Origin of the sequence: Microbacterium sp. R1 (assembly GCF_015159725.1) — a bacterium.
GTDB lineage: Bacteria > Actinomycetota > Actinomycetes > Actinomycetales > Microbacteriaceae > Microbacterium > Microbacterium oxydans.
Window position 1 is genome coordinate 54459 of sequence record NZ_JADDUD010000003.1, and the last position, 223623, is coordinate 278081.

226 protein-coding genes, 3 tRNA genes and 1 pseudogene (1 of these 230 cut by a window edge) are annotated in these 223623 nt (G+C 68.5%); 141 read left to right on the top strand and 89 right to left on the bottom strand.

What is annotated here, in order from left to right; all coding sequences use genetic code 11:
- The 3 genes from ILP86_RS14020 to ILP86_RS14030 all read right to left on the bottom strand — a co-directional run.
- On the bottom strand, nt 1–39 hold the start of the coding sequence (locus tag ILP86_RS14020; RefSeq protein WP_193762255.1) for a VOC family protein. The gene continues 375 nt to the left of window position 1, outside the view; the window shows 39 of its 414 coding nt (coding positions 1–39); its start codon is at nt 37–39; the stop codon falls past the left edge of the window.
- Between the two features lie 85 nt (nt 40–124).
- A complete protein-coding gene (locus tag ILP86_RS14025) occupies nt 125–391 on the bottom strand; it encodes a thioredoxin family protein (RefSeq protein WP_061015541.1) in 267 nt (88 codons plus the stop codon).
- 85 nt (nt 392–476) lie between these two features.
- On the bottom strand, nt 477–1217 hold the full coding sequence (locus ILP86_RS14030) for an SDR family oxidoreductase (protein WP_193762256.1): 741 nt from the start codon (nt 1215–1217) through the stop codon (nt 477–479).
- A gap of 112 nt (nt 1218–1329) precedes the next feature.
- Between ILP86_RS14030 and ILP86_RS14035 the strand changes: the two genes are divergently transcribed.
- Both ILP86_RS14035 and ILP86_RS14040 read left to right on the top strand, forming a co-directional pair.
- The gene (locus ILP86_RS14035; protein WP_193762257.1) at nt 1330–2676 is read left to right on the top strand and encodes a M20/M25/M40 family metallo-hydrolase; all 1347 of its coding nucleotides are present in this window, start codon (nt 1330–1332) and stop codon (nt 2674–2676) included.
- Between the two features lie 55 nt (nt 2677–2731).
- A complete protein-coding gene (locus ILP86_RS14040; RefSeq protein WP_193762258.1) occupies nt 2732–4192 on the top strand; it encodes an MFS transporter in 1461 nt (486 codons plus the stop codon).
- A 3-nt stretch (nt 4193–4195) separates the two neighbouring features.
- On the opposite strand, the gene ILP86_RS14045 is transcribed toward ILP86_RS14040, so the two are convergent.
- The 5 genes from ILP86_RS14045 to ILP86_RS14065 form a co-directional block, all read right to left on the bottom strand.
- Entirely contained in the window at nt 4196–5020 is an 825-nt protein-coding gene (locus ILP86_RS14045) for an acyl-CoA thioester hydrolase/BAAT C-terminal domain-containing protein (RefSeq protein WP_193762259.1), read from the bottom strand.
- Nucleotides 5021–5022: 2 nt separating this feature from the next.
- Nucleotides 5023–5301 carry a hypothetical protein gene (locus ILP86_RS14050; RefSeq protein WP_227751274.1) on the bottom strand — a complete coding sequence of 93 codons (279 nt, stop codon included), beginning with the start codon at nt 5299–5301 and terminating at the stop codon, nt 5023–5025.
- A gap of 150 nt (nt 5302–5451) precedes the next feature.
- The gene (locus ILP86_RS14055; protein ID WP_193762261.1) at nt 5452–6621 is read right to left on the bottom strand and encodes an RtcB family protein; all 1170 of its coding nucleotides are present in this window, start codon (nt 6619–6621) and stop codon (nt 5452–5454) included.
- Nucleotides 6622–6896: 275 nt separating this feature from the next.
- The gene (locus ILP86_RS14060; protein ID WP_061015535.1) at nt 6897–7301 is read right to left on the bottom strand and encodes a VOC family protein; all 405 of its coding nucleotides are present in this window, start codon (nt 7299–7301) and stop codon (nt 6897–6899) included.
- A 33-nt stretch (nt 7302–7334) separates the two neighbouring features.
- Nucleotides 7335–8102, bottom strand: coding sequence for a siderophore-interacting protein (locus ILP86_RS14065; RefSeq protein WP_141370430.1), 768 nt, complete (start codon nt 8100–8102; stop codon nt 7335–7337).
- Between the two features lie 99 nt (nt 8103–8201).
- On the opposite strand from ILP86_RS14065, the gene ILP86_RS14070 reads away from it, so the two are divergent.
- Genes ILP86_RS14070 through ILP86_RS14085 form a run of 4 tightly spaced genes read left to right on the top strand, consistent with a single transcriptional unit; the run spans nt 8202 to nt 12033 of the window.
- The gene (locus ILP86_RS14070; RefSeq protein WP_193762262.1) at nt 8202–9197 is read left to right on the top strand and encodes a siderophore ABC transporter substrate-binding protein; all 996 of its coding nucleotides are present in this window, start codon (nt 8202–8204) and stop codon (nt 9195–9197) included.
- Between the two features lie 49 nt (nt 9198–9246).
- The gene (locus ILP86_RS14075; RefSeq protein ID WP_046747284.1) at nt 9247–10233 is read left to right on the top strand and encodes an ABC transporter permease; all 987 of its coding nucleotides are present in this window, start codon (nt 9247–9249) and stop codon (nt 10231–10233) included.
- Nucleotides 10234–10252: 19 nt separating this feature from the next.
- On the top strand, nt 10253–11281 hold the full coding sequence (locus tag ILP86_RS14080; protein WP_046747428.1) for an iron chelate uptake ABC transporter family permease subunit: 1029 nt from the start codon (nt 10253–10255) through the stop codon (nt 11279–11281).
- Nucleotides 11278–12033 carry an ABC transporter ATP-binding protein gene (locus ILP86_RS14085; RefSeq protein ID WP_193762263.1) on the top strand — a complete coding sequence of 252 codons (756 nt, stop codon included), beginning with the start codon at nt 11278–11280 and terminating at the stop codon, nt 12031–12033. The genes ILP86_RS14080 and ILP86_RS14085 overlap by 4 nt, the downstream gene beginning before the upstream one ends.
- Nucleotides 12034–12084: 51 nt before the next feature.
- On the opposite strand, the gene ILP86_RS14090 is transcribed toward ILP86_RS14085, so the two are convergent.
- Genes ILP86_RS14090 through ILP86_RS14100 form a run of 3 tightly spaced genes read right to left on the bottom strand, consistent with a single transcriptional unit; the run spans nt 12085 to nt 14016 of the window.
- Nucleotides 12085–12282, bottom strand: a complete 198-nt coding sequence (locus ILP86_RS14090; RefSeq protein ID WP_193762264.1) for a hypothetical protein — start codon at nt 12280–12282, stop codon at nt 12085–12087.
- Between the two features lie 22 nt (nt 12283–12304).
- Nucleotides 12305–13264: a DNA-3-methyladenine glycosylase gene (locus tag ILP86_RS14095; protein WP_193762265.1), complete on the bottom strand. Its 960-nt coding sequence runs from the start codon at nt 13262–13264 to the stop codon at nt 12305–12307.
- A gap of 44 nt (nt 13265–13308) precedes the next feature.
- Entirely contained in the window at nt 13309–14016 is a 708-nt protein-coding gene (locus ILP86_RS14100) for a winged helix-turn-helix domain-containing protein (protein WP_058630499.1), read from the bottom strand.
- Nucleotides 14017–14349: 333 nt separating this feature from the next.
- Here ILP86_RS14100 and ILP86_RS14105 point away from each other — a divergent pair, with 333 nt between their 5' ends.
- The 4 genes from ILP86_RS14105 to ILP86_RS14120 all read left to right on the top strand — a co-directional run bounded on the left by ILP86_RS14105 (nt 14350) and on the right by ILP86_RS14120 (nt 19604).
- A complete protein-coding gene (locus ILP86_RS14105) occupies nt 14350–14658 on the top strand; it encodes a GNAT family N-acetyltransferase (RefSeq protein ID WP_058630449.1) in 309 nt (102 codons plus the stop codon).
- Between the two features lie 52 nt (nt 14659–14710).
- On the top strand, nt 14711–15193 hold the full coding sequence (locus ILP86_RS14110; RefSeq protein ID WP_046747288.1) for a DIP1984 family protein: 483 nt from the start codon (nt 14711–14713) through the stop codon (nt 15191–15193).
- A 256-nt stretch (nt 15194–15449) separates the two neighbouring features.
- Nucleotides 15450–16619: an exonuclease SbcCD subunit D gene (locus ILP86_RS14115; protein WP_193762266.1), complete on the top strand. Its 1170-nt coding sequence runs from the start codon at nt 15450–15452 to the stop codon at nt 16617–16619.
- Entirely contained in the window at nt 16620–19604 is a 2985-nt protein-coding gene (locus ILP86_RS14120) for an AAA family ATPase (RefSeq protein WP_193762267.1), read from the top strand.
- Between the two features lie 40 nt (nt 19605–19644).
- Here ILP86_RS14120 and ILP86_RS14125 read toward each other — a convergent pair whose 3' ends face one another.
- Entirely contained in the window at nt 19645–20202 is a 558-nt protein-coding gene (locus ILP86_RS14125; RefSeq protein WP_141370424.1) for a nucleoside phosphorylase, read from the bottom strand.
- A gap of 107 nt (nt 20203–20309) precedes the next feature.
- Here ILP86_RS14125 and nadE point away from each other — a divergent pair, with 107 nt between their 5' ends.
- From nadE to ILP86_RS14140, 3 genes are all read left to right on the top strand, one after another.
- Entirely contained in the window at nt 20310–21128 is an 819-nt protein-coding gene (gene nadE / locus ILP86_RS14130; RefSeq protein WP_061015528.1) for an ammonia-dependent NAD(+) synthetase, read from the top strand.
- An 83-nt stretch (nt 21129–21211) separates the two neighbouring features.
- Nucleotides 21212–24682 (top strand): bifunctional RecB family nuclease/DEAD/DEAH box helicase, encoded by a 3471-nt coding sequence (locus ILP86_RS14135; protein ID WP_193762268.1) that lies wholly within the window; start codon nt 21212–21214, stop codon nt 24680–24682.
- Entirely contained in the window at nt 24679–25452 is a 774-nt protein-coding gene (locus tag ILP86_RS14140) for a hypothetical protein (protein ID WP_193762269.1), read from the top strand. Before ILP86_RS14135 ends, ILP86_RS14140 begins: the two co-directional genes overlap by 4 nt.
- Before the next feature lie 39 nt (nt 25453–25491).
- Here the strand turns inward: ILP86_RS14140 and upp are convergent, their stop codons facing one another.
- Nucleotides 25492–26124 (bottom strand): uracil phosphoribosyltransferase, encoded by a 633-nt coding sequence (gene upp / locus ILP86_RS14145; protein ID WP_021198071.1) that lies wholly within the window; start codon nt 26122–26124, stop codon nt 25492–25494.
- 80 nt (nt 26125–26204) lie between these two features.
- Between upp and tadA the strand changes: the two genes are divergently transcribed.
- Nucleotides 26205–26660 carry a tRNA adenosine(34) deaminase TadA gene (gene tadA / locus ILP86_RS14150; protein WP_058630456.1) on the top strand — a complete coding sequence of 152 codons (456 nt, stop codon included), beginning with the start codon at nt 26205–26207 and terminating at the stop codon, nt 26658–26660.
- Between the two features lie 13 nt (nt 26661–26673).
- Here the strand turns inward: tadA and ILP86_RS14155 are convergent, their stop codons facing one another.
- The gene (locus ILP86_RS14155) at nt 26674–27645 is read right to left on the bottom strand and encodes a cation diffusion facilitator family transporter (RefSeq protein ID WP_193762270.1); all 972 of its coding nucleotides are present in this window, start codon (nt 27643–27645) and stop codon (nt 26674–26676) included.
- A 59-nt stretch (nt 27646–27704) separates the two neighbouring features.
- Between ILP86_RS14155 and proC the strand changes: the two genes are divergently transcribed.
- A complete protein-coding gene (gene proC / locus ILP86_RS14160; RefSeq protein ID WP_141370417.1) occupies nt 27705–28544 on the top strand; it encodes a pyrroline-5-carboxylate reductase in 840 nt (279 codons plus the stop codon).
- A gap of 3 nt (nt 28545–28547) precedes the next feature.
- On the top strand, nt 28548–28835 hold the full coding sequence (locus tag ILP86_RS14165; RefSeq protein ID WP_193762271.1) for a DUF1905 domain-containing protein: 288 nt from the start codon (nt 28548–28550) through the stop codon (nt 28833–28835).
- A 69-nt stretch (nt 28836–28904) separates the two neighbouring features.
- Here ILP86_RS14165 and ILP86_RS14170 read toward each other — a convergent pair whose 3' ends face one another.
- The 4 genes from ILP86_RS14170 to ILP86_RS14185 all read right to left on the bottom strand — a co-directional run bounded on the left by ILP86_RS14170 (nt 28905) and on the right by ILP86_RS14185 (nt 33427).
- On the bottom strand, nt 28905–30497 hold the full coding sequence (locus ILP86_RS14170; RefSeq protein WP_193762272.1) for a hypothetical protein: 1593 nt from the start codon (nt 30495–30497) through the stop codon (nt 28905–28907).
- Nucleotides 30479–31255, bottom strand: coding sequence for an ABC transporter ATP-binding protein (locus tag ILP86_RS14175; protein WP_046747300.1), 777 nt, complete (start codon nt 31253–31255; stop codon nt 30479–30481). The genes ILP86_RS14170 and ILP86_RS14175 overlap by 19 nt, the downstream gene beginning before the upstream one ends.
- A 77-nt stretch (nt 31256–31332) precedes the next feature.
- On the bottom strand, nt 31333–32004 hold the full coding sequence (locus ILP86_RS14180; RefSeq protein ID WP_021198064.1) for a TrkA family potassium uptake protein: 672 nt from the start codon (nt 32002–32004) through the stop codon (nt 31333–31335).
- Entirely contained in the window at nt 31997–33427 is a 1431-nt protein-coding gene (locus ILP86_RS14185; protein WP_046747301.1) for a TrkH family potassium uptake protein, read from the bottom strand. The genes ILP86_RS14180 and ILP86_RS14185 overlap by 8 nt, the downstream gene beginning before the upstream one ends.
- Before the next feature lie 107 nt (nt 33428–33534).
- Here ILP86_RS14185 and ILP86_RS14190 point away from each other — a divergent pair, with 107 nt between their 5' ends.
- The 9 genes from ILP86_RS14190 to ILP86_RS14230 all read left to right on the top strand — a co-directional run bounded on the left by ILP86_RS14190 (nt 33535) and on the right by ILP86_RS14230 (nt 38230).
- Nucleotides 33535–33951 carry a helix-turn-helix transcriptional regulator gene (locus tag ILP86_RS14190; protein WP_061015566.1) on the top strand — a complete coding sequence of 139 codons (417 nt, stop codon included), beginning with the start codon at nt 33535–33537 and terminating at the stop codon, nt 33949–33951.
- A 281-nt stretch (nt 33952–34232) separates the two neighbouring features.
- On the top strand, nt 34233–34424 hold the full coding sequence (locus tag ILP86_RS14195) for a helix-turn-helix domain-containing protein (protein ID WP_017204627.1): 192 nt from the start codon (nt 34233–34235) through the stop codon (nt 34422–34424).
- A gap of 156 nt (nt 34425–34580) precedes the next feature.
- Nucleotides 34581–34679: a 30S ribosomal protein bS22 gene (locus ILP86_RS14200; protein ID WP_003792170.1), complete on the top strand. Its 99-nt coding sequence runs from the start codon at nt 34581–34583 to the stop codon at nt 34677–34679.
- 78 nt (nt 34680–34757) lie between these two features.
- Nucleotides 34758–35060 carry a rhodanese-like domain-containing protein gene (locus ILP86_RS14205; RefSeq protein WP_058630462.1) on the top strand — a complete coding sequence of 101 codons (303 nt, stop codon included), beginning with the start codon at nt 34758–34760 and terminating at the stop codon, nt 35058–35060.
- On the top strand, nt 35057–35356 hold the full coding sequence (locus tag ILP86_RS14210; protein WP_046747303.1) for a glutaredoxin family protein: 300 nt from the start codon (nt 35057–35059) through the stop codon (nt 35354–35356). Before ILP86_RS14205 ends, ILP86_RS14210 begins: the two co-directional genes overlap by 4 nt.
- Nucleotides 35353–35655 (top strand): Dabb family protein, encoded by a 303-nt coding sequence (locus ILP86_RS14215; protein ID WP_193762273.1) that lies wholly within the window; start codon nt 35353–35355, stop codon nt 35653–35655. Before ILP86_RS14210 ends, ILP86_RS14215 begins: the two co-directional genes overlap by 4 nt.
- 172 nt (nt 35656–35827) lie before the next feature.
- Nucleotides 35828–36646: a basic amino acid ABC transporter substrate-binding protein gene (locus tag ILP86_RS14220; protein ID WP_046747305.1), complete on the top strand. Its 819-nt coding sequence runs from the start codon at nt 35828–35830 to the stop codon at nt 36644–36646.
- Nucleotides 36647–36680: 34 nt separating this feature from the next.
- Complete coding sequence (locus tag ILP86_RS14225) at nt 36681–37478, top strand: amino acid ABC transporter permease (protein WP_193762274.1); 798 nt, start codon at nt 36681–36683, stop codon at nt 37476–37478.
- Nucleotides 37475–38230: an amino acid ABC transporter ATP-binding protein gene (locus tag ILP86_RS14230; protein WP_046747307.1), complete on the top strand. Its 756-nt coding sequence runs from the start codon at nt 37475–37477 to the stop codon at nt 38228–38230. Before ILP86_RS14225 ends, ILP86_RS14230 begins: the two co-directional genes overlap by 4 nt.
- A 98-nt stretch (nt 38231–38328) precedes the next feature.
- Here the strand turns inward: ILP86_RS14230 and ILP86_RS14235 are convergent, their stop codons facing one another.
- The 6 genes from ILP86_RS14235 to ILP86_RS14260 form a co-directional block, all read right to left on the bottom strand.
- Nucleotides 38329–38508 carry a YegP family protein gene (locus ILP86_RS14235; protein ID WP_021198051.1) on the bottom strand — a complete coding sequence of 60 codons (180 nt, stop codon included), beginning with the start codon at nt 38506–38508 and terminating at the stop codon, nt 38329–38331.
- Between the two features lie 88 nt (nt 38509–38596).
- Complete coding sequence (locus tag ILP86_RS14240) at nt 38597–39688, bottom strand: ABC transporter ATP-binding protein (RefSeq protein ID WP_193762275.1); 1092 nt, start codon at nt 39686–39688, stop codon at nt 38597–38599.
- Complete coding sequence (locus ILP86_RS14245; RefSeq protein ID WP_193762276.1) at nt 39685–40479, bottom strand: ABC transporter permease; 795 nt, start codon at nt 40477–40479, stop codon at nt 39685–39687. Before ILP86_RS14245 ends, ILP86_RS14240 begins: the two co-directional genes overlap by 4 nt.
- A complete protein-coding gene (locus ILP86_RS14250) occupies nt 40476–41414 on the bottom strand; it encodes an ABC transporter permease (protein ID WP_308431945.1) in 939 nt (312 codons plus the stop codon). The genes ILP86_RS14245 and ILP86_RS14250 overlap by 4 nt, the downstream gene beginning before the upstream one ends.
- Complete coding sequence (locus ILP86_RS14255; RefSeq protein WP_061017263.1) at nt 41411–42550, bottom strand: ABC transporter substrate-binding protein; 1140 nt, start codon at nt 42548–42550, stop codon at nt 41411–41413. The genes ILP86_RS14250 and ILP86_RS14255 overlap by 4 nt, the downstream gene beginning before the upstream one ends.
- Before the next feature lie 136 nt (nt 42551–42686).
- Nucleotides 42687–43202, bottom strand: a complete 516-nt coding sequence (locus ILP86_RS14260) for a GNAT family N-acetyltransferase (RefSeq protein WP_193762278.1) — start codon at nt 43200–43202, stop codon at nt 42687–42689.
- 118 nt (nt 43203–43320) lie between these two features.
- Here ILP86_RS14260 and ILP86_RS14265 point away from each other — a divergent pair, with 118 nt between their 5' ends.
- Complete coding sequence (locus tag ILP86_RS14265; RefSeq protein ID WP_058630502.1) at nt 43321–44106, top strand: TSUP family transporter; 786 nt, start codon at nt 43321–43323, stop codon at nt 44104–44106.
- Nucleotides 44107–44208: 102 nt separating this feature from the next.
- Here ILP86_RS14265 and aspS read toward each other — a convergent pair whose 3' ends face one another.
- Nucleotides 44209–45987, bottom strand: a complete 1779-nt coding sequence (gene aspS / locus ILP86_RS14270) for an aspartate--tRNA ligase (protein ID WP_193762279.1) — start codon at nt 45985–45987, stop codon at nt 44209–44211.
- Nucleotides 45988–46130: 143 nt separating this feature from the next.
- Between aspS and ILP86_RS14275 the strand changes: the two genes are divergently transcribed.
- Complete coding sequence (locus tag ILP86_RS14275; RefSeq protein WP_046747313.1) at nt 46131–46505, top strand: DUF5684 domain-containing protein; 375 nt, start codon at nt 46131–46133, stop codon at nt 46503–46505.
- Nucleotide 46506: 1 nt separating this feature from the next.
- Nucleotides 46507–47136, top strand: a complete 630-nt coding sequence (locus ILP86_RS14280) for a histidine phosphatase family protein (protein WP_046747314.1) — start codon at nt 46507–46509, stop codon at nt 47134–47136.
- 73 nt (nt 47137–47209) lie between these two features.
- Here the strand turns inward: ILP86_RS14280 and ILP86_RS14285 are convergent, their stop codons facing one another.
- Nucleotides 47210–48115, bottom strand: a complete 906-nt coding sequence (locus tag ILP86_RS14285; protein WP_193762280.1) for an NAD(P)/FAD-dependent oxidoreductase — start codon at nt 48113–48115, stop codon at nt 47210–47212.
- Nucleotides 48116–48170: 55 nt separating this feature from the next.
- On the opposite strand from ILP86_RS14285, the gene ILP86_RS14290 reads away from it, so the two are divergent.
- From ILP86_RS14290 to ccsB, 5 genes are all read left to right on the top strand, one after another.
- Nucleotides 48171–48575 (top strand): MerR family transcriptional regulator, encoded by a 405-nt coding sequence (locus ILP86_RS14290; protein WP_058630469.1) that lies wholly within the window; start codon nt 48171–48173, stop codon nt 48573–48575.
- Nucleotides 48576–48638: 63 nt separating this feature from the next.
- Nucleotides 48639–49289 carry a TlpA disulfide reductase family protein gene (locus ILP86_RS14295; RefSeq protein WP_193762281.1) on the top strand — a complete coding sequence of 217 codons (651 nt, stop codon included), beginning with the start codon at nt 48639–48641 and terminating at the stop codon, nt 49287–49289.
- A gap of 16 nt (nt 49290–49305) precedes the next feature.
- On the top strand, nt 49306–50091 hold the full coding sequence (locus ILP86_RS14300; protein WP_061017254.1) for a cytochrome c biogenesis CcdA family protein: 786 nt from the start codon (nt 49306–49308) through the stop codon (nt 50089–50091).
- An 82-nt stretch (nt 50092–50173) separates the two neighbouring features.
- The gene (locus ILP86_RS14305; RefSeq protein WP_058630471.1) at nt 50174–52003 is read left to right on the top strand and encodes a cytochrome c biogenesis protein ResB; all 1830 of its coding nucleotides are present in this window, start codon (nt 50174–50176) and stop codon (nt 52001–52003) included.
- Nucleotides 52004–52007: 4 nt separating this feature from the next.
- Nucleotides 52008–52982 (top strand): c-type cytochrome biogenesis protein CcsB, encoded by a 975-nt coding sequence (gene ccsB / locus ILP86_RS14310; protein ID WP_058630472.1) that lies wholly within the window; start codon nt 52008–52010, stop codon nt 52980–52982.
- Nucleotides 52983–53130: 148 nt separating this feature from the next.
- Here the strand turns inward: ccsB and ILP86_RS14315 are convergent, their stop codons facing one another.
- The 3 genes from ILP86_RS14315 to ILP86_RS14325 all read right to left on the bottom strand — a co-directional run bounded on the left by ILP86_RS14315 (nt 53131) and on the right by ILP86_RS14325 (nt 58686).
- Nucleotides 53131–53721 carry a 2'-5' RNA ligase family protein gene (locus tag ILP86_RS14315; RefSeq protein ID WP_227751275.1) on the bottom strand — a complete coding sequence of 197 codons (591 nt, stop codon included), beginning with the start codon at nt 53719–53721 and terminating at the stop codon, nt 53131–53133.
- A gap of 190 nt (nt 53722–53911) precedes the next feature.
- Nucleotides 53912–55885, bottom strand: coding sequence for a YhgE/Pip domain-containing protein (locus ILP86_RS14320; RefSeq protein ID WP_193762282.1), 1974 nt, complete (start codon nt 55883–55885; stop codon nt 53912–53914).
- A complete protein-coding gene (locus tag ILP86_RS14325; RefSeq protein WP_193762283.1) occupies nt 55882–58686 on the bottom strand; it encodes an MMPL family transporter in 2805 nt (934 codons plus the stop codon). Before ILP86_RS14325 ends, ILP86_RS14320 begins: the two co-directional genes overlap by 4 nt.
- 131 nt (nt 58687–58817) lie before the next feature.
- On the opposite strand from ILP86_RS14325, the gene ILP86_RS14330 reads away from it, so the two are divergent.
- Nucleotides 58818–59441 (top strand): TetR/AcrR family transcriptional regulator, encoded by a 624-nt coding sequence (locus ILP86_RS14330; protein WP_046747323.1) that lies wholly within the window; start codon nt 58818–58820, stop codon nt 59439–59441.
- A 22-nt stretch (nt 59442–59463) separates the two neighbouring features.
- Here the strand turns inward: ILP86_RS14330 and ILP86_RS14335 are convergent, their stop codons facing one another.
- Complete coding sequence (locus ILP86_RS14335; protein ID WP_193762284.1) at nt 59464–60447, bottom strand: o-succinylbenzoate synthase; 984 nt, start codon at nt 60445–60447, stop codon at nt 59464–59466.
- 107 nt (nt 60448–60554) lie between these two features.
- On the opposite strand from ILP86_RS14335, the gene ILP86_RS14340 reads away from it, so the two are divergent.
- The 11 genes from ILP86_RS14340 (at nt 60555) to ILP86_RS14390 (ending at nt 70280) form a co-directional block, all read left to right on the top strand.
- On the top strand, nt 60555–60887 hold the full coding sequence (locus ILP86_RS14340) for a PadR family transcriptional regulator (RefSeq protein ID WP_046747325.1): 333 nt from the start codon (nt 60555–60557) through the stop codon (nt 60885–60887).
- A 1-nt stretch (nt 60888) separates the two neighbouring features.
- Nucleotides 60889–61890 (top strand): permease prefix domain 1-containing protein, encoded by a 1002-nt coding sequence (locus ILP86_RS14345; protein WP_193762285.1) that lies wholly within the window; start codon nt 60889–60891, stop codon nt 61888–61890.
- A 10-nt stretch (nt 61891–61900) separates the two neighbouring features.
- On the top strand, nt 61901–62821 hold the full coding sequence (locus ILP86_RS14350) for a 1,4-dihydroxy-2-naphthoyl-CoA synthase (RefSeq protein ID WP_193762286.1): 921 nt from the start codon (nt 61901–61903) through the stop codon (nt 62819–62821).
- Nucleotides 62822–62852: 31 nt separating this feature from the next.
- The gene (locus ILP86_RS14355) at nt 62853–64007 is read left to right on the top strand and encodes an AMP-binding protein (RefSeq protein WP_193762287.1); all 1155 of its coding nucleotides are present in this window, start codon (nt 62853–62855) and stop codon (nt 64005–64007) included.
- 44 nt (nt 64008–64051) lie between these two features.
- Nucleotides 64052–64843: a class I SAM-dependent methyltransferase gene (locus ILP86_RS14360; protein WP_046747327.1), complete on the top strand. Its 792-nt coding sequence runs from the start codon at nt 64052–64054 to the stop codon at nt 64841–64843.
- A 61-nt stretch (nt 64844–64904) separates the two neighbouring features.
- Nucleotides 64905–66083 (top strand): sensor histidine kinase, encoded by a 1179-nt coding sequence (locus ILP86_RS14365; protein ID WP_113680059.1) that lies wholly within the window; start codon nt 64905–64907, stop codon nt 66081–66083.
- Nucleotides 66080–66715, top strand: a complete 636-nt coding sequence (locus ILP86_RS14370) for a response regulator transcription factor (RefSeq protein ID WP_061017172.1) — start codon at nt 66080–66082, stop codon at nt 66713–66715. Before ILP86_RS14365 ends, ILP86_RS14370 begins: the two co-directional genes overlap by 4 nt.
- Before the next feature lie 144 nt (nt 66716–66859).
- Nucleotides 66860–67621 carry an ABC transporter ATP-binding protein gene (locus ILP86_RS14375; protein WP_046747330.1) on the top strand — a complete coding sequence of 254 codons (762 nt, stop codon included), beginning with the start codon at nt 66860–66862 and terminating at the stop codon, nt 67619–67621.
- Nucleotides 67618–69078, top strand: coding sequence for an ABC transporter permease (locus tag ILP86_RS14380; protein ID WP_193762288.1), 1461 nt, complete (start codon nt 67618–67620; stop codon nt 69076–69078). The genes ILP86_RS14375 and ILP86_RS14380 overlap by 4 nt, the downstream gene beginning before the upstream one ends.
- An 18-nt stretch (nt 69079–69096) precedes the next feature.
- A complete protein-coding gene (locus ILP86_RS14385; RefSeq protein WP_193762289.1) occupies nt 69097–69756 on the top strand; it encodes a 2-phosphosulfolactate phosphatase in 660 nt (219 codons plus the stop codon).
- Between the two features lie 101 nt (nt 69757–69857).
- Entirely contained in the window at nt 69858–70280 is a 423-nt protein-coding gene (locus ILP86_RS14390) for a DUF3054 domain-containing protein (protein WP_046747333.1), read from the top strand.
- A 7-nt stretch (nt 70281–70287) separates the two neighbouring features.
- Here the strand turns inward: ILP86_RS14390 and ILP86_RS14395 are convergent, their stop codons facing one another.
- The 4 genes from ILP86_RS14395 to ILP86_RS14410 all read right to left on the bottom strand — a co-directional run bounded on the left by ILP86_RS14395 (nt 70288) and on the right by ILP86_RS14410 (nt 73676).
- The gene (locus tag ILP86_RS14395; RefSeq protein ID WP_061017169.1) at nt 70288–70776 is read right to left on the bottom strand and encodes a SprT-like domain-containing protein; all 489 of its coding nucleotides are present in this window, start codon (nt 70774–70776) and stop codon (nt 70288–70290) included.
- Nucleotides 70777–70822: 46 nt separating this feature from the next.
- On the bottom strand, nt 70823–71350 hold the full coding sequence (locus ILP86_RS14400) for a hypothetical protein (protein ID WP_193762290.1): 528 nt from the start codon (nt 71348–71350) through the stop codon (nt 70823–70825).
- Nucleotides 71351–71506: 156 nt separating this feature from the next.
- Nucleotides 71507–72367: a spermidine synthase gene (locus ILP86_RS14405; protein ID WP_113680585.1), complete on the bottom strand. Its 861-nt coding sequence runs from the start codon at nt 72365–72367 to the stop codon at nt 71507–71509.
- A 37-nt stretch (nt 72368–72404) separates the two neighbouring features.
- Nucleotides 72405–73676 (bottom strand): LCP family protein, encoded by a 1272-nt coding sequence (locus ILP86_RS14410; protein ID WP_113680586.1) that lies wholly within the window; start codon nt 73674–73676, stop codon nt 72405–72407.
- 149 nt (nt 73677–73825) lie between these two features.
- Between ILP86_RS14410 and ILP86_RS14415 the strand changes: the two genes are divergently transcribed.
- From ILP86_RS14415 to ILP86_RS14435, 5 genes are read left to right on the top strand one after another with little or no spacing between them, the layout of a single operon-like run.
- Complete coding sequence (locus ILP86_RS14415) at nt 73826–75115, top strand: sugar ABC transporter substrate-binding protein (RefSeq protein ID WP_193762291.1); 1290 nt, start codon at nt 73826–73828, stop codon at nt 75113–75115.
- 15 nt (nt 75116–75130) lie between these two features.
- Entirely contained in the window at nt 75131–76105 is a 975-nt protein-coding gene (locus ILP86_RS14420) for a carbohydrate ABC transporter permease (RefSeq protein WP_058630487.1), read from the top strand.
- Nucleotides 76102–76935 (top strand): carbohydrate ABC transporter permease, encoded by an 834-nt coding sequence (locus ILP86_RS14425; RefSeq protein ID WP_017828171.1) that lies wholly within the window; start codon nt 76102–76104, stop codon nt 76933–76935. The genes ILP86_RS14420 and ILP86_RS14425 overlap by 4 nt, the downstream gene beginning before the upstream one ends.
- The gene (locus tag ILP86_RS14430) at nt 76932–78464 is read left to right on the top strand and encodes a glycoside hydrolase family 3 protein (protein WP_179516202.1); all 1533 of its coding nucleotides are present in this window, start codon (nt 76932–76934) and stop codon (nt 78462–78464) included. Before ILP86_RS14425 ends, ILP86_RS14430 begins: the two co-directional genes overlap by 4 nt.
- A 13-nt stretch (nt 78465–78477) precedes the next feature.
- Nucleotides 78478–79344, top strand: coding sequence for a MurR/RpiR family transcriptional regulator (locus ILP86_RS14435; protein ID WP_046747341.1), 867 nt, complete (start codon nt 78478–78480; stop codon nt 79342–79344).
- Between the two features lie 64 nt (nt 79345–79408).
- Here ILP86_RS14435 and ILP86_RS14440 read toward each other — a convergent pair whose 3' ends face one another.
- A complete protein-coding gene (locus ILP86_RS14440; protein WP_193762292.1) occupies nt 79409–80329 on the bottom strand; it encodes a sugar kinase in 921 nt (306 codons plus the stop codon).
- Between the two features lie 163 nt (nt 80330–80492).
- Here ILP86_RS14440 and ILP86_RS14445 point away from each other — a divergent pair, with 163 nt between their 5' ends.
- From ILP86_RS14445 to rpoC, 6 genes are all read left to right on the top strand, one after another.
- On the top strand, nt 80493–82166 hold the full coding sequence (locus tag ILP86_RS14445) for an ABC transporter substrate-binding protein (RefSeq protein WP_193762293.1): 1674 nt from the start codon (nt 80493–80495) through the stop codon (nt 82164–82166).
- A gap of 86 nt (nt 82167–82252) precedes the next feature.
- Nucleotides 82253–83257, top strand: coding sequence for an ABC transporter permease (locus tag ILP86_RS14450; RefSeq protein ID WP_193762294.1), 1005 nt, complete (start codon nt 82253–82255; stop codon nt 83255–83257).
- A gap of 34 nt (nt 83258–83291) precedes the next feature.
- Nucleotides 83292–84257 carry an ABC transporter permease gene (locus tag ILP86_RS14455; protein WP_021199008.1) on the top strand — a complete coding sequence of 322 codons (966 nt, stop codon included), beginning with the start codon at nt 83292–83294 and terminating at the stop codon, nt 84255–84257.
- The gene (locus tag ILP86_RS14460; protein WP_227751276.1) at nt 84254–85969 is read left to right on the top strand and encodes an ABC transporter ATP-binding protein; all 1716 of its coding nucleotides are present in this window, start codon (nt 84254–84256) and stop codon (nt 85967–85969) included. Before ILP86_RS14455 ends, ILP86_RS14460 begins: the two co-directional genes overlap by 4 nt.
- A gap of 299 nt (nt 85970–86268) precedes the next feature.
- A complete protein-coding gene (locus tag ILP86_RS14465; RefSeq protein ID WP_061017158.1) occupies nt 86269–89772 on the top strand; it encodes a DNA-directed RNA polymerase subunit beta in 3504 nt (1167 codons plus the stop codon).
- Nucleotides 89773–89852: 80 nt separating this feature from the next.
- Nucleotides 89853–93728 carry a DNA-directed RNA polymerase subunit beta' gene (rpoC, locus tag ILP86_RS14470; RefSeq protein ID WP_061017157.1) on the top strand — a complete coding sequence of 1292 codons (3876 nt, stop codon included), beginning with the start codon at nt 89853–89855 and terminating at the stop codon, nt 93726–93728.
- Between the two features lie 135 nt (nt 93729–93863).
- Here rpoC and ILP86_RS14475 read toward each other — a convergent pair whose 3' ends face one another.
- Nucleotides 93864–94532 carry a hypothetical protein gene (locus ILP86_RS14475; protein ID WP_308431948.1) on the bottom strand — a complete coding sequence of 223 codons (669 nt, stop codon included), beginning with the start codon at nt 94530–94532 and terminating at the stop codon, nt 93864–93866.
- A gap of 17 nt (nt 94533–94549) precedes the next feature.
- Between ILP86_RS14475 and ILP86_RS14480 the strand changes: the two genes are divergently transcribed.
- The 17 genes from ILP86_RS14480 to ILP86_RS14560 all read left to right on the top strand — a co-directional run bounded on the left by ILP86_RS14480 (nt 94550) and on the right by ILP86_RS14560 (nt 110763).
- Nucleotides 94550–95479 (top strand): PfkB family carbohydrate kinase, encoded by a 930-nt coding sequence (locus ILP86_RS14480; protein ID WP_193762295.1) that lies wholly within the window; start codon nt 94550–94552, stop codon nt 95477–95479.
- A gap of 86 nt (nt 95480–95565) precedes the next feature.
- Nucleotides 95566–95650 (top strand) — tRNA-Tyr (locus tag ILP86_RS14485).
- A 389-nt stretch (nt 95651–96039) separates the two neighbouring features.
- Complete coding sequence (locus ILP86_RS14490; protein ID WP_193762296.1) at nt 96040–96981, top strand: aldo/keto reductase; 942 nt, start codon at nt 96040–96042, stop codon at nt 96979–96981.
- A complete protein-coding gene (locus tag ILP86_RS14495) occupies nt 96978–98315 on the top strand; it encodes a M20 family metallopeptidase (RefSeq protein ID WP_113680592.1) in 1338 nt (445 codons plus the stop codon). The genes ILP86_RS14490 and ILP86_RS14495 overlap by 4 nt, the downstream gene beginning before the upstream one ends.
- Nucleotides 98312–99301 (top strand): ABC transporter permease, encoded by a 990-nt coding sequence (locus ILP86_RS14500; protein ID WP_193762297.1) that lies wholly within the window; start codon nt 98312–98314, stop codon nt 99299–99301. The genes ILP86_RS14495 and ILP86_RS14500 overlap by 4 nt, the downstream gene beginning before the upstream one ends.
- Complete coding sequence (locus tag ILP86_RS14505) at nt 99298–100167, top strand: ABC transporter permease (RefSeq protein WP_193762298.1); 870 nt, start codon at nt 99298–99300, stop codon at nt 100165–100167. The genes ILP86_RS14500 and ILP86_RS14505 overlap by 4 nt, the downstream gene beginning before the upstream one ends.
- Nucleotides 100164–101834: an ABC transporter ATP-binding protein gene (locus ILP86_RS14510; protein WP_193762299.1), complete on the top strand. Its 1671-nt coding sequence runs from the start codon at nt 100164–100166 to the stop codon at nt 101832–101834. Before ILP86_RS14505 ends, ILP86_RS14510 begins: the two co-directional genes overlap by 4 nt.
- A gap of 50 nt (nt 101835–101884) precedes the next feature.
- Nucleotides 101885–103546 (top strand): ABC transporter substrate-binding protein, encoded by a 1662-nt coding sequence (locus tag ILP86_RS14515; RefSeq protein ID WP_193762300.1) that lies wholly within the window; start codon nt 101885–101887, stop codon nt 103544–103546.
- Nucleotides 103547–103581: 35 nt separating this feature from the next.
- Nucleotides 103582–104652 (top strand): LLM class flavin-dependent oxidoreductase, encoded by a 1071-nt coding sequence (locus tag ILP86_RS14520; protein ID WP_193762301.1) that lies wholly within the window; start codon nt 103582–103584, stop codon nt 104650–104652.
- Nucleotides 104649–105791, top strand: a complete 1143-nt coding sequence (locus ILP86_RS14525) for an LLM class flavin-dependent oxidoreductase (protein WP_193762302.1) — start codon at nt 104649–104651, stop codon at nt 105789–105791. Before ILP86_RS14520 ends, ILP86_RS14525 begins: the two co-directional genes overlap by 4 nt.
- Nucleotides 105792–105874: 83 nt before the next feature.
- A complete protein-coding gene (locus tag ILP86_RS14530; RefSeq protein ID WP_058633240.1) occupies nt 105875–106366 on the top strand; it encodes an FBP domain-containing protein in 492 nt (163 codons plus the stop codon).
- 46 nt (nt 106367–106412) lie between these two features.
- On the top strand, nt 106413–107213 hold the full coding sequence (locus ILP86_RS14535; RefSeq protein WP_061017769.1) for an enoyl-CoA hydratase/isomerase family protein: 801 nt from the start codon (nt 106413–106415) through the stop codon (nt 107211–107213).
- Nucleotides 107214–107328: 115 nt separating this feature from the next.
- Nucleotides 107329–108363, top strand: a complete 1035-nt coding sequence (locus ILP86_RS14540; protein WP_179516197.1) for a hypothetical protein — start codon at nt 107329–107331, stop codon at nt 108361–108363.
- Nucleotides 108360–109154, top strand: coding sequence for an inositol monophosphatase family protein (locus ILP86_RS14545; protein WP_058633247.1), 795 nt, complete (start codon nt 108360–108362; stop codon nt 109152–109154). Before ILP86_RS14540 ends, ILP86_RS14545 begins: the two co-directional genes overlap by 4 nt.
- Nucleotides 109155–109275: 121 nt before the next feature.
- Complete coding sequence (locus tag ILP86_RS14550; RefSeq protein WP_113681517.1) at nt 109276–110514, top strand: M23 family metallopeptidase; 1239 nt, start codon at nt 109276–109278, stop codon at nt 110512–110514.
- A 68-nt stretch (nt 110515–110582) separates the two neighbouring features.
- A tRNA-Thr gene (locus ILP86_RS14555) sits at nt 110583–110654 on the top strand.
- A 35-nt stretch (nt 110655–110689) separates the two neighbouring features.
- Nucleotides 110690–110763: transfer RNA gene (locus ILP86_RS14560), tRNA-Met, on the top strand.
- Between the two features lie 61 nt (nt 110764–110824).
- Here ILP86_RS14560 and ILP86_RS14565 read toward each other — a convergent pair.
- Nucleotides 110825–111541 (bottom strand): META domain-containing protein, encoded by a 717-nt coding sequence (locus ILP86_RS14565; protein ID WP_193762303.1) that lies wholly within the window; start codon nt 111539–111541, stop codon nt 110825–110827.
- Between the two features lie 151 nt (nt 111542–111692).
- Nucleotides 111693–111956 (bottom strand): hypothetical protein, encoded by a 264-nt coding sequence (locus ILP86_RS19640; RefSeq protein WP_227751277.1) that lies wholly within the window; start codon nt 111954–111956, stop codon nt 111693–111695.
- A 4-nt stretch (nt 111957–111960) separates the two neighbouring features.
- Here ILP86_RS19640 and ILP86_RS20020 point away from each other — a divergent pair.
- Nucleotides 111961–112092, top strand: a pseudogene (locus tag ILP86_RS20020) (zinc-binding alcohol dehydrogenase family protein); the annotation flags it as partial.
- Here the strand turns inward: ILP86_RS20020 and ILP86_RS19805 are convergent.
- The 5 genes from ILP86_RS19805 to ILP86_RS14590 form a co-directional block, all read right to left on the bottom strand.
- Nucleotides 112071–112235, bottom strand: a complete 165-nt coding sequence (locus ILP86_RS19805; RefSeq protein WP_230977948.1) for a hypothetical protein — start codon at nt 112233–112235, stop codon at nt 112071–112073. The pseudogene ILP86_RS20020 and the gene ILP86_RS19805 sit on opposite strands and share 22 nt — an antisense overlap.
- A gap of 160 nt (nt 112236–112395) precedes the next feature.
- Complete coding sequence (locus ILP86_RS14575) at nt 112396–113250, bottom strand: CPBP family intramembrane glutamic endopeptidase (protein WP_193762304.1); 855 nt, start codon at nt 113248–113250, stop codon at nt 112396–112398.
- Between the two features lie 76 nt (nt 113251–113326).
- Entirely contained in the window at nt 113327–113635 is a 309-nt protein-coding gene (locus tag ILP86_RS14580; protein ID WP_113680868.1) for a hypothetical protein, read from the bottom strand.
- Nucleotides 113636–113759: 124 nt separating this feature from the next.
- Entirely contained in the window at nt 113760–115430 is a 1671-nt protein-coding gene (locus tag ILP86_RS14585) for an MDR family MFS transporter (protein WP_193762305.1), read from the bottom strand.
- Nucleotides 115431–116042, bottom strand: a complete 612-nt coding sequence (locus tag ILP86_RS14590) for a TetR/AcrR family transcriptional regulator (protein ID WP_193762306.1) — start codon at nt 116040–116042, stop codon at nt 115431–115433. It lies immediately after the preceding gene.
- 175 nt (nt 116043–116217) lie between these two features.
- On the opposite strand from ILP86_RS14590, the gene ILP86_RS14595 reads away from it, so the two are divergent.
- From ILP86_RS14595 to ILP86_RS14615, 5 genes are all read left to right on the top strand, one after another.
- On the top strand, nt 116218–116661 hold the full coding sequence (locus ILP86_RS14595; protein WP_193762307.1) for an Asp23/Gls24 family envelope stress response protein: 444 nt from the start codon (nt 116218–116220) through the stop codon (nt 116659–116661).
- Nucleotides 116662–116719: 58 nt separating this feature from the next.
- On the top strand, nt 116720–116893 hold the full coding sequence (locus ILP86_RS14600) for a CsbD family protein (protein ID WP_045263668.1): 174 nt from the start codon (nt 116720–116722) through the stop codon (nt 116891–116893).
- A gap of 123 nt (nt 116894–117016) precedes the next feature.
- Nucleotides 117017–117583: an RNA polymerase sigma factor gene (locus ILP86_RS14605; RefSeq protein ID WP_193762308.1), complete on the top strand. Its 567-nt coding sequence runs from the start codon at nt 117017–117019 to the stop codon at nt 117581–117583.
- The gene (locus ILP86_RS14610) at nt 117580–118185 is read left to right on the top strand and encodes an Asp23/Gls24 family envelope stress response protein (RefSeq protein WP_046747443.1); all 606 of its coding nucleotides are present in this window, start codon (nt 117580–117582) and stop codon (nt 118183–118185) included. Before ILP86_RS14605 ends, ILP86_RS14610 begins: the two co-directional genes overlap by 4 nt.
- Nucleotides 118182–118580, top strand: a complete 399-nt coding sequence (locus tag ILP86_RS14615) for a hypothetical protein (protein WP_308431950.1) — start codon at nt 118182–118184, stop codon at nt 118578–118580. The genes ILP86_RS14610 and ILP86_RS14615 overlap by 4 nt, the downstream gene beginning before the upstream one ends.
- A gap of 62 nt (nt 118581–118642) precedes the next feature.
- Here ILP86_RS14615 and ILP86_RS14620 read toward each other — a convergent pair whose 3' ends face one another.
- The gene (locus ILP86_RS14620; protein ID WP_193762309.1) at nt 118643–119491 is read right to left on the bottom strand and encodes an SDR family oxidoreductase; all 849 of its coding nucleotides are present in this window, start codon (nt 119489–119491) and stop codon (nt 118643–118645) included.
- A 93-nt stretch (nt 119492–119584) separates the two neighbouring features.
- On the opposite strand from ILP86_RS14620, the gene ILP86_RS14625 reads away from it, so the two are divergent.
- The 8 genes from ILP86_RS14625 to glmM all read left to right on the top strand — a co-directional run bounded on the left by ILP86_RS14625 (nt 119585) and on the right by glmM (nt 126261).
- Nucleotides 119585–119950, top strand: coding sequence for a helix-turn-helix domain-containing protein (locus ILP86_RS14625; protein ID WP_058633151.1), 366 nt, complete (start codon nt 119585–119587; stop codon nt 119948–119950).
- A gap of 99 nt (nt 119951–120049) precedes the next feature.
- A complete protein-coding gene (locus ILP86_RS14630) occupies nt 120050–121591 on the top strand; it encodes an APC family permease (protein WP_046747360.1) in 1542 nt (513 codons plus the stop codon).
- A 2-nt stretch (nt 121592–121593) separates the two neighbouring features.
- On the top strand, nt 121594–122061 hold the full coding sequence (gene rraA / locus ILP86_RS14635) for a ribonuclease E activity regulator RraA (RefSeq protein ID WP_193762310.1): 468 nt from the start codon (nt 121594–121596) through the stop codon (nt 122059–122061).
- 44 nt (nt 122062–122105) lie between these two features.
- Nucleotides 122106–122948 carry a tRNA pseudouridine(38-40) synthase TruA gene (gene truA / locus ILP86_RS14640; protein ID WP_193762311.1) on the top strand — a complete coding sequence of 281 codons (843 nt, stop codon included), beginning with the start codon at nt 122106–122108 and terminating at the stop codon, nt 122946–122948.
- 130 nt (nt 122949–123078) lie between these two features.
- The gene (locus ILP86_RS14645; RefSeq protein WP_193762312.1) at nt 123079–123747 is read left to right on the top strand and encodes an endonuclease/exonuclease/phosphatase family protein; all 669 of its coding nucleotides are present in this window, start codon (nt 123079–123081) and stop codon (nt 123745–123747) included.
- A 182-nt stretch (nt 123748–123929) separates the two neighbouring features.
- The gene (gene rplM, locus ILP86_RS14650) at nt 123930–124376 is read left to right on the top strand and encodes a 50S ribosomal protein L13 (protein ID WP_046747364.1); all 447 of its coding nucleotides are present in this window, start codon (nt 123930–123932) and stop codon (nt 124374–124376) included.
- A gap of 26 nt (nt 124377–124402) precedes the next feature.
- Nucleotides 124403–124888, top strand: a complete 486-nt coding sequence (gene rpsI / locus ILP86_RS14655; RefSeq protein ID WP_045263679.1) for a 30S ribosomal protein S9 — start codon at nt 124403–124405, stop codon at nt 124886–124888.
- Between the two features lie 14 nt (nt 124889–124902).
- Nucleotides 124903–126261, top strand: coding sequence for a phosphoglucosamine mutase (gene glmM, locus ILP86_RS14660; protein WP_058632689.1), 1359 nt, complete (start codon nt 124903–124905; stop codon nt 126259–126261).
- 31 nt (nt 126262–126292) lie between these two features.
- Here glmM and ILP86_RS19925 read toward each other — a convergent pair whose 3' ends face one another.
- Both ILP86_RS19925 and ILP86_RS14670 read right to left on the bottom strand, forming a co-directional pair.
- Nucleotides 126293–127162, bottom strand: coding sequence for a helix-turn-helix domain-containing protein (locus ILP86_RS19925; RefSeq protein ID WP_153002363.1), 870 nt, complete (start codon nt 127160–127162; stop codon nt 126293–126295).
- A 195-nt stretch (nt 127163–127357) separates the two neighbouring features.
- A complete protein-coding gene (locus tag ILP86_RS14670; RefSeq protein ID WP_193762313.1) occupies nt 127358–128302 on the bottom strand; it encodes a Ppx/GppA phosphatase family protein in 945 nt (314 codons plus the stop codon).
- Between the two features lie 50 nt (nt 128303–128352).
- On the opposite strand from ILP86_RS14670, the gene coaA reads away from it, so the two are divergent.
- From coaA to ILP86_RS14710, 8 genes are all read left to right on the top strand, one after another.
- On the top strand, nt 128353–129306 hold the full coding sequence (gene coaA, locus ILP86_RS14675) for a type I pantothenate kinase (RefSeq protein ID WP_193762314.1): 954 nt from the start codon (nt 128353–128355) through the stop codon (nt 129304–129306).
- Between the two features lie 62 nt (nt 129307–129368).
- On the top strand, nt 129369–131216 hold the full coding sequence (gene glmS, locus ILP86_RS14680) for a glutamine--fructose-6-phosphate transaminase (isomerizing) (protein WP_058632692.1): 1848 nt from the start codon (nt 129369–129371) through the stop codon (nt 131214–131216).
- Between the two features lie 95 nt (nt 131217–131311).
- On the top strand, nt 131312–131671 hold the full coding sequence (locus tag ILP86_RS14685) for a holo-ACP synthase (protein ID WP_017828216.1): 360 nt from the start codon (nt 131312–131314) through the stop codon (nt 131669–131671).
- Nucleotides 131668–132774 (top strand): alanine racemase, encoded by a 1107-nt coding sequence (alr, locus tag ILP86_RS14690; RefSeq protein ID WP_193762315.1) that lies wholly within the window; start codon nt 131668–131670, stop codon nt 132772–132774. Before ILP86_RS14685 ends, alr begins: the two co-directional genes overlap by 4 nt.
- Nucleotides 132771–133253, top strand: a complete 483-nt coding sequence (gene tsaE / locus ILP86_RS14695) for a tRNA (adenosine(37)-N6)-threonylcarbamoyltransferase complex ATPase subunit type 1 TsaE (RefSeq protein ID WP_061018509.1) — start codon at nt 132771–132773, stop codon at nt 133251–133253. The genes alr and tsaE overlap by 4 nt, the downstream gene beginning before the upstream one ends.
- Complete coding sequence (locus ILP86_RS14700) at nt 133250–134053, top strand: response regulator transcription factor (protein WP_061018510.1); 804 nt, start codon at nt 133250–133252, stop codon at nt 134051–134053. Before tsaE ends, ILP86_RS14700 begins: the two co-directional genes overlap by 4 nt.
- A gap of 208 nt (nt 134054–134261) precedes the next feature.
- Nucleotides 134262–135860 (top strand): cell wall metabolism sensor histidine kinase WalK, encoded by a 1599-nt coding sequence (locus tag ILP86_RS14705; protein ID WP_113681839.1) that lies wholly within the window; start codon nt 134262–134264, stop codon nt 135858–135860.
- A complete protein-coding gene (locus tag ILP86_RS14710; protein WP_058632697.1) occupies nt 135857–137011 on the top strand; it encodes a hypothetical protein in 1155 nt (384 codons plus the stop codon). Before ILP86_RS14705 ends, ILP86_RS14710 begins: the two co-directional genes overlap by 4 nt.
- Here ILP86_RS14710 and csrA read toward each other — a convergent pair whose 3' ends face one another.
- The 15 genes from csrA to ILP86_RS14785 form a co-directional block, all read right to left on the bottom strand.
- Nucleotides 137012–137263 (bottom strand): carbon storage regulator CsrA, encoded by a 252-nt coding sequence (gene csrA / locus ILP86_RS14715; RefSeq protein ID WP_046747374.1) that lies wholly within the window; start codon nt 137261–137263, stop codon nt 137012–137014.
- 4 nt (nt 137264–137267) lie between these two features.
- Entirely contained in the window at nt 137268–139328 is a 2061-nt protein-coding gene (locus tag ILP86_RS14720) for a flagellar biosynthesis protein FlhA (protein ID WP_058632698.1), read from the bottom strand.
- Entirely contained in the window at nt 139325–140416 is a 1092-nt protein-coding gene (locus ILP86_RS14725; RefSeq protein ID WP_193762316.1) for a flagellar biosynthesis protein FlhB, read from the bottom strand. The genes ILP86_RS14720 and ILP86_RS14725 overlap by 4 nt, the downstream gene beginning before the upstream one ends.
- Nucleotides 140413–141174 (bottom strand): flagellar biosynthetic protein FliR, encoded by a 762-nt coding sequence (locus tag ILP86_RS14730; protein ID WP_193762317.1) that lies wholly within the window; start codon nt 141172–141174, stop codon nt 140413–140415. Before ILP86_RS14730 ends, ILP86_RS14725 begins: the two co-directional genes overlap by 4 nt.
- Nucleotides 141175–141178: 4 nt before the next feature.
- On the bottom strand, nt 141179–141451 hold the full coding sequence (gene fliQ, locus ILP86_RS14735; RefSeq protein WP_017828226.1) for a flagellar biosynthesis protein FliQ: 273 nt from the start codon (nt 141449–141451) through the stop codon (nt 141179–141181).
- Nucleotides 141448–142263 carry a flagellar type III secretion system pore protein FliP gene (fliP, locus tag ILP86_RS14740; protein ID WP_193762318.1) on the bottom strand — a complete coding sequence of 272 codons (816 nt, stop codon included), beginning with the start codon at nt 142261–142263 and terminating at the stop codon, nt 141448–141450. The genes fliQ and fliP overlap by 4 nt, the downstream gene beginning before the upstream one ends.
- Complete coding sequence (locus ILP86_RS14745) at nt 142260–142724, bottom strand: flagellar biosynthetic protein FliO (RefSeq protein WP_308431951.1); 465 nt, start codon at nt 142722–142724, stop codon at nt 142260–142262. The genes fliP and ILP86_RS14745 overlap by 4 nt, the downstream gene beginning before the upstream one ends.
- Nucleotides 142725–142756: 32 nt before the next feature.
- Nucleotides 142757–143416 (bottom strand): flagellar motor switch protein FliN, encoded by a 660-nt coding sequence (gene fliN / locus ILP86_RS14750; protein WP_046747378.1) that lies wholly within the window; start codon nt 143414–143416, stop codon nt 142757–142759.
- The gene (locus tag ILP86_RS14755; RefSeq protein ID WP_193762319.1) at nt 143413–144345 is read right to left on the bottom strand and encodes a flagellar motor switch protein FliM; all 933 of its coding nucleotides are present in this window, start codon (nt 144343–144345) and stop codon (nt 143413–143415) included. The genes fliN and ILP86_RS14755 overlap by 4 nt, the downstream gene beginning before the upstream one ends.
- 49 nt (nt 144346–144394) lie before the next feature.
- Nucleotides 144395–145204 carry a flagellar motor protein MotB gene (locus ILP86_RS14760; RefSeq protein WP_193762320.1) on the bottom strand — a complete coding sequence of 270 codons (810 nt, stop codon included), beginning with the start codon at nt 145202–145204 and terminating at the stop codon, nt 144395–144397.
- The gene (locus ILP86_RS14765) at nt 145201–146010 is read right to left on the bottom strand and encodes a motility protein A (RefSeq protein WP_058632702.1); all 810 of its coding nucleotides are present in this window, start codon (nt 146008–146010) and stop codon (nt 145201–145203) included. The genes ILP86_RS14760 and ILP86_RS14765 overlap by 4 nt, the downstream gene beginning before the upstream one ends.
- Entirely contained in the window at nt 146010–146258 is a 249-nt protein-coding gene (locus tag ILP86_RS14770) for a flagellar FlbD family protein (RefSeq protein WP_058632703.1), read from the bottom strand. The genes ILP86_RS14765 and ILP86_RS14770 overlap by 1 nt, the downstream gene beginning before the upstream one ends.
- Nucleotides 146259–146404: 146 nt before the next feature.
- Nucleotides 146405–148105, bottom strand: a complete 1701-nt coding sequence (locus tag ILP86_RS14775; protein WP_061018521.1) for a long-chain-fatty-acid--CoA ligase — start codon at nt 148103–148105, stop codon at nt 146405–146407.
- Nucleotides 148106–148148: 43 nt separating this feature from the next.
- Nucleotides 148149–148547, bottom strand: a complete 399-nt coding sequence (locus ILP86_RS14780) for a hypothetical protein (RefSeq protein ID WP_061018523.1) — start codon at nt 148545–148547, stop codon at nt 148149–148151.
- 255 nt (nt 148548–148802) lie between these two features.
- Nucleotides 148803–149084, bottom strand: coding sequence for a helix-turn-helix transcriptional regulator (locus tag ILP86_RS14785; RefSeq protein ID WP_227751279.1), 282 nt, complete (start codon nt 149082–149084; stop codon nt 148803–148805).
- Between the two features lie 143 nt (nt 149085–149227).
- On the opposite strand from ILP86_RS14785, the gene ILP86_RS14790 reads away from it, so the two are divergent.
- From ILP86_RS14790 to ILP86_RS14805, 4 genes are all read left to right on the top strand, one after another.
- Nucleotides 149228–150529: an FAD-dependent oxidoreductase gene (locus tag ILP86_RS14790; protein WP_193762322.1), complete on the top strand. Its 1302-nt coding sequence runs from the start codon at nt 149228–149230 to the stop codon at nt 150527–150529.
- Between the two features lie 143 nt (nt 150530–150672).
- Entirely contained in the window at nt 150673–151818 is a 1146-nt protein-coding gene (arsB, locus tag ILP86_RS14795) for an ACR3 family arsenite efflux transporter (RefSeq protein WP_227751280.1), read from the top strand.
- Nucleotides 151815–152804: a metalloregulator ArsR/SmtB family transcription factor gene (locus tag ILP86_RS14800; RefSeq protein WP_193762324.1), complete on the top strand. Its 990-nt coding sequence runs from the start codon at nt 151815–151817 to the stop codon at nt 152802–152804. Before arsB ends, ILP86_RS14800 begins: the two co-directional genes overlap by 4 nt.
- A gap of 24 nt (nt 152805–152828) precedes the next feature.
- Nucleotides 152829–153236, top strand: coding sequence for an arsenate reductase ArsC (locus ILP86_RS14805; RefSeq protein ID WP_061017798.1), 408 nt, complete (start codon nt 152829–152831; stop codon nt 153234–153236).
- 58 nt (nt 153237–153294) lie between these two features.
- Here ILP86_RS14805 and ILP86_RS14810 read toward each other — a convergent pair whose 3' ends face one another.
- The 16 genes from ILP86_RS14810 to ILP86_RS14885 all read right to left on the bottom strand — a co-directional run bounded on the left by ILP86_RS14810 (nt 153295) and on the right by ILP86_RS14885 (nt 166342).
- Nucleotides 153295–154455 carry a flagellar hook protein FlgE gene (locus tag ILP86_RS14810; protein WP_046747389.1) on the bottom strand — a complete coding sequence of 387 codons (1161 nt, stop codon included), beginning with the start codon at nt 154453–154455 and terminating at the stop codon, nt 153295–153297.
- A gap of 25 nt (nt 154456–154480) precedes the next feature.
- Entirely contained in the window at nt 154481–154918 is a 438-nt protein-coding gene (locus ILP86_RS14815) for a flagellar hook assembly protein FlgD (RefSeq protein WP_046747390.1), read from the bottom strand.
- Between the two features lie 20 nt (nt 154919–154938).
- Nucleotides 154939–156378, bottom strand: a complete 1440-nt coding sequence (locus ILP86_RS14820) for a flagellar hook-length control protein FliK (protein ID WP_193762325.1) — start codon at nt 156376–156378, stop codon at nt 154939–154941.
- Entirely contained in the window at nt 156375–156806 is a 432-nt protein-coding gene (locus ILP86_RS14825) for a hypothetical protein (protein WP_061015735.1), read from the bottom strand. The genes ILP86_RS14820 and ILP86_RS14825 overlap by 4 nt, the downstream gene beginning before the upstream one ends.
- On the bottom strand, nt 156803–158098 hold the full coding sequence (locus ILP86_RS14830; RefSeq protein ID WP_179516164.1) for a FliI/YscN family ATPase: 1296 nt from the start codon (nt 158096–158098) through the stop codon (nt 156803–156805). Before ILP86_RS14830 ends, ILP86_RS14825 begins: the two co-directional genes overlap by 4 nt.
- On the bottom strand, nt 158095–158700 hold the full coding sequence (locus ILP86_RS14835; protein ID WP_193762326.1) for a FliH/SctL family protein: 606 nt from the start codon (nt 158698–158700) through the stop codon (nt 158095–158097). Before ILP86_RS14835 ends, ILP86_RS14830 begins: the two co-directional genes overlap by 4 nt.
- Nucleotides 158690–159694: a flagellar motor switch protein FliG gene (gene fliG / locus ILP86_RS14840; RefSeq protein ID WP_046747395.1), complete on the bottom strand. Its 1005-nt coding sequence runs from the start codon at nt 159692–159694 to the stop codon at nt 158690–158692. The genes ILP86_RS14835 and fliG overlap by 11 nt, the downstream gene beginning before the upstream one ends.
- A complete protein-coding gene (gene fliF, locus ILP86_RS14845) occupies nt 159691–161313 on the bottom strand; it encodes a flagellar basal-body MS-ring/collar protein FliF (protein ID WP_058632716.1) in 1623 nt (540 codons plus the stop codon). The genes fliG and fliF overlap by 4 nt, the downstream gene beginning before the upstream one ends.
- Entirely contained in the window at nt 161313–161618 is a 306-nt protein-coding gene (fliE, locus tag ILP86_RS14850; protein WP_046747397.1) for a flagellar hook-basal body complex protein FliE, read from the bottom strand. The genes fliF and fliE overlap by 1 nt, the downstream gene beginning before the upstream one ends.
- Entirely contained in the window at nt 161618–162010 is a 393-nt protein-coding gene (locus ILP86_RS14855; protein ID WP_021198933.1) for a flagellar basal body rod protein FlgC, read from the bottom strand. Before ILP86_RS14855 ends, fliE begins: the two co-directional genes overlap by 1 nt.
- Nucleotides 162007–162348: a flagellar basal body protein gene (locus ILP86_RS14860; protein ID WP_046747398.1), complete on the bottom strand. Its 342-nt coding sequence runs from the start codon at nt 162346–162348 to the stop codon at nt 162007–162009. The genes ILP86_RS14855 and ILP86_RS14860 overlap by 4 nt, the downstream gene beginning before the upstream one ends.
- A gap of 113 nt (nt 162349–162461) precedes the next feature.
- Nucleotides 162462–162758 (bottom strand): hypothetical protein, encoded by a 297-nt coding sequence (locus ILP86_RS14865; protein ID WP_061015743.1) that lies wholly within the window; start codon nt 162756–162758, stop codon nt 162462–162464.
- Complete coding sequence (gene fliS / locus ILP86_RS14870; protein ID WP_046747400.1) at nt 162755–163141, bottom strand: flagellar export chaperone FliS; 387 nt, start codon at nt 163139–163141, stop codon at nt 162755–162757. Before fliS ends, ILP86_RS14865 begins: the two co-directional genes overlap by 4 nt.
- Before the next feature lie 2 nt (nt 163142–163143).
- Complete coding sequence (gene fliD, locus ILP86_RS14875) at nt 163144–164532, bottom strand: flagellar filament capping protein FliD (RefSeq protein ID WP_193762327.1); 1389 nt, start codon at nt 164530–164532, stop codon at nt 163144–163146.
- Nucleotides 164533–164601: 69 nt separating this feature from the next.
- Nucleotides 164602–165432 carry a flagellin gene (locus tag ILP86_RS14880; protein WP_045263723.1) on the bottom strand — a complete coding sequence of 277 codons (831 nt, stop codon included), beginning with the start codon at nt 165430–165432 and terminating at the stop codon, nt 164602–164604.
- A gap of 109 nt (nt 165433–165541) precedes the next feature.
- A complete protein-coding gene (locus ILP86_RS14885; RefSeq protein ID WP_193762328.1) occupies nt 165542–166342 on the bottom strand; it encodes a sigma-70 family RNA polymerase sigma factor in 801 nt (266 codons plus the stop codon).
- Between the two features lie 196 nt (nt 166343–166538).
- Between ILP86_RS14885 and flgN the strand changes: the two genes are divergently transcribed.
- From flgN to ILP86_RS14935, 10 genes are read left to right on the top strand one after another with little or no spacing between them, the layout of a single operon-like run.
- Nucleotides 166539–167021 (top strand): flagellar export chaperone FlgN, encoded by a 483-nt coding sequence (gene flgN, locus ILP86_RS14890; RefSeq protein WP_045263725.1) that lies wholly within the window; start codon nt 166539–166541, stop codon nt 167019–167021.
- 13 nt (nt 167022–167034) lie between these two features.
- Complete coding sequence (gene flgK / locus ILP86_RS14895; RefSeq protein WP_193762329.1) at nt 167035–168444, top strand: flagellar hook-associated protein FlgK; 1410 nt, start codon at nt 167035–167037, stop codon at nt 168442–168444.
- A 13-nt stretch (nt 168445–168457) separates the two neighbouring features.
- Nucleotides 168458–169339, top strand: a complete 882-nt coding sequence (gene flgL, locus ILP86_RS14900; protein ID WP_058632719.1) for a flagellar hook-associated protein FlgL — start codon at nt 168458–168460, stop codon at nt 169337–169339.
- Nucleotides 169336–169707: a flagellar assembly protein FliW gene (locus ILP86_RS14905; protein WP_046747407.1), complete on the top strand. Its 372-nt coding sequence runs from the start codon at nt 169336–169338 to the stop codon at nt 169705–169707. Before flgL ends, ILP86_RS14905 begins: the two co-directional genes overlap by 4 nt.
- 60 nt (nt 169708–169767) lie before the next feature.
- Complete coding sequence (gene tsaB, locus ILP86_RS14910) at nt 169768–170406, top strand: tRNA (adenosine(37)-N6)-threonylcarbamoyltransferase complex dimerization subunit type 1 TsaB (protein WP_046747408.1); 639 nt, start codon at nt 169768–169770, stop codon at nt 170404–170406.
- Entirely contained in the window at nt 170403–170891 is a 489-nt protein-coding gene (gene rimI / locus ILP86_RS14915; protein WP_058632722.1) for a ribosomal protein S18-alanine N-acetyltransferase, read from the top strand. Before tsaB ends, rimI begins: the two co-directional genes overlap by 4 nt.
- On the top strand, nt 170888–171955 hold the full coding sequence (gene tsaD / locus ILP86_RS14920; RefSeq protein ID WP_046747410.1) for a tRNA (adenosine(37)-N6)-threonylcarbamoyltransferase complex transferase subunit TsaD: 1068 nt from the start codon (nt 170888–170890) through the stop codon (nt 171953–171955). The genes rimI and tsaD overlap by 4 nt, the downstream gene beginning before the upstream one ends.
- Nucleotides 171952–172443, top strand: a complete 492-nt coding sequence (locus tag ILP86_RS14925; protein WP_058632723.1) for a hypothetical protein — start codon at nt 171952–171954, stop codon at nt 172441–172443. The genes tsaD and ILP86_RS14925 overlap by 4 nt, the downstream gene beginning before the upstream one ends.
- 4 nt (nt 172444–172447) lie before the next feature.
- Nucleotides 172448–173551: a hypothetical protein gene (locus ILP86_RS14930; RefSeq protein WP_193762330.1), complete on the top strand. Its 1104-nt coding sequence runs from the start codon at nt 172448–172450 to the stop codon at nt 173549–173551.
- Nucleotides 173535–174707 carry a hypothetical protein gene (locus ILP86_RS14935; RefSeq protein ID WP_193762331.1) on the top strand — a complete coding sequence of 391 codons (1173 nt, stop codon included), beginning with the start codon at nt 173535–173537 and terminating at the stop codon, nt 174705–174707. The genes ILP86_RS14930 and ILP86_RS14935 overlap by 17 nt, the downstream gene beginning before the upstream one ends.
- A 7-nt stretch (nt 174708–174714) precedes the next feature.
- Here ILP86_RS14935 and ILP86_RS14940 read toward each other — a convergent pair whose 3' ends face one another.
- Nucleotides 174715–175914: a class I SAM-dependent methyltransferase gene (locus ILP86_RS14940; RefSeq protein ID WP_218867818.1), complete on the bottom strand. Its 1200-nt coding sequence runs from the start codon at nt 175912–175914 to the stop codon at nt 174715–174717.
- 164 nt (nt 175915–176078) lie between these two features.
- Between ILP86_RS14940 and groES the strand changes: the two genes are divergently transcribed.
- From groES to ILP86_RS14955, 3 genes are all read left to right on the top strand, one after another.
- Nucleotides 176079–176375, top strand: coding sequence for a co-chaperone GroES (gene groES / locus ILP86_RS14945; RefSeq protein ID WP_017203655.1), 297 nt, complete (start codon nt 176079–176081; stop codon nt 176373–176375).
- Between the two features lie 182 nt (nt 176376–176557).
- Nucleotides 176558–177487: an EamA family transporter RarD gene (gene rarD, locus ILP86_RS14950; RefSeq protein WP_058631858.1), complete on the top strand. Its 930-nt coding sequence runs from the start codon at nt 176558–176560 to the stop codon at nt 177485–177487.
- 144 nt (nt 177488–177631) lie between these two features.
- Entirely contained in the window at nt 177632–178888 is a 1257-nt protein-coding gene (locus ILP86_RS14955; RefSeq protein WP_193762332.1) for an ABC transporter substrate-binding protein, read from the top strand.
- A gap of 92 nt (nt 178889–178980) precedes the next feature.
- On the opposite strand, the gene ILP86_RS14960 is transcribed toward ILP86_RS14955, so the two are convergent.
- The 4 genes from ILP86_RS14960 to ILP86_RS14975 are packed head-to-tail and all read right to left on the bottom strand — an operon-like array spanning nt 178981 to nt 183149.
- Nucleotides 178981–179754, bottom strand: a complete 774-nt coding sequence (locus ILP86_RS14960; RefSeq protein WP_046747417.1) for an ABC transporter ATP-binding protein — start codon at nt 179752–179754, stop codon at nt 178981–178983.
- Nucleotides 179751–180776, bottom strand: coding sequence for an ABC transporter ATP-binding protein (locus ILP86_RS14965; protein ID WP_374706397.1), 1026 nt, complete (start codon nt 180774–180776; stop codon nt 179751–179753). Before ILP86_RS14965 ends, ILP86_RS14960 begins: the two co-directional genes overlap by 4 nt.
- 40 nt (nt 180777–180816) lie before the next feature.
- Complete coding sequence (locus ILP86_RS14970) at nt 180817–181794, bottom strand: branched-chain amino acid ABC transporter permease (protein ID WP_058631857.1); 978 nt, start codon at nt 181792–181794, stop codon at nt 180817–180819.
- Between the two features lie 5 nt (nt 181795–181799).
- Complete coding sequence (locus ILP86_RS14975) at nt 181800–183149, bottom strand: branched-chain amino acid ABC transporter permease (RefSeq protein WP_371861869.1); 1350 nt, start codon at nt 183147–183149, stop codon at nt 181800–181802.
- 252 nt (nt 183150–183401) lie between these two features.
- Between ILP86_RS14975 and guaB the strand changes: the two genes are divergently transcribed.
- The gene (guaB, locus tag ILP86_RS14980; RefSeq protein ID WP_193762333.1) at nt 183402–184904 is read left to right on the top strand and encodes an IMP dehydrogenase; all 1503 of its coding nucleotides are present in this window, start codon (nt 183402–183404) and stop codon (nt 184902–184904) included.
- A gap of 65 nt (nt 184905–184969) precedes the next feature.
- Here guaB and ILP86_RS14985 read toward each other — a convergent pair whose 3' ends face one another.
- Nucleotides 184970–185422, bottom strand: a complete 453-nt coding sequence (locus ILP86_RS14985) for a hypothetical protein (protein WP_193762334.1) — start codon at nt 185420–185422, stop codon at nt 184970–184972.
- Nucleotides 185423–185587: 165 nt separating this feature from the next.
- Between ILP86_RS14985 and ILP86_RS14990 the strand changes: the two genes are divergently transcribed.
- The 12 genes from ILP86_RS14990 to ILP86_RS15045 all read left to right on the top strand — a co-directional run bounded on the left by ILP86_RS14990 (nt 185588) and on the right by ILP86_RS15045 (nt 195691).
- A complete protein-coding gene (locus tag ILP86_RS14990) occupies nt 185588–185902 on the top strand; it encodes a DUF2277 domain-containing protein (RefSeq protein ID WP_061018604.1) in 315 nt (104 codons plus the stop codon).
- 143 nt (nt 185903–186045) lie between these two features.
- Nucleotides 186046–187089 carry a response regulator gene (locus ILP86_RS14995; protein ID WP_193762335.1) on the top strand — a complete coding sequence of 348 codons (1044 nt, stop codon included), beginning with the start codon at nt 186046–186048 and terminating at the stop codon, nt 187087–187089.
- Nucleotides 187089–188078, top strand: a complete 990-nt coding sequence (locus ILP86_RS15000) for an ATP-grasp domain-containing protein (RefSeq protein ID WP_061018599.1) — start codon at nt 187089–187091, stop codon at nt 188076–188078. Before ILP86_RS14995 ends, ILP86_RS15000 begins: the two co-directional genes overlap by 1 nt.
- Complete coding sequence (locus ILP86_RS15005; RefSeq protein WP_113681650.1) at nt 188075–188788, top strand: PHP domain-containing protein; 714 nt, start codon at nt 188075–188077, stop codon at nt 188786–188788. Before ILP86_RS15000 ends, ILP86_RS15005 begins: the two co-directional genes overlap by 4 nt.
- Nucleotides 188788–190275, top strand: coding sequence for a glycosyltransferase (locus ILP86_RS15010; RefSeq protein ID WP_061018595.1), 1488 nt, complete (start codon nt 188788–188790; stop codon nt 190273–190275). Before ILP86_RS15005 ends, ILP86_RS15010 begins: the two co-directional genes overlap by 1 nt.
- Nucleotides 190272–190415: a hypothetical protein gene (locus tag ILP86_RS15015; RefSeq protein WP_170224283.1), complete on the top strand. Its 144-nt coding sequence runs from the start codon at nt 190272–190274 to the stop codon at nt 190413–190415. Before ILP86_RS15010 ends, ILP86_RS15015 begins: the two co-directional genes overlap by 4 nt.
- On the top strand, nt 190412–190759 hold the full coding sequence (locus ILP86_RS15020; protein ID WP_046748786.1) for a response regulator transcription factor: 348 nt from the start codon (nt 190412–190414) through the stop codon (nt 190757–190759). Before ILP86_RS15015 ends, ILP86_RS15020 begins: the two co-directional genes overlap by 4 nt.
- Complete coding sequence (locus tag ILP86_RS15025) at nt 190756–192561, top strand: cell wall metabolism sensor histidine kinase WalK (protein ID WP_046748787.1); 1806 nt, start codon at nt 190756–190758, stop codon at nt 192559–192561. The genes ILP86_RS15020 and ILP86_RS15025 overlap by 4 nt, the downstream gene beginning before the upstream one ends.
- 36 nt (nt 192562–192597) lie before the next feature.
- Nucleotides 192598–192846 carry an AbrB/MazE/SpoVT family DNA-binding domain-containing protein gene (locus ILP86_RS15030; RefSeq protein ID WP_058633239.1) on the top strand — a complete coding sequence of 83 codons (249 nt, stop codon included), beginning with the start codon at nt 192598–192600 and terminating at the stop codon, nt 192844–192846.
- Nucleotides 192843–193208 (top strand): type II toxin-antitoxin system VapC family toxin, encoded by a 366-nt coding sequence (locus tag ILP86_RS15035; protein WP_113681647.1) that lies wholly within the window; start codon nt 192843–192845, stop codon nt 193206–193208. The genes ILP86_RS15030 and ILP86_RS15035 overlap by 4 nt, the downstream gene beginning before the upstream one ends.
- Before the next feature lie 102 nt (nt 193209–193310).
- Nucleotides 193311–193862 carry an OsmC family protein gene (locus ILP86_RS15040; protein ID WP_061018590.1) on the top strand — a complete coding sequence of 184 codons (552 nt, stop codon included), beginning with the start codon at nt 193311–193313 and terminating at the stop codon, nt 193860–193862.
- A 140-nt stretch (nt 193863–194002) separates the two neighbouring features.
- Nucleotides 194003–195691, top strand: coding sequence for an ABC-F family ATP-binding cassette domain-containing protein (locus ILP86_RS15045; RefSeq protein WP_082738594.1), 1689 nt, complete (start codon nt 194003–194005; stop codon nt 195689–195691).
- Between the two features lie 55 nt (nt 195692–195746).
- Here the strand turns inward: ILP86_RS15045 and ILP86_RS15050 are convergent, their stop codons facing one another.
- Nucleotides 195747–196832, bottom strand: a complete 1086-nt coding sequence (locus ILP86_RS15050) for an FAD-dependent oxidoreductase (RefSeq protein ID WP_193762336.1) — start codon at nt 196830–196832, stop codon at nt 195747–195749.
- A gap of 73 nt (nt 196833–196905) precedes the next feature.
- Between ILP86_RS15050 and ILP86_RS15055 the strand changes: the two genes are divergently transcribed.
- The 5 genes from ILP86_RS15055 to ILP86_RS15075 all read left to right on the top strand — a co-directional run bounded on the left by ILP86_RS15055 (nt 196906) and on the right by ILP86_RS15075 (nt 205425).
- A complete protein-coding gene (locus tag ILP86_RS15055) occupies nt 196906–198021 on the top strand; it encodes a GuaB3 family IMP dehydrogenase-related protein (RefSeq protein WP_046748792.1) in 1116 nt (371 codons plus the stop codon).
- 59 nt (nt 198022–198080) lie between these two features.
- On the top strand, nt 198081–198842 hold the full coding sequence (locus ILP86_RS15060; protein ID WP_193762363.1) for an SURF1 family protein: 762 nt from the start codon (nt 198081–198083) through the stop codon (nt 198840–198842).
- A 236-nt stretch (nt 198843–199078) separates the two neighbouring features.
- The gene (locus ILP86_RS15065) at nt 199079–203698 is read left to right on the top strand and encodes an ExeM/NucH family extracellular endonuclease (protein ID WP_193762337.1); all 4620 of its coding nucleotides are present in this window, start codon (nt 199079–199081) and stop codon (nt 203696–203698) included.
- 174 nt (nt 203699–203872) lie between these two features.
- The gene (locus tag ILP86_RS20025) at nt 203873–204154 is read left to right on the top strand and encodes a helix-turn-helix domain-containing protein (protein WP_058632649.1); all 282 of its coding nucleotides are present in this window, start codon (nt 203873–203875) and stop codon (nt 204152–204154) included.
- Entirely contained in the window at nt 204151–205425 is a 1275-nt protein-coding gene (locus ILP86_RS15075) for a HipA domain-containing protein (protein ID WP_193762338.1), read from the top strand. Before ILP86_RS20025 ends, ILP86_RS15075 begins: the two co-directional genes overlap by 4 nt.
- Nucleotides 205426–205434: 9 nt before the next feature.
- On the opposite strand, the gene ILP86_RS15080 is transcribed toward ILP86_RS15075, so the two are convergent.
- The gene (locus ILP86_RS15080) at nt 205435–206058 is read right to left on the bottom strand and encodes a glyoxalase (protein ID WP_193762339.1); all 624 of its coding nucleotides are present in this window, start codon (nt 206056–206058) and stop codon (nt 205435–205437) included.
- A gap of 118 nt (nt 206059–206176) precedes the next feature.
- Between ILP86_RS15080 and ILP86_RS15085 the strand changes: the two genes are divergently transcribed.
- From ILP86_RS15085 to ILP86_RS15105, 5 genes are all read left to right on the top strand, one after another.
- Nucleotides 206177–206689: a DUF3817 domain-containing protein gene (locus ILP86_RS15085; protein ID WP_021198891.1), complete on the top strand. Its 513-nt coding sequence runs from the start codon at nt 206177–206179 to the stop codon at nt 206687–206689.
- Complete coding sequence (gene guaA, locus ILP86_RS15090) at nt 206686–208272, top strand: glutamine-hydrolyzing GMP synthase (RefSeq protein ID WP_058632651.1); 1587 nt, start codon at nt 206686–206688, stop codon at nt 208270–208272. Before ILP86_RS15085 ends, guaA begins: the two co-directional genes overlap by 4 nt.
- 8 nt (nt 208273–208280) lie before the next feature.
- The gene (locus ILP86_RS15095) at nt 208281–209669 is read left to right on the top strand and encodes a glycosyltransferase (protein ID WP_193762340.1); all 1389 of its coding nucleotides are present in this window, start codon (nt 208281–208283) and stop codon (nt 209667–209669) included.
- 139 nt (nt 209670–209808) lie between these two features.
- The gene (locus tag ILP86_RS15100) at nt 209809–210234 is read left to right on the top strand and encodes a YciI family protein (protein ID WP_058632653.1); all 426 of its coding nucleotides are present in this window, start codon (nt 209809–209811) and stop codon (nt 210232–210234) included.
- 13 nt (nt 210235–210247) lie between these two features.
- Complete coding sequence (locus ILP86_RS15105; RefSeq protein ID WP_193762341.1) at nt 210248–211543, top strand: RNA polymerase sigma factor; 1296 nt, start codon at nt 210248–210250, stop codon at nt 211541–211543.
- 61 nt (nt 211544–211604) lie between these two features.
- On the opposite strand, the gene ILP86_RS15110 is transcribed toward ILP86_RS15105, so the two are convergent.
- Both ILP86_RS15110 and ILP86_RS15115 read right to left on the bottom strand, forming a co-directional pair.
- Complete coding sequence (locus ILP86_RS15110; RefSeq protein WP_045263759.1) at nt 211605–211877, bottom strand: GlsB/YeaQ/YmgE family stress response membrane protein; 273 nt, start codon at nt 211875–211877, stop codon at nt 211605–211607.
- Between the two features lie 168 nt (nt 211878–212045).
- Nucleotides 212046–212966: a Bax inhibitor-1/YccA family protein gene (locus ILP86_RS15115; protein WP_193762342.1), complete on the bottom strand. Its 921-nt coding sequence runs from the start codon at nt 212964–212966 to the stop codon at nt 212046–212048.
- A gap of 90 nt (nt 212967–213056) precedes the next feature.
- Between ILP86_RS15115 and ILP86_RS15120 the strand changes: the two genes are divergently transcribed.
- Entirely contained in the window at nt 213057–214043 is a 987-nt protein-coding gene (locus tag ILP86_RS15120) for a glycerophosphodiester phosphodiesterase family protein (RefSeq protein ID WP_061018613.1), read from the top strand.
- Nucleotides 214044–214059: 16 nt separating this feature from the next.
- Here ILP86_RS15120 and ILP86_RS15125 read toward each other — a convergent pair whose 3' ends face one another.
- Both ILP86_RS15125 and ILP86_RS15130 read right to left on the bottom strand, forming a co-directional pair.
- Entirely contained in the window at nt 214060–214521 is a 462-nt protein-coding gene (locus tag ILP86_RS15125; protein ID WP_061018575.1) for a hemerythrin domain-containing protein, read from the bottom strand.
- Between the two features lie 40 nt (nt 214522–214561).
- On the bottom strand, nt 214562–214960 hold the full coding sequence (locus ILP86_RS15130; RefSeq protein ID WP_046748802.1) for a YccF domain-containing protein: 399 nt from the start codon (nt 214958–214960) through the stop codon (nt 214562–214564).
- Nucleotides 214961–215049: 89 nt separating this feature from the next.
- Between ILP86_RS15130 and ILP86_RS15135 the strand changes: the two genes are divergently transcribed.
- From ILP86_RS15135 to ILP86_RS15155, 5 genes are all read left to right on the top strand, one after another.
- A complete protein-coding gene (locus tag ILP86_RS15135; protein ID WP_046748803.1) occupies nt 215050–216009 on the top strand; it encodes an ABC transporter ATP-binding protein in 960 nt (319 codons plus the stop codon).
- On the top strand, nt 216006–217025 hold the full coding sequence (locus ILP86_RS15140) for an ABC transporter permease (protein WP_046748804.1): 1020 nt from the start codon (nt 216006–216008) through the stop codon (nt 217023–217025). The genes ILP86_RS15135 and ILP86_RS15140 overlap by 4 nt, the downstream gene beginning before the upstream one ends.
- A gap of 154 nt (nt 217026–217179) precedes the next feature.
- A complete protein-coding gene (locus ILP86_RS15145) occupies nt 217180–220302 on the top strand; it encodes a lamin tail domain-containing protein (protein WP_193762343.1) in 3123 nt (1040 codons plus the stop codon).
- A gap of 128 nt (nt 220303–220430) precedes the next feature.
- Nucleotides 220431–221042, top strand: a complete 612-nt coding sequence (locus ILP86_RS15150; RefSeq protein WP_046748806.1) for a LysE family translocator — start codon at nt 220431–220433, stop codon at nt 221040–221042.
- Between the two features lie 89 nt (nt 221043–221131).
- Nucleotides 221132–223603: an ATP-dependent helicase gene (locus ILP86_RS15155; protein ID WP_058632660.1), complete on the top strand. Its 2472-nt coding sequence runs from the start codon at nt 221132–221134 to the stop codon at nt 223601–223603.
- The last annotated feature ends 20 nt before the right edge of the window (nt 223604–223623 follow it).

Below are 223623 nucleotides of genomic sequence, written 5' to 3' on the forward strand. Positions count from 1 at the left end.
CTCGGTGCGGAAGGACAGGTACGGGTTGAGAGCGGGCATGAGAACTCCAGGAGGCTGACACGGACGACACGGCCGGTGCCGCTGAGGCTCAGTCTGCGCCGCGGTCGTCGTGCCCGCAAGAGGTTCAGGCCGGGAGCGCTCTGACCGCGGCGGTGAGTACCTGCGGCACGGTCGGGACGCCGGCGGCGCGGAACACTTCGAGGCCACTGGCGTCGCGGATGATCACCGTCGGTGTGACCTCGATGTCGAGTCTCTCGGCGGTATCCGGGTCTCGCGCGACGTCGATCTCCGTGATGGTCGCGTCGGGAAGGAAGCGTGCCGCCTCGGCCAGCACGGTCCTGGTCCGTGCACACGCGCCGCAGAACGACGACGACACCAGGGTCAGTTCCATCCGCACCTCCTCGGACGCTCTCGCGTCATCACCACAGGTGCAACCTCCGCCCGGTTCGTCGTGTTCCCCGACCGGCTCCAGGACGCTATTGCGCGGCGAGCCACTCGGCGAAGCCCTGGTGCCCGAGGTCGGCGTCGGGGCCGGGGAGCGCATGGCCCGCCCTCATCCCCGCCATCTGCGGCCCCGGCACGTTCACGGTGGGCACCCAGCCGGGGTATCCGCGACGTCGAGCGAAAGCGCGGACCATGTCGGACAGCTGCTCCTCGCGGGGTCCGGCGAAGTCGCGTACCCGGCCCTGCGGTTCCGCCCCTGCCAGTGCCGCGAGACGTGCGCCCACCTCACGGGCTGCCACAGGCTGGGTGCGGGCGTTCGGGGCGAGGTGGAGCGGTCCGAGCTTCGCCCGCTCGAACATCTGCCCGGCGAACTCGTGGAACTGCGTCGCTCGCAGGATCGTCGACGGCACGCGGGATCCCTCGACGATCTTCTCCTGGGCGATCTTGCCGGCGTAGTAGTCGTACGGGATGCGGTCGATCCCGACGATCGACAGCAGCACGAGATGTCCGACACCCGCGTCGGCAGCCGCAGCGGACAGGTTCCCGGCCGCCGCGGTGAAGAACTCGATCGCCGTGCTCGCCTTGAGGGTCTCGACGCTCACGACATCGATCACCGCATCCGCGCCGGCGAGTGCCTCACCCACGCCCTGCCCGGTCACGAGGTCCACTCCTCGGGATCGGCTGAGGACGACGGCGTCGTGGCCGGCCGATTGCAGCGCCTCGACCGTGTGTCGACCGACGGTCCCGGTTCCTCCTGCGACGGCGATCCTCATGTGCGTTCTCCTTCGTCTCGGTCCATCCTCGTCTTTTTCGCTGAGTCGGACGAGCGCGAACGCAGTCGGAAGGCTTGCGATGAGCGGATCCGCCGCTGGGTACGATGGCGCTGTGACCACATCGACCGTGCGCCCCGGCATCGCCGAGAGGCTTTCGCAGATGATCCGGATCCCGACGGTGTCGGCCGAACTCGATGAACGCGGCTCGGCTCCGTTCGAGGAGTTCGTCGCGCTGATCGCCGAGCTCTACCCGTTGACGCACGAGAGGCTGCGTCTGGAACGGCACACCGAATTCGGCCTGCTGTTCCACTGGAAGGGGAGCGGGAGTGCTGCGGCGGACGAGGGGCCGGTCGTGCTGATGGCGCACTACGACGTCGTCCCCGTCGACGAGAGCGACGCCTGGACGCACCCGCCCTTCGCGGGCGTGATCGCCGGCGGATCGGTCTACGGTCGAGGTGCTCTCGACGACAAGGGGCCGCTGATCGTGATCCTGGAGGCGGTCGAGAATCTGCTCGCCGACGAGTTCGTCCCGCCCCGCGACGTGTACCTCTCCTTCGGCGGCAATGAGGAGACGTACGGACGCGCCGCCGAGGAGATCGCGCGGGTGCTGCGCGACCGGGGAATCGTCCCCTGGCTCGTCGTCGACGAGGGCGGTGCCGTCGTCGATGCGCCCTTGCCGTTCGTTCCCGGACGGGCCGCGATGATCGGTGTCGGCGAGAAGGGTGTGATGACCCTGCGGCTCTCTGCACGGGGCGAAGGCGGCCACGCCTCGGCCCCGCCGGCCCTCACGGCGGTCCGCCGCATCGCCAGGGCTGTCGACCGACTCGGCCCGACGACCTTCCGCCCCCGTGCCTCGAAGGCGATCCTCCGGATGCTGTCGCAGTTGGCCGCGCAGACGCCGGGCACGGCTCGCCACCTGCTGCGGTTCCTCGGCTCTGCGCCGCTGCTGACCGCGCAGATCTTCGCCGCGCTGGGTGGTGAACCGGCCGCTCTCGTGCGCACGACCGTCGCGCCGACGATGCAGTCCGGAGGAACCGCGGCGAACGTGCTGCCGTCGCAGGCTTCGGCCACCGTCAACCTGCGCATCGCGCTCGGGGAGACCCCGCAGCAGACGGTGTTCCGGGTGCACCGGCGGGTCCGCGATCCGCTCGTCGCGGTCGAGGTCGTCGAAGCGAGCGAACCGTCGCCGGAATCATCGACCGATAACGCTCAATTCGCTCTGCTGGCCGACGCGCTCGAGGTCGCGTTCCCCGGCGTGCCTGCCGTCCCGTATGTGATGATGGCGGCCACCGACTCGCGACACTTCCATCGCTTCTCACCCGCGGTCTATCGGTTCGCGCCGCTGGACATGTCGAATGCGCAGCGCGCGTCGATCCACGGCGTCGACGAGAGCGTGGAGATCGCCGCGCTGGAACGGGGAGAGCGGTTCCACAGGGCGCTGCTCGAACGGCTAGGGTGATCTCACCCTCCCCTCGGAGCCTGCCGGGGGACCCGAAGCAGAAGCAGGAGACGCGATGACGCGCACCCGCACCCTGGGCACCCTCGCCGTCGTGGTCGGCTTCCTTGCCTTCGTGGAGTTCACGAGCGGTGTGCTGCAGGGGTACTACACCCCGATGCTCACGGACATCGCCCGCCATCTGGGCATCCACGACGCCGACGTGAACTGGCTCGAGGGCACGCAGCTGATGCTGTCGGCACTCGTCGTCCCGGCCTTCGCCAAGCTGGGCGACATGGTCGGGCACAAGCGCATGCTGCTCATCTCCACCGCGGTCACGGCGGCCGCGGCGCTGGTGCTGCCCTTCACCGATTCGTTCCCGGTGTTCCTCGCCGCGTGGGCGCTGATGGGCTTCTACGTCGTCTGGCTTCCACTCGAGATCGCCCTGATCTGGTCGCGTTCGCGCCGCATGGAGGGTCGGTCGTCGATCACCGCCAAGGCTGCGGGGCTGCTCGTCGCCGCTCTCGAGGGCGGCGCGATCATCGGCGCCCTGGTCGGCGGTGCGCTCATCGACGTGCTTCCCCTCACCGTCGTGCTGCTGGTCCCGGCCGTGCTCATCGTGGTGTGCTTCTTCGTGATCCTCTTCGGGGTCAAGGAATCGCCGGAGCCCACCGGCGGTGTCTTCGACACGGTCGGCCTCGTGCTCATCTCTCTCGCCCTCGTCTGCTTCACCGGCGGGCTCAGCCTGCTCCGCCTGGAGGGCGGTCTGACCAACCCGTGGTCCTGGGCGGTGGTGATCCTCGGCGTGCTGCTCGTGGTCCCGTTCGTGCTCTGGGAGCTGCGCAGCGCAGACCCGCTGATCGACGTGCGCATGTTCCGCTCGCCCGCGCTCGGACCGGTGTTCCTCACGGCCGGGCTCTTCGGCGTCAGCGTGCTCGGCGCGCAGGCCCCGCTGTCGACGTTCGCGCGCACCGACCCATCGGTGTACGGCTACGGTCTGGGCACGACCGGCTTCGCCACCTCGTTGATCATCGGCGTCTACCTCATCGCCATGATCACGGGGGCGCTGCTGTTCCCGACGATGGCGCGGCGTGCCACACCGCGGGTGACGCTGATGGGAGCGTCGATGCTGGTCGGCATCGGCTTCCTCCTCTTCCTGCCGTTCCACGGCTCCTATGCGCAGGTCATCACGAACATGGTGGTCGTGGGGCTCGGGTCCGGCGCACTGGTCGCGGCGCTCCCCGCGGCGGCGGCCTCCGCGGCTCCGGCCACGCAGACCGGCGTCGCGACGGGCCTGACGAATTCGGTGAAGACCGTGGGCGGAGCGATCGCGTCGTGTGTCTTCGGCATCGCGCTCCTGCACGGCGTCGCGAGCACCGCCGGCGCGACGGATGCCACCGCCGGTTCGCTCGCCGGGTACTTCACGGTGTGGATCGTCTGCGGGGTGACGGCGCTCGTCGCCGCCGTGATCCTCGTGTTCGTCCCGAAGACCGCATTCACCGATCGTGCCCCGGAGGTCGAGGTCGCGCCGGCGCTCTGAGCGTCAGGCCCGCAGGTGGAGCGCGTTCACGATCCGCGGCCATGCGAGTGCGCCGAGCTCCGCGTCGGCGGCGGGAGAGCCTCCCCGCGCCATCGTCACTCCTGCGGTCACGGCCGATTCGCCGGGGAGCAGCAGTCGGTGCCCCGCGTCCGGGTGAGTGATCACCGTCGTGTCCAGACCCTTCGCCGTGCGGCGTTCGACGAGCTCGCGGGCGAATCGGATGCTGGGCCAGACCCGGTCGTCGCCGCCGGCGACGAGCACGACGACACCGTCGATGTCCTCCGCCCGGATCGCGGCGGATGCGGCGGCCGAAGGGTCACGATCGACGCTCGACTCGTACAGAGCACGATACTCGGGCGGGTCGGTCGACGGCGTCCACGACGGAGCGAACGGGACGAACGGCATCGGGGTACCCCGACGGGTCCAGTGCGACGACCAGGTCCCCTCTGAGTTGCCAGCCCAGACGACAGAGGACGGGGCGACGGCGACCGTCGCATCGATCGGGTGCAGGGACGCGGTCACCAGCGCCGCCTCCGCTCCGAACGATGTTCCGAAGATCGCCAAGCGATCGGCGTCACGACGCAGCAACTCCACCTCTTCGACAAAGGTCTCGATCGGCACTTCGTGCGGGGCAGGGCGCTGGCTGATGCCGCCGAACCAGCGGATGGCCCTCACACGGGCGCCGTGCCGTGCCAGCATCTCCGCCCGCTCGACCTCCACACGCCCGCTGGATCCGGCGAGGAGCAGGATAGCCGTGCCGCACGGGTTCTCCGGGAAGGCATCGTGGCGGTCGGCCGGGTGCACCCCGATGCTGTGTCGAGGCGTCATCGTCACTCGCGGTCGAGGCCGAACGTGCGTTTGACGAGCGCCTGCACGTCGCGGTCGAGACCGTCGATGCGGGTGTTCACGGAATCGAAGCGGGTGTTCACGGAATCGAAGCGGGCATTCATCTCGGTGCGCAGCCCATCGATCTGGCCGTTCATCTCCGTACGCAGGCCCCCGATCTCGCTGCGGAGGATGCGGACGAACAATGTCGAGACGGCGGTGAGCGTGCTGAACATCAGCACGGTGAACGACCCGATCATCGTCCAGATCTGCGCGTCGTTCATGACTCCCACTCCCTCATCGTCGCATCGATCCGGCAAGCCTGCCAGAGCGCAGGAGCCGAAGATATCGGTTGCCCACGATCCGTGGATGACACGCTCTCCGTCGCGTCGGTGCAGGAAGGACTGGGCGGGGGAGGCCCCGCCCAGTCCCGGTCAATCGCCCTTCACGTTGACGACCTGCCGCAGCGTGTGCCGGATCGACACGAGGCTCGCGGCATCCGCCATCACCCGGTCGATCGGCTTGTACGCCTGGGGGATCTCGTCGATGAACGCGTCGGTGTCACGGAACTCGATGCCGGCCATCGCCACACGTAGCTGCTCGTGAGTGAAAGTCCGTCGCGCCGCGGACCGCGAGTACTCCCGGCCGGCGCCGTGCGGCGAGGAGCTCAGCGACTGCGGGTCACCGCGCCCTTCCACCACGTACGAGGCGGTGCCCATCGATCCGGGGATCAGACCCGGACGACCGGCGTCCGCCTGGATGGCGCCCTTCCGGGACACCCACACCTGCTTTCCGTAGTGCTTCTCCGACTCTGTGAAGTTGTGGTGGCAGTTGATCCGCTCCTGCTCCTCGACCGGAGTGCCGAGGAACTCCGACACCTGGCGGATGACCCGATCCATCATCTCCTCCCGGTTCAGCAGGGCGAAGTGCTGTGCCCACCGCAGTTCCCGGATGTATCGGGTGAACTCCGGTGTGCCTTCGACGAGATAGGCCAGGTCCGGGTCGGGGAGGTCGATCCACCACTGCTTCGCGAGCCGCTGCGCGACACCGATGTGGTGGCCGGCGATCTTGTTGCCGACGCCTCGCGACCCCGAGTGCAGGAACAGCCACACCCGGTCGAGCTCATCCACCGACACCTCGATGAAGTGGTTCCCGGATCCCAATGTACCCAGCTGCAGGCGCCAGTTCCCGGCGTACTGTGCGGGGTCGAAACCGCTCTTCTGTGCCAGCTGCTCGAGCTCGGCGATGCGCGGCTCGGCTGTGGCCACGACCTTGCGGTTGTACCGGCCGGCCGACAGCGGGATGGCACGCTCGATCTGCTCCCGGAGCTCGGCGAGTTCGCGGCCGTCGAGGTCGCTCCTCGTGAACTGCGTGCGGACGGCGATCATGCCGCAGCCGATGTCGACGCCGACGGCGGCGGGGATGATCGCGCCGAGCGTCGGGATGACCGAGCCGACCGTCGCCCCCTTGCCGAGGTGCGCATCCGGCATCAGCGCCAGGTGCGGGTGGATGAACGGCATGCGGGCCGTGGTGTGCGCCTGAGCGAGTGTCTTCTCGTCGATCAGTGACGCCCACGACAGCAGCCGTGCGGAGAGCCTCTCCATGATTCCTTTCCTTGTGGTGGTGTTCAGCCACAGGTCAGGGGAGTCTCCAACGGAAGAACGCCCCGGACCTGACGGTACGGGGCGTTGCGAGAGCGGATGCTGTCACACGACGCGTGCCGGAGGGTACGACTCGTAGCGGTCATTGCGCTTGTGCTGAAGCTGCAAGACCGCGGCGATGGGGAGGTTCCGCTGCGCGGTCATCCGTCGACTCCTCGGCTGGTGTGCTGCACCGATCGGCACAGCTTTGCCACCCTAGGGCGCGACACGCCCGGGAGTCAACTCGCCTCGCGAGGAGGGTTGTACATGAACTCGATCCGGATGCCGTCGGGGTCTTCGACGAAGGAGGCGAAGTAGCGCTCCGAGTAGCGGGGGTACTCCTTGGGCTCGCGCACGGCCGTCCAGCCGGAATCCACCGCGATCGCGTGCAGGCGTTCGACGTCGTCGCGCGAGGGCACCGCGAACGCGATGTGCTGCCAGCCCACGCGGCCGTGCCGGTGCGGAGTGGTGTCGTCATCCCAGGTGTAGAGGATGATCTCGGTCTCGTCGCCGTTGTTCCACGAGATCGAATGATCGTTCGCTCCGCCGCTGACATACCCGAGGGCGGAGAGCACGGGATGGAACTGCGCCCTGCCGCGTTCGAGGTCGGTCACGGTGATGCCGAGGTGATCCAGAAGTGCCATGTGCCGAGTCTCCCAGCAACGGCCGACGTCGCACTAGTGCGGCGCGTGGTACTCCGCCTCGCCGCGCTTCCAGTACCCCTTCACGACTGCTTTCGCACTGTCGACGCCCCACCGTTCGAGCAGTGCCCTGCCCGGCTTGACGATCGACTGCTCGGCGGCGACGAAGACGAACGGGTCGAGGCCGACCGTGTCATCGGCCGTCAGCCCCTCGAGGAAGGCGATGAGGGCGGAGCCGGAGGGCTTCTCTCCCCGGTGCAGCCACTCGACCTCGACCGGGGCCTCGACCTCGACCTCTCGGCCGGGGTTCACCGTCTCGATCACGATGCGTGCAGGAGTGCCGTCGGGGATGAGCGCGGCGAACCGTCGGATCGCGGGGATCGCCGTCTCGTCGCCGACCAGCAGCCACGATCCGGGCTCGCCGACCAGCACGGCCGCCCCGCGGGGGCCGCCGACGCCGATCGTGGATCCGAGGGGCGCGTTCGCCGCCCAGGGGGCGGCGACTCCCTGGTCGCCGTGCACCGCGAACTCGACGTCGAGCCAGTCGTCGCCCCAGGCGAGCGGCGTGTACTCGCGGCTGGGGGAGGCGCGCAGCTCCTCGACGGAATCCGTCGGGCCCGCGGGGAAGAACAGGCGCATGTGGTCGTCGGAACCGGGCGAATCGAAGCCGGCGAGATCCGAGCCGGTCAGTCGCACCCGCACGAAGTCCGGCGCCAGCCATTCACGCGCGCTCAGTGTGACGTTGCGGAAGCGCAGCTCGAGGCCGCGACGCTCGATCGAGAAACCGGATTTCGTATCGCTCATAAAGTAAGGCTAACCTAAATGAGACGGCGCGGGTGATCCCCGTGCGTCGCCCCGGCGCCCATCGTGTGCGCACCGATCCCGCAGAACAGGAGTCTCTCCATGTCCGTGCCCAGAACCCTCACCGCTACGAGTGCCGCTCTCGTCGGCCTCCTCGCCCTCGCCGGGTGCACCTCCGGAGGCTCGGAGGAAACGGAGAAGACCGAACCGGCAGCAGCCACCGTCACGATCGAGGACAACGCGGGCACGAAGGAGATCGCCACCCCACCCGCATCGGTGGTCGCCCTCGACAACCGCACCTTCCAGACGCTCTCCGACTGGGGCGTCGAGCTCTCCGCCGGGGCCGTGGCACTCATGCCGGAGACCGTGTCGTATGTGAAGGACGACGGGATCGTCGACATCGGCCTGCACAGCGAGCCGAACCTCGAAGCCGTCGTCGCCGTCGAGCCCGACCTGATCATCAGCGGCCAGCGTTTCACGCAGCACAACGCGGCGATCGCGGACCTCGTCCCCGACGCCACCATCGTCGACCTCGAGCCGCGTGACGGCGAGCCCTTCGACGAGGAGCTCAAGCGCCAGGTCACGGTGCTCGGCGAGATCTTCGGCAAGCAGGACGAGGCGAAGAAGCTCGTGGACGACTTCGATGCCGCCGTCGAGCGCGCGAAGGCCGCATACGACGACGCCGACACCGTGATGGCCGTCAACACGTCGGGAGGCCAGATCGGCTACCTCGCGCCGACCGTCGGCCGATCGCTGGGACCGATCTACGACATCCTCGGACTCACGCCCGCTCTCGAGGTGGACGATGCGAGTGACGACCACCAGGGCGACGAGATCTCCGTCGAAGCCATCGCCTCCTCGAACCCGGACTGGATCCTCGTGCTCGACCGCGATGCGGTGTTCGCCGCTGAGACCCCCGACTACGTGCAGGCGGCCGAGATCCTCGAGAGCTCCGAAGCCCTCGCCTCGGTCACCGCCGTGAAGGAGAAGCAGCTCGTCTACATGCCGACAGACACCTACCTGAACGAGGGCATCCAGACCTACACCACGTTCTTGAACGACCTCGCCGACGCCCTCGAGAAGAGCGCGAAGAACTGAGCTGACGGCGGCGGCATCCGGGTGATCCGGATGCCGCCGCCGCACCACCATGGTCTCCACAGACATCGCTTCGCCGCCCCGCAACGCCGGGCGGCTCTTCGACGTGAAGCTGCTCATCGGCGTGCTCGTCGTCGCCGCCCTGCTCGTGATCTCGCTCTTCACGGGTGTGTACGACATCGCCGGCGCGGACGACGGCGCGCAGATGTTCCAGATCACACGTATCCCGCGCACGGTCGCCCTCGTCCTGGCCGGCGCCTCGATGGCCATGGCGGGACTGGTGATGCAGCTGCTCACCCAGAACCGCTTCGTCGAGCCGACCACGACGGGTACCACGGAGTGGGCAGGGCTCGGCCTCCTCGCCGTCATGATCCTCGTGCCGCAGCCGTCCCTCCCGCTGCGGATGGCCGGTGCGGTACTGGCAGCCTTCGTGGGCACCATGGTGTTCTTCGCGTTCCTGCGGCGGGTGGCGCTCAGATCATCCCTGATCGTCCCGATCGTCGGCATCATGCTCGGTGCCGTGGTGGGTGCTCTCTCGACCTACCTCGCTCTGGCCACGAACTCGCTGCAGATCATCGGCGTCTGGTTCGCCGGCAGCTTCACCTCGGTGATGCGCGGCCAGTACGAGATGCTCTGGATCGTGGCCATCATCGGCGTGATCGTCTTCATCGTCGCCGATCGACTCACCATCGCCGGACTCGGCGAAGAGATCGCGACCAACGTCGGGGTGAACTACAACCGGATCATCCTGCTCGGCACCGTCCTGATCGCTGTCACCACCGGCGTGGTCACCGTCGTCGTGGGAAATCTCCCCTTCCTCGGATTGATCGTGCCGAACATCGTCTCGATGGTGCGCGGCGACGATCTGCGCAGCAACCTGCCCTGGGTGTGTCTGCTGGGGATCGGGATCGTCACGGTCTGCGACATCATCGGGCGCACGATCATCATGCCCTTCGAGGTCCCGGTCTCGCTGATCCTCGGGGTCGTCGGCGCCGTGGTCTTCGTGCTCCTCCTGCTCAGGCAGCGTCGACGTGGCTAGCGGCGTGATGCGCGCCGCGATGAGCGACGCGGCGACTGCCGGAGGGCTCCGTTCGGCGGGCTCCTTCACGACCCCGCAGGCGCGGCGTCGGTACTTCCTCGTGCTCGGCATCCTCATCGTCCTCGCCGCAGGTTCCGGTTTCGGTCTGCTCGCGTGGGCGAATCCCATGCCCGTCGGCTCCGCGGGCTTCTGGCGCATCGCTCAGCACCGAGCGACCGACGTGACCGTGATGGCGCTCGTCGCCGTCGCTCAGGCCGTCGCCACGGTGAGCTTCCAGACCGTGACGAACAACCGCATCATCACGCCGTCGATCATGGGCTTCGAGTCGCTGTACCGGGTGGTGCAGACCTCGACCGTGTATCTGTTCGGCGTGGCGGGCATCGTTGCCATCCAGGGCGTGGGGCAGTTCGCGATCCAGGTGGCGATCATGGTCGGCCTCGCGGTGGCGCTCTACGGCTGGCTGCTCTCGGGTCGTTACGGCAACCTGCAGATCATGCTCCTCGTCGGCATCGTGATCGGAGGCGGTCTCGGCGCGATCGCCACCTTCATGCAGCGTCTGCTCACCCCCAGCGAGTTCGACGTGCTCGCCGCGCGTCTGTTCGGCAACGTGTCCAACGCCGATCCCTCGTACCTGCCGCTGGCGATCCCGCTGGTGGTCGCGGCCTCGGGGCTGCTGTGGCTGCGCTCGCGCCGGCTCAACCTGATGGCACTCGGTCCGGATGCCGCGCGCTCACTCGGCGTCGATCATCGGCGCGAGCTGTTCATCGTGCTGTTCCTCGTCGCCGTGCTCATGGCGACCTCGACCGCGTTGGTGGGGCCGATGACCTTCCTCGGCTTCCTGGTCGCGACGCTCGCGTACCAGTTCGCCGATACCCATGATCACCGGTTGATCTTCCCGGTCGCCGTCCTCACGGCCTTCACCATCCTGGCCGGGGCGTATTTCGTGATGAAGAACATCTTCTACGCGCAGGGCATGGTGTCGATCCTGATCGAGCTCGTGGGCGGCATCGTGTTCCTCATCGTCATCCTCAGAAAGGGCAGGCTGTGATCGCACTCGACGGCGTCCGCCGGGACTACAGCAGCGAGGTCGCGATCGGCCCCGTCGACCTCGAGATCCCCGCCGGCGGCATCACCGCTCTCATCGGTCCGAACGGTGCAGGCAAGTCGACTCTGCTCACGATGATCGGGCGTCTCAGCGGGATGGACGCCGGAGCCATCGAGATCGCCGGACTCGATGTGGCCTCCACGAAGTCGAAGGACCTGGCGAAGGTCGTGTCGATCCTGCGCCAGGAGAACCACTTCGTCACGCGCCTCACCGTGCGTCAACTGGTCGGCTTCGGGCGCTTCCCGCATTCGAAGGGTCGGCTGAACCGCGCGGATGAGGAGATCATCAGTCGAGCCATCGACTTCCTCGACCTCGGCGCGCTGGAGGGCAGGTATCTCGACGAGCTCTCCGGTGGGCAGCGCCAGCGCGCCTACGTCGCGATGGTCCTCGCGCAGGACACCGAGTTCGTGCTGCTGGACGAGCCGCTCAACAACCTCGACATGCGGCATGCGGTGCAGATGATGAAGCACCTGCGACGCGCGTCGGAGGAGCTCGGACGCACGATCGTCATCGTGCTGCACGACATCAACTTCGCGAGCCACTACGCCGACCACATCTGCGCCATGAAGGATGGAGCCGTCGTGGAGTTCGGGGCGCCGGCCGCGATCATGACGGACGACGTCCTCACACGGGTCTTCGACACTCCCGTGCGCGTTCTCGACGGTCCGTCAGGGCCGCTCGCCGTCTACTACTGAACTGTGCCGCTACTGAACTGTGCCGCGTTCCCACGGGCGAGGGGATTGAGGTCAGAGCTCGATGCCGTGGTCCTCGTCGTTGACGCCGGCGTTGTTGCCGCGCCGCGATTCGTACCCGAGGAACCAGCCCAGCCACACGATCGCGGCGAGCAGCACACCGAGCCAGACGTTCTGGAAGATCAGCCCGATCACGACACCGACGAACAGAAGGCCGACGGTGACGAGGATGCGCAGCATGGAACGGGACATGGCACCAGCATAGGTGCCGGTGTCAGCGGCGGCGATGGTCCTCCGGTGCGAGGCGAGGACCCCGTCGCGGTTCCTGCACACCGCTGGCGTGGATGAGGCGCACGACGCGTTGCCGCTGCCCGGACCAGGGGGAGAGGAGTTCGATCATCCCGTCGTCATCGGTGCGAGTGCCGGTCAGGGCGTAGCCGACCTGGTGGGCGAGGTGGTAGTCGCCGACGCTCACCGCGTCGGGGTCGCCGAGCGAGCGGATGCGGGTCTCCGCCGATGTCCACACCCCCACGCCGGGAAGGCTCGTGAGCACCCGATCGCGATCAGCCCCTGTGGAGGCCGTGCGTACGGCGCGGGCGATGCGGTCTCCGCGTTCAGCCGCACGCACGATGGTGCGAGACTGCGGTGGCTCGACTCCGGCTCTGTGCCAGGCCCAGGAAGGGATCCGGTGCCACTGCTCAGGTGCTGGCGCGGTGAACATCGGGCGCGGCGTCGGTCCCGGCGCGCGCGTTCCGAAGCGGCTGACCAGCCAGCGCCACGCGCCGAAGGCCTGCATGCCGGTCACCTTCTGCTCGATGATCGCGCACGCGAGCGCGTCGAACACCTCGTCGGTGCGGGTCAGGCGCAGTCCCGGATGCCGCCGCGCGGAATCGGCGATGAGGGGGTGATGCGACGCGTCGAAGTCCCCGGCGTCGTCGTGCGCCCCGCACAGGGCGGGGACGAGCTCGAGGGCCGGACCCGATCCGGGGCCCCACGCCGTCGCGCGCACCTCGCCGCCGATCATTCGCAGCGCCAGGGTGGCCGGTCCGAGCGGCGTGCGCATCGCCCGCCAGATGACCGGCCCGTCGATGACCATCGTCGGGTCGTTGCCACCGCGTCGGAGCATACCCACGGTGCTGCGCAGATCGAGCTCGTGCGGCGGTCGGTAGACCGTCTCTCGAGGGGCCTCCGAGCTAGCGGCTCCTGCCGCAGCGGGGTCGGCCGTCAGAGTCATGCGCCCACCCTACGCTCCGGTTCTGACACCGGAGCCCTGGGTGCTCAGAACCGGTCGGGCGAGGGCGTGCCGTGACCGTAGCGGATCACGACGTCGGCGTGCCGATCGAAGCGGTAGCCGATTCCGCGCACGGTGCGCACGATGTCCTCGTAGCGACCCAGCTTCGCCCGGAGGCGGCGCACGTGCACGTCGATCGTGCGCTCGCCCGGCGTCTCGTCGTCCTGTGCCTGCCAGAGCGCTGACACCAGTTCGCTGCGCTCGATCGTGCGTCCCTCGCGCAGCACCAGGTACTGCAGCAGCTCGAACTCCTTGTAAGTGAAAGCAGCGGACTCGCCGTCGATCAGCACACGCTTGCGGGAGATGTCGACCGTGACGCCGCTCTCCTCGTCGGTGGTCTCCTCCTCGGCGGCGGCCTTGGTGCGGGCGATCGCGCCCGGCTCCTGCAGTGCGAGGCGCACGACGTCGAGGTCGCGCCCTCCCGAACCGTGGGGCGCGAGGGCGACGGTGGCGTGGGTCTCGGCTCCCGGCGCGAGCTCGGCGAGCGTGCGACGCAGGGCATCGACGAGCAGGGGGAGGCTGACTCCGGCCTCTGCGGCCTTGATCTCGTCCAGGCCCACGTAGAGGGCGAAGCCACGGGGCGAGCGCACGGCGGGGAGGTCGGCTCCGGCAGGAGAGAGCGGCGCGGCGGTCTCGGGCTGCGTGCGGACGGCGGCGGTGGTGGCGGGACGCTCGAGAAGTGCGGTGTTCGACATGATGATGAAGTCCTCAGGACGTGAGCCCGGACCGAAAGGGGCTCTGATGCGTTGCATGAATGACCGGCGGAGCCGGGAATCGAGCAAAGGGTGGATGCTCGGTGACACTGACCTCGCAGATGGCGAGGGGTTCAGGTCAGGCGGGGTGGCTGTTCGTTCAGCGACACATTCGGCAACACATGCCAACGCGACCGGGCATCATCATCCCGGCAGTCCTGTTCGCCTCCTGGGCGGACGAGGGGCTTGCGTTGGTAGTCATGGGGGGATTATGTCCGATCGTGACGTCTCATGTCAAAACGCCCGGGCGTCCCTGACGGGCGTAACGTGGTTGCAATGACGATCTCGCACACCGTCGGCGGCTTCATCCTGACCGACGAGAAGGACGCCTCGCGTTACACGCTCATGCGTGACGGCAAGCTCGTGAGCGTGCTCGACTACCGTGACGACGGCCACACGATCGCCCTCACCCGAGCCTTCACGATCCCGACTTTCCGCGGGAACGGCTATGCGGGGAAGGTCGTCGAGGGTGCGGTGGCCGACATCGAGGAGCGCGGCGATCGCAAGGTCGATGCCGTGTGCTGGTACGTGGCCGACTGGTTCGCCGCCCACCCGGAGCGCGCCGGCCTGCTGCGTACTCGCTGACTCTCCGACCGTATGACGAACTGTTACGCCGCGCCCCTGCGAGGATGACGTCATGAAACTCGCCGAGGCCCTCACCGCACGCGCCGACCTGCAGCGCCGGATCGAGCAGCTGCGGGCGCGCATCGTCGCGAACGCCCGCTACCAGGAGGGCGAGGAACCGGCGGAGGATGCCGCCGCCCTGATCGTCGAGGTCGACGCGGCGTTGACGCAACTGCGCGACCTCATCCGCCGCATCAACGCCACCAACGCGCGACTGCATCTGGGTGCGGACGGCACCATGACCGACGCGCTGGCCTCCCGCGACGTGCTCCGTCTTCGGCACTCCGTGCTGACGGATGCGGCAGCCGCCGCTTCGGGGGCCAACGACCAGTTCCTCCGCCAGATGCGTTCGGAGCTGCGTCAGGTCTCCGCACTCCCCGTCTCACAGCTGCGCTCGCGCGCCGACGCCGTCGCGCAGGAGTTGCGTGAGCTCGACAACAGGATCCAGCAGGCGAACTGGTCGAACGATCTCGAGGAGGAGAGCGGGAGTCGGTAGTCACGACGAAGCGGGCACAACCCTCAGCCGGCGGGGCAAGCCGGCACCTGTCGGGCGGAGGGCAGCCCTGATCTCGCATCGCGCAGCCCTGCACTCCGCACAGGTGAAGGTGCACCACGCATCTCGCATCACCGCGTGCCGATCGTCGTGGCGAGGGTGGGTCAGGGGACCTTCCGCTCCCTCCTCCGCGCCGGGTGCGGGCCCGCGCACGGCACGCCTCGGACGGAATGTCGGAGGGGGTTCGTACCGTGTGAGTATGCGGATCCTGCACACCTCGGACTGGCACATCGGCCGGACGTTCCATGGCAATTCGACCATGGACGCTCTCGCCGAGGTGCTCGAGGCGCTCACCGCGCAGGTTCGCGACAATGCGGTCGACGTGGTCGTCGTCGCGGGAGACGTCTTCGATTCCGCCACCCCGTCCGGCGCGGCATACACGCTGCTGGGCGATGCGCTGGTGGCGCTGCACGAGACGGGCGCCCGCGTCATCGTCACGAGCGGCAACCACGACTCCGCCGCACGACTCGGGTTCCAGGCGCGCCTTCTCCGCGAGGGCATCCACGTGCTCACAGACCCCCTCGCGGTGGGTGTGCCGGTGACCATCGCCGATGACCACGGACCGGTGCATTTCTACGGCATCCCCTACCTCGAGCCGGCCATCGTGCGTCAGCACTGGCCCGAGGGCGATGCATCCGGGCGTCAGCTGCGCACGCAGGCGCAGACCATGGCGCATGCGATGGACCTGGTCCGCGCCGGCATGGACCAGCACGGAGGCCGAGCGGTGGCGATCGCGCACTGCTTCGCCGCGGGTGTCGACGCGACCGCCGGGCTCGAGCGCGAGGTGCGACAGGGCGGTCTCGACGTCGTGCCGCTGAGCGTGTTCGACGGACCCGACTACGTGGCGCTCGGCCATATCCACGGACGCCAGCAGCTCAGCGACCGCGTGCGCTACGCGGGCGCGCCTCTGCACTACAGCTTCGGAGAGCAGCACAAGCCCCGTGGTTGCTGGCTCGTCGACATCGACGCCGAAGGACTCGCCGGCGTTGAGTGGATGGAACTGCCGGTGCCTCGGCGGCTCGTCACCCTCACCGGCCCGCTCGACGAGATCCTGTCCACCGAGTTGGTCGCGCAGCACGCGGATGACTGGGTCTGCGCCGTCTACACCGATGCGGTGCCGCAGCGCGAGCCCATGCGGCGTCTTCGCGAGAGCTTCCCGTACTGCGCCATGGTGCAGCACCAGCCGGAGGTGACCGCCGAGGTCGACGAGCGCTCCTATGTGCAGCGGCTGCGCACCGCTGTCACCGATGCCGACCGCATCGATGCCTTCCTCGAGCACGTGCGGGCCGGGCACGGACCCACAGAGGCCGAGAGCGAGCTGATCCGCGCGGTGCTCGACGATCGGGTGCGTGCCGAGGCGCTCGTCTAGATGCGTCTTCATCGTCTGGTGGTCGAAGGCTTCGGCCCGTTCCGGTCGCGACAGACCGTTGACTTCGACGCCTTCGCCGACGACGGCATCTTCCTGATCGCCGGACGGACCGGGGCGGGCAAGTCGAGCATCCTCGATGCGGTGTGCTTCGGCCTGTACGGCGGGGTGCCTCGATACGAGGGCGGCGAGAAACGCCTGCGAAGCGATCACTGCGAGCCTGACGATCCCTCAGAGGTGGTCGTCGAGTTCAGCACGCAGGCCGGTCGATACCGCGTCACGCGCTCGCCCGAGTACCTGCGCCCGGCCAAGCGCGGTGGTGGCATGACCAAGCAGGCGGCCACCGTGTCGCTCGACGAGTGGACGGACAGTGGATGGATCGGCCGTGCCGCGCGGGCGGTCGACGTCGCCTGCGAGCTCGATGAGATCCTTCAGCTCAGTCGGGAGCAGTTCCTGCAGGTGATCCTGCTCGCACAGAACCGGTTCTCGGAGTTTCTGCTCGCGGGCAGCCGCGATCGCCAGGCACTGCTGCGGCGGCTGTTCGGAACGCAACGATTCGAAGACGTGCAGGCGCGGTTCGACGATCGTCGCCGTGCGGCCGAACAAGTGCTCGGCAGTCGTCTCGCCGCCGTCGAGGCGCGTATCGACGAGGCCGAGAACCTCGTGGTCGCCGGCGGGCTGTCGGGAGACGGCGATGACACCGTGGCGGAGACGTCGCAGGCTCCCGCGTCGATCGACGAGCGGCTGGAGGCCCTCCGGCGGGCGAAGGCTCGCGCCGACTACCGTGCGGAGCGTCGTGCCTCCGATCGCGCCGATGCCGAGCAGCAGTCGACCGCTGCCGACGCCGAACTCGCCATCGCCCGAGAGGAACGACGCGCGCAGCAGGAACGCGATCGAGCCAGATCCGCCCTCGAACGCCTCGATGCCGAGGCGCCGTCGATCGAGCACGCCCGTGCCGAGCTCGCCGCGTCGCGCGCCGCCGAGTCGCTTCGTCCGATGATCGCCGCCGCTGCGCGAGCGGCTGGAGCGCTCGAGGCTGCCGGCCTGGAGGAGCAGAACGCCCGCGTGACCGGGCAGGCGATGGGGCTTCCCGACGACGACGACCTCGAGGCGTGGGCGCAGGAGCGCACCAGGGAGATCGGCGCCTGGCAGCGGGCGCGGGAACTCGAAGAGAGCGCACCGGCTCTGGACGCCGAGGTGCGCGCCGCCGAGGAGGCGGTCGCGGTCGCCACCGCACGCATCCAGGCCGCCGATGCGAAGCGGGCCGCGCTCCCGGAAGAGGTCACCGCACTCAACGCATCGCGCGACGCGGCGCGGAGCCTGGCAGATCGGGTGGAGGACAGACGGGCGGCACAGGAGACCGCAGACGCACGTCGCGTGGCGGCGCGGGAGGCGGAGAGGCTGCGGACAGCGGAGCTCTCGGTAGACGTCGAGCTCACGCAGGCGACGGCGTTGCATGCGGCGGCTCAGTCCACGCTGGCCGAGCTGCGCCGGCGCCGCACGGACGGCATGGCGGGAGAACTCGCGTCGACGCTCCGACACGAACAGCCCTGTCCGGTCTGCGGCTCGCTCGAGCACCCTGCGCCGGCCACGCACGCCGATCCCGTCTCGCCGGAGGACATCGCCGTCGCGGAAGAAGCGCGCGACTCCGCGGCCCGGCGGGAAGGCGAGCTGGCATCCAGATCCTCTGCGCTCCGCGCCGAACTCGCGGCCGCCACCGCTCGCGCCGACGGGCGCGACGTCGAACGTGCCGAGACCGAGTACGAGGAGGCCGCTGCGGCTCTCGCGGACAGCCGCGCGGCTGTCGAGACGCTGACCGCGCTCGACACGCAGCTCGCGGACCTCGTGACGCGGCTCGAGCATCTCGACACCGAACGAGAAGACGACGCGAGGGCTTTGGCGGAGGCACGCGAACAGCATGCCGTCCTGCGTCAACGTCGCACGGAGGCACAGGAGCTGATCGCCGCGGCGCGGGCTGCATTCCCCACGGTCGCCGAACGGCTGGCGGACAACGAGGCCAAGGTCGCGGCTGCGCGTGCGCTGAGCCAGGCGATCTCCGAGCGCGTGCGCAGGGCCGAGGCCCTCGTCGGCGCCCAGGCACAGCGCGACGCCGGTCTCGCGGACTCCGTGTTCGCTGACGAGGCAGCAGCGGAAGAGGCGCTGCGCCCGCTCTCAGTCCAGGAAGCGCTGGACGCGCGGATCACGCAGCACGCGGTGCAACGGGAGAAGGAGCGGGCCGTGCTGTTCGACCTCGAACTCCGCACCCTGCCGGAAGAGCCCATCGACCTGGCACCGGCCGAACGAGCATCAGCGGAAGCTCGTAGCCTCTGGGCCACGGCGGTCGACGAGGCAGCCAAGGCCGCCGGCACCGCGGAACGGCTCGGCGGGCTGATCGATTCTGCCGCGATCGAGCAGGCTCGCAGCGCCGACGAGGCCGCGGAGTTCGAGGTGCTGCAGAACCTCGCGGACACGATCGCGGGCAGGGGCGTCAACACCCGCAAGATGACCTTGGAGACGTTCGTCCTCGCGGCAGAGCTCGAGGAGATCGTCGAGGCGGCCAACCGTCGGCTGCACGAGATGTCCACCGGGCGGTATCAGCTGCGGCACTCCGACGCGCTCGCGGCCCGCGGTGCGGCTTCCGGACTCGGCATCGTGGTGTTCGACGCGTTCACCGGCCAGACCCGACCACCGCAGTCGTTGTCGGGAGGTGAGACCTTCCTCACGTCACTCGCGTTGGCGCTGGGATTGGCCGAGGTGGTCACTGCGCGCGCGGGGGGAATTCGTCTGGACACCCTCTTCATCGACGAGGGGTTCGGTTCCCTCGACGGTGACACTCTCGACGTAGCCATGCGCACACTCGATGAGTTGCGTCAGGGCGGCAGGACCGTCGGCGTGATCAGCCATGTCGAGGCCATGCAGGAGCAGATCCCCGCGCAGCTCACGGTGCGAGCGCTGCCCAACGGCCCCAGCGTCATCGACGCCCGCTGACGCTCGCTGACGCGGGCCAGTGCGATCCGCCTGTCGTGCGTCAGACGCCGTATTCGCTGCGGATGACGTCGCGCAGCTGCACGCTGCAGCGGGCGACGGCCTCGCGCCAGTCTGTCAGCGCGCCGTCTTCCGCCTGGTCGGACACCGCACGCAACACGCGGATCGGAACACCGAACTGCTCGGCGACCCAGATGAAGGCGTAGGTCTCCATGTCGACCAGTGCAGCACCGGAGGGGCGGATCACGGCGGTGACCTCGGCGTCCTCGACGAAGTGGTCACCGGTCGCGATCAACACGCCGTCGCGTCCGGTGGAGACGCGTGCAGGCAGTGAGACGTGCTGCCCGCGAACGCCGTCGAGGTCGGTGACGTCGTGCTGGAACGCGCTGCCGACCTCGTGGACGGTCGCCTCGAGGCCGGGCTCGATGGCTCCGGCTGTTCCGACCACCACGATCTCGTCGTAGATCTTGGCATCGAGTGCGCGGGTCAGGCCGTACGTGGCCGGCAGCTTTCCGGCGCCGGTCACGAGTCGGTCGAAGCCGTCGAGCTCCTCCGGGAATGCGGACAGTTCGGAATCGAGGGCAGCGACGAGGAGCTTCACCGGTCCATTCTCTCAGGCCTTCGCTGGCAGGAGCATGCGAACGCCGCGGTGTCACCCGGACGTAACACGCAGGGGCGATACTGGTCGAGGACAAGACGGAGGATGACATGTCGTTGCAGAAGCAGATCTCTGAAGACCTCGGCGTCAGGCCCGAGATCGATCCTGAGGCCGAGACCGATCGTCGGATCGGCTTCCTCGCCGACTACCTGCGTGCCACCGGAGCGAAGGGGTTCGTGCTCGGGATCTCGGGCGGGCAGGACTCCACGTTGGCCGGCCGTCTGGCACAGCTCGCGGTGGAGCGTGTGCGCGCCGAGGGCGGCGAGGCGAAGTTCCTCGCGGTGCGTCTGCCCTATCGGGTTCAGCACGATGCCGAAGACGCGGAAGCCGCGCTGGCGTTCATCGCGCCCGACTCCTCCGTCGAGGTCAACATCCAGAACGGTGTCGACGGAGTGGAGGAGGACATCGAGTTCGCGGTCACGAGCGACATCAGCGACTTCAACCGCGGCAACATCAAGGCTCGCGTCCGCATGGTCACGCAGTATGCGCTCGCCGGCCACGACGGACTGCTGGTGATCGGCACCGACCATGCGGCGGAGGCGGTGACCGGCTTCTACACGAAGTTCGGTGACGGCGCTGCCGACATCCTCCCGTTGTCCGGGCTCAGCAAGCGGCAGGGACGCTCGCTGCTGCAGTTCCTCGACGCTCCGGACCGACTCGCCTTCAAGGTGCCGACGGCCGATCTCTTGGACGGCCAGCCGGGACGCGCCGACGAGGACGAACTCGGCCTCACCTACGAGCAGATCGACGACTTCCTCGAGGGGCGCGAGGTCGATCCTGAGGTCGCCGGTCGCATCGAGGCCAGGTATCTCGCGACGCAGCACAAGCGACACCTCCCGGTGACGCCCGACGACACCTGGTGGCGCTGAACCCGCGCGTCGAGGAGCCGTCCGCTTTCGCCTGTGTCCGATGCCGCGGATAGTGTCGAAGCATCCGACAGAACGGGAGCATCGTGCGGATCGACACTCAGGCGCAACGCGTCATCTGGAGCGCGAGCGACCTCAAGGCGGCCGCCGAGTGCGAGTTCGCGTGGGCCCGGGCGATCGACGCGAAGCTGGGGCGCGTCCCCGCCGTCGAAGAGCCGGAGGATGCGACTCTGAAGCGCGCGGCCGAGCTCGGCGACGTGCACGAGCAGAACGTGCTCGACCGGTACATCCACGATCTCGGTGACGAGAACGTGCACCGCATCGAGAAGGTGTCCTCGGTCGACGCGGAAGCGCTCGCTGCGGCAGTCGACGAGACGGTGGCTGCACTGCGCTCGGATGCGCTCGTCGTGTTCCAGGCGGCTTTCGCGACGGACGAGTTCGTCGGGTTCGCGGACTTCCTGCGCAAAGACGATGAGGGGCGCTGGCGTGTGCAGGACTCGAAGCTCGCCCGCAAAGCCCGTGTGACAGCTCTCATGCAGCTCGCGGCATATGTCGACCAGCTCGACCGCCTGCGGATCTCCCGTTCCGACGAGGTGGACCTGATCCTCGGAGACGGCACGCTCAGCACGCACGCCGTCGACGATCTGCTCCCGTTGTTCCAGGTGCGCAGGGCAAGGCTGCGCGCCCTCATCGCGGATCGCCGCATCGCCGACGGCGCCGCGGGCGCTCCTCTGGCCTGGGGCGACGATCGCGGTGACCTCCAGGTGGTCGCCTGCGGGCGCTGCGCGACCTGCGAGGAGCAGGTGCTCGCACACCGGGACCTGCTGATGGTGGCGCGGATGCGTCCGGTGCAGCGAGCTCGGCTCCGGGCTGCAGGCATCGAGACGATCGACGCCCTGGCCGGCGCGATCGAGGCGCCGACGGGGATGAACGCCGATACGTTCGAGACGCTCCGTGCCCAGGCCCGCCTGCAGCTGCGGGCTGACACCGAGGGTGTGCCGACCTTCGACGTGCACTACGCGCAGGCCATCCACACGCTCCCGCTCCCCAGCCACGGCGACATCTTCTTCGATTTCGAGGGCGACCCGCTGTACACCGAGCCTGCTCCCGACGGCGAGGCGCACTGGGGGATCGACTACCTCTTCGGCTGGGTGGACAACGCCGACCAGTACTCGGCACTGTGGGCGCATACGTTCGCCGAAGAGAAGCGGGCGCTAGAGACGTTCCTCGACTTCGTCAGTGCCCGCAGAGCGGCGCATCCGGGAATGCACATCTATCACTATGCCCCGTACGAGACCTCGCATCTCGTGGCCATGGCAGCGCGGCACGGAGTGCGCGAAGGCGAGGTCGATCGGCTGCTCCGTGAAGGGGTGTTCGTCGATCTGTATCCGCTCGTGCTGCGGACGGTCAGGGTGGGCTCCCGGTCGTACTCGATCAAGAAGCTCGAGCCGCTCTACATGGGCGACGACGTCCGGACGAGCGACGTGCAGAAGGGTGACGACTCGATCGTGCAGTACGTCGCGGCCCGCGAGCTCGCCGCGGCCGGGCAGCGGTCCGAAGCAGACGCGGTCCTCGCCGACCTCGCCGACTACAACCGCTACGACTGCGTCTCGACACGGCGCCTGCGCAACTGGCTGATCGACATCGCGAGGGAGAAGGGCGTCACGCCGGCGCCCCCCGACGACGCGGACGAGGTCATCTATGAGCCGTCTCCCCGATCGGTCGCGCTCCTCGCCGATGCGGAGCGCGCCGTGGAGGCAGGCGGCGACGGACAGGTGCACCGCATCGCGGCCGCGGCCATCGACTACTTCCCCCGTGAAGCGAAGAGCTTCTGGGTGTCGCACTTCCAGAGGCTGCGCGAACCGGTCACGATGTGGGACGGCACGCGTGATGTGGTGCGGGTAGACCGTCCGTCGTCATCGGTCGTCCGGGAGTGGAGCATCATCGAGGGGCGGAGAGTGATGTCCAGGGACATCGAGATCCGCGGCGAGGTGTCACCCGGCACCACGCTCGGTCCCGGTGCCCAGCCGTTCGCGCTGTACGAGGTGCCAGCCCCGTTCGACACCGAGGTGCCCTCACGCGCCGTCCACGTACCGCACACGGTCACGATCGCCGAGGTGCTCGACGACGGCTACCTCGTCACAGAAGCGGCTGTGCAGGGACAGACCTGGGATGAGCTGCCGCTTGCGCTCACTCCGGCGGCTCCGCCTCGGGTGGTGTCGCTGCAGGGCGCGATCGACGAGTGGGCCGACGCGGTGCACCTGGCCGCGCCGGGCTTCCCCCAGGATGCGGCCACCGACATCCTGCGCCGACTGCCCCCGCGCACCTTCTCGGGCGGCGCGCTCCCGGAAGCAGGTGATGACACGATCGATGCGATCGTGCGCGGAGTGCTCGACCTCGATCACAGCTACCTCGCCGTGCAGGGCCCTCCGGGGACGGGGAAGACCTACACGGGTTCGCGCGTGATCGCGCGTCTGGTCAACGAGCACGGCTTCAAGGTCGGCGTCGTGGCGCAGTCGCACGCCATCATCGACACGCTTCTCGAGCGGATCGTCGCCGACGGCGTCTCGCCCGCCCAGGTGGCGAAGGCGCCGAAGGATCCCGATGCGGACCCGTCATACACCGTGATCCCGAAGAACGGCATGGCCTCCTTCCTCGCCGAGCACGCCGGTGAGGGCGCGGTCGTGGGCGGTACGGCCTGGGACTTCAGCAACACCCAGCGCGTCGAACGGGCCGGGCTCGATCTCCTCGTGATCGACGAGGCGGGGCAGTTCTCGCTCGCCTCGACGATCGCGGTCGCGGCCGGAGCGAAACGGTTGCTGCTCCTCGGCGACCCGCAGCAGCTCCCGCAGGTGAGCCAGGGCGCCCACCCCGAACCGGTGGACACGTCCGCTCTCGGCTGGGTGATGGACGGCGATCCGGTCGTGCGGCCCGAGTACGGCTACTTCCTCGCTCGGTCGTGGCGGATGCACCCCTTCGTGGCCGCTCCGGTGTCGAAGCTCGCCTACGCGGGACAGCTCGCCTCGGCACCCGGAACCGAACTCCGGTCGCTCGAGGGTGTCGACGCGGGTCTCCATGTCATCCCGCTGCGCCACCGCGGAAACGCGACGCAATCGCCCGAGGAAGCGGCAGAGGTCGTCCGCCTGGTCGCCGATCTGGTCGGCCGGGTCTTCACCGACAACGACCCCGAGGCGTCGACGCGACCACTCGCGCAGTCCGACATCATCGTGGTCACGCCCTACAACGCGCAGCGTCAGCTGGTGCTCGACGCGCTCGCCGACGCCGGCTTCCCCGACGTCCCTGTCGGCACGGTCGACAACTTCCAGGGCAAGGAGGCAGTGGTCTCCATCACCTCGCTCGCGGCGTCGAGCGGTCGGGATGCGCCGCGCGGTCCGGAGTTCCTGCTGCTCCAGAACCGCCTCAACGTCGCGATCTCCCGAGCACAGGTCGTCGCCTACCTGATCCACTCGCCCGCGCTGCTCGACGACCTGCCGTATACGCCTGAGGGCGTCGCCAGGCTCAGCGCGTTCGCCCGGCTCGTCGGAGCGGCCGAGTGAGCGCCCACACCACCGACCAGATCATGCGCGCCGCGGCAGCGTGGATGTGGTTCCCCCGCGACAGTGAGCACGAGCGCGAGCATCTGCTCCTCGTGCGGGATCCTGCACGGTTCGGCGGGGGAGTGCGAGGTTCGCAGGTCGACTCCGCGCTGTCGGCCGTCGACGTGGTGGATGGCGCACTGGCGCGGACGAGAGCATGGGGCGCCTCGCAGTTCACGTTCTGGACGAATCCTTCCGATCGGCCCGACGTCGAGGACGAGCTTCGGCGACGCGGGGCAGAGCACATCGATACGGTGGCGGTGTTCGCACGACCCGTCGACGAGGTGGAGGTCGAGGTGCCGTCCGACGTGTCCACCGAGATCGTGCGTACCCTCGATCAGGTACGCGACCTCGACGGCGTCAATGTGCCCGTGTGGCACCAGCAGCCCCTCGATGAGGAGGGTCTCCGGGCCGAACTCGACGAGGTGTCCGCGGCGCTCGAGGCGCAGACCGGGTTCCGTGTGCTCGCGCGCATCGATGGACGCGCCGTCAGCACCGGGGGATGCACGATCGAGGACGGGTTCGTGCGGCTCTGGGGCGCATCCACACTGGAGAGCCACCGCGGTCGCGGCGCCTACCGCGCAGTGCTGGCCGAGAGACTGCGGCAGGGTGCGGCATGGGGAGCGAAGACGGCCCTGGTGAAGGGTCACGTCTCGACGTCAGCGCCCATCCTCGCCCGTGCGGGCTTCACTCACCACGGAGATGAGCGCGCCTACCGCCTCACCATCTGAGGCGGAAGACGCGCCGAAGAGGTCGTACGCTGCCGAGGATCAGACCGTGCCGTAGAGCCGGTCGCCCGCGTCGCCGAGGCCGGGCACGATGTAGCCCTTCTCGTCGAGACGCTCGTCGAGCGCGCCGAGCACGAGGGTCACGTCGCGGTCGCCGGCCATCGCCTCGATCGCGGCGACGCCCTCGGGAGTGCCGAGCAGGCAGATGGCCGTGACATCCTTGGCGCCGCGGTCGAACAGGAACTGGATCGCGGCGGCGAGCGAACCACCGGTCGCCAGCATGGGGTCGATCGCGAAGCACTGGCGGTCGCTCAGGTCGTCGGGCAACCGCTCGGCGTAGGTGGTCGGCTCGAAGGTGGTCTCATCGCGCACCATGCCGAGGAAGCCGACTTCAGCCGTCGGAAGCAGCTTCACGAGGCCTTCGAGCATGCCGAGACCGGCGCGCAGGATCGGCACCACGATGGGGCGGGGCTCCGAGATCTTCACACCCGTCGTGGTGGTCACCGGGGTCGTGATCTCGATCGGGCTGACCTTCACGTTGCGGGTCGCCTCGTACGCGAGCAGTGTCACGAGCTCCTCCGTGAGCTGTCGGAACACCGGTGAGGGCGTGCGCGCATCGCGCAGCACCGAGAGCTTGTGAGTGATGAGAGGGTGGTCGGCCACGTGAACACGCATGAATACAGGGTAATGCGCCACGCGGTCAGGCACGACATCGGGACTCGGGCCGGGCTCGACGGCTGTCGTAGGCTCGACGCATGACCGCAGCCGACCGACGCGCGATGACGCGTGCCCTCGAGCTCGCCAGCGAAGCGGCCATGGCATCCGAGATCCCGGTCGGAGCGGTGGTCCTCGATCCCGAAGGCCGGATCATCGCGGAGGGACGCAACACTCGCGAGGAGACCCACGACCCGACGGGGCACGCCGAGGTCGAGGCGCTCCGTCGGGCGGCGGCAGCGGTCGGGTCCTGGAATCTCGAACAGCACACACTCGTGGTGACCCTCGAACCCTGCATCATGTGCGCAGGCGCCGTCCTGCAGGCACGCATCAGTCGCGTGGTGTTCGGAGCATGGGACGACAAGGCCGGTGCTGCCGGATCGATGTACGACGTGCTGCGCGATCGACGGTTGCCCTATCGTGCCGAGGTGGTCGGCGGCGTCGAGGCTGAGGCTGCGACCGCGCTGCTGCGTTCGTTCTTCGAGCAGCGGCGCTGAACGCGGTCCCCGTTCAGTCCGACGACTTCAGCACGAAGACGTCGGTGGAGGGCTCCGGGTCGATCGCGGGGCGGTAGACGTCGGGCTCGATGTAGACGACCCGCGCGACAGGCACGGCCTCCCTGATCCGAGCCTCGATCGCGTCGATGTCGTCGGCGGCCTCCCGCAGCGGCTTGTCCGCGTTGAGGGCGATCTTCGCCGCCACCATCAGCTCGTCTGGGCCGAGGTAGAGGGTCTTCATGTGGATGATCTTCTCGATCTCGTCGCCGGCGTTGATCGCATCCACGATGCGGTCGTGGTCGGCCTGGGTCGCGCCCTCGCCGACCAGGAGGCTCTTCGTCTCGACACCCAGCACGATCGCGATCAGCACCAGCAGCACACCGATCATCACGGTGCCGAGTGCGTCGAACATCGGATTGCCGGTGAGCAGCGTGAGGCCGACGCCGAGCAGGGCGAACGTGAGGCCGGTCAGGGCGCCCACGTCCTCCAGCAGCACGACGGGGAGCTCGGGTGCCTTGGAGCGGCGCACGAACGACATCCACGACTGCCCCTTCTCCCGCACGAGGTTGCTCTCCCGCACGGCTGTGCGCAACGAGAACGACTCGAGCCCGATCGCGATGACGAGCACCACGAGCGGAAGCCACCACCACGTCTTGTCGAGCTCATGCGGATTCGTGAGCTTCTCGACGCCCTCGTAGATCGCGAAGAGACCGCCGACCGAGAACAGGATGATCGACACGACGAACGCGTAGACGTAGCGCTCGCGACCGTAGCCGAACGGGTGCGCGCGGTCGGCCTCGCGCCGAGCCTTGCGTCCGCCCAGCATCAGGAGCAGCTGGTTGCCGGAGTCCGCGACGGAGTGGATGGCCTCGGCGAGCATCGAGGCGGAGCCGGAGAGTGCCCAGGCGATGAACTTCGCGAGGGCGATTCCCATGTTCGCCAGGAACGCCGCGACGATGGCCTTGTTGCCTCCGGATGCACTCATGGGACGAGTCTAGAACCGCCCGCCCGGAGATGTCGGAGTGCCCGCCGTAGGATGACGACATGTCTGACTCGCTTCCTTCGCTCGCTTTCCTCGGTGCCGGCTCGATGGGCGGTGCGATCCTCCGCGGAGTGGTCGCCTCGGGTGTCCGCATCGATGGCGGGATCACCGCGACGAACCGCACGGCGGAGAAGGCAGAGGCGTTCGCTGGCCTCGACGGGGTCACCAGCATCGCGCTCGCCGATCGGCCGGAGGGCAACGTCGAGGCGGCTGCCGGCGCGCGGATCGTGCTCGTCGGCGTGAAGCCGGCGATGGTGCCGGACCTGCTCCGCGAGATCGCTCCGCACCTCGCCGCTGATGCGATCGTGGTGAGCGTCGCCGCCGGGGTCACGCTGCAGACCTTCGCCGATGTGCTGGGTTCGGAGGCGAGGGTGATCCGCTCGATGCCGAACACGCCGTCGACGGTGCGCAAGGGAGTGACGGGGCTCGCCGCCGGTGCCGCGGTTCCCGCCGAAGACATCGCCCTCGTCCGTCGTCTGTTCGAGACCGTCGGCGCCGTCGTCGAGGTTCCCGAGTCGCAGATCGACGCGCTGTCCACGATCTCGGGATCGGGACCGGCCTACGTGTACCTGCTGATCGAGGAGCTCACCAAGGCCGCCGTCGGCATGGGCTTCACCGATGCGGATGCGCGGCTCATGGTCGAGCAGACGTTCATCGGGGCGACGGCCCTGCTCGACGCCTCCGGCGAGGCTCCTGCAGAGCTGCGTCGTCGGGTCACGAGCCCGAAGGGGACGACGGAACGGGCGGTCGCCGTGCTGCAGGAAGCACGCCTCGATCGCACCTTCGCGGAGGCTGCGGATGCCGCACTCGCGCGTGCCAAGGAGCTCGCCGCCGGAGCCTGAACCATGCGGCTGAGGATCGAGGGGCCCATCTGGTACTGGCGCGGGCCCGCGCCTTTCCACTTCGTCACCGTGCCGCCTGCCGAGAGCGAGATGATCCACGAGATCGCCTCTGTCGTGACCTATGGCTGGGGCATGATCCCGGCCAGGGTTTCCGTATGCACCACCACCGTGGCCACGGCCCTGTGGCCGAAAGACGGCGGCTACATCGTGCCGATCAAGAAGACGCTGCAGGACGGCGAGGGCCTCGGGGTGGACGACGTGATCGAAGTCGTCCTCGACATCGACGCCTGACCCGTCGGGCCTGATCTCGCGGGAGGCCTGGTGCCCGGGGCCTGCGTGTCGCGTGGGATCCGTCCGCGCTCAACTCTCGCTGGACACGTCGGCGAGCACCTCGGGCCAGCGGCGATCCAGGATCTTCCCGCCCAGCGCGGTCCCTCCCCAGAGCGCGAGGCCGCCGAACGCGAGTCCGCACGCGAGGCTGATCCAGCCGAGCGTGGGACTCCAGATCGCCGCGATGGCGAACCCGAATGCGGGTGCTCCGAGGGCGAGCGTGATGGGTCCGATGATGATCATCGCGAGCAGCGACTGCACCCCGCCGGATGATCCGCGCCCGAAGGGATTGGCTTCCGGAGCGGGCGCACGGCCCGGAAGGAAGCTCCCCACCCAGGCGCCGGCCCCTGCAGCGATCGCCGTGAGACCGAGGGATGCGCCGATGCTGCCGGGGAGCAGATCCGGCCGCCCGGCGAGGAGGCAGGTCGCCACGCACAGGGCGAGCGTCACCGGCACTGCGATCATCCCGAAGCCGAGCAGGCGCCCGGCACGGTCCGCCGCCCCGGACACACCCGTGAGGATGTGCGCCGCGACGGCAACGTTGTCATAGGCGATCGACATCTGCACGATCGTCCCGGCGAGGAGGGCGTTGATCGCCGGGATCAGTGTGATCGCGGGGGCGAAACCGAGGGACTCCTCCTGCAGGCCGTTCATGAGCGCGATGCCGATGAAGATCGCGGGCAGCAGCAGGAGCATCACGATGTTGACGAGCTGCCGCGGGTCGCGGCGGTAGTAGTGCAGAGATCGTGCGGCGATCGCACCCATCGGGTTCGCCGGCAGCAGTCGATCGAGCAGACCGCCGGAGCGCACTCGTCCACCGCCGCTGCTCTGGATGGGGGAGACGAGCCGGGCGGCGAGCAGCCGCTGAGACGCCCACCACAGGACCACGACCGTCGCGAGGGCGATCAGCAATCGCAGCGTCGCGGTGAGCACGTCGCCCTGCGCTGCCGATGCCGACACCCCGAACACGGCGCCGAACGGCGTCCAGGCGGCGATGTCGGCAGCCGAGGCGAAGGCACCCCCGACGTCCGTCACGGTGGTGAGCGCCCCGATCCCGAGGTTGAGGATGAGGCCGGACGAGGCGGCGAGCAGCACCCCGAGGGTCAGCACCAGGTCGCGGGTGCTGCGTCGGGCCAGCCATCCGGCGAGCAGTCCGCTCACCACGCGGGCACCGAGCACGCAGGTCACGACCGCCACCGGCATCATGATCACCGCGGTGAGCAGTGCGGGAAGGCTCACCGACCAGCCGAGGAGCATCAGCAGCAGGGCGACCGTGGTCCCGATGCCGCCGATGGTCGTGGCTCCGGCGACGACGAAGCCCGGCAACAGGGAGGGGGCGGTCACCGGCAGCAGGGCGAAGCGCTCGGGGGCGAGGGAGTCGTCGGCGCTGACCAGGATGGAGCCGATCCACCATCCGAGGACGAGCACGGACCCGGTGAGCACGATGGCGGTGACAGCGCCCTCCGGTGCGGCGAAGCGCAGAGCGACCAGACCCGCAGCGAGTCCGGCGAGGAGCCCGAGGGCGATCATCCCCGTGATGATCAGGGTGACGATCATCCACGGGTTCCGCGACAGTTGATGCCGCAGCTGCCGCCAGCGCAGGCTTACGAGGAGCGCAACCATGCGAGCGTCTCCGTCCCGAGATCGTGCGCCCCGACGAGCGTGAGGAACCGCTGCTGAAGCGAGAGTCCGGCTCGCACCTCGTCGAGCGGACCGTGCGCGAGCAGGCGCCCCTCGGCGACGATGGCCACCCGGTCGCACATCGACTCGACGAGCTCCATCACGTGGCTCGACAGCACCACGGTGCCGCCGCCGTCGACGAACGAGCGCAGGATCTGGCGGATCGTCTCGCCCGAGACGGGATCGACGGCCTCCAGCGGCTCATCCAGGATGAGCAGGCGGGGAGCGTGGATCAGCGCGCAGGCGAGCCCGATCTTCTTGCGCATGCCGGCGGAGTAGTCCACGACGAGGGTGTCTCGCGCCTCTGCGAGCCCCAGCGCCTCGAGCAGGTCACCCGTCCGCGAGACGACGTCGGCCTCTGCCATGCCGCGCAGCAGTCCGGTGTATCGCAGCAGCTCTGCTCCACTGAGACGATCGAGCATGCGGATGCCGTCGGGGAGCACACCCATGCGGGCTTTCGCCTCGGCGGGGTTCTGCCACACGTCGGCGCCCAGCACCCACGCCGTGCCGGCATCGGGGCGGAGCAGTCCGGTGGCCATCGCGAGCGTCGTGGTCTTGCCTGCGCCGTTCGGCCCGAGCAGGCCCAGCATGGATCCGGGCGGCACGTCGAGGGACAGACCGTCGACGGCGACCTTCTGCCCGAACTGCTTGCGAAGCCCGCGAAGGGCGAGGACGGGCGGGGCCGCTGTGGGGTCGGTCATGGCCCCATCCCACCACGGCCGCCGGGCGTCGCGCATCCGCCGCGAGGGGGAGTCGCTCGGAAGGCGGGAGGGAGACGTCAGCGGTCGAGGCCGGCGAACCGCTCGATGTCGCTGTTCGTACCGGACACGATGATCAGGTCGTGGTTGGTCACGATGGTGTTCGCCTCGGCGTAGCGGAACGGCTTGCCCGGGCTCTTCACGCCCACGACGGTCACCTTGTACTTCGAGCGCACGCCGGACTCGTTCAGGCCGACGCCGCGGATGAACTTCGGCGGGTACATCTTGGCGAGCACGAAGTCGTCGTCGAAGCGGATGAAATCGAGCATGCGCCCGGAGACGAGGTGCGCGACCCGCTCGCCGGCCTCGCGCTCGGGGTAGATGACGTGGTTGGCGCCGACGCGCGCCAGGATCTTGCCGTGCGACTGCGAGACCGCCTTGGCCCAGATCTGCGGGACCTTGAGGTCGACGAGGTTCGCCGTGATGAGCACCGAAGCCTCGATGGAGGAGCCGACGGCCACGACGGCCACCTGGAAGTCCTGCGCACCGATCTGCCGCAGGGCGTCGATGTTCTTGGCGTCGGCCTGGACGGTGTGCGTGACGCGGTCGGACCACTTCTGCACGAGCTCGAGGTTGTCGTCGATCGCGAGCACCTCGCGGTCGAGGCGGTCGAGCTCACCGGCGCAGGCGGCACCGAACCGGCCGAGGCCGATGACGAGGACGGGAGCGTCGCCCCGGAGGACTTCAACCAACGATCGGCCTTTCCACGGGCAGTGAGTAGTACTGCGTTCGCGATGTCGCGGCGACCGCCGCGGCGAGAGTCACTGTACCAACGCGGCCCATGAAGATCGTCGCGGCCATGACGTAGGAGGCGGAATCCGGCAGCTCGCCGGTGAGGCCTGTCGAGAGACCGACGGTACCGAACGCGGAGATCACATCGAAGAGCACGTGACTGATGTCGGCCTTGGTGATCTGCGCGATCACGATGGTCGACAGCGCGACGATCGTCGCTCCCCACGCGACGACGCTGAGGGCGACGCGCTGCACGTCGCTGGGGATGCGGCGACCGAAGGCTTCGACGGACTGGCGTCCCTTGGCCTCGGACCAGACGGCGATGGCGAGGACGGCGAGGGTGGTCACCTTGATCCCGCCCGCGGTCGAGGCGGAGCCGCCGCCGACGAACATGAGCATGCTCGCCGCGAGCAGGGACGAGCCGTTCAGGTCGTCCATCTCGATCACGTTGAAGCCGCCGGAGCGTGTCATCGCCGACAGGAAGAAGGCTTGGAACGTGGTGTCGGTGGCATCCATCGAGCCGAAGGTCTTCGGGTTGTTGAACTCGAGGATCACGAAGACGGCCGCACCCAGGATGAAGAGCAGGACGGTGGTGACGATGGTGAGCTTGGAATGCAGGGACCAGCGCTTCACGTGCCAGACATGCTTGGCGAGGGTATAGATGACCGGGAAGCCGATGCTGCCGAGGAAGACGCCGACCATCAGGAGCGAGAGCACCAGGTAGTCGTCGGCGAAGACGGCGACGCCGCCGTCGTTCGGCGCGAATCCGGTGTTCGTGAACGCCATCGCCGCGAAGTAGGGCGCCTCCCAGAGCGCCGCGATCGGGTCGACCTTGGCCATCACGAGGGCGGGGTAGAGGAGGATCGCGAGCGACGCCTCGATGATCAGCGCCGAGACGGCGACCGTGGTGAGCAGCTGGCCGACCTCGCCGAGTCGCACGGTCTGGCTCTCGTTGACGACACCGCCGTGCGCGCGCATCGGGTTCGTGTCGCCTGCCGCCATCAGCTTGGCTCGCAGACCGAGACGCTTCGAGATCAGCATTCCCATGAGCGATGCGAGGGTCAGCACCCCCAGCGCGCCGATGTTCACGCCGAGGAAGATCAGCACGTGTCCGAAGGGCGACCAGTAGTTGGCCATGTCGACGGTGGCGAGTCCCGTCACGCAGATGGTGGAGACGGCGGTGAACAGCGCATCGCTGAGGGGGGTGACCCTGCCGGACGCGGAGGCGATGGGCAGGGAGAGCAGCACCGTGAAGACGAGGATCAGCAGAGCGAAGATCACGATCGCGAAGCGCGACGGCGATGACGTCACGAGGTGCTTGACCCAGCCGGCTGCGCTCTTCAGGCTCTCGCGCGGGGACGACGCCGAAACGATGCCCGACATCGCTGCCCCCTGTGTGTCGTCGCACGCCCTGCCTCGGGCGGCGGCACGGCGCCTGTCGCCGAGCCTTCGTCATGGTACTCCGTGCCGGGGACGACTACCCTGAACTCATGACGGACATCTTCGACGTGATCGCAGACGGTACGAGGCGAGACATCCTCCAGCTCCTGCTGCGGCGCACGACCGAAGGAGAGGCCGGCACCAGCGTCAGCCAGATCGTCGCCGATCTGGGTATCAGCCAGCCCACCGTGTCGAAGCACCTCAAGGTGCTCCGCGATGCCGAACTCGTCACCGTGCGCGAGGACGGACAGCGTCGCTTCTACAGCCTCGCGGTCGAGCCGCTCGAGGTCGTCGACGACTGGCTGGTGCCGTTCCTGGTGGATGCCTTCGGAGATGGTGCGCCCGACATCGCATACCCGGGTGCCTCGCTTCCCGACAGCGCCGCCCACGCGGCCGAGGTCGTCGGACGCGCGGCGGCATCCGCGAAGCATGTGGTCGCGTCGGCCCTCAAGCGCCTCGGCGCCTGACGTTCGGGCGATCCCCGCAACGACTCTCCCCTGACGACACGGGGGGCTTGCCGTCAGGGGAGAGGTGCGGGTCCCCACACCCGGGGGGCGGACTCGGCGGTGCCGCACGAGACCTGCGATGACTCTGCCAGTCGCGATTGAGCGAAGCCCGCAGAATGCCTATGCGCCGGCTGGGCGCCTCTCAGAGTCCCGCGATGCCTCACTGATCACACGGGTCACAGAGGTTTACACGTGTCCCAGCTACCACATAGAGTGTGCACATCGAGAAAGGGGTACGTGGGATGCCCGAGGTTCCTGACGTCCGATTCCTCACGGTTGCTGAGGTCGCCGAGCTGATGCGCGTGTCCAAGATGACCGTGTACCGGCTGGTTCATGCTGGGGAGCTGCCCGCCGTCCGTTTCGGCCGCAGCTATCGTGTTCCGGAGTCCGCTGTGGCCGATGCGCTGCAGCGACCCATCGCCGACGTCGGTTGACGTCGCAGGCTGTCCCATGCTCGGCCGCCCTCGGGCGGAAGGCGCGTGTGACAGCCCACGCCTTCGGGTTTGCTAGACTGACCCGAGGCATTTTCCGTGCCCGTACCCGGGTGTCCGATTTCGGAGACACCCAGCCACTGACTTAGTGAGGTTTCCGTGGGTTCTGTCATCAAGAAGCGCCGCAAGCGCATGGCGAAGAAGAAGCACCGCAAGCTGCTTCGCAAGACTCGCCACCAGCGTCGCAACAAGAAGTAAGCGACCAGACACGAGCGCCTGTCTTCGGACGGGCGCTTTGTGTCTCCGGCCCCATCTCCGTCCTGCCGAGAGGTTGTCATGAAGTCGATCACCGTCACCGAGCTCGCCGAGCGCACCGGTACCCCGCTCATCGATGTACGGGAAGTGGACGAGTTCGCCGCGGGACACGTCCCCGGCGCCGTCAACATCCCCATGTCGGAGATCGGCAACCGTCTCGAGGAGCTGCCGAGCGAGGCGTTCGACGTCATCTGCCAGGCCGGCGGTCGATCGGCGCGTGTGGTCGAGGCGCTCGAGTCGCGCGGCTACGACGCCACGAACGTCGAGGGCGGGACCGGCGAGTGGATCGCCCAGGGCCGCGCGGTCGAGGTGCCGTCGGCGTGACCACGCTGACTCTGATCGGCAAGCCCGACTGCCACCTGTGCGACGTCGCCTCCGACGTCATCGACGCCGTGGTCGCCGAACTGCCAGACGCCGCAGCCGAGCAGATCGAGATCGTCGAGGCGTCGATCCAGGACGACCCCGCACTGTACGAGCTGTGGTGGGAGAAGATCCCCGTGGTCCTGATCGACGGCGAGCTGCATGCGCACTGGCGCGTGGCACCCGATCGACTGCGTGAGGCGCTCGAGGGCGCTCTCCGTGACGGGGCGGCGAAGACCGGAGTGAAGGAAGCGCTATGACGATCCGCCATGTCGTGACCTGGAAGCTCGCTTCCGAAGATGCTGCCGAGCGCGCGGCGCAGGCTGCGGAAGTCGCCCGCCGCCTCAACGCGCTCGACGGCGTCGTGCCGCAGCTGCTCACCATCTCGGCAGGGGCGAACGTCGCCTACCCGGAGGCGAACTGGGACGTCACGCTCGTCGCGGATTTCGCGTCGGTCGAAGCGATCGACGAGTATCAGGTGCATCCCGCGCACACCGAGGTCGCCACGTACATCCGCTCGGTGGTCGCCTCCCGAGTCGCCGTCGACTTCGAGGTCTGAGACCGCGTCGCGCCGGCTCAGGAACTCGGTTTCCACGTGTGATCGGGGCCTACTCGCAACACAAACGTAATGTGCGCGGACGTGGATGTCATTGGTCACGCGACGAGCCGCATGTTTAGATGAACTCCTACCCGTCAGCGGGCCTCCGTGCCCTCGACTCACAGGAGCCGACATGCCTCGTCGCAACCTCATCGCCGGTCTCGCCCTCGTGGCGACGGCCACCCTCGCGCTCGCCGGCTGCGCCACCGGATCGTCCGACGCGGGCAGCAGTGACGCTCCCGCCGCCGACGACAAGTACGGCCTCGTCGAGGCCGGAACCCTCACCGTGTGCTCCGACGTCCCCTACCCGCCGTTCGAGGTCGAGGACCCCTCCAGCGAGACCGGCTACTCGGGCTTCGACATCGACCTGCTCAGTGCGATCGCCGAGAAGATCGACCTGAAGCTCTCCGTGCAGGACGTCGGGTTCGACGCGTTGCAGTCCGGCACCACCCTCGCGGCAGGCACGTGCGACATCGGCGCGTCGGCGATGACGATCACGGATGAGCGCAAGGCGAACATCGACTTCTCCGACCCGTACGTCGACTCGTTGCAGTCGCTGCTCGTGCGCGCCGACTCGGACATCAAGTCCATCGACGACCTCGACGGGAAGAACGTCGGCGTGCAGCAGGGCACCACCGGCGAGACCTACGCGGGCGAGAACGCACCGGGCGCGCAGCTCGTGCAGTACCCCTCGGATGGCGAGCTGTGGCCCGCCATGCAGGCGGGGCAGATCGACGCGATCCTGCAGGACCAGCCCGTCAACTACGTGCACGAGCAGGACGACCCCGACTACAAGATCGTCGAGACGTACCCGACCGACGAGTCGTACGGCTTCGCCTTCGCCAAGGGTGAGAAGGACGAGCTGCGCGATGCGGTCAACAAGGCGCTCAAGGAGCTCCAGGACGACGGCGGCTATCAGAAGATCTACGACGAGTACCTCGCGGCCAAGTGACCGGCGGGATCGGTAGAGCGGGAGGACCTCGACGATGGCGTTGAGGCGTACCACCAAGAGCAAGCTGTATCGCTACACGGTCTACGTGGTGCTGATCGCGATCGCCGTCTGGGCGATCGTGAGCACCGACTGGGCGAAGATCGGACCGCTGTTCTTCAATCCTGAAGTCGCGGCGAAGATGTTCCCCGGGATCATCACCACGGCCCTGGTCAACACGCTGTGGTTCACGGCCGTCGCTTTCGCCGGCGGGCTGGTCCTCGGTGTCGTGCTGGCACTGATGAAGCTGTCGACCATCGCCCCGTTCCGCTGGATCGCGACGGTCTGGATCGAGTTGTTCCGCGGTCTGCCGGCGATCCTCACGATCTTCGGCATCGCCTTCATCCTGCCGATCGCCCTGGGTGTGCCTGGGACGAAGCTCGGTGGGCCGGTCGTGCTCGGGCTCATCGGTCTCGTCCTGGTCGCCTCGGCGTACATGGCCGAGACGATCCGCGCGGGTATCCAGGCCGTTCCGAAGGGGCAGACCGAGGCGGCCCGCTCGCTCGGCATGTCGCCCATGAAGACGACGTTCTGGATCGTCGTGCCGCAGGGGTTCCGGATCATCATCCCGCCCCTGACCAACGAGTTCGTGCTGCTGCTGAAGGACACGTCGCTGCTGTTCGTGGCGGGTTCCTTCATCTGGTCGAAGGAGCTCACCACCTTCGCCCGCGATGCGAGCACGCAGAACGCGAACGGAACGCCGCTGATCATGGCGGCGATCCTGTACCTGATCGTGACGATCCCGCTCACGCGTTTCAGTGCGTGGCTGGAGCGACGGATGTCGAGGCAGCGATGATCACCGACCTGATTGATGTCCACGCCCCCGCGATCGATGTGCAGGGGCTCGTGAAGTCGTTCGGCGACAACGAGGTGCTCAAGGGCATCGACCTCACCGTCACCAAGGGCGAGGTCGTGTGCGTGATCGGACCTTCGGGATCAGGGAAGTCGACGCTGCTGCGCTCGGTGAACCTGCTCGAGGAGCCGACCGGCGGCAAGGTGCTGATCGAGGGGATCGACATCACCGACCCCGACGTCGACATCGACCGCGTGCGCACCCGCATCGGAATGGTCTTCCAGAGCTTCAACCTCTTCCCGCACCTCAGCGTGCTCGGCAATCTCACGATCGCTCAGCAGCGCGTGAAGAAGCGGTCGAAGAAGGAAGCCGAGCTGATCGCCCATGCCATGCTCACGCGGGTCGGTCTGGCGGAGAAGGCCGACGCCTACCCCGGGCACCTCTCGGGAGGGCAGCAGCAGCGCGTGGCGATCGCCAGGGCGCTGTGCATGAACCCCGACATGATGCTGTTCGACGAGCCCACATCGGCACTCGATCCCGAACTGGTCGGCGAGGTGCTGCAGGTCATGCGCTCGCTGGCCGACGAGGGGATGACGATGCTCGTCGTCACGCACGAGATGGGCTTCGCCCGCGAGGTCGGATCCCGTCTCATCTTCATGGACGGCGGCTACATCGTCGAAGAGGGCGACCCGCGCGAGGTGCTCGGCAACCCGCAGCATCAGCGCACGAAGGACTTCCTCTCCCGCGTGCTCTGACACGAGATCCGGTTCGCCGAGACCCATCGCAATCGCCGAGACCCCCTGTTGCAGACGTCTGCAACAGGGGGTCTCGGCGTGAAACGTGGGTCTCGAGCTCAGTCGGCTTCGACGACCTCGGCGTCCGCGGCGTTGCGGCGCACGGAGTCGATGCCGTTCAGAGCGGCGGACTTCGACGAGTAGCCCTCGCTGATGGCGATGACCTCGCCGTTGCCGGCCTTCAGGCGGAACCGGTACTCGCCGGACTTGTCGGTGTACAGCTCGAACTTGCCTGCCATGAGGCGTCCTTTCTCTCTCGGATGGAGGGAACCCCGCCCCTCGGCCCTCACGCTAGCGCCCGGGGTATGTCAGGGGAAGAGCGGTGAGTCAGCCGCGCGGATGCACGGCCACGGGCTCCGGGGCGATCGCGATGCGCACCCGGTCGCCGAAGGCCGGATGAGTTCCTGGCGCATGCTGCACCCGGACGAGTTCGCCGGACTCGGTGCGCACGAGCGTGCGACGCATGCTGCCGAGGAAGGTGCTCTCCTCGACCAGGGCCTCGGCTGCGGCGTCGGCCTCCGACGCGAAGTAGACGTTCTCCGGCCGCAGGTACACGTCGACCGGACCGTCTGCCCGCGACTGCAGCGGAAGCCGCTGTCCCCACACCATGACGTGATCGCCCTCGGCCACCCCCGACACGACGCTGGACAGGCCGACGAACGCCGCCACCCCGGCCGTGGAGGGCATCGTGTACAGCTGCTCCGGTGAACCGATCTGCTCGATGCGGCCGGCGTTCATCACCGCGATCCGATCCGAGACGGCCAGAGCCTCTTCCTGATCGTGCGTGACGAACACGGTCGTGATCCCGAGCCTCAGCTGGATGCGGCGGATCTCGTCGCGCAGCTGCACGCGCACCTTCGCATCGAGCGCCGAGAGCGGTTCGTCGAGCAGCAGCACCTTGGGTTCGGTCACCAGCGCTCGTGCGAGTGCCACGCGCTGCTGCTGGCCGCCGGAGAGCTGGTGGGGGAACCGATCCGCGAAGTCGGCGAGGCCGACCAGGGCGAGGGCGTCGACCGCGCGCCGTGAGGCCTCCGCCTTGCCGACGCCGCGTCGCCGCAAGCCGAATGCGGTGTTCTCGGCCACCCGTAGGTGCGGGAAGAGCGAGTACGACTGGAAGACCATGCCGATGTCGCGCTTGTTCGTGGGCACTCGCGACACATCGCCGCCACCCAGCAGCACGGCGCCTTCGTCTGCGCCTTCGAGACCGGCGAGCACACGCAGCAACGTGGTCTTGCCGCACCCGGAGGGCCCGAGGAGTGAGACGAACTCGCCGGGGGCGATGTCGAGGTCGACCCCGTGGAGCACCCGGTTGCCCGCGTAGCTCTTGACGATGCCCCGCAGCTCGACACGGGTGCCTTCGCCCGCCTCGGCGAGCAGCAGATTGTCCTTGGTGCGCGGCAGCGCGTGGTCGACGGTCATGAGCGGGCCTTTCCGGTGCCGCGGGCGACGCGGCCGATGACGAGGAGCAGGAGGAAGACGAACACCAGCGCGAGCAGCGTGAAGATGGCCGGCGCGTAGGGGTCCTGTTTATTCACCACGACCATGGCCGTCTGGAACACCTGGCGGTTCAGGAGCGAGGCGATCGTGAACTCTCCGAGCACCACGGCGATGGAGATGAGGGACGCGGCAAGCAGCCCCTGTCGGAGGTTCGGGGCGAGCACCTTCAGCACCACGGTCGGCCAGCTCGCGCCGAGGGACCGCGCGGCTTCGGAGAGCGTCCGGAGATCGGCCGCATCGATCGACGCCTGGATGGAGCGGAACGCGAACGGCAGCACGGTGATCCCGTAGGCGAAGGCGAGAGTCCAGGTGCCCGTGCCGAGGGACCGCCCGATCTGGAGGTAGATCGGCGCGAGGCCGACCACGAGCACGATGGCGGGGATCGAGATGGGCAGCAGCACCGCGAACTCGAAGGCGGGCTTGAGCTTCGGGAAGCGCAGGTTCACCAGGATCATGGTCGGGGCGAGCAGCAGCAGCACGATGGCGACAGTCACCACGGCGAGTACCAGCGAGTTGCCGAGACCGGTCCAGATCGGCTTGAGGGTGGCTGCGGCCGCCGGGTCGAACAACGCGACCCAGCGGGCGAAGGAGAGTCCGTCGGCGGGGTCGCGCAGTGTGAAGAGGAACGTCGACACCAGGGGCACCGCGAAGAACGCACCCACGAGGACGCCGATCACCCACCGGGTCGTGCGGGAGGGGCCGAGCCGGTTCACGACTGCCACCTCGCCGCGCGTCGCTGCACGAGGGAGTACAGGGCCATCACGACTCCGACGATCACGATCATGCCGAGCGCAAGCGCGCCGGCGAGGTTCTCCCGACCGAGCACCGTCTCGCTCGTGAGCGCCGTGCGGATCTGCAGCGGCACGATCTGGGCACCCTGGCTGGCGAGAGCGGCGGCGGTGGCGTACGACGAGAACGCGTTCGCGAACAGCAGCAGCAGGCTGGCGAGGAACGAGGGCGCGAGCACGGGGATGCCGATGCGCAGCCAGAAGCTCGCGCGGGTACCGCCGAGAGTGAGGTTGGCTTCGGCCCACTGCGGCTTGAGGGCCGCGAGGGCCGGCATGAAGGTGATGACCATGAGGGGGATCTGGAAGTAGAAGTACGGGAGTACGAGGCCGGGCAGCTCGTAGAGCCAGGTGCCGTTCTCGAAGATGTTCACGCCGAAGGTGTCCTTCAGGAACACGGTGACGACGCCCTGGATGCCGATGGTCGCGATGAAGGCGAAGGCGAGCATGACGCCGCCGAACTGCGCGAGCACACCCGCGGCGGCATCCACGGCCGAGCGGGTGCGGCCTTCGGGGTCCATGCCGAGGAGCGCATAGCAGACGAGGGCGCCGACGAGCGCCCCGACCACGGCGGTGAGCAACGAGAGGCCGGCCGAGTTGGCGAAGGTGTCGAGCACGACCGGGTCGACGAGGGCCGACATGTTCGTCCAGGTGAAGGAGCCGTCTTTGGTGAAGAAGCCGGAGCCGATGGCCAGGATCGTCGGCACCGCGAGGAAGAGCACGACATAGGCGGCGAAGGGGACGAGCCCGAGCCAGGCGAGGGACGGAGCGGACCGCCGGGCCCTCGCGTGCTGCGAGGACCCGGCGGTGGTGGCGGGGGCGGACGCCGCAGCATCCGCCCCCGTTGCGGTGAGGGTGGTCACTGGACCGCCGCGGCCCACTTCTCGCCGAGCAGCGTGCCGGCGTTCGTCGACTGCTCCTCGGTCGGGACGACGGTCTCCTCCGGAGCCTCGGGGAGCGCGGCGGCGAGGTCTGCGTCGATCGTGCCGGCGTCGGTCATGGCCTCCATCCGCACCGGACGGGCGCCGCCCTTCAGCCACAGGTTCTGCACCTCGTCGCTGTAGAGGAACTCCTGCCACAGGCGGGCAGCCGCCGGGTGCGGGGCGTCGGCGTTGATGGCCTGGTTGTAGTACCCGGCGTAACCGGTGCCGTCGAACACGACGACCTTCCAGTCCTTGTTGTCGGCCGTGTGCGAGGCGTTCAGGTAGTCCCAGTCGAAGACGACCGGGGTCTCGCCGCTCGCGATGGTCGCGGTGGTCACGTCGACCTTGAGCAGGTTTCCGGCCTTCTGCAGCTCGGAGAAGAAGTCGATGCCCGGCTGGAAGTCGTCCAGCGTGCCGTCGGACTGCACGGTCGCGAGACCGACGGCGGCGAATGCGGCCCCCGCCTGCGTCGGGTCGCCGTTGATGGCGACGGCGCCCTTGTAGTCGGCGGAGAGCAGGTCGGAAAGCTCGGCGGGAGCGTCGAACTTCGACGAGTCGTAGCCGATCGACATGTACCCGCCGTAGTCGCCCACGAAGAGGCCGGTGGGCTCCTTCAGCTCGTCCGGGATGTCGTCCCACGTCTGCACCTTGTAGGGAGCGAACACATCGGTGTTCTGCAGGGCGACCGTGAGGCCGATGTCGAAGACGTCGGGTGCGGTGTCGAGACCCTCGTTCGTCTTGGCGGCCTGGATCTCCTCGGCGCTGGAGACATCGGGGGAGGCTTCGTTGATCGTGATCTCGGGGTACTTCTCGGCGAAGAGGTCGAGGATCTCGCCGTAGTTCGCCCAGTCGCGGGGCAGCGCGATGACGTTGAGTGAACCCTCGGCCTTGGCCGCGGCCTCGAGGTCGGCGAACGTGCCGAAGTCGGCGACCGAGGTCGCAGCAGAGGCGTCGACGTCGGAGCTGCCGCCACCGGTGGCGTCCGCTGCTCCGGAGCAGGCGGTGAGCGCGAGTGCGGCCGTGGTGGCCAGGGCGATGCCGGCGCCGATGCGCGCGCGGCGGGTGAAGCGAGCCATGAGTGTCCTCTCGGTGTCCGGCGCTGTGAGCCGGTGTCGGGTTGCGAGAGGACACTATGAGGCGGAGGTTGCCGCCCGTCGCGGGTCAGGTGAACGGATGGTGGCTGGGTGCTGTCCGGTCGGGGCCGCCGGGGCTTCAGCTCCGGGAAACCGTGTACTTGAAGCCTCGATGCGAGCCGACGTAGCCGAGCCGCTCGTAGAAGCGGTGGGCATCGACGCGGGCGGCGTCGGAGGTGAGCTGCACCATCGATGCGTCGACGGCTGGGGCGGCGACCTCTCCGACCCAGCGCATCACGGCGGAACCGATGCCCGACGAGCGCAGACTGCTCTGCACCCGTACTGCCTCGACCAGCAGCCGCCGTGCACCGCGACGCGCCATCCCCGGGATCGAGGTGAGCTGCAACGTGCCGACCACCGCACCGTCGAGCTCGACCACGAGCAGATCGTTCGACGGGTCGGCCAGGATCTCGCGGAGACCGCGCTCATAGGCCGGGCGGTCCTCGGCGGATGCCACATCGCCGCGTGCCGCACTGATCGGGTCGTCGGCGAGGAGGGCGATCACGGCATCCGTGTCGTCGACCGTCGCGCGGCGCAGGAGCGCGGTGCCGATGCGCGATTCGAAGGAGTGGGGCAGCGGGAGGGCTTCGAGCATGGCTCCAGTCTGTCAGCGGATGATTCTGTCGGCGGATGCGGGGGCGGCGTCGACTCTCTGGAATCATGGCGAGGTGGATATCGGCGCCGTGCTCGGACTCGAGCAGCTCACCTGGGGGATGCTGCTGCTCGTGGTGATCGCCGCGTTCTGCGCCGGCTGGATCGATGCGGTCGTGGGCGGGGGAGGGCTGCTGCAGCTGCCGGCGCTGCTGCTGATCCCCGGCATCTCCCCGGTGCAGGCGCTCGCGACGAACAAGCTCGCCTCGGTCTTCGGCACGGCCACCAGCAGTGCGACCTATTACCGACGAGCCAAACCGGACCTGCGCACCGCCCTGCCGATGGCGATCATCGCGTTGATCGGCTCCTTCGGAGGGGCGGCTGTCGCCACCGTGCTGCCCCCTGCCGCGTTCAAACCCATCATCGTGATCGCTCTGCTCGCTGTGGCCCTGTTCACGGCGTTCCGGCCGCAGATGGGCGCGGCGACCCAGCTGCGCTTCCATGGGCACAAGCACCACATCATGGCGGGCGCAGCGGGACTCGGCATCGGCTTCTACGACGGGATGATCGGTCCTGGCACCGGTACCTTCCTGGTGATCACGCTAGTCGCGCTGCTCGGCTACGACTTCCTGCAGGCGAGCGCCAAGGCCAAGATCGTCAACCTCGCGACGAATGCGGGTGCGTTGATGCTGTTCATCCCGCACGGCGCCGTGCTGTGGCTGCTCGGGGGCATCCTCGCGGTCGCGAACGTCGCGGGAAGCTACCTCGGATCACGCATGGCGATCTCGCGCGGGACCACGTTCATCCGCGTCGTGTTCCTCGTGGTCGTTATCGCGCTGATCGGCAAGCTCGGAGTCGATGTGTGGAACGAGAACATCGTCCCGGCCTTCGCATCGATCGCAGGCTGAACGAAGCGACGCCGCCGCAGGCAGAAACGCCGGATCAGGCAGGTTCCTCGCAGAACCGCCTGATCCGGCGTGTGTGCCTGTGCTTGCGCGAGGCGGCTGGCCTCAGTCCTCGTCCTCGGGCTCGAAGTCGACGCCGGCCTCGGCGCGCTGCGCATCGGTGATCGGAGCGGGAGCGGAGGTCAGCGGGTCGAAGCCGTTGCCCGACTTCGGGAACGCGATGACCTCGCGGATCGACTCGGTCTTGGTCAGGTGCTGCAGCACGCGGTCCATCCCGAGTGCGATCCCACCGTGGGGCGGAGCGCCGAACTTGAACGCGTCGAGCAGGAAGCCGAACTGCTCGTCGGCCTGCTCGTCGCTGATGCCCATGACCTCGAACACGCGCTTCTGGATGTCCTCACGGTGGATGCGGATCGACCCGCCGCCGAGCTCGGAGCCGTTGCACACGATGTCGTACGCGTACGCGAGGGCCGATCCGGGGTCGGTGTCGAACGTGTCCTCGAACTCGGGCTTGGGGCCCGTGAACGCGTGGTGCACGGCCGTCCAGGCGCCAGCGCCCACTGCCACGTCACCGGAGGCCACCGCGTCGGCCGCCGGTTCGAACATGGGAGCGTCGACGACCCACGTGAAGGCGAACTCGTCGGGGTTCAGATAGCCCAGGCGGCGACCGATCTCGACGCGAGCTGCACCGAGCAGTGCCCGGCTCTGCTTGGTGTCACCGGCGGCGAAGAACACGCAGTCGCCCGGCTCTGCACCGACGAGCTCTGCGAGTCCGGCCTGCTCGGCCTCCGACAGGTTCTTGGCTGCGGGGCCGCCCAGCGTGCCGTCCTCGTTGAACAGGACGTAGGCGAGGCCACGTGCACCGCGCTGCTTGGCCCAGTCCTGCCAGGCGTCGAGCTGCTTGCGCGGCTGGCTCGCGCCGCCGGGCATGCGCACAGCGCCGACGTACTCGGCCTGGAAGACGCGGAACGGGGTGTCCTTGAAGTACTCCGTCGCCTCGACGAGCTCGAGGCCGAAGCGCAGGTCGGGCTTGTCGGAGCCGTACTTGGCCATCGCCTCGGCGTAGGTCATGCGCGGCAGCGGGGTCTGTACCTCGACGTCGATGGTCGCCCACATCGCCACGATGAGCGACTCCATGAGGGCGATCACGTCCTCCTGGTCGACGAAGCTCATCTCGATGTCGAGCTGCGTGAACTCCGGCTGACGGTCGGCGCGGAAGTCCTCGTCGCGGTAGCAGCGGGCGATCTGGAAGTACTTCTCGACGCCGCCCACCATGAGCAGCTGCTTGAACAGCTGAGGTGACTGGGGCAGTGCGTACCAGCTGCCGGGGCTCAGGCGCGCGGGAACCAGGAAGTCACGGGCGCCCTCCGGCGTGGAGCGGGTGAGGGTGGGCGTCTCGACCTCGGTGAAGTCGTCGGCGTGCAGCACGTCGCGGATCGCCTTGTAGACGTTCGAGCGCAGGCGCAGGGCGGCGGCGGGGGCCGGGCGGCGAAGGTCGAGGTAGCGGTACTTCAGGCGTGCTTCCTCGCCAACGGTCTCGGTGTCGGCGAGAGCCGTGGAGACCTGGAAGGGGAGCGGAGCGGACTCGTTCAGCACCTCGACGTCGGTCGCGATGAGCTCGATCTCGCCGGTCGGCAGGTTCGGGTTCGCGTTGCCCTCGGGGCGCTGCGAGACCTCGCCGGTCACCTTCAGGACGAACTCGTTGCGAAGCGGGTGCGCGATCTCCTCGTCGCGGATGACGACCTGGGCGATGCCGGAGGCGTCCCGCAGATCGATGAAAGCGACTCCTCCGTGGTCACGACGGCGATCGACCCAACCCGAGAGGGTGACGGTCTGACCGATGTGCTCGGCTCGCAGAGAGCCTGCCGAGTGGGTGCGAAGCACGGAGTATTCCTTCTGATCTGGGAAATGGGGAACCCGCCCATTCTACGGGGGCGGTCGGCCGGTCATCGGCCCGGTCACCGGCGGCCGGGACGGCGTATCAGTAGGATCGCCACGACACAGCTCATACACAGAAAGAGTGCACCGTGGACAACAACGGCATCTCCGATCTCTATGCGTCGATCTTCTCGGGTACCACCGGCCTGATCGCGCTCGTCTTCTACATCCTCGTCGCGGTCGGCCTGTGGAAGGTCTTCACCAAGGCCGGGTACCCGGGAATCCTCGCCATCATCCCGTTCGTGAACCTCGTCTTCCTGGTGAAGATCGCCGGCCTCTCCGGCTGGTTCGCGCTGCTGTACCTCATCCCTGTCGCGAACCTGATCCTGGCGATCATCGTCGCGTTCAAGCTCGGTGGACGCTTCGGCAAGGGCGGGGTCTTCTCGTTCTTCCTGCTGTTCCTCTTCCCGTACATCGGGTACCTGATCCTCGGCTTCGGGGACTCGCGCTACAGCAAGGCGTGACATGACGGCGTCCCGGCTGCACCTCGTGCGACACGGTGAGGTGCACAATCCGGCCCGCGTGCTCTACGGTCGTCTTCCCGACTACCACCTGAGCGACGCGGGCCGGGGGATGGCCGCAGCAGCGGCCGACCATGTGGCCGCGCTCGACCGTCCCGTCTCCGCGCTGTACGCGTCACCTCTCGAACGCGCCCAAGAGTCGGCCGAGCCGTTCGCCGCGACGTTCGACCTCGTGCCGGAGATCGACATCCGGCTGATCGAGCCGACGAACGTGTTCGAGGGGACGCAGATGCGCCGTTCCCTGATGAACCCCCTGAACTGGTGGCATCTGCGCCAGCCCTCGGTTCCCAGCTGGGGCGAGCCCTACTCCTCCATCGCTGAGCGGATGCTCGGTGTCATGGACGAGGCGTGGGATGCAGCACCCGATGGAGACGTCGTGATGGTGTCGCACCAGGCGCCCATCTGGATCACGCACCTCCGCGTCGCGGGGCTTCCGCTGCAACACGACCCACGCACCCGACGCTGCGCGCTGTCCAGCGTCACCTCGTTCGAGCGCGTCGGTGACGTCTGGCGAGAGGTCGCCTATGTCGAGCCTGCCGCGACCGGCGGTGCCGTCGACGTCGGCGCGGTCTGACCCCCACTTCCGAACCGCGCAGGTGGTTCCATTCCGGCGACGGATGGACCCACGTGCGCGATTCGAAACGGGGTCAGTGCTCGGCGGCCAGGAGTGACTGGATGATGCCGACAGCGGCCAGCTGACCCGCGGCGGCCGCCAGCAGCACGGATGCCATCGGGCCGGGGAGGGTCGCACGGTGGGCGAGGTCGCCCGCGGCGAACACCCCGGGGTGCGAGGTACGTCCGAACTCGTCGATCTCGATGCACCCGGACTCGAGCATGCCGAGTCCGAGCTGCGCGGCGAACGGCGACCGCTGACGCATCGCCCCTGCGGCGATGAAGACTCCGGCGACCACACGCTCGTCGTCGTCCGTGCGGACGAGCACGCCGCCGTCGACCTTCTCGACGGAGGCGACGGGGGTGCGACTCACCCGCGCGCCCTTCGCCTCGAGCGTGCGGATGTCCTCGTCCGTGAACGCCTCCTCGACCGGCACGACCGTGATGCTCGCGACGATCCTCCCCAGCAACCCGATGAGGTGCTCGGCGCGGGGCGCGGCGCCGACGATCGCTATGTCCTTGCCGGCGTGCTCGTGCCCGTCGCAGAACGGACAGCTGAAGGAGAGCGTGCCCCACAACTCCTGCAGTCCGGACACGATCGGAAGATCGTCGGCGACCCCGGTGGCCAGGATGACCCGGCGCCCCTCGACCACGGATCCGTCGGCGAGTGCCACCACGAACGCATCCTCGCCACCCGTGATACTCGACGCCGCGGTCTCACGGACCTCGACGTCGTCGTAGTCAGCGAGCTCGGTTCGCGCCGTCGCCCGGAACTCGGCGGGGGGAGTGCCGTCCGCGCCGATCATGTTGTGCATGTGCAGGACGGTGCCGTTGCGGTACTCGCCCGAGTCGAGGAGGAGCGTGGAGCGGTGCATCCGTCCGAGGGTCAGAGCGGCCTGCAGCCCTGCCGGTCCTGCGCCGATCACGATGGCGTCGTACATGGTGGTCCTTCCTCTGGATGTTGCGTTCCACGCCAGTCTGTGACTTCATGTCAACATGAAGTCAAGTTCCGAGCATCCGTGGTCCGTCGGTGATGTCGCGACCCGTTTCGACCTGCCGACGAACGTTCTGCGGCATTGGGAGTCGGTGGGGCTGCTCACCCCTCCGCGCGACGCCGCCGGGCGGAGGCGCTACGGCGAGGACGAGGTCGTGCGCATAGCCGTGATCCAGCGCAGCAAGGCTGCAGGGATGACGCTCGAGCAGATCGCGGTGCTGCTCGATGACGGGAGTTTCGGTCGGCATCAGGTGCTGCAACAGCACCTGGACGATCTCGATCGGCGCATGGAGGAGATGCGTCGATCGCGCGAGATGACCGAGCACGCGATGGGCTGCCGCGCCCACGACATCGCCACATGTCCACGCTTCCGGGCGGGTGTGGACGACATCCTGGCGCGCTTCTGAGGGGCGTCGGAGGAGGTCCCGTTTCCGGCTCGCGCATAGGATCCTCTGCGTAAACTCGGAGTCGTGCCAAGCGATTCGACGGTCCGTCAGATCCGCAGCGGCCGCTCCTCCCGCACCCGGCGTTCGCGTCGTGCGGTCGGTGCCGCGCTCGCTGCGGTGCTCGCCATCGGTCTGAGCGCGTGCGCTCCCGATCCGGTCAGCGAATCGTTCCTGAACGGCGAGAACACCGGCTACGTCGCAGCCGACGGCGCGATCGTCGAGATCCCCGTCGCCGAGCGCGGCGAGCCCGTCGTGTTCAGCGGCGTGACGGAGAAGGGCGAGGAGTTCGACAGCGCCGACATCGCCGGCAAGGTCACGGTCGTCAACTTCTGGTACGCCGGCTGCGCACCGTGCCGCCTCGAAGCGGCAGATCTGGAAGGCGTCTGGCAGGACTTCAGCGATCAGGACGTCGCGTTCATCGGCATCAACACCCGTGACCAGGCCGACACCGCCGTGGCCTTCGCGAACGAGTACGACGTCACGTACCCGAGTCTTATCGACGTCGACACCGCTCAGGCCAAGCTCGCCTTCGCGAAGGAGACTCCGATCGCCGCGACGCCGACGACTCTCGTGCTCGACAAGCAAGGGCGCGTCGCGGCGCGCATCATCGGGCCGATCGACGGCAAGTCGATCCTCTCCACGCTCGTCAAGGACGCCCTCGCGGAGGACTCGTGAGCGGCCAGGACTGCTCATGAGTCCCGAAGCGATCATCGGCTCCGGGGCCCTCTGGATCGCGATTCCCGTCGCGATGCTCGCGGGACTCGTCTCGTTCCTGTCTCCCTGCGTGCTCCCACTCGTTCCCGGCTACCTCGGCTTCCTCGGCGGTGCGGTCGCACCTCGGTCGACCGCTGCTGCCGGCGGGGAAGGCGGGACGACGACGCAGACGGCAGAAACCGCGACGCGGGGGCGACTCGTCGGGGGAGTGCTGCTGTTCATCCTCGGCTTCACGATCGTCTTCATCCTCTACACCGTGCTCGGCGGAACGGCCGGGGTCTTCCTGCTGCAGTGGGGCGACCTCATCACCCGCATCCTGGGCGTCGTCATCATCGGGATGGGCCTGGTCTTCCTCGGGCTGTTCGGGTTCGCGCAGAAGGAATTCCGCTTCCACGTGGATTCCAGAGCCGGAATCGTCGGGGCGCCGCTCCTCGGCATCGCGCTCGGCATCGGATGGGCTCCCTGCATGGGACCGACGCTCGCGGCGATCCTCGCGCTGTCGTTCAATGCCGGAGACCCGGTGCGGGCGGGCTTCCTCGGCCTTGCCTACTCGCTCGGCCTCGGTATCCCGTTCCTGCTCGTCGCGCTCGGCTTCGGCTGGGCCACGAAGGCGATCGGGTTCCTGCGTCGGCACATCCGGGTGGTGAACATCATCGGCGGCGTGATGCTTCTCCTCCTCGGCGTCCTGATGGTCACCGGACTCTGGACCGACATCATGTCGAGACTGACGGCGGTGATCGGCAGTGTCATCCTCCCGCTCTGACGATCCCGAGACGAGCGAGCGAGATGGTAGCCGTCCCGACAAGCCCATCCGTCCCGAGAAAACTCCCCGCACTGAGAAGGTCATGACCAAGAACAAGGGTGCCGCGAACAGCGACTCCAGCGATCCGCTCCGCCCGTCCGACCACGTCGACGGAGACGACTCGATCACCCAGCCGCGCCTCGGGTTGGTCGGCTGGCTGCGCTGGGGCTGGCGTCAGCTGACCTCGATGCGCACGGCACTGATCCTGCTGCTCGTCCTGGCGATCGCCGCCATTCCCGGCTCGATCTTCCCGCAGCGGATGGCCGACCCCAACGGTGTGACGCAGTGGGAGCGCGACAACCCCGACCTGTTCCCGATCCTCGACGGCCTCAAGCTCTTCGACGTCTACCTGTCGCCGTGGTTCTCGGCGATCTACCTGCTCCTGTTCGCCTCGCTCGTCGGCTGCGTGATCCCGCGCATCAAGCACCACGCCAAGGCGCTGCGTGCCCGCCCGCCGCGTACCCCCGCCCGGCTGCAGCGCCTCGAGGACTACCGCGCCGTCACGCGCGATCCCGCAGCGGACTCCGGAACCAAGACCGGCGATGCGGAAGCGGAGGCGGCCGCGTCCATCGACGTCGCGACGAAGCAGCTGAAGGCCCTCGGCTACCGGGTGGAGCGCTACGACCGCGGACGCACGTTCTCGGTCTCCGCCGAGCGCGGCTATTGGCGCGAGACCGGCAACCTGCTCTTCCACCTCGCGCTCGTCGGCGTGCTGGTCACGGTCGGCATCGGCGGAGGGTTCTCCTACACCGGGCAGCGGGTGCTGGTCGAGGGCGAGACCTTCGCCAACACGCTCCTCGACTACGACTCGATGAACCGCGGACGGTTCGTGGGCGACGACGCGTTCTCCCCGTACTCGATGCGCCTCGACTCCTTCGACGTGACCTACCAGCCGTTCGGTGAGCCGGGGTCCGGTCAGGCCGGCGACTTCTCCGCCAACGTCACCGTGCAGGAGAACGGCGAAGAACGTACCGGCTCCGTCAAGGTCAACGAGCCCCTCGGTGTCGCCGACGACGACGTGTTCCTGCTCGGCAACGGCTACGCGCCGACGGTGACGGTGCGCGATCCCGAGGGCAATGTCGTGTTCACCAACAGCACGCCGTTCCTGCCGCAGGACAACAACATGACCTCGCTCGGCGTGCTCAAGGTGCCGGACGGGTTGGCCGAGCAGGTCGGCCTGGTCGGGTTCTTCTACCCGACCACGGGTGTGCTCGAGAGCGGTGCGTTCTTCTCCGCGTACGGCGACCTCACGAACCCGACGCTCACGCTCGACGTGTACACGGGTGACCTCGGCATCAACGAGGGTGTGCCGCGCTCCGTCTACGTGCTCGACACCACTGGCATGACGAAGCTCACGGGCCGCACCACCGACGTCAAGTCGATCGAGCTCGCCCCCGGGCAGACCGCGCAGCTGCCGAACGGCCTCGGCTCGGTGACCTTCGAGGACGAGTCTCCGGCCGGCGCCACGGATGCCTCCCAGTCGGTGAAGCGCTTCGCCTCGCTGCAGATCCACCGTGACGAGTCAGGTGTGTGGGTGCTCGGCTTCGCGCTGCTGGCCCTCGGCGGTCTCATGATCGCGCTGTTCGTTCCGCGGCGACGTGTGTGGGTCAAGGCCACGGCGCAGGACGGCGAGGTCGCCCTCGAATACGCGGCGCTCGCCCGTGGGGAAGACCCGACGCTCGCGGCAGCGGTGGACGACCTCGTCGCCGGCCACGCCCGACTGCTCGACACGGCAGGCGGCACCACGGTGCGGGCCGAGGACGGCGAGAACCCTGCCGACGACACCGCGGACGATCACACCGTGGCTGATGACATCGCGACCAAGTCCGCCGAGGTGGAAGCCCCGGCAACCGACACCCGGAAAGTAGACTGACACCATGCTCGAGCTCAACGTGATCTCGCCGGTCCTGCTGTGGACGGCGATCGCGATCTACGCGGCAGCCTTCGTGGCCTACGCCTTCGATCTCGCGCGGCGTTCGCAGGCGACGGCCGATGCACAGAACGTGCGGGAGTCGGTGCTCGTTGGGGCCGGTGGAGCAAGCATCCCCGCAGCGTCGGGCGGGTCTGATGCGGGTTCCGCCCCGCAGCGATTCGTGATGGCCAGGATCGGCACCTCGCTCACGGTACTCGGCTTCCTGTTCCACCTCGCGTCCGCTGTCACGCGTGGCATCGCCGCCGGTCGTGTGCCGTGGGCGAACCTCTACGAGTTCGCGATGATGGGCACGCTGCTCATCATCGCCGTGTACCTCGTCGTGCTCACGCGTATCGACCTGCGGTTCCTCGGCACGTTCATCACGGGCCTCGTCGTCGTGCTGCTCGGCCTCGGAGCGACCAACTTCTACGTCGACGTCTCGCCGCTGATGGACCCGCTGAAGAGCGTGTGGCTCGTCATCCACGTGTTCGTCGCCTCGCTCGCGACGGCATTCTTCGCGCTGGCTTTCGCCCTCTCGGTGATCCAGCTCATGCAGTCGCGACGTGAGCGCCTGCTGGGCGAGGGGGCGACCAAGACGGGCCCGGGCTTCCTCCGCACCTTCCCGAACGCGGTGCGCCTGGAGAGCCTGGCGTACATGTTCACGATCATCGGGTTCATCCTCTGGACCTTCACTCTCATCGCGGGCTCCATCTGGGCGTACTACGCCTGGAGCCGCTTCTGGGGCTTCGACGTGAAGGAGACCTGGACCTTCGTGATCTGGGTCATCTATGCCGGCTACATCCACGCACGGGCTACCCGCGGTTGGCGGGGCAACCCCTCGGCGTGGCTCGCGATCGTCGGATTCTCGGCCGTGATCTTCAACTTCACGATCGTGAACGTCTTCTTCAAGGGTCTGCACGCCTACTCCGGCCTGAGCTGAGCCGCGCTCGGCTGCGACGACTCGGCTGCGAACACTCAGCTGCGAAAACAGAGACCTCCTGCATCAGGCCCGGCGCGTCCACACAGGACACGCGGGGCAGAGTGCGGGAGGTCTCTGTTTCGGCCGGAGTGGGAGTGGGGAGTGGGGGTCAGCCTCCCAACGGCAGGACCTCGGCGTGCTCGATGCCGTCCTCGTACCAGACCAGCTCGGCTTCGGTGATGGTCTCGGCGGGCGCAGGCTCGAGAGCACGCGACTCGGGCTGCGCGAAGTGCGACCAGACCTCCGGGTCGAGAGTCTTGCCGTAGAGCACCGAGAGGTGGAAGGTCCACTCCTCCAACGGCAGCTCGCCCAGGCGGCGGAAGTCCGTGGCATCCAGCGCGGTGGTCAGGGACGAGTACGCCGAGACGAGTGATGCGGTGCGGGCGAGGCGCACGATCAGGATCTGCCACGGCGTGGGGAACTCGTCCACGGCCTCGGCGGTGATCTCGATCGGCGTCTGCTGCGCCGCCCAGGAGCGGATCAGCGTGGCGAGTTCGTCGCGCCGCTCGGGCTCGTAGAAGCCTCGGAGCGTGACGTGCCCGGTGTGCGGTCGTCGTACCGGAGCGCCGAGCCGTGCGAGTGCAGTGTCCTGCACTTCCCGGTAGGTATCGGCGACCTCGACAGTGGGCCGGAGCACGAGGTACTGCTGCCCCTCCAAGCTCTCGAGCTGGTCGGGGGTGTCCATGAACGGTCGACGCATGTCAGGAGCCTAGGTCCTGGTCACCGCATGCGAAAACGGAGACCGTCACGCGCACGGCTCGGCGCGTCACATGTCGACGCGCTGAGCTGAGGGGAGATGGTCTCCGTTTTGGCAGGGCAGGGCAGGGCAGGGCAGGGAGGGGGCAGGGCAGGGAGGGGGCAGGGCAGGGAGGGGGCAGAGCAGGAGGGAGTCAGGTGGTGGCGAGGACCGCCTTGGCCGAGGTGGTGCGTCGCAGCGTCACGGCGAGCGTGGTGGCCACGAGTGACAGCACGCCCCAGACGACCAGCGCGGCGACGGCCGAACCACTGGCCGTGATGAGCCCTGCGAAGGCCGGGGCCGTCGGAAGTGCCGCACCGATGCCGGCGAGCCAGTCCGGCACGGTCGAGATCAGGCCCGTCGCTACGGCGAGCACTCCCACCAGGGCCGAGATCCAGCGACCGACGCCGCCGAACACCGCGACGAGAGCCTGGTTGACGGCGGCGAACACCACTCCGGCGAGGACCGCTGTGCCCGCGAAGGCCCACCAGGTGCCCGCGTCGTAGCTCGCCACGATCTGCACGATCAACGACACGAGCAAACCCTGACCGGCACCGATCAGCGCCGCCGGAGCGAACGCGCGCAGAGTCAGACCCGCCGAAGACCGTCGAGAGGTGAGCGTGCGAGCGGTGTGGGCGCGCATCACGACGAACGTCGCGAGTCCACCGAACCAGAGCACGACCGCGGCGAGCAGCGGGATCGCGGTGGGGCCGAAGATCGTGTCCACCGACGAGTTCGACGACACCGGGTCGGCGATCACCGAGGCGAGCGACTTCGACTCGGTGTCGCTGAACGAGGGGAGCGAGTCGGATGCCGTGCGCAGCCCGCCCGCGAGGTCGCCCGTGCCGGTCGCCAGCGTGTCGAGTCCGGTCGTGAGCTCGGTCGCGCCGTCGGCGAGAGCGGTCGCGCCGCCGGAGAGCTGGGTCGCACCGGATGCGAGGCTGCGCGCGCCAGAGGCGGATGCCCCGATACCCTGGTCGGCGAGCTGGGTGAGGCCGGAGGACAGCTGCGTGGCGCCAGCGCCGGCCTGGGACATGCTGGACGCCAGAGTGCTGAAGGTGCCAGGGAGGGCTGCGACACCACCGGCGACTTCGTCGTTGGTGAGGATGCCCGATGCCGTGCCGGCGTCTTTCGCGACAGCTCCGGCGTCGGTTGCAAGCGACGAGTACAGATCGCACTGCGCTTGGTCGGTGACCGGAGGTGTGCATGCCTGCTGAGCCAGGCCGCCCAGACGCTGGGCGAGCGCTACCGAGCCGGTCGCTGCCGATTGCGCCGATGCGGAAGCGCCTTGCACGGCCCCGACCAGCTTCTGAACCCCGCCGACGTTCTGCTGCAGCTCCGCACCACCAGCCGCCAGCCCGGACCCGATCTGTCCCGCACCCGCCGCAGCTTCACGGGTCTTGCCCGCGATCGTGTCGAGCCCCGAGGCGAGTGAGGACGCACCCGTGCTGAGCTCACCCGCGCCGGAGGCGAGTTTCGCCGCACCGTCCGGGATCGCCGCGGCTCCGGTGGCGGCGTCGCGTGCTCCGTTCGCGAGCTTGACGGCACCATCTGCGGCCTCGCCGATCTGGTCGCCGATCGTGGTGAAGCCGACCAGGATGTTCTCGGTCGTAGCCTCGGAGAGCATCGTGCCCATGGTCGAAGCGGCGACGTCGGCGATCTGGCCCGTGATGAGGTCGTCGGCGACGAGTCCGTCCTTCGGGGTCGTCACCTCGATGGTGGCCTTCTCCGCCTTCCCTCCGCCGTCGGAGACCGCGGTCCCGGCCGAGGTGGCGGCGGACGAGAAGTCCTCGGGAATCGTGATGACGGCCTGATAAGAGCCGTCGGCGAGTCCGTCAGCGGCGTCGTCCTTGTTCGAGATCACCCACGTGAGGTTCGAATCGAGGTCGTCCGATCCCTCGACGAGGCCCGAGGCGAGCTGACGTCCGAGCGGGGTCATCTGGCCGTCGATGGTCACGGGCTCGTCGAGATTGACGATCGCCGCGGTCATCGAGTCCAGCCGCTCGGTCGGGTTCTGCAGTGCCGCGACCAGGATGCCGCCGACCGCCGCGGGCAGCAGCAGCACGCCGAGGATGGTCAGCCACGTGATGGGCTTGCGGGAGCGCGCGCGCTCGATGGGGAGGGTCATGCGGTCACCTCGGTGGATTCTGCGGCGCTTCGGCGAGGGGCGCGCGTGTCGAGTGTCTGGGCGTCTGGCCATCCGGCCTCGGCGAGGGTCGTCCGTGCCGAGTCGGCATCGGATGCGGTGGTGAAGACCGCGATCGTGCGGGTCGCTGCAGCATCGCGGAGCATCGCCGTCGCCTGGTCGCGCTGCCCGCCGCTCAGCCGGTCGATCCCGTCGATCACGACGATGGATGACTTTCCGCGCAGGGCTTCTGCGAGATCGTCGAGCCCTGTGTCGGCATCGTCGATCAGCACGCAACCGACATGTGCGCGCACCCAGGCGGCGCGGCCGGGGAGGAGGTGCCCCGCAACCCTGAGTCGTCCCTCCGTCGGGGTCAGACGTCCCGCGATCGTCAGAGCCAGTGCGCGGCGGCTGCGGTGGTCGCCACCGGTCGCGATGAGGGCACCGCCCTCCGGGATCCGCATCGACAGGTTCTCGATCAGCGGCGCATCCGCGCTGATCTCGAGGTCGTCGGCGGCGACGACCGATCCGTCGCCCGGCCACGCGGCCAAGTGGCGTTCCCGTTCGACGGCCTCGCCCTCGACGTCGATTCGGGGGAGGATCTTCTCCAGCCAGCGCGGGAGCTCCCAGGCGCGCTCGCCCAGGATGGCCATGAGGGCGGGGATCAGCGTCATCCGCACCAGGAAGGCATCGAACGCGATGCCGGCGGCGAGGCCGAGCGCGATGGGCTTGAGCGACGAGTCGCCCTCAGGGACGAAGGCCACGAACACCGCGAACATGATGAGTCCTGCCGCCGTGACGACCTTCGCCGAGCCGGTGAAGCCGCTGCGCACGGCGCGGAGGGCAGCGGCTCTGCGGTTGGCGCGGTCGGGACTCTTCGCGTCCTTGTCGTGCACGAAGTCCTCGCGCATGCGGGAGACGAGGAACACCTGGTAGTCCATGGCGAGGCCGAACAGCACGCCCATCAGGATGATCGGCATGAAGCTGATGATCGGTCCCACCTTGGCGACATGCAGCAGATCGGCGAACCAGCCCCACTCGAACACGGCGCCGACCACACCGAAAGCGGCCACGATCGACAACAGGTAGCCGATGGCGGCGGTGATCGGCACCCAGAGGGATCGGAACACGATGGTCAGCAGGATGAGCGAGAGGCCGATCACGAAGATGCCGAAGGGCAGCAGCGCGTTGCCGAGCTGGTCGGAGATGTCGATGCCGACGGCCGTGAAGCCGGTGACTTTGAGGTCGATGCCGAACTCGTCGAGCCATTCATCGTGGTGGCTGCGCAGCTCGCGCACGAGGTCGGCGGTCGCGGGGTCGTCGGGCGCGGTCTCCGGCACGATCTGCACGATCCCGGTGTCTGCGGTCTCGTTCGGGGTCGCGAGGGCGACCTCCTTGACGCCGGGGACCTTCGCGACCGCGTCGCCGAGGTCCTCCATCAGCGTCAGCGGATCGGTGGAGGTGACGATCGTGCCCGTCAGGATCATCGGACCGTTGAAGCCGGGGCCGAACTCCTCGCCGACGAGGTCGTAGGTCTGCCGTGCCTCGTTGTCCTTGGGTAGCACGCCGGCGTTCGGCAGAGCGAGGTCGAGGCTGAGCGCGGGGACGGCGACGATCCCGAGTCCGAGCACCACTGCGATCGACACCAGCACGGGGTGCTTCATGACGCCGCCGACCCACCGGGCGCTGCCCTTCACCGGGACGACCGGCTTCGAGGGCACGGAATCGTCCGCCTGACCGGCGGCGGTCTTGTTCGTCTTCGGGGTCCTGACCTTCTTCGGGCGCCCGACGACCCTGCCCTTCATGAAGCCGAGCAGGGCGGGAGTGAGGGTGACGGCGATAGCGACGGCGACGGCCACGGCGGCGGAGGCGGCGATACCCATGGTCGTCAGGAACGGGATGCCGGCGAAGCCGAGGCCGATCAGGGCGATGAGCACGGTGACACCGGCGAACACGACGGCGGATCCGGCGGTGCCGACGGCACGGGAGGCCGACTCCTCCGGGTCGACGCCGTCGCGCACCTGGTCCTGATGCCTCGCCATGATGAACAGTGCGTAGTCGATACCCACCGCGAGCCCGAGCATGAGAGCCAGCAGCGGGGTGGTGGACGATACGGTGGCGAACGCGGTCGCGGTGAAGATGCCGGCCATCGAGATGCCGACACCGAGGATCGCGGTGAGCAGGGGGAGGCCGGCCACGACGAATGAGCGGAACGTGACGATCAGCACCAGCAGGGCGATGAGCAGTCCGACGGCTTCGGTGAGCGTGACGCCGGGGATCGAGATCGCGAACAGATCTCCGCCGAGCGAGGTCTGGGACCCTGTCGGGAGTTCGGCTCCCAGGTCGCTCACGACCGTGCGCAGCGCATCCTGCGTCTCCTCGGAGACGTCAGTGGATTCGCCGTCGAACTGCACGCGCACGATGGCGGCGGTGTCGTCGTCGTTGATCATGCCCTTGACCATCTCGTCGTACGGCGAGGTGGCAGCGAGCACGCCGTCGAGGTCGCCGAGCTCATCGACCGCGCCCTCGATGTCGTCCTGGTACTCGGCGTCCGTGATCTTGTCGCCGTCGGCGGCGACCACGATGAACTGCGCATTGGTGCCGCTCACCTGCGGGAACGAGCGCGAGAGCTGCTCGAGCCCGGCCTGCGACTCGGTACCGGGGATGGAGAACGTGTTGTCGGTTCCCGCGCCCAGGACGAGCGCTCCGGCGCCGGCGATGCCGAGCGCGAGCAACCAGGACACGAGGACCCGCCACGGGTGCCGGAAGGACCAGCGTCCGAGCGAGGACAGGAGAGTGGACACGCGTTCCTCCGAGGGGTGCGGGGTGGATACACAGGTGTATCCAATACATAGATGTATCGTAAGGTGACCCGCCCGGCCAAGCCTGTGTGCGGGGTGTGAATCATGCGAGAGTGAAGGGCTAGGAGGTTTCGATGTCGACACCCGCAACCCGCAGCCGCGAGAACACGCGCGCTCGCCTGCTGGAAGCCGCGGCGCAGGTCTTCGCCGAGGTCGGGCTCGATGGAGCGTCGGTCGAGGCGGTGTGCGAACGCGCCGGATTCACGCGCGGCGCGTTCTACTCGAACTTCGAGTCCAAGGATGAGCTGTTCCTCATGCTCGCCGCCAGCGTCTCCGAGGTGCGCGTGAACGCCGTGCGCACCCGTGTGGAGGAGTTGACGGCCGCCGGTGCCCTGGTGGAAGGCTGTGATCCGATCGAGCTCGTGCAGCAGATCATGGAGCTCGGCGGCGACGACAGGCTCGGCGTCATGCTGCTCAGCGAGATCCGTATCCGTGCGCTGCGCGACGCGAAGTTCGGCGAGGCGTACCTCGCGCAGGAGCGGGAGATGGTCGCCAGCATCGCCCAGATCGTCGACGACATCGTCGCGGCCGGTCTGCTGCGTCTGCGACTGCCCGCGGTGGTCGCCGCCCGCATGCTCATGATCATCTGGGAGGGCATGACCGTGCGCGGGGCGATGGCCGGACAGGACGATGCCCAGCTCCGGCACTCCGGTGGCGAAGAACTCGGGCGCCTGGTGCAGCTGCTCATCGAGTCGTAGGCCGGGCTTTGGTTCCGCAGATTCAGCGCGTGGTCGTGGACAGCTCGCCGTAGCAGCGGGCGAGCCGGGCGAGCCACCATTCGCGACGCTCGTCGGGCGCCGCGAGCCGGCTGAGCGACTCCGCGTCCGGCGTCACGCGGCCGACGGGGATCGAGCCGTCGACCGGGCGAAGATCTGCCACGTCGTCCAGGAACAGGGAAGCCGTTCCGAGCCCGCAGTCGTAGTCGAGCATCGGGAGCGCGGCGGCGAGGGCGGCACCCTGGGACAGGCCGATGGCCGTGTCCAGCGCGCTCGAGACCACGACGGGAAGGCCGGCGGCGGTGACGATCTGCAAGGCGTGCGTGATCCCGCCGAGGGGCTGCGCCTTGATCACGAGCAGGTCGGCGGCTCCGGCGCGGGCGACCGCGAGGGGGTCGGACGACTTGCGGACGCTCTCGTCGGCGGCGACGGGGATGCCCATGTACTTCACGCGTCTTCGGAGCTCCGCCAGTTCGGGAACCGTCGCGCACGGCTGCTCCACGTACTCGAGGTCGCACTCGCCGAGGGCGTGCACCGCGTGCTCGGCCTCGTCGACGTTCCAGGCGCCGTTCGCGTCGATGCGGATGCGGCCCTCCGGACCCATCGTCTCCCGCACCGCCCGGACGCGCGCGACATCGTCGGCGAGCGTCTGCCCTGGTTCGGCGACCTTCACCTTGGCCGTGCGGCAGCCGGCGAAGCGCGCCAGCAGCTCGGGCACCAGTGACGCCTCGATGGCCGGAACCGTGGCGTTGACGCCGATGCGATCCCGCAGCGCGGTCGGCTGACGATTCCAGGCGAAGTCGATCGCGGCAGCCAGCCAGGTCGCCGCCTCCACGTCGTCGTACTCCACGAACGGGGAGAACTCCGCCCAGCCTTCCGGCCCCTCGAAGAGCAGTGCCTCCCGTGTGTCGACGCCACGGAAGCGGCTGTGCATGGGGAGGGCGACGACCCTGGCCGAGTCGAGCAGGTCTGCGAGCGGCGGGATCATGTGCCCATTCTGCTCCGAGTCGCCCTGCGGGCGTGGCCCGTGGAGGGGTGAGTCTCATTTCGGTGTGCGGTTGACGATAGTGTGCGACACACAGTAATGTGACGGGCATGAACGAAACCCTCGACATCCACCTGCAGGAACTGCGGCGCGGCACCGTGGTGCTCGCCTGCCTGCAGCTGCTGCGCTCGCCGGGATACGGCTACGCGCTGTTGGAGATGCTCGAGCAGCGCGGTTTCGCCACCGATGCGAACACCCTGTACCCGCTGCTGCGCCGTCTGGAGAAGCAGGAGTACCTCACGAGCGAGTGGAACACCGACGAGGCGCGTCCCCGCAAGTTCTACCGCACCTCGGAAGCCGGCGTCCGCCTCGCCGACGCCCTCACCGACGAATGGCGGTCGCTCACGGCGGCGATCGCGTCCCTCACCTCAGAGGAGAACTGACATGACCACCACTCTCACCGAACGCTACGTCAGCGCCACGATCCGCAGTCTGCGGCCGGAAGCGCAGGCGGACGTCCGTGCCGAGCTCGAAGCCTCCATCGCCGACGCGGTCGAGGCGCGCGTGGAGCAGGGAGAAGCGCCCGAGGATGCCGAACGCGCGGTACTCACCGAGCTCGGCGATCCCGGCGCTCTCGCGGCAGGCTATGCCGACCGCCCCCTGTACCTGATCGGGCCCCGCTACTACCTCACCTGGTGGCGTCTGCTGATCCTGCTGCTCAAGTTCGTCCCTGTCAGCGTTTTCGCCGCCGTCGCGCTGGGCCTGACGATCTCCGCGGCCCCGATCGGGGAGATCATGTCCACGTCGCTCCTCGCGACCGGCGGCACGATTCTCCACCTGTGCTTCTGGACCACCCTGGTCTTCGTGATCCTGGAGCGAGCCGGTACCGATACCGGGGTGAGATGGGATGTCGATCAGCTTCCCGAGCCGACCGACGACGGGGTGGGCCGCAGCGAGCTGATCGCCTCGCTGGTGTTCCTCGGCATCAGTGTCGGAGCGCTGTTCTGGGACCGCTTCCGCGGTTTCGTCCAGGTGGACGGTGAGGCGCTGCCGATCCTGAACCCCCAGCTGTGGCCGTGGGGGATCGGCGTTCTGTTCGTGCTGATCGCGGCGGAGGTCGTGTTCGCCTTGGTGCTCCACCGGCGGCGGCGATGGAGCATCGGTGTCGCCGTGGCGAACACGGTGCTGGCCCTGGCCTTCCTCGCCTGGGTCGTGATCCTGCTGCTGACGGATCAGCTCGTGAACCCCGAGTTCCTCGCACAGATCGCGACGGCCGGTGGCGAGGGTTTCGCCGCCGGTCAGGCGGAATCGGCCGACGAAGGCGGGGTGTTCAGGATCCTCGCCGTGCTGCTCGGATTCGGCGTCGCGATCGGGGTCGGGTGGGACATCGTCGACGGCTGGCTCAAGACCGCCCGCGCGAACAGACGACCGGAGCAACAGGAATAGGGTGGATGCCGTGACCGATGCCTTCGTCTCCGACCTGTTCGACCCGGCCGAATGGGTGCTCGCGCCCGGCGCCGAGGACTACACCGACATCACCGCGCATGTCTCGCGGGACGGCGGAGTCGCGCGCATCGCCTTCAACCGGCCGGAGGTGCGCAACGCCTTCCGTCCGCACACGGTCGACGAGCTCTACCGTGCCCTCGACATCGCCCGACAGGATGCGCGCATCGGTGCGGTGCTGCTCACGGGAAACGGACCGAGCCCGAAGGACGGCGGCTGGGCGTTCTGCTCCGGTGGCGACCAGCGCATCCGCGGTCGCGATGGATACAAGTACTCCAACGCCGAGACGGCGATCGTCGACGGGGCGAGCCGCGCGGCGGTCGGTCGACTCCACATCCTCGAGGTGCAGCGGCTCATCCGCTTCATGCCGAAGGTCGTCATCGCGGTGGTGCCGGGGTGGGCGGCCGGCGGCGGCCACTCCCTGCATGTGGTGTGCGACCTCACGATCGCCTCGGCGGAAGAGGCGCGTTTCAAGCAGACGGATGCGGACGTCGGCAGCTTCGACGCCGGGTACGGCTCTGCATACATGGCGCGTCAGACCGGACAGAAGTTCGCCAGAGAGGTGTTCTTCCTGGCGGAGGAGTACTCCGCACAGCGCGCGTACGAGGCCGGTGCGGTCAACCGTGTCGTGCCGCACGTCGACCTCGAACGCGAGGCGCTGAAGATGGCGCGCACCGTGTTGACCAAGTCCCCGACCGCCATCCGGATGCTGAAGTTCGCCTTCAACGCGGTCGATGACGGTCTCGTCGGCCAGCAGGTCTTCGCCGGCGAGGCCACTCGCCTCGCCTACGGCACCGACGAGGCCGTCGAGGGGCGCGACTCCTTCCTCGAGAAGCGCGACCCCGACTGGTCGTCCTTCCCCTGGCACTACTGAGTCCGCCGGTCCCACAGAGTCGGAGACACGCATGACCGCCCTGATCCCCACAGATGCCGAAGACCCGGTTCTGCTGCGGGAGGCCCTGCAGCGGGCGCTCGACGGCGGCCCCGCTCTGGGGCTGGGGATGGTGGCCGATGCCCCGGAGAACGTGGCGGACGGACTCGCGGCGGTGATCGCGACGTCGGGATCGAGCGGCATCCCGAAGCGCGTCGCGCTGAGCGGGGAGGCGCTGAGGGCGAGCGCAGAGGCGACGGCGGCACGGATCGGCAGCGGCCGCTGGCTGCTCGCACTGCCCGCCGGCTACGTCGCCGGGCTCCAGGTGCTCGTGCGGTCGATCCTCGCGGATACGCAGCCCACACGGATCGAGGGGCGATTCTCGCCGCAGGTCTTCGCCGAGGCGACGTACGAGATGATGCGGCCGTCGTCGAGCACGGGGATGCCCGACCTGTACACCTCGCTCGTGCCCGCCCAGGTCTCGACGCTGCTCGACGCCGCGGACGAGACGTCGGTCCGTGCGGCCTTGACGGCGTATCGGGCGATCCTCGTGGGCGGCCAGTCTCTTCCCGAGCCGCTGCGCGAGCGAGCAGCCGACCTCGGGGTGCGACTGGTGCGCACCTACGGTTCGACCGAGACCAGCGGGGGATGCGTCTACGACGGCGTACCGCTCGACACGGTCGGCGTCCGCACGGTGGACGGAGAGCTGCGCATCGCCGGGCCCATGCTCGCCGAAGGATACCTGGGAGATGCGGCACTGACCGCGCGCACCTTCGTGCGTGATGAGCACGGCATCCGCTGGTACCGCACCGGCGACCTCGGCCTCGTCGAAGACGGCACTGTGCGCGTGCACGGCCGGGCCGACAACGTGATCGTCTCCGGCGGCATCAACATCTCCCTCGACCGTGTGGAACGGGTCGTCCGTCGCGTCCCCGGTCTCCACGAGGCCGTGGTGGTCGGCGTGGAGGATGAGCGGTGGGGCGAGGCATCCGTGATCGTGGCGGCGCGGGGGGAGGTGCTCCGGCGCAGCGAGTCCGAGCAGCTCGCGCACGCCCGGGGCGCGGTCGAGGAAGAGCTCGGCAAGCATGCCAGGCCTGCACGGTTGATCGTGGTCGACGAGATCGACGTGCTGTCCTCGGGCAAGCCCGACCGCGAGTCCCTCCGACGGATGGTCGCCGAGCTGCGCTGAGGCGTGCCACGACCGGTCTCGAAGGGCTCTGCCAGACTGACCCCATGGCCTCGTACACGCATGGACACCACGAAACCGTCCTCCGCTCGCACAACGTCCGCGACATCGCGAACTCCGCCGAGTACCTCCGTCCGCACCTCGGGGCCAGCACACGACTTCTCGACGTGGGCGCAGGTCCTGGGAGCATCACGGTCGACTTCGCCGGCATCGTGGCGCACGTGACAGCGACGGAGATCGACGAGAACGCCCTGTCCCTCTCGGAGCGGCTCGCCGCCGATCGCGGCCTCACGAACCTGTCGTTCTCCGTCGAAGACGTGCACGCGCTGAGCTTTCCCGACGAATCCTTCGACGTCGTGCACGCGCACCAGGTGCTCCAGCACGTCGGCGACCCCGTGCAGGCTCTGCGCGAGATGCGCCGCGTCACGGTTCCGGGCGGTGTCGTCGCCGCACGCGATGCCGACTACGCGGGCTTCGTGTGGTTCCCCGTACTGCCGGAGCTCGACCGGTGGCTCGCGCTGTATCGCGCCGCGGCCAGGGCCAACGGCGGAGAGCCGGATGCGGGACGACGGCTGTTGGCCTGGGCACGCGCTGCGGGCTTCACCGACATCTCGGCGACGGCGTCGACCTGGTGCTACGCGTCTCCGGAGGAGCGGGCTTGGTGGGGCGGCATGTGGGCCGACCGCATCCTCGAATCCGCGCTCGCACGGCAGCTCGTCGACAGCGACATGGCGACGCCCGCTGATCTACAGGAGATCAGCGACGCCTGGAAGCGCTGGGCCGATGACGGCGACGGCTGGTACCTGGTGCCGCACGGCGAGATCGTCGCACGCGCCTGACCCGGCACGGATACATCCCTCGACGGATGCCCACGCGCAGACGCTCGCGTAGCGTGGGGGAGTGATCCGCCCGCTCTCCCGCACCGCGCTGATCCTCGACATCGTCGGGGCGGCGTTGCTCTTCCTCGTGCTCGCACCGATGTCGCTGGTGTTCTACGGGCCCGTCACGGACAACCCGGCCGTCGGCGGCGCGGCGATCGTGATCCTCGTCTTCGCGAGCGTGCTCATGTCCGGTGCCGTCGCCATCGGACGGCTCGCGCCCGGATGGGCGTTGGCCACAGCCTGGGCCGGCGCCGTGCTGCAGATGATCGCCGGTTTCGGGCCGCTGCCGATCGACGTCGCGATCCTGCTGGTGCTGTACGCGACCTCCGCCTGGGGGACGCGCCGGGTGCTCTGGTGGGGATTCGGTTCAGCGCTCTTCGGCGGTCTCGTGGCCGCCGTGTTCATGGTGATCGTCAACGGTGTGGCGTTCGGAACCGGCGACGGATGGCAGAAGATCACCACGGGGACGCTGCTCCTCGTGCTCTCGGTCATGGCGCTCGGCTTCGCCTGGGTGTGCGGCCTGCTGTGGCGTGTCGTGCTGCGCGCGCGCCGAACGAGGTCGGCCCAGCTGCAGGCCGAGTCCCTCGCCGCCGAGGAGCAGGAACGGGTGCGCATCGCGCGCGACATGCATGACGTCGTCGCGCATTCGCTGGCCGTGGTGATCGCCCAGGCGGACGGTGCCAGGTACGCGGCCGCGGTGCAGCCCGAAGTGGCGACCGAGGCTCTCGGCACCATCGCCCAGACCGCGCGCGGAGCTCTGAGCGACGTACGGATGCTGCTCACGCAGTTGCGGCATCGACAGGGCGACGGTCCGCAGCCGACGCTCGCCGACCTCGAGGCGCTGTTCGCGCAGGTGCGGCAGGCCGGGATCGAGCCGCGCGTCACCGTGGATCCGATGCCGCCGGGGGAGCCGCCCGCCGCGATCCAGCTCGCCGTGTACCGCATCCTCCAGGAGGCGCTCACGAACGCGATCCGCCACGGAGACGGCGCGGTCGACGTGCACATCGCCTGGCTTCCCGACCGCGTCGACGTCGATGTGCGGAACACGGTCGCGAGCGAGGCGACCTCCGTCCCCGGCGGACACGGGCTCATCGGCATGCGTGAGCGTGCGCAGCTCGTCGGCGGTAGTCTGCAAGCCGAGCGCAGAGGGGCACAGTTCGTCGTCCACGCCACGCTCCCGATCGGAGTCTCCGAATGATCAGAGTCGTGCTCGTCGACGACCAGGCGCTCTTCCGTGCCGGAATCCGGATGCTCATCGCGTCACAGCCCGACCTCGAGGTGGTCGGCGAAGCCGGCAACGGCCAGGAGGCGATCGACGTCGTCCGCACGACCCGCCCCGACGTGGTGATGATGGACATCCGGATGCCGGTGATGGACGGGCTCACGGCGACTGCGGAGATCCTGGCCCGCCCTGATGCCCCGCGCGTCGTCATGCTCACCACGTTCGATCTGGATGAGGCAGCGGCGAGGGCGATCCGGCAGGGCGCGAGCGGATTCCTCCTCAAGGACGCCGACCCCGAGTTCCTGCTCGCGGCGATCCGCACGGTGCACTCCGGGTCGAGCGTGATCGCTGCTTCGGCGACCCGCGATCTCTTCGAGCACTTCGCCGAGGCTCCCAAACCCGTTCCGCCGCAGTATGCCGACCTGACGGACCGGGAGAGGGAGATCTTCGCGCTCGCGGCCCGAGGGCTGTCGAATGCCGAGATCGCGAGCCGGGAGTACCTGAGCGAGGCGACGGTGAAGACGCACATCAGCAGGATCCTCAGCAAGCTGGCGCTGCGCGACCGGGTGCAGCTCGTGGTGTTCGCCTTCGAGCACGGCCTCGCCTGACGCAGACATCCCCTGACGCACGTCTCGCCTGACGCACGTCTCGCCTGACGCACGCCTGGGTGGGACGGGATCATCCTTGCGATGTATGCCGATGCGCCCCGCGGGCGATGACCCGCCACGGGCGGCGGAAATAGCGTCGGAGACATGGAGATCACGACCACCGACCTGGGGCTCGCCGCCCGCGTCCAGCACCTGAAGAAGACCTACGGCTCCGGCGAGGGCACCGTCCACGCGCTGGACGACGTCAGCGTGGGCATCCGCCGCGGGCAGTTCACCGCCATCATGGGGCCTTCGGGTTCCGGCAAGTCGACCCTGATGCACATCATGGCGGGACTCGACAGCCCGACCGAGGGACGCGCGTGGATCGGCGACACCGAGATCACCGGCCTGGGCGACATCGACCTCACCATCCTGCGGCGCCGCCGGGTCGGCTTCATCTTCCAGGCCTTCAACCTCGTCCCGACGCTCGACACCCTCGGCAACATCATGCTCCCGTTCGAGCTCGACGGTCGCCGTCCGAGTGCGATCGAGCGCGCGCGCATCGACGGGCTCGTCGAGACGCTCGGCCTGGGCTCGCGGCTCTCCCACCGTCCGCACCAGTTGTCCGGCGGTCAGCAGCAGCGTGTCGCCATCGCCCGCGCCCTCGCCACGGCACCCGACCTCGTGTTCGCCGATGAGCCCACCGGCAACCTCGACTCGAAGACCGGCCGTGAGGTGCTGCGCCTGCTCGCCACCGCGAGCCGCGAGCACGGGCAGTCGATCGCGATGGTCACGCACGACGCGATCGCCGCCAGCCACGCCGACCGCGTGCTCTACCTCGGCGACGGACGCATCGTCGCCGACCACCCCCGTCAGACCGCTGAGGAGATCTCGGCCTACATGCTCGCCGCGGAGGTGGCCGCATGAGCGCCGTCGCCACGGTCGTCCCCGAGACTCGGGCGACCGGACCCCGACTCGCGTGGTTGCGCGACCGCGGGATGGGGGCCAGCATCCTGGTCGCGGCACTGTCCGCGGCGTTCGGCGTGCTCCTCGTGGAGATCACCGCCTACATCGGCGCCGTGCTGCAGAACGATCCGTTCATCGGCGACAGCGAGACTCTCGCCTTCGTCGTCGCCCTGCTCTCCGTCCTGTTGACCGTCGTCGCGATGTACGTCGCGGCCATCGTCACCGCCAACACCTTCTCGACGATCATCGCCGGTCGTACGCGGCAGATCGCGCTCATGCGCCTGATCGGTGCGACCGCGCGCTCCCAGCGCGCCGAGGTCGGCAGGCAGGGACTCGTCGTCGGACTCCTCGGAGCAGCGATCGGTCTGCTGGTCGGGATCGGGCTCGCGGCCGTCGGAGTGCAGATCGGCGGGCAGCTGATCACCAATGCCCCGTCCGATTTCTCCCTCGCTCAGCCCTTCGTGGCGCTTCCGGCGATCGGCGTGGCCCTCACGACATGGGCGGCGGCCTGGGCCGGTTCCCGACGCGTGCTCGCGGTGACCCCGCTGCAGTCGCTGGGCGGTTCGGTCGAGCGCACCCTCGACGAGGTCTCCGGCAAGCCGGGCCGGCACATCGGCGCCTGGGTGCTGCTCATCGCCGGTGCGCTGCTCCTGGTCGGCGGGGTTCTGGTGGGGCTCATGACGCCGCTCGGCGTCGTCGTGGCGTTCGTCGGCGGTGTGCTCTCGTTCACCGGCCTCGCGCTCGGATCCGTGCTGTTCATGCCGCCCGTGCTGCGTCTGGTCGGCCGGATGTTCGGGTCGAGCGCCACCGCTCGCCTCGCCGCCGAGAACGCGCTGCGATACCCCGAGCGTTCGTCGCGGATGGCGATCGGCGTGGTGATGGGTGTGACCCTGGTGACGATGTTCGCCGTGGCCCTGGAATCGGCCAAGGCGTTGATGATGAGCCAGTCGACGGGAGAGGTCCCTCCGGAGTTCTTCGCCCCGATGGACGCTTTCGCGGCGGTGATGATGGTGCTGGTCGCCGTCTCCGCGGTGATCGCCGCAGTCGGCCTCGTGAACCTCCTCACGATCGGAGTGGTGCAGCGAGGCAGGGAGCTCGGACTGCTGCGCTCGATCGGTCTGTCGAATCGCCAGGTGCGACGGATGGTGCTGCTCGAAGCCACGCACATCACGGTCGCGGCGACTCTGACGGGCCTCGTGCTCGGGGTCGTGTACGGCTGGATCGCCGCGCAGTCGCTGCTCGGTTCGGTGCCGACATTGCCGGACTTCACGCCGGCGGGGCTCGTCGCGCCCCAGATCCCGTGGGTTCCCGTGGCCATCATCGTCGTCGCGACGGCGGTGCTCACGCTGGTGGCGGCCGCGACGCCGACGCGACTGGCGACCAGGGTGGCCCCGGTCGAGGCTCTCGCAGCCGACTGACGCCTCTAGGCTGGTCGGGTGCCGTCGCCGTTCGATCAGTCCACGTATCAGGTCCGCCTCGACTGGGGGACAGCCGGTCTCGACCGGCTCGCCGCCGCCGACGTCGTCGTGGTCGTCGATGTGCTGAGGTTCTCCTCGATCGTCGTCGACGCCGTCGCGTCCGGCGCCGAGGTCGGTGTGGCCGAGGCGGAGACCTGGTCGCGCAACGGCGCGGCGGTCGCGGTCGCGGCCTCCCGCGGATCGACGGTGCTCGTGGGAAGCATCCGCAACGCCGGCGCCGTCGCTCGCGCGGTGCAGACCATCCAGGAGCGCCGGCAGGCACGCACCTCCGTCGCCGTCATCGCGGCCGGCGAGCTCGACGAGAACGAGCTTCTCCGGTTCGCCGTGGAAGACCAGCTCGGTGCGGGCGCGGTCATCGCCGCTCTCTCGGCTCGGGGCATCGATCACACGGCCCCGGACGCCGCGGTCGCCGCCGAGGGGTTCCACGCACTCCGCGCCGCCGTGCGGCATATGGTCGGGGCGAGCGGTTCCGGGCGGGAGATCGCCGGCGGCGTCGCGGCGACGGCCCGCATCGAAGCAGCAGGACTGACACCCACCACGGTCGCCGACGCGGCGGTGCTCGACGCGGTCGACGTCGTCCCCGTGCTGCGTGATGGGGTGTTCACCCGCTTCGAGTGATGTCGCCTCGGCCCGTCCGGCGCGATCCTGCCGGCACGCAGATGTGTGCCGGATACCGCGGGGCAGGCGCCGGTGTGGGCGAGGACACGTAGGGTCGTGTCATGAGGTACCTTCCCGCTGTCGTCGTCGACGTCGTGCTCGTGCTGATCTTCGCGGCGATCGGTCGCGCCTCCCATGACGAGAACCCCGCAGGGTTCCTCCTCACGGCATGGCCGTTCCTGATCGCCCTCCTGGTGGGGCATGCCCTCGCTGCCCTGTTGCCTGGTCGACCCCGCCGCCCCTGGTCATTGCTGTGGGGCGCGGTGGTCTGGATCGTGACGGTCGCCGGTGGCATGCTCATCCGCGTGCTGAGCGGTGATACGGCGGAGGTGCCCTTCATCATCGTCGCGACGCTCGTGCTGGGGGTGTTCCTGGTCGGCTGGCGCGCGATCGCGGCGCTGGTGCGTCGTCGGCGCAGCTCGGCGGAGAGCATCGACGGATCCGCACCGGTCGAGACGGAGGGCGTCGACGACTCCGACAGGTGAGTCGCGGTCAGCGCGGGAGCTGCGCGGCGAGCCGCACGTCGCTCGTGATCTCACGTCGGGTCCAGGCGAACAGATGCCGGGAGTCGAATGTGCGCGAGCAGCGTGCACACGACGTCGGCCTCGTGGGCCGGCGGTGCCGGTACGTGACGTGCCCGGCGGGGCAGCTGCCCACCCAGGGCGCGAGCTCCACCGCCGTCTCGCCGTGATGGGTGGTGCCGCCGACGTAGCCGAGGTCGCGGGCGACGCGCTTCCAGATCGGTCCGTGGGCGGCTTCGTGGCCGGCGAGGGCGTGCGCGACCTCATGCAGCAGCACCTGGTGGATGTCGTCATCGTCGAAGCGAGCGGCGAGGTAGCGCGACACGGTGATCCGCTTCTTCGTGTAGTCGCACTGACCGGCCCGACGCTTGGCATTGTCGAAGCCGAACGACCAGCTGTCGTCGAGATGCAGCGTGATCAGTGCCTCGCCCCAGACGCGCACACGGTCAAGTTCCGCCATGCGATCAGGCTAAGCCATGCCGGTGACATCGCGGCCGCGCCGGGCCTCAGCCGGGGATGAGCTGCGGCGGGCGCCGACGCTCGACCGCTTCGATCGCCAGGAGCGCGGTCTCGAGCTCGCTGTCTTCGGCCCCGGACTCGCGACGCAGGAACAGCGACTGCTTGAAGCTCTCGCGCGCGGTCTCGTCGTCGCCGGCGTCGTAGGCGTTCTTGCCATGGTGCTGGTACGCGAAGGCCGCGATCGACAGCCACCGCTGGCCCTCGGCCTCGGCGGCGCAGGTCGCGAGCTCCTGTTCCGCTGCGGCGTGCGCACCCCGATACTGCAGGATCGTCGCATGCAGCACGCGTGCGCGAAGCACGTCCTTGCGAGTCCCCGCCATGCGCGCTTGGCGCACCGTCTCGTCCGCCAGCGCGAGCGCCTCATCGAGGCGGTCGAGCACCTTCAGCAGCCACACGCGCTCCAGCAGAGCGGGCAGGCTGCGCTGCGAATCGATCTCCGCGAGACGGGCCTCGCACTCATCGAGATCGACCTTTTCGCGGAGGGTCTCCTGGTCGTATCCCCGGATGAAACTCATTGCTCTCCTTCCGCAGCGTCCCCACCCAGTCTGCCTTCCGTGCGCGGGGTCCACCCGACGGCGCGCCCTGGTCCGCCGCATCCTGATTTCGACACGCCGCCATCGCTTTCCGGGGGCGCCGTCCGAGCCGCTCGCGCGCGGGGAGCGGGCGGTGCGTCAGCGCAGGAACAGCGAGGCGTCCGGCCGCGGTGAGGCGACGGCGTCGGCATCTGTCACGATCCGCGCCCCCTGGATGAAGGCGTCGACCTCGGCGCCCTGAGCGATCTTGGCGGGATGGGGGCCCGCGGCCAGGATGCGCGGCAGCCACTCCGTCGGCAGGGGAGCGGCGGAGGCGGCGATGACGAGATTCCCGAAGCGCCGGCCCTTGAGCACCTGGGTGTCGGCCAGGATGCCGACCTCCGGAAGCACGTCCGCGATCGTCGCGGCCTGGCGGCGGGCGAAAGCGAGTCCCGGCCCGTCGGCGACGTTGACGAGGAGCACCCCGCCCGGGGCCAACAGCTCTGCGAGTTCCCGGTAGAACTCGACGCTGGTGAGATGCGCGGGTGTCTGCGCACCCGAGTAGACATCGGAGACGACGAGGTCGCAGCTCGCGCGGAGCGCGCTCGGCAGCTTGGCGACTCCTTCGCGGGCATCGCCGATCCTGATCCGGATCGGCGCTCCCTTCGGCAACGGGAGGTGTTCGCGCACCAGCTGCGCGAGCGGAGCCTCGAGCTCGATCACCTGTTGACGTGAGCCGGGCCGCGTCGCGTCGATGTAGCGCGGTACGGTCAGCGCGCCGGCCCCGAGGTGCACGGCGGTCAGGGGGCCGGGGGCGAGCTGATCGATGACCGCGCCCATGCGGACGATGTACTCGAAGTGCAGGTGCGTCGGGTCGTCGAGGTCGACATGGGACTGCGGGGTGCCGTCGACGATGAGCTCGAAGCCGCTCGTGAACTCCGAGGGCACGATGCCGGCGATGCCGCCGTGGTCCAGCCGGACCTGGGGATGCTCGGTGTCGCGCGATCTCGTCCGGCCCATGGGCACGAGCCTACGCGCTGCTCAGCGTCTCAGCGGCTCAGCGCTGCTTGCCGTTCGCACACGTCTCCTGATCGACCGTCTGACCGGAGATCGCCGAGTCGAGCGTCGCACGGGGAGACGGCGCGTCCGTGGCAGGAGCATCCGTCGCCGGCGGATCCGTCACCGGAGCCTCGCCTTCCGTGCCCGGCGCAGGTTCGACGAGTTCGACGCCCCCGTTGTTGCTGACGTCGCCGGTGAGCTGCACGGGCTGACCCGCTTTCAGAGCGTCCCAGATGGTCGCGGCGGCCTGCTCGTTCGGGATCACGCGGTCGGAGTCGTCGGGGTCGGCGAAGACCGGGTACTGGAGGAACACGAACTCGGAGAACGGCACGTCCTTGATCGACAGGGCCAGCTGGGCGAGCCGGATGGGGTTTCCCAGCTCGACGCTCGGATCGATGTTGTCCACGATGGTGTCGGCGAGCCCCAGCACCTTGCCGGGGTCGGACAGCACCTCGTCGCTCATGATCTTCTTCACGAGGCGGGACATGTACTGCTGCTGGTTCGACACGCGCGCCATGTCGCTCTCATCGCCGACGCCGTGCCGCGTGCGGATGAATTGCAGGGCCTCGTAGCCCGACACGGTGCGCAGACCCGGCTCCCAGTCGAGCGCGGTGTGCCGGTCGCGGATGCCGTCGCCGCCGATGCACACCTCGACGCCGCCGATCGCGTCGGTCACCTCCATCACGCCGTCGAAGTCGATCTTGGCGGCGAAGGGGATCTCGATCCCGGTGAGCTCGGTGACGGTCTTCGCGACGCAAGACATCCCGGCGTTCTGATAGATCGAGTTGATCTGCGTCTTGCGGGTCTCCGAGGCGATCGATCCGTCTTCTCTGGTGCACTCCGGCGTCGGGATCATGAGGTCGCGGGGAAGCGAGACGACGGTGACGTTGCGCGGCTCCGCCGAGACGTGGACCAGGAGGTTCACGTCGTTGAGGATCCCACCGTCGGCCTTCGAGCAGCGCTCGCCCAGCAGACCCGTCGACACGGCACCGCATTCGTCGGTGCCGAGGACGAGGATGCTGAACTCCCCGGGGTAGGCGCTGATGGACGGCGGCTCCACCTCGGGGGCATCCTCCAACGCGACGGCGCCCTCGTTGAAGCGGTTGAAGTAGTCGGTGACGACGAACGCGGCGACCGCGATCGCGGCGACGAGGATGACACCGACGGAGATCCCGGCGATCTTCAGGAATCCTCTGGCGGGCTTCTGAGCGGGGCGTGTCGCGTGGCGAGCGACCGTCGAGCGGTCGTTGTCAGGAGTGCGGCGAACCATCCGGGGAGCCTACCGGGGGAACCTGATGTTACGGCCACATGACGATTGTGAGAGGAACTTGCAGGTAATTAGTTAGTCGTGGATACTTTTCCTAACCCCCGGTGAGTACCCAATGCTTGCCAGGACTTTTCAAAGAGGAGATCCCCGCAATGCACAAGCGCATTCTCTCGGCCGTGGCGCTCGGCGCCGTGACCACGCTCGCCCTCGCCGGTTGCGCCGGCGGCAGCGACACCGGCTCCACCGACGGCAAGGGCCAGGAGCTCACCGTCTGGATCATGAAGGGCACCAACCCCGACGCCTCCGCCTTCTACGACAAGGTGTCCGACGCCTTCGAGAAGGAGACCGGCGCGACGGTCAAGATCGAGGAGATCCAGTGGGCCGACGCCCACGACCGCTTCGTGACCTCCATCGCCGGTGGCACGACCCCCGACATCGCCGAGACCGGCACCACCTGGACCGCGGAGTTCGCCGACGCCGGCGCGCTCGAGCCGCTCGATGAGTACGTCGACGCCGAGAAGGGCCTCCGCGACGACCTCGTCGAGGGCCTCGAAGTCGCCGGCACCTACGACGGCGAGCTGTACGGCATGCCGTGGTACGCGGGTGTCCGCTCGCTGGTCTACCGCGCCGACGTGTTCGAGGAGCTCGGTCTCGAGGCTCCGAAGACGTGGGACGACATCGTCGCCGCGGGTGACGCCATCAAGGCTGCCAAGCCCGACATGCTCCCCTTCCCGGTTCCCGGTGACGCCGAGTTCCAGGTCTACCCCTGGGTCTGGGGCGCCGGCGGCGAGATCGCCACGAAGGACGGCAAGACCTGGACGAGCGAGCTCGACAGCACGCAGTCGCAGGCCGGCATCGAGTTCTACACGGGCCTGGCCACCGAGCACGGCTTCTCCTCCGCAGGTGCCACCACCTGGAAGGAGACCGATCTGCGTGACGCATTCACGCAGGGAAACGTCGCCATGATGCTCTCGGGCTCCTGGACGCCGAAGTCGCTCATCGAGGCGAACCCCGACCTCGAGGGCAAGATCGGCGCAGCCGTCATCCCGGGTGAGGACGGCGGTATCGCTCCGTCCGTGCTCGGCGGATCACACCTCTCCGTGTTCAACACGACCAAGAACGCCGACCTCGCGTGGGAGTTCGTCAAGCTCATGACCACCGGCGAGTTCGCCGAGCAGTGGTCGAACGAGACCGGCTACTTCCCGGGCGTCCAGTCCGCGATGGAAGAGGCGCTGGCCTCGACCGACCCGCTGGTCGCACCGTTCGCCGAGCAGATGGTCGACGGTGGCGCATCCGTCCCGGTCACCCCGAACTTCGGCGCCGTGCAGGCGAAGAAGACGACCAACTCCATGATCCAGGCCATCCTCAGCGGGCAGAAGGACGTCGCGACCGCGACGAAGGACGCCGCCGCCGAGATGACCGAACTCCTCAACCAGAAGTAAGGAAGCATTCCTTCCATGTCGATGGTGCAAGCGCCACTGCCGGCCACGGAAGCGGAGTCCCCCTCCGCTCCCGTGGCCGGCGGCCGGAAGCGACGCGGTCTCTCGATCGTCGCGGCCCGCCCCTGGCTCCTTCTCGCGCCCGGGCTGGCCATCCTCGCGGTGCTCATGCTCTGGCCGCTCATCCAGGTGTTCATCTACTCGCTGCAGGACTACGGTCTGCGCGAGATCAACACCGGGGAGAACAACTGGATCGGTCTCGACAACTACGTCGAGGCGCTCACCAACCCGACTCTCTGGACGGTGGTGCTGCCGAACACCGTCGGGTTCGCCGCCGTGGCCGTGTTCGTCACGGTCGCCGTCGGCACGCTCGTGGCGCTGCTGCTCGCGCGGCTGGGCACCACCTGGCGCGTCATCGTCTCCAGCTGCATCATGGTCGCGTGGGCGATGCCCGCGGTGACCGGCACGTATGTCTGGACCTTCATCTTCGATGCCGACCGCGGCATCTTCAACACCGTCCTGCGCGACCTCGGCCTGATGGACGATCCCGTGAACTGGTTCACGAACCAGTGGTCGTTCTACGCCATCGTGCTCCTCAACGTCGTACACCACGGCTTCCCGTTCGTCGCCATCACGGTGCTCGCCGGCCTGCTGGGCGTCTCGAAGGAGATGCTCGAAGCCGCAGCGCTCGACGGCGCGGGCGCCTGGCGCCGGTTCTGGAAGATCATCTTCCCCACGCTCAAGCCCGTGTTCTCGGTCGTGATCATCCTCTCCACCATCTGGGACTTCAAGGTCTTCGCGCAGGTGTACCTCATGCCCGGTGGTGGCGGTGGCAACCGTCAGGTGCTGAACCTCGGCGTCTGGTCGTACGTGGAGTCCTTCGGCCAGAACCGGTACGGCTTCGGTGCGGCTCTCGCCGTGCTGCTCACGCTGGTGCTGATCGGCATCACGATCGTCTACATCCGCTCCCTCATGAAGGAGGACGAGCTGTGAACCCGCGTCCGAGGCTCCGCTCCCGCATCGGAATCGGGATCGCGGTCGCCGCCGTCCTGATCTTCACCCTCTTCCCCGTCTACTGGATGGTCTCCAGCGCCTTCGACGGCAAGGCGTCCAGCGGTGGACAGTCGCTCCTCCCGCAGGAGTTCACGTGGGACAACTTCGCCTTCGTGCTCACCGACGGCGGATTCGGCACGTACCTGCGCAACTCGGCGATCGTGGCGCTCGTCACGGTGCTCGTGAGCGCTCTGGTGTGCCTGCTCGCCGCGGTCGCGGTTGCACGCTTCAAGTTCAAGTTCCGCACCACGATCCTGATGATGATCCTGATCGTGCAGATGGTGCCGCTCGAAGCGCTCGTCATCCCGCTGTTCCTGCAGGTCAAGAGCCTCGGTCTGCTCAACAGCATCCTCGGCCTGATGGTCGTCTACGTCGCGCTCTCCCTCGCCTTCGGCATCTGGATGCTCCGCGGCTTCGTCGCCGCCGTTCCCGTCGAGCTCGAAGAGGCTGCCTACATCGACGGTGCGAGCTGGTGGCGGATGTTCCGCTCGGTGCTGCTGCCGCTGGTCATGCCGGGCCTCGTCGCCACGAGCATCTTCAGCTTCATCACCGCATGGAACGAGTTCATCTTCGCGATGACCATCCTGGGTGCGCAGACCGACCAGTACACGGTCTCGATCGGTCTGAAGTCGTTCTTCGGCCTGCACTCCAACGACTGGGGCAGCATCATGGCCGCGTCGACCATCATCACGGTGCCCGTCATGATCTTCTTCGTGCTGGTGCAGCGCAAGCTCGCCTCCGGCATGGTGGCAGGAGCGGTGAAGGGATGACCGACGAGCTCGAACGTCTCGCGAACGGCGTGCTGTGGCCGGGCTTCTTCGGCACCGAGGCGCCCGCGTGGCTGCGCGACGAACTGCGTGATGGACTGGCCGGAGTCGTGTACTTCGGGCAGAACGTCGGAGAGGGCCTGCCTGCGTTGAGCGCCCAGATCCTCGACGCGAACCCGAATGCCCTGATCGGCATCGACGAGGAGGGCGGCAGCGTCACCCGGCTCGAGTCCGCCACCGGGTCGACGGTTCCCGGTGCCGCGCAGCTCGGCCTGCTCGACGATCTCGTCGCCTCGGAGGAGACCGGAGCGGAGTTGGCACGTCGTGTGCGTGCGGTCGGCGCCAACGTCGTGCTCGGTCCGGTCGCCGACGTGAACACCGACCCCCGCAACCCGGTCATCGGCGTTCGCGCGTTCGGTGACGACGAGGCGCTCGTCTCCCGGCACGTGGTCGCGACGATCGACGGCATCCAGGACGGCGCGGTCGCGGCGTGCGTGAAGCACTTCCCGGGTCACGGCGACACCCACATGGACTCGCACCACTCGCTTCCCGAGATCACGCTCGACCTCGAGGAGTTCGAGCGTGTGCATCTGGAGCCGTTCCGCGCGGCGATCGATGCGGGCGTCGATGCCGTCATGACCGCTCACATCGTGGTCCCGGCTTGGGGCGAGCAGCCGGCCACCCTCAATCCGCGTGTGCTCGGCATGCTGCGTGACTGGGGCTACGACGGCGTCATCATCACCGATGCTCTCGACATGGCGGCCATCCGCGAGACGGTCGGACTCGGCGGGGGAGCGGCCATGGCCCTCGCCGCCGGAGCCGACCTCCTGTGCATCGGAAACCCGACCAACCCGGGCGATGCGGCTCTGCCCGACCAGGACGAGCAGGACTTCCGCGCGGCGAGAGACGGGATCGTCGCGGCTCTCCGCGACGGCTCGCTCCCGCGTGAGCGCGTCGAGGAGGCAGCAGCCAGGGTCGCTGCGCTCGCGACCAAGCTCCGCTCCGCTGCGGCCGCGGTAGAAGCCACGCAGGAGCCCACAGGCGACTTCGACGCCGCCGGGATCCTGCGCCGAATGGTGACGATCTCCGGAGGTACTCCCGAGGTGTCGACGGAGCTCGCCGTCATCGATGCGCGACGCCGATCGACACTGGCGGTCGACAGCGCGGGTTCGTACGTCGCGAGTGCGCTCGCGGAGGAGGGCCTGCGCGTGCGTCTCGACGTGGCGTCCGCGCCGCTGTCCGAGCAGGACCGGGTGCTCGACGAGATGGCGGCCGCGGCGGCCACAGCCTCCGCGACGACCGTGCTCCTGATCGACCGGCCGGACACCGACGCCGCGCAGCGGGCACTCGTCGAACGTGCTGCCGTGCGCGATCCGCACGCTGTGGTCGTCAACGTGGGGCTTCCGACGGCGCAGCCGTTGCCCCTGCCGACCGTGGAGGTCGCCGCAGCCAGTAGGCTCGGTGCCCAGACGGCGCGTGAAGCACTCCTCGGACGCTTCACGGCGCAGCAGAGGATGACCAGCGCCGGCTGAGACAGGACCCTCCATGGACGATGACGTTCTCGCTCTGGTGCGGCGCTCCCTTCCCAAGGTGAGCGCCGCAGAGGCGCGCGTCGCGGAGAAGATCCTGGGCGACCCGACCCTGGTCGTCGACCTGGCGATCAACGACCTCGCCCAGCTCTGTCAGACCTCGCTCTCGACGGTCGCCCGCTACGCCCAGTCCCTCGGATACAGCGGCTACCGCGAACTCAGGGTCGCGGTCGCCCGCGCGATCACCCTGGAGCAGGCGCAGCAGGCACGGTTCGGTCTGGACACCACCGCGATCGACCCCGACGACGGTCCGAGCGCGATCGCCGCCAAGCTCGCCGCCCAGGAGATCGACGCGATCGAGAAGACCGCGCTCGCCCTCGACGCGGCCGCGCTCGACAGGGTCGCCCGTGCGGTCGTCGATGCCCGGCACATCGATCTCTTCGGCCAGGCCGCGTCATCGCTGACGGCGCAGGACCTGCAGCTGAAGCTGTCGCGCATCGGCTGCTCCGTCTCGCACTCGGCCGACCCGCACCTCGCGGTCACGACGGCTTCGCTGCGCAGTGCCGCCGACGTGGCGATCGCCTTCTCCCATGGCGGCGAGACCACCGAGACACTGCGTGCCCTCGAGGTCGCCCGCGACGCCGGTGCGCTCGCGGTCGCGGTCACCAGCGCTGCGGACTCGCCTGTGGCACTGGCGGCCGATGTCGTGCTGCTCACGCACGCGCACGAATCCCCGTTCCGGATGGCCGCGATGTCGAGCCGCATCGCACAGCTCGCGCTCGTCGATGTGCTCTTCGTGCGGGTCGTGCAGCACCGCGGGGAGCCGGTCGCCGTCTCGCTGCAGCGCACTCACGACGCGGTCCCGGCGCGCCGTCGCAGCTGAGGCCCGGCGTCGCAGCTGAGGCCCGGCGAGAAGCACCGGTGCGAGAAGGCAGGCTCGAGAAGGCTCAGTCGACGTGGTCGCGGGTGCTGACCAGGGCGCGGGTCGCGATGCGATGTCCGCGCGCGAGGCTCCCCGTCAGCGAGAGGCCGGTGAGGACCCCGGTGAGGAAGCCGGCCGCGAAGGCATCGCCTGCGCCGATGGTCTCCACCACGGGCGCGTCGAGCGCGTCGCTCTCGGCGGTCTCGGTGCCGTCGAACGCCACGGCACCGCTCGCGTCGGTGATGAGCAGATGGCGCGGGTGGGGGAACAGGGCGCGGATCCGCTGCGGCTCGCTCGTGCCGAACACGGCCTCCGCGTCGGGTCGGGTGCAGAACACGATGTCGGCGCGGGATGCGAAGTCCGCGACGATCCTGCGGCCCTCGGCCTCGCGACCGAGCCAGAGCGCGGGTCGCCAGTTCACATCGAAGCTGAGCAGGCGGCCGGGGCGTCGCTCCGTGAACAGCGCTTCCTGGGCGGCGAGGGCTGACGCCGACAACGCGGGTGTGATCCCCGAGGTGTGCACGAGCGCCGCATCGCCGAGGAGTGCGGATGCCACCGGCGTCGTGAGCGTCCGGGGCGACAGGGACGCGGCGGCCGACCCGGCACGGTAGTAGTGCATGGTGCCGTCGACGGCACCGTCCTCCCGTGCCGACAGCTCCTTCACGTAAAGCCCGGTGGGTGCGTCGCCGTCGACCTCGACCGCGGAGTCGTCGACGCCGTGGGCGCGCAGCTCAGCGGTGAGGAAGCGCCCGAAGCCGTCGTCACCGACGCGGGAGAGGACCGACGTGCGCACACCTGCCGACGCCAGAGCGATCGCGGTGTTCCACTCCGCCCCGGCGAGGGAGCGGTGGAAGGTCCGGCAGTCCTCGAGCGGACCCGCGGTGGCGGCGACGAGGGCGACCATGCCCTCTCCGAAGCAGACGGCGAGCGGAGTGGTGTCTGGCACGATCTGGACACTACCGGATCGATGCCGGTCCCGCCGATATCGGATTGCAACCTGGATGCGTTTGGTATCTGAGGATCTGCTGGGTACCGTCGAGTCATCACCGTCACCGAGGCGAGGAAGCCTCGGGACGCGCAAAGAAGCGCCCGACAGGGAAGGTCACACAATGCACCAATCAGTCAAGCGTCGGCGAGGACTCATCGCCGTAACCGGAGCCACGATCGCGGCGCTCGCGCTCGCCGGCTGCGTCGCCAGTGAGCGTGGCGACGAGGGCTCGGAAGGATCGGGCGACGTCGACGGGACGTTCGTGTTCGCTGCGTCCTCGGACCCGGCGAGCCTCGACCCCGCCTTCGCGCAGGACGGCGAGAGCTTCCGCGTCTCGCGCCAGATCTTCGAGGGTCTCGTCGGCACCGAGCCCGGCACCGCCGACCCGGCACCGCTGCTCGCCGAGTCGTGGGAATCGTCTGAAGACGGCATGTCGCACACCTTCGAGCTGAAGAAGGACGTCACGTTCCAGGACGGCACGCCGTTCAACGCCGAGGCCGTCTGCGTGAACTTCGACCGCTGGTTCAACTGGAGCGGTCTCGCGGCTTCCGAAGCCTTCGGGTACTACTACAACAAGCTCTTCAAGGGGTACGCCTCCAACGCGGCCGACGCCGTCTACAAGTCCTGCACCCCCGACGGCGAGAACTCGGTGACGATCGAGCTCAACAAGCCGTTCGCCGGCTTCGTCGCCTCGCTCTCGCTCCCGGCCTTCGCCATGCAGAGCCCCTCGGCGATGCAGGAGTTCGGTGCGGATGAGGTCAGCGGTTCCGCCGAGGCCCCGCAGCTGTCCGAGTACGCCATGGGCCACCCGGTCGGCACCGGCCCCTACGCCTTCGACGAGTGGGCACCGGGCGAGCAGGTCACGCTCAAGTCCTACGACGGGTACTGGGGCGAGAAGGGGCAGATCGACGAGATCATCTTCCGCACGATCGACGACCCGACCGCACGCCGCCAGGCGCTCGAATCCGGCTCGATCGACGGCTACGACCTCGTCGGACCGGCCGACACCAAGGCTCTCGAGGACGACGGCTTCACCATGGTGTCGCGCCCGCCGTTCACGATCCTGTACCTCGCCTTCAACCAGGCGGTGCCGGAGCTGCAGGACCCGAAGGTGCGTGAGGCGCTCTCGTACGCGGTCGACAAGGACGCGCTGATCAGCCAGGTGCTGCCGGAGGGCACGCAGAAGGCCATCGAGTTCGTCCCCGAGGTCGTCAACGGCTACAACCCCGATGTCACGACCTACGACTACGACCCCGAGAAGGCGAAGTCGCTGCTGGCCGAGGCGGGCTACACCGAGGCGAACCCGCTGAAGCTCACCTTCAACTACCCGGTCAACGTCTCGCGTCCGTACATGCCGGACCCCGAGCAGATCTTCACCGTGCTGTCGTCGCAGCTGTCAGAGGTCGGCGTCGAGACCACCCCGGTCTCGGAGGAGTGGGTCGAATACCTCGACCGCACCACCGGCACCTCGGACCACGGCATCCACCTGCTCGGCTGGACCGGTGACTACAACGACACCGACAACTTCGTCGGCGTCTTCTTCGGCCAGCAGAGCTCCGAGTGGGGCTTCGACAACCCCGAGCTGTTCCAGAAGCTGAACGAGGCGCGCGGCGTCTCGAACCTCGAGGACCAGACGGCGCTGTACGAGGAGATCAACGAGATGGTCGCCCAGTTCATCCCCGGTGTTCCGCTCGCGCACCCGGCACCGACCCTGGCGTTCGACCCGCGCGTGAAGAGCTACCCCGCCAGCCCGGTGAACGACGAGGTCTTCACGGACATCGTCCTCACCAAGTAGGCCTGACCACTTGATACGTCGTTCCCCGGTCCCACCCGTTCGGCGGGACCGGGGAACGACGTACCTTCTGATCGACGGAGATCTTCGTGCTGCGCACCATCGGCAGGCGACTGCTGTTCCTCATCCCCACCCTGTTCGGGCTCAGCATCCTGCTGTTCGCCTGGGTCAGGGCCCTTCCCGGCGGCCCCGCGGTCGCCCTGCTCGGCGAGAAGGCCACACCCGAGGCCGTCGCCAGAGTCAACGAGCTCTACGGCTTCGACAAGCCGCTCATCGAGCAGTACTTCATCTGGATCGGGCGGCTCCTCCAAGGAGACTTCGGAACCTCCATCCAGACCAACCGTCCGGTCACCGAGGAGTTCATGCGGCGCTTCCCCGCGACGCTCGAGCTCAGCGTGATGGCGCTCATCTTCGCGGTCGGCATCGGCATCCCGCTCGGATACTGGGCCGCCCGCCGCCACGGCAAGTTCACCGACCACGCATCCGTGGTGCTGAGCCTGGTCGGCATCACCATCCCGGTGTTCTTCCTCGCCTTCATCCTGAAGTACGTCTTCGCGGTGCAGCTGGGCTGGCTGCCGTCGGACGGACGACAGAATCCACGAATAGACGCGACCCATCCCACCGGGTTCTATGTGTGGGACGGCATTATCACCGGAGAGTTCGATGCCGCATGGGATGCGATCCTGCACCTGATCCTCCCGGCGCTCGCGCTGGGTACGATCCCGCTCGCGATCATCGTCCGCATCACCAGGGCCAGTGTCCTGGAGGTGCAGAACGCGGACTACGTGCGCACCGGTCGGGCCAAGGGCGTCGGTGCGCCGACGCTGCGCAACCGCTTCATCCTGCGCAACGCCATGCTCCCGGTGATCACCACGATCGGCCTGCAGACCGGGCTGCTGATATCCGGGGCGGTGCTCACCGAGACGGTGTTCGCCTTCCCGGGCATCGGCTCGTTCCTGGCGAGGGCGATCTTCACCAGGGACTTCCCCGTCCTCCAGGGGTTCATCATCTTCATCGCGATCGCGTATGCGCTGATCAACCTGGCGGTCGACGTCTCCTACAGCTTCATCGACCCGAGAGTGAGGGTCCAGTGATGTCCCTCTCCATCGTCCGAAAGGAGGCGGTCGCATGACCATCGCACTCCCGCCCGCCCAAGGTCCCTCGGCGGAGAGCGGCGGCAGCATCGACACCGTCGCCATCGCCCAGGCCGACCTGAAGAACGGCTCCGGCGGCTTCTGGCGGGATGTGTTCCGCCGCCTCCGCCGCAATCCGACGGCATGGATCGGCGCGGCCATCGTGGTGGCGTTCCTGCTCATCGCCGCTCTCGCACCTCTGATCGCTCCCTACCCGGAGACGGCGCTGCCCGGCGCGAAGTACATCACGCCGACCTACATCCCGGGGCCGGGGGAGCTGCCGCAGTTCCCGCTGGGCCTCGACCGCTTCGGCGGCGACGTACTGTCCAAGCTCATCTGGGGTGCGCAGGCGTCGCTCATGATCGGTGTCATCTCCACCGCGATGGGCCTGGTCGGCGGCATGATCCTCGGGTTGCTCGCCGGCACGTTCGGCGGATGGGTGGACACGCTCATCATGCGCATCGTCGACATCATCCTGTCGGTGCCGAACCTGCTGTTGGCGGTCTCGATCGCCGCGATCCTCGGGCAGACCCCGTTCGCGATCATGATCGCGATCGGGGCCTCGCAGGTGCCGATCTTCGCGCGGCTGCTGCGCGCATCCATGTTGCAGCAGCGCTCCAGCGACTACGTGCTCTCGGCGCAGACGCTCGGTCTCGGCCGCGGCAAGATCACCATGTCGCACGTGCTGCCCAACGCTATCGGCCCCGTGATCGTGCAGGGGACCCTGACGCTCGCCACCGCCGTGATCGATGCGGCGGCCCTGTCGTTCCTCGGACTCGGCGGCGGACGCCCGGAGACGGCCGAGTGGGGGCGCATGCTCACCTACGCACAGGCCGAGCTCGCTATCGCACCCTGGCTCGCCTTCCTGCCCGGCATCTGCATCGCCGTCACGGCGCTCGGCTTCACCCTGCTGGGTGAGGCGCTGCGCGAAGCGATGGACCCACGGACGAGGGCGCGATGAGCGTCGCGAAGGAGAAGCAGATGTCGACCGAGCCGTTGCTGTCGGTCCAGGGCCTCGCCGTGGACTTCGCCACCATGGACGGCGTCGTGCACGCGGTCGAGGGCGTCGACCTCGAGATCCGTCCCGGTGAGACGGTCGCGATCGTGGGAGAGTCCGGTTCGGGCAAATCCACCACCGCGATGGCCATCATCGGGTTGCTCGCCGGGGGAGGCCGGATCGCCTCCGGCAGCATCCGCCTCGACGGGAAGGAGATCTCCCGAGCGCCGGAGAACGAACTGCGCACGATCCGCGGCCGCGACATCGGCCTCGTGCCGCAGGACCCGATGTCGAACCTGAACCCGGTCGCGAAGATCGGCACCCAGGTGGCCGAGACGCTGCTCGCGCACGGGCTCGCCACCCGGCAGAACGTGCAGGAGAAGGTGGTCGAGGCGCTGACCGCCGCCGGGCTCCCCGATCCGGAGCGGCGGGCGAAGCAGTACCCGCACGAGTTTTCCGGAGGCATGCGCCAGCGGGCGCTCATCGCGATCGGTCTGGCCTGCAAGCCGCGCCTGCTGATCGCCGACGAGCCCACCAGCGCCCTCGACGTCACCGTGCAGCAGACCATCCTCGATCAGATCGGGCAGATGACGCGCGAGCTGGGAACGGCGGTGCTGCTCATCACCCACGACCTGGGACTCGCTGCCGAGCGCGCGGAACGGGTGATCGTGATGCACCGCGGCAAGGTCGTGGAGCAGGGCGATGCCCGGCAGATCCTGGAGGATCCGCAGCATCCGTACACGCAGTCGCTCGTGAAGGCGGCACCCTCGGTGGCGGCGGCCCGTCTGCGGCCGGAGGCGTTCCGGGTGCAGGAGCCGGTGGACTCGGCGACGGACGCTTCGACAGGATCAGCGACCCCCGGGGTTCCCGGCTCCCAGGGCTCGTCGAAGGGCAACATCGTCGAGATCGAGAACCTCACCAAGGTCTACCCGGTACGCGGCCGTGGGGAGGACTTCGTCGCGGTCGACGACGTGTCGCTGGTGATCCCGCGCGGGGAGACGGTCGCGATCGTGGGGGAGTCCGGTTCGGGCAAGACCACGACCGCGCGGATGCTGCTCAAGGTGATCGAGCCCACGAGCGGGCTGATCCGCTACGAGGGCAAGGACATCGCGTCGCTGAGCCGGGCGGAGACGAAGGACTTCCGCCAGCGGGTGCAGCCCATCTTCCAGGACCCGTACTCGAGCCTGAACCCGATGTTCACGATCGAGCGGCTGATCGCCGAACCGTTGGAGTTCTACAAGCGGGGGAGCACTGCGGATCGTCGCAAGCGCGTGCGGCAACTGCTCGACGACGTGGCGCTGCCGCAGTCGATGCTGCGTCGCTACCCGTCCGAGCTCTCAGGCGGTCAGCGGCAGCGCGTCGCGATCGCCCGTGCGCTCGCGCTCTCGCCCGATCTGATCGTGTGCGACGAGCCCGTGTCGGCGCTCGACGTGCTCGTGCAGGATCAGATCCTGAAGCTGCTCGGCGACCTGCAGAGCGAGTACGGCCTGAGCTACCTGTTCATCTCGCACGACCTCGCGGTGGTGCGCCTGATCAGCGACTACGTGTGCGTCATGAAAGACGGGAAGCTGGTGGAGGCCGCGACCTCGGAGGAGATCTTCACGAACCCGCGCGACCCCTACACGAGGCGTCTGCTGGCGTCGATCCCGGGCAACGAGCTGAACATCGCCTCCTGAGGCCCCGTTCGCCGACACCCATCCCGCCCGCCGAGACCCATCGCCGCAGACGTCTGCGGCGATGGGTCTCGGCGCTGACGGTGGGTGTGGACGACTCCGGCGGGGTGCCAATACCGCAGGTTCGAAGATTGGTCAAGGATTGCGCTTGCCATGTCGCAGAATCGTGCGTATAGTTGGTAGTTGCGCTCGCTTCTCCCTGCCCTCATATGGTGGTCGGCATCTGTTGAGTTCCCGGGCGCACACTCCACCTGACGACAAAGGAATCGAGAAGCCCTGCGGGGCTCACGGAGGTTATTCCCTTGGCTGCTGCTCGCAACGCATCCACATCCACCACCACCAAGAACGGACGCGGAGCTTCCCGTCTTTCGTTCGCCAAGATCTCCGACACGCTGACGGTCCCTGACCTTCTCGCCCTGCAGACCGAGTCCTTCGGTTGGCTGGTCGGCAACGACGCCTGGAAGGCGCGCGTGGCCGAAGCCAAGGCCGCCGGTCGTACCGACGTGAACGAGAACAGCGGCCTCGGCGAGATCTTCGAGGAGATCTCTCCGATCGAGGACCTCGGCGAGACGATGCAGCTGTCGTTCACGAACCCGTACCTCGAGCCGGAGAAGTACTCGATCGAGGAGTGCAAGGAGCGTGGCAAGACCTACGCCGCTCCGCTGTACGTCGAGGCCGAGTTCATGAACCACCTCACGGGTGAGATCAAGACCCAGACGGTCTTCATGGGCGACTTCCCGCTCCAGACCGACAAGGGCACGTTCATCATCAACGGCTCCGAGCGCGTCGTCGTCTCGCAGCTCGTGCGCTCGCCGGGTGTCTACTTCGACAAGACCCCCGACAAGACGAGTGACAAGGACATCGTCTCGGCGCGCGTCATCCCGAGCCGTGGTGCATGGCTCGAGTTCGAGATCGACAAGCGCGACCAGGTCGGCGTGCGTGTCGACCGCAAGCGCAAGCAGTCCGTCACGGTCTTCCTCAAGGCGCTGGGCATGACCAGCGAGGAGATCCTGGCCGAGTTCGCCGGCTACACCTCGATCGAGGAGACGCTCGCGAAGGACACGATCGTCACGAAGGAAGATGCTCTCCGCGACATCTACCGCAAGCTCCGTCCGGGCGAGCAGGTCGCAGCCGAGGCCGCGCGTGCGCTTCTCGACAACTTCTACTTCAACCCGAAGCGCTACGACCTCGCCAAGGTGGGTCGCTACAAGATCAACCACAAGCTGGGCCTCGACCAGCCGCTGACCTCGTCGGTGCTCACCGTCGAGGACATCGTGGCCACGATCAAGTACCTCGTGCGTCTGCACGCCGGCACCGAGGAGACCTTCACCGGTATCCGCGGCGGCAAGAAGGCCGAGATCCGTCTCGCGACCGACGACATCGACAACTTCGGCAACCGTCGCATCCGCGCGGTCGGCGAGCTCATCCAGAACCAGGTCCGCACGGGTCTGTCCCGCATGGAGCGCGTCGTCCGCGAGCGCATGACCACGCAGGACATCGAGGCCATCACGCCGCAGACCCTGATCAACGTGCGCCCCGTCGTCGCCGCGATCAAGGAGTTCTTCGGAACCTCGCAGCTGTCGCAGTTCATGGACCAGAACAACCCGCTCGCGGGTCTGACGAACAAGCGTCGTCTCTCCGCGCTCGGCCCCGGTGGTCTCTCGCGTGACCGCGCCGGTGTCGAGGTCCGTGACGTCCACCCGTCGCACTACGGCCGCATGTGCCCGATCGAGACTCCTGAAGGCCCGAACATCGGTCTGATCGGTGCGCTCGCGACGTTCGCGCGCATCAACTCGTTCGGCTTCATCGAGACCCCGTACCGCAAGGTCGTCGACGGTGTCGTCACCGAGCAGATCGACTACCTGACGGCTTCCGAAGAGGTCGACTTCAACATCGCGCAGGCCAACGCCCCGCTCGATGCCAAGGGTCGCTTCGTCGAGAGCCACGTCCTGGCACGCCCGAAGGGCGGCAGCGGCGAGGTCGACATGTTCCTCCCCGAGGACATCGGCTACATCGACGTCTCGCCGCGCCAGATGGTGTCCGTCGCGACCTCGCTCGTCCCCTTCCTCGAGCACGACGATGCGCAGCGCGCCCTCATGGGTGCCAACATGCAGCGTCAGGCCGTGCCGCTGCTGCGCAGCGACTCGCCGCTCGTCGGAACCGGTATGGAGGGCTACACGGCCATCGACGCCGGTGACGTGATCACCGCCGAGAAGGCCGGTGTCGTCTCCGAGGTCTCCGCGGACCGCGTCGTGGTCATGCTCGACGAGGGCGGAACGCAGGAGTACCACCTGCGCAAGTTCGACCGCTCGAACCAGGGCACGTCCTACAACCAGAAGGTCGTCGTCAACGCCGGTGAGCGCGTCGAGGTCGGAGAGGTCATCGCCGATGGCCCCGCCACCGAGAACGGCGAGCTGGCCCTCGGGAAGAACCTCCTCGTCGCGTTCATGACGTGGGAGGGCTACAACTTCGAGGACGCGATCATCCTGAGCCAGGACCTGGTGAAGGACGACACCCTCTCCTCGATCCACATCGAGGAGTACGAGGTCGACGCCCGGGACACCAAGCTCGGCAAGGAGGAGATCACCCGTGACCTCCCCAACGTCAGCCCGGAGCTGCTGAAGGACCTCGACGAGCGCGGCATCATCCGCATCGGTGCCGAGGTCCGCCCCGGCGACATCCTCGTCGGCAAGGTCACGCCGAAGGGTGAGACCGAGCTGTCGGCCGAGGAGCGTCTGCTCCGCGCGATCTTCAACGAGAAGAGCCGCGAGGTCCGCGACACGTCCCTGAAGGTGCCTCACGGCGAGCAGGGCACGATCATCGCGGTCAAGGAGTTCAACGCCGAGGACGGCGACGACGAGCTCGGCTCCGGCGTCAACCGCCGCGTCGTGGTCTACATCGCCCAGAAGCGCAAGATCACCGAGGGTGACAAGCTCGCCGGCCGTCACGGCAACAAGGGTGTCATCGCGAAGATCCTCCCGATCGAGGACATGCCGTTCATGGCGGACGGCACCCCGGTCGACATCGTCCTGAACCCGCTCGGCATCCCGGGTCGAATGAACTTCGGCCAGGTGCTCGAGACCCACCTCGGGTGGATCGCGAAGCAGGGCTGGAAGGTCGAGGGCACACCGGAGTGGGCAGTGCGTCTGCCGGAGCAGGCCTTCGAGGCAGCCCCCGGCACGAAGGTCGCGACCCCGGTGTTCGACGGTGCGAGCGAGGAGGAGATCGCAGGTCTCCTCGACGCGACCATCCCGACCCGCGACGGTGTCCGTCTGATCGACTCCACCGGAAAGGCCCAGATGTTCGACGGCCGCTCCGGCGAGCCGTTCCCGGCCCCGATCTCGGTCGGCTACATGTACATCCTGAAGCTGCACCACCTGGTCGACGACAAGATCCACGCACGTTCCACGGGTCCCTACTCGATGATCACCCAGCAGCCGCTCGGTGGTAAGGCGCAGTTCGGTGGACAGCGCTTCGGTGAGATGGAGGTGTGGGCCCTCGAGGCCTACGGCGCCGCGTACGCGCTCCAGGAGCTCCTCACGATCAAGTCCGACGACATCCTCGGCCGCGTCAAGGTGTACGAGGCGATCGTCAAGGGCGAGAACATCCAGGAGCCGGGCATCCCCGAGTCCTTCAAGGTGCTCATGAAGGAGATGCAGTCGCTCTGCCTGAACGTCGAGGTCCTCTCGGCCGACGGCACGCTGGTCAACCTCCGCGACACCGACGATGAGGCGTTCCGCGCCGCAGAGGAACTCGGTATCAACATCTCCAGCCGCTTCGAGGCCGCCTCGATCGACGAGATCTAATCCTTCGGAGGGCCCGGGACCCACGTCTCGGGCCCACCGAAGCAGACTTCTCAAAAAGAATTTCCGACACAGGAGAACTAGTGCTCGAGTCCACAACTTTCGATGAGCTTCGCATCGGCCTGGCGACCGCAGACCACATCCGCGCGTGGTCCTACGGCGAGGTCAAGAAGCCCGAAACCATCAACTACCGCACCCTCAAGCCGGAGAAGGACGGTCTCTTCGGAGAGCAGATCTTCGGCCCGTCCCGCGACTGGGAGTGCGCCTGCGGCAAGTACAAGCGCGTCCGCTTCAAGGGCATCGTCTGCGAGCGCTGCGGCGTGGAGGTCACCAAGAGCTCCGTCCGTCGTGAGCGCATGGGTCACATCGAGCTCGCCGCTCCCGTCACCCACATCTGGTACTTCAAGGGCGTGCCCTCGCGCCTGGGCTACCTGCTCGACATGGCACCGAAGGACCTCGAGAAGGTCATCTACTTCGCCGCCTACATGGTCATCTCGGTCGATGAGGAAGCTCGTCACCGCGACCTGGGCACGCAGGAGAACAACATCCGTCTCGAGCTGAAGACGCTCGGCGACCGCCGCGACGCCAAGATCGCGGAGCGCCTGGCCAAGCTGGAGGAGGAGCTCGCTGCTCTCGAGGCGGAGGGTGCCAAGGCCGACGCCAAGAAGAAGGTCAAGGACGCCGCCGAGAAGGAGATGTCGCTCATCCGCAAGGGTGCCGACGAGGCGATCCTGAAGCTGGAGCGCGTGTGGGAGGACTTCCGCACGCTCGAGGTCGGCGCACTCCGTCCGGAGGACGACGTCTTCCACGAGCTGCAGGACCGCTTCGGTCAGTACTTCGAGGCCTACATGGGTGCCGAGTCGATCCAGCGTCGCCTCGCGGCGTTCGACCTCGAGGCCGAGGCGGAGAACCTGCGTCTGCAGATCTCCGAGGGCAAGGGCCAGCGCAAGATCCGTGCGATCAAGCGCCTGAAGGTCGTCAGCTCGTTCCTCGAGACCGGCATGAGCCCGGCGTCGATGGTCCTGGACGTCGTCCCGGTCATCCCGCCGGAGCTGCGCCCGATGGTCCAGCTCGACGGTGGCCGCTTCGCGACCTCCGACCTGAACGACCTGTACCGCCGCGTGATCAACCGCAACAACCGTCTTCGTCGTCTGATCGACCTCGGTGCCCCCGAGATCATCGTCAACAACGAGAAGCGCATGCTGCAGGAGGCCGTGGACGCACTGTTCGACAACGGTCGCCGTGGTCGCCCCGTCACCGGTACCGGCAACCGTGCCCTGAAGTCGCTCAGCGACATGCTGAAGGGTAAGCAGGGTCGTTTCCGTCAGAACCTGCTCGGAAAGCGTGTCGACTACTCCGGCCGTTCGGTCATCATCGTCGGCCCGCAGCTCAAGCTGCACCAGTGCGGTCTGCCCAAGCAGATGGCTCTGGAGCTCTTCAAGCCGTTCGTCATCAAGCGTCTGATCGACCTCGGTCACTCGCAGAACATCAAGGCCGCCAAGCGTGCCGTCGAGCGCACCCGTCCCGAGGTCTGGGACGTGCTCGAGGAGATCATCCGCGAGCGTCCGGTGCTGCTCAACCGTGCACCCACCCTGCACCGTCTGGGCATCCAGGCGTTCGAGCCCCAGCTCGTCGAGGGCAAGGCCATCCAGCTGCACCCGCTCGTCTGCGCGGCGTTCAACGCCGACTTCGACGGTGACCAGATGGCTGTCCACCTGCCCCTGTCGGTCGAGGCTCAGGCCGAGGCCCGCGTGCTGATGCTCGCGTCGAACAACATCCTGAAGCCGTCGGACGGCCGTCCGGTCACCCTGCCTTCGCAGGACATGATCATCGGTCTGCACCACCTGACCACGGTCAAGGAAGGCGCGACCGGCGAGGGCCGTGCATTCGGTTCGGTGGGCGAGGCGATCCTGGCCAAGGACGAGGGCTCCCTCGACCTGCAGGCGAAGATCCGCATCCGCATCCCCGGCCTGACGTTCCTCGAGGGCGAAGCTCCCGAGGGCTACGAGCGTCACGGTCTCGTCGACGCCTCGCTGGGTCAGGCGATCTTCAACGACACGCTGCCGAAGGGCTACCCGTTCGTCCGCGAGCAGGCTGACAAGAACAAGCTGTCGCAGATCGTCAACAAGCTGGCCGAGGAGTACCCCAAGGTCGAGACGGCTGCGTCGCTGGACCGCATCAAGGACGCCGGCTTCTATTGGGCAACGCGCTCCGGTGTGACCGTCGCCCTGAGCGACATCCTCACGCCGCCGAACAAGGCGGAGATCGTCGCGGGCTACGAGAAGCAGGCCGCGAAGGTCCAGTCGCAGTACGAGAAGGGTCTGACGACCGACTCTGAGCGTCGCCAGGAGCTCATCAAGATCTGGACCGAGGCCACCGACGAGGTTCAGGCCGCCATGAAGGCGAACTTCCCCGAGGACAACACCATCAACCGCATGGTGTCGTCGGGTGCTCGTGGTAACTGGCTGCAGATCCGGAACATCGCCGGTATGCGTGGTCTGGTGAACAACCCCAAGGGTGAGATCATCCCGCGTCCGATCATCTCCTCGTACCGCGAGGGTCTGTCGGTTGCGGAGTACTTCATCGCGACGCACGGTACCCGTAAGGGTCTCGCCGACACCGCTCTGCGTACCGCCGACTCGGGTTACCTGACCCGTCGTCTGGTGGACGTCTCGCAGGACGTCATCATCCGCGAAGAGGACTGCGGCACGTCGAAGGGCCTCGAGCTCCCGATCGCCGCTCCGAACTCGCAGGGTGAGCTGGTGCGCGACGCGAACGTCGAGAACTCGGTGTTCGCCCGTACGCTGGCCTCGGCCGTGGTCGACAGCAAGGGCGAGGTCCTCGCCGAAGCCGGTGAGGACGTCGGTGACGTGCTGATCGACAAGCTCGTCGCTCTGGGTGTCGAGACCATCAAGGTGCGCTCGGTCCTGACCTGCGACTCCGCCGTCGGTGTGTGTGCACAGTGCTACGGCCGTTCGCTCGCGACCGGAAAGACCGTCGACATCGGCGAGGCCGTCGGCATCATCGCGGCCCAGTCGATCGGTGAGCCCGGTACCCAGCTGACGATGCGTACCTTCCACACGGGTGGTTCGGCATCGGCGGATGACATCACGCAGGGTCTGCCCCGCGTGCAGGAGCTCTTCGAGGCGCGTACCCCCAAGGGCGCGTCGCCGATCGCCGAGGCCGACGGCCGCATCGCGATCGACGAGACCGACAAGGGCAAGAAGGTCATCCTCACGCCCGACAGCGGCGACGAGCCCGTCATCTACCCGGTGCTGAAGCGTGCCACGCTTCTCGTCGAGGACGGGCAGCACGTCACGGTCGGTCAGCCGATCCTGGTGGGCACGCTCGACCCCAAGGAGATCATGCGCGTCATGGGTGCTCGCGAGGTGCAGCGTTACCTCGTCGGCGGCGTCCAGGGCGTGTACCGCTCGCAGGGTGTGCCGATCCACGACAAGCACATCGAGGTCATCGTCCGTCAGATGCTCCGCAAGGTCACCGTCGTCGATCACGCCGACACGACCCTGCTCCCGGGTGAGATGGTCGACCTCAAGCGCTACCAGTCGATCAACCGCGAGGCTGTGGCAGAGGGCAAGCGCCCCGCGTCCGGCCGTCCGGAGCTGATGGGTATCACGAAGGCGTCGCTCGCGACCGAGTCGTGGCTGTCGGCCGCCTCCTTCCAGGAGACGACCCGCGTGCTCACCGAGGCTGCGATGCAGGGCAAGCGCGACCCGCTGGTCGGTCTCAAGGAGAACGTCATCATCGGTAAGCTCATCCCCGCCGGAACCGGTCTCTCGAAGTACCGCGACGTCACGGTCGAGGCCACAGAGGAAGCCAAGAGCGAGCGCTACCCGAACCGGATCTTCGCATCCGACGGTGCGTACGCCGATGGTGACTTCGGCTACGTCGACTTCGACGCGTTCTCGACGGACGACATCACTCCCGGCACCTACAACTGATTGAGGTTGTCGAGCGACGAAGTCGCGACACAACTGAGTGCTGAGTGACGAAGAAGGCCCCAGGGTTCGCCCTGGGGCCTTCTCCGTGCCCGGGTTTCACGCCATGCCGTCGACGGGGCTCCGGGCGCGGCGGGGTCAGTCGAAGATGTGCTCGATGATGCTCGAGGTGTAACCGGTCGGCGCCAGGTTCGAGTAGCGGGTGTCGATCATGACGTCGTCACGCCAGAACAGGGTGCGGCCGTCCGTCACGGGGTACTGCTCGTTGGGCCAGGTCTTCTCGCATCGGGTGCCGCCGTCCGGCGTGAAGCAGGAGAAGCCCTCGTTGTCGGCGAGTGCATTGAGCATGTCGAGCGCGGGACCGCGGTTCATCCGCGAGATGGTGGTCGTGAGCCTCGTGGTGTCTGCGCGCGGGTCGGCCCAATTGCAGGTGAGGGCGCCGTCCGCACCCACGCCCGAGGGTCCGAAGGCGGCGTCGTTGAGCGGGATGTCTCCGAGCTCGGCGAGCACGGATTCCGACAGGATCGCGCGGCAGTCGGTCGGGAGCGTGACGGCCTTGGCGGTGGGCATGGGGGAGGGTGTTCCGGGCCCCTCCGTGCTGGTCGAGTCCGGGCTGGGCGCGTCGCTCGCTGCTGAGGGCGCCGAGGACCCTGCTCCCGCGCCGGCTTGCGGAGTGCACGCCGTGAGGGCGATGAGGAGCGAGAGGGCCACGGCGGCGCCGGCGAGGCGGGGGTTCATGGCCACACCGTACTGCCCTCCGGCGTCGGGACGCGAGAGGATCGCGGTGTTGTCAGGGCGTCCCGGCACCGCGATAGTGTCAGCGGGTGAGCAACGTGACTTCTGCTGCCGGTTCCGTGGTCGTGATCGGCGATGCCCTGATCGATGAGATCCGTGATGATTCGGGGGTGCGCGAGCTCGTCGGCGGCGCTGCGCTGAACGTGGCCGTCGGCCTTCGTCGGCTGGGGGTCGACACCACGCTGATCGCGATGGTCGGTGACGATGAAGCGGGCGCCCACATCCGCGAGTACCTCGGGGATCACGGGGTGCGCCTGATCTCGAGCGAGGCCCCGCACGGCTCCTCTCGTGCCGTCGTACAGCGCGCGTCGAACGGCGAGCCGCAGTACGTGTTCAATGAGGCGGCGCAGAAGCGCAGCATCCGATACTCCGATGAGGCACGTCAGGCGATCTCCGACGCCGCGCTCGTCGCCATCAGCTGCTTCCCCTTCGATGTGCCGGCAGAGGTCGATGCCCTGGTCGATGCCCTGGGCGATGCGAGGGTCGCCGTCGACCCGAACCCGCGCACCGGGATGCTCAGCGATCGCGAGGAGTTCGTCCGCGGGTTCGAGCGGCTGGCGACGTCGGCGGCCGTCGTCAAGGTCGGCGCGGATGATGCAGCGATCCTCTACGACGGCGACCTGGACGCACTGCGGGGGCGCCTGCGAGACCTCGGAGCCGCTGCCGTACTGGCGACCGCGGGAGCGGACGGTGCCACGATCGATGCGGACGCCGGTGTCGTCTCCGTGCCCATCGCCCAGCTTCCCGGAGCCGTGATCGACACCGTCGGGGCGGGTGACGCGACGCTCGCGGCGGTCTCCGAGGGCCTGGTCTCGGCGTCGCCGTCCGACCTGGCGCAGTGGCGCGTGCTCCTGCTGCGAGCCATGGACATCGCCGCTGCGACCTGCCGCGCAGAGGGCGGCCTGCTGCGGACTCCGGAGTCTCTGGCCGACTCGGGGCGGGGCGTGAACGGCAGCTGACGTTTCGATTTCTTGCACCCGCCTCGGACAGGTATGCTTATCTCTCGTGCCCCCGGTTGGCTGTTCAAGTCGGACGGGTGCGCTCTGGCGAGTTACCCAAGCGGCCAAAGGGATCTGACTGTAAATCAGACTGCACTGCATTCGGGGGTTCGAATCCCTCACTCGCCACCACAATCAAGGCCCCGAGATCCGCGGAAATACGCGGGAGTCGGGGCCTTAGCTGTTCCCTGAACCGGCCGCGTGATAACCACGTGACACAGCCGGTCAGGGCGAGCCCGATCCCGGGCACCCGCGACAGCGTTCCGAGCATCCACACGGGTCGGCGTGCGTATCCGACGTCACCGCCGTCGTCGCCTGACCACGTCCGCTGCACGGCCCTCGACGGAGCGGACCGTGTGAATGGGGGACCGGACCTGCATCGCACGTCGACGGGCTCGACGAAGTCTCCCTGTTACGCGTCGTGAAGCCGGATATCCATCGACGACGAACGGTGACTGCGGACGGGCTGCAGGTACGGGCGAGCCCATAGATTTCGGGCAGAAGTCGACCCGAGGAGTCCCGTGCACACCGTCAGCATCCCAGCCGTCGCGCCATCGGCGCAGACGAGCATCACCCTGGCCGGGCGACCAGTCTCCCGGCTCGGCTTCGGCGCCGCCCGGCTCACCGCAGGTGACGGATGGGGGCGCGCCTCCGACGAGGGCGAGCCACGCCGGCTCCTGCGTGCGGCGATCGACGAGGGATACGACTACGTCGACTCCGCCGATGCGCTCGGTCCCGGCATCAGCGACGAGATCATCGGAGACGTCGTCCGTCCCTCCGAGAACGTGCTCGTCGCGTCTAAAGTCGGGATGCTGCGCACCGGTCCGCACGGGTGGGGTGTGCTCGGCCGACCGGACTATCTCCGTCAGCAGGTGCACGCCACGCTGCTCCGACTGCGCCGGGATCAGATCCCCCTGCTGTACCTGCACCGCATCGACCCTGCCGTCCCGCTCGCCGATCAGTGGGGAACGCTGCGCGAGCTCCGCGACGACGGGCTGATCGGTCACCTCGGTGTGTGCGAGCCGGACCTCACCCAGCTCGACGAACTGGTCGAAATCGAGGTGCCGGCGGCCGTGCAGAGCCTGTACAACATCGCGGCGCCGGCGAACGCGGTGGTCGCCGACAGAGCCGCGGAGCTGGGCGTGCCCTTCGTCGCCTACTGGGCGCTGATCGGTCGTGGGCTGGCGCGCAGCGAGTACGACCGGGTCTTCCGGGTGCTCGGCGCGGGGGGAGCACCGTTCGGATTGTCGGCAGCGCAGACCGCCCTCGCCTGGGCGCTGAGCACGCGTCCGAACGGACTCGCCCTCGTCGGGTCGCGCTCCCTCCGACACCTCGCCGAGAATCGACGTGCCCTGGAGTTGCGACTGCCGGATGATGTGACGAGTCGGCTGGCAACCGAGGTCGCCGATGCGCTCGGCGGCGTCGCCTTCGACCCGCGTCGCACGGCGGAGGACGAGAGATGAGCCTCGACATCCGACCCGGCACAGACCCGCTCGACGCGTATCTGGCCTTCGACACCGCCGCACCGCAGCGGGGGAGCATCCCCGCCGACGCCTCGATCGAGAGTGCCTTCGACGGTGCCGCGGACGGCACGCACGACCGCATCGCCGCGTCGGTGAGGGCTCTGCGCCCCGAGCTCGTCGCGCTCGCCACCGATCTGTACGAAAACCCCGAGATCGGCTTCCAGGAGGTCTACTCCTCCGGACGCATCGCCGACCTCCTCGACGCACACGGCATCGACGTCCAACGCGGAGCCTTCGGACTCGACACCGCTTTCCGGGCCACGGTGGGCGAGGGCGACGCGCACTTCGCGATCATCGCGGAGTACGACGCGCTGCCGGAGGTCGGTCATGCGTGCGGGCACAACATCATCGCCGGTCAGGCAGTCGGAGCCTTCCTGGCGGCACGGGATCATCTCGCGCCGGGCGGAGGGCGCCTGTCGATCATCGGTACCCCGGCCGAGGAAGGCGGGGCGGGCAAGGAGCTCATCATCCGCGCCGGCGGTTTCGACGACGTGGATGCCGCGGCGATGGTGCACCCGGGCGGAGGTACCAGTGTCTCCCCGGTGTATGGAGGCGGCACGAGCGGCGTGCGCCGCGTGCGGGTGACCTACCGCGGTCGCGCGGCCCACGCCGCGCTCAGTCCGTACCTCGGTCTCAACGCGCTCGACGCCGTGGTCACCGCCTACCAGGGCGTGGCGCAGCTGCGTCAGCACATCCTGCCCGTCGACCGGATCCACGGCATCATCACCGACGGCGGCGCGGCGGCCAACGTCGTGCCGGAGCGCGCCGCTGCGGAGTTCCTCATCCGCTCGACCGAGGTGGCGACGTTGAACGCCTTGACGCAGCGAGTGGTCGACATCCTCGAAGCGGCGGCGCTCAGCACCGGCACCACGGCGGAGCTGGACGTCGACTTCGAGCCGCCCTACCTCCCGCTGCGCCCGAACGTCGAGCTGAACAAGCGCTGGGCCACCGCCCTCACCCGGCAGGGCAGATCCGTCCCCGTACGGCCGGCGGTCGTGCGGCAGGGCGGCCCATCGACAGACATGGGCAACGTCAGTCAGTTCATCCCGGCGATACACCCGGCGCTCGGTCTGGGCGCGGCCTCCGACGTGCTGCCCCACAACGCCGCCTTCGCGGATGCCACCGTGCGTCCTCCTGCGTTCGACACGCTGGTCGACGGTGCGATCGGTCTCGCCGCGACAGCACTCGACTACCTCGCCGACGAGGGGCTGCAGGCGGCGGTCTCCGCCGAGTTCGTCGCGACCGGTGGACGGTACCGCTGGGGGGACGGATGACGGCGACAGCAGCGCTCGCACCGGCCACCCGGGTGCGCGGCATCCGTTTCGGGGGGTGGCTGCCGTTCACCCTGCACCGGCTGCTCGACGCGGTGATCGTGCTCTGGGCAGCGGCGACCCTCGCTTTCGTGGCGCTCAAGCTGATTCCCGGCGATCCGCTCGACAGCCTGCTCGCCGGGGTGCTCGATGCGCCGCCGGAGCTGCGCCAACAGGTCGCCGCGTATTACGGCCTCGACCAACCCGTGTTCGTGCAGTACCTCACGTTCCTCGCGAACCTGGTGCAGGGGGATCTGGGGATCAGTTACCAACGCTCCGCCCCCGTCACACAGATCATCTTCTCCGAGCTCGGTGCGACGGTCGAGCTCACGGTGACCGCCATGGCGATCGCCGGCATCGTCGCGGTGGGACTCGCGCTCGCCACTTCCGGACGTCGCCGCTCGGCGCGTCTGGCTGCGCAGGCGATCGAGCTGGTCGCGATCTCGGTGCCGTCGTTCTGGCTCGGCATCCTGCTGATGAACCTGCTCTCGTTCACGTTCCCGATCTTCCCGGCCTTCGGCGCCAATGGTCCCGCCTCCCTCGTGCTCCCCGCCGTCACCCTCTCGGTGCCGCTCATCGGGGTGCTCGCCCAGGTGCTCCGCGAGCGCATGGAGTACACGCTGCACGAGCCCTTCGTGACGACCGTCCTCGCCCGTGGTGTCTCGGAGAGTCGGCTGCGCTCGCACCACGTGCTGCGCCATGCCGCGATTCCGGCACTCACGCTGAGCACCCTGATCTTCGGCTCGCTGCTCAGCGGCGCAGCAGTGCTCGAGACCCTGTTCGCCCGTCCGGGCCTCGGCCGCATCGCCGTCTCCGCGGTCGCCGACCGCGACATCCCGGTGGTGCTGGGCACCGTGGTCTTCGCGGCCCTGGTGTTCGTGGTCGTGAACATCGTGGTCGACCTCGTGTACCCGCTGTTCGACCCGAGATTGAAGGAGGCGCGCTCATGACCGCTTCGGCCGTCCTGCAACCGGCCCCCGCCGACGGCCTCGTGCGCCGACGGGTGCATCCGCCGGTCGGCGTGCTCCTGGCGATCGCGGTGCTCGCCGCCCTGCTCGTGATCGGCCTCGCTCCTGGGGCCTTCACCTCATATGACCCGTTGCAGGGTGATCCGCTCTCCTCACTCCAGGCGCCGAGTGCGGCGCACCCCTTCGGTACCGATCAGCTCGGTCGCGACGTGCTCTCACGCGTTCTGCACGGCGCCCAGTACTCGCTCTCTCTGGGCCTGCTCGCGACGGCGATCGGCCTCGTCGGCGGCATCGTGCTCGGGGTCGCCGCCGGATACTCCCGCGGCTTGGCCGACCGGCTGATCAGCCGGTTCCTCGACATCCTGCTCGCCTTTCCCGAGGTGCTGCTCGCGCTGATCCTGATCACCGTGCTCGGCCCGGGGATGTCGAGCGTCATCTGGGCCGTCGGTATCGGCCGTATCCCCGGTGCGGCTCGCCTCGTGCGGTCTCAAGTGCTGCAGGTGCGCCGATCCTCCTACGTCTCGTCGGCCGTGGGGCTCGGGCTGCCGTCGCTCACGGTGGTCGCGCGGCACGTGGTTCCCAACAGTCTCGGCCCCGTGCTCGTCAACTCGGTGCTCGGCGTCGGGGTGTGCATCATCTTCGGCGCGTCGCTGAGCTTCCTCGGACTCGGTGCCGTGCCGCCCACCCCGGAATGGGGGCTGATGCTGTCGGAGGCCAGACAGTACCTCTCGCTCGCTCCGTGGGTCAGCGTCTGGCCCGGAGTCTTCATCACCCTGACCGTGGTCTCGGTCACGGTGACCGGCCGTTGGTGGCAGCAGAGCGTCGTCTCGCGGAGGAGGTCGCTGTGACCGTCGTCGATTCCCACCCCCTGGTGTCGACCGTCGACGAGGAAGCCCACGAGACGGCGATCGTCTCGGTGCGCGACCTGCGTGTGCGCTTCCCCGGGACCGTTGCCCCTGCGGTCGACGGCGTGTCGTTCGCCGTCGCTGCCGGACGCTGCGTGGCCCTGGTCGGTGAATCGGGGTCGGGCAAGAGTGTCACCGCGCGCAGTCTTCTCGGACTGTCCGGCCGCGGCGCGCAGATCACATCGACCGAGCTCCGCTACGGCGCGATCGACCTGAGGGGGCTGCGTGGTCGCGGATGGCGTGCCGTGCGGGGGAGTGGGATCGGCCTCGTGCATCAGGACGCGCTGGTCTCGCTCGATCCGCTGCGTCGGGTCGGAGCCGAGGTCGCCGAAGGTATCGATGGCATCGGCTCCCGGCGGGCGCGTGCGGCCAACGTCGAGGAGCTGCTCGGTCGCGTCGGTGTCCCCGAGCCTCGGATGCGCGCGCAGCAGCGTCCGCATGAGCTCTCGGGTGGATTGCGACAGCGTGCTCTGATCGCGTCGGCCATCGCGGGTGGGCCGCGCGTGCTCATCGCGGATGAACCGACGACGGCGCTCGATGTCACGGTGCAGGCGCAGATCATCGATCTGCTGATCGAACTCAAGACCACCGGCACCGGCATCCTCCTGGTCAGCCACGACCTCGCCGTCGTGAGCCGCATCGCCGACGAGATCCTGGTGATGAACCAGGGCGTGGTCGTCGAGCGGGGAGCTCCACGCACGATCTTCGCCGACCCGCAGCAACCGTACACGCGTCGGCTCATCGACGCGATTCCGGCCGAGCATCGTCGCGGCACGCGTCTTTCGACCGCTCCGCTGCCGGTGCTGCAGGAGCGGCGGTCATCGGAGGCCACCCTGCAGAGCGCGACCCCCGTGATCGAAGCCCGCGGCCTCCACAAGACGTACCGCGTGCCCGGTGGTGTCCTCTCGGCTCTCGACGACGTCTCCTTCGCCCTCCGCCGCGGCACCACCCTGGGCGTGGTCGGGGAGTCGGGCTCCGGCAAGTCCACGGCCGCGCAGATCGTCCTCGGCACCCTCGCCCCCGATCGCGGCGAGGTGGTGTTCGACGCGAAGCCCTGGTCGGGGATCCCCGAGCGGGAGCGACGAATCCGGCGTCCGCGCATCCAGTCGATCTCCCAGGATCCGCTCAGCTCGTTCGACCCGCGCTATGACGTGGCCGCGGTGCTCGGTGAAGCGATCGCCGCGGGTGCTGTTCCTCGCGAGCGACGTCGGGAGCGCGCCGAGGAGCTGCTGACCCAGGTCGGACTGACCGGTGCCGTGCTCGCACGCCGTCCCCTCGACCTCTCCGGAGGGCAGCGCCAGCGAGTCGCGATCGCGAAGGCGCTCGCGACGAACCCCGACGTGCTGGTGTGCGACGAGCCGGTGTCAGCGCTCGACGTCTCGGTGCAGGCACAGGTTCTCGACCTGCTGCAGGCGCTGCAGGAGCAGCTCGGCGTCTCGCTCCTCTTCATCAGTCATGACCTCGGCGTCGTCCGCCATCTGGCGCACGACATCGTCGTGATGCGGCACGGACGTGTCGTCGAGTCGGGCCCGGCCGACGACATCTTCGCCGCTCCCGCCCAGCCCTACACCCGCGAACTGCTCGCCGCCGTCCCGCGCCTCCTGCCCTGACCGCCCGCCCGACCACACCCGCACACAGCGACCAAGGAAGAACCCTCACCATGAACAGAACACGAGCAGCATTCGCGCTCGGCGCCGTCCTGACCGCCTCCCTCGCCCTGTCCGCCTGCGCCGGCGGCGCATCGGCGCCGTCGTCGTCGGATGCCGCGGACGCCTCGCCGGTCTCCGGTGGGACGCTCACCTATCTCGCGAACACCGAGCCCGGGACCTGGGACGGACAGAAGGTCCCTTCCCTCAACCTGAACTCGATCAACAGCAGCATCTTCGACCCGCTGGTGGTGCAGGCGGAGGACGGCACGTACAAGCCGCATCTGGCCACAGGGTGGGAGATCAGCGACGACGGACTGGTCTACACCTTCACGTTGCGCGATGACGTCGTCTTCCATGACGGAACCCCGTTCAACGCGGCTGTGCTCAAGCAGAACCTCGATCGACCGCTCAACGAGGTCGGTCTGGCGACTGCGGGCAATGCCATCGTCTCCACGGCTGTCCTGAGCGACGACGAGCTGCAGGTGACCCTGGGTCGCAAGAACGCCGCGTTCATCCACGCGCTCTCCACCCCGCACTGGCCGATCTACTCCGGCAAGGTGCTCAGCGAGCACACCGCCGCCGAGCTCGGGACCGACCCGGCCCTGTCGATCGGGACCGGCCCCTTCCGCGTCAAGGAATACGCGAAGGGATCCAAGCTCGTGCTCGAGCGCAATCCCGACTACGCGTGGGCACCCGAGACCGCGGACCACGAGGGGCCCGCCTACCTCGACGAGGTCGTCATCCAGTTCGTGCCGGAGACGCAGGCGCGCATCGGTGCTCTCAACTCGAAGCAGGCCGACGCGATCGATCAGGTGCCGCCGCTGAACATCGGCGAGGTCGAGGCGGCCGGCAACACCGTCATCACGCAGGACAACACGGGAACGCCCTACTATCTCGCGCTGAACACGAACATCGCTCCCTTTGACGACAAGAACGTGCGCCTCGCGTTCCGAGAGGCGATCGACATCGATGCCCTCCTGAAGAGCGTCTACGGCGGTGTCTACAGCCGCTCCTGGACGACGACCTTGCCCGGCACCCCGCCGGTCGGCGCCTACGACGAGAGCCTGGAGGGCTCATGGGGCTACGACCTCGACAAGGCGCAGGAACTGCTCGACGAAGCGGGCTGGGACGAGGTCGACTCCGCGGGCTACCGGGTCAAGGACGGCGAGCGTCTGCACATCGACTGGTACTTCGACAGCCTGTACGTGCAGACCGATCAGCGTCAGCAGCTCGGCGAGGCCATCGCCTCCTCGCTCAAGGACGCCGGATTCGAGGTCGAGCGCATCCCGTTCGACACCGCCTCCTTCACGGCGGCGATCGCGAAGAACGAGCACAACCTCGCTGACGCCTCCCGCGGCTACGCCGATGTGGGCACCTCCGTCTCGCCCTTCACCTCCAGCGCCGACCCGCGCAACGGCGGCAACGGCATCAACTACGGCCTGCTGAACGACGAGGTCATCGACGCGCAGTACGCGATCGTGCAGTCCGACGGCGACCCCGAGGCGCGCATCGAAGCGGCGCACATCGTGCAGGCCCGCATCCTCGACGAGGGCTTCGCGGTTCCGCTGTACATCCCGAAGAAGATCGTCGGCACCACTCCGGCCGTTCACGGATGGACCTTCGACGCCGTCGGCTACACCGACTCGTTCTACGACACCTGGCTCTCCGAGTGACGCACCACCCCTGTTGAGAGGAAAAGGACCAGCACATGCCACGCATCGATCTCTTCTACTACGGAGACGTCTCGCCCGGACAGAGTCCGGTCTCGCTCTATCGCGACATCGAGGAACAGGTGATCCTGGGTGACCAGCTCGGATACAACGGCGTCTGGATCACCGAGCACCACCTCACGATGCGCGGGGAGGTGCCGGACCCGCTGCTCTTCCTCGCACGACTCAGCGGAGTGACCAGCCGCATCCGGCTCGGGACCTCGATCGTGTGCGCCCCGTTCTACCACCCGATCCGACTCGCGGAGTCGGCGCTGCTGCTCGACGCGGTATCCGGTGGGCGGCTCGATCTGGGTGTCGGCAGCGGCGTCGGCTCGGAGGAGTTCTTCGCCGTGTGGGGGATCGACAAGGCCTCGTCCTCCGCGCGGTCGGCCGAGGTCCACGAGATCCTGCGGCAGGCGATCGATGAGAAGGTCGTCGACTTCGAGGGGGAGTACTACTCCTTCCACGGTGTGGAGATCTCGCCGCCGGCGGGGCGTCCCGCACGCGACCTCATCTGGACGGCGGCCGGCCGCAACGCGATCGGCCTGGCGGCTCGGCACGGCTACCGGCTGATGATCCCGCGTCCGCTCCCGCTGGAGGAACGACTGCGGTTCAGCCGCGAGTATCGCGCCACCGTCCCCGGCGGAGAGATCATCCATCTGCGATCCGGTCTCGTCGCCGAGACGAAGGACGCCGCACGCGCCGGAGCGCTGGAGTTCTTGCGCACGTACGCGCGGATCTATCTCGGTCTGGACTGGACAGGAGGGGTGGACTCCGAGGACTACGACGACATCGCCGAGCAGCTGAGCTTCGCGATCGGCACCGCACCCGAGGTCGCCGACAAGGTCCATGAGTGGAACGACCAGTTCGACGGCACCGAGCAGACCGCGATCCAGTTCCAGGGACCGGGGATCAGCCAACTGCAGGCGCTGACGGCGATCGAGCTGTTCGCGGCGGAACTGCCCGCGCTGCAGGCGGACGCCGTGCGCACGGCCGTCGACTATGTCGATCCCGGCATTCCCGAGCGCGCGCTCAGTGCCGGCCCTCGCGTGCAGGAGGCCCGCGGATGACCGCAACTACATCCTCCCCGTTCGGAGGCACCGACCTGCCCCTCGGCTCGACCACGATCGGTGACCGTCTGCGTATCGGCTTCATCACGCACCTCGACCACAGCGAGGATCCGCGATTCGTCTATCGAGACACGATCCGTCTGATCCAGGAGCTCGAGGAGCTCGGCTACGACAGCGCCTGGATCGCCACACGGCACTTCCACTCCGGGTGGGCGGCTCTTCCCTCCCCGTACGGGTTTCTGGGGGCGCTCGCCGCCGCGACGAGCACGATCGGACTCGGTACCGCGGTGCTGCCGATCATCCTCGACGATCCTGTGCGCGCCGCGGAGGAGGTCGCCGCGATCGACCATCTCGCCGGTGGGCGGCTGCTGCTCGGCCTCGGGAAGGGAGTCCCTTCCGACTCTTATCACGTGTTCCACACCTGGACGAATGACCGCGACACCAGCTTCGAGAATCAGATCGACCGTCTGCACTGGGCGCTCCAGGGAGGCGTGGTCGATGGGGGCACGGGCGCGATCTGGCCACAGAACACCGCGCTCGAGGGACGGCTGTTCCACGGCAGCTCGAACATCGACACGATCCGTTTCGCGGGGCGCACCGGCGACGGCTTCATCCTGGAGCGGTTCGGCAACGGGCCGGAGCGGCACCCTGATGCGCGGGCGGCATTCCAGCGGCGCCAGGCGGACTCCGTGCGAGAGTACCGTCGGGTCTTCGCGGACACCTGGGGATCGACGCGCACTCCCTGGGTCGTCACCTCCCGCTCCGCTTTCCCCGGCCGCACGACCGAGGAAGCCCTCGCGTTGGCCGGAGAGCGCACCGCCCGCTGGAACGTCGCCAGCGCTGCAGCCGGACGCGTGGATCTGTCGCTGTCGATCCCGGACCAGCTGCTGTCGGACAACTTCGCCTGGGGGAGCCCTGAGGCGCTCGCCGCCGATCTGCTCGCCGACCCCACGATCGCGCTGACCGACGAGCTGGTGCTGGGCATCCATCCGGCCGTGCTCGACAGGGCCGAGACGATCGATCGCGCCCGCGTGCTCCTGCGAGAGGTCGTGCCGCTGGTCGAGGAGGGGTGGCGCGCGCAACGAGCATCCGCGCTGGCAGAGGTGAACGCCAGAGCGGACACACTGCAGGGGGGCTGACGCGGCTCGAGTCGATTCGCAGAACGGGGGCGGGGCGGGGGGTCCCCGCCCCGCCCCCGCGAACGGTTTCCTAGACTGGAGAGATGCGACCGCTCACCGAAGCCGAAGTCCGGGCATCGTTCGTCAATGCGGACGATGACGAGCTGCGTCTGATGGAGATGCCTCATGACTTCCTGCTCGTCGACTGGGACTACCTCGACTTCTTCGCCTGGCAGGACCCCGGTGCGAGCCGTCGCGGCTATGTGCTGATCCCGCACGACGACGAGGTGATCGGGGTGGTGCTGCGTGCGACGGACCCCGGTCGCGCGAGGTCGGGCATGTGCAACATCTGCCACACGATGCAGCCGGGGAACCAGGTCGCCCTCCTCTCCGCCCGTCGAGCAGGCGAAGCGGGCAAGCGGGGGGATTCGTTCGGCACCTACATGTGCGCCGACCTCTCCTGCCACGAGAACGTGCGCCTCGCGCACCCGCTCGCACCGAACGAGGTCAGGTCGCCCGGTCAGGTCGACTTCCGTCTCGACGGCACGCGCCGGCGCATGGAGAGCTTCGTCTCGCAGGTCTGGGAGCGGGTCTGATCGCGGTTACGCTGGTGCGACACGTTCTGTGCTCGAAGGAGAAGCCATGACTGACGCCATCCTGTTCGCCGTCGAAGAGGGGATGGCTCGGCTCACACTGAACCGGCCCGCTCGGCTCAACGCGTTCAACGCCGACCTGGCGCACGCCTGGAAGGACGCGACGGCCGAGGCCACGTCGCGCACCGACGTGAAGGCGATCCTCATCGATGCCGCGGGTCCTGCGTTCTGCGCGGGAGGCGACGTGATCGACATGGCGACGACCATGGGCGCGTCCGGTGCGGAGATCACCGCGCTCGCCGAGGTCATCAACTCCGGCATCCGCTCGCTGACGGAATCAGCGGTGCCTGTCGTCGCCGCGGCCCACGGCACGACCGCGGGAGGTGGCCTGGGCATCCTGCTGTGCAGCGACTACGCCGTCGTGGGCTCGCGGTCGAAGCTCGGCAGCCTGTACGCGAACATCGGTCTGACCCCAGACCTGTCGGTCTCCGCTCAGCTCGCTCGTGCCGTCGGCCAGCGCCGTGCCCTGCAGCTCGTCCTGCAGGATCGGCTGCTCACCGCAGCGGAGGCCGTCGAGTGGGGACTCGTCGCCGAGGCCGTCGAGGGTGAGGACGCCGCCGCGGAGGCGGAGCGTGTGCGAGCGCGCGGTGAGGAGATCGCACGCTTCTGGCTGGCGGGTGCCGCCGACGCCTACGGTCAGGCGAAGAGGCTGGTGCGCGAGCAGCCGGAACGCTCCTTCGTCGAGCAGCTGGGCGAAGAGGCGCGCTCGATCGGTGCCGCCCTCGAGACACCCGACGCGCAGGCGAGGGTCGCGGCGTTCGCTGCGGCGTCGGCGAAGAAGACCGGCTGACCTCTCCTCCCCAGACCCGAAGGGTCAACCGACTTCCCGCGACGGGGTCGAACCCCTGGCAACCGTCGGCGCGCATGGCAGGATGAAGGCATCGCCGCTCGACGAGAGGAACGCCATGTCCCAGCCGGACATCACCACGCATCGACCGCAGGGTGAGAAGAAGAACATGTCGCTGCTGATCAGGGGCTCCCTGTGGATCGCCATCGGCGCTCTCATCGCCGCGGCCCTCGTGTGCGTCATCTGGGTGCTCATCGGTGACCAAGACGGTCTGATCGGTCGTGCGTTCCTCACGATCCTGCTGCTGGCGGCGTTCGCGGGAATCGCGATCCTCGAGGCCGGGTTGGCGCCGAACCGCCCCGACTGGCTGCAGCTGGCGAGCATGGTGAGCTGGATCGTCGCCCTCCTCGTCGGCGCCGTGAAGATCTGGCTCCCGGAGGACGGGTTCTACTTCGGCGCCGAGCGCTTCTTCCAGCTGCTCCTCGTGATCGGCATCCTCCAGCTGGCACTGCTGCACGTGCGCCTGTTCACGCCGGCAGCGCAGCGATACGTCACGACCTTCACCCGAGTGATCTACATCGTGACGGTCACTTTCCTCGTCGGTCTCGTCGGCATGCTCGTGTTCTTCCTCGCCTTCCCCCACACGTTCCACTACGGCGAGCTGTATTGGCGCATCGTGGTCGCACTCACGATCCTCGTGGCCGTTGGCACCACGCTGATCCCGCTGCTCAATGCGCTCTTCGCGCCGAAGAAGAAGACCCCGGCCAACCGTGCCGTCGCGTCGGCGCCGTCGTGGCCGACCTACGCCGATGGCATCACCCCGCTTCCGGCGCTGCCCGATGCATCGCCCGACTGGAACGCCTACTACACCGGGTACCCGACGGTCGCCCCGCCCCAGCAGGCACTCCCGCAAGCGCCCGTCTCGGGGTTCCCCGTCGTGCCGCAGCCCGTCTCGCCGCAGCCCGCGCCGCCGCAGCCCGCTGCGTCTCAGTTCGCGCCGCCGCAGTTCTCGCAGCCCGCAGAGCCCGCGCCTTCGACTCCGGGCGAGCACCCGATGCCCCCTGCCCCGGCCACGCAGATCCCGGCCTCCCCGCAGGAGGCTTCGCAGGCTTTCCCGCCGCCGCCGCCCGCGCCCCGGCAGCCCGAACAGTGACGCTGGAACTCGAACTCCGCGACCTCGCGACCGAGATCGCCGAGGAAGCAGGGCAGCTCGCGCGACTTCGACGACAGGAAGGGGTGCGCCTGGCGGCGACCAAGTCGTCGTTGGCCGACATCGTCACGGACGCAGACCGAGAGGTCGAAGCGCTCATCCGTTCGCGTCTCCGCGCGGCGCGGGCGGACGACGGCTTTCTCGGCGAAGAGACGGGGGCCGAAGCGGGGAGCAGCGGGATCACGTGGATCGTCGACCCCATCGACGGCACCGTCAACTACGCGTACGGCATCCCGGCGTACAACGTGAGCATCGGCGCGGTCCGCGGGGAACCCGATCCCGAGACCTGGGAAGCGCTCGCCGGCGCCGTCAACGCCCCGGCGTTGGGAGAGACCTTCTCAGCGGCGCGAGGTCATGGCGCCTGGTCGAACGGCATTCGTCTCGCGGTGACGGACACGACCCCGGCCGGCGCTCTCCTCGCCACGGGCTTCGGCTACGACCCCGCCACCCACGAAGGCGACATCGCGACCGTGGCGCGGGTCATGCCGATGGCTCGCGATGTGCGACGTATGGGTGCGGCCGCACTCGACCTGGCCTTCGTCGCTGCGGGGCGACTGGACGGTTACTTCGAGCGGGGCCTTCGCCCCTGGGACTTCGCCGCCGGTGCGCTCCTCGTCGAGGAAGCCGGAGGCGTGGTGTCCCGAACGGATGTCGACTCCCCACGCCCGATGCTGGTGGCGGGGGGAGTCGATGTGCACGCCCGACTGCTCGCGATCCTCGCGGAGAATCCGTGAACGATTCATGGCATTCTCAGCCTGGTCACGGTAGGGTTTACCCGATCGTTACTTTCATCACCCGAAGGTGAAAGTCAAAGTTTGCGCCCCCCGAGCACGACGCACGACCGAGAGAAACGCTTTGCCCCTCGAGAACTCCCAGGCTGCCTCTGCGCCCACGCGCCGATCCAGCCGACTCCGCACTGCGGCCTCCGAGGCCCCCGCGGCGGGACCGACGGCACCCCTTTCTGCCGCTGATTCCACTGCCGTCGCCCTCGTTGCTGTCGCCCCCCTTTCCCGACGCGCCGCCCGTCAGCGGCCGGCACCCGACGAGGTGGTCACGGAAGCGCTGATCGAGCCTTTCGTCGCCACGAACTCGGAGCCGGTGATCGCCGATGTTCCCGCGGTTCCTGTCGCCTCGGAGCCGGTCGAGGCTCCTGCGGCTCCGGTCCGCGAAACCGGTGAGGCCGGGCGTGGACCGGCGGTCGAAGCCGACGCGTTCGAGCGCGCTTCCCGTGCCTTCCGCGCGACAGGTGCGGTTCCGACGGTTTCCACGGCTGAGCGCTCGTCGTCCGCAGCGAGTTCGGACGCTGAGCCTGTCGTCCCCTCGCATGTGGCCCCTCGTCGCCCCCGTAACCTCCGCAAGGTGGTCACGGTCGGAGCAACCGTAGGTGTGATGAGCCTCGCAGGGCTTCTCGCGGTGTCCATGACGCTCCCCGCGGAGGCGGTCGCCGGTGTGCGGGGCGGCTCGGCCGCATCCATGTCGTTGGTCTCCGCTGCTGCCGCCGACTCGAAGGACGAGGCCGAGGACGAGATCCAGGCTTTCGTCGCACCGTCCGGCGTCGAGAGCGTCCCGCTCTCCCGCTCCGATGACTTCAGCACGGTCTCGCTCGCCGAGGTCGCCGCCGAGCAGGGCATCAACTACTCGGGTGAGATCTTCACGAACGACCCCGACGCCGCCATCCAGTGGCCGTTCCTCGTCGGTGTCGGCATGAGCTACGGCTATGGGATGCGCAGCGGCCGCCTCCACGAGGGCATCGACTTCGTGCCGGGCAACGGTGCGCCGATCCAGGCCATCGCCGACGGCACTGTCCGCATCGCCACAGAGCAGGGCGGGGCCTTCGGGGTCACGGTCTACATCGACCACGTCATCGACGGCCAGGTCATCACGAGCCACTACTCGCACATGCAGTACGGCTCCCTCAACGTCAAGGCCGGCGACACCGTCAAGGTCGGAACGATCGTCGGCAAGACGGGTAACACGGGTCGTTCCTACGGCGCTCACCTGCACTTCGAGCTCATTGTCAACGGAACGACCATCGACCCGATGCCGTGGCTCAAGGCGAACGCCGGTCGATCGTCGCTGACCGCGGAGGAGTGACCGGCTCGATTTCATGAGGACGCCACAGTAATGGTATTCTCGTACGGTTGCCCCGCGAGGGGCAGCACGCCCCGATAGCTCAGTGGCAGAGCACTTCCATGGTAAGGAAGGGGTCGTCAGTTCAATCCTGACTCGGGGCTCGCAAGCATTCTTCTCACGCGGACGGATGCCTCGCGGCAGGGTAGCTCAGCTGGTTAGAGCGCACGACTCATAATCGTGAGGTCGCGGGTTCAAGCCCCGCTCCTGCTACAGATGAAAACCCCCGGATTCCCGGGGGTTTCGTCGTTCACGGGGGGCAGCGCGTCGAAGCTCAGTCGCGGGACTGGCGCGCCGGTTGGAGCCCACCGATCGGCGAATCAGCCTCGCCGTTGACGTACATGTAGCCGTCGATGATGTCCGCGGATCGCCCTCGGCCGAGCCATGCGTCGATGCCGTCGCAGGCGTTCTCCGTCTGGGGGAGGAGCGTCTCCAGCTCGATCCTTCCCGCCGAATCCTGCGACCAGCGGCCGCTCAGATCGTTGCACCCGTCGCTGCCCGTGACGGTCCCGTCGGGACTGAACGACAAGAACGTCGCTCCGTCGACGCTCGCCTCCCAGCCCCCGACGGGGTCGGGGAGTGGCGGAGTCGTCTCGGCGGGAACCTCACCGTTCGCGATCCTGTCGTTGCGCGCGTACATGGGGGCGAGCCCGGCTTGGAAGACGGCGCTGGTGGTGATGGCCGACACCAGCACGAGGACCACGCCGAGCAGGGGAGCCCAGTAGGCGGGCTTTCTCCGATGCCGGAGCATGAACGCGGCCACGATCGCCGCGATGACCGCGGCAGCGACCGCCCACGGGAAGACGGCGCGGGCGCCGAAAGCGAGTGCCAGGTCGCAATCTCCTTCGCAGCCGACGGCGCTGAACGACTCGAGGATCTGCGCGACGTACGCTGCGACGACGAGCAACGGAACGAGCAACCAGAGGGTGACGGCGAGTGCGGAGCGGTGCGCACGGTCGCGATGGGCAGGTTCCGGATCCTCGACGGTCATGTCCCTGAGGGTATGGCGGAGTGCCGAGACGGACCGCAGGCGCGACGCGTGTCGTCGGCGCGGTGATGGCACGTCTCGGCTACGACGCGGCAGAGGTCGTGGTCGCCGTCGGCGAGGAGTTGACCCGCTTCGCCGTGGGGGATCGCGTGTTCTACGCCGGGCAGATCGATCGCTCGGGCACGAACGCGCGGTTCCACCTGGTGAACGAGAACATCGTCGGCCATGCTCCTCGCACGCTGTCGGTCGCAGAGGCGGCCGCACTGCCGCTGATGGTCATCACCGCGTGGGAGAGCCTGTTCGACCGCCTGGCGCTCACCCGCGAAAGCACGGGAGTGCTCCTGGTGATCGGCGCGGCAGGGGGCGTCGGCGCGCTGATCATCCAGCTCGCGAAGGCCCTCACGCGTCTCGAGGTCATCGCCGTGGCCTCGCGCCCGGAGACGGCGGAGTGGGTGCGTCAGATGGGGGCCGACCACGTCGTCGGCCGTGACTTCGCCGGCGAGGTGTCGGCGCTCGCCCCCGCCGGCGTCGACTACGTGTTCACCTCGTTCACTCCCGGCAACGTCAGGGCGATCGCCGACGTGATCCGTCCGCGCGGACAGGTCGTCTCCATCGACGAGACCGGGGGCAGCATCGACGCGCTCAAGGCGAAGAGCGTGACCTGGCACTGGGAGCTCATGTTCACGAGGCCCGTCACCGATCCCTCCGACCACTACCAGCACGACCTCCTGGAGAGCGTCGCGAACCTGGTGGATTCCGCTGGACGCCGCGACGATGCGTCGGGCCCACGAGATCGTGGAGGCCTCCCGGACGATCGGCAAGGTCGTCGTCACCGACTGGCCAGAGGCGAAACGCCCCTAGCGCTGCGGTGCGTCGAAGGCCGGACCCACGTCTCCCGCCGTAGCGTCTGCGACGCCGACACGTCCGCGGATGAAGAACAGCAGCACGAGACCGACCACGATCACGGCGGGGTTTCCGAGCCCAGCCAGCGTCGAGACCGGACCCTCGACCGGATAGGCCGTGTGGAGGAAGATACTCGGATCGGTGCTGGCGTGCAGCAGGATAGGCGCGATGAGAGTGCCGGTGACCCGCATGGCGAGGTACATGCAGATTCCGAAAGCGAAGGTGTAGACCACCTGGAACGCGGTGGCGAACAGCGATTGACCGCTGAGCAGGTTCCCGGAATGGAGTCCGGCGAACACCGCGGCCGAGATCACGGCGACGACGATCTCGCGGTATCCGGCCTTGCGCAGCATGTTCACGACGAGACCGCGAGTGAGCACCTCTTCGGCGAAACCGATGAAGACGCCGGCGAGCAGCCAGGTCGCGACCACCTGGAACCCGGCCTCGCCGTAGTCGATGCTGAGCAGGTGCAGGACGTTGAACAGCAGCACGACCACGATCGCGATCCACATCCAGCCGCGGCCCGTGATCGGCTGCCGTCTGAAGAGTTCGCCGAGCCAGCTGACCGACGCGGCGAAGCCGACCAGGAGCAGACAACCGACGAGAACGGGAAGTGCGTATAAGACCAGGATGCCGGTGGGGCCCGTCGGGTCGTCGATCTGTGCCGCGAGCGGAGTGAAGGCGAGCGACAGTCCGTTGTAGAGCACGAAGTAGACGGCCGCGAGAAGGAGTGCGCGCCACCAGCCGCCCTTCTCCCAGAATCTCTTCCAAGGGGTGCCGGTCGCGGCGGCGGGGGCGGGTGCGGTCATGAGAGCTCCAGGGCTCGGGGGGACGGTTCTCCCGATCAGTGTGGCGCAGCCGCAGGCACCGCGTCCATCCGCCTGGTCATCGCGGGCGCGTCCCGCGCCCTGCTCTCCCCGTCGGCGGAGGTAGACGAGGGATCGGGATCGGGCGGGTGGCGCGCGAGGTGTCGTGGAAGCGCTGGACAGCGGTGAGCACGTCGTTCACGGACGAGTAGCGCAGGGCGAGGGGGAGGTCACGCAGCCAGAGCACTTCGACCTCTGTCGGCGCATCCTCATAGACGCGGCACACGACCCGCCGGTGATCTACGTCCGGGTATTGCAGATCGACGATGGCCCAATCCGTGGCGCTGACCTGCTCGAGAGCGAACCGTGGGTCTGGTACGCGATCCATCATTCTCCTGACTGTCCCCACGATGAAGCATGCCCGCAGGTGAGCCGGGGCGGGAGCCCCTTGACAGACGGCGGCCCCTGCTCCAGAGGGGGCAGGGGCCGCCGTGTTCACCGAGCTGGCGTGTTCATCGAGATGGCGGTGTCGAGTCAGACTCCTCCGGTGCGCCAGACGACGCGACTGCAGCTCCCGACCATTCGACGCCTCGTTGCTCGGCCTCCAGACGCTCCGCTTCCTCTCCGCTGATGGCCTCGCCCCTGGCCACGAGCCCCGCGGTGTCCGACAGCGGGATCTGCTTCAGGAACAGCGAGAGCAGCAGCGCGAGGGCGATGAACGGCACGAGATACCAGAAGACCGGGGCGAGGGCATCCGCATACGCGGTGACGATGCCGTCGCGCACCTCGTCCGGCAGGGAGTTGAGCGTGGAAGGGTCGATCGTCGATGCGGCCTCTGAGGCGGCATCGGGCGATGCGCCGGCGCCGGCGAAGACCCCGAGCAGGTTCTCGGTGAGGCGAGTGGTGAAGATGGTGCCGAAGACCGCGGTGCCGAGAGACGCGCCGACCTCCCGGAAGTAGTTGTTCGTGCTGGTCGCGGTGCCGATCTCACCCGCCGGAACCGCGTTCTGCACGACCAGCACCACGACCTGCATGATGAGGCCGAGCCCCGCTCCGAACACGAACAGGAACACGCAGATCAGCCAGATGGGAGTCGACGCCGAGAGTGTGGTCATCGCGACCATGGCGATACCGGTGATGATCGTGCCGAGGATCGGATAGATCTTGTACCTGCCGGTCTTCGAGATCGCGATCCCGGAGAAGATCGACGTGCCCATGAGGCCGACCATCATGGGGATCATCAGCAGACCGGATTCCGCCGCAGAGGTGCCGGAGGACATCTGCAGGAACGTCGGCACGAATCCGATCGCCGCGAACATGCCGATTCCGAGCACCAGTCCGATCGCGGTGGCGTTCACGAAGATCGGGTTGCGGAACAGGCTCAGCGGGATGATCGGGTCCTGCACGCGCGATTCGGTGATCACGAACGCCGTCGCCGCGACGATCAGCCCGGCACCCCATGCCCAGGTCGCGAGCGAGTCCCATCCGAACTCCTTGTCACCGCCGAAGTCGGTGAAGAAGATGAGGCACGTCGTGGCGATCGAGAGGAAGATGACCCCGAAGATGTCGATCGGCTTCTCGGCCTTCTTGCTCGGGAGCTTGAGGGCGATGAGGGCGATGATGAAGGCTGCGATCCCCACCGGGATGTTGATGTAGAACGCCCACTGCCAGGTCAGGTGATCCACGAAGTAGCCGCCGAGGAGAGGGCCGGCCACGGCCGAGAGGCCGAAGACCGCCCCGAGGGGACCCATGTACTTGCCACGCTCGTTGGCGGGCACGATGTCGGCGATGATCGCCTGGGACAGGATCATCAGGCCGCCGCCGCCGAGACCCTGCAGGGCGCGGAACACGACGAACATCCAGAAGTCCGTGGCGAACGCGCAGCCGACGGATGCCAGCGTGAACAGTGCGATCGCGACGAGGAACAGGTTGCGCCGGCCCAGCACGTCGCCGAACTTGCCGTAGATGGGCATCACGATCGTGGTGGCGAGCAGGTAGGCGGTGGTGATCCACACCTGGTGGTCGACGCCGCCGAGCTGTCCGACGATCGTCGGCATGGCGGTGGACACGATGGTCTGGTCGAGGCTGGAGAGCAGCATTCCCGCGATGAGAGCGCTGAAGATGATCCAGATGCGGCGCTTCGTGAGCAGGAACGGCGCATCCTTCGTGGCGGTGGCGGACATTCAACGGGCTTTCTGTGACGGTGCGTAGAGCGAGCGGGCGAGGTCGAGGCGTCGCGCGATGAGATCGGCGAACGGCTCGGGGGACTGGTGGTGCAGGAGCTGGTCCATGCTCATGCGCACGAGCGCGCCGACGGTGTGCACGACCACCTCGGCGCGGAGTTCGGCATCATCGCCGCCCTCGGTGCGACGGAGGATCAGGGTCTGGTCACGGCGCTCGTTCTTGGCGAGCTGTTCGAAGGCCGCCTTCAGCAGCCGCGGCTCCTGCTCGACCACGGCGAACATCGCCGGGGCATCATCGACCGGGTTGAAGAGCTCGAAGCGACGGATCGTCAGCTGGATGAAGTCGTCGAGGAGGTCTCCGCGCTGCGTGGCGAACTCCTCCTCGAGAGCTTCCTGGCGGGAATCGATCGTCGCGAAGCCGAAGACCGCGTTCTCCTTGCTCTCGAAGTAGTTGAAGAACGTGCGCCGCGAGACTCCGACCTCGGCGCATAGCTCCTCGACCGTGAATCCCGCGAACCCCTTCTCCGTGGTCAACCGGCGTGCGGCATCGGTGAGGGCTCGGGAGGTCTCCCGCTTGCGCTGTTCCCGCAAGGATTCTGCACTGTCGCTCATAGAGTGCAATATTGCACTTCGAAGCTTGGAGTGCACTGTGAAGTGCTCGTATCCGTTGTCGGCGACTTTCTTCGGATCGATTTGTGACATCCGCTGCTCGCGATCCGTCCTAGTCATAGCGTCGCCGACCGCGACCGGCGCCCCTACGGGCAGAACACGGATGAAGGAGCTCATGATGGCGAACAGGACTCCGGGCACGCAGCCCGAGATCCACGTCGAAGCACCGCTGCAGGGGGCTGCAGTGGGCACGACGACGATCGAGGATGCGGTGGTCGCGAAGATCGCCGGCATCGCCGCGCGGGATGTCGACGGGGTTCATGCGCTCGGCGGGGGCGCCGCGCGCATGGTGGGAGCCATCCGGGATGCCTTCAACACGACCGACCTCTCGCAGGGAGTGTCCGTCGCGGTCGGCGAGGCGCAGATCACCGTCGACATCACGATCGTCGCCGAGTATCCGGTCGCCCTGCAGAAGGTCGCCGACGAGGTCAGGGCGGCTATCCATCGAGACCTCGTCGAGCTGGCAGGGGCGGACCTCGTCGAGGTCAACGTCACGATCGACGATGTGCACGTCCCCTCGGACGACGTCGAGGGCGAGACCGCTGTGGCAGCGAGCGAGTAGTCGCCACATCCAAGACACGGCTCCGAGACCCGGGGCCGTAACGAGAAAGGGAGAAGAAATGAGCGCTGAAGACAAGATCAAGGCCACAGCCGAGAAGGTCGCCGGAAAGGCCAAGGAGACCGTGGGCAAGGTCATCAACGATGACAAGCTCGTCGCCGAGGGCAAGGCCGAGCAGGCCAAGGGCAACGTGCGCGACGCTGCGGAGGACGTGAAGGACGCGTTCAAGAAGTAGGCGGGACCGGGGGAGAGGCCGCACCGCCTCTCCCCGATCCCTCACAGGCGGGTGAGACATGATCCGATCCGATGGGGCATCTGTTCCGAATTCCTTCGGGGATCGGATCGAGGGGTGGGGTAGATGGAGAAGGAACGCTTTCGGACAGCGCTCGAGGATGCGGACGACGGCATCGTCGCCGGACGGGCGATGGATGGGGACGTCGAGGCGTTCGCCGTCTTGGTACGCAGGTACACGCCGATGATGCGCGCCTATACGCAGCGGATGCTGAACGCCTCCGTCGACGTCGATGACATCGTGCAGGAGTCCTTCGTGGTCGCGTGGCAGCGGTTCGGCGAGCTCGAGGATCCGGCGAAGGTCAAGAGCTGGCTGATGCGGATCGTCAGCCGGAAGGCGGTCGACCGCATCCGTGCGATCCGCCCGGCCGTCGACATCGACTCGATCGACCGACCGGCACCTCTTCATGCGGCACCGTCCGCGGTCGTCGAGGCTCGCGCCGGTGTCGCAGCCCTCGGTGCTGCTCTGCGGGAGCTGCCCGACGCTCAACGCGAGTGCTGGGTGCTTCGTGAGATCGGCGGCTACACCTATGAGGAGATCTCGGAGCAGTTGGACATCCCGATCTCCACGGCGCGCGGCCTACTGGCCCGCGCCAGAAAATACATGATCGTACGGATGGAGGAGTGGCGATGACCGACGACAGAGACGCGCCTGAAATCCGCAGACTCGGACTCGAGCCCACCGATCTCGACGGGCACACCCTGGACGAGCTCACCGACTACCTCGACGCCGGAAGACGCCCGGCCGACCGTTCCATCGACGAGTCGCCCGGGTGTCAGCTGGCCTTGGATGCGCTCGAGCGTCTGCGAGGGCTCGGCGCGGAGCTGCTCGCTGCGGAAGCCGCAGCCGAACCCGAGGTCGATGACAGCTGGGTCGACCGCATCCTGAGCGGCATCGCGATGGATGCGCGGGCCGGACGCCGCATCCCCTTCGAATCGCCCGATCCGAAGGCGGATCTCGCCATCACCGAGGGAGCTGTTCGCGGTCTCGTGCGCTCCTCGGAAGACGCCGTTCCCGGTCTCCTCATCGGCCGGTGCCGGCTGGAGGGCGATGTGACCCGACCCGGGGCCCCGATCCGCGTCGGGATCGATGCGAGCGCGCTGCATGGACAGCCGATCCCGAAGGTCGCGGACGAACTTCGAGCCGAAGTGGATCGTCGCCTTCGCGCGCACACCGAACTGAACGTGGTCGCGATCGACATCGCGATCCGAGACATCAGAGAGGTGTCGTCGTGAGCGGCGGAGACGTGAGTGGGGGAGACGTGATGCAGGCGGAGGAGCGCGAGGAACTCGCTGCGGCGATCGAGGCGACCCTGCGATCGACCCCGGGGGTGCGCAGCGTCTACAGATCGGGATCTGTGATCTCTCAGCTGTTGCGACTCGGCGCTGAGGCCATCGGCGCGCGAAAGGACGATGAGCCCATGGTCTCGGTGATCGTCGCCGACGGCGGGGTGGTGGTCGAGGCCACACTCGGGGTCGAGTCCACGGCGAGATCGGGCGACATCCTCCACGCCGGGCACGGGGCCGTCGACGCGCTGCTCGACGCCCGAGGCCTGCGGCACGAGAGCATCACCCTCACGGTCGCGCATGTGCAGCCGGCCGAACGCCCTCAGGTGCCTGCGACCTCCTGAGGCACGGAACCACCGAGTGCCGCCGTCCGGGGGGACGGCGGCACTCGGTCTTGCGGGGCCGATCAGGCGGAGGCGGCGCGGAGTCCCTCGACGAGCGGGGTCGTGGGGCGCCCGATGAGGCGAGCGAGCGTGCCGTCGGTATCGGCGAGCGCGCCGTCCTTGATGCCGGCGTCGAGGGCGGCGACGAATCCGGCCGTCCCCTCGTCGAGCCCGGCCTCGCGGAGCGCGGCGACCTGGTCGTCGTGGTCGAGCGAGACGAACGCGACTTCGCGTCCCGTGACCTCGGCGATGGCAGCAGCGAGATCGGTGTAGTTCCAGGCGACATCGCCGCCGAGCTCGTAGACCTCGCCGACGTGTCCGTCCTCGAGCGCGACGACGGCTGCGGCCTCGGCGAAGTCCTTGCGGCTCGCGGAAGCCACCCGCCCTTCTCCCGTGCCGGCGGCGAGCACACCCGTCTCCGCGGCGCGGGCGAGGTCCGCGACATAGTTCTCGGTGTACCAGTTGTTGCGCAGGATCACGGCGGGCAACCCGGCCGCGGCGATGAGCTCTTCCGTCGCCTTGTGTTCGGGGGCCAGGATCAGGTCGCTCGTCGTGGCCTTCGGGGCGCTCGTGTAGACAAACTTGGAGACGCCGGCCGCCTTCGCGGCATCGATGACCGCCCGGTGCTGCGGGACCCGCTGGCCGACCTCGGAGCCGGATACCAGGATGACCGTGTCGACGCCTTCGAGCGCGGACGCGATCGATGCGGGGTCGGTGTAGTCGAGGTGCGCGACGCGAACGCCGAGGTCCGCGGCCTTGGCGGTGTCGCGGGCGCCTGCCACGATCGACTGGGGGTCGGCGCCGCGCTCGAGCAGGCTGGCGATGATGAGGCGGCCGAGGTTGCCGGTCGCACCGGTGACGAGGATGGTCATGAGGGTCCTTTCGTAAGTGACACCCACGACAACCCGCGATCGGGTGTTCGGCATTCCGATCTGATGGTACCCACTTTGAAGTAAGGTACCCACATGACGGTTAGTTTCGCGCAGATAAAGGAATCGACTCCGTTCGTGTTCGACCAGAATTGCGGCACGCGTGTCGTCCTGGATCACATCATGAGCAAGTGGGGAGTGCTCGTGCTCTCCTGCCTGTCCGACGGCACCCACCGCTGGGGCGCCCTCCGCAGGGAGGTCGACGGCATCAGCGAGAAGATGCTGGCCTCGACGCTGCGGACGCTCGCCGATGACGGCCTGGTGCACCGGGAATCCCTTCCGACCGTCCCTCCGCACGTGGAGTACAGTCTGACCCCGCTGGGGCGTGACCTGATGGAGCGCATGCTGCCGCTGATGGAGTGGGTGGCTGACCACGCCGACGGCATGCTCGAAAGAGACTGAATCTGCGGATTCCGTCGTGAGCTCCACTTCTTTGCTTCGGATTCATGCTGTCTGAGAAAGCCGTTGACGCGAGAACCGTTGTGGCTCTACTGTTCTGACATGGCAGCAACGACGCCGATTCATCTGGAACGACCCGACGGCAAGGGTCTGGCCGCCGGCACTCTGGGACTCTGGGGATCGACCGTGATCGGTCTCGCCTCGACAGCACCGGTGTACTCGCTCGTGGCGACGCTCGGCTTCGTGGTGCTCGCGGTGGGGGCGCAGGCTCCGATCGCGTTCATCATCGCCTTCGTCCCGATGCTCCTGATCGCCTTCGCGTACCGCGAGCTCAACAACGCCGTCCCCGACTGCGGCACGACGTTCACCTGGGGAACCAAGGCGTTCGGTCCCTGGGTGGGCTGGATGGGCGGGTGGGGAGTCGCCGTCGCGGGAATGGTCGTGCTGGCCAACCTCGCGCAGATCGCCTCGGTCTACTTCTGGTCGCTGATCGGACAGGACCTGGAGAACAACGACTGGCGCGTCGTCGTCGTCGCCGTGCTCTTCATCGCGGCGATGACCTGGGTCAGCTGGCGCGGCGTCGAGATCGGCGAGCGCATCCAGAACATCCTCCTCGCGATCCAATACCTGGCACTGGCGATCTTCATCGTCGCGGCGCTGTGGCAGTTCTTCGACGGCACGGCTCCGAACGCGACGCCTTTCGACTGGGAGTGGATGAACCCGTTCGCGTTCACCGACTGGTCGGGCTTCACGGAGGCGATCCTTCTGGCGCTGTTCATCTACTGGGGGTGGGACACCTGCCTCGCGCTCAACGAGGAGACCAAGGACCCGAAGCGCATCCCCGGACGCGCCGCGCTGCTGACCACCGTGATCCTGCTGTTCACGTACGTTGCGGTGACCATCGCCGCGATGATGTACGCCGGACTCGGCGAGGACGGCACGGGCCTGGGCAACGAGGCGAACGCCGACGACTTCTTCCTCGCGATCAAGGACGGGTTGCTCGGTCCGTTCGGCTGGGTGCTGGTGGTGTCCGTGATCATCTCGGCCATCTCGTCGACCCAGACCACGATCCTGCCGACCGCCCGGGGAACGCTCGCCATGGGTGTCTACCGCGCCCTGCCCGCCAGGTTCAAGGAGGTGCACCCGACGTACAAGACGCCGTCGTTCTCGACCATCGTCATGGGTGTGGTCGCCTCCGTCTACTACGTCGGGATGACGCTGATCAGCGACAACATCCTGCAGGACTCGATCCTGTCCCTCGGTCTCGCGATCGCGTTCTACTACGCCATCACCGGCTTCGCGTGCGTGTGGTACTTCCGCAAGGACCTCACCTCGTCCGCGCGCGAGTTCTTCTTCAAGGGGCTGTTCCCGCTGCTGGGCGGGCTCATGCTCGCGTGGGCGTTCATCCAGTCGGCCATCGACATGTGGGATGTCGACTACGGCTACACGGTCCTGTTCGGTATCGGCGGCACGTTCGTGATCGGCGTCGGCTCGTTGGCATTCGGTCTGGTGCTGATGTTCGTCTGGTACCTCTTCCCGCGCTCGAAGCGCTTCTTCCGTGGCGAGAGCCTGAACCGCGACACCGAGGTGATGGTCCCGGACGAGCCTGCCGTGACCATCCGGTCGATCGACGGAGGCATCTGAGGATGGCGGTCGCGACGGCGGACCTCTACGACGAGCTCGGGGAGGAGATCCAGTCGCTCTCGCTGCAGCTGCGCTCCTTCGGCCGGCGGTCGGCGTTCGACGGGCCGATCCGCACCGTGCGCTGCTTCGAGGACAACGCGCTGGTGAAGGCGGTGCTGGCGACTCCCGGTGCGGGCGCGGTCCTGGTCGTCGACGGCGCTGGATCGCTGGAGACGGCACTGATGGGCGACCTGATCGCGGCGTCCGCCGTGGCGAACGACTGGGCCGGGGTCGTGATCAACGGCGCCATCCGCGACAGTGTCGCCATCGATGCCCTTGAGCTGGGGGTCAAGGCTCTGGGGACGAATCCGCGCAAGAGTGCGAAGCTCGGAGCCGGTGAGACCGATGTCGCGCTCGTGATCGAGGGCGTGGTGTTCCGGCCGGGGGCGCATCTCTACAGCGATCAGGACGGAATCCTGGTCGAACGGTGAACGCCGCCTGAAGTCCGGCGGTCTCGGTGTCCTAGGCTTGCTGCGTGCGCATCCGGCTCGACATCGCCTACGACGGCACCCATTTCCGAGGGTGGGCGAAGCAGCCGACTCTGCGCACGGTGCAGGGCACGCTGGAAGCCGCCCTCGCGCGCATCGTGGGCTCGGACGTGCAGTTCGTGGTGGCAGGTCGCACGGATGCCGGCGTGCACGCGAGCGGCCAGGTCGCGCACGTCGACCTCGACGAGAAGCAGTGGTCGCGCATCGAAGCCCGGCAGGGGCGGGCGCCGTCGGAGCCCGCCGAGACCATCGCGGGCCGCATGCGGGGTGTGCTCGGTGCGTACTCGGATGTGACCGTCACGCGGTCGTCGATCGCCCCCGAGGGGTTCGACGCGCGGTTCTCAGCGGTCTGGCGTCGCTATCGCTATCGTCTCGCCGACGGACAGGCCGGGTACGACCCGCTGCGGCGCCACGACACGACCCTCGTCCGCGGCCGCCTCGACGAGCGCGCGATGGATGCCGCGGCGCGGACGCTGATCGGACTGCACGACTTCGCGGCGTACTGCAAGCCTCGGGAAGAGGCGACGACGATCCGCACACTGCTCGACTACCGCTGGGAGCGCGATGCCGACGGCGTGCTCGTCGCGGAGGTCAAGGCCGACGCGTTCTGCCACAGCATGGTGCGCGCACTCGTCGGGGCCTGCGTCGCCGTGGGGGAGGGGCGCCTCGATGTCGACGACCTCGTGGTGCTGCGCGATGCGCTCACCCGCACCAGCGAGTTCAAGGTGCTGGCCGCGCGGGGATTGATCCTCACCGAGGTCGGGTACCCCGCCGACGAGCTGCTGTCGTCGCGAGCGGTCCAGACGCGCGCGCGTCGAGACCGCGACTGACGCGCGCCTCGGACCCTGCCCGCGACTGACGCGCGCGTCGAGCAGGGGGCATGCGGCGCAATACCGCAGACGAGTCACGGTGTGCAACCCGGAGCCGATGCACAGCGGGTCGGAGTAGCGTGGAACGGTCATGAAGGTCATCTCGTACAACCTCCAGAAGCATCGAGCTGCGGGTGAGCTCGTGACTCTGGTGCGCGAGCACGATCCCGACATCCTCTGTCTGCAGGAGTGCGACGTCCCCGCGCTGCCGACGCAGATCGGCGACCTCGTGCTCGCCGACGCCACCCAGGGCAACCGTCTCGGACTCGCACTCTTCTATCGCGCGAGCACGTTCCACCTGCAGGCGATCCGCATGCTCGGACTCAAGAAATCCCTGCACGACCGGATCGCGAAACCCGCACACGAACGCGTTCTCGGTGCGCGATTGCGCGACATCGACGACGGCCAGGACTTCATCGTCGCCTCCTTCCACGCCGCTCCGCTGACCGCGTTGAACTCCCTGCGCCGTCACCAGATCCGCGCCGCGCTCTCCGAGCTCGCCGCGCTCGGCGAAGGCCCGCCCCAGCTGATGGTCGGTGACTACAACTATCCGATCTTCAAGGAGAACCTCGGTCAGGCCGTGCGCGACCACGGTTACGCGCTCTCCCTCAGCGACGACCACACGTACACGCGCTACCGGGTGTTCCGGGGCCATTACGACTTCGCCACGTCGACGGGCTTCGAGATCGAGCGCATCACGACCCTGCCGCAGGGGGCGAGCGATCACCGTCCGATCCTCGTCACGGTCAAGCCCGACTGAGCCGCGGTTTGGGCATACGGCACCGGTGGCGTATGATTTCCCTTTGGTGCCTTTCCCGTCCGCGGAGAAAGCGCATCGTCCGAACGTGAGCCCTCCACTGGCGTGTTCCTCCCTGTCGGGAAGAACCACCCCGGAGTGGGATTCACGAACTTCTCCGTTCGACACAAGAAAGCAGCACTATCGTGACGCGCACTTACACTCCCAAGGCTGGCGAAGTCCAGCGCGATTGGGTCGTCATCGACGCCACCGACGTCGTTCTCGGCCGTCTGGCTTCGCACGCCGCTACGCTCCTGCGTGGCAAGCACAAGCCGACCTTCGCCAACCACATCGACTCGGGTGACTTCGTCATCATCGTGAACGCCGACAAGGTCGCGCTCACCGGTCAGAAGCTCCAGAAGAAGATGGCCTACCGCCACTCGGGTTACCCGGGCGGCCTGAAGTCCGTCACCTACGCCGAGCTCCTCGAGAAGAACCCGGTCCGCGCTGTCGAGAAGGCCATCCGTGGCATGCTCCCCAAGAACAGCATCGGCCGCCAGCAGCTGTCCAAGCTCAAGGTGTACGTCGGTGCCGAGCACCCGCACGCCGCGCAGCAGCCGACGCCGTACACCCTCGACCAGGTCGCCCAGTAAGCGCCGTAAGACTTAAGGACATACTCGTGGCTGACATCCAGGACACCACCGAAACCCCCCAGAACTTCTCGACGTCGACTCCCGAGACCGACGCGGTCGAGGCGGCTCCCCGCCCCGTCCTCAGCGTCCCGGGTGCCGCTGTCGGCCGTCGCAAGCAGGCCATCGCCCGCGTGCGCATCGTCCCCGGCTCGGGCACGATCACGGTCAACGGCCGCACGATCGAGGACTACTTCCCGAACAAGCTGCACCAGCAGCTGATCAACGACCCGTTCACCGTGCTGAACCTCGCCGGTGCATACGACGTCATCGCGCGCATCTCCGGCGGAGGCCCCTCGGGCCAGGCCGGTGCGCTTCGCCTCGGCATCGCCCGCTCGCTGAACGGCATCGACGAGGAGAACAACCGTCCGACCCTGAAGAAGGCCGGCTTCCTCTCGCGCGACGCTCGCGTCAAGGAGCGCAAGAAGGCTGGACTCAAGAAGGCCCGTAAGGCGCCTCAGTACTCGAAGCGTTAAGGTCAACTGCTCCGATGCCGATCTTTGGCACGGACGGTGTGCGAGGACTCGCCAATGGCATCCTCACCGCCGACCTGGCGCTCACCCTGGCCCAGGCGACTGCTGTCGTCCTGGGCCAGGGCCGTACTGCGGAGGCACGCAAGGCCGAAGGCAAGCGGCTGACCGCAGTCGTGGCCCGCGACCCCAGGGTCTCCGGGCACTTCATCGCGGCGTCCGTCGCTGCCGGTCTCGCCTCCTCGGGAGTGGACGTGCTCGAGGCGGGGGTCATTCCGACACCCGCGCTCGCCTTCCTCGTCGCCGACCGTGACGCCGACTTCGGTGTGATGATCTCCGCATCGCACAACGCCGCTCCCGACAACGGGATCAAGATCTTCGCCCGCGGGGGCCGCAAGCTCCCCGACGAGGTCGAGCGGCGCATCGAAGAGGCCATGTCCGGCGAGAAGTTGCGCCCGACGGGCGCCGGGGTGGGACGCATCGACCGGTTCTCCGACGCGGAGGACCGCTACGTCATGCATCTTCTCGGCTCGCTCCCGAACCGCCTCGACGGTATCCACGTGGTGCTCGACTGCGCCCACGGCGCCGCCTCAGGAGTCTCTCCTGAGACGTTCCGGGATGCGGGCGCCGAGGTCACCGTCATCGGCGCCGACCCTGACGGCTGGAACATCAACGACGGCGTCGGCTCGACCCATCTCGACAATCTCGCCGAGGCCGTCGTGCGCCTCGGCGCCGACATCGGGATCGCCCACGACGGCGACGCCGATCGCTGCCTTGCCGTCGACGCCGAGGGCAACCACATCGACGGCGACCAGATCATGGCCATCCTCGCGGTGTCCATGAAGGAGCGCGGGCACCTCACCGACGACACCCTCGTCGCGACGGTGATGAGCAACCTCGGTCTGCACGTCGCCATGCGCGAGCACGGCATCACGGTACGGCAGACCGCTGTCGGCGACCGCTACGTGCTCGAAGACATGAACGAGGGCGGCTACGCGCTCGGCGGTGAGCAGTCCGGTCACGTGATCATGAGCGAGTTCGCCACCACGGGCGACGGGATCCTCACCGGCCTGCACCTGGTCGCCGAGATGGCGCGGCAGCAGAAGTCGATCGCAGAGCTCGCGTCGGTGATGACGGTCTACCCGCAGGTGCTCATCAACGTGCGCGACGTCGACAAGGACCGTGTGTCCGAGGACGAGGTCGTGCAGCAGGCTGTGCGCGACATCGAGTCGGAGCTCGGCGATTCCGGAAGGGTGCTGCTGCGCAAGTCCGGAACCGAGCCGCTGGTGCGTGTGATGGTGGAAGCCTCCGACGCGGAATCCGTCCACGCCTACGCCGGTCGCCTCGCCGAGGTCGTGCAGGATCGTCTGTCGCTCTGACCTCGCGACCGAACACGGCCGACCGCTGATCTCAGCGGTCGGCCGTTTCGCGTTCCCCACCGTGCCGAGCGGCGTCGCGATGGGTGCGCAATGCGCGGGGCGTGGCACCGTAGTCCTCCTCGATGGCGCGGCGAAGGCTGATCGGAGAGGCGAAACCTGAGCGCTGCGAGATCTGCTCGACGCTCAGATCGTCGTATCGGCTGTCGGTGAGCAGCGACCGCGCCAGGAGCGTGCGTCGGTGTCTGATCTCGCCCGCGACCGTGTTCTCGACCTCGGCGAAGACCAGCTGGAGCTGGCGGAGGGAGGTCTGCACCTCGCGGGCTACCCGCGCGGGGTTCAGCCCCGGATCGCCGCACTGCTGGGCGATCAGGGCGACCGCTCGGTCGCGCAGGGCGGCGTGAGCTGAGCGCGGTCCGGATACGGCGTCCACGCGGTCGAGCAGCACCGCTCCGCTCATCTCCACGATCAGATGCTCCATCGCATATCGTTCGATCGCGGTCGTCTCGTCATCGACGGCCAGCACCTGCTCGATGAACGCCTGCATCGCCCGATCGAGCGGACGTCGCTCCTCGAGGATCCATGTCGAGGAGGGGAGTGCGGCGACGTATGTCCCGAGCGCGGTGCGGGGAACATAGGCGGCGGTGATGCACCACGTGCCGACACACCGCACGCGCTCCGCGACCCCGGGCGGGGCCACCACGAGCCCGCTCTCGACGGGCATCCACGGACCGTTCTGCTCCTTCGCCGCGAGCCCTGCGGCGTCGACGAAGGCGAAGACCGCGTGGTCGGGGTGAGTCGTGGTGGTGTCGATGGCGAGCTCCGTGGTGCTGCCCTGCAGGGACAACAGGGTCACCGGACCCGACGTCCGCCGCGTCACCAGGAGGGGGACACGTTCATCCACCGCGTGCACGCCATGCGCGCTCAGCTCCGCGGAGTCGATCGTGCTCTCATCTCCAGGACCCACTCAGCACCCCCCGACGCCGAGCGATCACCTCCCGTCCTCCTCCGTGCGGGCGGGCCGGTGCTCGCTTGATCAGAGGATACCGGCGCGGACCGGGCGGGCAACAGAGGATGTTCATCCGATGTCACGCACCGCTCAACGGGAGGAGTCGCTCCAGTTCAGCTGTTCGATGTAGCGCAGCAGCACGCCTTCGCGCAGCGCCCATGGTGAGACCTCGAGCTCGTCCACGTCGAGGGCGGTCATCGCCGCATGCAGAGACACGCCCGCGGCCACGATCTGGAACGTCCGATCCGGGGTGATGCCGGGCAGCTCCTGTCTGGCGGACGCGGGCAGACGTGCGAGCCGGGGGATCCACGATCCGAGAGCGGTGCGGGGGAGCAGCATCCGTTCGCTCCCCGACCATCCCTGGGCCGGATATCCGACCAATCGGGCCAAGGAACGGATGGCCTTGGACGAGCCCACCACGTGATCGGGGCGGGGGAGAGCGACGAACCTCGGCAGCACCTCCGCGAGCGTCGCCGTCGCGTGCTCGCGTAGTCGTTCCACGTCCGTCTCACCGGGCGGGTCGTTCGGCAGGAACTGTACGGTCATGCGCCCCGCGCCCAGGGGGACCGAGACCGCAGCGTCCGGCAGCTCCTCGGCTCCCGCTGCGATCTCCAGTGAGCCGCCGCCGATGTCGAGCAGCAGGAGCTGACCTGCCGACCAGCCGAACCAGCGACGGACCGCGAGGAAGGTCAGCTCCGCCTCGGTCTCGCCGTCGAGCACCTGGAGACTCTGTCCCAGCGCTGCTTCGATGCGGGCGATGACGTCGGCGCCGTTGCGGGCATCGCGCACCGCGCTCGTCGCCGTGGCGAGCAGGGCATCCACGCGCTCGCTCTCCGCGACCCTTCGGGCCTGCGCGACCGCGGCCTCGAGCGCGACGACGCCCTCCTCCGCGATGGACCCGTCGGGGGTGAGGTAGCGCATGAGGCGCAGCACCGTCCGGTCGCTCGTCGTCGCGAGCGGACGTCCACCGGGGCGGACGTCGGCCGCGAGCATGTGGACGGTGTTGGATCCGATATCGAGGACTCCCAGGCGCACGGGATGAGAATACTCTCCCGCGGACATCGCGCCGTGAGCGCGCCGATACGATGGACCCCGTGACCACCGCCGACCCCACGCTGCCGCTGTCTCCGTATCGGGAGATCGGGCGTGCGGAGTGGGCGCGCCTCGCCGCCGGACTCGACCAGCCACTCACGGAGACCGAGGTCGTCGAGCTGCGCGGCATCGGAGATCGCCTCTCGCTCACCGAGGTGCGCGAGGTGTATCTGCCGCTGAGCCGATTGCTCAGCCTGTACGCGACGTCGACGAAGCGACTGGGTGCCGCCACCTCTTCGTTCCTCCAGGAGGACGACACCACCACCCCGTTCGTCGTGGGAGTCGCCGGGTCTGTCGCCGTGGGCAAGTCGACCATCGCGCGCCTGCTGCGCGAACTCATGAGCCGTTGGCCGGGGACCCCGAGGGTGGAACTGGTGACGACCGACGGGTTCCTCTACCCGAACGCGGAGCTCGAGCGCCGCGGCATCATGGACCGCAAGGGCTTCCCCGAGTCCTATGACCGCCGCGCCCTGATCGAGTTCCTGACCGAGGTCAAGAGCGGTGCCGCCGAGGTGCGTGCTCCCTTCTACTCGCACATGCGCTACGACATCGTCCCGGATGCGAACGTGGTGGTGCGCCGCCCCGACGTCGTCATCGTCGAGGGCCTGAACGTGCTGCAGCCGCCGCCCGCGCCGAACGACGTGGCCGTGAGCGACCTCTTCGACTTCTCGATCTTCGTCGACGCCGCCACCTCGCATATCGAGAAGTGGTACGTCGATCGCTTCCTCGCCCTTCGTCAGGCCGCGTTCAGCAACCCCTCGTCGTACTTCAACGTGTTCGCGCACCTCACCGACGAGGAGGCGATCACCACTGCACTGGGATATTGGAACGAGATCAACATGCCGAACCTCGTCGAGAACGTGATGCCCACCCGGCACCGTGCGCGGCTCGTGCTGCGTAAGGGCGCGGATCACGACGTGGAGAGCGTGCTCCTGCGCAAGCTCTGAGGCGGCCGCCGGCGCCCGATTGTACGGACGACTCGCAAAAAACGCGCCTTACTCTTGATCCCATGTGTGGAATCGTCGGATACGTGGGCCCGCGCCCCAGCCAGGACATCCTTCTCGCAGGCCTCGCACGCCTGGAGTATCGCGGATACGACTCTGCGGGTGTCGCGGTCATCGATGGCGACGGCACGCTCGGGATGCGCAAGAAGGCGGGCAAGCTCGCCATCCTGCGCGACTCGCTCGCCGATGCCCCGCTCCCCGACGGCTCGACCGGCATCGGGCACACCCGTTGGGCGACGCATGGGGGTCCGACCGATGGCAACGCGCACCCGCACCTGGCCGATGACGACAAGCTCGCGGTCATCCACAACGGCATCATCGAGAACTTCTCGGCCTTGCGTGACGAGCTCCTCGCCGACGGTGTGGTGTTCCGCAGCGAGACCGACACCGAGGTCGCCGCAGCCCTGCTCGGACGGGAGTACGCAGGCAACGGCGGCGACCTGCAGCTGGCCTTCCGCAGCATCGTGAACCGCCTGGAAGGGGCCTTCACTCTGCTGGCGATGCACCAGGACCACCCGGGCCTCGTCGTCGGCGCTCGTCGCAACTCCCCCCTCGTGATCGGGCTCGGCGAGGGCGAGAACTACCTCGGATCCGACGTCGCCGCCTTCATCGAGCACACCCGCAAGGCGCTCGCGATCGGTCAGGACCAGATCGTCTCGATCACCCCGGACTCCGTGACGGTCACCGACTTCGCCGGCACGCCCGTCGAGCCGGAGCCCTTCGACGTGTCATGGGACGCGGCAGCCGCCGAGAAGGGCGGATGGTCGAGTTTCATGGCCAAGGAGGTCGCTGAGCAGCCCGAGGCGGTGGCGAACACCATCCGCGGCCGCATCCAGGACGGTCAGGTCGTGATCCCGGAGCTCGACGGGTTCGACGAGCTCTTCGTCGGCATCAACCGGGTCATCATCACCGCCTGCGGTACGGCCTCCTACGCGGCGCTGGTGGGCAAGTACGCGATCGAGCAGTGGGCACGCGTGGCCGTCGACGTCGAACTCGCACACGAGTTCCGCTACCGCGACCCGGTGATCGGCGCCGACACCCTGGTCGTGTCGATCAGCCAGTCGGGGGAGACGATGGACACCCTGATGGCCGTGAAGTACGCCCGCGAACGCGGTGCACGCACGCTGTCGATCTGCAACACGCAGGGCGCCACCATCCCGCGCGAGTCGGATGCGGTGGTCTACACGCACGCCGGGCCCGAGGTCGCCGTGGCCTCGACCAAGGCGTTCTCGGCACAGATCACCGCCCTCCTGCTGCTGGGGCTGCACATGGGCCGGGTCCGCGGTGCCGTGGCCGACGCCTCGCTCGATGCGGCAGAGCTCGCAGCGCTCCCCGAGAAGATCGCCAAGGTCCTCGACAGCGAGCAGGAGCACGTGACGCAGCTCGCCGGGTGGATGGCGGACACGCGCTCGGTGCTCTTCCTCGGCCGGCACGTGGGGTACCCCATCGCGCTCGAGGGTGCGCTCAAGCTCAAGGAGATCTCCTACATCCACGCGGAGGGCTTCGCCGCCGGCGAGCTCAAGCACGGTCCGATCGCATTGATCGAGCCGGGGCAGCCGGTGTTCGTGCTCGTGCCGTCGCCGCGTCACTCGGCGCTCGTGCATTCCAAGGTCGTCTCGAACATCCAGGAGATCCGCGCGCGCGGTGCCAGGGTGATCGTGATCGCCGAGGAGGGCGACGCGGCCGTGCTGCCGTTCGCCGACGAGGTCATCCGCATCCCGCTCGCCGGCCCGATGTTCGAGCCGCTGCTCGCCGTCGTGCCGCTGCAGATCTTCGCGATGGCCCTGGCCACGGCGAAGGGACTCGACGTCGACCAGCCGCGCAACCTCGCGAAGTCGGTGACGGTCGAGTAGACCCGGCCTCCGATTCGCGCGAATGGCTTCGTTTCCAGCGGAAACGGAGCCATTTGGGCGATTTCAACGGGATTCAGGCTCGGTAGGCTGAACGGGTGATCATCGGAACCGGCATCGACCTCGTGGACATCCCGAGGTTCGAGCGGACGATGGAGCGGACGCCGCGACTTCGCGAACGCCTCTTCGCCCCGTCGGAGCGCACGCTACGCCTGCCTTCCCTCGCCGCGCGCTATGCCGCCAAAGAGGCGTTGATCAAGGCTCTGGGCGGATCCGACGGTGTGCACTGGACCGAGATCGAGATCGCCTCGGAACCCTCCGGTCGCCCGCACTTCGTGCTCTCCGGGTCGACGGCCGCCGTCGTCGAGGAACGGGGCATCCTCACACTGCATCTGACTCTCACCCATGACGCCGGCCTCGCCGCGGCGTTCGTCGTCGCCGAAGGAGCACCGCTGTGACCGTCCCGTTCCGAGAAGCGACCATCGATCTCGATGCCATCGCCGACAACGTGCGGCACTTCCGGCGCCTCACCGGCGTCGAGGTGATCGCCATCGTGAAAGCCAACGCCTACGGTCATGGTGCGGCTTCGGCAGCGGTGGCCGCGCTCTCGGCCGGTGCCACGCGGATCGGCGTCGCCGAGATCCCCGAGGCGTTCGAGCTGCGCAGACAGGGCGTGCACGCGCCGATCATGGCGTGGTTGCATGCGCCGGGGGAGAGGTTCGAGCACGCCGCGGCACAGGACATCGAAGTCGGGATCTCCTCGTTCGATCAGCTCGAGGCAGCCGGCGCGGCAGCCGCTGTCGACCGACCGGTCGGAGTGCACCTGAAGCTCGAGACCGGGCTGTCGCGCAACGGCATCGCCCCGGCGGACTGGGGACGTGTGCTGGCGGAGGCGGCGCGGCTCGAGCGCATCGGGCGCCTGCGCATCGTGGGACTGTTCAGCCATCTCTCCAACACCTCCGTGGACGACGACAGGGCGGCGCTCGCGAAATTCGAAGAGGGGGTCGCCACCGCTGCGTCGTTCGGCGTCCATCCCGAGATCCGACACATCGCCGCCACGGCAGCAGCCATAGACCTGCCCGAGATGCGCCTCGACGCCGTCCGCATCGGCGTGGGACTCTACGGCCTCTCGCCCTTCGACGACCGCAGTTCAGCGGAACTCGGGCTGCGGCCGGCCATGACCCTCCGGGGCGCGATCGCCGCCGTCCGTCGCGTGCCGGCGGGAACCGGGGTCTCCTACGGCTATGACCATCGCACCGACCGCGACACGACCCTGGTGCTCGTTCCTCTCGGCTACGCCGACGGGGTGCCCCGCAACGCCTCGGGGAAGCTTCCGGTCTCGATCGGCGGGCGCCGGTTCCTCAACGTCGGACGGATCGCGATGGATCAGTTCATCGTCGACGTCGGGGACACCCCCGTCGCGATCGGGGATGAGGTGGTCCTGTTCGGCGACCCCACCCTCGGGGTGCCCTCGGCTGCGGACTGGGCCGAAGCCGCCGACACCATCAACTACGAGATCGTCACCCGGATCGGCCCCCGGGTGCCTCGGAGGACGTCGTGAGCGTGGATCCCGCCTTCCTCGGCCGCCGGGAGATCGCCACCGCCGAGGAGATGGAGCAGCTGGGTCTGCGCATCGGCGAGCAGCTCGAGGCGGGCGACCTGCTCGTGCTGACCGGTCCTCTCGGCGCGGGGAAGACCACCTTCACCCGCGGTCTCGCCGAGGGGCTGGGGGTGCGCGGACCGGTGCAGAGCCCGACCTTCGTGATCGCCCGCACTCATCCCTCCCTGGTCGGCCGAGCATCACTGGTGCACGTCGACGCCTACCGGCTCGGCTCGGCTGCTGAGCTCGACGACCTCGACCTCGACCTCGAGCGGTCCGTCGTGGTGATCGAGTGGGGGCGTGGCATGGCCGAGGAGCTGGCGGACTCGTGGTGGGACATCGAGGTGGAACGGCCCGTCGGAGCGGCGGATGTCGACCCGTCCGAGCTGGATGCCGACGCGCCGCGCTTCGTCACGATCACGCGCGAGAGCGCCTCGTGAGCTCGGGGGACGTCCGCGCCCTGGTCGCCGTGATCATCGAGGACGATCCCGGTGTGCGCTCCCTGCTCGACGAGGTCTTCCTCGCGGCGGGCTTCGAGACGATCCTCACGGGGTCGGGTGTGGACGGTCTCGGGGCCGTCGAGCGGCACCAGCCGGTGATCACGACCCTCGACATCAACCTGCCCGGCATCGACGGCTTCGAGGTGGCGCGGCGCATCCGTCGAGTCAGCGACACCTTCATCATCATGCTCTCGGCGCTCTCCGACGAGTCCGACGTGGTTCTGGGGCTCACCTCCGGTGCCGACGAGTATCTGGTGAAGCCGTTCCGCCCGCGCGAGCTGCGTGCCCGCATCGAGGCGCTCCTGCGTCGTCCTCGACTGCCGGACGTCCGCAGTGCGTCGAGCCTGCGTGCTCCGGTCGAACCCGAGCCCGTGGCCGACGGCGCGACCGTGCTCACCTGGCGTGGGCGGGTGCACCGGGACCTCAGCCTCGACCTCGACACGCGGATGGTCCTGATCGGGCAACGGCGGATCGACCTCACCCCGACCGAGTTCGATCTGCTCGCCGCACTGCTCGAGGCGAAGCAGCGCGTATGCAGCAAGGCCGAGCTCGCCCGGGGGTTGCGCGGCCTTCCCCCGGGCTCGAGCGACTACGTGAGCGAGCCGGACAAGCGCGCGATCGAGACGCACATCGCCAACCTGCGGCGAAAGCTCGGTGACAGCACGAGCGCCCCTCGCTACGTCGAGACCGTGCGCGGGGTCGGCTACCGCCTGACCCCCGCAACGATCGAAACGAACTGACCGGGGCGGAGCCGCGGCTCCCCAGCCGCGGCCCCGGATGCCTGCGAATCCCCACTCGCCTGGCCCCGGCGTCTGCGTTGTTCCCCAGTCGCAGTTTCGGCCCCACTCAGAATGCTAGGGGTGCGAGGCCGCCCGAAGAGCGGGCTGCACCGATCTTTGAGTAATCTTGCGGGAAAGCTGAGGATCGACCGGAGGGCGGGCGAAGAGCATGATCCGCACCGTCTCGATCTGGCGATGGCAACTGGTGTTCATGGGCAGCATCGTCGCCATCGTGGTGATGATCACCGCCTTCAAGCCCCAGACCTTCGCCAACCCTCTGATCGTCACGGGGATCGCCCTCGTCGTCGTGACCACTCTGGTGACCCTGGCCGTGCCCTGGCATCGACTCCCGCACAGCGCGGTGGCTGCCATCCCGCTCCTGGACGCCCTCGCCGTCGGCTTCACGACGAACGCGCCCGACATCCGCCTGGGCTTCCTCTGGGTCTTCCCCGTGGTCTGGCTGGCGACCTACTTCTCCCTGCCGTGGGTGCTCGGAGGCATCGCCTTCATCAGCGGTACCCTCGTGGTCTTCGCGGATCAGAACGGCACTCCGGCGGACATCCTGCTGCGGCTGTTGACGCTCGTGATCACCCTCGGGTTCCTGGGCGTCACGGTGCGCATCGGCGCTCAGCGCTCTCGTGCGGCACGCCGACTTCTCCAACGGCGGTCGGAGCAGGTCAATCGCGCGGCCGAGCGCGCCGAAGCCAACCAGCGCAGGGTCACGCAGATCGTCGACGCGCTGGGCGCCGCGCTCGTCGTCGTCACATCGTCCGGTCGCATCCTGCAGATGAACGACGCGTACAGGTCTCTGTACGGGCGCGACCGCTTCGGCGCCGCTCTGCCCTCCGCCTCGGTCGAGTACGACGCGCGTCGCGGCCATGCCGTGCCGCAGACGCGCACGACGCTGGCAAGGGCGGCGCGCGGAGAGACGTTGCAGTCCGAGCGGGTCTGGCTGTTCGACGGCGGTGGACAGTGGAGGGCGCTGGAGGTGAGCACACAGCCGATGGCCACGGCCGGCGAGGGGGAGGACATCACTCTCGTCGTGATCGATGATGTGACCGCGATGCTCGAGGCCGAGGAGGAGCGCAGGGCGTTCACGGCGGTCGTCTCGCACGAGCTGCGCAACCCGCTCACCGCGATCATCGGCCACGTGGAGCTGCTGCGCGAACGCGAGGATCTCCCGGGCAGGGTGCCCGCTCAGCTCGAGATCATCGCGCACGCGGGCGATCGCATGCAGGAGCTCGTCGGGAGCATCCTGGAGCAGACGAGCCACACGGCTCCGGAGCCGTTCGCCCCTGTGGACCTGCGCGAACTCGTCGAGGCGTCCGCCGCTTCGTACTCACCGCTCATCGCCGGCAGCAGACAGACCCTCACCGTGGAGGGGGAGGGCGGACTCGTCGTCTCCGGCGACGCTTTCCGCCTGCGCCAGGTGCTGGACAACCTGCTCAGCAACGCCGTCAAGTACACCCCCGCCGGAGGGATCATCACCGTGGACCTCTCGACAGGGCCCGATGGGTACGCGGAACTCGCTGTCTCCGACAACGGTACGGGGATGTCTCCCGAAGACCTCTCGCGGGTGTTCGAGCCCTATTTCCGTGCGGACAGCGCGATGCGCGCCGGCATCGGCGGAACGGGGCTCGGGATGGGGATCGCCAGGGAGATCGTCGCCGCCCACGAGGGCACCATCGATGTGGTCAGCGAGGCCGGCACCGGAACCAGGGTGACACTGCGGTTCCCGCATCACCGAGCGAAGGAGAAGCACACATGAGTCCGCTCGTTCCGGTGAGCGTCGACATCACCACCAGCATGGTGGCCGTCGTCACCGTGCTGACAGCGCTGGTGGTGGGGCTCGGAACGCTCGCCCGCCCGAGCCGCGCGACGGTGACCTGGGCCGGCGCGTTCGGGCTCGGGATGCTCGGGGCCTACCTGTGGCTGGCCGGGCAGCAGACCGATGAGCAGATGCTGCGCGCCGCGGCCTCTGCGCTGATGCTGTGCTTCGAGCCGCTGGTGTGGATCGGACTGCGGCTGCACTTCGGTCGCCGCGCATCCTGGTGGGCGGTGATCCCCTTCCTGGTGGCCGCCCCCGTGCTTCTCGTGGCGACGACGGAGACGCCCTGGTATCTGCCCACTTTCCACGTCGTCTTCCTCGTCAGCGGGGTGTTCGCCGGCATGGTCGCGTACGAGCTCCTGCGCGGACGGCCCGTGGCCAGGGACATCGTGCTGCCGCTGGCTCTCGCCTCGTGCGGATTCGTGGTCGTGGCGGTCGTGAGCGCCGCCTCCGCCCTCGTCGTGGGCGGTGCGGGAACCCAGGAGCAACTGAGCGCGCTGCGCGGCATGAACGCCGTCGGGACCCTCGTGGTGAGCACCTGCGCGGCCTTCACCCTCGTGCTGCTGGTGCGCGTGGGGGAGAAGGCCGCTGCCGGTCGCAGCACCGACGGGGCGGATCGCGCCCGCAGACGTCTGCGCAAAGCCGAAGCGCAGAACGACCAGCCGTGGTCGGTCCTCGACATCCGCCTCGACGATCCGGTCGACCTCCGCGAAGCATCGACCGGAGCGGAGTTCGCCCGCATCGTCGATCGCTTCCACGACGACATCGAAGACGCTCTGCCGGCATCGGCGGACGCCGATCGGATCGAGGACGGGCGGGCCGTCGTGATCATCCGTGGCAGCGACGAAGCGGTGCGGTATCACCTGCGCGCCATGCTCACCCGCATCGCCATGCTCGAGAGGGGAGCCTCCGCGAGTGGTATCCGCTCCTCCGCCAGCATCGGCTGGGCGCCCGTGTCCGTCGTCGGCTACGACTACGATCTGCTGCGGGCTGCGGCGGACCGGGCCGCGGTCAGAGCCAGGGCGGCGGGCGGCGATCAGTGGAAGCGCGCCAACGCGGACGACCTGATCGGCGTGCGACCGGCGGGCTGACTACCGCGTGCGGGTCTCTCGTCCTCGCGCGAGGGCAGCGACGATCGCGCCTTCGGCGTCGTCACCCGTCTCGGCGGCGGCCGACACGTTCTCGGCGACCACGGCCTCGATGATCTCGGTCCTCTGGATGCGCGTCTCGCGCGGCGCCTTCACGCCGATGCGCACGCTGTCGCCCTTGATCTCGAGCAGCGTGACCTCGATGTCGCCGTCGATGCGCACGCTCTCACCGATCCGCCTCGTCAACACCAGCATTCGTTCAGCCTAGTGCTGCGGGGACGACGCCGACCGCCGGTGCGGGGATGTCGTGCACGACGCCCACCGTCTCGATCGTGAGAGCCGCGGCAGTCGCCTCGTTGTACGACAGCACGGGGAGGCCGTCGGTCTGCGCGGAGATGAGGCGCCGCACGGCCGGTCGCAGCGAGGGTGCGCACACGAGCACCGGCTCGCCGCCTTCCCGCACCGAGGAGACGGCGTGCTTCACGGACTCGATCACGGTCTCCATGCGCTGCGGATCGAAGACGATCTGACTGCCCTCGTCACTCGAGCGCAGGCTCTCGAGCATGGCCTGCTCCAGCAGCGGGTTGATCATGACCACGCGCAGGGTTCCGGCATCGGCGAAACGGGCGGCGATCGCCGGGCCGAGGGCGGCGCGGGCGGCCTCGATCAGGCCCTCCGGCTCGGTGGACACCCTGGCCCGCAACGCGAGAGCCTCGTAGATGCGGCTGAGGTCGTTGATGGGGACCCGCTCCGCCAGGAGGCCCTGCAGCACGCGCTGCACCTCTGCCAGTGAGAGCAGAGCGGGGGTGAGCTCCTCGACCGCAGCGGGCGAGACCTGCTTGAGGGCGTCGGTGAGCTGGCGCACGTCTTCGCGGCTGAGCAGTCGAGCGGCGTGGGCGTGGATGACGCTGGAGAGATGCGTGATGATCACACTCGCGCGGTCGATCACGGTGGCCCCGGCGAACTCCGCGCTGTGGCGCATCTCCATGGGGATCCACTTGCCCTCGAGACCGAAGACCGGGTCGAGCGTCGCCGTGCCGGGAAGGCTGTCCAGCCCCTGTCCGAGCGCGAGCACCGACCCGACGGGTGCCGTACCGCGACCGGTCTCGACCCCGGCGATCCGGATGACGTAGGTCGCCTGCGGCAGCTCGATGCTGTCGCGGGTGCGCACCGGTGGCGCGACCAGCCCCAGATCGAGGGCGATGCGGCGTCGGAGGGCTTTCACGCGTGCGAGGAGGTCGTCCGGGCCCCCGGTGACCAGATCCACGATGTCGGGGGCGAGCAGGATCTCGAGAGGATGCACACGCATCTTCTCGATGAGCTCCTCCGGCTGGTCGGTCGGAACCGTCGACGGGCTCTGCACCGCAGCCGCCTCTTCGCGTTTCTGGGTGGCCTTGATCCGCTGCGCGATCAGCAGCAGCGTCGCGCCGATCGCGACGAACGGCAGCATCGGCATGTGCGGGATGAGCGACATGATGATCGCGGCGCATCCGGCGATGATCAGCGCATTGCGGGACTGGCCGAGCTGGGCGGACGCCGCCGTCCCCATCTCCGCCTCCGCCGTGGAGCGGGTCACGATCATGCCGGTGGAGACGGCCATCAGCAGGGCGGGGATCTGCGTGACCAGACCGTCGCCGATCGTCAGCAGGCTGTAGGTGCTCACGGATTCGTCGATCGTCATGCCGTGCTGCACGATCCCGATGGCGATGCCGCCGACGATGTTGATGATGATGATGACGAGACCGGCGATCGCGTCGCCCTTCACGAACTTGGACGCACCGTCCATGGCTCCGTAGAAGTCGGCCTCGGCCGCCACCTCGGCGCGGCGCTCGCGGGCCTCCGCATCGGTGATGAGTCCGGCGTTCAGGTCGGCGTCGATGGCCATCTGCTTGCCGGGCATCGCGTCGAGCGTGAATCGTGCGCCGACCTCGGCCACGCGCTCCGCACCCTTTGTCACGACGACGAACTGGATGACGACGAGGATGAGGAACACGACGGCGCCGATGATGAGCGAGCCGCCGACCGCGATGGCGCCGAAGGCCTCGATCACCTGCCCCGCATACGCCTCGCCGAGCACCAGACGGGTGGAGGCCACGTTGAGCCCCAGGCGGAACAGCGTCGCCACGAGCAGCAGCGAGGGGAAGACCGAGAAGTCGAGCGGCTTCTTCACGAACATCGACGTCAGCAGGATCACGAGCGCGAACATGATGTTCAGGATGATGAGGATGTCGAGCAGGAACGGCGGCACCGGCACGACGAGGAGCATGATGATGCCCACGACGCCGATCGGCACTCCGAGCTTGGGAAGCAGCTGTCTCATGCGGTCCTCCGGTAGGGAAGGGAGTGGATGCCGCGGGCGGCCCCGCGTCGTCGCAGCGAGTCGACGAACACGAGCACACGGGCCACGGCGTTGTACAGGTCTTCGGGGATCTCGTGCCCGAGCTCGCAGGCGGCGTGCAGAGCCCTGGCGAGGGTGATCTCGCGCACCAGTGGGACACCGGCGCGCACGGCCTCGTCGCGGATGCGCTCCGCGATCACGCCGCTGCCCTTCGCGACCACCTTGGGCGCGGCCCTGCCGGGTTCGTACCGCAGTGCCACGGCGATGTGGGTGGGATTGACCACCACCACATCGGAGCCGGCGACGGCCGCGATCATGCGGTTGCGGCTGACAGCGAGCTGCCGTGAACGGCGCTGCTGGCGGATGAGCGGATCGCCTTCGGAGTTCTTGCTCTCGTCGCGGATCTCGCGCTTGGTCATGCGCGTGTGCTTGCGGTTGCGTCGCATCACCACGAACATGTCGATCGCGGCGAGGGCCAGCCCCACGCCGATCGCGGTCTGCAGCAGGGCGGTCGTGCCTTCGCTCGCGGTGCCGAGCAGTCGGGTGACGGAGTGCGCCCCGCTCGCGGTCAGCACGGGCATCAGGCTCGCGATCACGAACCAGAGGGCGATGCCGATGGCGGCGGTCTTCATGAGGGCCTTGGCGCCCTCCCAGAGAGCCTGCATGCCGAACACGCGGCGCACGCCGTTGACGAGGTTGAACTGCTCGAAGCGGCCCGTCAGAGGGCGCAGGTGCACACCGCCCTGGATGACCGCGCCGATCAGGGTGACGATCGCGACGGCCGTCAGCATCACGGTGAGCGTCGGGAGCACGGAGGCCATGCCGCGGCCGAGCGCTGCGAGCGCGGCCTCCGGCGTCGGCGCCGCGACCAGGGAGTCGAGCGTGAGCAGCTGCTCCGTCCCCGCCGATGCACCGAGCGCGATCGCGGCGGGCATCGTGACGGCCGCCGCGCCGATACCGAGCCACGCCGTGAGGTCCTGACTGCGTGACAGGCGTCCCTTCTTCCTCGCTTCGCTGAGGTGCTTGTCCGTCGCCTTCTCGCTGCGTTCGCCGGTATCGGTCCCGCTCATTCGTGCACCCCCTGCATCATCCGCAGGGCGTTGGCGGCGAGGGCGTCGACGATGCCGGGGAGCACGGCGTACACGGCTCCGGCGAGCAGCAGAGTCAGGAGGATCTTCACCGGGAAGCCCATCGCGAACGCGTTCAGGGCAGGGGCGACACGGGTGATGAGCCCGAGCCCGACATCGGCGAGGAACAGCACGAGCACGAGCGGTCCGGCGATCTGCACGGCCGCCAGCACGAGCTGCGTCACCCCGTCGACGAGCAGTTCGGCAGGACCTGCCACCTGGAAGATACCGTTGACGGGCACGGCCTCGAAGCTCCGCGCGAGCCCGGCCAAAATCAGCTGGTACCCGCCCGAGGCGAACAGCAGCGTGAGCGCGGTGATGTGGAACAGCCGGGTGAACTGCGCGCCGTTGACCATCGAGTGGGGATCGAACGCCTGCGCGAGCTGGAACCCGCCGAAGACGTCGATCAGGCTTCCCGCAGCCTGGAGCGCGGAGAAGCACAGCAGCACCAGGAACCCCAGCAGGGCACCCGTGACGAGCTGCAGGACGAGCGCGCCGAGGAAGGGACCGGTGTCGAGGTTCTCGTACCCGGGGGCGACGGCGGTGCCGACGGCGAGGGAGAGCCCGATCGCGAGCATCGCCTTCACGCGCACCGGGATCGCCCCGTAGGAGAACGGCGGAGCGATCATGATGAAGGCCGTGATGCGCACCGCGGTGAGCATCGTGGCCTCCAGCCACGCGAAATCGATGGGGATGTACACGCTGTCATCCGCTCAACAGCGAGGGGATGCGGGCGAACATCTCGTTGGTGAAGGCGATCATCTCGGCGATCATCCAGTTGCCGGCGATCAACAGTGCGATGCCGACGGCGACGATCTTCGGGACGAACGACAGCGTCACCTCCTGCACCTGGGTGATGGACTGCAACAGCGAGATCGCGAAGCCGACGACGAGCGCGGTGACCAGGACGGGGGCGGCGAGCTTCGCCGCGATGATCAGTCCCTGCGTGCCGATGTCGATGACCGCCTCGGGGCTCATCCGACCCCTCCGTAACTCTCCAGGAGGGCTCTGATGATGAGCCCCCAGCCGTCGACGAGGATGAACAGCAGGATCTTGAACGGCAGCGAGATCATGACGGGCGGGAGCATCATCATGCCCATCGACATCAGCGCCGCTGCCACGACGAGGTCGATCACCAGGAACGGGATGAAGATCACGAAGCCGATGATGAACGCCGCGCGCAGCTCGGAGATCATGAACGCGGGGATGAGCGTGTACATCGGGACGCTCGAGGGGTCCTCGGGGTTGGGCTGGCCGGCCATCCGTGTCATGAGCGCGAGGTCCTCTTCGCGGGTGAAGCGGAGCATCCACTCCTGCAAGGGCAGCTGGCCCACGTCGATGGCCTGTGTGAACGAGAGCGAGCCGTCGATGTAGGGCTGCACCGCGACCGTGTTGATCTCGGTGAGCACCGGCCACATGATGAACAGCGACAGGAAGAGGGACAGCCCCGCCAGCACCTGGTTCGGGGGGATGGTCGGCAACGAGAGGGCGTTCCTGGTCATCGCCAGCACGACGAAGATCTTCGTGAACGACGACATCATCAGCAGCAACGCGGGGGCGACCGAGAGCAGCGTGATGCCCAGCAGGGTCAGGATCGACCCCGACGGACCGCCGTCGACGCCGTTGATGTCGATCGTGACGCCCTCGCCCTGATCGTCCGGGGCCACCTGTGCGTGGGCGGCCGTGCCCGTGATGAGGGTGAGGACCACGACGAGTGCGAGTGCCGCGGCGAGGATCAGCGCGATTCGTCGCAGCGCGCGTCCGTCGACGACCCCACGGGTGACGCTCATCGGGTGCGCCGGATGGCCTCGGCGGTCTGCCGCCACGTCTCGGGGGAGAGGATGGAGCCGCGCAGCGGATCGTTGCGGTGCCGCACACGGCGCTGCGGCGCCGATGACTCCGGAGGGATGTCCGTCGATTCCGTCAGGGCCGTCGCGGCCAGGATCCGGTCGAACTCCGCGGCGTCGGACGCCGCTTCCGTGGTCGCCGGCGACCATGCCGGGCGGGGTGTCTCCTCCGAGGTGTCGGTCCGCTTGACCGGCAGCCGATCTACGACGTTCACGCCGTGCTCCGTGACGCCGAGCACGTATCGGGCGTCCTCGGTCTGGATCACGACGATCTGCGCCTTCGGGCCGACTCCCTGGCGTCCGAGCACCGTGATCGCCTCACTGTCGCGACGACGGGCCTGCGTGCGCGCGACACGGCGCTGCAGGAACCACAGCACTCCGAGTACTGCGGCGAGCGAGAGCACGACCCGCAGGCCGAGCAGGAGGTCGTCCAGGGTCAGGCCTCGACGTTCTCGAGGATGCGGGTGATGCGCACCGCGTAGTCCTGATCCACCACGACGACCTCGCCATGGGCGATGACGCGTCCGTTGAGCTTGATGTCTGCGGGGGCGCCGGCGGAGCGGTCGAGCTCGACGATGCGTCCGGGTTCCAGGTCCAGCACGTCGCGCACCGCCATCCTGGTGCGGCCGATCTCGACGGTGAGCTCCATCTCGACGCCGGCGATGCGGTGCAGCCGGCGGGACGGGTTCGCGGCTCCTGCCGGCGCGCGGGTGACGACGACGGCCAGGCGTCCGACCGTGTGGTCGGCGTCGTCCTGCAGATCGAACAGCTGCACAGCCGGGTCCGCGAAGAGGGCGGAGGCATCGCCCACGGCGGCCTCGCCGAGAGCGCCGGAGCCCAGTGCGCTGGTCGCGGTCTCGAGGGCATCGCGCAACCGATCGGTGAGCGGTGTGCCGCCGAGCCCGTCGACCAGGATCTCCGGCTCGAAGAGCTGCACGGCGAGCTGGGCGCTGGCCTCGCCGACGAACTGCACGATCACGGCGTCGCCGGTGTCGCCCGAGACCTGGGAGGCGCGTGCGATGAGCGGGGAGGGCGTCGGGAGCGATGCGGCGAAGGCGGCGGCGACGGCGGACTCGTAGGTGGTGGTGCTGCTCACGCGGACTCCTCGGCGGATGCGGGATAGGGGACGGTGGTGGTGACGACACAGGCCAGCCGTGCGCCCGCGCTGCCAACGGCAGCGGTCGCGATGGTCTGATCGCCGACGGTGAGGACCATCGGACGGTCGGCGGAGTGCGGGAAGGCGATGATGTCGCCCACAGTGAGATCGAGCACCTCGCGCGGCAGCACCGTTCGGGGTGCGAGCCGCAAAGCCACCTCGACCGGTGCCACCTCGACCTGGCGGCGGATCCGGTCGGGTGCGGCAGTGCGCTCGAGGTCGGAGGGACGCACGGTGAATCCGGCGAGCACCGAGGCGGGCAGCATCACGCTCGTCGGCACCGTGCGACCAGCCAGACGCATCGAGAACCGCGCGACGATGACGGGCTCACCGGCAGCCGCGACCTGCGCGAACTGCGAGCTGTACTGGATGCCGCTGAACGAGACGCCGACGGGGAGCAGACCATCGAGCGCCCCGGTGAGGTGGTCGACCGCGTCGACGATCAACGAGCGGATCAGGGCCTGCTCGATCGGGGTGAAGGTGCGGTCCTCCGAGGCGGTCGATGCCCGGCCGCCGACCATCTGCACGATCCACGCCGTCGCGGCGGAGGTGGGCAGCTGCACGATGAGGCGCTCTTCGGATTCGGGGAGCGCGCACACGATCATGGTGGTCGTGGTGGGGAGGGACTGGGCGTACTCGCCGTAGGTCATCATCCCGACGTGCTCGACCGCGATCGTGGCCCGCACGTGGATCTTGGCCGACAGCTGCGCCGACCACTGCCGCGAGAACGTCTCGAAGGCGAGTTCCAGGGCGCGGGTGTGCTCGCGGGAGAGGGTCGCGGAACGGCCGAAGTCGTACACCTCGACTTCGGGGGCCTTCGCCGTCGTCCCCGCGCGCACTTCGGAGCGCACGCTGTTATCGATCACCACGAACCGGACTATCGGGCGGTGATCGGCGTGCGTTAGGAGGGAAGGGTGCTCAGGAGGCCGGCTTCCCCGCCTGGGCCTGGGGGATGAGGGCTCGCACCTCCTCGTTCGCATCCGACAGGACCACGATGTCGACCCTGCGATTCTGGGCCAGTGCGTCCGGTGCATCTCCGGCGGCGACAGGACGCGTGTCGCCGAAGCCGACCGACTTGAGATGGGCGGCGGGAAGGCCCGAGGCCTCCACGAGGTGTCGCAGCACCTGCGTCGAGCGGCCGGCGGAGAGCTCCCAGTTCGTCGGGTACGGGGCGACCGACCCACGCACGTCGGCGTGGCCCTCGACCGAGATCTCGTTGGTGGTGGTGACCAGTACGGAGCCGAGCGCATCGAGGACCAGGAGCGCCTTGTCGCTGAGCGTCGTGCTGTTCGTGTCGAAGAACGTCTCCGCGCTCACCAGCCCGATCGTGAGGCCGCGCTCGTCGATCGTGAAGGTGACATCGGCCTCGAGACCGTTGTCGGCGAGCACCTGGCGCAGACGCTCGCGAAGCGCCGAGAGCTCGTTGAACTCGGTCTGCGCGGCGGCCAGGTCGACGTCGGCGAAGTCCTCGCCCTTCTCGTCGACCAGCTCCGGGGGCACGACCACGCCCGTCGTGGCGTCGATCTCGTCGGACGGCTCCTGCCCGAAGCCCGTGGCGAGAGAAGCGCTCAGAGCCTCGAACTTCTCCTGGTCGACGGTCGACATGGCGAACAGCACGATGAACATGCACATCAGCACGGTCACCATGTCCATGTAGGACGCCATCCACCGCTCGTCCGGACCGCTGTGCTCCTCCTGCGGCACGCGGCGACGGGCACGGACGCTCATGACGCCTGCTCCGTCTCCTCGGCTGCTGAGGTGCGGGCCTTCCGGCCGGATCGGGCAGAGGGACGCTCGGACACCAGCGCTCGCAGACGCTCGTTCACGAACTGGGGCGGAGCGCCGGCCTGGACCGCGAGCATGCCCTCCATGAGCACCGTCATGCGCTCGACTTCGAGCTCGCCGAGCCGCTGCAGGCGACCGCCGATGGGCAGCCAGATGAAGTTTGCCGAGAGCAGACCCCACAGCGTCGCCACGAATGCTGTCGCGATCATCGGACCGAGGGTGTCCGGCTTGTCGAGCTTCTCGAGCACGTGCGTGAGGGAGACGACGGTGCCGATGATGCCGACCGTTGGCGCGAAGCCTCCGAGCGTCATGTAGAAGCGTGAGGCGGTGCGGTTGCGGGCGGCGGTCGAGGTGAGCTCGTCCTCCAGCAGCGTGCGCAGGTCTTCCGCGTCCGTGCCGTCGGCGATGCTCTGCAGTGCCTGGCGCAGGAACGGGTCCTTCTCGTCCTCGAGTCCCTGCTCGAGGGCGAGGAGCCCTTCGGCACGCGCCTTCTCGGCGTAGCCGACCACCGTGTCGATCATGCTCGACGCGGTGCGGCGCTCACCGCGGAATGCGCGGGGGAGCGATTTGACCGCATGCAGCGCATCGCGCATGGTGCCGCTCGCGATGCCGACGGCGATCGTGGCTCCGAAGACCAGCACCATCGGGGCGGGGATCAGCAGCGATCCGAGGGTCGCGCCCTCGAGGTTGATCATGGCGATCAGGGCGCCGAACGCGAGGATCAGTCCGAGGATGAGAGACGGATCCATCAGAGACCGACCTCAGAAGCGGGGGCCGCGGAATCGGTTCCCGCTGCGGTGATCAGGGCGGCGGCGGTTGCCAGCACCCCGGCGCGGAACCGGGTGATCTGCGCGATCACGTCATCCATCGTCTCGGTGACGACGAAGGTCGCACCGTCGACCATGATGAGCGTCGTGTCCGGCGTTGCCTGGACACGTTCGATCAGGTCGGGATTCACCGCGAACCGCGAACGGTTCAGGCGCGTGAGGACGATCATGGGCTCCATCCTGGAAAGATCCGTCCGCGTTCCGAAGAGCACAGACCCGACGGCCCGTCCTGGGCTGTCGGGGGTGACTGTCGGCCGGACGGCGTTGCGCGTTAGGCGGGCTCGCCGTCGGTGATCGACGCCAGGATTCAGCGGACTCAGCGGTCGGCGAGCAGCTGGTCGCGCACTTGGCGCCGCAGCACCTTGCCGATGAGGGATCGGGGGAGGTCGTCGACGGCCGTGATCCGTCGCGGCACCTTGTAGGGCGTGAGCCGGGTGCGGCAGAAGTCGCGCAGCGCATCGACCTCGAGAGCAGCTCCGTCGCGGAGCACCACTGCCGCGACGACCTCTTCTCCACCGTGCGGCTTGGGGAGACCGACGACCGCTGCGGCCTCGACATCGGGGTGGGCGACGAGCGCATCCTCCACCTCGCTCGGCGACACGTTGAAGCCTCCCGTGATGATGAGTTCCTTGAGCCTGTCGACGATGGTCACGAAGCCGTCGGGCGAGACCTGGGCGATGTCGCCTGTGCGGAGCCACCCGTCGGGCAGCAGCGCGTCGGCCGTCTCACCCGGACGACGCCAGTACCCCTGGAACACCTGCGGGCCGCGCAGGAGCAGTTCCCCCGGATCGCCGGCGGACAGGTCGACATCGGGGTCAGCGGGGTCCACGATCCGGATCTCCGTGCTCGGGAAGGGAACACCGACGGTGCCGGGGCGACGTGTCGGGCCCATCGGGTTGCCGAGCGCCACCGGCGAGCTCTCCGTCATGCCGTAGCCCTCGACGAGCAGGCCGCCGGTCGCCTCCTCCCAGCGTTTCACCGTCGCGACAGGGAGGCTCATCGCTCCGGAGATGGCGAAGCGCACGGTCGAGAGGTCGATGGTCCCTCGGGCGGCTGCGCGGGCGAGAGCGTCGTAGATCGGCGGCACGGCCGGAAGGAACGTGGGTGGCGTCGTCCGTGCCGCAGCCGTGACCAGGCCCAGGTCGAACGCGGGGAACAGGACCAGCCGCGCTCCGATGCTCATCGCGAAGGTCAGGCACAGAGTCATGCCGTACGCGTGGAACAGCGGCAGCACACCGTAGAAGGTCTCCTCGCCGTCGACGAGTCCGGGCACCCATGCCCGCCCCTGCATCGCATTGGCTCGGAGGTTGGAGTGGGTGAGGATCGCTCCCTTCGGGACGCCCGTCGTGCCGCTGGTGTACTGCAGGAGCGCGGTGTCGTCCAAGGTCGGCCCCGGCACTCGGCGTGAGATGCGTCGGTGCGCAGCGAGCTGCTTCCACGCGATCAGGTGCCGCGCTTTCGGGGTGCCGGTGAGCTTCGCGCGGGCCTCGCGGGCTTTGGGCAGAGGCAGACGGAGAGCGAGGCGCTTCGACAGCGGCATCGCCTCGGTGATGTCGACGCTCACGATGTGCTCTACCCTGACGTCGGCGGGGAATCCAGCGATCGTGTCGGCGGACTTGTCCCACACGACGGCGACCCGCGCCCCATGATCTTCGAACTGGTGGCGAAGCTCGCGTGCGGTGTACAGCGGGTTGTGCTCGACCACGATCGCCCCGAGCCGGAGGATCGCATAGAACGCCACGACGTGCTGCGGGGAGTTGGGCAGTACCAGGGCCACCCTGTCGCCGGCGCCGACCCCGAGCCGACGCAATCCCTCGGCGGCCCGTTCGACCTGCTCGCCGAGGTCACGGTACGACGTGACGGCACCGAAGAAGTCCAGCGCCGGTCGTCGAGAGAACGCCTTGACACTCGCGGCGAGCATCTCGGGCAGCGTCTGCGATGGTTCCTCGATCTCGGCGGGAACGCCGTCCGCATAGGAATCGAGCCAGGGACGTGCGGCGAGCGGTGATGCGGACATGTCTTCCATCCTGCCCGCGAACACTGTGTGCGGACTCCGTGCCTCAGCCGACGAACAGCAGGACGACGGAGAGGACGACCGCACAGCCTCCGACCGCGGCCAGAGTGATCCCGAGCACCTGGAAGGCATGGAGCAGCGGTCGTCGGGGCTCGAACCGCATCAGGCCGGGGTGACGCGCGCTGACGAACGCGTCGACTTCCTCACGTCCGCGCCAGTGGACGGACTCGTCGGAGCGGAGCGCTCGTTCCCGGAAATCGCCGGCCGCGAACCAGCGGGCGCGTGCCCGGCCATCCTGCTCCTCGACGATGACGACCTCCTGAGGCAGCCAGGAGCCGTCATGCATCTTCACCAGGAGCACGATGACGAGCAGGGGCAGGCCGATGCCGAGCCCGATCCAGGACAAGACCTCGGCGATGGTGCCGAATGCGTCGAGGGCGTTCATCTCCGGCTCCGTTCTTCCGGATACGACAGTACCGAGGGAGCGCGGGGTGTTCGGATCAGCTGGGCCCTGGCGGAAGCTCATGACCTATGGAAGGGGCCTCGGTGACGCCGGCTCGTGCCGCAGGGCGTGGAGCACTGCCCGCGAGCCGACGAAGAAGTGCACGCCATCCTCTTCGAGCCGAAGGGGACCGTCAACACGGGGTACGCCGGCGGGGAGATGACCTCGGAGCTCCGCGAGCTCTGACGATCGAGGTGCTCAGACCGCGTGGAGAGCAGCGGCAGCCGCATCCATCGCGTCGACGTTCAGAGCGAAGTACGCCCACTTGCCGCGCTGTTCTCGCGTGACCAGTCCCGCTTCCGCGAGCAGTCTCATGTGGTGGGACACCGTGCCCTGCGAGAGTCCCACAGGCTCGGTCAGGTCGCAGATGCACGCTTCTCCGCCAGCTCCGGCGGCGATGAGCGACAACAGTCGGACGCGCGTGGGGTCGCCGAGCGCTTTGAAGACCCGGGCAACGCGTTCCGCATCCTCGACGGTCATCGAGGGGGCTATGGGCGGAACGCAGCAGGATGTCGCTTCGATTGTCGTTGACACGCTCACGGGTCCAGTCTGCCACGTATTGACAATCTTCGATAGGTGAGCGACAGTCTTCATATTGAACTTTGTCAATGTGAGGAGATGTCATGTCTGAGCTACCTGTCGTCATCGTCGGAGCGGGTCCGCAGGGCCTCGCCGCCGCGGCGCATCTCGTCGAACGCGACGAGAACGTGATGGTGATCGAGCGTGGTGAGGGGCCTGCTGCTGCGGTTTCCGAGTGGGGAAACGTGCGCCTGTTCTCGGCCTGGCCGGAGCTCACTGACGCTGCAGCACGTCGTCTTCTTGAGACGATCGGCTGGGCTGCACCGGTGTCGGGATATCCGACCGGTGCCGACTGGGTGGACGGCTACCTGGCGCCTCTGGCGAATGCCTTGGGTGAGCGGATCCACTACGCGACGACCGTCACCGGAGTCGCTCGTCACGGCCGTGACAAAGTCGTCGAGGGCGGGCGCAGGGGCCAGCCCTTCGTCGTGCATACGGTCAGTGCGGACGGACAGGAGTCGCGAGTTCTCGCTCGCGCTGTCATCGACGCGAGCGGCACTTGGGCTCTTCCGAATCCGGCGGGAGCGGATGGATATCCCGCCCTCGGGGAGGCCGCAGCATCGGATCTGATCTCGTACCGCATCCCGGCCGATGTGGCAGAGCACGCGGGGTCGCACGTCGTCGTCGTGGGAGCGGGGCACTCTGCCGCGCACGCCGTCCTGAGATTGAGCGAGCTGGCACGACGGGCCCCTGGCACCCGCGTCACCTGGATTCTCCGTAGGGGGGCGGCAACGAACGTCTTCGGAGGCGGCGCCGGAGATGAGCTTCCGGAACGGGCCGCGCTCGGCTCTCGCGCGCGCAAGATGGTCGACGAGGGTGTCGTGGAGCTGGTGACCGGATTCCGGGTCGCCGCGTTCCGGCAGACCGCTGACGGGCTGACCGTGGTCGCCGAAGACGGGCGCGAGGTGGAAGGTGTCGGTCGCGTGTTCGCACTCACGGGCTTTCGGCCGGACACTGAGATGCTGCGAGAGCTCCGGATCGATCTCGATCCCGCGCTCGAGGCGGTCGCTGGCATCGCGTCCGAGATCGACCCGAACATCCACTCCTGCGGATCCGTGGGTGCCACGGGAGCGCGAGAGCTCGCGCAGCCGGAGCAGGGGTTCTTCATCATCGGCGCGAAGTCCTACGGCCGGGCGCCGACCTTCCTCGCGTTGACCGGCTTCGAGCAGGTGCGAAGTGTCGCCGCGCACCTGGTGGGAGCTCATGAGGCCGCAGGGCGCAGCGAGCTCGTCCTCCCCGATACCGGCGTGTGCGGGGGATCCGGCGACTTCGACGACGACGCGGGCAGCTGCTGTGCGGCTCCCTCGGCTATCCGGATCGGCGCGCGGCCCGTCACTGTCGGCTGATTTCCGGTGGCGGAAGGGCGGGGCTCCTCAGAGGAGGCCCGCCCTTCCGTGTCCAACCGACGAGTCAGGTTGCCAGGGTGCCCGGCAGATGAACTCCCCGAGCAGCGATTGCGTTCTATATTTATGAATGTCAATATAGACGTATGTCGATACAAGAAGCTGAGCTTGGAATCATCGGGTCCGGCCCTGCGGGGTGCACCACAACCGTGCCCACCACCGCCCCGGCCGCTCGGCGTCTGTCCACCTTGGATCGGTGGTTGCCGCTGTGGATCGGCCTGGCCATGGTCGGGGGTATCCTCGTCGGCCGCTTCATCCCGGGCGTCTCCGATCTCCTGGCCGGCCTCGAGCTCGGTGGGATCTCCGTTCCCATCGCGCTCGGCCTGCTCGTGATGATGTACCCGGTCCTCGCGAAGGTCCGCTACGACAAGGTCGCCGCCGTCACGGGTGACAAGAAGCTGCTCATCTCGTCGCTGGTGCTCAACTGGATCGTCGGCCCTGCGCTGATGTTCGTCCTCGCCTGGGCGTTCCTGCCCGATCTGCCCGAGTACCGCACAGGACTCATCATCGTCGGGCTCGCGCGCTGCATCGCCATGGTCGTCATCTGGAACGATCTCGCCTGCGGTGACCGCGAAGCGGCCGCAGTCCTCGTCGCCATCAACTCGGTCTTCCAGGTCGTCGCGTTCTCGCTGCTCGGCTGGTTCTACCTCACCGTGCTCCCCGGCTGGCTGGGGCTGGACTCGCAGGGGCTGGAGATCTCGGTCTGGCAGATCGCACTGAACGTGCTGATCTTCCTCGGCATCCCCCTCATCGCCGGCTTCGCCTCCCGCCTCATCGGAGAGCGTGCGAAGGGGCGCGACTGGTACGAAGACCGCTTCCTGCCGAAGATCGGTCCCTGGGCCCTCTACGGGCTGCTGTTCACCATCGTGCTGCTGTTCGCCCTCCAGGGGGAACAGGTCACCAGCCGCCCGTGGGACGTCGCCCGGATCGCGCTTCCCCTGCTCGCCTACTTCGCGGTCATGTGGTTCATCGGCCTGTTCACCGGGAAGACACTCGGACTCGGTTACGCCCGCTCTTCGACCCTGGCATTCACCGCGGCCGGCAACAACTTCGAGCTCGCCATCGCCGTCGCCATCGGCACGTTCGGAGCGACGTCCGGGCAGGCCCTCGCCGGCGTCGTCGGCCCGCTGATCGAGGTCCCGGTTCTCGTCGGGCTCGTGTACGTCTCCCTCTGGGCGGCCCGCCGCTGGTTCCACACCGACCCGTACACCGCTGAAAGGATGCCGTCATGAACGTCACCGCTGCGACCGACACTGACACCTGCAGTCCCGTCGCCACCCATGCCATCGGTCTGGAAGCAGCCTCCTCAGTGGCGGCCACCCTGAAGGCGCTGTCGGACCCGCTGCGCCTGCGGATGCTGTCGGCCATCGCCTCCGACCCGCGCGGCGAGTCCTGCGTGTGCGACCTCGCCGAGCTCGCCGATGTCTCGCAGCCGACGGTCTCCCATCACCTCAAGGTGCTCAAGGACGTCGATGTCCTCACCTCCGAACGACGCGGCACCTGGGTCTGGTACCGCATCAACCCGACCAGGCGCGGGGCCGTCACCGCATTGCTGGACTCCTTCGCCCCCGCCTCTGTCGCACCCGGAAGCATAGACGACGACGGTCCACTGCGACCGGACTTCGACGCACGGGTGACCCGTCTCGCCGAGGAGCTCGCAGCGGAAGTTCCCGAACTCGAAGCAGACGTCATCCTCACCACCGTCCGCGAGTCCTACACCGCGCTCGCACGCACCGCACGCGTCACCTCAGCACTCGTTCCGCTGACTGAGCGCTTCGCCCGTCAACGGCTCGCGGACCTGACCCGCGACCGCGAGGCTGCAGCACCCCAGGTGCTCTTCGTCTGCGTCGCCAACGCGGGGCGCTCACAGCTCGCTGCCGCTCTCGTGAACCAGCTGGCTGCCGGAAAGGTCGTCGCACGCTCTGCGGGTTCCGCTCCCGCCGACGTCGTCCACCCGCACGTCCGCTCGCTTCTCGCAGAGATCGAAGGCGACCAGGCTGCAGAGCGCTTCCCGAAGCCGCTCACTGATGACGCCGTGCGTGCAGCCGACGTCGTCATCACCATGGGGTGCGGTGATGTCTGTCCCATCATCCCCGGCGTCCGGTATGACGACTGGGCGGTCGGAGATCCTGCCCTCGCGTCGCGCGAAGGCGTCGAAGCCATCCGCGACGACATCGCCGAACGCGTGCGTGCGCTCGTCGACGAACTCCTCAACTGACAAGACCTCTCACCTGGAGCAACCATGACTGACACGACCACCAAGCCCTCGGTCCTCTTCGTCTGCGTGCACAACGCCGGACGCTCCCAGATGGCGGCCGGTTTCCTCCGCGACATCGCAGGGGACCGCATCGACGTCCGCTCTGCCGGTTCCATGCCCGCCGACCAGATCAACCCGATCGCGGTCGAAGCCATGCGCGAGCTCGGCATAGACATCACCTCCGAGCAGCCCAAGGTGCTCACGACCGAAGCCGTGCAGGCATCTGACGTCGTCATCACGATGGGATGCGGCGACGCCTGCCCGTTCTTCCCGGGCAAGCGCTACGAGGACTGGAAGCTCGACGACCCGGCAGGCCAGGGCATCGACGCTGTCCGCCCCATCCGCGACGACATCCGCGCGCGCATCGAACAGTTGGTGAGCGAGCTCGTCTGACGTCGGGGGAGCCGCGGCGCGCTCGTGAGCATGCAGGCCGCCGCGGCTCCCCGACGGCTCAGCGCTTGAGGTTCGTCAGCTCCTGCAGCACCTCGTCGCTCGTGGTGATGATGCGGGCGTTGGCCTGGAAGCCGCGCTGCGCGACGATCAGGTTGGTGAACTCCTGCGACAGGTCGACGTTGGACATCTCGAGCGCGCCGCTGATGATGCCGCCGAGACCGTCGGAGCCCGCCTGACCGAGCGTCGGCTCTCCGGAGTTCCCGCTCGGCCGGTACTGCGAGGAGCCCGCCTTCTCGAGTCCGCCGGGGTTGACGAATCCGGCCAGCGCGACGCGGGCGAGTACCTCGGTGTCGCCGTTGCTGAACGTGCCGACCAGGCTGCCGTCGTTCATCAGCGCGTACGAGCTCAGGGTGCCGGCCGGCTTGCCGTTCTGCTCCTTGATCGCGACGTCGCTGACATCCGCGAAACCGGTGACCGCTGAGAGGTCCACCGTGACACCACCGGAGACGATGGACGAAGCTGCGCCCTGCTTGCCGTCCGTGAACGTGAGAGCGGTGTTCGTGCCGCCCGGTTCGGTGACGTTCCAGCCGGTGGCCGTGCGGGTGAAGGTGAGGCGCAGCGAGGTCGCCGTACCCTCGGCGTCGTAGGTCTTGATGTCGCGCACCAGCTGCTCGCCCACGGCGGCACCCGAGGGCAGGTTCCCCGTGACACGGGCCGTGGTGGTCGCCGCGGCGGGGCTGAGCGCGCCGACCGGAAGTCGGATGTCGCCGATGCCCTGACCGGGGACGATGACGCCGTTCTGCGCCGTCCAGCCCTGGACAAGGGCACCGTCTGCCGAGACCAGCTTGCCGCTCGCGTCGAACGAGAATCCACCGTTGCGGGTGTAGAGGGTCTCGCCGCCCGAGCGCACGACGAAGAATCCGTCTCCGGCGATCATGAGGTTGGTCGGCACGCCCGTGGGCTGCGGTGCCCCGGAGGCGAAGTTGGTGCTGATGCCGGCCACCTGCACGCCGAGGCCGACCTGGGCGGGGTTCTGACCGCCGGCGGCCTGCTGCGGCATCATCGAGTTGCGCACGAGCTGGGAGAGCGAGTCCTGGAACTGCACGGCCGAGGCCTTGAAGCCGGTCGTGTTGACGTTGGCGATGTTGTTGCCCGTGACGTCGAGCATGGTCTGGTGGGAACGCAGACCCGAGATTCCGGCGAACAGAGAGCGGAGCATGGTGATGCCTTTCTGGATGGACTGGTCAGGACTGCGGACGGGGAGCGACGGAGACGCCGGAGACGGCGTCGAGGGGGATGGAGGCCTCGCCGATGGTGACCAGCGGCACGGCGCCGGCATAGGACACCGATGTGACGATGCCCTTCTGGGTGACACCCTTCTCATCGACGTACTGCGCCTCGTGGCCGATCAATGCCGCAGCGGTCTGACGCATGCTGAGGGCGAAGCTCTCGGTCGAGGTCGCCGTGAGGGCGGTCAGCTGCTCCATGGAGGCCAACTGCGTGGTCTGCGAGATCATCTCGTTGGTGTTCATGGGCGAGCTGGGGTCCTGGTTGGTCAGCTGCGTCACCAGGAGCTTAAGGAAGACCTCGGAGTCGAGCGTCTTCTTGCGCTCGGACGCGGGTGTGGTGCTGCCGGTCTGCACTCCCGAGGGCGGGATGGTGCCGGAGATCGGTTCGACCATGGTCGTGGGTTCCTCTCGGATCAGGCGAAGATGTCGATGCCGCCGTGCGGCGAAGTCAGCGGGGAAGTCGGATCGACGGATAAAGGGTGATCCGCGGAAGGTGAGCCTCCCGGCACTGCGGTTCCGGTCGTCCCGTCACGGCCGTTCGGTGTTCCCGGTCCCGCCCGACCCTGGTCCGCCCCCGCGGTGTGCGAAGACCCACCGGCTGCACCGCCGCCGCCGGAGCTCTGCGGGTTCGAAGCGGCGGGTCCGTCGTCCGAGGTCGACAGCAGGAGGGACGCATGGGGTGCCGCGGCGGCGAGGTCGCGACGGAGGTCGACGAGGATCGCGCGCAGTGCCTCCCTGCCGAGGTCGTTCGGCGCGTGCAGCTCGATGTGGATCGCGCCCCCGGAGATGTGGGCGCGCACCGTCACGGGACCGAGGTTCTCGGGCGACACGGTGAGCGTGAGGCTGTGGTCGCCGTCCGGTGCCTGCGCGAGCGAGACGATGGGGGTCGCGATCTGGGTGAACAGCGCGGGACGGGCCGTCGCGACGACGCTCGGAGCCGCCGCAGTGGACACGGGCGTCGCGGGGGTCGTGCCCCCGATCGCCGGAGTCGCGGTGGACGCGTCCCCGGTGGCATGGGGGACCGAATGCGCCGGGGTCGCCGACGGGCCGGTCGGCGCGACCGGGGCCGTGGACTCCGACACCGGATCCGACGGGACGATCGTCTGATCCTCCGCGCCCGCTGCTCCGCGGGCATCTGCTGCGGTGCTCCCGCCGGCGGGGAGGGCCGCGGTGGTCGAGAGCGCTGACGCGGCAGTGCCGGCGTTCCCCCCGCTGGAAGTCGATGTCGAAACCGAGGTCGAGGTCGAGGTCGAGGTCGAGCTGAGCGCATCCGTCTCCGGAGCAGCCACCGTCGTCGCATCCGCCGACATCCTCATGGCCGCCGGTCCGCTGAGCGGCGGCGATGGCAATGCACCGCCGGTCGCGAGACCTGAGGCGGCGGCGACCGATCCCGCGGGGGACGGTGGCGACCCGATCTCGATCACGCCCGCTGCCCCTTCGCCCACGGCAGTGCCGCCGGACGCACCCGTCGAAGCGGCGCCTCCCGGGGCGTGAGCCGTCGGCGGTGTCCCCGTCGGAGCTCCGACGCCGAGCAGGGTCTCCTCCACGGGCGGAGCCGGGCTGGTCGGCACGGGGGTGGGCAGGGCGACGCTGGGCGGAACCGGACCGGATGGCACGGGTGAGGCCGTGGGGTCGGACGGCGCGGGGTGAACTGTCGCGAGATCGGGGGAAGAGTCGTCGGCGGGTGCGCTCGCCGACGTGTCAGCCGCCCGATCGTCGGTGGCACGCGAGGCATCGAGGATGACATCGGCGAAGGCCGCGGCTCCGGGGGTGGGCTGACGGGTGTCGGCGGGCGATCCCGCAGCACGGTTCATCCGCGGGGTGAGCATGTCGACGATGCCGAGAGACGTCATGCGTGGTCCTCCGTGGTCGTGCTGCTCGTGCGCGAACCGATCTCGTCGAGCTCCGTCTGCTCGGCGTGCAGCTCCGCGGTCCGCATCCGGAGGGCGTGCGCTTCGGCGAGCCGGTCGAGTCCGCGCATCGCCCTCCGCGCTTCGGCGTGCTCTGTCCTCGCCTCGTCCACCGTCCGCTTCTGCAGTTCGGACAGGGTCGTCAGGTCGACCAGCAGGGTCCGGCCGGCGACGCGAGCTGCCGCGAGCGCGGCGAGGGAGCGGACGTCGACGGCTTCGCTTCCGACCCCGGACAGGTGCGCGCGGAGGGATCGATCGCGCGCCTCCGTGTGCTGCGCGTCGATCACGGCGCGCGAGAGGCGCTGGGCCGCTGCGCGTTCCTGGATCTCCCTGACCCGCAGCAGACCGGCGAGCGAGAACGACCGCTTCATGACACTCCTCCGAACGATGCCACGAGGTCGTCCAGGCGACGCCAGGAATCCTCGATCTCACAGGTCTCGTCGAGGGGCTGCGTGAGGAACGCGCTGATCTCCTTCTCATGGGCGATCGCGGCGTCGATGCGGGCATCCGCTCCGGCTTGATATGCACCGATGTCGATGAGGTCGTTGGCGCGTCGGCGGGCGGCCAGCACGGCGCGGAGCGTCGCGGCGTGCGTCCGGCGCTCGGGGGTCGTGACCTTGCCGGCGACACGCGACACCGATCCGAGCACGTCGATCGCGGGGTGGTGGCCTGACAGTGCGAGCGCCCGGTCGAGCACGACATGGCCGTCGAGGATCGACCGCACCGTGTCGGCGATCGGCTCGTTGTGGTCGTCGCCGTCGACGAGCACCGTGTAGATGCCGGTGATGGAACCGCGCGTGTCCGTGCCTGCCCGCTCGAGCAGACCGGCGAGGAGGGAGAACGTGGAGGGCGGGTATCCGCGGGTGGCCGGAGGCTCCCCGGCCGAGAGCCCGATCTCGCGCTGCGCCATGGCGACGCGCGTGAGCGAGTCCATCATGAGGATGGCGTGTGCGCCGTCGTCGCGGAAGGCCTCGGCGATCCTGGTGGCGGTGTACGCGGCGCGGATGCGGGCCATGGCAGGTTGGTCCGAGGTCGAGACCACCACGACGGAGCGGGCGAGTCCTTCCGGCCCGAGGTCGTCTTCGATGAACTCGCGCACCTCGCGTCCGCGCTCGCCGACCAGCGCGATCACGGTGACCTCTGCTTCGGTGCCCCGCGCGATCATCGACAGCAGCGACGACTTCCCCACACCGGAACCCGCGAAGAGTCCGACGCGCTGACCGCGTCCGACGCTGACGAGTGTGTCGAGCGTCCGTACGCCGAGCGGAAGGGGCGAGTCGATCCGGTCGCGGCCCATGATGGAGGGCGGAGCATGGTCGAGGCTCACCGGCACAGCACCGGTCAGCGGACCCTTCCCGTCGATCGGGCGGCCCAGACCGTCGAGGACGCGTCCGAGGAGCGCTGCTCCTGTCGGCACCCGCAGTGCTCCTCCGCGAGCGCGCACAGGGGCTCCCACCGTGAGGCCGGCGACAGGGGCGAGTGGCATGCAGCGCAGTCCGCCCTCGCTGATCGCGACGACCTCGGCATCGACACCGTCCAGCGTCACGACGTCGCCGACGGCCCCGTCGAGGCCACGCACCTGCACGCTGAGGCCGCGTACCTGGGAGACCTCGCCGATGCGCTCGGGTCGAACCGCCTCGCGCACCGCGCCCCAGACGCTCACGGGGCGTGCTCCGTGAGGGCGCGACGGGCGCGCTCGAGCGCGCTTCCGATCCTGGCGTCGATGTGGCCGAGAGCCAGGGTGGCGACGGCATCTCCCCGGTGGAGCGCGTCGTCGGCGACGAGGGCGATGTCGCCCGGCTCCGCGGCGGACGTCTGCAGGGTCGCGAGGTCATCCGGGTTCAGGCGCACCTCGCGGATCGCTTCGGGGCCCGCGCCGGTCATCGCGCGTCGGAGGGCGGCGGCCGCGGCCGCCCCTGGCTCGGAGAGCTCCGAGACCAGGATCAGTTCCGCGAGCTCGATCGCGCAGCGCAGCACCTGGTCCTCACCGGCGGCGGTGAGCTCCCGTTCCCGGTCTCCCAGGGATCGCGCTGCGGCGTGGAGCGCGGCGACCGCGGTCTCGATCCGCTGCGCCTCGGCCGCCTGGCTCGCTGCCCGCGCCTCGTCCGCCGCGCGCTGCTCCGACTCGGCCTCCGCGCGGCCGGCGCGGAACCCCTCCGCATGCCCGTCGGCGTAGCCGCGCGTGCGGGCGATCGCGTATTGCTCGCCGTCCTCGCGGCCGTCGAGACGCGGGAACAGCACCGGTGCGAAGGCCTCAGTAGACATATTCGTCCTCGTCGGCGCGTTGCACGGTGATGTCGCCGGCGGCCTCGAGCGCGCGGATCGTGCGCACGATCTCCGCTCTGGCCTCCTCGACCTGCGAGACGCGCACGGGGCCGAGCGTGCGGGCCTCCTCGTCGAGGTTCTCCCTGTTGCGCTCGGAGACGTTGCGACGGATGAGGTCGGCGATGGGCTGGTGCGCGCCCTTGAGGGCCAGTGCGAGCGAGCGGATGTCCATGCCCCGCAGCACGCGCTGGGTGTCGCGGTCGTCCAGCTTGACGATGTCGGCGAACGTGAACATGCGCGAGCGGATGTCCTCGGCCAACGCGCTGTCCCTGTCCTCGATGCTCGCCAGCAGCGCCTTCTCCACCGTGGCGCCGGAACGGGCGATGATCTCGACGAGGGGCTCGACGCCGCCGAGCACCTCAGGAGTGTCGCGCGCCGCGAAGGTGCCGGTCCGCGCCTTGAGGGCGTCCGCCACGATCGCGATCGCCTCCTGAGATGCGGTGCCCATCGTCGCGATCGCGTGGGCGACGTCCGTGCGTGTGGGGTCGGGGAGCGTGGAGAGCACGGCGGCAGCACGGTCCGTGGGCAGATGGGCGAGCACCAGGGCGACGGTCTGAGGAAGTTCGCCGTCGAGCAGCGTCGCGAGTTGAGCCGGGTCTGCAGATCCGAGGAACTCGAAGGACGAGTTCATCGACGACGATCCGACTCTGCCCAGCACGGCGGCCGCGCGTTCGGCGCCGAACGTCGCCTCCAGGAGTCCCGCTGCGATGTCGCGCCCTCCGCGGGCGGGTGGCAGGTGGCCCGACGCGATGCGGTGGAACTGGCCGAGCGCCTGAGCGGTGGTCGCCGCGTCCAGGTTCTGCAGGTCGATGATCTCGGCTGCGACGGCCTCGGCCTCCGCTTCGGACAGATGCTTCATCACCTCGATCGCCTGGGCGCGATCGAGGTTCATCAGGACGACGGCCGCTGTCTGCCGATCGGTCAGTCCGGTCATACCTGCTGCCTGTCGTCGATGAGGGTCCGCAGCAGGTCGGCTGTGCGCTTCGGGTCCTGCCGTGTGAGGGAGTCGATCTCCGCGCGCCGGCGCTCGAGGCTCACCTGCGCGGGCTCGGGGTCGGGCTCCGGCTCGGGGTCCGGCGTCGTCTCGAGGAACGCCAGCGGCGTGGTCGGCGCCTGATCGATCGCGGCGGTCGCGCCCGCGTCGAGGGCGGAGAGCGCGGGCGGACGGGCGCCGAAGAGCTCCTCGAACTCGGTGTCGGCCCCGCGGCGTCGGCGCGCACGCATGATGAGTGCGGCGAGACCGGCGAGCAGCGGGATGGCGATGGCGGCTGCGATGATGACGGTGTTCAGCAGCGCGGCCTGGCGCTCGGCGCCCTCGGCGTCCTTCGCCGCCTGGAGCGCCGCCTGCGCCGCCTCGGAACTGGTCTGGTTGAAGGCGACGAGCTCGACGGCGATCGAGTCGCCGCGGTCGGTGTCGATCCCCGCGGCGGTCTCGACGAGGTCGCTCAGTTGCGCGGTGCTCAGGTCGCCGCCCGCACCGGCGTCGACGGCCACGGACACCGACTGCCGCAGCAGCGAGCCGGCGGGTGTCGAGGTGCTCTGCGTGCTCTTGTTGACCGCGTTGGTCTTCGAGGTCTCCGTCGACTCGGAGGTGCCGTCGCCCCCGGCCGAGGGGACCGCGATGTTGTCGGGGCCCAGCACGCCGGCGTTCGAGCTCGAGCCGTTCTGCGTGTCGGTCCTGGTCTGCTCTGTCAACGGGGGCGCGCCCTCGGCGGGCGTGTAGGTCTCCTCGACGCGCTCGTTGACGGAGTGGTCGATCTCGGCGACCACGGTCACCTTGGCGTTGCCGGGGCCGACGACCGTGTCGAGCATCTGCTGCACGTTCGCGGTCACCCGTGCTTCGTAGTCGCTGGCCTGCTGGTCGATGCCGCCGGTCGTGCCGACGCCTGCGGCCGAGAGGGTCTGGCCGCTCTGATCCACCACGGCCACGTTCTCCGGCTTCATGCCGCTGACCGCGGCCGAGGTCAGATGCACGATCGCCTCGACCTGCTTCGGGGAGAGCGTCGAGTTGCCCGAGGTCTCCACGAACACGGAAGCCGTGGGGTCGACGGTCTCGGAGACGAACACGCTCTCCTCGGGGATGGCGAGCTGCACCGACGCGGCCGTCACGCCCTTGATCGAGGAGATGGTGGCGGCGAGCTCGCCCTCGATCGCGCGCTTGAAGGTCACCGACTGCTGGAACTCGCTCGTCGTGACGCCCATCTTGTCCAACAGCGAGTACCCGCCGGAGCTCGCGCCGGGAAGACCGGCGGACGCTGCGGCCAGGCGCTGGTCGTACACGTCCTTCTCGGGCACGAGCACCGTCGCTCCGCCGTCCGCCAGTTCATACGGCACCGACGACGAGCGCAGCTGCTCGACCACGGCGTTCGCGTCGGAGGCGCTCATGCCGGAGAACAGCGGGGTGTAGGTCGGGCGGGTGAGCCAGCTGGAGAGCGCGACGATCCCGAGGGCGAGCACGGCGACGCCGATGATCGCGATCGTGCGCTGCGCGAGCGAGAAGCCAGCGATCACGCGCCCGATCCGCTGGAACACGTTGGTGACGGCCTGGGGCATCAGGCTTGCATCCGCATGATCTCGTTGAACGCGTCGACGCCCTTGTTGCGCACGGCGGCTACGAGCTCGAGGGTGACGGCGGCCCTCGACGACGCGATCATCGCCGAGTGGATGTCATCGAGGTCTCCGGTCACCGCGGCGACCTTGAGCTTGTCCGACTCCGACTGCAGCGTGCGCAGCTCGTCGATGGCGCCGGTGACACTGTTCGCGAACGCCGTGTCGTCGGTGGCCTTCGCGGGCGCGACGGCGGGAGGGGCGAGCGTGAAACTCGAGGAGATGGCTTCGATGCCGGGGAGTGCGGCCATCAGCTGCGTCCGATCTGCAGGGCGGATTCGTAGGAGTTGCGGGCGCGGTCGACGATGGCGGCGCTCGCCTGGTAGCCGCGCTGCGCGAGGATCAGCTGGCTCATCTGGTCGCCGAGGTCGATGTCCGGATAGCGCACGTAGCCGTCTGCGTCGGCGAGCGGGTGGTCGGGCTGGTGCACCAGACGTCCCTGTGCACTGCCCTGGGCGGTGCCGGCGACGTACACGCCGGGGGACTGGTCGCTCGTCTGGGCGAGGATGTACCGTGCGCGGAATGCCGCACCGTTGCTGGGAGCGGCGGTGTTGATGTTGGCGATGTTGTCGCTGATGGCGTCGAGCCACTTGCGGTGCACGGTCAGGCCGGTGCCGGCGATGCCGATCGCGTCGAAGGTCATGAGGTCCTCATCGCGGTGCGCATCGATGTGAACGAGCCGTTCACGGCCTGCGTGGCGAACTGGTAGCGCAGCATCGTGTCGATGCTGGAAAGGGTCTCGGTATCGAGGTTGACGTTGTTGCCGTTGAGGCGCGTGGGCTCGAGCGAGGTGCCGACCGTCGCCCCGACCCGTCCATCACCCGCATCGATCGACCGGGCGAGAGCCTGCTCGAACTGCACGCGCTTGGCGTGATAGTTCGGGGTGTTGATGTTGGCGATGTTGTCGGAGATCGCGCGCTGGCGCTGCGCGAGGCCGTCGAGCGCGCTCGTCAGCGCGTTCATGGTCACAGAATCGAACACGAAACCGGCTCCCCGTGTGTGGGTGGTATGGCCGATCCATGGCCGAAAATTGCGAGCCATCCGTGCTCTCCCTGCTCTATCGGCAGGGTTCGGCGCGACGTTAGGGAGCGAGCTCACCCATCGACGTCGAGGTAGGCAGGCTCCTCCGGCCGACGGGTGCTGGGGATGCGGCTCACGGCGCCGAGATGCCGGCGCATGCCGTCGAGGTCGGAGCGGGCACGGTCCATCGCTGAGCGCTGGAGGTCGATCACCCGCCGGGCGCGGTCAGCGAGCTCGGCGGGAAGCGGCGTGCTCGGCGGCGTCCACGGGGCGAGGTCGGCGTCGGCAGCGGCACCGGGGGCGGCATCGAGGATCTGCTCGGCCTCCTGTTCGAGCCGGTCGAGCAGCGCGGTCCACTCTTCCCCGCTCACGCCCGCGCCTCGGCGACGGTGCGAGCGGCCTCGTGCCAGGCGTCACGCAGCGGCGCGACGATCTCGTGGCACGCGTGCGTGCGCTCCGGGTCGCGGCCGATGTTGGCGCCGATGAGCGTCTGCGACAGGAAGACGTACAGCGAGCGCAGGCCGGCGCTGCCGTTCCAGTCGTCGGTCAGCGAGGACGACAGCTCGGAGACGATCGCCTGGGCGTGCTGCAGCTGGGCGTTCGCCTCGGTCCAGTCCTCTGCGCGCTGAGCGATCTCCCCGCGCTCGATGTCGAGCAGGAGACGGTCGTAGAGCATGGTCACCAGACGCTCGGGCGGCGCCGACAGCACGGCGTCGTCACGGTAGCGCTGCTGGGCCCGGAGCGCGGCGTTCATGCTCACTTCCCCGAGGTGGAGCTCGAGCCCGGAAGGGCGGCGATCTGCGAGGTCAGGTACGAGGACTGTGACTGCAGTTGCGAGAGCATCACCTCGAGGCGTGCGTAGGTGCGCTCGAGAGTGGTCTTGCGCTGCGCGAGGCGGACATCCCAGCGCTCCATCTGCTCGCCGAGTCCCTTGACCTCGCTCTCCTGGCCCGTGATCCGCGTGGTGAGGAGCCCCTCGTACTTGTCCGAGTACACCTTCGCGGTGTCCTGCACCCGCGAGGCGATGTCGGAGAACAGTCCTGCGACGGCATCCGGGTCCTTCGCGAGGGCTTCGGCGAACTTCTCCTCGTCGAAGCTCATCACGCCGTACATGTCGCTCGAGATGCCGATCGACGAAGGAGAGACGCCGTTCACGGGGTGCTGCACCGCATCGGCGAGGGCCGTGCGCAGTCCCCGGACCGCGCTGTCGCCGGTGAAGACGCCCAGAGTGGTCTTGTCTCCCTGCTTGGCGGCGATGGTCGCCTTCGAGCCGTTGTCGATGCGGGTCAGGATGTCCTTGACGGCGGCGATGAACTCGGCGGAGGCCTTGGTGCGAGCAGCGGTGTCGACGGCGACGCCGATGGTCACGGGCGCCGCCGAGGCCGCGGAGACGGTCACGTCCACCCCGTCGAACAGGTCGGTGAAGGTGTTGCTCGACGAGGTCAGCACCTGCTCCGCGCTGGTGCCGGCCCACAGGCGCACCTGGGCGTCGGCACCGACGTCGATGACGGCCGCTCCTGCTTCGGTGGAGATGTCGGAGGCGGTGCCGGCCGCTACCGCAGCAGTGTCTCCGCGGTAGGCGCGGAACTGGCCGGCCTCTCCCGAGTCGGCGGCCCGCAACTGCAGGCGGTGCATCGGGTTGCCGTCGGCGTCACGTCCGGCGGGGACGGCCGCGGCGACGATGCCGAAGCCTGCTTCGTTCACCGCGCGGGCGACATCCTGCATCGACGTGGAGTCTGCGGTGACCTGCACGCGTTCGCCCTTGGCGTTCTCGAGGGTGATCACCGGTGGGTCGACGGGCCACCCGGCGGAGGCTGCGGAGACGATCGTGTGGTTCTTGGCGACCTTGTCGACGACGATGTCGGCCGAGAGCGGCGCGGCACCATCGCGGGTGGCGACGGTGACCGTCGGCGAGGAGGACGAGGTGGTGAAGCGGGCGAGTCCGTCGCGGGTCGCGGCCTTCTCGGCTGCCGTGGCGAGGTTCTGCACCGCCGTGTTCAGGGTGCGCAGCTGGGTGACGATGCCGTTCTTGTCATCCATCTTCGCCTTGAGCAGTGAACGGGGGATGGAGGCGACATCCATCAGCGCCTTGATGACCTCGGTGGTCTTCAGGCCGGAGACGAGGCCGTCGAGCGAGAGGGACATGGTCGCCTTTCCTGTTGAGGAGCGGACAGGGTCCGGACGCCGGTGGGCGTCCGGACCCTATGACGTGGTTCAGCGCAGGAGCTGGAGCACGCCCTGGTTGGCCTGGTTGGCCTGTGCCAGCATCGCCGTACCTGCCTGGGACAGGATGTTCTTCGACGTGAACTTGACCATCTCGGACGCCATGTCGGTGTCGCGGATCCGGCTCTCGGCGGCGGAGAGGTTCTCCGCCGACACGTTGAGGCTGTTGATGGTCGACTCGAAGCGGTTCTGCAGCGCACCGTAGCCGGCGCGTGCGGTCGAGACCGCCTGGATCTGCGTGTCGATACCCGCCAGCGCGGCACCGTACGTCGCGGCGTCCGTCATGGTCCCCGCGAGCGTCTTGATGTCGGCACCGAGGGTGGCGAAGTCGGTCAGGGCGACCGAGATCTGGTCCTCGGCGGCGACGGAGCCCGCACCGACCTGGAACGTCAGCGTGTTGCCGCCCGAGAGCAGCTTGATGCCGTTGAAGTTCGTGCTGCCGGCGATCCGGGTGAGCTCATCACCGAGGGTGTTGATCTCCTTCTGGATCGCGTCGCGCGACTTCGTGTTGTTCGAGTCGTTCGCACCCTGAGCGGTCAGGTCGCGAACGCGCTGCAGGATCGAGTGGACCTCGGTCAGGGCGCCTTCAGCGGTCTGGATGACCGAGATGCCGTCCTGGGCGTTGCGTGCCGCGACGTTCAGGCCGTTGACCTGCGAACGCAGGCCCTCGGAGATCGCGAGGCCTGCAGCGTCGTCGGCCGCGCGGTTGATGCGGAAGCCGCTGGACAGCTTCTCGAGCGACTTCGACAGGTCGTTCTGCGTGTTGGACAGGTTGCGGTAGGCGTTGAGTGCCGACACGTTCGTGCTGATCTGCATACCCATAAGGGTTCTCCTCCGTGAATGGTGTTGTGCGGGAGACCATCCGTGGTCTCCCGGTCACACCTATCGGCGGAGGTTCCCGGCGCGTTAGTCGGGCCGGCGGGGAATCGGCTCAGGCAGTCGCCGATTCGCGGAAGACCCCGGCGATCCGGGAGCCGGCGGCGTCCGCGATCCTGGTGAAGTAGGCATCGCGGGCCGCGGGGGAGACTCGCGTCGTCGCTGCCGGCGTCGACCCCTCTGCGTAGTAGCGGTCCAGGGCGTCGCGCAGAAGCCGGATCGCTTCCGAGCGCTGCTGCGACACCGCGGAGTGCGTCACCTCGAGCTCCTCGGCGATCTCCTTGACGGGGCGTTCGTCGAAGTAGACCGCCTGCACGATCCGCCGCATGCGCTCCGGCAGGGCGATGACCGCCTGCTCGAGCACCTCGCGCCGTTCTCCCACCAGTGCCGATTCCTCGGGGAGGGGGATGTCGGCGGTGACGTCACGGGCGGCGGGGTCGTCGAGAGTGGTCAGCATCCTGGCGGCGTCGCCGAGTGCTTCGATCACGACGTCCTTCGCGACGCCCATCGCGGTGGCGACCTCGGCGACGGTCGCGGTGCGGCCGAGCCCGGCGGTCAGCGCCTCGCGGACGGCGACGGTCTCCTTGATGCGTTTGCGTATGCCGCGGGAGGCCCAGTCCATCGAGCGCATCTCGTCGGCGAAAGCGCCGAGGATGCGTCGGCGGGCGTAGGCCCCGAAGGGGACGCCGAGCTCCGGATCGAATGCTTCGGCCGCTGTCACGAGCGCGAGTGCTCCGACGGCCGCGAGCTCGTCGCGGGGGATGTGGGTGGCGCGGGCATGGGTCTCGGCGGCGAGGTATCCGACCAGGGGGAGGTTGCTCTCTATGAGCAGATTGCGCTCAGCGCGCGACGACATGGGGGATGATCCACCTCTCTGGATGCACTCCGAAAGATCCAAGGAGATGAACAGATGCACATATCACACGTTTTGTGATTTGTACATGGGGAGAACTATCCATCGCCGTTCCACATAGTAACGTTAGGCAGACGCTGGCCGATAGTGACCTTTGGCCGCGTTGTCAGGCGGGGCGATCACTGGGGAAAAGGGGATCATGGGAGCCAACGAACTATCGATACAGCTGTGGCGAGAGCGCGAGCTGCTCGAGATGCTGCTGTTCAAGCTCGATGAGCAGCAGCTGCTTCTCGCCGCCGGGCGATCCCAGTGGATCCAGTTTGCCGCACGGGAGATCGATCAGGTGCTCGATCGACTGCGCGGCGCAAGCCTCGCCCGCACCGTCGAGGTCGCCACCGTCGCCGAGGAGTGGGGAGCTCCCGAGGCGTCGACGATCCGCGAGCTGATCGAGCACGCGCCGGAAGGGGCATGGCAGGAGGTGTTCGCCGACCATCTGCGAGCGCTGTCGAAGCTCGCCGCCGAAGTCGAGCAGCTGCGCGACGCCAACGCCGAGCAGCTCAGCGGAGTGCTCCGCGCGACGCAGGAGACGATCGCCGCGCTCGGGCACGACACGGGCGAGTACACGACCAAGGGTGACCGCGCGCGCGACGACGCCGCGCGGATCATCGACACCGAGATGTGACCGAGAGGGGATCATGTCGACCTTCAGCGGATTGAACACGGCGGCCAGCGGACTGGCGGCTGCCCGACGCGGCATGGACGTGGTCGGGCAGAACATCGCCAATCAGAAGACGGAGGGGTACACGCGGCAGCGCGTGACCACCTCGGCCGTCGCGGCCATCGCGCAGACCGGACGGTTCAGCGTGGGCGCCCTCCCGGGGCACGGCGTCTCGATCGACGGCGTCGCACGCTTGGGTGACGCCCTTCTCGACGCCAGGGTGCGCGACGCCCTCGGCGCTTCGGGGTACTGGTCGACCAGGGCGGTGGCCGCGACCACGGTCGAGGCATCGCTGGCCGAGCCCACGGCGAACGGGCTCGCCGCCCGGCTGTCCAAGTTCTGGTCCGGCTGGCAGGACCTCGCGAACACGCCGGACTCGGGGGCAGCGGCCTCGAGCATCCTGGAATCGGCGAAGGAGCTCGCCTCGCACATCGCCGGCGGGTACCGGAACGTCGCCACCCAGTGGAGCAATGCGCGCGACTCCGCCGACCGCACGGTCTCCCAGGTGAACGCCACCGCCGACCAGATCGCGGTCCTCAACGGAGAGATCCGCGATGCACTCGCTTCCGGCCGCTCGGCGAACGAGCTCATGGATCAGCGCAGCGTCCTCGCGCAGAACGTGGCCAGGATGTCCGGCGCGGCGGCGACCATCGAGAGCGACGGCACGATGACCGTGCGGCTGGGCGGCAACGCGCTGGTATCGGGTTCCGATTCACGCCACCTGGTGCTGACCGGGCCTGCCTCGATCGATTCGGGGCAGCGGTTCAGCCTCTCGTGGGCGTCTGCGCCCGACCTGCCGGTGTCGATCGACGGCGGCGAACTCGGTGCCTCGCTGTCGGTGCTGGCCCCGGCCTCCGAAGGCGGCATGCTCGCCGGGCTCGCGGCGACGTACGACAAGGTCGCAAAGACGCTGGCCGACGCCATGAACGCCCAGCACAGGGCAGGGGTGACCTCCACCGGCCAGGCCGGGGGAGACTTCTTCACCGTGCCGACGACGGGCTCCGCCGCACTGGGCCTGACCGTCGCCGTCGGATCGGCCTCCGAGCTCGCGCTCGCGGCGCCCGGTGCCGGTGCCCTGGACGCGACCAACGCCGACCTGATCTCGCAGATCGGTCGGAGCGCTGGCTCCCCTGACGCCGTCTGGTCCGATCAGGTCACCCGGTTCGGGGTCGCGACCGCGGCCGACGTGCAGCGCGCGAAGCTCTCCGACTCCGCAGCTGTCGCCGCCGTCGGAGCCCAGCAGTCGGTCGCCGCTGTCGACGGCGACGAGGAGACCATCAGCCTGCTCACCTACCAGACCGCCTATCAGGCCGCCGCCCGTGTGATGACAGCGGTGGATGAGGCGCTCGACGTCCTGATCAACCGCACCGGCCTCGTCGGACGCTGAGCGAAGGAGCACCGTGATCTCTCGAGTGACGTCATCCGCCATGACGCAGACGGCCATGCGCCAGCTGCAGTCCAACCTCTCCGAGCTGGCGCGTCTGCAGGAGCAGGCGACATCCCAGCGTGCCTTCGCCGCACCGTCCGACGACCCGGCGGCAGCGGCCACGGCACTGGCGCTTCACGCCGAGCAGCGTCGCACCGAGCAGTATGCGCGCAACATCGACGACGGCCTCGCCTGGGTCACCGCTGCCGACACGGCCATCACGGCGAGCACCGCCCTGCTCGCGCGCGTGCGTGATCTGACGGCCCAGGGCGCGAACGACGGGGCGCTGGACGCGACGGCCAAGGAGGCGTTGGCGGTCGAGCTCGAAGGCATCCGCAAGGAGATGCTGTCCCAGGCGAACACGCGGCTGCTCGGCCGTTCCGTGTTCGCGGGCACGTCCGACACGGCCGCCTTCGCCGCCGACTACAGTCACAGCGGGGTGCCGGGAGCGGAAGTCACCCGTCGGGTCTCCGACGCCGCCTCTGTGCGCGTCGACACCGACGGCGCCGCGGTCTTCGGCACGGGAGACGACTCCGTCTTCGCGCTCGTGGACAAGATCGTGGCGGACCTCCGCTCCGGCACGAACGTCGGGCCCCGGCTCGGCGAGATCGACAGTCGACGCACCGCCATGCTCGGGGTGCAGGGCTCGGTGGGAACCAGGCAGTCCCAGATCGAACGCGCCAAGGAGGCGGCAGTGCAGAATTCCGTGTCCCTCGAGTCCCGCAGGACGGCGGTGGAGGACGTCGATTCGATCGAGGTGCTCGTGCGTCTGCAGGCGCAGGAGCTCGTGTACCGTTCGGCGCTCGCCGTCAACGCGCGTGTGCTGCAGCCGTCGCTCATGGACTTCCTGCGATGAGCGCCGTACTGACGTTCATCGCCCCGCCTCCGGGACTGGCTCCCCATGTGGACTTCGCACTCGCCCCCGTCGACGGGTCAGACGGGTTGTTCTCCCTGCGGGCGGTCGACGATGCGGAACTGCGCCTGTTCCTGGTCGATCCTCGGACGGTGCTGAGCGACTACGCGCCGACCCTCAGCGATGAGCAGGCGGACGGCCTCGCTCTCGGCTCTCCCGACGACGCGCTGGTGCTGGTGGTCGCCCACCCCTCGTCCGAGGGCGTGAGCGTGAACCTCCTCGCCCCCGTGATCGTGAACCAGACCACAGGAGCCGCCGCGCAGGTGATCCTGGAAGACCAGGACTACCCCCTGCGCGCGCCGCTCGGCTGACCCGGGGTGCGCGGCTCGGGTCAGCAACCCTCCGCAGGGGACGGCGGCTAATCTGGAGTCGTGATCCTTGCCGTCGATACCTCCCTGGGCACTGCCGTCGCCCTCATCGATGCCGACGGGGAACGACGTGCCGAAGCGGCTGCCGTCGACCCGCTCGGCCATGCCGAGGTCATCGGAGACCTGCTCGTGCAAGTTCTCAGCGAGGCGGGCGATGCTTCCGGCGGGGCGGGCGACACGGAGATCACGCACGTGGTCACCGGCATGGGGCCGGGGCCGTTCACCGGCCTGCGCATCGGCATCGCCGCCGCGCGCGCCTTCGCCCTCGGCCGCGACCTCCCCGTCGTCCCCGTCCCCAGCCACGTCGCGGCAGCCCTCACCGCTCTCGACACCGAGACCGCACCCTTCGCGATCGTGACCGACGCGCGCCGACGCGAGGTCGCCATCACCGTGTTCGATGGTCTCGACGACGACGGCATCCCCGCTGTGGTCGCCGACACCGTGCTCGTCCGAGCGGCAGACGCGGATGCCCACCTCGACGGCATCCGCCGCATCGATGTGTCGACGCTGTCCGCGACGGACCTCGCACGGGTCGGCGCGCGGGCTCTCGCGGCCGGCCGCACGCTCGCCGGGGAGGAGCCCCTGTACATGCGGCACCCTGATGTGACGCTCCCCGGTGCCCCGAAGAAGGTGGGCACATGACCCTTCGAGACGCCTCAGCAGATGACCTCGACGCGATCATGGCGATCGAGAACAGGTCCTTCCCGACCGATGCCTGGAGCTCGGAGACCATGGTCGCCGAACTCGTCAGCCCGCACGGCCGGTATCTGGTCGACGAGCACGACGGCGAGGTCATCGGCTACGGCGGGGTACGGGCACTGCTCGGCAGTGCCGACGCCGACATCCAGACCATCGCACTGCTCGCCGAACATCGGGGACACGGGAGAGGACGCGCCCTGTTGCGCGCTCTGCTCGCCGCGGCGGCGGAGCGTGGTGCGCGAGAGGTCTTCCTGGAGGTCAGGGCCGACAACCCCTCCGCGGAGGGGCTGTACCGTGCCGAGGGCTTCGAGGAGATCGCCCGCCGCCCGCACTACTATCAGCCGGATGGCGTCGACGCGATCGTGATGCGAATGCACCTGCGGCACCATGCGGCGCCCTCCGCGGCGGACGAGGAGGCGAAGGCATGAGCGAACCGCTGGTTCTGGGCATCGAGACGAGCTGCGACGAGACGGGCATCGGCATCGTGCGTGGGCGCACCCTGCTGTCGAACACCATCGCCTCGAGCATGGACGAGCACGCGCGCTACGGCGGCGTCGTTCCCGAGGTCGCCGCGCGGGCGCACCTCGAGGCGCTGCAGCCCTCGATCGACGCCGCGCTCGCCGAAGCGGGGGTGGGACTCGCCGACCTCGATGCCGTCGCGGTCACCAGCGGGCCAGGGCTCGCCGGCGCGCTGATGGTCGGTGTCGGCGCCGCGAAGGGCCTCGCCGTCTCGATCGACAAGCCCCTGTACGCGGTGAACCACCTGGTCGGGCACATCGCGGCCGATATCCTCACGGCCGACTCCGCGCCGCTCGAATACCCGACGATCGCCCTGCTCGTCTCGGGCGGGCACACCTCACTGCTGCACGTGCGAGACCTCACCACAGACGTCGAGCTGCTCGGGGAGACGATGGACGACGCCGCGGGCGAGGCCTTCGACAAGGTCGCTCGGCTGCTGTCGCTCCCGTACCCGGGAGGGCCGGAGATCGATCGGGCGGCGGCGACCGGCGACCCGCACGCGATCCGGTTCCCCCGCGGACTGTCGCGGGCCTCCGACCTGGCGAAGCACCGGTACGACTTCTCGTTCTCGGGGCTCAAGACGGCAGTCGCCCGCTGGGTCGAGCGCTGCGAGGCCGAGGGGATCGACGTGCCCGTCGCCGACGTAGCCGCGAGCTTCCGCGAGGCCGTCGTCGACGTGCTGGTCACGAAGGCCCTCGCCGCGTGCTCCGATCTCGGCGTCCCCCGCCTGCTGCTCGGGGGAGGGGTCGTCGCGAACCGACGGCTGCGCGATGTCGCGCTCGAGCGCGCCGACGCCGCTGGCGTCACCGTGCGCATCCCCCCGCTCTCGCTCTGCACCGACAACGGGGCGATGATCGCCGCACTCGCCGCCGAGCTCATCTCTTCCGGGCGTCCGCCGTCGACGCTCGCCTTCGGGGCGGATTCGACGCTTCCCGTGACGGAGATCCAGGTCGCGGAGGCGGTGCCCGCATGAGCGCCGCCCCCGACGCTCCCGACGCGGAGCCGGCCCCGCCCCCGACGCCGGCGGCTCGCATCGAGCGCCCCAGCGACGAGGTGGAGCACCCCGCGGGAACCGCCCGCCTTCCCGGCGCGCGGCGCGACGGCTACACCCGCCTGCCCACGGGCCCGGTGGGAATCGAACCGGTCGTCGTGACGGGACCGGACATCGACGCCCCCGAGGAGACGGAGTGGGAGCCGTCCACCGGGACCGTGTCGATCGACGACACCCGACTGGCGCCGTGGGCGCTGGTGGCCGCGATCGTGGCGCTCGGAGCGTCGTTCTTCGTGGGGTGGGGGATTCCGGTCGCAGTGGTGGCGGTCATCGCGGCGATCATGTCATTGCGTCGCCCGGTCGAGAACCGTGCGATCGCGCGCTGGGCGCTCGTGCTCGGGCTCTGCGCGACCGTCTACAGCCTGGGCTGGCTGGTCTGGGCCGGCATGCAGTTCGAGCGGCTCGGCTGAACCGATGTCGGACGCGGCCGAGCTCGCCGAGCTGCGCTCACTGCAGGCGCGGGCGTACGGTCGCGATGCATCGCTCACGGCGGCCGAAGCGCTCAGACTGCGCGAACTGGAGCGGCGCCGTGCCGAGCCGACGCCCGCGGTCGCGGATCCGCCCGTCGGAGCTCCTGTCGCAGCCTCGACGCCGGAGACAGGGAACGAGGAGCCTCAGACAGAGGACCTGCCGGGTTCGACCGACGGCGATGTGACGACGACCGGCATGGACCCGGGAGACTCGGGCGGCTCCGGTCGGCCACCGCAGAGATCATGGCTGCGTACGCGCTGGCTTCCGCTCGCCGCTGCCGTCGCGACGCTGGTGCTGGTCGGCGTCGGGCTCGGATGGGTGCTGTCCGGCGGGTCCGGGCCCGCCACCGTCGCCCTGAGTCCGGAGCAGCAGGAGTGGCAGAGCTCCCTGCTCGCCAGCGGGAACTACGACCGGGGCTCGCTGCGCGCCCTCGCCGTCGAGGAAGGTGCGGTCATCTGGGTGGCGACGAAGAATGCCGCCGCGATCACCTGCCTGCTCGTGGCGACCTCGCCGTCTGCACTGCCCAGCTGCGAGCGCACCGAGACGGTGGGCAGGACGGGACTGTTCGGCGCGGTCACGCTCGAGTCGAAGGCGGACACCCGCCGCGAGCTCAACGTGCAGATGGTGTTCACGGCCTCCGGCGAGCCTGCCGTCGCCGCGAACGTGGCGGAGTTCGGACCGGGCACCACCAATGGGATGACGTGGGCGAATGCCGACGAGGCGGAGAAGGCCAAGCGCATCGCGGATCAGGGGTTCCAGATCAACTCGCTGTGGGTGGTCGGCTATGACGGCGATGTGCCGGTGTGGACCGGAATGGAGCTCGACGGCTTCCAGACCTGCTTGATCTACGACGGCTCGGACGCGGCGTTCCCCCGGGTGTGCGCCGATGCGCTCACGATGCAGGAGCAGAGCGCCACCCTCGTGCTGAACGTGGTGGACGAGCCCAGCGGTGAGGTCGTCCGCCTGGAGCTTCCGACCGCCAGCAACGGGCACTCCTCTCTGATGATCACGCGCGAAGGAGGTGCTGACGGTGCTGCCGGAGAATGACGCCGACGAACTGCGACAGCTCCAGCGCCGCGCGTACGGCCGCGACGGCGCCGCGACCGAGGGGGAGCTGCGGCGGTTGCGTGAGCTGGAGGATGCACGGCGAGCGTCACCCGCCCCCTCGTCACCCGCCCCCTCGGCTCCCGCACCGGATGACGATTCCCGGCCAGCGCCGCCCGAACCCGCGGCCGACGTCGCCTCAGCGGCAGCGCCGGTCGTCGGTGAAGGGACCGAGCCGCCCTCCGATAGCGACGTGCCGCGCCGGCGGGAGATCCTCGCCCGGACGCTGCGTCGGCTCCCCGTGCTCGTGCCCGTGGTCTCCGTCCTGCTGCTGGCGGCCGGAGTGGGCATCGGCTGGGCGGTGTTCGCGCCGCCATCGCCGGAGGTCACGCTGACGGCGGTGCAGCAGGACCGCCGTGACGCGCTCGCCGCAGCCGACTTCGATCCCGGCTCGGTCGTGCCCCTCGCGCGAGAGGGGGATGCGCTGGCCTGGTACGCGACCCGTGAGGAGGCCGGCATCCGGTGCCTGATCCTCGACGTCGGCGCGCAGTCGCAGTCGACCTGCCTCCCGGTCGACAGCATCGGGCGCGGCCTGAGCGCGACGATCCCGGTCCCCATGGAGGACAGCGGTGACACCCCTCGCGGAGTGGAGGCGGTGAGCGCCTCGATGCTCCTCTCGACGACGGGGGAGCCGATCGTCACCCTGGAACGCTGGCCGATGACGTCTTCTTCACCGTCGCAGTTCGCGGGTGCGGAGCGGTCACGCGCGGAGGAGCTGGCCGGCGAGGGGTTCGTCTCGTCCCTCGAGATCGTCGGTTCCTTCCGCACCTTGCCGGTGTGGACCGGGGACCGCGTGTCGGATCTGGGCACCGTCGAGAAGTGCCTCATCGTCGATGCGGTCGATGCGATGACCTGCGCCGCCTCCACCGCCGCCGTCGAGTCCGGTCTCGAAACGCGGATCGACCGCGTCGACGGCGGAGACGGTGCGCTCATCGGCACCTCGACTCTCGCGGCGAGGTTCACGAGGTGGCAGACGCCCTACCTCGTCATCACCGAGGCATCGCCGGGGAAGGGAGGCCCGGGCGAGATCGTCCGGGTCGAGGCCCCACCCGGTGACCCCATCGTGGTCGAACCGCCGGGCCGCGATCCGGACGGCTGAGCGGACGTCAGCTCGCCGCGGGCACCCGGTCGGCGAGGATCGCGCGGCGCTGGTCGCCGATACGGACGAGGATCAGCGTCGCGTCCTGGTCTCCGCGCAGCGTGAGCTTCTTCCGGAAGGCGGCGGGATCGACATCCACTCCGCGTTTCTTGATCTCCAGGCGTCCGACATCGTTCGCCTTGAGCGCGGCGTTGATCGCCTTGGGGCTCGCCGGAAGCGTCTCCCTGACGCGGAAGGACTGCACGAACGGACTGGTCAGGGCTGCGTCGGATGTCAGATAGGCGATGTGTTCGTCGAGCATGCCGGCGTCGAGACTGCGGGCGACCTCTCCGATCAGCCGCGCGCGGATCACCGCCCCGTCCGGCTCGTGCAGGAAGGCGCCGAGCTCGCGCACGGGCTCATCGGCGGTGTCGGCCGCAGCCATGAGCTCGTGCGAGCGCTCGCCGCGGATCACCAGTGCCGCGCGGCGCACTCCTTCTCGGGCGAGGGATCCGCTCCACACGACGAGTTCGACCACGCTGCCGTCGGCGCTCACCCACTGCGCCTCGGCATCGGCGGGCAGTGCGTCGCGGTCGTGAGCCGGTCCGAGCTTGATGCCGGTCGGGCGACGTGCGGCCACATCGAACGCCCAGTCCAGGGAGGGGGAGTAGTCGTCGGCGGAGACACGCCTGGTCTCGCTGTGCCCGGAGGTGCGTCTGGCCGGGTCCATCCAGACCGCGTCCCCGTCGTCCAGTCTGGAGAGGGCTTCCTCCGCCGTCTCGTGCCGCACCGCGGCGTCGTCGCCGAACGGCGCCAGGTTGTATGCCGCGATGGCGGAGGTGACCTCGTCGGCGTCGACGGCGTGCACTTGGAGTCCGGCTCCGGCGAAGGCGAGCGCATCGCCGCCGATACCGCAGCCGAGGTCGGCTACACGGGTGAAGCCCGACTGACGGATGCGCTGGGCGTGCCGTGCCGCGACACCGAGCCGCGTCGCCTGCTCGAGGCCGGCCCTGGTGAAGAGCATGCGGGCGGCGAAGGGGCCGAACTTCGTCGCTGCCCTCGACCGCAGGTGCGCCTGCCCGACGACGGCGGACACGAGGTCGGGGGAGTGGCCGGCCGCACGCAGCCGCGACACCGCTCGCGCGACCTCGGTGGTCGACTCGATGGGACCGGTCGTGTCGAGAAGCTCGAGACCTTCGGGGGTGAGCAGGGCGCGCAGCTCGGACATCTCCACGGTCTCAGCCTAATCGGCCGCGCCTCGAGTCGAACCGCGTCGCTCACTGGCACTCGCATTGCGTGAGTGCCAGCCGAGCGCCTAGACTGGATTAGCACTCTCGGGTTGAGAGTGCGAACAAGTCTTTCGTGTCAGCGTCAAGAAAGAAGAGGTAGACCGTGTCGGTTTCCATCAAGCCGCTCGAGGACCGCATCGTCATCAAGCAGGTCGAGGCCGAGCAGACCACCGCGAGTGGCCTGGTCATCCCCGACACCGCCAAGGAGAAGCCCCAGGAGGGCGAGGTCGTGGCGGTCGGCCCCGGCCGCATCGACGACAACGGCAACCGTGTTCCGCTCGACGTCGCCGTCGGCGACCGCGTGCTCTACAGCAAGTACGGCGGCACCGAGGTGAAGTTCGGCGCAGACGAGTTCCTCGTCCTGTCGGCTCGCGACGTCCTGGCGGTCGTCGTCCGCTGATCTGCTGAACCTGTTCCCCGCCTCTCATGAGGGGCAGGGTGAGGTCCTCGAAGGGGGCCCGGATGCGTCTCGCATCCGGGCCCCCTTCTGCGTCCGCCAGCGTGCATCCCTTTCCTGCCAAACTCCGCCGGGAGGCTCAGCCGTCGCGGTCCGCATCCTCGCCGCGGGCATAGGGTTGTGCGGTGACCCCAGAGACGACCCGCGCCACGCAGACCGCCGGAGTCGCCTACGCCGGAGGGGCGTACCTCCTCTGGGGCGTGCTTCCCCTCTACTTCCTCCTCCTCGTTCCGACGGGTCCGTGGGAGGTCGTGGCCTGGCGGGTGCTGCTCTCCTTCGTCTTCTGCGTCCTGCTGCTCACCGTCACGCGCGGTTGGGTGGCCTTCGGCGTCATCATCCGCCAGCCGAAGCTGCTGGGGTTGACCGCGCTGGCGGGTCTGCTGATCTATGTGAACTGGCAGGTGTTCCTGATCGGAACGCTCAGCGGCAACGTCGTCGAGACGAGCCTGGGGTACTTCATCAACCCGATCACGACCGTGCTGCTGGGTGTCTTCGTGCTGAAGGAGCGCATCCGCCGACTGCAGTGGGCAGCCATCGCCATCGCGGCGATCGCCGTCATCGTGATCGTCGTCGCCTACCGGCAGTTCCCGTGGATCGCGCTGTCGCTGACCGCGTCCTTCGGCGTGTACGGGCTCATCAAGAAGAAGATCGGCCCTGCGGTCGATGCGATCAGCGGCCTGACTCTGGAGTCGTTCTGGCTGATCCCCATCGCGGTGGCGCAGCTGATCATCGTCGCGCTCACGTCGGGCATCACGATGGGCGCGAACGGGTGGGCGCACGCGTTGCTGCTGGCCTTCGCCGGTGTCGCCACGGCCGTTCCGCTGCTGCTCTTCGCCGCGGGAACCCGACGCATCAACCTCACGGTGATCGGCATGATCCAGTTCATCACCCCCGTCATGCAGTTCCTCATCGGGGTCCTGGTGCTGCACGAGCCGATGCCGGCCGAGCGCTGGGCCGGCTTCATCATCGTGTGGATCGCGATCGGCGTCTTCGTGGTCGACCTCCTGCTCGCCGCGCGACGAGGGCGCAGGATTCCACGGGTCGAGGCCGCCTGATCCCGAGGACCACGGGTCAGGGAACCCGGTCCCGGATCGTTAACGCACCGAGACACTTGCACCCCCTGTGCGCGATACTCACGCCCTAGTGTTAGAGCACCCGATTGTGGTCACAATCCACGTTCAGTTACGCAAGGGAGCATCATGAACGCATTGAAGGGCTCGCGCACAGCGAAGGTCTTCGCCGGGATCGCACTGGTCAGTGCATCCGCCATCGTCATCGCTGGTTGCAGCAGCACTCCGAGCGGGGAGAGCGGCGGCAGCGACAAGCCCGCAGCCGATCTGACGCTCAAGCTCGGCTCGCTGCTTCCGCAGACCGGCTCGCTGGCGTTCCTCGGCCCGCCCATGGAGTCGGGCGTCGGGCTGGCCGTCCAGGAGGTCAACGACGCGGCCGCCGGCATCACGATCGACCTGACGGCCGAAGACGAGGGCGACACCGACACCAAGGCCTACGAGACCTCGATCACCAAGCTGCAGGGCGCCGGCGTCTCCGCCATCGTCGGAGCTGCCGCATCCGGTGTCTCCAAGCTCATCCTCGACGGCAACGTCAGCGCCGGGATCCTCCAGATCTCCGCGTCGAACACCTCGCCCGACTTCACCACGTGGGATGACAACGGTCTGTACTTCCGCACCGCCCCCAGCGACCTGCTGCAGGGCGAGGTGCTCGGCAACCTCATCGCCGAGGACGGCGCGAAGACGCTCGGCATCATCTACCAGAACGACGCGTACGGCACGGGCCTCGACGCGGCGATCAAGGAGACCTTCGAGGGCACCGGCGGCGAGGTCGTCGCCGAGGCGTCGTTCAACGTCGGCGACGCGCAGTTCGACGCCCAGGTCGAGACGATCAAGGCGCAGAACCCCGACGCGGTCGCGATCGTGTCGTTCGACCAGTTCAAGACCATCGCGCCTCTGCTGGTGAACGCCGGCATCTCGGCCGACAAGTTCTACATGGTCGACGGCAACCTGTCCGACTACGGCTCGGAGATCCCGGTCTCGCTCGAGGGCGCGCAGGGAACCAAGGCCGGCCCCGCACTCGCCGACGACTTCACCTCGCGTCTGCAGGACTTCTGGACGGGTGAGGGCAACGCCGAGGTCAAGGACTTCACCTACGCGGCTGAGGCGTACGACGCCGTCATCCTCGTGGCGCTGGCCTCCCTGGCCGCCGGCTCGACGGACGGCGCGGACATCGCGGCCAAGATGCAGGAGGTGTCGGGCGGCTCCGGTGACGGCAAGAAGTGCACCAGCTTCGCCGACTGCGCCAAGATCATCAACGACGGCAGCACGGCCGACTACGACGGCTACTCCGGTGACGTCACGTTCGATGAGGCCGGCGACCCGCAGGGTGCGTCGATCGGCATCTACAAGTACGGTGCCGACAACATGATCACCCGCACCAACTGATCAGACGATCACACGACGAAGGCCCCGGATCCGATCCGGGGCCTTTGTCGTGGTGTCGGCGGCTTTCTCGCTCGCGGCTTCTCGCTCGCCGCTCAGGCGGCGTCGGTGCCGAGCGTGCCGAGATAGAGACCGATGACCTTGGGGTCGTTCAGCAGGTCCCTGCCACTTCCCTCGTGCGCGTCCTTGCCCTGATCGAGGACGTACCCTCGGTCGCAGATCTGCAGGCAGCGTCGAGCATTCTGCTCCACCATGATCGTCGTGACACCGGCCTTGTTGATGTCGGAGACCCGGATGAACGCGTCGTCCTGTCGCACGGGGGAGAGGCCGGCCGACGGCTCGTCGAGCAGCAGCACCGACGGGTCCATCATGAGGGCACGGGACATGGCGACCATCTGCCGCTCACCACCGGAGAGCGAACCGGCGCGCTGCTTGAGGCGCTTGCCCAGCTCGGCGAAGATGCCGGTGACGAACTCGAGTCGCTCGTCGTAGATCTTGGGGTTCTGGTACAGCCCCATCTGCAGGTTCTCCTCGATCGACAGCGAGGGGAAGACGTTGTTGGTCTGCGGCACGAAGGCCACTCCGCGCCGGACGAGCTTGTCGGCCTTCAGACCCACGATGCTCTCACCCTTCACCGTGATGTCGCCGCTTCGCACGTTCACGAGCCCGAAGATGGCCTTCAGGAGAGTGGACTTCCCCGCCCCGTTCGGACCGATGATCCCGATCAGCTCTCCCTGCCGCGCCACGAGGTTGGCACCGTTGAGGATGTTCACACCGGGAAGATAGCCGGCATGGACGTCGGTCAGCTTCACGACGACATCGTCCTGAGCCGCGCTCGTCGCTGCATCGGTCGGCGTTTCCCCGCTCATGCGGTGCCCTTTCCCTCGGTATCGGTATCGGTATCGGTATCGGTAGCGGTGCCGGGAACCGGATCGGTCGCCTCGAGCTCGGCCTCCGCTTCCGCTTCGATCTCCTCACGGAGCCTGCTGGCGGCGGCATCGGGGAGTACCGGGATACGTCCGGTGACGGCGCCGAGGTCCACGTCCTGGTGTGCACCGAGGTACGCGTCAACGACAGCCGGGTTCTCCATGACCTCGTCGGGAGGGCCCTCCGCGACGACCCGCCCCTCGGCCATCACGATCACCCAGTCGGCGATGTGACGCACCATGTGCATGTCGTGCTCGACGAAGAGCACGGTCATGCCCTCCTCCTTCAGGTCGAGGATGTGGTCGAGGAGCGACTGCGTGAGCGCGGGGTTGACGCCGGCCATGGGCTCGTCGAGCATCACCAGCGTCGGGTCGCTCATCAGCGCCCTGGCCATCTCGAGGAGCTTGCGCTGGCCGCCCGAGAGGGCCGCGGCGAAGTCCTTCTCCTTCGCGTCGAGCTTGAAGCGCGTCAGCAGTTCGCGCGCCTTGGCCTCGATCTCGTTGTCCTGTGCCCTCCACAGGACAGGGAACAGGCTGGACCAGAATCCCTCACCGCGCTGATGCGGAGCGCCCAGCTTCATGTTCTCGAGCACCGTGAGCAGCGAGAGCGACTTGGTGAGCTGGAACGTGCGTACCTGGCCCATCCTGGCCACCTTGAACGACGGCACCCCGGAGAGGCTCGTGCCGTCGAACGACCACGTGCCGCTGTTGGGCTTGTCGAATCCGCAGAGCAGGTTGAAGAGCGTCGTCTTGCCTGCTCCGTTCGGGCCGATCAGCGCGGTGATGGCTCCTCGGGGGACTTCGAGGTGATCGACGTCGACGGCGGTCAGGCCTCCGAAGCGACGCTGGACGGCGTCGACGACGAGGATCGGATCGACCTTCGCGACTCCGGGCTTCACCTCACCCTTGGTCAGGCCGGTGGTCTTCGGGCGTCGGATGCTCCCCGTGGAGGGAGCCGCGGTCACCGCGGCGTCCGCCGAGCCGGGGACCTGTTCCGGGGTCAGTTCATTTGACAAAGGTCATCTCCCTCTTGTCTCCGAGGATGCCCTGCGGGCGGAAGATCACGAGCAGCATCAGGGCGATGCCGACGAAGACGAAGACGAGGGTCGACGCCTGGCTGTCGGTCATCGGCAGCAGCCCGGCCTTCGCCATCGACGGGAGCAGGTTGGCCATGAAGGCGAACACCACCCAGAAGAGCACCGCACCGAGCGTGGGTCCGAACACCGTGGCCGCGCCTCCCAGGAGGAGGATCGTCCACAGGAAGAACGTCAGCGACGTCGAGTAGCTGCCGGGGACGACCGCGGAGGGGAGGACGAAGACGATCCCACCCGCGGCACCGATCACACCACCCACGACGAGCGCCTGCATCTTGTAGGCGAAGACGTTCTTGCCCAGCGAGCGCACGGCGTCCTCGTCTTCGCGGATGCCCTTGAGCACGCGGCCCCACGGGCTGCGCATCAGCGCCCACACCAGCAGGATGGCGATGACCAGGACGATCACGCCGAACACGCGGTTCCAGAGGTCGTTCGCGCTGTACGTCCAGGGTCCGAACCCGTAGGTCCCCGGCGGGATGGGGTTCGCGTCGCGGAATCCGCCGTTGTACTGGGCGAGGCCGTCGGCGCTGTTGGTCCATTCGTCGAACACCTGCGTGGTGAAGAGGAGACGGACGATCTCGCCCGCGGCGATCGTGGCGATCGCGAGATAGTCGGCGCGGAGCCGCAGCGTCGGTATGCCCAGGAGCACGGCGAAGAGGGCGCCGCCGACCAGGCCGATCAGCATGCCGATCCACCACGGCAGGCCGAAGCTGAGCACCGAGATGGCGTAGCCGTAGCCGCCGATCGCCATGAACGCCGCCATGCCGAAGTTGAGCAGTCCGGCGTATCCGAAGTGCACGGCGAGGCCGGTCGCCGCGAGCGCGTAGGCGATGGTGACCGGGCTGAACAGGTAGACGGCCGTGTTCGAGAAGATGCTTCCGAAGTCCATGGCGATCAGCCCAACCTTTCCCTGCGTCCGAGCAGCCCTTGAGGTCTCACGAGGAGGATGAGGATGAGGATCACGAGAGCACTCGCATACTTGAGGTCGGACGGGATCCACAGCGTCGACACCTCGACAGCCATGCCGACGATGAGCGATCCGACCAGAGCGCCGAACGCCGTGCCGAGGCCGCCGAGGGTGATCGCGGCGAAGATCAGCAGGAGCATCTGCATCCCCATGTCCCACTTCACACCGGGGCGGAAGTACGCCCACAGGATGCCGGAGATGGCGGCGAGCGTTCCCGCGAGGATCCAGACGTAACGGATCACACGGTCGACGTCGATCCCGGACGCGGCAGCGAGCTGCGGGTTGTCGGAGATCGCGCGGGTGGCCTTGCCGATGCGGGTGCGCGTCAGGAAGAAGGCCACGGCCAGGATCACGACGATGCTCACACCCATCGCGATCATGTCGATGTAGGACAGGGAGATCGGCCCGAACTGGATCGGGGTGGGGCTGGCACCGGGGAGCTGATATGTGCCTCCGCCGATGATGAACTGGAACGCGTATCGCAGCGCGAGCGAGAGCCCGATGCTGACGATCATCAGCTGGACGACACCGAGACCGCGCCGGCGGAGTGGACGCCAGATCCCGGCATCCAGCGCCCAGCCGAACAGGCCGCCGCCGATGACGGCTGCGACGATGCCGAGCCAGAGAGGAAGGTGCCAGAACGTGGTCGTGACGAGGGCGACGAGGCCGCCCCACGTGACCATCTCGGCGTGCGCGAAGTTGGAGAGGCGCGTGGTGCCGTAGATGAGGGCAGCGCCCATCGAGGCGAGAGCCAGGAGGAGTCCGAAGTTCAGTCCGCCGACGAGGCGTGAGAGCAGCTGGTCGACGAAGGAGACGGTGACCCGTTGCCCCTCGCCGAGGAAGAGGTTCATGATCTTCGTCCCGGTGAGGCCGAACTCGACTTCGAAGGAGGCCGTGGTCCCGGCGATCGGCTGGGTGCCCTCCGGAAGCTGGGTCGCATCGACGATCACGCCGTCCGGCAGCGTCGACTCATCGACCGTGAGGGTGTACTTCTCCTTCTCGGGCACGTACAGGCGCCATTTGCCGTCGGCATCGGTCTCGGTCTCGCCGTCGAAGCCCTTGCCCTCGATGGTCATGACCACGCCTTCGACCGGCTGGTCGTCGAAGGTCACGACGCCGGCGAAGTAGAAGTCGGTGACCTCCTGCCCGTCGTCCGTCGTCTCGGCCGAGGCCGCTGACGGGGGCAGGAACAGGAACGCTGTGAGCGCCATGAGGATACTGAGGAAGGCGACCACCCAGGGTCGCTTTCGCTGCACGGCGAGTGTTGTGGGTCCCACGCAACCTCCACTTTGAGTGCTGTGTCTCTGCGATCTCGGGTTTGTCCGCAGAGATGGACGACGCACTTGAGCGTAATGCGCCATCGCCGATTCACCTACGGTCGGTGCCAACGGTCCGGTAACGACGCGGCTCTGGGAATGTTCTCGGGCGTGTCTCGCTTAGAATCTTCATACGGGCCGCGGCCCCGCACCGGCCGACGTCGACCACCCCCTCGCACTCGGACATGCGCGACTCGCGCAGAAGGAGAATCCATGGAACAGCACGATCCCTTCGGCTTCGTCGGACTGACGTACGATGACGTGCTGTTGCTCCCCGGGCACACCGATGTCATCCCCAGCGAGGCCGACACCTCGTCGCGCATCACCCGGCGCATCTCGGTCGCGACGCCGCTCCTCTCGAGCGCCATGGACACGGTCACCGAGTCGCGGATGGCGATCGCGATGGCGCGTGAAGGCGGCATCGGCATTCTGCACCGCAACCTCTCCATCGCCGACCAGGCAGCGCACGTCGACCGCGTCAAGCGCAGCGAGTCCGGCATGATCACCGACCCCATCACCACGACGCAGGATGCGACGGTCGAAGAGGTCGACAACCTCTGCGCGAAGTACCGCATCTCCGGCCTCCCCGTCGTCGACGACGAGGGCAGGCTCGTCGGCATCATCACCAACCGCGACATGCGCTTCGTCTCCGGCTTCGAGCGGCAGACCACCTTCGTCAAGGACGTCATGACGCGGGAGAACCTCGTCACCGCTCCGGTGGGCGTGGCCGCAGGCGAGGTCATCGCCCTGTTCGCGAAGCACCGTGTCGAGAAGCTGCCGCTCATCGACGACGACGGCAAGCTCGCCGGTCTCATCACCATCAAGGACTTCGACAAGAGCGAGAAGTACCCGCTCGCCACCAAGGACGACCAGGGGCGTCTGCGCGTCGGCGCGGCGATCGGCTTCTTCGGCGACGCGTGGGAGCGTGCCGAGGCGCTGCGCGATGCCGGAGTCGACGTCCTCGTGGTCGACACGGCCAACGGCCAGTCGCAGGGTGTCATCGACCTCGTCCGCCGGCTCAAGGCCGACGAGTCCTTCGCACACATCGACGTCATCGGCGGCAACGTCGCCACCCGTGAAGGCGCTCAGGCTCTCATCGATGCCGGAGTCGACGCGGTCAAGGTCGGCGTCGGCCCCGGGTCCATCTGCACCACCCGCGTCGTCGCCGGCGTGGGCGTTCCGCAGGTGACCGCGGTCTACGAGGCTTCGCTCGCCGCTCGTCCCGCAGGCGTTCCGGTCATCGCCGACGGTGGTCTGCAGTACTCGGGCGACATCGCCAAGGCGCTCGTCGCCGGTGCCGACGCCGTGATGCTCGGCTCGCTCCTCGCCGGAACCGACGAGTCGCCGGGCGAGATCGTCTTCCAGTCGGGCAAGCAGTTCAAGCAGTACCGCGGCATGGGCTCGCTCGGCGCGATGCAGACGCGCGGCAAGCAGACCTCGTACTCGAAGGATCGCTACTTCCAGGCCGATGTCCCGAGCGACGACAAGCTGATCCCCGAGGGCATCGAAGGCCAGGTCCCGTACCGCGGACCGCTCGCCGCGGTCGCCTATCAGCTGGTGGGCGGGCTGCGTCAGTCGATGTTCTACGTCGGAGCGCGCACGATCGAGGAGCTCAAGACGCGCGGTAAGTTCGTGCGCATCACCTCGGCAGGGCTCAAGGAGTCGCACCCGCACGACGTGCAGATCGTGGTCGAGGCGCCGAACTACAAGAAGTAGGCGTGACACGAAGAGGGGCCGGATGCGCATCGCATCCGGCCCCTCTTCGTGTCACGCCGCTGCGGTCACCCGCAGGTGTAGGTGACGCCGTTGACTTCCCAGACGCCGGCGCCCAGCTCGGCGCACGTGCCGAAGATCGCGGCGAAGACGGTGACGGACAGGATGATCCCGATGATGCCGAGGATCGTCAGGATCGCGCCGATGATGATGCCCGCGATGGCCAGCCCCTTCGTCTGCCCGGTCTTGCCGAGTTTCACCGCGGCGACGATGCTCAGGATGAGTCCGATCGGCGCCGCCAGGAAGGCGAGGACCAGACCGACGATCGACAGGACGCGACCGGGAGGCGTGAACTCCGGCTGCGGGTACGCCGGTGCCGTGGGCGCCGGATAGGCCGGGGCTGCTGTCGGTGCGGATTCCCAGGCCGGGGCTGCGGTCGGCGGAGCGGGAGGGGCAGCGGGCGGTGTCGTCGGGGTCGAGGAGTCGGCAGCGGGCGGTTCGGGGAACGGCGGGTTCGTCATGGTCTGTCCTGTCGACGGGGGTGGGGATCGCACTGGCGGCCCGGATAGCCCCGAGCGTAGCGAGCGGCCCTCGGCGGCACCATCCCCTGTCGTCGGTCCGACCCCGGTGGGCGGGGAGACGCCGCGACTCTTCCGTCGACCCGCCGTGCGGCGTAGCGTGCGGGTATGTGCCGCAACATCATCCCGCTGAACAACCTCGAGCCCGCTGCGACCGCGCAGGAATGCCACGATGCGGCGTTGCAGTTCGTGCGCAAGATCGCCGGGACCACGGCGCCGTCGCGGGCGAACCAGGCCGTCTTCGAGAGCGCGGTCGACGAGATCGCGGCTGTCGTCGACCGTCTCCTGGGTGAGCTCGTCACCACCGCACCTCCGAAGAATCGTGAGGACGAGGCGGCGAAGCGACGGGCGCGCTCGGCCGAGCGGTACGAGGCGATCCGGGTGTTCCAGGAGGAGAAGCGCGCCGCCCGCGCAGGAGCGTAGGCGCATACCGTCGCAATGGCGGCGGCGTATGCCAGAATCGTCATACCCCGCTCGACTTTCCCTGCGGTCCCGGTGTTGAAGGCCCCGAGATCGCGCCGCCGATCCCCATCGGTCAGGGAACCTCCCCAAGGAGAGCCGTACACATGCCTGAGGACTCTCCTCGCGTTCTCGTCGTCGACGACGATCCGGACGTCGCCCTGCTCGTCAAGACCGTGCTCGAGCGACGTGCCGCGTGCATCGTCGACGTCGCCGAGGACGGACAGGTCGCGATCGATCGGGTCGCGGAGGTGCGGCCGGACGTCGTGGTGACCGACATCGAGATGCCGGGACTGAGCGGCCTCGAGCTGCTCGCCGAGCTGCGACGCATCGTTCCGTCGGTGCCTGTCGTGGTGATGACCGCCCACGTCTCCGTGGAGTACGCGGTCTCGGCCCTGCGGGCGCAGGCGGACGAGTTCCTGACCAAACCGCTCGACAACGGCAAGCTCGTGGAGGCCGTCACCCGTCTGGTCGAGGAGGGGCACCGCCGCCGAGCGGAAGCGCGCACACCGGAGCGGGTGCTCGCGATCGGCGCACATCCGGACGATGTCGAGATCGGTGTCGGTGGACTGCTCGCCGCGCACGCCAGGGCTCAGGACGAGATCACGATCCTCACGCTCTCCCGCGGTGCCAGGGGCGGGGACGCCGACAGCAGGCAGAACGAATCCCTCGCAGCGGCGGAGATGCTGGGCGCCCGCCTCTTCCTGAAGGACCTCATCGACACCGAGATCTCCGGAGGGGGATCCACGGTGCGCATCATCGAAGAGGTCGTGCAGGAGATCCAGCCGACGATCGTCTACACGCATTCGCCGCACGACCGGCACCAGGATCACCGTGCCGTGAGCGAGGCGACCGTCGTGGCCACGCGTCGGGTCGGTACCGTCGCGTGCTATCAGAGTCCGTCGGCGACGATCGACTTCCGGCCCACGAGGTTCGTGCGCATCGACCAGTACCTCGACGAGAAGCTGCGGCTCCTCGAACGCTTCGGCTCGCAGACGGCGAGCCGCGACTACCTCGCGCCCGAGTTCGTCACGGCGACAGCGCGGTACTGGTCGAGATTCGGTGGGGGAACGGCCGTCGAACCGCTCGAGGTCGTGCGGGAGACCGCCGAGTTCATCGGCGCCCGCGAGCTCACACGACGGGAGAGCTGATGACGAAGCGCGTGCTGGTGACCGGTGCCGGTGGTCCGGCGGGAGTGGCCGTGATCCGGTCGCTGCTCCGCCGCTCGGACCTGACCGTGTTCGCCGCGGACATGGACGGCTGGGCGAGCGGCATCTACCTGGTGCCCCCGGAGCAGCGACGCCTCGTGCCACCGGGACGTGACGACGACTTCGTGCCGGCGATCGCGCGCATGGTGGCGGACGACGGCCTCGATCTGGTGATCTCGACCGTCGACGTCGAGCTCATCGCCCTCGCGGGACGGCGCGATGAGCTGGCACCCGCCGTGCTGGCTGCGCCGTCCGAGGACACGCTGAACACCGCGCTCGACAAGCTCGCCCTCGCGGAACGCTGCGCGTCGACCGGTCGCGTCCCGCGCACCGTCCTCGCCGGGCGTGATGCCGAGGCCGTCGAGTGGGAGTTCCCGGTCTTCGCCAAGCCGCGTCAGGGTGCAGGGAGCCGTGGCGTGCGGCTCGTGCCCGACCGTGCTGCTCTCGAGGCCCTGCCGACGGACGAGGGACTCATCGTCCAGGACTTCCTTCCGGGGGAGGAGTACTCCGTCGACGTCATCGCGGATGCCACCGGGGCCGTCGTGGCCGCGGTACCCCGCACGCGAGCCAGGGTCGACTCCGGCGTCGCCATCGCCGGACGCACGGTCCGCGATGCGGAACTCGAGGAGACGGCGGCATCGATCGCCCGCGCGATCGGACTGGTCGGCGTCGCGAACGTGCAGCTGCGGCGCGATCGCACGGGTCGTGCGGTGCTGCTCGAGGTCAACCCTCGCTTCCCCGGCGCCTTGCCTTTGACGATCGCGGCCGGCGTCGACATCCCGTCGCTCGTGGCCGACCTCTTCCTGGGGCGAGAGCTTCCCGTGCAGATCCCGTTCCGCGAGGTCGCCTCCGTGCGCTTCCTCGAGGATGTGATCGTGGAGATCGACGATGTGCTGGTCTCCGACCATGCGGGGCATCAGGAGGAACTGTGAGCCACGCGCTGCTCCGCGGCGACCACCACGTCCACTCCACCTTCTCGGACGATGCGGTCTCGACACTCGCACAGAACGTCGAGGCTGCGGCCGCAGCGGGACTGACCACGGTGCGCCTCGTCGACCACGTGCGTCAGAGCACGACCTGGGTGCCGGAGTACCTCGCTGCGGTGCGGGTGCTCCGGGTGCCGGACGGGCTCACGGTGCTCACCGGTGTCGAGGCGAAGATCCTCGACGTCGGGGGAACTCTCGACATCCCGACCCTCCCCGACGGCATCGATCGGATCCTCATCGCCGACCACCAGTTCCCGGGGGCGGACGGTCCGCTCGGACCCACCGCGGTGCGGGAGCGGATGGCCGCGGGATGGGCCGCTGACGACGTTCTCGATCAGTTCGTCGAGGCGCTCATCGCCACGATGCGGCGCTACCCGGGGAACCAGCTCGCGCACTGCTTCTCGATCCTGCCGAAGATCGGTCTGTCCGAGGCCGACCTGGGTGCGCAGCGCGCGGATGCCTGGGCACGCACCGCCGCCGACACCGACACCCTCGTCGAAGTGAACGAGAAGTGGGGCTGCCCTGGGGTCGATGCGCTGGCCGCGCTGCGCCGTGCCGGCGGCACGGTGGTCGCCTCGACCGACAGCCACGACGCCGCCGAGGTGGGCCGGTACTCGAGGATCCTCCCGCTGCTCGACGCGGTGGCGGTCTCCTGATGGCCGATCTCACCTGGCTGGAGACCGTGCTGGTCATCCTCCTGCTGCTCTGCATCCTCGTCGGCACGCTGCCGGTGGTCAACACCGGCCTGCAGTTCCTCATCCTTCCGCTGCATGCGTTCCGCAACCATTACGGCAAGGCGGCGCCGTACCACCCGAACGTCGCCGTCGTCATCCCCGCCTGGAACGAGGGTGCGGTGATCGGCCCCGCGATCGAACGGCTGCTGCAGCTGGAGTATCCGGCTGAACGCCTGCGGGTCTTCGTCGTCGACGACGCATCGACCGACGACACCCCCGAGGTCGTCGCCGCCACGTCAGCGGCCCACCCCGGCCGCGTCGTGCACCTGCGGCGCGAGAAGGGGGGAGAGGGCAAGGCGCACACGCTCAACCACGGTCTCGACGTGATCCTCGCCGACACGTGGGCCGAGGCCGTGCTCATCATGGATGCGGATGTGATCTTCGCCCGTGATTCGCTGCGCAAGCTCACCCGCCACCTGGCCGACGAGAAGGTCGGTGCCGTGACGGCCTACATCGCCGAGGGCAGCCGCGACCGCAACTACCTCACGCGTTTCATCGCCATCGAGTACGTGATCGGTCAGCTCTCCGCACGTCGGGTGCAGAACGTCGGCGGCGCCATCGCCTGCCTCGCGGGCGGCGCCCAGTTGCACTCGCGCGCGAACCTCGAAGCCATCGGCGGACGCATCCCCACGGGAACCCTCGCCGAGGACACCATGACGACGTTCGAGGGCCAGCTCAAGGGACGCCGGATGGTGTTCGAGCCGCATGCCGTGGTGCTGGCCGAGGAGCCGCGGACGATCGACAGCCTGTGGAAGCAGCGTCTGCGCTGGGCGCGCGGCAACGTGCAGCTCACCTCGATCTACCGAAAGCTGTGGTTCCGCCCGAGCCGGGACCACAACCTGGGCAGTTTCGGCTTCGGGCTCGCCTGGTTCACGATCCTCCTGCTCCCTGCGTTCATGCTGCTCGCGGCGGCAGGCCTGCTCGCGCTCCTCCTGCTGCACAGCGACATCGCGGAGTTCGTGTTCCGCTTCATGTGGATCGCGGCGGCCTGCATCTACATCTACTCGATGCTCTACTCGGTGCAGCTGGATCCCCGCATCGGCAGACAGTCCTGGCGCGAGGCGATCATGTTCCCAGGGCTCGGTGCCCTGATCCTGATGGCCATCGCGATCTTCCCGCAGCTGTTCGAGTCCGCGTTGCTCGCGCTCGGGCTGCCCGTGACGCACGAGGCCCGCATCATGTGGGCGGTGATCTTCTACCTGTGGGGACCGATCTCGATGCTGGGGATCTGGCTCGCCCGGGCGGTGGAGCCGCTCCCTGGCGGACGCTTCTTCGCGGGGCTGCTGCTCTACGTCTGCGGGTACGGCTCACTACTGTGCGCCATCACCGTGGATTCCTACATCAAGGAGTGGCGTCGCGCCGATGCCTCCTGGATCAAGACCGAGAAGATCGGACGTGTCGACTCATGACCGCAACCCCGTCGAACGATGCCGAGGTGGAGGAGATCGCCGCGGATGCCCGACGTGAGCGACGTCTGATCCCTCAGGCTCTGCTAGCCCTCGCCGTGGTGGTCGTCATCGTCGTGGTGAGAGAGCTGCTGCTCCGATGAGCGGGAGGCCGTTGGCCCTCGTCGTCGAGGACGCGCCCGATCAGGCCGCGCTGCTGCGCCGCTATCTCGACCGCGAGGGGTTCGACGTGTTCGTGGCCCGTGACGCCGAGTCGGCGATCGCCGCGTTCTCCGAGATCGATCCCGTGGTGGCCGTGCTCGACCTGCTGCTGCCCGGTATCTCGGGACAGGAGTGCGCGCGGCTGGTCCGGGCACGTTTCCCCGACTGCTTCCTGGTGATCAGCTCGGTGCTCGATGCCACCGACTATCCGCCGGCGGACGCCGCGCTCCCCAAGCCGATCACGGGTTCCGAGCTGCACGCGATCGTCGAGGGCGTGCGGCGATGAGGGCCACGCCGCTCGATCGCGCGGAGAACCGCTGGTATCAGGTCTTCGACAACCCGAGCCCGCTGCTCAAGCAGGCGCCGACGGTCACCGCGACGGTGATCGCGGCGCTCCTCACCTGGTGGGTTCCCGACCTTCCCATGACGCACGTCGCACCGGCCGTGGCGGGGATCATCCTGGTGCTCGCGGCCACGGCCTTCGCCGCGGTGCTGACGGCCCGCGGGGTGCACGAGGGATGGGCGCTCCTGCTCATCCCCATCGTCGACATCATCGGCCTCGGACTCTTCCGCACGGGTACCGGGGGAGCGACATCGCTCTTCTCATCACTCGTGCTCCTCCCGGTGGTCTGGCTGGCCGCCGCCCCGGGCATCCGCTGGGTGTTCGTGGTCGGCGGGCTCACGTCGATCGCGTTGCTGATGCCGTACGTCACCGCGCCACCCGCGACCTCGGTCGAGTGGCTGCGGGGCGTGGTGGGCCCGCTCGTGTTCTCGGCGGTGGCGGCCGTGATCAACCAGCTCGCGCGGCAGCAGCGGATGCGCGTGGAACAGGCGGAGGAGCTCGTCGCCGAACGAACCAGAGCGCTGTCCGAGAACGTGGCCATGATCGTGCAGCTGCGCGAGAAGGAGCACCAGTACCGGGAGCTGCTGGACTCGTTCGAGAGCCTGTGGTCGTCGATAACGGCGCAGGCCGTGGTGGCCACGGACTGCAGCGGTATCGTGACGGCCTGGAACCCGGGAGCGGTGCGCCTGCTCGGACTTCCCGTCGACGAGGCTCTCGACGACGTGCGCATCGATCGCTTCTTCTCGACCGCCGTGCTCTCGATGCTGGCGGCTGACACGGCGGAGCACTCCGCGCCGTCCGGCGACATGCCCGCCGGCTACGCCGAACTCGACCCGGGGATCAAGGCTCTGTTCGGACAGGCGGACGCCGGTGTCCCCGTCGACGGGGACATCGAGGTCGTGACCGCAGGCGGGACGACGGTTCCCGCACGTGTGACGGTCACTCCCCACAAAGACGGTGCGGGCGCGCAGCAGGGATATCTGTTCGTGCTGACAGACGAGACCAGGGCCGTCGAGGTCGCGAGGATGAAGGACGAGTTCGTCGGGATGATCTCCCATGAGCTCCGGACACCCCTCAGCGCCATCATCGGCTTCCTGGACCTGCTGCAGAACGATCCAGGGCAGCCGCTCACGGAGGACCAGCAGGAGTTCGTCGGCATCATCGAGCGCAACGCGCAGCGTCTGCTCAATCTCGTCGGCGACCTGTTGTTCACCGCCCAGGTCGAGTCCGGGCGATTCCCCCTCGAGCGCGATGAGGCCGATGCGGCCGCGCTGGTGCGATCCGCGGTGGTGTCGGCCGGTCCGCATGCGCAGCGGGAAGGGATCGAACTCGTCGCGGAGGTCGGTCCTGCGGCGATGCCCGTCTTCGTCGATGCCGGAAGAGTGGGGCAGGCCATCGACAACCTGCTCTCCAATGCCATCAAGTTCACCTCTCGCGGCGGGAAGGTCACCGCGCGAGTGCGCGCGGTCGACGGCGGCGTGGAGTTCTCGATCGCCGATACCGGGGTCGGGATACCGGAGGACGAACAGGGGATGCTGTTCACCCGCTTCTTCCGTGCGTCGACCGCGACGCGCAACGCGGTACCCGGAGTGGGTCTCGGTCTCACGATCACCCGTGCCATCGTCCTCGCGCACGGAGGGACGATGGACGTGACGAGCAAGGAGGGTGTCGGCACGGAGTTCCGCTTCTTCCTGCCTGCCGCTCCGCGCACCGAGGTGCTGACGAGTCTGAGTCGCGCCGAGTGAAGCCCCCGCCGTGAGGGGCGGTGGTATCGTCGAAGGATGGATACCACATTCGTTGCGCCGATGGGTGATCGTGGTCGCCTCGTGGTCCCTGCCGAACTCCGCGACCGTCAGCATTGGGACCAGGGCGTGCCGCTGCTCATGATCGAGACGTCAGGAGGCGTGATCCTGCTCACCAGGGAGCAGGCCAAGGCCCTCGTCAGGTCGCAGCTGGAGGGGAAGCGCGCTCTCGAGTCGCTGCTCGCGGAGCGCCGGAGGTCCGCGGACTCCGAGGATGCAGCGGCGTGATCGTGGTCGACGCGTCAGCTCTCCTCGCTTTCCTGCAGGGCGAGCCTGGCGCCGATCGCGTCGAGGAGATCCTCGACGACTCCGTGATCGGAGCCGCGAACTGGTCGGAGGTCGCGCAGAAGGTGCGCGCGTCCGGAGCGGACTGGGGCATCGCCTCCGGCTTGTTGCTCAGCTACCGGCTGAAGGTCGAGCCGGTGTCCCAGCGCGACGCGGAAGCCGCCGCGGAATCGTGGAGGCGCGGAAGCGGGCTGTCGCTGGGGGACCGCCTGTGTCTCGCACTTGCGCGACGGCTCGATCTTCCTGTTCTCACGGCGGACCGGGCGTGGGGAGAGTCCGAGCGCATCGAGCAGCTGCGGCGCTGACACCACCGGCGTGGTCTCGGCGTCGTGACGCTGCGTTTCGCGGTGTGAAGCCCGATGACGGGCGGCGGGCGCGGGGAACCGGACGATCGCTACCGTCGGGCCATGACTCTTCTCCAGGACCAGCTCGCCGGTGTCGCGGATGTCACCCCGGCCGAGCGCGCGCAGCGACTCACAGACGCGGGATCGGCGTGGAACGAGCGGATCGCCGCGGACGAAGCGAACGCGCGATTGACGTACCGCGTCAGCGGACGCGGAATCGGCTCGGTCGCGACCGAGATCCGGGCCGGCGCGCACCGCTTCCTCGTCGACGAGCCGGGTGCGCTCGCCGGGGACGACGTCGCGGCCAGCCCGGTCGAGTACGCACTGGGTGCGCTCGTCTCGTGCCAGGTGGTCGTGTACCGGCTCTACGCCCAGGCCCTCGGCCTCACGATCGACGCGATCGAGATCACGGCCGAGGGCGACCTCGACGTGCGCAAGCTCTTCGGCATCGACGAGTCGGGGCGCGCCGGATTCCACGATGTGCGCGTGGCTGTCGACATCACCGGTCCGAACAGCGTGGAGGAGTATGAGAACCTGCGCGCCGTCGTCGATGCGCATTGCCCGGTGCTCGACCTCTTCGCCGCTCCCGTACCGACGTCGAGCGCTCTCGTCTGAGCGGTCCGCAGCGTCTTCGGCCCGGTGTCGTCTGCGACCTGGCCCGTTCCGTCCGTGACCTGGCCCGTTGGGTCCGTGACCGCTCCTGCTGATATCCTGGTCGGCTCGGCATGTGCGGGGCGGAAGGACGGCCACGCACCGTGGGCTTCATCGATGTATCCAGCGTCTCCCTGACGCTTCCAGACGGCAGACCGCTTCTCGACGAGGCGAGCTTCCGGGTCGGCGCGGGCTCGACGAGCGCTCTGATCGGCCCGAACGGCGCCGGCAAGACGACGATGCTGCGCATCATCCGCGGCGATCAGACGGCTGATGACGGCGTCGTGACGATCGACGGCGGACTCGGCGTCATGGACCAGTTCGTCGGCCACGGCGAAGCGGGCGAGACCGTGCACCAGCTGTTGGTGCGTGTCGCTCCCACACGTATCCGCGTCGCTGCGGAGGCGCTCGAGACCGCGGAGAACGCGCTGATCGAACGCGACGAGCACGATACGCAGATGGCCTATGCATCGGCGATCGCCGAGTACGCGGACGCCGGCGGATACGAGCACGAGACGATCTGGGACCAGTGCACGGTCGCCGCGCTCGGCGTCCCGTTCGAGCGCGCAAGATACCGCGAGCTCACCACGCTCTCCGGCGGCGAGCAGAAGCGCCTGGCGCTCGAGGCCCTGTTGCGCGGACCCGACGAGGTGCTGCTGCTCGACGAGCCGGACAACTATCTCGACGTGCCGACGAAGCGCTGGCTCGAGGATCAGCTGCGCCAGACGCCCAAGACCGTGCTGCTCGTGTCGCACGACCGTGAGCTGCTCGCTCGAGCGGCCGACCGCCTCATCACGCTCGAACCCGGAGGCGCCGGGGCCACGGCCTGGGTGCACGGCGGCGGCTTCGGCACCTACCATCAGGCTCGCACCGACCGGATGGACCGGCTCGACGAGCTGCGCAGACGGTGGGACGAGCAGCACGAGAAGCTGCGGACCCTGGTGGCCAACCTCAAGGTCAAGGCCTCGGCGAACGACGGCTTCGCCTCGCGCTACCAGGCGGCGCAGACACGCCTGCGCAAGTTCGAGGAAGCGGGTCCCCCGGAGGAGCGTCCGCCGGCCCAGGACTTCGACATGCGCCTGCGCGGCGCGCGCACGGGCAAACGGGCGGTGGTCGCGCAGCGCCTGGAGCTGACGGGTCTCATGCGGCCCTTCGACGCGGAGGTCTGGTACGGCGACCGGGTGGCCGTGCTCGGGTCGAACGGGTCAGGCAAGTCGCACTTCCTGCGCCTGCTCGCTCGCGGTGGATCCGACCCCGACGCCACGCTCGGTCACGTGACGTCGACGGGTGAGCAGCTCAGTGCTGTCGAACACACCGGCTCGGCCGTGCTCGGAGCGAGGGTGGTGCCGGGCCTGTTCGCGCAGACGCACGCGCACCCCGAGTTCGTCGGCCGCACGCTGCTAGAGATCCTGCATCGGGGGGACGATCGCCGAGCGGGTATGCCACGTGACGCCGCGAGTTCGGCACTCGACCGCTACGGTCTCGTGCGTCAGGCGCAGCAGAGCTTCGACTCGCTGTCGGGAGGACAGCAGGCGCGGTTCCAGGTGCTCCTTCTGGAGCTCTCCGGGGCGACGCTGCTGCTGCTCGACGAGCCGACCGACAACCTCGACCTGGAATCGGCCGAGGCGCTGGAGCAGGCCCTCGCGCGCTTCGAGGGAACGGTACTGGCGGTCACGCACGACCGCTGGTTCGCCCGTTCGTTCGACCGGTTCCTGGTGTTCGGGTCGGACGGCGAGGTCTACGAGTCCGACGAGCCCGTGTGGGACGAGAAGCGCGTGGCGCGCTCGCGCTGACGTTCGTCCGCGGACACGGGCCGTGCTCCCGTGTCGCTCAGGACAGTCGGGTCGCTCAGGGCAGTCGGAAGGGTGCGGCAGCGCGCGCGGCGGGGTCGATCGCGAGGTCGGCGAGGACCCCGCCGACGCCGGGAGCGAACTTGAAGCCGTGGCCGGAGAACCCGGCGCCCACCACGATCCGGCCGAGGCGATCGAGCACGAAGGCGCCGTCGCCGGTCGAGGTGTACGTGCAGCTGATCGGTTCCGGCGCCGCCGGGTCGAGGCCGGGCATCCGCTCCCGCACGTAGTCCGAGAGCGCACGCTGATGCGTCGGCAGGTGCGGGCGGGCATCGGGATCGACCTCGTCGCCGACACGGTGGAACCCGACTTTCACGCCCTCTCCTGGCGTCGGCATGCCGTACACGGTCGCGGGGTAGGTCCCCGGCTGCACGTAGTGGTTGAACGAGGGCCACGGCGCGTCCGTGAGCGGCCGGAAGTGTGCCGGCGTCTCCTCGGTCACGGTGAGGCGCGGCAGGCCGAAGTGCGGAAGCAGAGTCCGCGTCCAGGCTCCCGCCGTCACCACGACGGTCTCGGCACGCAGGTGGATGTCCTCGGCGACGCTGACCCCCACGCCGTCCGAGTCCTCCTCGATGCGCTCGACCGGGGTGCTCCAGCGCACTTCTCCGCCGCCGATGACGACGCGACGCTCCAGCTCCCGCAGTGCCTCGGCGGCGCGCACGACCCCGGCGTCGGACGACCACAGCACGTCGCCGCCGAAGCGCATTCCCGGCCACCGGGCACCCGCCTCGGCGGGCGAGAGGACGGCACTCGGGATGCCGCGGTCCTCCAGGCCCGACCGCACGGCGGCGATGTCGATGTCGCCGTGGGTCACGAGGCCGTGCAGACGAAGGAGAGACTCGCCGCCGACCGACCCGAGGGCGTCCCACCCTTGACGGGCGCGCATGAGCAGGTCGAGGTAATGCTCCTCGTCGTAGGCGTTGTTGAAGTTGCGGGTCGCACCGTGCGATGCGCCCTCACGGTGACCGCGGGCGAATCTCTCCAGCACGACCGGTCTGAGTCCTCGACGCACGAGGGCCCAGGCCGTCGCCAACCCCATGACCCCGCCGCCCACCACGACCACGTCGACATGCTCGATCCTCATGGTGCCTCCCGGTCTCGCCTCCAGTCTCCCAGCACGGGCGGCTCCGCCTGCCGGGTAGGCTGGAGGGGTGACCATGGAGATCGAGCTCGGCCGAGGAAAGCGTGCACGTCGCGCGTACACGTTCGATGACATCGCGGTGGTGCCCTCGCGGCGCACGCGCAACCCGGAGGACGTGTCGACCGCCTGGACGATCGACGCCTTCGGGTTCGAGATCCCGGTGCTGGGCGCGCCGATGGACTCGGTCGTGAGCCCTCAGACGGCGATCATGCTCGGCCAGCTCGGCGGCCTCGGAGTGCTCGACCTCGAGGGGCTCTGGACACGCTACGAGAACCCCGAGCCGCTGCTGGCGGAGATCGCAGGTCTCGACGACACCAAGGCGACGGTCCGCATGCAGGAGCTCTACTCGGAGCCGATCAAGCCCGAGCTCATCACCCGTCGCCTCGCCGAGGTCCGCGAGGCGGGCGTCACCGTGGCCGGCTCCCTCACGCCGCAGCGCACGCAGGAGTTCTACGACACCGTCGCCGCCGCAGGTGTCGACCTGTTCGTGATCCGGGGGACCACGGTCTCTGCCGAGCACGTGTCGAGCGTTGCCGAGCCCCTGAACCTCAAGAAGTTCATCTACGACCTCGATGTGCCGGTCATCGTGGGAGGAGCTGCGACCTACACGGCAGCCCTCCACCTGATGCGCACGGGGGCTGCGGGCGTGCTCGTCGGCTTCGGCGGGGGAGCGGCCTCGACGACGCGGGCCACCCTCGGCATCCACGCCCCGATGGCGACAGCGGTCTCCGACGTCGCCGCTGCGCGCCGCGACTACCTCGACGAGTCCGGTGGGCGCTACGTGCACGTCATCGCCGACGGTGGCGTCGGCACGTCCGGCGACATCGTCAAGGCTCTCGCGATGGGCGCAGACGCCGTCATGCTCGGCGTCGCGCTCGCTCGTGCGACCGATGCGCCGGGACGCGGGTTCCACTGGGGACCTGAAGCGCATCACCCGAAGCTCCCGCGCGGGCACCGCGTCGAGGTGGGTGGCATCGGCACGCTCGAGGAGATCCTGTACGGACCGGCGCCCGTCGCCGACGGCACCGCCAACCTCATCGGCGCGCTGCGCAAGTCGATGGCGACCACCGGGTACTCCGACCTCAAGGAGTTCCAGCGGGTCGAGGTCGTGCTGGCGCCCTACGAGGCCTGAGGGTCCTGCGCGTCACCGTGACCACTCCTGCACTCTTCCCCCCGACTCTCCGCGAGGTCATGCTCAGGGGACGCTGGATCGGCATGCTCCTGCTCTGCCTCCTGGTGGCCGGGGTGTTCGCCTGGCTCGGTCAGTGGCAGCTGGAACGTGCGATCGAGACCGATCCGCCGGCCCCTGGCGCCACCGAGCAGGTGCAGCAGCTCGAGGATGTGCTCCAGCCGGGGGAGTATCTGCCGGAACCGCTCGTGGGCCAGCGGGTCCAGACCGCGGGCACCTGGGTTCCCGGCGACTTCATCGTCGTGGCGAGCCGTTTCAACGACAATGTCGAGGGGTATTGGGTCACCGGCCAGCTGCGGGTGGCCGACCGGACCTCGATCGCCGTCGCGGTCGGCTGGGCACCGGATCCGGAGTCGGCCGAGGCGGCTGTCGAAGAGCTCGAGGCTGCCGCTGACGGCTCCGAGGTCGAGATCACCGGGCGCATCATCTCGGACGAGGGCCCCAGGGTGCCTCCGCACGCCGACCCGCAGCGACTGGACCGCATGTCACCCGCCGCGCTCCTCAGCCGCTGGCACGACATCGAGGAGCTCGACGTCTACCGTCCGTACCTCGCCTCGACGACCGCGACGGCCGGGCTGGTCGACATCTCGTCCCCCGCGCCCGATGAGCTTTCTCCCGTCAACTGGCTCAACGTGTTCTATGCCGTCGAGTGGGCCATCTTCGCCGGTTTCGCGTTCTACCTCTGGTACCGACTGGCGAAGGATGCCTGGGAGCGCGAGGTCGAGGAGTTCGAAGACCGGGCCGGAGAAGGCGCAGTCGTCTGATCGGACGCGCATCCGCGCGCCCAGCGGTGCGCAATTGCGTGCTCGCGTGCGTCGGTAGTGACCTTCGTCAGGGGTGCTTCCGGCCATCCGGTGAGCGCTCGATGACGAATCGGAAAACTCCGTTGAGGATGTCCGGACCGCTCCGTATGCTCGCACCATGTGAGCACGCTGGGAGTTTCCCCTGTGTGCCGTGACAGCCCTGAGAAGTGTCGAACCCGACCGAGGAGACAGCACCGATGATGTCCGCTCCAGATGACGAGAACCGCGTGGCTCCCGTCTCGCACCGTAGAAGTCGGGGGCGCATCGGCGCTCTCGCCGTGACCTGCGTCGCCGCATTGAGCCTCGGCTCGCTGGCTGCGGTTCCCGCCACAGCCGACACCACGGGCACGGGGGTGGTGATCAACGAGGCCTACCTCTCCGGCGGCAGCGCGGGCGCGGCCTTCAAGAACAAGTTCGTCGAGCTCTACAACCCCACCTCGGCTCCGGTCACGCTCGACGGGATGTCGCTGCAGTACCGGTCCGCCACCGGGTCGGCCGCCTTCAACGGCGTCGCTCCGCTCACCGGTGTGATCCCCGCCGGCGGTTACTACCTGGTGCAGGGCAACAGCAACGGCGCGAACGGTGCGGAGCTTCCGACCCCTGATGCCGTCAGCGCTCTGACCCCGAGCGGCACCAACGGCACGCTCGCGCTCGTCGAGGGTACGGCGGCGGTGAGTCTCACTCCCGGCTCGGTCGTGGGCGTCGACGGCGTCGTCGACCTGCTCGGCTACGGCACGTCCAACACGTTCGAGGGTGCGGCGGCGACCGCACCCGCCGGCAACACCGACGTCAAGTCGCTCAACCGCACCGGCGGTGTCGACACCGACGTCAACAGTGCCGACTTCACGCTCTCCGCCGCCATCACGCCGACGAACTCGGGCGGCGTCGACCCCGGCCCCGGCCCCGGCACCGATCCGAAGAAGGCGACGATCGCCGAGGTTCAGGGCACCACCGACGTCTCGCCGCTGAACGGCCAGACCGTGCAGGTCGAGGGCGTCGTCACGGCCGACTACCGCACCGGCGGGTACAAGGGCATCGTGATCCAGACACAGGGGTCCGGCGGCACGACCGATGCGACTCCCGGTGCGTCCGACGGTGTGTTCGTCTTCTTGAACGCGCTGACCCCGACCCTCGCGATCGGCGACCTCGTCTCGGTGACGGGTTCGGTGAGCGAGTACTTCGGCCAGACGCAGATCAACCCGGCGGCAGCGGCCGACGTCTCGGTCGTCACCGCCGGCGTCGGAGTTCCCGCCGTCACCCCGCTGCCCGCCACGGTGCAGGGCACCGACCGTGAGCAGTACGAGAACATGTACGTGGCCCCGGAAGGCACCTATCGCCTGGCTTCGAGCCACCAGCTGTTCAACTTCGGAGCGCTCTGGCTCAACGCCGGCGACGCGCTCGCGGTGAAGAGCACCGAGACCACGCGACCCGGTGATCAGGCCGCCGCGATCGCCGCAGCGAACCGCGCGAACCGCATCCTGCTGGATGACGGCTGGTCGATCCAGGTCACCAACAGCGGTCACCCGGGACAGCAGCCGTACTTCACGAAGGACACGGTGGTCCGCAACGGCGACACCGTCGACTTCGGCGACAACGGCTACGTGCTGCAGTGGGGCTTCAACGACTGGCGCCTGCAGCCGGTCGTCCCGATCGACGACTCCTCGTCCGCCGACCTCAAGGTCGGTTTCGAGGCGACGAACCCGCGCACCGAGAGTGCACCGACCGTGGGCGGCGACGTCCAGGTCGCGTCCTTCAACGTCTACAACTACTTCACGACGTTGAAGAGCGAGAACTCCAGCGCCCGAGGCGCGGCGAACGCGGCGCAGTTCGCGATCCAGAAGTCCAAGATCGTCGCGGCGATCAACGGGCTCGACGCCGAGATCGTCTCGCTCATGGAGATCGAGAACTCGGTGAAGCTGGGCAAGCCCATCGACACGGCCCTCAAAGACCTGGTCGCCGGGCTCAACGCCGACGCCGGGAGCGACGTGTGGGGCTACGTACCCACGCCCGCAGCCCTGAACAACGCGGCGACGACCGACTTCATCACCAACGCGATCATCTACAAGAAGGACGCGGTCAAGCGGGTCGGCGACAGCATCACGGTCACCGATGAGACCGTGTGGGGCAACGCCCGTGAGCCGATCGCGCAGGCGTTCGACATCGACGGCCGTGTCGTCACGGTCGTCGCGAACCACCTGAAGTCGAAGTCGCCGCCCGAGGGCGCAGGCGCCGAGCCGGCCGACGGCCAGGGCTTCTTCAACGCCGACCGCGTGAAGCAGGCGAACGCGATCCTCGCCTTCACCGCTCAGCTCGAGGAGACCACCGGCAGTGGCGACATGCTGCTGATCGGCGACTTCAACGCCTACGGCAAGGAAGACCCGATCGACGTGTTCACCTCGAACGGGTGGAGCGACCTCGTCGCCGACAAGGCCTCCGGCCAGTACACGTACTCGTTCGACGGCGAGCTCGGCTCGCTCGACCACGTGATCGCGTCCCCGTCACTCGCCTCGTCGATCACCGGCGCCGGGGTGTGGGGCATCAACTCGCCCGAGTGGAGCGACCGCGGCTACGCCTTCGGCGCGACCGAGCAGGGCACGCCCTACCGCTCCAGCGACCACGACCCGATCATCGTCGGCGTCTCCTCGGAGATCCCGCCGGTGAGCATCGACGTCGTCACCGTGAACGACTTCCACGGTCGGATCGAGGCCGACGGCGCCGCTGCCGGCGCAGCGGTCCTGGCCGGGGCTGTCAAGCAGTTCCGTGAGGCGAACCCGAACACGATCTTCGCCGGTGCCGGTGACCTGATCGGCGCATCGACGTTCACCTCGTTCATCAACGACGACAACCCCACGATCGACGCGCTCAACGCGGCCGGCCTCGACGTCAGCGCGGCGGGCAACCACGAGTTCGATCAGGGCTGGGCCGACCTCCGCGACCGTGTGCAGGACCGCGCGGACTGGGAGTACATCTCCTCGAACGTGTTCGTCACCGAGACCGGCGAGCCCGCGCTCGCACCGGCATGGGTGAAGGAGCTTGACGGGGTGCGAGTCGGTTTCGTCGGGGCGGTCACCGAAGACCTCGATTCGCTCGTCTCGCCCGAGGGCATCAAGGACCTCGAGGTCCGCAGCATCGTCGACTCCGTGAACGCGGTGGCCGACGACCTGCGCGACGGCGACGAGTCCAACGGTGAGGCGGATGTCGTCATCCTGCTCGTGCACGAGGGCGCATCCAGCACCGCCGTCTCCAGCATCACCCCGGACTCGCCTCTCGGCGAGATCGTCTACGGGGTCGACGGCGACGTGGACGCGATCGTCTCGGCGCACACCCACCTCGCCTACAACCACGTGATCGACGGCCGCCCGGTGGTCTCCGCGGGGCAGTACGGCGAGAACCTGGGCCTGATGAACATCAAGGTCGACCCGAAGACGAAGGACCTGATCTCGATCACCAACGAGATCAAGCCCCTCACCGCTGCGGGCAAGCCGCTATACCCAGCCGTGCCCGAGGTGCAGGCGATCGTCGACCAGGCGAAGGCCGAGGCCGATGTGCTGGGTGCGATCAAGGTCGGAGACATCACCGCCGACTTCAACCGCGCACGTCAGACGAACGGGTCGGAGAACCGCGGTGGCGAGTCCACCATCGGCAACTTCGTCGCCGACGTGCAGAAGTGGTCCACGGGCGCCGATGTGGCGATCATGAACCCGGGTGGCATCCGTGCCAACCTCACGTACGCCTCGGCGGGCGCGAACGATCCGGCGGGCAACGTCACCTACCGCGAGGCGGCGACGGTCCAGCCGTTCGCCAACACGCTGGTGACGCTGACGCTCACGGGTGCGCAGCTGAAGGGTGTTCTCGAGGAGCAGTGGCAGCCGGCCGGTTCGGCTCGTCCGTTCCTGAAGCTCGGCGTCTCGAAGGGGCTGGTCTACACCTACGACCCCGCCGCGGCGCAGGGTTCGCGGATCACCTCGATCACGCTCAACGGTGCGGCGCTCGACCCGGCTGCGAACTACACGGTCGCAGCCAACTCGTTCCTCGCGGCGGGTGGAGACAACTTCTTCACCTTCAAGGAGGGCACGGGTAAGCGCGACACCGGCAAGGTCGACCTGCAGTCCATGGTCGACTGGTTCGACGCGAACAAGACCGCGAGCCCCGACTACGCCCAGCGCGCGGTCGGCGTGGCGGTCAGCCCGGCGGATGCCGACGGCTACAGCGCCGGCGACCAGGTGACCGTGTCGCTCTCCTCGCTGGCGTTCAGCGCCGGTGAGCCGGCTCCGGGCGAGGTGACGCTGTCGCTCGGTGGCACGCAGCTCGCAGCCGGTGCGGTCGACCCCGCGGTCGTCGACACCACCGACGAGGGTGGGCGCGCCAGCCTGACCTTCACGGTCCCGTCCGGTGTCTTCGGTGAGCAGGTGCTCACGGTGGCCGTCGCCGGTACCGGAACCACGGTGCAGGTGCCGTTCACGATCGCGGGCGAAGAGGCGTTCGCCGGCACGATCGCCCTCGGCTCGTCCAAGGTGACCGCGGGCAAGAGCCTCAAGGTCACCGGTGAGGGCTACGTGCCCGGCGAGACCGTGAGCATCGAACTGCGTCCGAAGAAGGGCAAGCCGGTGCAGGTCGGCACCGTCCAGGTCGGCGAAGACGGCACCTTCAGCACGTCGGTCACCGTGCCGAAGAGCGCTCCGTCCGGCAAGTACACCGTCGCCGCATCGCAGGCGGACGGGGACGCGGCGACCGCGACGGTCACCGTCAACCGGGCAGGCGGGATCATCGGTGCGATCCTCGACTGGCTCTGGGAGCTGCTGACCCGGTGGTTCTGACCGGATGACACAGGCGAAGGCCGTCGGGAGTGATCCCGGCGGCCTTCGTCGTCTCCTCGCCCGATTGTGTGTTCCAGACCACAGGCCGAGAAGTGTGTTCAAACGCACTAGGCCAAGTGTTACTTTTACGACACATAGGCGATAGTGTTTTTAAACACACAGCATGGAGGTGTCATGGAGAGTCAACCATTCCACTCAGCGCGACAGCTCGGGGCCGTTCTGAGAAGCGCGCGTCTGCGTCGAGGCTGGAGTCAGACGGAGCTTGCTGAGCGGGCGGACGTCGATAGGCCATGGTTGGTGAAGCTGGAGACTGGGCGCCTCGACAACCCGACGCTTCGCCGGGTTCTGCATGTGGTGGAGTCTCTCGGACTGCAGCTGAACGTCCAGGAGCACGCAAAAGGCGATTCCTCGTTCGATCTCAGTGCCTTGTGGAGCGAGGAGGAGGGCGGGAGATGAACGCCGCATCCTCTGCGCAGGGCGATCTGGTCGCGTTCGTCGATGGTCAGCGCACCGGCCTGTTCACTCAGAATGCGCATGGCGCGATCAGCTTCGCGTATGACGACGATCTGTCGCCCGTGGCGACGCCACTCTCGATCTCGATGCCACTCGTGGCCGGTGCGGAGTACGGCAACCGGGTGGCACGACCGTTCCTGCAGGGGTTGCTGAGCGACAACCCCGCAACTCTGGAGGCCATCGCTGCTGCGCATCACACGAGTTCCCGGAACCCGATGGGTCTCCTCCGCCATGTCGGACGTGATACGGCCGGTGCGCTCCAGCTGTTGCCTCCGGGCGAAGCGTCCGACGACGCTGCGGCGCGCACGGGTGACGTGCATTACATCGACGACCTCGGCGAACTCGTCGCCTCCGTGGTCGATTCCGCAGGGAATTGGTCCGAGAGGTACGACGAGTTCCGTTGGAGCCTCGCCGGTGCGCAGCCGAAGCTTGCGCTGTACCGTTCAGACGACGGCCAATGGGGTGTTCCGCGGGATTCGACGCCGACCACCCACATCCTGAAGCCCGCAGCGCGTGGTGGCCGTCACGACGTCAACGAGTTTCTGACCATGAGAGCTGGGCGTCGTCTGGGGTTGCGGGTCGCCGACCACGGGCTCATGGTCACGGACCGCGGCGACTTCGTCTTCGTCGCGAAGCGCTATGACCGTGTCCAAGCCGGTGATCGGCTCCACCGGCTCCATCAGGAGGATTTCGCGCAGGCACTCAGCGTCGACCCCGCGCTCAAGTACCAATCCGACGGTGGCCCCGGGCTGGAGAAGTTCGCTCGGGTGGTGCGGGCGTTCGCCCCGTCCGAGCAGCGGCGCGCGGCGAACGAGCTGTTCGAAGCGCTCGTCTTCACCTGCGCCGCGGCGAACACCGATGCACATGCCAAGAATTACTCCGTCATCCATTCGGGGACGCAGATGAGGTTGGCGCCTCTCTACGACCTCGGAAGCAACGCGCTCTACCGAGGGGATCAGCCGATGCCCTCTGCGGTGTCCATCGGAGGCGAGCGCGTGATGGCACGCATTGGGATGACGCACTGGTTGAAAGCGGCCAAAACGCTCGGAGTCGAGGCGCAGGCGGCACGGGATGCCGTCGAGCGAATCCGCGGCGGGGTCTCCGCCGCCTTCGTGGCCGCGCGCGCCGACCTCCTAGCGGACGACGACGGACTGGACTACGCCGATCGGCTCGTAGAGGCCGTCGAGGAGCGCGCTCGCCATCACGGGTGGTGAACGCGTCGCCTAGGCGCTCACCGCGACGGGTGCCCACACGAAGCCGTCGGGGTCGACGGCCGCGCCGAGCACGCCGTTGACCGTGAGTCGGTGCGAGCCGGTGCCTTCTGCCGGAACGCCCGCATCCTTGGCGAGTGACGCGTGCCGGTACAGACCGTGTCCGATGGGACTCCCGCCGGTGTCGAACTGCACGTAGCTGCGCCCGAAGCTCTTGCCGACCGGGATGCCGCGATCTGCGTAGAAGGTCTTCGAGGCCACCACGTCCTCCGCACCGAGCAGCAGCACGATCTCGTCCACCGTGCGACTCGGGGGAGCGGTGTCCTTCTTCGCCGAGGTGGCGACCTTCCAGATGGCACCGTCGGGTGCCTGCATCGTGCCGCCGACGCCCCAGAGCGACTTCGATACGGGCTTGATCACGGTGGCCCCAGCGGCGACGGCCGCATCGACGAGCGCGTGCACGTTCGCGGGCTGCGAGACGACGAGCGACAGCGTGTAGCCGCGGAAGCCGGAGGAGGGGGCATCCGCGGCGCGGAACCGCAGGCGGTCGCCCAGGTCGAACGCCTCCGCGTAGAAGGAGCGGGCGGCGTCCACATCCGGGACGTCGAGGGTGAGGGAATCGATGGTCGTGTTCATGTCGAAGACGCTACGACCGTGACCTTCCGGCCGCTTCTCGATTCCTGACCGATGCATCGCCCTCTCCCGGACGCCGCTGCCGGATTCGTCACGATTTCCCGGCGGCTAGACTGGACGCATGCCCGAACCGAAAGTCGCCAGCTTTCCGGCGATCCGCGGTGCGCTGAAGTTCTACCAGATCGCGTCGATCATCACAGGTGTCATGCTGCTCCTGCTGTTGACCGAGATGGTGCTGAAGTACACGCCGATCCATCTCGAGCTCTTCATGGGCGGCTCCGGGGGTCCGCTCTGGTTCGCCGGCGTGCTCGCCGGTCCCGACTGCCAGTGGTGGTCGCTGTTCGCCCCCATGACGAACTCCTGCGAGATGACGTCTCTGGGTGACGGCTTCAACCTGTCGCTGTTCATCCTCGTGGCGCACGGCTGGTTCTATGTCGTGTACCTCTTCGCGTGCTTCCGCATGTGGAGCCTGATGCGCTGGCGCTTCCCGCGCTTCATCCTCCTCGCGCTCGGCGGCGTCGTGCCGCTGCTGTCGTTCTTCATGGAGGCGGTCGTCGCCCGTGAAGTCAAGACCTATCTCGCCACCAGGGAGGCCGCCGAGGCCTCCGCCCCCGCCCCGGAAGGTGTCCGTTGACCGAACAGTCCGAGACCCAGCAGCGTCCTGCGCTCGTCGTCGACTTCGGCGCGCAGTACGCGCAGCTGATCGCCCGTCGCGTCCGTGAGGCGGGTGTGTACAGCGAGATCGTGCCGCACACCGCCACGGCAGAGGAGATCGCCGCGAAGAACCCGGTCGCGATCATCCTCTCCGGCGGACCGTCGTCGGTGTACGAGGAGGGTGCCCCCAAGCTCGACCCCGCGGTCTTCGATCTCGGTGTCCCGACTCTCGGCATCTGCTACGGCTTCCAGTACATGGCCCAGACACTGGGCGGCGAGGTCGCGAACACCGGTCTGCGCGAGTACGGCGCGACGGACGCCGTCATCACGGGCGACGGCGGCACGCTGCTCGGCGGCCAGCCGGTGCAGCAGAACGTCTGGATGAGCCACGGCGACCAGGTGGCCAAGGCCCCCGACGGCTTCGAGGTGCTCGCGACGACGGAAGCGACCAAGGTCGCCGCATTCGCGAACCCCGAGCGCGGTTTCTACGGTGTGCAGTGGCACCCCGAGGTCAAGCACTCCGACCATGGCCAGCGTGTGCTGGAGAACTTCCTCCACAAGGGTGCCGGACTCGCCTCGGACTGGAACAGCGGCAACGTGATCGCCGAGCAGATCGAGCGCATCCGGGAGCAGGTGGGTGACGCCCGCGTCATCTCCGCGCTCTCCGGTGGCGTCGATTCCGCGGTCTCGACCGCTCTCGTGCACAAGGCCATCGGCGACCAGCTCACGGCCGTCTTCGTCGACCACGGGCTTCTCCGCAAGGGCGAGCGCGAGCAGGTCGAGAAGGACTACGTCGAATCCACCGGTGTGCGCCTCATCACGGTCGATGCCGCCGACACGTTCCTCGGTCACCTCCAGGGTGTGACCGACCCCGAGGAGAAGCGCAAGATCATCGGCCGCGAGTTCATCCGCGCGTTCGAGAAGGTGCAGCTCGACCTCGTTGCTGAGGCCAAGGCCTCGGGCGGTGCTCCGGTGAAGTTCCTCGTGCAGGGCACGCTCTACCCCGACGTCGTCGAGTCGGGCGGCGGTGCGGGCACCGCGAACATCAAGTCGCACCACAACGTGGGCGGTCTCCCGGACGACCTCGACTTCGAGCTCATCGAGCCGCTGCGCGCCCTGTTCAAGGACGAGGTGCGTGCGATCGGCCGCGAGCTGGGCATCCCCGAGGCGATCGTCGGACGCCAGCCGTTTCCGGGGCCCGGCCTCGGCATCAGGATCATCGGTGAGGTCACCGCTGACCGTCTCGAGATTCTGCGTGAGGCCGACGCCATCGCCCGCGAGGAGCTGACCAAGGCCGGCCTCGACCAGGAGATCTGGCAGTGCCCGGTCGTGCTCCTGGCCGACGTGCGCTCGGTGGGCGTGCAGGGTGACGGTCGCACCTACGGTCACCCGATCGTGCTGCGCCCGGTGTCGAGTGAAGACGCCATGACGGCCGACTGGACGCGCCTGCCGTACGACGTGCTGTCGAAGATCTCCAACCGCATCACGAACGGCGTCCGCGACGTCAACCGCGTCGTGCTCGACGTCACGTCGAAGCCGCCGGGGACGATCGAGTGGGAGTAGGGAGCACGATGCTCCCCGACGCGGCGCCGGCACTTCCCGACGCCGAGTATCTGGTGCTGTCCAGTCGGCTCATCCCCGGTATGGACGGCGGATACACGATCGCGACGCTGGCCCGTGCCCGCCAGCTCGCGAGCGCCGGTGTGGCCGACGGATCGGGCCCGCAGCTGCTCACGTTCGACCCGGGAACCGCGGCCGACCATGCCGCGCACCGGCAGACGTTCGTGGAGCAGGGTGCGCTCGTCGACTCCTCGCGGATGCGCAACCTGTTCGACGAGGCCACGGCTTCCGGCGGGGGAGCGGCCGATTGGCTGCGGACAGCCGCCGATCCCGCGGTGAGCGCCGATCCCGATGTGGAGTACCGGGTGCTCACGGATGCCGAGGGGCGATCGTTCGCGGCGCTGCCGGTGATCCCGGGCAACCCGGACTGGCATCTGAGCGAGGAGCCCGTGCTCGTCTACGACGCCGCGGGCCAGGTGACGGGAGCGCTGCACGGCTTCCGCGGCCTCTATCGGGCCTGGCTCGACCACGTGACCGCGGCCTTCGGCGACCGTCGGATCATCGTGATCTGCGAGTCCAGGCAGCTCGGCGAGCTCTTCGCGGACTGGTCCGACCCGCGCGTGCGCATCCTGCACACGATCCACACCATGCACGTGGAGGCGCCGTACACGCCTGATGCCCCGATGAACACGCTCTGGACACGGTGGTTCCGGCTGGCCGACCGGTTCGACGCCGTGATCTGGCCGACCGCCACGCAGCGAGATGACGTCGTGTCGCGCTTCGGTGCATCGGCTCGACACGTCCTGGTGCCGAACCCCATCGCTCCGGTTGACCGTAGCGACGACCTGCGCGAGGAGGGCCTCGTGGTCGTGCTGGGGCGCCTCGCCCCCGGAAAGCGCGTCGATCACGCGATCCGCGCCTTCCTCGCGGCCGACGTGCCTGGTACCCGCATGGAGATCTGGGGCGGCGGCCCGGAGGAGGAGCGGCTGCGCGCGTTGATCGCGGAGCTCGATGCGGGAGATCGTGTGCTCCTCGCCGGTTACACGGATTCACCGGGAACCGTTCTCGATCGAGCCGCGATGATCGTCACCGCGACCGCCTTCGAGGGACAGCCGCTGTCGATCGTCGAGGCGCTCCTGCACGGTGCCCCGGTGGTGTCCTACGACGCCCGGTACGGTATCCGCGATGTCCTGGAACTGGGCGGTGGCGTTCTGGTGCCGAGCGGTGACGTCGAGGCGCTGGGACAGGCGATCCGCGCACTGCTCACAGACCCCGATCGACTTGCGGCTCTGAGCGCCGAAGCGCCGTCGGTCGCGGCCGCGTGGAGCCCGCAGCGCTCGCTCGACGCCCTCACGGCAGTGATCGCCGAAGCCGCCACGCGCCCGTCCCGTCGCGCCTGACTTCCCGAGACCAGAGCTTCTCCGTCGCTCGGACAGAATTTCTCGGAGAGAATTCCGGAACGATGTCGATCCGCGGCGTTCCCGTTCGACGTCCTAGATGAGAGGGTCGAGAGACGGCCCATCGAACAAGGAGAACACCATGAAGTTCATGCTCATCATGCGCGCGACCGACGAGGCTGTGGAGGCGTACAAGGAGATGCCCTTCGACCAGGTCATCGAGGCCATGGGCAAGTACAACGAATCCATGATCAAGGCCGGTGTGCTCGTGGCCGGTGAGGGACTGACCGACGCAGCCGAGGGCTTCGTCGTCGACTTCAGCGCCGAGAAGCCGCTGATCACCGACGGCCCCTACGGCGAGACCAAAGAGCTCTTCAACGGCTTCTGGATCATCGAGGTCCCCACGCGCGAAGAGGCAGCGGAGTGGGCGAGCCGTGCTCCTCTCGGACGAGGGTCGTACCTCGAGGTGCGTCGCGTGACCGGCGTCGAGGACTTCCCCGCCGACAACGAGTGGATCCAGAAGGAAGCGGGCTGGCGCGAGGACGCAGAGCAGCGCGCGCAGCAGTGACGGACGAGCAGCGATGACGCCTCCCGTGCACAGCGAGACGGCGCGCTCGGCACCCGATCCCGGGTCGGCGGAGCGCGCCGTCGCCGCGGTGTGGCGCATCGAGTCGGCGCGTATCGTCGGCGCGCTCACCCGGATGGTGGGTGACTTCGGGCTCGCGGAGGACCTGGCCCAGGAAGCGTTGATCGATGCGTTGCAGCAGTGGCCGGTCGAGGGTGTTCCGCGTAACGCCGGGGCGTGGCTGACGGCGGTCGCGAAGCGCAAGGCCATCGACCGGTGGCGCCGCCAGGAACGACTCGACGACAGGGTGGCCCTGCTCGCGCATGACCTGGAGCGGGAACAGGCGGAGGGCGGCGACCTGCTGCGGGATCCGGATGCCGTGGATGACGACGTGCTGCGACTGATCTTCATCTCCTGCCACCCGGTGCTCGCCAAGGAGGCTCAGGTCGCTCTGACGCTGCGTGTCGTCGGCGGGCTGTCGAGTGAGGAGATCGCCCGTGCGTTCCTGGTGCCGACGGCGACCGTGCAGCAGCGCATCGTCCGCGCGAAGAAGACGCTCGCCGCCGCGAACGCTCCGTTCGAAGTGCCGCCCCGTGAGGAGCGGGCTCAGCGCATCGGTGCGATCCTCGGGGTGCTGTATCTGATCTTCAACGAGGCGCACGCCGCGAGCAGTGGGCCTGAATGGATGCGTCCTGAGCTGAGCGACGAGGCCATCCGCCTCGGCCGGGTGCTCGCCGCTCTCATGCCGCAGGAACCCGAGGCGCACGGTCTGCTGTCCCTGATGGAGCTCACGGCGGCCCGGTTCGCCGCGCGGGTGGACAGACATGGAGACCCCGTGCTGCTGGCCGATCAGGATCGCAGGCGCTGGGACCGGGGTCGTATCGCGCGGGGTCGGGCTTCTCTCGCCACCGCCGATGCGCTCGGCCGCGGCCGGGGGACGTACTGCCTGCAGGCGGCGATCGCGGAGTGTCATGCCGTGGCGGCGTCGGTCGACGAGACGGACTGGGATCGGATCGTCCTGCTGTACGAGGCGCTGGGCCGCATCTCCCCGTCACCGGTGGTGGAGCTCAATCGAGCGGCGGCCGTCGCGATGGCAACCGGCCCTGCCTCCGCGCTGCGCATCATCGACGAGCTGGCGAGTTCCGGGGCGCTGCGCGGCTACCATCTGCTGCCGGCCACTCGGGGAGAGCTGCTGCGTCGACTCGGTCGCGAGGAGGAGGCTCGCAGCGAGTTCGCCACCGCGGCGGCGCTCGCCGGCAACGATCGGGAGCGCGCACTGCTGGAGCGCAAGGCGCAGGGCGCACAGAAATGACTCGCCCCCTTCGGTAGCGTGATGCTGCCGAAGGGGGCGGGCGTCTGGATCCGGGGGATCGTCAGTCGTTGACCTTCTGGCCACGGCCGGCGATCAGGCCGTAGATCAGCAGGACGATGATCGAGCCGCCGATGGCGAGGAGCCACGTGCCCAGGTCCCAGAACTCGGTCAGCGGACGGTTGAGGATCAGGCTGCCGAGCCAGCCGCCGAGCAGCGCGCCGACGACGCCGAGAAGCAGCGTGATGAACCAGCCGCCGCCCTGCTTGCCGGGAAGGATCAGCTTGGCGATGGCACCGGCGATGAGGCCGAGAAGAAGAAAGCCGAGAAAACTCATGGTCAGCTCCTGTGATCGGGAGCCCCGGGGTGCCGGGGCTTCTTGTCCACAAGCCTGCCGAAATCCGGATCCGAGTGCCAACCCCTTGCGCGCGCACCCCCGGATATGCCAAGAGGCCCGACTCCCTCGTGGGAGACGGGCCTCTGCGACTGTGGCGACGCGGTCGCGTCAGTTGTTGCCGCGGGCGATCGCGATGATGCGCAGGATCTCGACGTAGAGCCACACGACAGTGACCATGATGCCGAAGGCGCCGAGCCAGCCGTACTTGCGGGGAGCGCCGTTGCGGACGCCCTGCTGGATCTGGTCGAAGTCGAGCACCAGCGAGTACGCGGCCATGATCACGACGAGGACGCCGATGATGAGGCCGAGCGGGATGCCGAAGATCTCCTGGCTGAACAGACCGAACGCGTTGGTGTTCACGCCCGTCCACATGAGGACGAGGTTCAGGAGCGAGAAGACCAGGTAGCCGATCATCGCGATCATGAAGATCTTGGTGGCCTTCTTCGAGGCGCGGATCTTGCCGCTCGCGAAGAGCGCGAGGGTCACACCGACGACCGAGACGGTCGCGAGCGTCGCCTGGAACACGATGCCGGGCCACTGCACCTCGAAGAACGCCGAGATGCCGCCGATGAAGAGACCCTCGAAGGCCGCGTAGGCGAAGATGAGCGCGGGGCGCACCTTCTTGCGCGACGTGAACGTGATGACCATGGCGAGCACGAAGCCGCCGAGGGCTCCGATGGCCCACGGCAGCACGTTGACGGCAGCGGGGTTGTACGGGTTGTAGCGGGGGACGTCGAGTCCGCCGAGCGTCAGCACCCAGCCGATCGCGGCGGTGACGAGCAGGATTCCGAACAGGCCGGCGGTCTTCCAGACGGTGTCCTCGACCGACATGCGGTCGGTCTCGATGGCGCCGGCGGGCGGTGCCGCGTACATGCCCTCGAGATGTGCGTTGGCCGCAGCGTCCATCGCCCCGTGCTGGAGCGAGGTGCTCTGCGCGCCCTGGGCAGCCTGAGGTCCGCCCGGGTACGTCGCGACGTTGCGCGGGTCCTGCTGCTGGAAAGCAGGGTTGTTGAAAGCGAAGTTGCTCATTGGTGGGCCTCACTCCAAAGGGGGGTAGTAGGTCTCTTTCCTCCACGATACTCGGCAGGGGGCGCCGCCGGGGTGTTCTACGCTGAGAGCGTGCCCAGGAATTCGCCCCTCGTCATCGGGCACCGCGGTGCGCCCGGCTACCGTCCGGAGCACAGCCGCTCCTCCTACGAGCTCGCCCTCGCCATGGGGGTGGATGCGGTCGAACCCGACGTCGTGGCGACGAAGGACGGTGTGCTCATCGTGCGTCACGAGAACGAGATCTCGGGCACGACCGATGTGGCGGACCATCCGGAGTTCGCCGACCGCAAGACGACCAAGCGCGTCGACGGAAACGCGCTGACCGGCTGGTTCACCGAGGACTTCACCTGGGCGGAGCTGTCCACCCTGCGTATCCGGGAGCGTCTGCCGGAGGTGCGGGCCTCGAGTGCGAGTTTCGACGGCGCTCAGCAGATCCTGCGACTGCGCGACGTGCTCGACATCGTGCGTGAGGGTTCGGTGGAGCACGGACGCGAGATCGGCGTGGTGCTCGAGGTCAAGCACGCCACGTACTTCGCGAGCATCGGCCTCGAGCTCGCCCCGCTCATCGACCTCGAGCTGCGCGACGCCGGATGGGCCGAGGGCGAGCTGCCCCTGGTGATCGAGTGCTTCGAATCGACCGTGCTCGGGCAGCTGCGAGAGCGCGGGATCTCGGCCTCGTACATCTATCTGATCGAGGCGTCGGGGCGTCCCTACGACCTGCTGGTGGCGGAGGGCAAGCGTGCTCTCACCTACAAGGAGACGGTCGCGCCGAAGGGGCTCGACGCTCTGGTCGGCCGGGTCGACGGCATCAGCGTGAGCAAGAAGATGCTGCTCGACCGCGGCAACACGATCGTCGCGGATGCGCACGCGCGCGGACTTCAGGTCTTCACGTGGACATGCCGACCGGAGAACGCCTTCCTCGCCGCGGAGTTCCGAGGACCGGGCGGCCGCGGGGAGTTCGGCGACTATGAGGCGGAGTGGGGCGTCCTCGCCCGTCAGGGCATCGACGGGGTGTTCGTGGACCACCCGGATCTGGGCGTCGCCTTCTTCCGCGGCTGAGCCGTCCCCGACCGCGTCAGAGCGGGCCGAGCACGCTCTTCACGTCGTCGTCGAGCGTCAGCGTGCGCAGCGGTTCGAGGATCTCCCGTTCCTCGAACCGGAAGTGCGATTCCATGATCGCCGCGATCCCGTCGAGGTGCGCGCCGATCGTCGCCGAGTCATCTCCGCGCTCGGCCGCACTGCGCAGCGAGGCGAGCAGGTGGGCGAGCATCGAGTGATCCTGCATGAGCTTGTCGATGACTCCGCCGAGCTCGGGATGCTCGGCGCGCAGGGAGGGGAAGAGCTGCCGGTCCTCGGCGCCGTGGTGACCGTCGAGGGCGGCGCAGAAGCCGATGCAGTAGAGCACGAGCTCCGACGTCGCATCCGGCACGTCCGCACCCCGGCCGAGCGCGTCGCGCGTGGCGGCGAGGGCAGCGCGCAGACGGGAATGCGCCGACCGGAGTTCCTGATCCCAGGCGATCAGGCGGGCGGCATCCATCGCGCCAGTGTAGATCGGTTCAGTGCAGGAGGCATCCCGTTCAGAGTGTGCGGTCGAAGGCACCGCGCCGCGTGGAGACGATCTCCTTGCCCAGCGGCATGAGGGAGACGGGGACCATCTTGAAGTCGGCGATGCCCATCGGGATGCCGATGATCGTGATGCACAGCAGGATGCCCGAGACGATGTGGCCGATCGCGAGCCACCAGCCGGCGAGGATCACCCAGAGCACGTTGCCGAGGAACGATCCGACCCCGGCGGTCGGCTTGCTGATGACCTCTCGTCCGAAGGGCCAGATCGCGTAGGCGGCGATGCGGAACGAGGCGATCGCCCACGGGATCGTGATGATCGGGATGCACAGCAGGATGCCCGCCAGGACGTACCCGAGGAACAGGGCCCATCCGGCCAGGATGACCCAGATGATGTTGAGGATCGTGCGCATGAGCCGATTGTGTCACCACCGCCCCGCCGGGACTGAGCATCCGCCCGGAGGTCCCGGCCGAGACCGTGTGCGGATGCCAGACTGACCGCATGACCGGAATCGTTGTGCAAGACGTCAGCAGAGCATTCGGGACGGTGCAGGCGGTGAAGGGGGCCACTCTTCGTGCGGAGCCGGGGCGCGTGACCGGCCTCGTTGGTCCGAACGGTGCGGGCAAGACGACGCTGCTCCTGATGCTCGCCTCCCTGCTCGCTCCCGACGCGGGGACGATCAGCATCGGCGGTGTCGACCCGTCAGTCGACCCGCTCGCCGCGCGACGTCTGCTCGGCTGGATGCCGGACGCGCTCGGCGCCTGGCCGTCGCTCACAGCTCGCGAGACCATCGTCACGACCTCCCGTCTGTACGGGATCGAGAAGCCCGATGCCGAGGTCCGCGCCCAGCAGCTGCTCGCCCTCGTCGGTCTGGCCGACCTCGCTGACTCCCCGGCCAAGGTGCTCTCCCGTGGCCAGAAGCAGAAGCTCGGACTCGCGCGTGCCCTCGTGCACGATCCGCAGGTCCTTCTCCTCGATGAGCCGGCCTCCGGCCTCGACCCCGAAGCGCGGGTGCAGTTGCGCGTGCTGCTGCGCGGCCTCGCCGCCGAGGGGCGCACCGTGCTGATCTCCAGCCACATCCTCTCCGAGCTGGACGAGGTCGTCGACGACGCGGTGTTCCTCGTCGCCGGCTCCGTCGTCGACGCTGCGCCGGCACAGCGCGTGATGCGGGCCTGGCGGGTGCGTCTCGCCGGCGCGACGGAGGAGCGGACGAAGGCCGACGCATGGCAGGTGGCATCGACCCTCGGCATTGCGCCCGAATCGCTCGGACAGGATCGCGGTGCCGTGCTCGTCCGGCTGGAAGGGGAGGGGGCTGCGGCGCAGGCACTGCGGCACCTCGTCGAGGCGGGACTCCCGGTCGTCGAGTTCGCGCCGGCGCAGAGCCAGCTCGAGCACACCTTCCTGAACCTGCAACAGGCGTCACCGCCCCCAGCACCCACCGGAACGGAGGCGGGCGCATGAGCCTCGCGAACATCGGCATCATCGCCCGACTGGAACTGACCCAGCGGCTGCGCAGCGTCGGGTGGTACGTGCTGCTCGGCGTCTTCGCTCTGGTACTGCTCGGCGTCACGGCTCTGTCTTTCGCCGTGTACTCGTGGGGCGACGCGATCGGCGCCGGCGTGTACTCGATCGTGGTCAACGTCGTCCTGCTGCTGGTCGTGCTCGTCTCGCCGACGCTCAGCGGCAACGCGATCAACGGCGATCGGGATGCCGCCACCCTCGCCGCGGTGCAGGTGACCGCCGCATCGACCGGTGACATCATGCTGGGCAAGCTCGTCGCTGCGGTCGCCACCGGCGGTGCCTTCCTGGTCGTGGCGGTTCCGTTCCTCGGGCTCTCCCTGCTCGGCGGAGGTACCAACCCCGTCGTGCTGCTCGTCTCCCTGCTCGTGCTCGCGGCCGAGATCATCATCGTCGCCGCGATCGGCGTGGGCCTGAGCGGTCTCATCGCGCGCCCGCTGTTCTCGGTGGCGACGACGTATCTCGTGGTCGCCGCCCTCGTGTTCGGAACGCTGATCGCGTTCGGACTCGGCGGCATGGCGGTGCGCGGCGAGGCCACCGTCTACTCCCGCCCGTACGACGCGAACGGCAACCCCGAATGCGATCGCTGGGAGGTGAACAGCATGCAGGAGGTGCCGCGATTCGATCTGGTCTGGTGGACCCTGTCGGCGAACCCCTTCGTCGTGCTCGCCGATGCCACTCCGACCGAGTATGCGACCGGTGGCTACCCCGTCGACCTGTTCGGTCAGATCAAGTACGGCCTGCGCAGCGCCCAGCAGTCGCCGCTCGAACAGCGCTGGGACGCCTGTGACCCCGATGGCGGATACCGCACACCGCAAGAGGTCATCGAATCGACGGTGCCGAGCTGGTTCGTCGGACTCGGAGTGCAGGTCGTCATCGCCGGCTCGCTGTTCGCGGGGGCATGGGCGCGCACCCGCACCCCCGCCCGGCGTCTGCCCCCTGGCACGCGAATCGCCTGACGGGAATCGCCACCTCCTGTTCACCTGGTGTGCACCCGAGGGATCCTCGGCGGCCATCCGGGGTCGCTGGTCTGGGCTGGTACCCGACTGAGTCCCGTCCGGACCGTCCTCGCGTCCCGCGGAGGCTGCCGGCCCAGCCACCCAGGAGTCCTCCATGCCCCGCATGCATCGTGCTGCGGCGGTCACGGCGGTGTGCGCGTTGAGCGCCGCCGCTCTGCTCGCCACTCCCGCCGTCGCGATCGGCGCCGATCCCGGCATCCGTCCGACCGAAGCGATCTCGGCTGCTCCGAGCCTCGTGCTGAACGAGATCGTCTACGACGACGCGGCGACCGGCCTCGCCGATCAGGTCGAGATCTACAACGCCGGCGCTGAGACGATCGACCTCACCGGCTGGACGATCGCCGATGAGAAGCGCGACAGCTTCGGCAAGGCGCCGGATGGCGTATCTCTCGCACCGGGGGAGTTCCTGGTGCTCGTGAAAGACGTCGACTTCGCCTTCGGACTCGGCAAGGGCGACGAGGTCGTGCTGTTCGATCCGAGCGGCGCCGAAGCGGACTCCTATGCGTACGAGAACACCGCGCCGTTGTCGGTGTGGGCACGCTGTCCCGACGGGACGGGGCCGTGGGCACCTGCGACGACGGTCACGCCGGGCGCGCCGAACGACTGCGCGGTCGCTCCCGTCGCCGGCTCCATCGTCGTCAACGAGGTCGACTCGCAGCCGGCCGACTGGGTGGAGTTCTTCAACCCCGGCACCGCAGCGCTCGATATCTCGGGCTACGAGATCCGCGACAACTCCGACGATCACCGCTGGCAGTTCCTTCCGGGAACGCAGATCGGAGCAGGACAGTTCCTCGTGGTCGAGGAGGGGACGATCGGCCTCTCCGGAGGCGTCGAGGTGGCCTTCCGCGAGCCGATCGGCATCGGCAGCGCCGACCGTATCCGGCTCTACGACGCCTCGGGCGCGATGGTCGACGACACGCTGCCCTGGCAGGGCCACGCGGCGATCGACGGCGACTTCGCCGCGGCGACCCTGGCTCGCTGCCCCGACGGCATCGGGGCGTTCGTGCTCGCCCACCCGACTTCCGGTGCGACGAACTCGTGCGTCATGCCCGACGTCGTGATCAACGAGATCGAGTCGAACGGCGACACCACCGACTGGGTCGAGGTCGTCAACACCGGGGCCACAGCGGTCGACCTCTCCGGCTGGACCGTGATGGACAGCGACCCGACGGGGCACGCCGCCGAGACCACGCCGCTTCCGACCGGGATGATCCTGCAGCCGGGCGGCTACTTCGTCTTCGACCAGCCGGAGAACTTCGTCTTCGGTCTCGGCAACGGCGACACCGTGACGATCCGCGACGCGAACGGCAACACGGTCGATGAACACGTCTACACCGCGCACGCGGCCGGCGTCCTCGCCCGCTGTGCCGACGGCATCGGGGACTTCGTCGACATCGCGGTCTCGACCAAGGGGCTGCGCAACGCGTGCGGCAACCCGGTGCGCATCAACGAGGTCGAGTCCGACGGCGGCTCACCCGACGATTGGGTGGAGCTCGTGAACCCGACGGACACCGCGCTCGATGTGTCGGGCATCGTGGTGAAGGACGACGATGACGCGCACGCCTACGCGATTCCGGACGGCACCACGATCGGAGCGGGGGAGTACCTCGTGATCGAGCGGGCTCAGCTCGGCTTCGGACTCGGCGCGGGCGATGCGGTGCGGGTGTTCGACGGCGATCTGCTCGTGGACTCGACCTCGTGGGGCGATGGCCACGCTGCGACCACCTGGGGGCGCTGCCCCGACACCACCGGCGCCTTCGCCGTCACCGCTGCTTCCACGAAGGGCGTCGCGAACGTCTGTGCCGGCGAGGTCGCCGTGGGAACGTGGCCAGGCTCCGCCGAGGTGCGCGTGGTGGACAGCATCCCGACGTTCCTCGAGGACAGCTCTGGTCTCGACGTGCAGGAGACGGCCGACGGGGCGTTCCTCTGGGCGGTCGACAACGGCGAGGGGCGCATCTGGAAGCTCGAAGCACACGCCGACGGCTCGATCACGAAGGTCGACGGCTGGGATGCGGGCAAGCGGGTGCGCTTCCAGAAGGATGCAGCGAACCCGGGAGCCGCAGGTCCAGACACCGAGGGCATCTCGGTCGACGGAGACGGCTTCGTCTACGTCGCATCCGAGCGAGACAACAGCGCCAAGGGCGTGAACCAGAACGTGGTGCTGAAGGTCGACCCCGATGCCTCGCCCGGCGACCTCGTCGCCCAGCAGGAGTGGGACCTGACCTCGCTGCTGCCTGCGGTCGGGGCGAACCTCGGCATGGAGGCCGTGCAGTGGGTTCCGGACTCCGCGCTCGCCGGAAAGCTCTTCGACGACCGGAAGAGCGCAGCATACGACCCGAAGGACTACGCGGGACACGGGGGCGGGCTGTTCCTCGTCGCGGTCGAGGACAACGGTCATGTGTACGCCTTCGCGCTCGGCTCCGACGGCTCGGCGACGCTGGTCTCGGAGATCGCTCCCGGCCTCGCCGGAGTGATGGCGCTCGACTACGACAGCGTGCGCGACAGCCTCTGGGCGGTGTGCGACGACGGGTGTCAGGGGCGCTCGGCCGAGATCACGCTGAACGGCACCGCACAGCCGGGCATCGCGCACTACGCCCGCCCGGCTGGAATGCCCGACATCAACAACGAGGGCTTCGCCACGGGGCCGGCCTCGCTTTCGGTCGACGGGCAGCGGCCGGTCTGGTGGTTCGCCGACGGTTTCGCCTCGGAGGCGCTGCGCACCGGGACGCTCCCCGGTGGTGGCGGCACTCCTGGAGGAGAGGTCCCGCCGCTTCCCGGCACGGAGCTCGTCGACGGCAACCGCGGTGGTCTGACCGTCGATCCCGCGGTCGCGACGCGAGGCCAGACGGTCACGATCACCGTCGACGCGAAGGGCGCTGGCACGGACGTCGCGGTATGGATGTACTCCGATCCGACGCGTATCGCGATGGGCTCGCTCGCGGAGGGCGGCACCATCGCGGTGAGGATCCCGGCGGATGCACCGCTCGGGGCACATCGGATCGCGGTGTTCGATGCGAGCGGTGCTCTCCTCGGCTGGGCCGACATCCGGATCTCTGCGGAAGCGGAAGCGGGAGCGGGAGCAGGGGCCGGTGCAGGAGCCGGCGCAGGTGGGCTCGCGGCCACCGGATCCGAGCTTCCCCTCGCGGCTGCAGTCCTGGCGCTGCTGCTGCTCACCGCCGGCGCGGCGACGATGGGACGTCGGCGGCGCGGGGCCTGAGTCGTGAGCGGGGGTGCGATCTGCTCGTGCCCCCGCGCACCCGCGCCATCTTCCTCCAGGGGGTGCGCGCACGACGCCCGACCGACTAGACAGGGTGTGAGCGCGGGGAACCGCATGAGAGGACGTCGATGAGCATCGCATTCCTGCTGACCACGCTGGTGATCGTCGCGACGCCCGGCACCGGCGCCGTCTACTCCATCGCCGAGGGCATCTCCCGTGGGCGCAGAGCGGGCATCATCGCCGCATTCGGCTGCACGCTCGGCGTCATCCCCCACATGATCGCGGCGATCACCGGGCTGGCCGCGATCCTGAACGCCTCCGCCGTGGCATTCGAGACGATCAAGTGGATCGGCATCGCCTATCTGCTCTTCCTCGCCTGGCAGACGCTGCGCGACAAGTCGCTGATCCAGGCCGAAGAGGATCCTGCTCCGCGCTCGTCGTGGCGCGTGATCGGCACGGCCGTGCTCATCAACGTGCTCAACCCGAAGCTCACGATCTTCTTCTTCGCCTTCCTCCCTCAGTTCGTGCCGTCGCAGGCGCCGGACGCCGCCTGGCAGATGGCAGGACTCAGCCTCGTGTTCATGGCTCTCACCTTCGTGGTCTTCGCGCTGTACGGCATCTTCGCCGCCACGATGCGCACCCAGGTGCTGGGGCGGCCGAGGGTCGTGACCTGGCTGCGCCGCTCCTTCGCCGCGACCTACGTGCTCCTGGCCGGACGCCTTGCGCTGGAGACCCGGTAGCGTCCCCTGCACGCGCAGTCGCTGCACGCCTCCGGGGAGGCGAGGTTCCGTGCCGTGGTGTCGGTGCCGACGCCTAGACTCGTAGGGCCATGACCGAAGCTCCTCTCATCGTCCCCTCCACAGCTGGTCCTCGCTCGTCGGGAACCCCGGGGCAGGACGATCTCCTCGCCGGCCTCAACCCTCAGCAGCTCGAGGCCGTCACCTATCGCGGCCCGGCGCTGCTGATCGTCGCCGGCGCCGGATCGGGCAAGACCAGCGTGCTCACCCGCCGCATCGCCTCGCTGCTGCGCAGCCGGGAGGCGTGGCCGAGCCAGATCCTCGCGATCACCTTCACGAACAAGGCCGCCGGCGAGATGCGCGAGCGTGTCGAAGGGCTCATCGGCGACGCTGCGCGCGGCATGTGGATCTCGACCTTCCACTCCGCATGCGTGCGCATCCTGCGTCGCGAGGCCCAGCAGTTCGGATTCACCAAGAACTTCACCATCTACGACTCCGGCGACTCGCGAGCGCTCATCAAGCGACTCGTGAAGGAGCACGAGGCCGATGCCTACGGGCTCACCCCCGCCGCGGTGCAGGGTCGCATCTCCAAGCTGAAGAACGAGCTGTCCGATGCCGAGGGCTATGCGCGTCAGGCCAACATGTCGGATCCCGCCGAGCGCGTATTCGTCGAGGTGTTCGCCGACTACCAGCGGCAGCTGCAGAAGGCCAACGCCTTCGACTTCGATGATCTGATCGGCCAGACCGTTTACCTGTTCCGCGCCTTCCCCCAGGTGGCGGACACCTATCGCCGTCGGTTCCGGCACATCCTGGTCGACGAGTACCAGGACACCAACCACGCCCAGTACGCGCTCATCCACGAGCTCACCCGGCCGGTGTCGGGCGCGGGTGCGGCATCGGAGCCATATGCCTCGAACGGCATGATGATCTTCGAGCCCGACCCCGAGCCAGCACCGGGCGCCGGTGAGGCCGGGGCGTCGCTCACGGTCGTCGGTGACTCGGACCAGTCGATCTACGCCTTCCGTGGTGCCGACATCCGCAACATCAGCGAGTTCGAACGCGACTTCCCCGGAGCGAAGGTGGTGCTGCTCGAGCAGAACTACCGTTCCACCCAGAACATCCTGTCCGCCGCGAACGCCGTGATCGGCAACAACTTCGACCGCAAGGACAAGAAGCTCTGGAGCGACAAGGGCGACGGTGACGCCATCATCGGCTTCACCGGGTACTCCCAGCACGACGAGGCGCAGTTCGTCGCCGACGAGGTCGAGGCACTCCACCGCAAGGGGATGCCGTACTCGGAGATGGCCGTCTTCTATCGCACGAACTCGCAGTCCCGCGCGCTGGAGGAGATCTTCATCCGCTCCGCTGTGCCGTACAAGATCATGGGCGGCACGAAGTTCTACGAGCGCGCCGAGATCAAGGACGCGCTCGCCTATCTCGTCGCTGTCGCCAACCCCGCCGACGAGATGTCCGTCCGCCGCATCCTCAACAAGCCGCGGCGCGGCATCGGCGATGTCACGGAGACGGCGATCGCCCGCTTCGCAGAGGAACACGGGATCTCGTTCCGAGACGCCCTGTCGCTTCCTGGCCAGCTCGGCGTCGGCCCGAAGATCCAGGCCGCGATCGCGCAGCTCGACGCGGTGCTCGCCGAAGCGACGGCGATCATGCTGCCGGCGACGGGCGAAGTGCCGCCACCCACCTCGGTGGCCGATGGGCTCAGCCTGCTGCTGTCGAAGAGCGGCTACCTCGACGCGCTGCGAGCCAGCCGCGACCCGCAGGACGAGGCACGCGTCGAGAACCTCGACGAATTCGTCGCCGTCACGCGCGACTTCGCCCGGAACAACCCCGAGGGCACCATCACCGACTTCCTGACCGAGGTCGCCCTGGTGTCCGACGCCGACGATCTCGACGACGAATCCGGCTCCGTATCGCTCATGACGATGCACACCGCCAAGGGCCTGGAGTACGACGCGGTGTTCGTCACCGGCGTGGAGGAAGACCTCATCCCGCACCGCATCTCGGCGGGAGAGCCCGGAGGGCCGCAGGAGGAGCGTCGACTGTTCTACGTGGGGATCACCCGCGCCCGCAAGCGCCTGCACCTGTCCTTGGCGATGACCCGCGCGCAGTTCGGCGAGGTCACGGTCGCGATGCCCAGCCGCTTCCTGCAGGAGATCCCCGCGAACCTGATCGACTGGCGGCAGTCTCCGGGCGACGTCAACTCGCGCGGCGGGATGCAGTCGCGTGCGCTGAACGCCCGTCGTCAGGGCGGTTTCGGCGGATCGGGCTCCGGAGATCGCTTCGCGGTGAAGTCGTTGCCGGGGCGAGACTCCTTGAAGCCGCTGTCGACCGCCATGGACAAGTTCCCCAACAGGGTCACGGCCAAGATGCGCGACAACGGCGACCTCGAACTCGCCGCGGGCGACCGCATCCGTCACGTCGACTTCGGTGAAGGACGGGTGGACGCGGTGACCGGCGAGGGCGCGAAGCGCATCGCTCACGTGCGGTTCGACTCGGCGGGACAGAAGAAGCTCCTCATCAAGGTCGCGCCGATCGAGAAGATCTGACCCCGTCCCGGTGCGCCCGC

What these genes read in the sequence shown, in the direction of transcription:
- ILP86_RS14025 (WP_061015541.1), bottom strand. Translation starts at nt 391, where the DNA reads ATGGAACTGACCCTGGTGTCGTCGTCGTTCTGCGGCGCGTGTGCACGG.
- ILP86_RS14030 (WP_193762256.1), bottom strand. Translation starts at nt 1,217, where the DNA reads ATGAGGATCGCCGTCGCAGGAGGAACCGGGACCGTCGGTCGACACACG.
- ILP86_RS14040 (WP_193762258.1), top strand. Translation starts at nt 2,732, where the DNA reads ATGACGCGCACCCGCACCCTGGGCACCCTCGCCGTCGTGGTCGGCTTC.
- ILP86_RS14045 (WP_193762259.1), bottom strand. Translation starts at nt 5,020, where the DNA reads ATGACGCCTCGACACAGCATCGGGGTGCACCCGGCCGACCGCCACGAT.
- ILP86_RS14050 (WP_227751274.1), bottom strand. Translation starts at nt 5,301, where the DNA reads ATGAACGACGCGCAGATCTGGACGATGATCGGGTCGTTCACCGTGCTG.
- ILP86_RS14055 (WP_193762261.1), bottom strand. Translation starts at nt 6,621, where the DNA reads ATGGAGAGGCTCTCCGCACGGCTGCTGTCGTGGGCGTCACTGATCGAC.
- ILP86_RS14060 (WP_061015535.1), bottom strand. Translation starts at nt 7,301, where the DNA reads ATGGCACTTCTGGATCACCTCGGCATCACCGTGACCGACCTCGAACGC.
- ILP86_RS14065 (WP_141370430.1), bottom strand. Translation starts at nt 8,102, where the DNA reads ATGAGCGATACGAAATCCGGTTTCTCGATCGAGCGTCGCGGCCTCGAG.
- ILP86_RS14070 (WP_193762262.1), top strand. Translation starts at nt 8,202, where the DNA reads ATGTCCGTGCCCAGAACCCTCACCGCTACGAGTGCCGCTCTCGTCGGC.
- ILP86_RS14075 (WP_046747284.1), top strand. Translation starts at nt 9,247, where the DNA reads ATGGTCTCCACAGACATCGCTTCGCCGCCCCGCAACGCCGGGCGGCTC.
- ILP86_RS14080 (WP_046747428.1), top strand. Translation starts at nt 10,253, where the DNA reads ATGAGCGACGCGGCGACTGCCGGAGGGCTCCGTTCGGCGGGCTCCTTC.
- ILP86_RS14090 (WP_193762264.1), bottom strand. Translation starts at nt 12,282, where the DNA reads ATGTCCCGTTCCATGCTGCGCATCCTCGTCACCGTCGGCCTTCTGTTC.
- ILP86_RS14095 (WP_193762265.1), bottom strand. Translation starts at nt 13,264, where the DNA reads ATGACTCTGACGGCCGACCCCGCTGCGGCAGGAGCCGCTAGCTCGGAG.
- ILP86_RS14100 (WP_058630499.1), bottom strand. Translation starts at nt 14,016, where the DNA reads ATGTCGAACACCGCACTTCTCGAGCGTCCCGCCACCACCGCCGCCGTC.
- ILP86_RS14105 (WP_058630449.1), top strand. Translation starts at nt 14,350, where the DNA reads ATGACGATCTCGCACACCGTCGGCGGCTTCATCCTGACCGACGAGAAG.
- ILP86_RS14110 (WP_046747288.1), top strand. Translation starts at nt 14,711, where the DNA reads ATGAAACTCGCCGAGGCCCTCACCGCACGCGCCGACCTGCAGCGCCGG.
- ILP86_RS14115 (WP_193762266.1), top strand. Translation starts at nt 15,450, where the DNA reads ATGCGGATCCTGCACACCTCGGACTGGCACATCGGCCGGACGTTCCAT.
- ILP86_RS14120 (WP_193762267.1), top strand. Translation starts at nt 16,620, where the DNA reads ATGCGTCTTCATCGTCTGGTGGTCGAAGGCTTCGGCCCGTTCCGGTCG.
- nadE (WP_061015528.1), top strand. Translation starts at nt 20,310, where the DNA reads ATGTCGTTGCAGAAGCAGATCTCTGAAGACCTCGGCGTCAGGCCCGAG.
- upp (WP_021198071.1), bottom strand. Translation starts at nt 26,124, where the DNA reads ATGCGTGTTCACGTGGCCGACCACCCTCTCATCACTCACAAGCTCTCG.
- tadA (WP_058630456.1), top strand. Translation starts at nt 26,205, where the DNA reads ATGACCGCAGCCGACCGACGCGCGATGACGCGTGCCCTCGAGCTCGCC.
- ILP86_RS14155 (WP_193762270.1), bottom strand. Translation starts at nt 27,645, where the DNA reads ATGAGTGCATCCGGAGGCAACAAGGCCATCGTCGCGGCGTTCCTGGCG.
- proC (WP_141370417.1), top strand. Translation starts at nt 27,705, where the DNA reads ATGTCTGACTCGCTTCCTTCGCTCGCTTTCCTCGGTGCCGGCTCGATG.
- ILP86_RS14165 (WP_193762271.1), top strand. Translation starts at nt 28,548, where the DNA reads ATGCGGCTGAGGATCGAGGGGCCCATCTGGTACTGGCGCGGGCCCGCG.
- ILP86_RS14170 (WP_193762272.1), bottom strand. Translation starts at nt 30,497, where the DNA reads ATGGTTGCGCTCCTCGTAAGCCTGCGCTGGCGGCAGCTGCGGCATCAA.
- ILP86_RS14175 (WP_046747300.1), bottom strand. Translation starts at nt 31,255, where the DNA reads ATGACCGACCCCACAGCGGCCCCGCCCGTCCTCGCCCTTCGCGGGCTT.
- ILP86_RS14185 (WP_046747301.1), bottom strand. Translation starts at nt 33,427, where the DNA reads ATGTCGGGCATCGTTTCGGCGTCGTCCCCGCGCGAGAGCCTGAAGAGC.
- ILP86_RS14190 (WP_061015566.1), top strand. Translation starts at nt 33,535, where the DNA reads ATGACGGACATCTTCGACGTGATCGCAGACGGTACGAGGCGAGACATC.
- ILP86_RS14195 (WP_017204627.1), top strand. Translation starts at nt 34,233, where the DNA reads ATGCCCGAGGTTCCTGACGTCCGATTCCTCACGGTTGCTGAGGTCGCC.
- ILP86_RS14205 (WP_058630462.1), top strand. Translation starts at nt 34,758, where the DNA reads ATGAAGTCGATCACCGTCACCGAGCTCGCCGAGCGCACCGGTACCCCG.
- ILP86_RS14215 (WP_193762273.1), top strand. Translation starts at nt 35,353, where the DNA reads ATGACGATCCGCCATGTCGTGACCTGGAAGCTCGCTTCCGAAGATGCT.
- ILP86_RS14220 (WP_046747305.1), top strand. Translation starts at nt 35,828, where the DNA reads ATGCCTCGTCGCAACCTCATCGCCGGTCTCGCCCTCGTGGCGACGGCC.
- ILP86_RS14225 (WP_193762274.1), top strand. Translation starts at nt 36,681, where the DNA reads ATGGCGTTGAGGCGTACCACCAAGAGCAAGCTGTATCGCTACACGGTC.
- ILP86_RS14230 (WP_046747307.1), top strand. Translation starts at nt 37,475, where the DNA reads ATGATCACCGACCTGATTGATGTCCACGCCCCCGCGATCGATGTGCAG.
- ILP86_RS14235 (WP_021198051.1), bottom strand. Translation starts at nt 38,508, where the DNA reads ATGGCAGGCAAGTTCGAGCTGTACACCGACAAGTCCGGCGAGTACCGG.
- ILP86_RS14240 (WP_193762275.1), bottom strand. Translation starts at nt 39,688, where the DNA reads ATGACCGTCGACCACGCGCTGCCGCGCACCAAGGACAATCTGCTGCTC.
- ILP86_RS14255 (WP_061017263.1), bottom strand. Translation starts at nt 42,550, where the DNA reads ATGGCTCGCTTCACCCGCCGCGCGCGCATCGGCGCCGGCATCGCCCTG.
- ILP86_RS14260 (WP_193762278.1), bottom strand. Translation starts at nt 43,202, where the DNA reads ATGCTCGAAGCCCTCCCGCTGCCCCACTCCTTCGAATCGCGCATCGGC.
- ILP86_RS14265 (WP_058630502.1), top strand. Translation starts at nt 43,321, where the DNA reads ATGCTGCTGCTCGTGGTGATCGCCGCGTTCTGCGCCGGCTGGATCGAT.
- ILP86_RS14280 (WP_046747314.1), top strand. Translation starts at nt 46,507, where the DNA reads ATGACGGCGTCCCGGCTGCACCTCGTGCGACACGGTGAGGTGCACAAT.
- ILP86_RS14285 (WP_193762280.1), bottom strand. Translation starts at nt 48,115, where the DNA reads ATGTACGACGCCATCGTGATCGGCGCAGGACCGGCAGGGCTGCAGGCC.
- ILP86_RS14290 (WP_058630469.1), top strand. Translation starts at nt 48,171, where the DNA reads ATGAAGTCAAGTTCCGAGCATCCGTGGTCCGTCGGTGATGTCGCGACC.
- ILP86_RS14300 (WP_061017254.1), top strand. Translation starts at nt 49,306, where the DNA reads ATGAGTCCCGAAGCGATCATCGGCTCCGGGGCCCTCTGGATCGCGATT.
- ILP86_RS14305 (WP_058630471.1), top strand. Translation starts at nt 50,174, where the DNA reads ATGACCAAGAACAAGGGTGCCGCGAACAGCGACTCCAGCGATCCGCTC.
- ccsB (WP_058630472.1), top strand. Translation starts at nt 52,008, where the DNA reads ATGCTCGAGCTCAACGTGATCTCGCCGGTCCTGCTGTGGACGGCGATC.
- ILP86_RS14315 (WP_227751275.1), bottom strand. Translation starts at nt 53,721, where the DNA reads ATGCGTCGACCGTTCATGGACACCCCCGACCAGCTCGAGAGCTTGGAG.
- ILP86_RS14320 (WP_193762282.1), bottom strand. Translation starts at nt 55,885, where the DNA reads ATGACCCTCCCCATCGAGCGCGCGCGCTCCCGCAAGCCCATCACGTGG.
- ILP86_RS14330 (WP_046747323.1), top strand. Translation starts at nt 58,818, where the DNA reads ATGTCGACACCCGCAACCCGCAGCCGCGAGAACACGCGCGCTCGCCTG.
- ILP86_RS14335 (WP_193762284.1), bottom strand. Translation starts at nt 60,447, where the DNA reads ATGATCCCGCCGCTCGCAGACCTGCTCGACTCGGCCAGGGTCGTCGCC.
- ILP86_RS14340 (WP_046747325.1), top strand. Translation starts at nt 60,555, where the DNA reads ATGAACGAAACCCTCGACATCCACCTGCAGGAACTGCGGCGCGGCACC.
- ILP86_RS14345 (WP_193762285.1), top strand. Translation starts at nt 60,889, where the DNA reads ATGACCACCACTCTCACCGAACGCTACGTCAGCGCCACGATCCGCAGT.
- ILP86_RS14355 (WP_193762287.1), top strand. Translation starts at nt 62,853, where the DNA reads ATGACCGCCCTGATCCCCACAGATGCCGAAGACCCGGTTCTGCTGCGG.
- ILP86_RS14360 (WP_046747327.1), top strand. Translation starts at nt 64,052, where the DNA reads ATGGCCTCGTACACGCATGGACACCACGAAACCGTCCTCCGCTCGCAC.
- ILP86_RS14370 (WP_061017172.1), top strand. Translation starts at nt 66,080, where the DNA reads ATGATCAGAGTCGTGCTCGTCGACGACCAGGCGCTCTTCCGTGCCGGA.
- ILP86_RS14375 (WP_046747330.1), top strand. Translation starts at nt 66,860, where the DNA reads ATGGAGATCACGACCACCGACCTGGGGCTCGCCGCCCGCGTCCAGCAC.
- ILP86_RS14380 (WP_193762288.1), top strand. Translation starts at nt 67,618, where the DNA reads ATGAGCGCCGTCGCCACGGTCGTCCCCGAGACTCGGGCGACCGGACCC.
- ILP86_RS14390 (WP_046747333.1), top strand. Translation starts at nt 69,858, where the DNA reads ATGAGGTACCTTCCCGCTGTCGTCGTCGACGTCGTGCTCGTGCTGATC.
- ILP86_RS14395 (WP_061017169.1), bottom strand. Translation starts at nt 70,776, where the DNA reads ATGGCGGAACTTGACCGTGTGCGCGTCTGGGGCGAGGCACTGATCACG.
- ILP86_RS14400 (WP_193762290.1), bottom strand. Translation starts at nt 71,350, where the DNA reads ATGAGTTTCATCCGGGGATACGACCAGGAGACCCTCCGCGAAAAGGTC.
- ILP86_RS14405 (WP_113680585.1), bottom strand. Translation starts at nt 72,367, where the DNA reads ATGGGCCGGACGAGATCGCGCGACACCGAGCATCCCCAGGTCCGGCTG.
- ILP86_RS14410 (WP_113680586.1), bottom strand. Translation starts at nt 73,676, where the DNA reads ATGGTTCGCCGCACTCCTGACAACGACCGCTCGACGGTCGCTCGCCAC.
- ILP86_RS14415 (WP_193762291.1), top strand. Translation starts at nt 73,826, where the DNA reads ATGCACAAGCGCATTCTCTCGGCCGTGGCGCTCGGCGCCGTGACCACG.
- ILP86_RS14420 (WP_058630487.1), top strand. Translation starts at nt 75,131, where the DNA reads ATGTCGATGGTGCAAGCGCCACTGCCGGCCACGGAAGCGGAGTCCCCC.
- ILP86_RS14430 (WP_179516202.1), top strand. Translation starts at nt 76,932, where the DNA reads ATGACCGACGAGCTCGAACGTCTCGCGAACGGCGTGCTGTGGCCGGGC.
- ILP86_RS14435 (WP_046747341.1), top strand. Translation starts at nt 78,478, where the DNA reads ATGGACGATGACGTTCTCGCTCTGGTGCGGCGCTCCCTTCCCAAGGTG.
- ILP86_RS14445 (WP_193762293.1), top strand. Translation starts at nt 80,493, where the DNA reads ATGCACCAATCAGTCAAGCGTCGGCGAGGACTCATCGCCGTAACCGGA.
- ILP86_RS14455 (WP_021199008.1), top strand. Translation starts at nt 83,292, where the DNA reads ATGACCATCGCACTCCCGCCCGCCCAAGGTCCCTCGGCGGAGAGCGGC.
- ILP86_RS14460 (WP_227751276.1), top strand. Translation starts at nt 84,254, where the DNA reads ATGAGCGTCGCGAAGGAGAAGCAGATGTCGACCGAGCCGTTGCTGTCG.
- ILP86_RS14495 (WP_113680592.1), top strand. Translation starts at nt 96,978, where the DNA reads ATGAGCCTCGACATCCGACCCGGCACAGACCCGCTCGACGCGTATCTG.
- ILP86_RS14500 (WP_193762297.1), top strand. Translation starts at nt 98,312, where the DNA reads ATGACGGCGACAGCAGCGCTCGCACCGGCCACCCGGGTGCGCGGCATC.
- ILP86_RS14505 (WP_193762298.1), top strand. Translation starts at nt 99,298, where the DNA reads ATGACCGCTTCGGCCGTCCTGCAACCGGCCCCCGCCGACGGCCTCGTG.
- ILP86_RS14515 (WP_193762300.1), top strand. Translation starts at nt 101,885, where the DNA reads ATGAACAGAACACGAGCAGCATTCGCGCTCGGCGCCGTCCTGACCGCC.
- ILP86_RS14520 (WP_193762301.1), top strand. Translation starts at nt 103,582, where the DNA reads ATGCCACGCATCGATCTCTTCTACTACGGAGACGTCTCGCCCGGACAG.
- ILP86_RS14525 (WP_193762302.1), top strand. Translation starts at nt 104,649, where the DNA reads ATGACCGCAACTACATCCTCCCCGTTCGGAGGCACCGACCTGCCCCTC.
- ILP86_RS14530 (WP_058633240.1), top strand. Translation starts at nt 105,875, where the DNA reads ATGCGACCGCTCACCGAAGCCGAAGTCCGGGCATCGTTCGTCAATGCG.
- ILP86_RS14535 (WP_061017769.1), top strand. Translation starts at nt 106,413, where the DNA reads ATGACTGACGCCATCCTGTTCGCCGTCGAAGAGGGGATGGCTCGGCTC.
- ILP86_RS14540 (WP_179516197.1), top strand. Translation starts at nt 107,329, where the DNA reads ATGTCCCAGCCGGACATCACCACGCATCGACCGCAGGGTGAGAAGAAG.
- ILP86_RS14565 (WP_193762303.1), bottom strand. Translation starts at nt 111,541, where the DNA reads ATGACCGTCGAGGATCCGGAACCTGCCCATCGCGACCGTGCGCACCGC.
- ILP86_RS19640 (WP_227751277.1), bottom strand. Translation starts at nt 111,956, where the DNA reads ATGACCTCGAGACGCGTGAGGGCCTTCGCGAGCTGGATGATCAGCGCG.
- ILP86_RS14575 (WP_193762304.1), bottom strand. Translation starts at nt 113,250, where the DNA reads ATGACCGCACCCGCCCCCGCCGCCGCGACCGGCACCCCTTGGAAGAGA.
- ILP86_RS14580 (WP_113680868.1), bottom strand. Translation starts at nt 113,635, where the DNA reads ATGGATCGCGTACCAGACCCACGGTTCGCTCTCGAGCAGGTCAGCGCC.
- ILP86_RS14585 (WP_193762305.1), bottom strand. Translation starts at nt 115,430, where the DNA reads ATGTCCGCCACCGCCACGAAGGATGCGCCGTTCCTGCTCACGAAGCGC.
- ILP86_RS14590 (WP_193762306.1), bottom strand. Translation starts at nt 116,042, where the DNA reads ATGAGCGACAGTGCAGAATCCTTGCGGGAACAGCGCAAGCGGGAGACC.
- ILP86_RS14595 (WP_193762307.1), top strand. Translation starts at nt 116,218, where the DNA reads ATGGCGAACAGGACTCCGGGCACGCAGCCCGAGATCCACGTCGAAGCA.
- ILP86_RS14600 (WP_045263668.1), top strand. Translation starts at nt 116,720, where the DNA reads ATGAGCGCTGAAGACAAGATCAAGGCCACAGCCGAGAAGGTCGCCGGA.
- ILP86_RS14605 (WP_193762308.1), top strand. Translation starts at nt 117,017, where the DNA reads ATGGAGAAGGAACGCTTTCGGACAGCGCTCGAGGATGCGGACGACGGC.
- ILP86_RS14610 (WP_046747443.1), top strand. Translation starts at nt 117,580, where the DNA reads ATGACCGACGACAGAGACGCGCCTGAAATCCGCAGACTCGGACTCGAG.
- ILP86_RS14620 (WP_193762309.1), bottom strand. Translation starts at nt 119,491, where the DNA reads ATGACCATCCTCGTCACCGGTGCGACCGGCAACCTCGGCCGCCTCATC.
- ILP86_RS14625 (WP_058633151.1), top strand. Translation starts at nt 119,585, where the DNA reads ATGACGGTTAGTTTCGCGCAGATAAAGGAATCGACTCCGTTCGTGTTC.
- ILP86_RS14630 (WP_046747360.1), top strand. Translation starts at nt 120,050, where the DNA reads ATGGCAGCAACGACGCCGATTCATCTGGAACGACCCGACGGCAAGGGT.
- rraA (WP_193762310.1), top strand. Translation starts at nt 121,594, where the DNA reads ATGGCGGTCGCGACGGCGGACCTCTACGACGAGCTCGGGGAGGAGATC.
- ILP86_RS14645 (WP_193762312.1), top strand. Translation starts at nt 123,079, where the DNA reads ATGAAGGTCATCTCGTACAACCTCCAGAAGCATCGAGCTGCGGGTGAG.
- glmM (WP_058632689.1), top strand. Translation starts at nt 124,903, where the DNA reads ATGCCGATCTTTGGCACGGACGGTGTGCGAGGACTCGCCAATGGCATC.
- coaA (WP_193762314.1), top strand. Translation starts at nt 128,353, where the DNA reads ATGGACCCCGTGACCACCGCCGACCCCACGCTGCCGCTGTCTCCGTAT.
- glmS (WP_058632692.1), top strand. Translation starts at nt 129,369, where the DNA reads ATGTGTGGAATCGTCGGATACGTGGGCCCGCGCCCCAGCCAGGACATC.
- ILP86_RS14705 (WP_113681839.1), top strand. Translation starts at nt 134,262, where the DNA reads ATGATCCGCACCGTCTCGATCTGGCGATGGCAACTGGTGTTCATGGGC.
- ILP86_RS14710 (WP_058632697.1), top strand. Translation starts at nt 135,857, where the DNA reads ATGAGTCCGCTCGTTCCGGTGAGCGTCGACATCACCACCAGCATGGTG.
- csrA (WP_046747374.1), bottom strand. Translation starts at nt 137,263, where the DNA reads ATGCTGGTGTTGACGAGGCGGATCGGTGAGAGCGTGCGCATCGACGGC.
- ILP86_RS14720 (WP_058632698.1), bottom strand. Translation starts at nt 139,328, where the DNA reads ATGAGACAGCTGCTTCCCAAGCTCGGAGTGCCGATCGGCGTCGTGGGC.
- ILP86_RS14725 (WP_193762316.1), bottom strand. Translation starts at nt 140,416, where the DNA reads ATGAGCGGGACCGATACCGGCGAACGCAGCGAGAAGGCGACGGACAAG.
- fliQ (WP_017828226.1), bottom strand. Translation starts at nt 141,451, where the DNA reads ATGAGCCCCGAGGCGGTCATCGACATCGGCACGCAGGGACTGATCATC.
- fliP (WP_193762318.1), bottom strand. Translation starts at nt 142,263, where the DNA reads ATGAGCGTCACCCGTGGGGTCGTCGACGGACGCGCGCTGCGACGAATC.
- ILP86_RS14760 (WP_193762320.1), bottom strand. Translation starts at nt 145,204, where the DNA reads ATGAGCGTCCGTGCCCGTCGCCGCGTGCCGCAGGAGGAGCACAGCGGT.
- ILP86_RS14765 (WP_058632702.1), bottom strand. Translation starts at nt 146,010, where the DNA reads ATGGATCCGTCTCTCATCCTCGGACTGATCCTCGCGTTCGGCGCCCTG.
- ILP86_RS14770 (WP_058632703.1), bottom strand. Translation starts at nt 146,258, where the DNA reads ATGATCGTCCTCACGCGCCTGAACCGTTCGCGGTTCGCGGTGAATCCC.
- ILP86_RS14775 (WP_061018521.1), bottom strand. Translation starts at nt 148,105, where the DNA reads ATGTCCGCATCACCGCTCGCCGCACGTCCCTGGCTCGATTCCTATGCG.
- ILP86_RS14780 (WP_061018523.1), bottom strand. Translation starts at nt 148,547, where the DNA reads ATGAACGCCCTCGACGCATTCGGCACCATCGCCGAGGTCTTGTCCTGG.
- ILP86_RS14785 (WP_227751279.1), bottom strand. Translation starts at nt 149,084, where the DNA reads ATGACCGTCGAGGATGCGGAACGCGTTGCCCGGGTCTTCAAAGCGCTC.
- ILP86_RS14790 (WP_193762322.1), top strand. Translation starts at nt 149,228, where the DNA reads ATGTCTGAGCTACCTGTCGTCATCGTCGGAGCGGGTCCGCAGGGCCTC.
- arsB (WP_227751280.1), top strand. Translation starts at nt 150,673, where the DNA reads ATGTCGATACAAGAAGCTGAGCTTGGAATCATCGGGTCCGGCCCTGCG.
- ILP86_RS14800 (WP_193762324.1), top strand. Translation starts at nt 151,815, where the DNA reads ATGAACGTCACCGCTGCGACCGACACTGACACCTGCAGTCCCGTCGCC.
- ILP86_RS14805 (WP_061017798.1), top strand. Translation starts at nt 152,829, where the DNA reads ATGACTGACACGACCACCAAGCCCTCGGTCCTCTTCGTCTGCGTGCAC.
- ILP86_RS14810 (WP_046747389.1), bottom strand. Translation starts at nt 154,455, where the DNA reads ATGCTCCGCTCTCTGTTCGCCGGAATCTCGGGTCTGCGTTCCCACCAG.
- ILP86_RS14815 (WP_046747390.1), bottom strand. Translation starts at nt 154,918, where the DNA reads ATGGTCGAACCGATCTCCGGCACCATCCCGCCCTCGGGAGTGCAGACC.
- ILP86_RS14820 (WP_193762325.1), bottom strand. Translation starts at nt 156,378, where the DNA reads ATGACGTCTCTCGGCATCGTCGACATGCTCACCCCGCGGATGAACCGT.
- ILP86_RS14825 (WP_061015735.1), bottom strand. Translation starts at nt 156,806, where the DNA reads ATGAAGCGGTCGTTCTCGCTCGCCGGTCTGCTGCGGGTCAGGGAGATC.
- ILP86_RS14835 (WP_193762326.1), bottom strand. Translation starts at nt 158,700, where the DNA reads ATGTCTACTGAGGCCTTCGCACCGGTGCTGTTCCCGCGTCTCGACGGC.
- fliG (WP_046747395.1), bottom strand. Translation starts at nt 159,694, where the DNA reads ATGACCGGACTGACCGATCGGCAGACAGCGGCCGTCGTCCTGATGAAC.
- fliF (WP_058632716.1), bottom strand. Translation starts at nt 161,313, where the DNA reads ATGCCCCAGGCCGTCACCAACGTGTTCCAGCGGATCGGGCGCGTGATC.
- fliE (WP_046747397.1), bottom strand. Translation starts at nt 161,618, where the DNA reads ATGGCCGCACTCCCCGGCATCGAAGCCATCTCCTCGAGTTTCACGCTC.
- ILP86_RS14855 (WP_021198933.1), bottom strand. Translation starts at nt 162,010, where the DNA reads ATGACCTTCGACGCGATCGGCATCGCCGGCACCGGCCTGACCGTGCAC.
- fliS (WP_046747400.1), bottom strand. Translation starts at nt 163,141, where the DNA reads ATGAACGCCGCGCTCCGGGCCCAGCAGCGCTACCGTGACGACGCCGTG.
- fliD (WP_193762327.1), bottom strand. Translation starts at nt 164,532, where the DNA reads ATGTCCCTCTCGCTCGACGGCCTCGTCTCCGGCCTGAAGACCACCGAG.
- ILP86_RS14880 (WP_045263723.1), bottom strand. Translation starts at nt 165,432, where the DNA reads ATGGGTATGCAGATCAGCACGAACGTGTCGGCACTCAACGCCTACCGC.
- ILP86_RS14885 (WP_193762328.1), bottom strand. Translation starts at nt 166,342, where the DNA reads ATGTCGTCGCGCGCTGAGCGCAATCTGCTCATAGAGAGCAACCTCCCC.
- flgN (WP_045263725.1), top strand. Translation starts at nt 166,539, where the DNA reads ATGGGAGCCAACGAACTATCGATACAGCTGTGGCGAGAGCGCGAGCTG.
- flgK (WP_193762329.1), top strand. Translation starts at nt 167,035, where the DNA reads ATGTCGACCTTCAGCGGATTGAACACGGCGGCCAGCGGACTGGCGGCT.
- ILP86_RS14905 (WP_046747407.1), top strand. Translation starts at nt 169,336, where the DNA reads ATGAGCGCCGTACTGACGTTCATCGCCCCGCCTCCGGGACTGGCTCCC.
- rimI (WP_058632722.1), top strand. Translation starts at nt 170,403, where the DNA reads ATGACCCTTCGAGACGCCTCAGCAGATGACCTCGACGCGATCATGGCG.
- tsaD (WP_046747410.1), top strand. Translation starts at nt 170,888, where the DNA reads ATGAGCGAACCGCTGGTTCTGGGCATCGAGACGAGCTGCGACGAGACG.
- ILP86_RS14925 (WP_058632723.1), top strand. Translation starts at nt 171,952, where the DNA reads ATGAGCGCCGCCCCCGACGCTCCCGACGCGGAGCCGGCCCCGCCCCCG.
- ILP86_RS14930 (WP_193762330.1), top strand. Translation starts at nt 172,448, where the DNA reads ATGTCGGACGCGGCCGAGCTCGCCGAGCTGCGCTCACTGCAGGCGCGG.
- ILP86_RS14940 (WP_218867818.1), bottom strand. Translation starts at nt 175,914, where the DNA reads ATGTCCGAGCTGCGCGCCCTGCTCACCCCCGAAGGTCTCGAGCTTCTC.
- ILP86_RS14955 (WP_193762332.1), top strand. Translation starts at nt 177,632, where the DNA reads ATGAACGCATTGAAGGGCTCGCGCACAGCGAAGGTCTTCGCCGGGATC.
- ILP86_RS14960 (WP_046747417.1), bottom strand. Translation starts at nt 179,754, where the DNA reads ATGAGCGGGGAAACGCCGACCGATGCAGCGACGAGCGCGGCTCAGGAC.
- ILP86_RS14970 (WP_058631857.1), bottom strand. Translation starts at nt 181,794, where the DNA reads ATGGACTTCGGAAGCATCTTCTCGAACACGGCCGTCTACCTGTTCAGC.
- guaB (WP_193762333.1), top strand. Translation starts at nt 183,402, where the DNA reads ATGGAACAGCACGATCCCTTCGGCTTCGTCGGACTGACGTACGATGAC.
- ILP86_RS14985 (WP_193762334.1), bottom strand. Translation starts at nt 185,422, where the DNA reads ATGACGAACCCGCCGTTCCCCGAACCGCCCGCTGCCGACTCCTCGACC.
- ILP86_RS14990 (WP_061018604.1), top strand. Translation starts at nt 185,588, where the DNA reads ATGTGCCGCAACATCATCCCGCTGAACAACCTCGAGCCCGCTGCGACC.
- ILP86_RS14995 (WP_193762335.1), top strand. Translation starts at nt 186,046, where the DNA reads ATGCCTGAGGACTCTCCTCGCGTTCTCGTCGTCGACGACGATCCGGAC.
- ILP86_RS15000 (WP_061018599.1), top strand. Translation starts at nt 187,089, where the DNA reads ATGACGAAGCGCGTGCTGGTGACCGGTGCCGGTGGTCCGGCGGGAGTG.
- ILP86_RS15010 (WP_061018595.1), top strand. Translation starts at nt 188,788, where the DNA reads ATGGCCGATCTCACCTGGCTGGAGACCGTGCTGGTCATCCTCCTGCTG.
- ILP86_RS15015 (WP_170224283.1), top strand. Translation starts at nt 190,272, where the DNA reads ATGACCGCAACCCCGTCGAACGATGCCGAGGTGGAGGAGATCGCCGCG.
- ILP86_RS15020 (WP_046748786.1), top strand. Translation starts at nt 190,412, where the DNA reads ATGAGCGGGAGGCCGTTGGCCCTCGTCGTCGAGGACGCGCCCGATCAG.
- ILP86_RS15025 (WP_046748787.1), top strand. Translation starts at nt 190,756, where the DNA reads ATGAGGGCCACGCCGCTCGATCGCGCGGAGAACCGCTGGTATCAGGTC.
- ILP86_RS15030 (WP_058633239.1), top strand. Translation starts at nt 192,598, where the DNA reads ATGGATACCACATTCGTTGCGCCGATGGGTGATCGTGGTCGCCTCGTG.
- ILP86_RS15040 (WP_061018590.1), top strand. Translation starts at nt 193,311, where the DNA reads ATGACTCTTCTCCAGGACCAGCTCGCCGGTGTCGCGGATGTCACCCCG.
- ILP86_RS15050 (WP_193762336.1), bottom strand. Translation starts at nt 196,832, where the DNA reads ATGAGGATCGAGCATGTCGACGTGGTCGTGGTGGGCGGCGGGGTCATG.
- ILP86_RS15055 (WP_046748792.1), top strand. Translation starts at nt 196,906, where the DNA reads ATGGAGATCGAGCTCGGCCGAGGAAAGCGTGCACGTCGCGCGTACACG.
- ILP86_RS15060 (WP_193762363.1), top strand. Translation starts at nt 198,081, where the DNA reads ATGCTCAGGGGACGCTGGATCGGCATGCTCCTGCTCTGCCTCCTGGTG.
- ILP86_RS15065 (WP_193762337.1), top strand. Translation starts at nt 199,079, where the DNA reads ATGATGTCCGCTCCAGATGACGAGAACCGCGTGGCTCCCGTCTCGCAC.
- ILP86_RS20025 (WP_058632649.1), top strand. Translation starts at nt 203,873, where the DNA reads ATGGAGAGTCAACCATTCCACTCAGCGCGACAGCTCGGGGCCGTTCTG.
- ILP86_RS15075 (WP_193762338.1), top strand. Translation starts at nt 204,151, where the DNA reads ATGAACGCCGCATCCTCTGCGCAGGGCGATCTGGTCGCGTTCGTCGAT.
- ILP86_RS15080 (WP_193762339.1), bottom strand. Translation starts at nt 206,058, where the DNA reads ATGAACACGACCATCGATTCCCTCACCCTCGACGTCCCGGATGTGGAC.
- ILP86_RS15085 (WP_021198891.1), top strand. Translation starts at nt 206,177, where the DNA reads ATGCCCGAACCGAAAGTCGCCAGCTTTCCGGCGATCCGCGGTGCGCTG.
- ILP86_RS15095 (WP_193762340.1), top strand. Translation starts at nt 208,281, where the DNA reads ATGCTCCCCGACGCGGCGCCGGCACTTCCCGACGCCGAGTATCTGGTG.
- ILP86_RS15100 (WP_058632653.1), top strand. Translation starts at nt 209,809, where the DNA reads ATGAAGTTCATGCTCATCATGCGCGCGACCGACGAGGCTGTGGAGGCG.
- ILP86_RS15105 (WP_193762341.1), top strand. Translation starts at nt 210,248, where the DNA reads ATGACGCCTCCCGTGCACAGCGAGACGGCGCGCTCGGCACCCGATCCC.
- ILP86_RS15110 (WP_045263759.1), bottom strand. Translation starts at nt 211,877, where the DNA reads ATGAGTTTTCTCGGCTTTCTTCTTCTCGGCCTCATCGCCGGTGCCATC.
- ILP86_RS15115 (WP_193762342.1), bottom strand. Translation starts at nt 212,966, where the DNA reads ATGAGCAACTTCGCTTTCAACAACCCTGCTTTCCAGCAGCAGGACCCG.
- ILP86_RS15125 (WP_061018575.1), bottom strand. Translation starts at nt 214,521, where the DNA reads ATGGATGCCGCCCGCCTGATCGCCTGGGATCAGGAACTCCGGTCGGCG.
- ILP86_RS15130 (WP_046748802.1), bottom strand. Translation starts at nt 214,960, where the DNA reads ATGCGCACGATCCTCAACATCATCTGGGTCATCCTGGCCGGATGGGCC.
- ILP86_RS15135 (WP_046748803.1), top strand. Translation starts at nt 215,050, where the DNA reads ATGACCGGAATCGTTGTGCAAGACGTCAGCAGAGCATTCGGGACGGTG.
- ILP86_RS15140 (WP_046748804.1), top strand. Translation starts at nt 216,006, where the DNA reads ATGAGCCTCGCGAACATCGGCATCATCGCCCGACTGGAACTGACCCAG.
- ILP86_RS15145 (WP_193762343.1), top strand. Translation starts at nt 217,180, where the DNA reads ATGCCCCGCATGCATCGTGCTGCGGCGGTCACGGCGGTGTGCGCGTTG.
- ILP86_RS15150 (WP_046748806.1), top strand. Translation starts at nt 220,431, where the DNA reads ATGAGCATCGCATTCCTGCTGACCACGCTGGTGATCGTCGCGACGCCC.
- ILP86_RS15155 (WP_058632660.1), top strand. Translation starts at nt 221,132, where the DNA reads ATGACCGAAGCTCCTCTCATCGTCCCCTCCACAGCTGGTCCTCGCTCG.